A 230686-nucleotide genomic window follows, 5' to 3' on the forward strand; every position below is an offset into this window, starting at 1 on the left:
TTATTTCCGCCTCTGTGAGCTGAAATAATATCAACTTTAATATCTCCTAAGCCTAGATATATGTCTTTAACAGATAAACCAATAAGAGATGAATCTTGAGAAACCTCAACTCCAACTAATTGCACACGTTTATCAAAAAATGTTGATATAAAATAAGCTCCAGATAGAAAAATTAATTGCTCTAATCTTTTTGTAGTTTCAAAAAAAGATTTGATAACTAAGTCTATATTATTGAGTAATTTTGGAAATCTATTATATTCTGTATCACGAATTCGCGCTATTTTATATGGTGTTTTATATAACTTATAAGCCATATCACATACTGCTATATTGGTAGTATCATTAGATGTTACAGCAATAATCATATCAGTATCTTTGAAATTAGCTTCCATCATTATATTTGGCTTTGTAACGTCCCCAATAATTGTCTGAACATCAAAAGCAGATGAAATAAATCCTAATTTTTCTTCATCTAAGTCTATTATAGAAACTTGATGGTCTAGACTTAATCTTTGGGTTAAATAAATTCCTAATTGTCCAGCACCTAAAATAGCTATTCTCATGATTAATTGTTATAATGACATTTGTGGTATTAATTACTTACAAATACTAGTCTAAGGTTATAAAATAATCAATTTTTTAATTTACATTGAGTTTCATAAATATTATTATATCAAATATATGATACTAAATTAGTATAGATTAGAGTTGATTATGCTTAAAATAAGTAAATTACTCGACTACGGGTTACTTGTGGTTGTAACAATTGCTGAAAACAACTTAAATCCTTATAGTGCTGCAAAAATTGCAGAAACTACAGGATTGAATATTCCTACAGTTAGAAAACTATTAAATCAGCTTTCGATATCTAATATTGTTGTATCTAAACGTGGTATCGAAGGTGGCTATACACTAGTTGATGAGCCACAAAATATTACTGTTTTAGATGTGGTTAAAGCAGTTGAGAAAAATGTAAATCTCACAGAATGTTGTGATTTACATAAAAAATGTAGTTTAGGAAGTTGTATGGTAAGTAGTTATTGGAGAGTTTTAAATAGTCAATTTCTAGATCTACTTTCAAAAACATCAATTTATGATATTGTCAACAATAAGGGCAGAAATTAAAGTATGAGCGAAAATTTAGATAAAATCATTGAACAAGATTATGAGCATGGTTTTGTAACTGAAATAGAAGCTGAGACTATTGATGCAGGTCTTAGTGAAGATGTAATCCGCTTGATATCTGCAAGAAAAAATGAACCTGTGTTTCTATTAGAATGGCGTCTAAAAGCATATAAAAAATGGCTAGAAATGAAATCTCCAGAGTGGGCTGATTTAAATTATCCTCCAATTGATTTCCAAGCAATAAGTTATTATTCTTCACCAAAATCGTTAAAAGATCATCCTAAAAGCTTAGATGAAGTCGACCCTGAGATTATAGAGACATATAACAAACTTGGTATTCCTTTGCATGAGCAAGAAATGCTTGCTGGTGTTAAAAATATTGCTGTTGATGCAGTATTTGATTCAGTGTCAGTAGTGACAACATTCAAGGAAAAATTAGCTGAAGCTGGAGTTATTTTCTGTCCTATATCAGAAGCTGTACAAAAGTATCCAGAACTAGTTCAAAAGTATTTAGGCTCTGTAGTACCACAGGGTGACAACTTTTATGCAGCACTTAACTCTGCAGTATTTAGTGATGGTTCATTTGTATATATTCCTAAGAGTGTAACTTGTCCAATGGAATTATCAACATATTTTAGAATAAATGCGATGAATACTGGACAATTTGAAAGAACATTGATTGTCGCAGATGAAGGAAGTTATGTTAGCTATTTAGAAGGATGTACTGCACCAATGCGTGATGAAAATCAACTACATGCAGCAGTGGTTGAACTAGTTGCTTTAGATGGGGCAGAGATTAAGTATTCTACAGTACAAAATTGGTATCCAGGAGATAAAGAAGGCAAGGGTGGTATATACAACTTTGTTACTAAGAGAGGCATTTGTCATAAAAATGCAAAAATCTCTTGGACACAAGTTGAGACAGGATCTGCGATTACATGGAAATACCCTTCAGTAATATTACGCGGAGATAACTCAATTGGTGAATTCTACTCTGTAGCTTTGACTCGTCATGCTCAACAAGCTGACACTGGTACAAAAATGATTCATCTTGGTAAAAATACTAAAAGTACGATTATCTCAAAAGGTATTTCTGCAGGTAAAGCTTCTCAGGCCTATAGAGGACTTGTGAGAATATCGCCTAATGCCTCTAATGCTAGAAACTTTTCTCAATGCGACTCATTACTCATAGGGCATAATTGTGGTGCACATACATACCCGTACATAGAAAATAAGAGCAATTCATCTCAAATCGAACATGAAGCTACAACTTCAAAAATCTCTGATGATCAGCTTTTCTATTGTAAGCAAAGAGGTCTTTCGGAAGAAGATGCAATAGCTATGATTGTTAATGGTTTTTGTAAAGAAGTATTTAAAAAGTTACCACTTGAGTTTGCAGTTGAAGCTCAAAAACTAATGGAAGTTAGTTTAGAAGGTGCTGTTGGTTAAACTTTAGAATTATATAAGTTAAAAGGTTAATAAAATGTTATTAGAAATTAAAGATTTACATGTAAGTGTTGGCGAACAAAAGAAACAGATTCTAAAAGGCTTAAATCTAAAAGTTAACAAAGGTGAAGTCCATGCAATTATGGGACCTAATGGAGCTGGTAAAAGTACACTAAGCAATGTTTTAGCTGGTAAAGATGGCTATGAGATTACTCAAGGATCAATAACATTTAACGGTAAAGATTTAGGCGATCTATCTATTTCTGAAAGAGCCGCTGCTGGTATTTTTCTTAGCTTACAGTATCCTATTGAGATTCCTGGTGTTAGTAATGTTCAATTTTTAAAGACAGCTGTAAATAGCATCAGAAAGCAAAATGGCGAAGAAGAAATCAACGCTATAGATTTTATGAAAAAGCTAAAAGCAAATATGCAAGTCTTAAAGATAGATCAAAAATATATGTCGCGTGGAGTTAATGAGGGCTTCTCAGGTGGAGAGAAAAAACGTAATGAAATGTTACAACTAATGATGCTTGAGCCAAAGCTTGCTATATTAGATGAGACTGATTCTGGACTAGATATTGATGCTCTTCAGGTAGTATCTCAAGGCGCAAACACTATGAGATCTCCAGATAGGAGCTTCTTAGTTATTACGCATTATCAAAGACTTTTAGACCATATACAACCTGATTTTGTTCATGTTTTAGCTGATGGTAAAATTGTCAAAACTGGTGGCAAAGAGCTTGCTCTTGAGCTAGAAGAAAAAGGTTATTCTTGGTTAAATAGCTAAAGGTTGATTAAAATGTTAATAGATAATAAATCGCTACCAACTACTAAACAAGAAAGCTGGAAATATACAAACTTAGCTACTATTTATAGCAAAAGCTGTATATCTGAAATGCTTAAAGATTCACCAAAATCTAAAGATTATTTAGAAGGCTTTAAATTTGATACTCAAGAAAATGTTGTAATAATACTAGATGGTGTTTTGGCTATCGACTATAACAAAAAGTTGAATCATATTAGTGCTCTAGAGCTACGTAGAGATGATAGAACTATGTCTAGATTAGCTATCGAAAATTCTAAGCACTTTGCAATAAATATACCTAAGGATACTAAAGACTCTCTTAGCCTTATATTTATTAATACAGATATGGCTAAAAATAAGCTAACTAATATCTCATTGAAGTTAGATGTCGATATGTTCGCAAATCTAGATTTAGATATTGACTTTGTAAGTCTTACTGAAAATTCTGCCATTAACTTGTTTTTAGATATTAATATTGCAGAATCTGCCAAAGTGAACTTCACTAATAATGCTGATAATCCAAATAATACTCAGTTAATTACTACTGCTAATTATTTGATCAATTTAGATCGTGCTGCAGAATTTAATGGATTTAACTTGTTGAATAAAGATGCACTACTTAGAAATGACTTCGTAGTAAATCTAAATAAACCACATGCTAGATTTGATATTAGAGGATTATATTTAATCAGTGATAATGCTATTGCTAATGCATGTTTTTTAGTTAACCATAATGCATCTCATACATATAGTAATGTAAATTTTCGAGGTGTTGCTAATGGAAGTTCTAAAGCATGGTTTAATGCAAAAGCAGTAGTTAATAAAGGCATAGAGCAAATTCAAGCTTTTCAGAACAATAAAAATATTCAGTTAAGCAATAAAGCTGAAATTAATACAAAACCAGAATTGGAAATCTTCTCTGATGATGTAGTATGTACTCATGGTGCAACAATAGGGGAGCTTGATAAAGATGCTCTTTTCTATCTACAGTCAAGAGGACTGACTTTAGAAAGCGCTCAGCATCTACTTTTAGAAAGCTTTGTAAAATCTCAGCTAACATCTGATGATTTCCCATTTGAAAATGAAATGAAAGAGCAAATCTTAGAATCATTAGATGATATTCTTCATGATATAATATAACTCTTAGCAATAATTGCTAGGTTTGAGCCTGCTTAATATCTCAATATCTGCTAAACTAGATTCATATAAGTATTTCTTAAAGGGTGTGTATATGAAAAAGTTAGTTCCATTTTGTTTAATTGGATTTATTGGTTCTGTATCTCTTGCTGTAGCAGCATCAGATGATTGTGCAGAGTATAATACTATTAAATATACAACTCAGGCTGAGACCACCATAAAAAGTGATAGTATCCTTGTTGAAGTAACTGGTTATGCAACAACCACATTAGATAAGCAAAATAGTATAGAAAATCAAATTACAGACAGTATTAACAACATTGTAAAATCTGACTGGAAAGTCAAAAATATTGAGCAAAACACTAGCAATAGTGGCGCTATAAATATTACTATACAGCTTCAATCTAGAATATCTCAAGGTGATTTAAATAAATTACAACAAGCAATTGAAAATCAAGACAGATCTTCTGGAAAAAGATTAGCTGTAAAAGTATTAGATTACAATCCTCCCGCTAAAGAAATAGAAGCTGCAAAACAGCAGCTTATGATACAACTTTTTAAAGATACAAAGGATTACCTTGCTAATTTTAATAAACAAACTAATAGCAACTATACGATTCAGTCAGTACAATATATTGATGTAGATGGCTATAAACCTAGAAATACGGTTATGCTAATGAAATCAGCAGCTTATAATGAAACTGATACAGGTAGCTATAATCCAGTAACTGTATCTCAAGATATTAATATAAGAGCAAATGTAACATTTATGGAGAAATAAATATGGCATTAAGTAAAGTAATAAAAACAGATGAAGCTAATTTTGATAAGCTAATAAATAGTTCTGCAAAGCCTATATTGGTAGATTTTTATGCTGACTGGTGCGGTCCTTGTAAGACATTATCGCCGATACTTGATCAGCTATCAAAAGATTATACGGGAGCTGTGATTGTCAAAGTTAATGTTGACGATAATCAAAGTTTAGCTGCTAAATTTGGTATAAGAAGCATACCAACTATGATAATTTTCAAATCAGGTCAGCCCGTAGAAATGCTGACTGGTGTCCATACAGGTAGCCAATTAGAGCAGAAGCTAAAGGTTTATGAATAATAATATTTCTAATTTAGATCTTTGTGAATGGTATTTTACAACTAAATTTGAAGTCCCTATATTACCTAGCAGATACCCTAACCAATTTGCAATTATTACAGCATACAACCCATTTAACCAACTTCTCAAAGATCAAGAGAATATAGCAAGAAATCAAATATTAAAAAATAAATTAGAAAAGTCATATGATTGGGTTTATGAAATTAATGGTTTTGATAAGTCATCCAAGCATAAAGAGAATGGTTTTATGTTTGATGCTAAATCGCTTGATGAAGCTTGTGATTTAGGTGAAGAGTTTTCGCAGGATGCGATCTATTATGTAATTAATAATACTTTGTATGTTTCAAAATGTGAAAAATCAAAAAGATATCTTACGAAAGTTGGGGTCTTTCAAAACAGAATTCACTGATTTTTATAAAATAGCTTATAACATAATGAGAATAAAATAATTAAACTGATTCCTGAATAAACTACCATACGCTGATCTGGATCCCATAACATGCCTAGTATTACACAAGAATTAAATAGAATACTTAGATAAGGAAGTATAGGAAATGCCCATGCTTTAAATCTTAAATTAGCGACTTGCTCGTTACTTAATGATTTTCTAAAATAAACATGGCATAAACTAATAATAATCCATATCATACAGCCAACCATACCAGATGAAGATACTACTAATATAAAGAGTTTTTCAGCACCGACAAATTTTGTAATTAAGCAAAGACAAGAAAGTATAGCAACAAACAAAACTCCATATATTGGAACTTGTCTTTTGCTAACTTTTGCAAATACTTTAGGAGCTTGATTATCTGAAGCCATAGACCACATTAATCTTGCACAAGTGTAAAAACACGAATTAACAGCAGATAAACTTGCTGTCAAAATTACTAATTGCATAATCGTACCAACATATTTGATATTCACAAGCTGCAGTACTGTGATAAAAGGAGTGTTTGCAACACCAGAATCTTTATAAGGAATAATATAAGCTATTATAAAAGAAGAAAATACGAAAAATAGAAGTATACGAATAGCGACACTTTTTACTGCTTTACGAATATTTTTTTCAGGATCTTTTGTTTCTCCAGCTGCAATACCAACTAATTCAGCACCCTGAAAAGTACATACAATAATTACTAATCCAAATAAAAATGCTTTAAAGCCATTCGGAAATAGGCCATCTGAGTAGAAATTAACTAGGCCAGATATAGGCTTATTAGAGTGTAAAACTCCAGTAATAATACCTATACCAATTATTATAAATACTATAATAGTGATAATTTTTATTGCAGAAAGCCAAAATTCAATCTCTGCAAAGACTCTAACAGCACATAAATTAAGTAAGCTAACGATAACAATAATTGCTAAACAGAATTGCCAAACACTGATCTCCGGATAAAAATTGTGACAAATAATACCCGCAGCAACTAAACCTCCAGCCGCAGCTGTTAACCAGTTAAGTAAATATAACCAACCAGTTAAAAATCCTGAATATGGAGATATAAATTTTGTAGCATAAGTTTGAAAAGAACCACTTATTGGCATTGCTATAGCCATTTCTGCTAGACTTATCATTACTAGCATCATAATTATCCCACCAATTAGAAATCCTAGTACAGTACCAAATGCACCAACTGAGTTTAAGATACTACCAACACCTAGAAAGAAACTAGCTGATATAGTTCCACCAAGAGAAATCATTACTATATGGCGCGCAAGGATATCTCTTTTTAATTTATTTTCATTACTCATGATAGATTTTTTTTAGTATATATCTTTTGATTATTTCATAAAATTTCTTTTAAAAATTATTTTTTAACTATAAAATAATTTTTTTTGCTATTATTAACAATCTTTTAAAAGTAAATAAATCTATGAAAAAAATCTTATTAATAACTATATGTGCAAGCCTTGGAACATCATGTACATTTTTAGAAAAAATGAATATATTTTCTAATTCAAATAGAGAAGTTATCAATTCATATACTACAAATGAAAAAAAATATGAAAGCCAAGCAAACAAAGTGCTATCACAAATGACTTTAGAAGAAAAACTTGGTCAACTAAATTTAGTTGATGCTGGTCAAGTAACTACTGGTATTAGTCAACAAAGTGAATTTTATGATGTTATAAAAGCTGGTAAAGCTGGTGGAGTATTTAATATTAAATCTCCAAGTGATATAGAGAAAGCTCAAAAAATAGCTATTGAAGATACTCGTTTACATATACCTTTATTGGTTGGTATGGATATCATTCATGGATATAAAACTATTTTTCCAATACCACTGGGATTATCAACTAGTTGGGATCTAGATATGATTGAAAAAACTGCTCGAATTGCATCTATTGAAGCAAGTAGCGAAGGTATCAATTGGGCATTTTCTCCAATGGTTGATATATCCCGTGATCCTCGTTGGGGTAGAATAGCTGAAAGTAGTGGTGAAGATACTTATTTGGGTAGTCAAATTGCTAAGGCAATGGTAAAAGGTTATCAACTAAATGATCTATCGAAAGATGCAACTTTATTAGCAAGTGTAAAACATTTTGCATTATATGGTGCTGCAGAAGCAGGGCGTGATTATAATACTGTAGATATGAGTAAGGTTAGAATGTATAACGAATATCTTCCTCCATATAAAGCTGCTATTGATGCTGGTGTTGGTACGATTATGACATCATTTAATGAGATTAATGGAGTTCCAGCTACAGCAAATAAATGGTTACTAACTGATTTACTTCGTGATCAATGGAGATTTCAAGGAGTTGTAGTTTCTGATTATACTGGCATTCCTGAGATGATAAATCATGGCATTGGCAGAGATCTTCAAGCTGTTTCAGCAGCTGCTTTAAATGCTGGTACAGATATGGATATGGTTGGTAACGGTTACTTAACAACTCTAAAAAAATCTTTAGATGAGGGCAAAGTATCTATAGATGAGATAAACCAAGCAGTTAAAAGAATTCTAATAGCTAAATTTGAGTTAGGATTATTCGATAATCCATATAAATATGGTAATCCTGAGCTAGCTAAACAACAAGTCTTCTCTAAAGAGCATAGAGAGTTTGCTCGTAAAGTTGGTGCTGAATCTATGGTGCTACTAAAAAATAAAGATCACTTATTACCACTTAAGAAATCTCAAACTATCGCATTAATAGGGCCTCTAGCAGATGCAGCTAATAATATGGCCGGAACTTGGAGTGTTACAGCTGATCAAAATAAATCAATATCGTTGTTAAAAGGTCTTAAAGAAGTTGTTGGTCAAAAAGGTAAAATCTTATATGCAAAAGGAAGTAACCTATCTTACAGTAAGACCTTTGAGAAAAATGCAACTATGTTTGATAAATCTCTTGGTAGAAATGATAAGTCATCTAAAGAATTACTAGATGAAGCTTTAAAAATAGCTAATAAATCTGATGTAATTGTAGCAGCATTAGGTGAATCTGCTGAAATGAGTGGTGAAAGTACAAGTAGAACAGATTTAAGAATTCCAAAAGCGCAGAGAGATTTGCTAAAAGCTTTACTTAAAACTGGTAAGCCAATTGTATTAGTACTTTTCAATGGTAGACCTCTTGTCTTAAGTGAAGAGAAAAAAGAAGTTCCTGCGATATTAGATGTTTGGTTCCCTGGTAGTGAAGCAGGCTTATCAATTGCTGATGTATTATTTGGAGATGTAAATCCTTCTGGTAAATTAACAGCATCATTCCCTAGAGATGTTGGTCAAATTCCTATCTACTATAGTCATAAAAATACAGGTAGACCTTTAGAGAAAAATGATTGTAAATTTGAAAAATTCCATTCAAATTATATGGATACTTGTAATACACCGTTATATCCATTTGGTTATGGTTTGAGTTATACAACTTTTGATATATCAAAACCAACACAAAATCATAAAGCGATAAAAGAGGGTGATAAGTTAATAATTAAAGTTAATATTACAAATACTGGTAATTATGATGGTGCTGATGTTTTACAATTGTATGTTCATCAGAAAGTTCGTTCTATAACGCCTCCAGTAAAAGAACTTAAGAAATTTAAGAAAGTATTCCTAAAAAAAGGTCAAACTAAAACGGTAACATTCAAGTTAGATATAAATGATCTTAAGTTTTATAATAATGATTTAAACTATGTATATGAACCTGGTGAATTTGAATTTTTTGTGAATGATAGTTCAAATGGTAAATTTACTAATAAATTTACAGTAAAGTAATTCTAGTATAAAATCTGAATCTACATTTCATTAAATAATTTAAGCAAAAAATATGGATAACTCTATATCTCCAGAAACAATTATGCTCATTATACAAATATGTGCAGTAGCTTTAATAATTACATCTTTGATTGTTTCAGTTTTATTTATTTTATCGCAACAAAAATTAGCAAAAGCTTTATTTACCGTAAATAGTGCTGAGCAAATATATCCAGCATGGTTATGGACTCAACTAATACCAATATGGTCATATATAGCATTAGTCGTGACAGCTGTAAAGTTAGATGAGCAAACCAAACTATATAATAAAACTCATAAAAAAAAATTAAAATTTAAAGCTTCACTTGTATATTGGTATGTGGGACTGACTTTATTGAATGTAGTTCCTGTAATCAATATAATAGCAAGCATAGCAACAATTGTTATATTTATCATAATTTGGGCAAATATAACTAAATCAACTAAGATTATTACTGTGGAATAATAAAATATGTAAATTCGCATAATATATATTATGTTAAATTACATATTTATCTCATAGATTATCAATTCATATTCTAACCTTTTTATAAAATGCTTAATTATTTGTTGATACTAACTATCATATGGAGTCTTGTTGTAACATCGTTATTACTTCTAAACTTGCTGGAAGAAATTTATAATTATTAAGCTCAAGGATGTTTATACATTTTAATTGCTGGTTTTCCTTAGCATAAGGTTTACCTTCATAATCCTTAATTATAAAAAACTCTAGATTAACTTCATCATTATATTTATTTATATGTTTTTTGCGAAAATAAAAACTTACTGATTTAGCTATAATGCCAACCTCTTCATAAACCTCTCTTCTTATACATTGTTCAAAAGTTTCATTTTTTTCTAATTTACCACCAGGAAATTCCCAGTAGTCACTATAGCTTTGAAACTTTTGTCTTAGACTTATATAGACTTTAGCATTCTGTTCATCTAAAATTATCGCCACTGCGGCATTTATTTTTGCCATTTTTTACAAAAAATTTTTATACTTAAGAAATATAATATGTTCCAAAATCATAAAAGTGAAATTTTATTAGCAACTCCACTTATTAAAGATGATGCTATATTTACTAAATCTGTAATCTATCTATGTCAAAATGATCGTCATGGCGCTATGGGTTTGATTATCAACAAACCTTTAAGTGATACATTAAGAGATGTTTTTGAAGAACTAGAAATTCCTCATAATGACACGTTTAATGAGATTTTAGATTACCCTCTTTATATGGGTGGCCCTATTAGTCCCCATAAAATCATGATTTTACATACTACAAATGGTAGAAATTATAGCTCTACAATCAAACTAGATGAAGGTCTTGCTATAACTGCTTCTATGGATATTTTAGAAGATTTAGCAAATAATATTTTACCTGAGTATTTTCTGCCAGTAGTTGGCTATAGTTGCTGGACTGCTGACCAACTTACAGACGAAATAAAGTCTAATGATTGGATCGTAACAAATAAATTAAGCAAAAAGATATTATTTAATCACGAGAACAAAGTAAAATGGCAAAATCATATTGAACACGCAGGATATACTCTACAAAGTTTAGATAGTTTATTCAAAAATATAGGAAATTGTTAATGTTTCAATCTTTAATAGCGATAGATTATGGTAAAGCTAGAATTGGTTTAGCTAGTGGCCAAATGATTACTAAAACAGCAACTCCTATTGGTACTGTAGAAGCTTATGATGGTGTACCTAACTGGATTGAACTTGATAAGATTGTTAAGCGTTGGAATCCTTCTGATATAGTTATTGGATTGCCATTAGATACTCAAGATTTTGAGACAGATATTACAAAAGCCGCTAAGGATTTTGCTAAAGTAGTTAAAGAACGCTATAAAAGAAATGTTCATCTCATTAATGAAGCATATTCAACTCGTGAAGCAAGATGGCGTCTAGAAGAAGTAAAAAGTAAAAAAGTATCACATATAAAGGTAGATGCTTTGGCAGCTTGTGTGATTTTAGAAACTTGGATGGCGGAAAATTAATTACTGCCTTCTGTTTTATTGTTTTTATATTTATATTAAGAGCTTATCTTATTAATAGAAAAGCCAAATAAATTAATTATCTGCATAAATATCTCTAGCCTAGATATTTTACTCATTTTCAAATAAAATTAAGCAATTATATTTTCAATAAATTATTAACTGGAATTAATATCTAAATGAGCGAATATAACTTTACTCAGATCGAGCAACAAGCTCAAAAATATTGGCGTAAAAATAATTCTTTTAAAGCTGTAGAAGATAAGAATAAAGAAAAATTTTATTGCTTATCAATGTTACCATATCCAAGTGGTACTCTTCATATGGGACATGTGCGTAATTATACGATTGGAGATGTAATTGCAAGATACCAAAAGATGCAAGGTAAAAATGTTCTTCATCCTATGGGTTGGGATGCCTTTGGATTACCTGCCGAAAATGCTGCAATAAAACATAAAAAGTCTCCTTATGAGTGGACAAAAAGCAATATTGCCTATATGAGATCGCAGTTGGATTCTCTTGGGTTTAGCTTTGATTGGTCTAGAGAGGTCGCAACTTGTGATGAAGATTATTATAAATGGGAACAATGGTTCTTTATCCAGCTATATAAAAAAGGCTTGGCATATCGCAAAAACTCGGTTGTAAACTGGGATCCTGTTGATCAAACTGTATTAGCAAATGAGCAAGTTGTAGATGGTAGAGGCTGGAGATCCGGAGCTCTAATTGAGAAGAAAGAGATTCCTCAATGGTTTTTAAAGATTACTGATTATGCCGATGAGCTTCTAAAAGATATTAATCAATTAGATGGTTGGCCAGAAGCTGTTAAAACTATGCAGACTAACTGGATTGGTAAATCAAAGGGTCTGACTGTTAAGTTTAAAATTCAAAACTCTGATCAAGAAATTGAAGTATTTACAACTCGTCCAGATACTCTTATGGGAGTTAGCTATTTGGGTATAGCACCTGAGCACCCTCTTGCTCTTGAAGAAGCAAAAACGAATTCTCAATTAAAATCATTCATTGAAGAATGTAAAAAAATCTCTACTATGGAAGCTGATTTGGCAACTCAAGAAAAAAAAGGCTTCAGAACTTCTATAAAAGTGACTCATCCTATCTCGGGTGAATCTGTAGATGTATGGGTTGCAAACTTTGTACTTATGGGATACGGTTCTGGAGCTGTAATGTCAGTTCCAGCACATGACCAAAGAGATTGGGAATTTGCACAGAAATATAATATTGCTTTAAAACAAGTTATTAAGCCTAGTGATAATAAGTCAAAATTAGACTTGGATAGAGAAGCATTTACTGAAAAAGGTATTTTGATTAATTCAGGTGAATTTGATGGATTAAATTTTAAAACAGCTTATCAAGCGATTAAAAAATATCTTTTTGACAATGATAAAGGTTATGAAACTACAAACTTTAGGATTCATGACTGGGGTATTTCACGCCAAAGATATTGGGGCTGCCCTATTCCTATGATTCACTGTAATGATTGTGGATTGGTTCCAGAAAAAGAAGAAAATTTACCAGTTAAATTACCAATCAATGTAACTCTTACAGAAGCAGGCTCTCCACTTAAAGATATGCCAGAATTTTTAAATGTAGTATGTCCAAACTGTGGTAAACCAGCAACTAGAGAAACAGATACATTTGATACATTCTTTGAATCATCTTGGTATTATGCAAGATATACATGCCCTACAGCTGATAAGATGTTAAGTGAAGAAGCTAACTATTGGCTACCAGTTGATAAGTATATTGGTGGTATTGAGCATGCTATTATGCATCTTTTATATGCAAGATTTTTCCATAAGTTAATGAGAGATCAAGGACTAGTTTCATCTGACGAACCATTTAAAAACTTACTTACTCAAGGTATGGTGTTAAAAGATGGTGCTAAAATGTCTAAATCTAAAGGAAATACTGTAGATCCTCAAGAGCTTATCAATAAATATGGTGCTGATACTGTTAGATTATTTAGTATGTTTGCAGCACCTCCAGAGCAATCACTTGAATGGTCAGAAACTGGTGTTGATGGAGCTAATAAGTTCCTACGTAAAATATATAATTATGCTTATACAAACAAAGAAGTCTTAGCTAAAAATATAACTATCGATGTAACTAAATTATCAAAAAATGATAAGAAAGCTCGTTATGAGATCTATGCTAATTTAAAACAAGCTATTTTTGATTTTGATAAGAGTCAATTTAACACAGTTGTTTCAGCATGTATGAAAATCTTAAACACACTTAACAATTATGATAATTTATCTGATAGTGTTAAGTTAGAAGGCTTTAGTATTTTATTAAGAATACTATCACCTTTCACACCACATATTTGTCATTATTTATGGCAAGAAACTGGCTTAGGTGAAGATATTTTACATACACAATTTCCTACTGTTGATAACAAAGCTCTTGAGAAGGATGATTTTTTATTAGTTGTACAAATTAATGGCAAAGTTAAAGCAAAACTTGAATTAGATGCCTCATTAACAAAAGAACAAGTTGAACAAGAGGTATTAGATGATGAGCATATTAAAACTCTTATCGAAGATAGACAAATAATCAAAGTTATATATGTGCCTCAGAAATTAATCAATATTGTAGTCAAATAGGTATACACAATGATAAAAAACTATGCCAGAACTTTATTTTTACTAATAATAGCAGCATTTTTATCTGGTTGTGGTTTTCACTTACGTGGAGATCTTGCGGATGGTAATGCTGGAAATTTTAGCAGCTTAGTTGATACTAAGTTTTATATCTATAATGCAGGTGGTGCACCTCCAAGTTTAATTAATGAATTAAGACGTAGACTTATTGGGTATCAGGCAATTGTACTAAGAAATAAAAATCAAGAAAAAGATGCTGATTATATTATAAACATACAAGAAGCCAATCAACGTACTGAACTAACTAGTATTGTTGGGGGTGCTTCGAATAACACATATCAAGCAATTTATACAATCACATATAACCTTGTTAAACCAGAAGTAAAAACTCCTATGATACCTGATAAAACTGTGAATGCTCAAATGTTTTGGCAGTCAAACTCAACTACTCAATTAGCACAAAATAATGAATTAGTTAGAATTTATGATTATCTACAATCTGACTTACTAACAAGAATAGTTCTTCAAATAGCAGAGTTATTACCAAGTAAAGAAATTAAATAGAAACTAAAGGAATTAATACAATGGATGTGTTAAAAGCATACTATACAGAATTAATTACTAATTCAACATCAGTGGCTATATTGATTTTTATAGTATTATTATTAGCTGTTTTATTATTTTCTTGGATAATAAATAAGATAATTAGCAAATATATCTCATCATTAGCAGAAAGAATTTTTTTTAAAGCAAATTCATCATTGGGTAAGTCACTTATCAAAAACAAAATTTTTGATAAATTAGCTCATATAGCACCAGCTGTTTTTATATATATTGTAATTGGATTTTTAAGTAGTACTGCTTACCCATGGATTGTACAACTAGTTTCTTTTATACAATTAATAGCCGAGATATATATTACAATATCTATTATTTCCTTTTTTATTGCTTTGATCGATGCTATTTTTAGCTATTTTCAATCCTTGCATGAATTTAAATATTATTCTCTAAAAAGCTATGCTCAAGTAGTAAAAATTTTATTATATCTAGTGGGTACAATATTAGTAATATCACTGTTATTAAATAAATCACCTATTGCTTTCTTAACAGGATTAGGTGCACTATCAGCCGTATTAATGTTAGTGTTTAAAGATACAATTCTGGGCTTTGCTACCAATATTCAAGTAGCAGCTCTAGATATGGTTAGAGTTGGTGATTGGATAAGTATACAGTCATTAGGTGTTGAGGGAACTGTCCAAGAAATATCCATTAATACTGTAAAAATTAGAGGATTCGATAAAACAATCTATAATATCCCTACTTACTCATTAATCACAAACAGCGTCAAAAATTGGCGAGGTATGTTCGAAACAGGTGGTAGACAGATCAAAAGATCTTTTAATATTGATGTTGATAGTATCAAGTTTTGTGATGTAGAAACTCTTAATAATTTAAGAAAGCTAAATTACATGGATGACATTATAAGTTCTTGTAATAAAGATGAATTAATTAATACAACATTGTTCAGAAAATATTTAGAGCGTTATCTAAAAGATCATCCAAAAATTCATACAGAGCCTGGTTGGTTGTTTATTGTAAGAGAATTACAACCTACGGAGAAAGGTCTACCAATTCAGTTATATATGTATACAACTGATACAGTATGGGCTAACTATGAAGCTATACAAGCAGGGATCTTTGATTATATTTATGCAAGTATGCACTTATTTGGCTTAAGAGCATTCCAAGATATTAGAGGTAGAATAGATAATCTAAAAACTAACACTTAGGTAATGTAACACCTACCTGACCTTGATATTTGCCACCCTTATCTGCATAAGAAGTTTCACATTCTTCATCTGATTGGAAAAATAGCATCTGAGCCACACCTTCATTAGCATATATTTTAGCTGGTAATGGCGTAGTATTTGAAAATTCCAGTGTTACATAACCTTCCCATTCTGGTTCAAGAGGAGTTACATTAACAATAATACCACATCTAGCATAAGTAGATTTACCTAGGCATACTACTAGAGTATCTCTAGGGATTTTGAATTTCTCAACAGTACGAGCTAAAGCAAATGAATTAGGTGGAATAATACAAACATCTCCTTTAAAATCAACAAAATTTTTATCATTAAAGTTTTTAGGATCAACTATTGAAGAGTTTATATTTGTAAATATTTTAAACTCATCAGCACAACGTACATCGTACCCATAACTAGATGTTCCATAAGAAACAATTTTTTGATTATTTGAAACTTTAATTTGTCCTGCCTCAAAAGGTTCTATCATATTGTGCTCTTGAGACATTTTTTTGATCCATTTATCTGATTTTATAGTCATTACTATTATTTCTCTCTTAATTTTCTAATTTAACACCAATAGAATCTAAACTACTCGCTTTAGGTAGTTTTTCAATTTCATTTATAATATTTTCAGCAACAGTCATATAACTAGTATTGATAGCATCATCTTTATCTAAACTGACATATGGTTTTCCATTGTCAGCATTTTCACGGATAGATTTATGTAGCGGTAAATTTCCCAAAAATTCAATGTTATTTTTACCGCACAATAAATGAGCACCATCTTCACCAAAGATATGATCATTATTACCACATTTTGGACAAATATAGTAACTCATATTCTCTACGACACCAAGAGTTTTTATATCAACTTTTTGGAACATCGCTAATGCCCTTCTTGCATCAATTAGTGATAAGTCTTGTGGTGTCGTAATGATTATAGCTCCTGTTACTGGCATATTTTTAGAGATAGTGAGTTGGATATCTCCTGTTCCAGGTGGCAAATCTAAAAATAGATAATCAATATCTCCCCAGTCAGTATCATTCAAAAGTTGCATCAAAGCCCTAGATACTATGGGACCTCGCCAAATGACCGCTGATTCGGGATCTATTAGATTTCCTATAGAAATCATTTTGACTCCATATTTCTCTAATGGGATGATTTTTTTCTTATCTGTTGTATTGGGATTTTGTTTTAGATCAAATAATGTTGGCTGACTTGGGCCATAGATATCAGCATCTAATATACCAACACTAGCACCCATCTTTGCGAAACTAACTGCAAGATTAGCTGTAACTGTCGATTTACCAACACCACCCTTACCAGATGCAACCAAGATTATATTTTTAATATTAGGCAAAAGTTTCTGTCCTTTTTGGGCTTTCCTTTTAGCGACATTTTCAATCTTCATGATTTTAAATTACTAGCATTTTCGCTATTATAACTACAATTTGACTCTAATTATACTTAATTAAATATGCTTAAAAAAGATGATTTTAAAACGATTTTGCTAACGAGTATTGGTGGAATGTTAGAATTTTATGACTTTGTCATATTTGGTATGTTTGCAATTGTCTTAGGCAAGACATTTTTCCCACCTGAGGGATCTCCTGCATTACAAGCACTTTCTGCATTTACAGTTTTTGCAGTAGGTTATTTTGCTAGGCCATTTGGAGGAATATTATTTGGACATATTGGTGATAGATATGGACGTAAAAAATCATTTATTCTTACTATACTATTTATGGGTCTAGCATCTTTTTTGATAGCATTACTACCTTCTTATCAGAATGCAGGTATATTGGCTACATTACTATTTGTAGTACTACGAATTATCCAAGGAACAGCAATTGGTGGCGAAATTCCAAGTGCTGTTGTTTTTGTGAAGGAATCTTTAGTTAAAAATGGTGGTTTAGCTTGTGGAATTATTTTTTGCTTTATTAACTTTGGTATTTTCTTTGCAGAGATTACAAAGATTATAACAACTCATTTTCTTACTGATGATTATGCTTGGCGCGTAGCTTTTATGTTTGGTGGCCTTGCTGCTATTATTAGTTATTTTTTTAGAAAAGAGATACATGAAACCAACACTTTTTTAAATAAGGAAGATCATCACAAAGTTCCATTAATTGATTTATTCAAAACAGAAAAGCTCGCAATCGTAAGAGCTACAGCTGCAGTATCAATATTTGCAATGGTAGTTGGTTTTTTCTCATTATATTTACCAACTTACTTTCAGCTAAATCATATAGAAAATGGACCTAGTTTAATACTTGTCAATCTTTTTGTTTTTTCAGTGGTTTCTATACCTGCAGGATATCTCGCTGATAAATTTACACCTTTACGTATACTTTTGATTGGTGCTTTAGGCTTAATGATATTTGGAAGCTTTTTCTACTATAGTGTTATAACTAATTCAAAATATCTTTTAGAAATAATGCTTATTAACAATATCTTTATGGGACTTGTTGTTGGAGTAGCATCTAATTATGCGAGCACCCTATTTACGCCTGGAGTACGAGCTAGTGGATTAGGTTTTAGTTATAATATTAGTTTTGCAGTATTTAATGGTGCTTTTTTGGCTCTAGCGAGCTTAGGCATTGCTAAAGGATATGTATTAAGCCCTCTATATCTAATATTAACCGTAGTTGTTATTTCCATTATAATTTTACTTATCACTAAAAGATTTGGTCAACATAACATAGCTATATAGATTGCTATCATTATGATAAAATTTTTCTTATATTTCTTTTATTTAGTTTTACCATGGAAAACTTCCTAAATAGTCTGGTATATATTTTAGAAGCAAATACAATTTTGTTTGTATGCCAAGCTTTTACTATTTTTGTAGTCTTAAAACTTATTGTTGATAAGAAGTCTCCGTCAAATATATTAGCATGGCTATTAGCTATACTCTTTATTCCTTACGTTGCGATTCCATTCTTTTTTATTTTCCAGCGTAAAGATAAGCGTAAATTTTGGCAAAAAAATGCTATGAGTATGGATGACAGCGAATCATTTGATAAGTCTTGTATATATGAAAATGGTTGTTATAACTTACCTGTTAATGTTATTAGAACATTTTCAAATCTTGAGTTATCTACTCTAACTATGAAAAATTCATTTGATATTTATACTGATGGAACAAAGTCATTTGAAGTATTTATAGAAGCTATAAGATCAGCTAAACATAGTATTTATATTCAAACATATATTATCAAAAATGATACTACATCAAAGCTTGTAATAAGCGCATTAGAACAAAAAGCAGCTGAGGGCTTAGATATTAAAATATTGATAGATTCGTTAGGATCATTTTATGTTTATCGTCATAACAAAAGAATATTTAAGAATCTAAGGATGCTAGGTGCTAAAGTAGTATTTTTTATGCCTATAATATCTAATCCTTTGCGTAATTATATAAACTATCGCAATCATCGTAAAATATTCATTTTTGATAATAACACAGTTTTTAGTGGTGGAATAAATATAGGTGATGAATATATGTCACCAAACAAGCATAATGGAATGTGGAGTGATTTATTGTTCAAAATTGAAGGAGAATCTGTAGTACATTTCCTAAAAGTTTTTTGCTCAGATTGGCACTTTGCAACATTAGAAGAACTAAACTTCAAAATTGAGAGTCAAATCACAACCGAGTGTTTCGTTCAGGTAATACCTTCTGGTCCAGATATGCATAAAAATCAGCTTTATGCTGGATTAATTACTGCTATAAACTCTGCTCAACATCGATTATGGATTATAACACCATACCTAATTCCCTCACTTGATTTATTACAATCAATACTATTAGCAAAATGTCGTGGGATAGATGTAAAAGTAATCACACCCAAAAATTCTGACCATAAAATAATTAATCGAGCTAGATCAAGCTATATTAGAGATTTACTCGAATGCAACATAGATGTATATTTTACTGAAAACATGTTACATGCAAAGGCTGTACTTGTTGACTCTAACATAGCTATTTTAGGCTCAGTAAATTTAGATAATCGTAGCTTATTTTTAAACTATGAAGTAGCAACTTTTATATATTCACCTAAACAAGTTAAGAAACTATATGAATGGGCAAAAACTGTAATAGAAGGCTCAACACAAGATGCATCTCACCTACCAACTAAACGTACAAGTTTAATCGTTGAAAGTATAATGAAAATATTGACACCATTAATGTAAGCTACCTAGAAAATTAGGGCTGTGTTACAATCTAGCTTAATAATTTGTTATCACCATATGAATAAATGGAAAATTTCTTACTACATTTACTATACATTCTTGAAGCAAATATCATTTTATTTGTATGTCAGGCATTTACAATATTGATTGTTTTAAAATTAATAGTTGATAAAAAGTCTGCTTCGAATATATTGGCATGGTTACTAGCAATACTTTTTATTCCTTATGTAGCAATACCTTTTTTCTTTATATTTCAACGTAAGGATAAGCGTAGTTTTTGGCAAAAAGAAAATATGGATATTAGCGAATCGAAGCTACAATCATTTTGTATTGATACAAGTGATAGCTGTAAAAATTTGCCGATTGAAACAATCAATGTTTTCACAAATATGGATCTACCGACCTTAACAAGTAAAAACTCTTTTGAGATGTATACTAACGGAGTTAAGTCATTCGAAGCCTTTATGGAAGCGATTGAAGCTGCTAAGAAAAATATCTATATTCAAACTTATGTGTTTAAAAATGACACAACCTCTAAGCTTGTAATTAGAGCCTTAGAAAAAAAAGCTGCTGAGGGTGTCGAAGTTAAAATGATGATAGATTCTTTAGGATCATTCTATGTATATCGTCACAATAGAAAAATCTTTAAAAACTTACGTAAATTAGGTGCTCAAGTTGTATTTTTTATGCCGGTAATATCAAATCCATTACGTAACTATATTAACTATAGAAATCATCGTAAAATATATATTTTTGATAATCAAACTGTATTTAGTGGTGGTATGAATATTGGTGATGAGTATATGTCGCCAATTGAACATGAAGGAATGTGGGATGATATTTTATTTAAAATCGAAGGAGATTCACTAGTATATTTTCTTAAAGTTTTTTGCTCAGACTGGCACTTTGCTACCAGTGAAGAGCTTGAATTTAAAATTGAAAACACTATTTCTCAGGAAGGTTTTGTTCAAGTAATACCTTCAGGACCGGACTTACAAGAAGATCAACTATATTCTGGGCTTATTACTGCTATTAATTCAGCCAAAGAAAAACTCTGGATAATAACTCCATACCTAATACCATCAGCTGAACTATATCACTCAATTATATTAGCAAAAAAGAAAGGCATAGATGTTAAAATTATTACACCTAAAAAATCTAATCATCAATTAGCTGATCGTGCTAGAGCCAGCTATATAAGAGATTTTCTAGCAAATGACATTGATGTTCATTTCACAAAGAATATGATCCATGCAAAAGCCGTGTTAATAGATAATAATATCGCCATGCTTGGTTCTGTTAATTTAGACAATCGTAGCTTATTTTTGAATTATGAAATTGCTACTTTTCTATATAGTAAAAATGATGTTGAAAGAATATATCAGTGGGCTGACAAAATATTAGCTGACTCTACACAAAGTACACAGCATATGACTACAAGCAAAGGTAGTCTGATCGCAGAAAGTATTCTTAAAATACTTACTCCTTTAATGTAACTGTAAATCGTAACACTTATTTACTATCTTTTAAATAGACTTTTGTTGATATTTTTTTATTTGATAAAAACGGATTAATCTCTTGAATTTGTAAATTATTATGTCCTTGTTTTTGATTTATTTTAGTTAAACCAAGGAGATATACTATTATGCAAAAACTTAAAGCCATATCGAAAGCATTGTTAATACTAGGATTAGGCACAACAATATTGACATCATGTTCAAATGATGATGACAAAATCAATGTTAATCCATTAGAACTTTATAGCAAAGTTACACAGCTTGAAGCTGCTTTTGATGAACAATATGGCGATACTTTTAAACTATCAGAAAATGCTAAACAATGTACTAAAAATATTACCAAAAACTCAGATGTATTTAAGTATATGGATAGCAAAACAGGTTATGATTATACAGATAACTCTCAATATGCCCAAACAGCAAAAAAATTAGTAGATAGTCTAGATAATCTAATGTACGAATTTAAAAATATTGGCTTTATTAAAGCTATAGAGAAAAGTGGCAAACACCCTGCTATTATGTTCGACATTGATAACACTCTTGAGTTAACTTCTTTTAATGATGATTACGATAGCAAAGGTACTAAACCAACTCCATATATTACTGACTTTGTTAAAAAACAATGTTTTAAAGATGGAGTTGATTGCTATTTTATAACTGCTAGGTATTGTAATACTGCCTCAGCAACTACTACTGCAAAATGGCTAAAAAAGAATCTCAATCTTACAGATAATCAGATTGATAAATATGTTTTTTTGTCAGGCTCAATTGAAAATAGCCTTTGTGCATCTGCTTCAAATGATAAAGTCGCTTATAAAGATTCATTTAGACAAGCCTTATCAGAGCAAAGAAATGTATATTGGCTTATGTCTATTGGTGATCAAATGACTGATTGGTACGGCTCTCATAGTGGTTTAAAAGTCAAATTCCCAAATCAGCTATTCCAGAGTAATATAGTACCTAATAACTATGATAATCCTAGCAACTGTATGTTAATGACTGTAACAGCACCTACACAAAGTTGCTATGATAAAATTAAATCAGGAATATTAGAGCATGGTACAATCAATTATTGTAAGAATTTCAAAGATAATAAATATTATGGTGGTAATTAAAGTCTAAATTATTGTTAATTTCTAAGTCCAAATAGCAACTACTGCCATGATTGCAAAACCAATAATTACAAAACTATACTGTTTAGTATTACAACAGTCTTTCACGAGTACAGATCTATCTAAACCATGTAAAGTTCCCATATATATAAAAGTACCTGCTGCTATAGCAGTAAATGTGGGCTCAATAAATGGATTTGTGACATAATTATGAGCAGCTTGTCCAAAGACTATTCCTAGTGGAGTCATTATTACAAATATTGTAAAAAGCATAAATCTCATTATAAAGTTCATATTTGTTTTATTTATATTTATAGCTAATGCAAAACTTGCTGCCCATTTATGTGCAATAATTGCTAAGAATATCACAAGTGCTACACTTAACTCTTCAGATAGACCTAAAGCTGCGCCTTCAAAGAAACTATGAATAGATAACATTATTGTTGCCATTATAGCCATAAAAGATAAGTTGCCTTTATTGCTCTTTGATAATGCTCCACCGATATGTTCTAACAACAAGAAAAGTAAAATAGTTACCCCTGCTATCAAAAATGGAAATGGATAATCTATATTTAGCTCTGCGAAATCTCCAGCTGAATCACTTAGCATATGAATTAAACCAGCACCTAAAAATACCCCACTTGCTAAAGCTTCACCAATAGGAAAATCAAAACTATTTGGATTATTTGCTTTCTTTACAAAAGGAAATATACCAGAGAGTACCGTTACGAATAAAATCACAAGCAAAATTGTTAATTGAAAATTACTCATTTTTAGACCTCTTCATCATCTGATTCAAACCAAGTAGGAAATGGATCTGCTAAATTGGTATATTTTTCTGGATTATCCCAATAGTCATTTATTAAGCATTTATCTAATGCTGCTTTGATTTGGGCATCATCCATCTCATCTTTTAGACCAATAAATACTATTTCTTGCCTTCTGTCACCACTTATATCATTCCATCTGTCTTTTAACATTTGTTTAAACTCGGGAGTGTCTGGCCACTGATCTTTGTCCATGCTAGCCCACCACATACCCATGCCTTGATGTCTGACTAATGCTCCAGCTTGAGAAACCTCGCCAACGTAATCAGGTCTTGTAGCTAACCAAAAAAAACCTTTAGCTCTAACTACTCCCGGCCAGTCGACATTATCAAAAAAATTCATTATCTTAGCAGGATCAAAAGGATTTATAGAGTGATAAACAAAAGATCTAATTCCATACTCTTCCGTCTCTGGCACATGCTCTTTGAAATTATATAGCTCTTTGCTCCATAAGGGATGATTTTCAGCTTCTTCTAAGTTAAATTTTTTTGTATTTACTACCTTATTTATATCAACTTTTGAAAAATTTGTTTCGATTATTTCAGCATCGACATTTAGGCCTTTAATTATAGCTTTGACAGTCTCTTTTTCTGCTGTCGAGCACTCATTAATTTTGTTTAATATTATGACATTGGCAAACTCTATCTGCTCAACCATAAGATCAACTATTGCTCTATCATCTTCATCGCCTAAGCTTTCACTAGTATTTTTTAGATATTCACAAGAGCTGTAATGACTCATAAAATTGACACTATCTACTACTGTAACCATTGTATCTATATAAGCAACATCTGCAAGACTCTTACCCTCTTCATCTCTAAACTCAAAAGTTGTCGCAACAGGTAACGGTTCTGATATACCTGTACTTTCTATGATTAAATAATCATATTTCTGTGATTTTGCCAACTGCTCTACTTCTACTAATAAATCTTCACGTAGGGTACAGCAAATACAACCATTACTAAGCTCTACCATTTTTGCTTCAGTTTTTGAGATATGTGAATCATGATTTTTGATAAGCTCAGCATCAATATTAATCTCATTCATATCATTGACAATCATAGCAATTTTTAAACCATTACTATTATTGAGAATATTACTTAATAAAGTGGTCTTACCAGCCCCTAGAAAGCCAGATAAAACTGTAACAGGTAATTTTTTCATATATAGAATTTTCTTGTAATTAAATTTTGATTGATATAATACACAAACATACAATATGTTACAATATAACAGTTTATTAAATAGTAAGAAATGAGTTATACTTTGTTGAGTAAATTAAACAAAGTTTGACTTCTATCAATGAGTAAAAGTATACAAATAGCCAAAGATTTCTGTGAAAAGAATAAACATAGATTTACCAAACCTCGAGAACAAGTACTTCAAACTATTTATAATCAAGACACTCCTCTAAGTGCATATGCTATCTTAGAAATTCTTTCAGCAAAAAAACAAACAAATCCTCCTACTGTATATAGAGCAATAGATTTTTGGTTAAAACACGGTTTTATCCATAGGATAGAAAGTCAAAATTGTTATGTAAAATGTAAAGAAAATCACAAGCATCAAGGCTTTGAAGTGTTTGTTTGCCAAAATTGTGGTTTTATTGACGAATCACATTTTTGTAATCTAGATATCTTTAAAGAGTTTCAAAAACTTACCCCTTATCAAGTCAATAGTTGGAATCTTGAATTAAAAGGACTATGTGATAAATGTCTTAGTAAGAGTTAATCTAGTATTCGTTTCATAGCAGTAAATTAATTATAATTACAATCTGCTCCAAGATGTTGATACATTAAAATTTTAACAATAAAAAGGAATTACCATGAAATTTCTACATTATAAGTATAATAATGATATTTATCCATGCATCTTATCAAAAGACATTTTATATAATATTAAAGATTTTGTATCAGATATTTCACCAAAAAATATTGTTAAACTTACTTCTATAATAAGTAATATTGATATAAATACTTTACCTATATTAACAAAAGATATAAATAAAAATAATATATCTAGCTGCATTAATAACCCTGGAAAAATAGTCGCTATAGGAATGAATTATTTAGATCATTTAGAGCGAGTTAATTTTCTTGGTGGACCAAAAATTAAACCAACTAATTTTATATTTTTTCAGAAACCTTCAAGTAGTATCACAGGACCTTATGATCCTATATATATTCCCAAAAACTGTAATAAACTAGATTATGAAAACGAACTTGCTGTTATTATTAGTAAACCTGCGAAAAATATCAAAATATCTGATGCCAATGAATACATATTTGGATATTGTATAGCTAATGATGTTTCTGAAAGGGGACTACAATTTCAACAACCTGGGCAATATAACATGGGTAAAAGCTGCGATTCTTTTTGTCCACTAGGACCTTACTTGGTTACTAAAGATGAAATTTGTCCAGATGATCTTTTTATAAAAACTAAAGTAAATAAAGAAGTTGTCCAAGATGGATCTACACAAACAATGATTTTTAAAATACCTACTTTAATAGCTAAATTAAGTGAATATTTTACCTTAGAAGCTGGAGATGTTATTTTAACGGGAACTCCTCAGGGAGTTCAGCTTGAAAATCAAATTCTTGGTTTAGAGATTAGTTATTTGCAAGAAAATGATGTGCTTGAGTTAGAAATAGATGGTCTAGGAATACAAAAGAATTTAATTTTGAAAGGTTAAAAAATATTACACATAAATCACATAACTAATGGACAAATAATTTTGTGAGCTTTTATACTCGGTACTTTTAGTTGCGATACTTGTATAATCTAAACCAAGCCATGAACTATACAATAAGTTATAACGAAACCCTCCACCATACTGAAGAGCATTATTATTTGTATTTTGATAAAGTTGAGAATAATCTAAATATGTTATAAAACTTTTCTCAAATAAGTTCCAAGTATAACTACCTTGTATTGACCATGATCCAACCACGCCACCAGAGTTTAAAAAATTATCATAGATATACTGAGAATCTGGTCTAATTGATCCAAAGAAAGGAACTCCTGAAATTTTATTTGAACTAATTGCTGATGAATAATTAACTCCACTAACACCTTTGTCTGTAACAGCTCCTTCAACGAAAAAATTAAAATCAGATATTGCCGCAACGTAATGAGCATCAAATACCCCTACTCTACCATTTGTGGTTGAATTGAATCCTGAAGAATTTGTATAGGCTATACCAAAATACTGATAATTTCCTTCGGTCGACATTTTATAGGTATATTTAGCATTTAAAGTATATCCAATACCTCCCTTGCTATCAGCATTCGTAGTTCCAAAATAGCCTTTTGTATTTGAGTTAAGTATAACAGCATTCAGAAGAATACTGTCTGTTGCATATGATAGATTTGCATTACCTCCTGATTGCATAAAATATAAACGGGTTAAAGTAGAAACATAATTTGATACAATATCAAAATTACCAAACATGACTACATCATTTGCTACATAACCAAAAATATTGCTCTCTGATAAATCTCCTACTGTTATATACCATGAATAAGGAATTACATGTGTTCCAGCGCCATCGTTATATACAGTAAGACTACCAAAAGCACTAATCCATTTAGATAATGTAGAAGCTACATATCCATCTATAAAATAAGAAAAATCTTTAGTTTCTCCTTGATTATGTATTGCATGAAGCCTATTCCAATCAATAAAAGCTGTTTTACCACCTGTATAAATATATCCATCCTCTAGTAAACCATCTTTTCTAGCTTGCATCATAAATAGAGGATGTCCTGTACGTTTAAGTGGATTTAGCATTGCATGTGAAAATACTTCATTAACCCTAAAACCATTAAAAGATTTATATTTAAGATAAGATGTATTTAATTGACTATTTATCAAATCATCATAAGTGTAGGTTTTTATCTGATTAATTTTATTTTTATTTAATGACTCTCCATACTGTATAGTCACATCATCAACTGTTTGTGTTAAATCTGAAGAATAATTATTTTGCTGCTCATTGCTTAAGTTATCAGAATACCCATTTATAAAAAAAATGATAGATAAAATAGGTGCAGCGACTTTGTGCATTAGACAGCTCTATTATAGGCAGTTATGTCAACTATTAACTAACCATTATAATTAATATTATAATCAAAAATATAAAGTATATAACATTCTGTATTATAGGAGTTATTTTAGCTGATAATCTAGTACCTATAGGAGCTCCAATTAGCGAACCTAAAATCATACCGACTGCCGCGGGAATATACACATATCCCAGACATAATTCTGGTAACATGGAATCTGAAAGACCTGTAACTATATATGTAATAGCTCCTAATAAAGCAATAAAAGGTGTAACAGCCGCTGCTATTGCTGCTGACTGACTCATAGTAAAATTTTTATGTTTTAAAAATGGCACAATCATAACACTAGAGCCAATACCAAGAAGTACAGCTATGGCACCAGTAAAGCCACCATAGATAATAGATAATATCCTCTTAGGCTCTATCCTCTGACTAATATTATCACTCTTGCTTTTTTTAGAAAATGATTTAACAGCCCATTTGATAACTGTATAAATCAAAAATATTATAAAAAATATTTTTAATACTTTACTTGATAAAAAACTTGCAAGTATCGCTCCTAAAATAGCTCCTATTATGACACCATACTTTATAGGAATAGCCACTCTCCATATTATATTATTGGCTCTATGATGTGAATATGTTGTAATAGTTGAAGTAAATATCATTACAAAAAGAGATGTAGCAACTGCTATATGCATAGCATTAGCACTAAAGCTAGGCTCATATACCGATATAAATACCATCATAAGTGGAACTATAGTTAACCCTCCACCAAGACCAAAAAGTCCTGAAAGAATACCAACAATCATCCCTGTGATGATAAAACAAACAGCTAGAAATAACATCTACTCATCCTTTAGAGTATGACTATGTTATTCCCATTCTAACATAAAATTAAACTCTTTGTTCTGCGTTAAACTTATCTTTTAGAATAGATAAAGTAGAATCTGTAGCTTGGTTTATAATTATATCATCTAAAGTTTTATCATTATCTTGGAAAAGCATGCTTAAAGCTATGCTCTTTCTTGCATTTTCGTCAGACTCATAGATATCAAAAATACTTACATCTTTTAGTATGCTTATATTAAGGTCATTGATAGCTTTGGTAATATCTCCAGCAAGTACAGATTTATCAACTAAGAATGATATATCTCTTGATACAGATGGATATTTAGAAATTTTTTCAAAACTAGGTATTTTCTTATTAACTAAAACATCCAAATTTAATTCAAACACTATAGGAGCCTTAGCTTTAATCTGGAAAGTTTTTAAAACTGATGGATGAATTACACCAATAACACCAATCTTATTACCGCCAGCAAGCACATAAGCTGATTGGCCAGGATGTAGCCAATTAACATCATCACATACTTCAAAGTTTAGATCAGCAATATCAGCACAAAGCGCCTCAATATCAGCTTTAATATCAAAGAAGTCTACTTTTTTTGTATTAGACCAGTTTGGATTCAGCAGTTCTCCATAAACTAAACCTGCAACTCTATCAAATTGAACTCTTTGCTTATTCTCTAGTTTGAAACAAGCGCCCTTCTCAAATACTCTTATTCTATTTTGTTGACGTGATGTGTTTGCCTTAAATGAATTGATCAATCCAGGTATCAAAGATTGTCTCATTACAGATAAATCTTGAGAAATTGGATTTCTAATAGCGATACCCTTTTGCTCAAAGAAAAACTCATCAAACTTAGGATCTATAAAGCTATAATTAATAGCTTCATGATAACCTCTATCAACTAACCTAGAGTTTAAAACATCATAAGATTGCTTTGTTTCTGAAATATTTATCTTAGTTGCAGCATACTTAGGCATAGTTTCAGGTAGTTTTGAATAACCATACACACGAGCAACTTCCTCTATTAGATCCTCAGGGATTTCCATATCAAAACGATATGAGGGAGGTAATACTTCTATACAATTACTATCAAAGCTTGTTTCTACATCCATGTGTAATGCTTTGAGAACTTCTGTTACATATTCTATATCAAAATCAGTTCCTAATACACGATTTAGTTTTTTAATAGAAAGAGTAATTTTATTTTGCTTATTTAACTTTTGTAAATCTTCTGATCCATGAATTGGAGCAACTTCACCACCTGCAATTTCATTTATTAATTTGATAGCTATTTTCATTGCTTTTTCAGCTAATTGCGGATCAACTCCACGCTCAAATCTATGTGATGAATCAGTATGTAGATTATATTTACGTGCCTTACCAGCAATTTTTTCTGGTACAAAGAATGCGCTTTCTAAGAATATATTAGTTGTGCTATCAGTTATTGATGAATCTAAACCTCCCATCACACCAGCTATAGCTAGAGCTCTTGAATCATCTGCTATTACTAGAGTATCTGATTGTAATTTAACTTCTGTTTCATCTAAAAGAGTTAGTTGTTCATTATTATCTGCATAGCGAACATTTATACTACCATCCAACTTATCTAAATCAAAAGCATGCATTGGCTGACCAGTTAGTAATAATACATAATTTGTTACATCTACAAAAAATGAGATACTTCCAATACCACTTCTTCTTAATTTTTCAACCATCCATAACGGAGTTTGGACATTATTATTTACATTTTTGATAATACAACCATAATATGCATGACATGCATCTACTGCAGTAATGCTGACATCTTTAGTGTCTGTAATAGTTGCTTTAGGTTCTAGTATTTCCAAATCTTTAAGCTCTGTTTTTGTAAGTGCAGAAACTTCGCGGGCTATACCGTATACACTCAAACAATCAGCTCTATTTGGAGTTAGATCGACTTCGATAATATTATCATCTAAATTTAGATATTTATTAATATCAACACCAACTGGAGCATCTGTAGGCAGATCCATTAAGCCATCAGCTTTTTCAGCCAAGCCAAGCTCTTCTTCAGAACACATCATACCAAAAGACTCTTGTCCTCTTAGCTTTGATTTTTTGATTTTAAAATCACCTGGTAAAACAGCTCCAATTTTTGCAACTGGTGCTTTCATACCTTCATATATATTACTAGCACCACAAACTATAGTTAGAAGCTCACCTTCTGCTACATCTACAGTACAAATATTAAGCTTATCGGCATCAGGATGTTTATTGATAGTTTTGATCTGACCAACAACAACACCACTGACTTTCTCTGCGACAACTGGTTCAATTGCATCTACTTCTAAACCAGCTAAAGTTAAAGTATCTGCCAAATTTTGGCTATTTTGAGTATCACCTAGATATTCATTTAACCAATTATGTGAAAATTTCATTTATAAACCTCAAATAATAATTAAAACTGTTTCAAAAATCTTAGATCATTCTCAAAGAACATTCTTAAATCATCAATACCGTATCTAAGCATTGATAATCTCTCAACACCCATACCAAAAGCAAATCCTTGGTAATTTTCAGAATCTATATTCCCAGCTTTTAATACTTTAGGATGCACCATACCACAACCAAGAACCTCTAACCAACCAGTGTGTTTACAAACTCTACAGCCTTTGCCATCGCACATTACACACTCCATATCAGCCTCCGCAGATGGCTCTGTGAATGGAAAATATGATGGTCTAAATCTTACTTTTAGATCCTTTTCAAAGAATGAGTTAAGAAAAGCATGTAACAAACCTTTTAGATCAGCAAATGAAACATCTTTATCTACAAGCAATCCTTCCACCTGATGAAACATAGGTGTATGTGTAATATCTGAATCACAACGATAAACTCTACCTGGAGCAATAATTCTAATAGGTGGTTGTTGCTTTTCCATAGTTCTGATCTGAACACCTGATGTATGAGTTCTAAGTACATGAGTATCATCAATATAAAAAGTATCATGCATAGCACGAGCTGGATGATGCGACGGTATATTTAGAGTCTCAAAATTATAATAATCACTTTCAATCTCAGGTCCTACTTCTACTGCAAAACCATTTTGTTTAAAAAATGCTTCAATTCGATTAAGTGTTTTTGTTACAGGATGTAGTGAACCTTGATTTTGCCCTACTCCTTTTAATGTAACATCAATTTTTTCACTTGCTAATTTTTCATTTAGTTCTGCTTCTTCAAATTTTGCTAATTTTTCATTAATAGCATTTTGAAGTGCTTCTTTTGCAATATTAACAGCTTGACCAAGCTTTGGCTTTTCTTCATTAGGTAGTGTAGCTATTAGCCTCATCATACCTGTCAGTTCACCTTTTTTACCAAGATATTTTACTCGAATATCATCTAGAGATTTTTTATCACTGACAAGATTTAGCTCTTCAAGAGCCTGATCTCTCATTTGATCAACTATTTGCATATTTATCCTTTATTTAAAAACTTGCAGATATTATAGACAAAAAAGATTTTTATTAAAATGTGGTAAGACAAACAATTTAAGAGTTTTAGTTAGTTTTTTTATTTAAGCCATATTTACTAATTATAAAAGCCCCTACAACACTTATTATTCCACCAACTATTGATATATATGCTTCTGTCTCTCCCAAGAGAATCGAACCTAAAAATAAAGAAATAATAGGCATAAAATATAACGAACTAATAGCGACTGTTGCGGGAATATTTCTAAAAGCATAACCCCAAAATAGGTAACCTAATGCTCCAGGAAATACTCCTATATAAATTACAACAAAGATACTTGTGAAATTTGCTGTAGATAATTCCACATAAGCCTCATTAGAATATACCATCAACATAATTGTGCCAAACCAAATACAATAGGTAATAGCTTCAATTGGGTGAAACTTTATAAATAAACTTTTCTGAAAAACTGAGTAAATAGCACCTGAAAAACAAGCTCCATAAACTAAGCAAATACCAATAAACTCAAATGAGGTATCATTCTTCGAACAAAAAATTACTGCAGCACCTATAATGGCTAAGACAAATCCGAAAATACCATACTTATTAATTTTTTCACCCCAGAATATAAATGCAAATATAGCTACAATTATAGGAGCCTGAGCTATAATAAAGTTAGCACTAGATGCAGTAATTCTAGATTCTCCTGAATTTAACAATACATTATATGCAAAGAAACCAAAAAAGCCTAAAATAGCAAATCTCAACAAATCTTTTAAATTAGGCTTAGTTTTATTTTTTTGTCTAACAAATATTATAAGCATAACAATACTAGCTATACCATATCTAGCTAAAGACAAGCCTCCAGCACTAAATCCATTTAGCATCAAATAACGTATTCCAATAAAAGCTGTTGACCACATTGTTATAGTCATTAGTAATAAAATTAATGCTTTTTTAGTAGAGAATTGATTATGCATAACTAGGTAATATAATTTAATCTTGGATCATTTTATTAAGTTTTTTGCCAATTACAAAAGCAATTATTGCAAAAACTATCGCAACTAGAGAAACATAGCCAAATAATTCCTGGTATTTATGGAAACTACTTATCGTCATCTGAATATCAAAGCCTTTTGACTCATCATATTGTATACCACTTGAAACTGCTTGAGCAATTGTTGTACCAATCTTAATACCAATAGCTGATGTTATAAACCATGTTCCCATAGCAAAGCCAGTTATTCTTTGAGGTAATAATTTAGCCATCAAAGACAATCCTAGAGCTGAGATTAATAATTCACCCGCTGAGAAAAACACTGTTATTGCTAAAACTTCCCAAAGTATACTAACTTTAGCTGTAGGATCATTAATCATACATGCTAAAAACATACTACCATATGCTAAACCACAGAATAGGATTCCCAAAGCAAACTTAAATGGTAAGCTAAAATCTTTCGCCCCTAGCTTTGTGTATATAAAAGCTAATATTGGGGACAATATAATTACACCAGCAGTATTTAAAACTCCAGGTATACTTTGAGGATTAACACTATAACCAAATAAATTTAAATTAACATGATGTACATTAAACAAGAAGAATGAGGTTGATTTCTGCTGATATATTATAAAAAACAGTACCGCATAAACTAATAAAATTATTGCAGCTACTATCTTTTTTCTTGAGCTAGGATCTTTCTCAACATAGATTTGAAAAGCAAATACTCCAAAAATAAGTCCCGCACCAAACCATAAAATATAATTAATAGTATCATTAGCTTGTAAAATTATACTAAGCCCCATGATAGCAATGATAAAAATTAACACGATGAGGATAGTTTTTAGATATCCAATATTTTTAAAATCGACTTCATTACCAATATTTTTGATACTAGAATAACTTAATATACTATTTAATATGCCTATCGCAAAACCTACAGAACACACACCATATGCAACAGTATAACCATATTTAGTTGCTAAAACGGGTATCAAAAGAGATGCAGATAGTGATCCTAAGTTTATTGACATATAAAAATATGTATAGACAGAATCTAATTTTAGTTTATCTGTATACATTCTAGAAATTAAGTTTGTAGGCGCTGGCTTAAATAATGAAGATCCCACAATAATACAAGCTAAACTTATATAAACATAGTTATCAATGCTTACAAAATAAGGGCTTAGTGCTAAGCTAAAATATCCAATTAAAAGAAAAATAGCTCCTAAAAACATAGTTCTTTTTATACCAAAGACTTTATCTGCGACATATCCACCAATAGCATTAAAAACATATGTTAATGAAGCAAAGCCACCAAATAGAAGTACTGCTTGTTTTTCTGTAAAATCAAAACCATATTGACTCATAAAAAATAAAATAGCCGTATAACTAAATCCGTAGTAACCAAATCTTTCAAAGAATTCGAAAAAACATAGCAAAAAGAATGAATTTTGCTTTCTAATATTCATCAATTTTATCCATAGTAATTTTATTTTAAATTCGATTATAGCTAGTATCGATCAGTATGATAAGAAAAAAATGCTTTAAAAGAATATTAATAATTAATCATTTACTAATTGATTGATAATCAAAAACTATTACTCGAGCTTTAATTTATATTTAAAATCAATTCTAAATCACTTATATTTAAGTTATAACCATTTTAGGTAAAAGAGTAATGTCAAATATTAAAGAAGTTAAATTTAAAAATATGGTTGCCTATGGATCAGGTGATTTTTTTGGTGGTGGCGCTTTTACTATTCTAGGTTTATGGCTAATGTACTTCTATACAAATATAGCTGGATTATCTGCTGCAGAGGCTGGGCTGATAGTAGCAATTGGTAGAGGTCTTGATGTATTTGCAGATCCAATTATGGGATATATTTCAGATAATTGGAGAGGACCTTTAGGTAGAAGAAGATTTTTCTTTGTAATAGGTGCTCCTCTAGTTTCAGTATTTGCATTACTTTGGATTCCTGGATTTGGTTTTTGGTATTACTTATTTGGTTATATTGCTTTTAACTTCATTTTTACGATGATTCAAGTCCCTTATGAAACATTAGCTGCGGAAATGACTGATAGCTATGATGTCAGATCAAAAATGACTGGAATTAGGATGATTTTCTCACAAAGCTCTAATATTATTGCAGGATTTTTACCCGCAGCTATTATGTATTTTTTTGCAGATGAAAAGACATCTTTTATAATTATGGGTATTATTTGTGCAATCCTATTCATGCTACCATGGTTCTTTGTTTATAAGTTCACTTGGGAAAGAAAAGTTGAAGTTTCAAAAAAAGATCACTCATCGTTATTAAAAGAAATAAAATTTATATTTATTAACATATTTTCGACACTACGAGTCCGAGCATTTAGACTTAATCTCTTGATGTATATCGGTGCTTTTGTTGCATTAGATGTATTTGGTGCAAGTTTCGCTTACTATTTTACTTTTATATTAGATTACAATATTAGTTCCGCATCAATTGTATATACCTGTTTTTCAATAATTCAGGTTATTTCGGTACCTATATTTGCATATTTATGTATAAAAGTTGGTAGTGTGATGAGCTATAGAATTGCTATTAGCTGTCTTATTGTAAGTATGTTTAGTTTCCTTGTTATTCCCATGTTTACTCCGATTCTTGCTCTAGTTTCATTTGTTGTAATTATATTTGTTTTAGGTTTCGCTAGAGCAGGATGCTATTTCACACCATGGAATATCTATAATTTTATTGCAGATATCGATGAAGCATTAACTACTAAAAGAAGAGAAGGAACTTTCGCTAGTACAATGACTGTTTCACGTAAATTAGTTCAAGCATTAGCATTTGCAATAGTTGGTTTTACATTATCTATATTTAATTTTAAAGCAGGGATAGTAACCCAGTCAGAATCTGCTTTATTAGGAATAAATATTTGTTTTATTGGCGGTACTATATTGTTTTGTATTATCGGAGCTATTGCAAGTTCAAGATTTAGATTAACTCAAGCAAAACATTCCATATTAGTAACTGAACTAGAGAGACTAAGAGCAGGAGGAGAACTTGAAAAGGCTCCCAAAGAAGCTATCAATATTGTTGAAGAACTTACTGGTTGGCCTCATGAAAAAACTTGGGGTCGAAATAACGCATTTTAGGATTATAAATTATGTTAGATATTTGCAAATTTGAACTAAGAGATACTCGAGCTGATCATATTTTATTTGAACAACCAGAGAAACAAATTTTTGTTAGAGTCTACGTATTAGAGGAAAATATTTTTAGAATACTTTTTACTAAATCTTTAAAGCCAGTATTAAATAAGACTTGGTCAATAACAAAAGATGATATTCTATTTGAAGGGACTGATAGGCTAGATACATCTAGTTTTAGCTGCCCTAAATTTGAAGCTTATGGTAATGGTGATTTTGCTTTTATAGAAACATCAAAACTAAAGTGTGAAATAAAACTTAATGGCTTTATTATAAATTGGTACAAAAAAGACAACTCTAATAAATGGATTAAAGTATCTCAAGACTTACAAACCCAAGCATATAATTTAGACTTCTGGTCAGATCGTGGTGTATATCATGCTATAAAAAAAGATCCTAATGCTATGTTTTTTGGTCTTGGTGAAAAGACTGGCTCTGTTAACCGTGATAAAAAACGATATGAAATGAAATCAATTGACCCTATGGGTTATGATGCAGAAAGCTCTGATCCTTTATATAAACACATTCCTTTTTTCATATCTCATAATCCTATAAATAAAAGTTCTTTTGGAGTTTTCTATGATAATTTAAGTGATAGTGTTTTTAACTTTGGTAAAGAGATTGATAACTATCATGGTCCTTATATTAGTTATGAGGCTAAAGCTGGAGATTTAGATTATTATTTTATAGTTGGTGATAAGATTGCTGATATTACAGAAACTTTTAGCACAATCACAGGAAAAACTATACTACCACCCTATTGGAGTTTATATTATTCAGGCTCAACAATGACCTACACAGATCTTCCAGATGCTCAAGATCAAATGGATAATTTTATTGATGACTGTCAAAAATATAATATCCAATGTGGTTCGTTCCAACTAAGTTCAGGGTATACCTCTATAGGTGACAAAAGATATGTCTTTAATTGGAATCATTCAAAATTCCCACATATAGAAGCTTTTACTAAAAAATATCATGATAATGGTATTAAACTATGTGCAAATATTAAACCTTGCTTACTCCAAGATCATCCTAAATTAGATGAAGTAGCTAGTTTTAATGGCTTTGTATATAACAAATATTATACTAAACCTGAACTTGTACAATATTGGGATGAACTAGGTTACTATTTAGACTTTACAAATCCAAAAACCATAGATTGGTGGCAAGACAATGTTACAAGACAGCTTCTAGAAAAAGGTATAGAATCTACATGGAATGATAATAATGAATATGAAGTCTATAATGGTGATGCGATATGTTATGGCTTTGGTAAAGAAATAAAAATCAAACATATAAAGCCAGTTCAGGCACTTCTTATGACTAAGTCTAGTTTTGAAGCTCAAAAAGCTTTTGCTCCAAACAAGCGTCCTTATCTAATTACAAGATCAGGATGTGCAGGACTACAAAGATATGCTCAAACTTGGACTGGTGATAACTATACTGAATGGAAAACTTTAAAATATAACTTAGAAATGTCTAAGGGTTTATCTTTATCAGGTATTTATAACTTTGGGCATGATATAGGTGGATTTAGTGGTCCTGCTCCAGAGCCTGAGCTATTAATACGTTGGATTCAACATGGTATATTTTATCCTAGATTTACTATTCACTCATGGAATGATGATAAATCAGTAAACACTCCTTGGATGTATCCAGAAGCTTTAAAAACTATTCAAGCTGCTTTTGACTTACGTAATGAAATAATTCCTTATATTTATCAATTATGTTATCAAGCTTATAAAAATGCTAAACCTGTTATTAAGCCAACTTTTTATGATTTTGAAAATGATGCGAAAACATTTCAAGAGACTCCAGACTTTATGATGGGAAATCTACTTATAGCAAATATTTTAGAAAAATATCAAAGAGTTCGAGAGATATACTTACCTGAGGGTTCAAACTGGTATGACTACTATACTGGGGAAATTTATCAAGGTGGAAAAACTATTAGTTTAAATGTAGATATACAAAGTATTCCAATATTTGTTAAAGAAGGAAGTGTAATTGTTATAAATAAACAAAAGGCTAAATTTAATAATTTTGAGCAAAATTTAGCATATAAGGTTTATCCTTCTTTAAATAAAGAAATTACTCAGCATCAAGTATATTTAGATGATGGTGAGACTATGGAATACCTAAATAATAAAAGTGGTATTTTACATATTCAACTTACAAATAAAAATGCTAAACTGGATATTAGTTGGAAATATGATGGTCATGAGAACTTTAGAGTTACTCAACCTCAAATAATCAATATGAATAAGGATTTAAAATATAATGCTTAATCTTCAAAAATTACATAATTGTAGTTTACCGAGTTATGATCGTAATAATTTAAAACCAGGAATATTGCATATAGGTATCGGAGCATTTCATAGAGCCCACCAAGTGTTCTATATTGATAAGTTACTTAATACTGATGATCAAAATGCCCTAAACTGGGGTTATATAAGTGGCACAATTAGAACTAATCAAAAATTAATTGATGATTTAAAAGCAAATGATTGCTTATATACATTATCAACCAATGATGAATCTAGCACTAAAAATACTATAATAGGTGCATTAAAAGATGTTTACTTTGCAGGTAATGGTCAATCTCAAGATCTAATAACTAAAATTTCAGATCCTAATATAAAAATAGTCACCTATACAGTTACTGAAAAAGGTTATTATGTTGATTTATCAACTCAAGAATTAAATTTTGAAAATTCTGATATAGCTTATGATTTGGCAAATATTAACTCTCCTAAAACTGCTATAGGAATTACAGTTGCTGGACTATATAAACGTTGGAATAAAAATGCTAAAGCTATAACTTTGTTAAGTTGTGATAATATGCCAAATAATGGCAAAATTCTAGAAAAAGCTATTCTAAACTTCTCAAGTAAAATAGATAAACAGTTTAGTATTTGGGTAGCAGAAAATGTGAGTTTCCCTAGCTCAATGGTAGATAGAATTGTTCCAGCTGTTACTCAACAAACTCTAGATAATATTGAAAATATGATTGGCCAAAAAGATATCTCAGCAGTAGCAACGGAAGAATTCTCTCAATGGGTTATCGAAGATAATTTTGCTAATGGTCGCCCCGCTCTAGAAAAAGTAGGCGTAGAATTTGTTGAAGATATAGAACCTTTCGAGAAATTAAAACTAACTATGCTAAATGGTAGTCATAGTTTGATCGCTTATCTAGGGGCTTATGCTGGTTTAAAAACAGTAGATGAAGTTATATCTAAGTCTGAGTTTTATAATTTTATTAAAAAATATATGCTAGAAATTGCAGCTCCATTAGTAGATGGTTTACCACAAGAGATCTCAACCAGTAAATATGCTGATAAACTTTTACATAGATTTGCTAACCCTCATTTAAAGCATAAGACTGAACAGATAGCCATGGATGGCTCTAAAAAAATACCTCAAAGATGGTTAGGATCATTAGCACATCTTTTAGAAAAAAAACAAAATTATGATATTTTGGCTCTAGGATTAGCAGGTTGGATATTATTTTGTAGTGGTAAAGATCAATATGGAAAAATATTAGAAATTAGTGATCCTCTACAAAATGATTATAAGTCAATATATCAAGAAAATACTCAAATTACTGATATAGTTAATTGTTTCTTATCATTAAAAAGCATATTCCCAGAAACAATAGCAACAAATAAGTATTTAAAAGAAAAAATAGTGTTTTTTATTGAAGAAATTAATAAAAATGGCGTTATTAAAACTCTTACTAAATTAGGAGAATAAAATGATAGAATCATGGCGTTGGTTTGGTCCAAATGATCCTGTATGTATCGAAGATATTATGCAAACTGGAGTTACTGATATTGTAACTGCTCTACACCATATACCTAATGGAAAAGTCTGGTCCGTAGAAGAAATTCAAAAAAGACAACTTGAGGTTGAGAGCTCTAATAAGCTGGGTAAAACAAATTTAATATGGTCTGTTGTAGAAAGTATTCCGGTTCATGAGGATATCAAAAGAGGTAAGTCTACACGTGATGAATATATAGATAACTACTGTCAAAGCATTCGTAATTTAGCTAAATGTGGTATTAAATTAATTATCTATAATTTTATGCCTGTATTAGATTGGACTCGTACAGATTTAGGTAAACAAACTTCCACAGGTGCAAAGACTTTATCTTTTGATGAGATAGCATTTGCTGCTTTTGATATTCATATATTAAAAAGACAAAATGCCGAGAAAGATTATAAAATTGATGTAATCTCTCAAGCAAAAGAATATTTTGAGAACATGTCAGATGCTGAAATAGAAAAACTTACAGGTAATATAATTGCGGGTCTACCTGGTGCTGAAGAAAGCTTTTCAGTAGAACAGTTTCAAGCAGCACTAGATGAGTATAAAGATATTAATAAAGAAAAATTACGTGAAAATTTAGTATATTTTTTGAAAAAAGTAATTCCGGTAGCCGAAGAAGTTGGAGCGAAGTTAGCTATACACCCTGATGATCCTCCGTTTGAATTATTCGGCTTACCAAGAATAATTAGCACTATAGAAGATTATGACTGGTTATTTGAAAATATACCATCTATGGCTAATGGTATAACATTCTGTGCTGGATCATTAGGTTCTAGATGGGATAATAATCTTCCTCTTATGGCGAAAAAAATTGGTAGAAGAATTTATTTTACACATCTAAGAAATGTTGCTCTTAATCCTAATAACCGCAGTTTCTATGAGGCTGAACACTTATGTGGCAATACAGATATGTATGCTCTTGTGAAAGAAATCTTAAAAATAGAAAAAGACTCGCAGCCTATATACATGCGACCAGATCATGGTCAACAAATGCTTTCAGATTTAGATAAAAAAACTAATCCTGGATATTCATGCATTGGACGCATGAAAGGTCTTGCTGAAGTTCGCGGTGTTGCATACGCTGTAAAAAGAGAACTAGAAAATGAGTCAAAATAAACTTTTAGCTATTGGCGAGTGTATGCTTGAGCTTAGTGGTCAAATCCAGTTAGGTTCTCAAGCTAAATTAAACTTTGGTGGCGATGTTTTAAATACAGCATTATATTTTGCAAGACTTAATGGAGATGTTTCTTTTCTCACAGCTCTTGGAGATGATAACTTTTCAGCTCAGATGATATCTCATTGGGATACTGAGAATATTAATACTTCTGAAGTTTTAAAAAAAAAAGGTAGGATCCCTGGCTTATATGCTATACAAACAGATAATCAAGGTGAAAGAAGTTTTTATTATTGGCGTGAACAAGCTCCTATCAAAGATATTTTCTATCACTTACCAAAAGAAAATTTAGATAGATATAATAAAGAGTATAATTACTTATATTTCTCAGGTATCTCTCTCTCAAGATGGGATGACAAACAGCTAGGTATATTTGCAAACTGGTTAAAAGATTTTAGAAACTCAGGTGATGACAAAGAAATAATTTTTGATTTAAATTATCGCCCTAAATGTTGGAGATCTAAAGAACAAACCAAAGCATTCTTAGAAAGAATACTAAAACATGTAACGATAGTTTTAACAACTTTTGATGATGAAGAGTTGCTTTTTGATGATGTTAATTATCAAAAAACCTTAGATAGATATAATAAATTTGATATTCCTATAGTTATTATTAAACACGGTACAAATCCTACTGTATTACAATATCAAAATACAATTAGCTTAATTAAAGCTACTAAAATAGTTACACCTATAGATACAACTGCAGCTGGAGATAGCTTTAATGCTGCTTTTTTAACAGCTTTCTCTAATAACCTAAATTTGCAAGCAAGTATTGAATTTGCTCAAAATTTTGCAGCTGAGATTATACAGCATCAAGGTGCTATAATTGATAAAAGCCATACAGACATCTACACAAATCAGTTAAAGGAGTTGATAAATGCCAACAGGTGAATTGCTCAAAAATAATCCCTTAATACCAGTGGTATCTGCAGATACTATTGAACAAGCAGAATCGATATTAAAAAAAGTAAGAGAGAAAAAGCTTAATATAGTTGAGTTCACCCTTAGAACACCTAATTCTTTAGATGTTATCGAAAAAGTAATCAAGTCTAATAATGATTTGATTATTGGCATAGGAACTATAACAAATATAGAGCTATTTAGAAAAGCAAGATTTCTTGAAGCTGATTTTTATGTTTCTCCAGGAGCTAGCCATGAATTACTAAAATTTGCCCAAGAACATAACCTTAAGTATCTACCAGGTGCTGTGACACCTTTTGAAATTATGACAGTCATGAGTTATGGTTTTAGAACTATCAAATTTTTTCCAGCTGAAGCATTTGGAGGAATTAAGCTTTTAAAAAACTATAAGGCAGTTTTCCCTGAAGTTAAATTTTGTGCAACTGGAGGAATTAATGCTCAAAATCAACAAGAGTATTTAAACCAAGAAAACATTATTGCTATAGGAAGTTCATCGTTAATATAAAGGAGGAGTATATGTTAAACGATAACGTATTAATGCCAGTAGATAAACAAACAAGAGATTTAGCTCTTGAGATTTATCAACATATAAAAAACCTACCAATAATCAGTCCTCATGGTCATACTGATCCAAAATGGTTTGATGAAAATCAAGCATTTGAAAACCCTGTTGAGCTTCTTATAAAACCTGATCATTATATTTTTAGAATGTTTTACTCTCAAGGTTTAAAGTTAGAGGATTTTGGAATTGCTCGAAAAGATGGTAAACCAGTTGAAACTGATCCTAAAAAAATATGGAAAAAAGTTGCAGAAAACTGGTATTTATTTAGAGGAACTCAAGTCGGTCTATGGTTTGATGCGCAACTTAAAGATGTATTTAAATATCATAAACCTTTTAATACTAAAACATCTGATGAACTATATGAACATATAGATAACTGTTTAAAGCAAAAAGAGTTTCTTCCTCGTGAAATATGTCAAAAGTTTAATATAAAGGTTATTGCTACTACCGATGATGTCGCTGATGATTTACAACATCATAAAAATATAGCTAATTCTAATTTTGAGTGTAAAGTAGTTCCAACATTTCGTCCAGATAGTGTCACAAATCCAGAGCTACACCCAGTTCATAAAAACATAAAGAAACTAGCAAAAAAACTTAATACAAAAATAGACTCCTATAATGACTTCATTAATGTTTTAGCAGAAAGACGTGAGTTTTTCAAAGCTAATGGAGCTACTGCTTCTGATCATGGTATTACAGTTCCAAATACTTATGATTTAAATAAAACCGAACGTCACAGTTTGTTTAAAAAAATAGTTTCCAATACTGCTAGCGCTAAAGAAAAACAAGTTTTTAGTGGTCAAATGCTTACTGAAATGGCAAAAATGGCTACTGATGATGGGCTTGTTATGCAAGTTCATGCTGGTGTTTTTAGAAATCATAACACACGTATCCAAAGAAAATTTGGTAATGATAAGGGTTGTGATATTCCTCTAAAATGTGATTATGTAAATGGCTTACATCCCCTTTTGAGTAAAGTTGGTAATAATCATAATTTCAAAACAGTACTATTTACTATGGATGAATCAACTTATTCACGTGAATTAGCTCCTTTAGCTGGACATTATCCAAGTGTTTTTTTAGGACCATCATGGTGGTTTAATGATTCTGCTGAAGGAATGAAAAGATTTCGCCATGCTGTAACAGAAACAGCAGGCTTCTATAACTGCTCAGGTTTTATAGATGATACTCGCGCCCTATTATCTATACCTGTTAGACATGATATAGCCAGACGTGTTGATTCAGTATACCTAGCAGAAATGGTTCTTCAAGGCAGAATATCTAAAGCTGATGCTTTTGATATTGCTTATGATTTAACTTATACACAATCAATTAGAATATTTAACATGAATCATTTACTAGGATAGTAAAATGCAACAAAATCAACAAAAATCGTCGAAGCTTTATGTAATTATTATTGTTGCTGTCGCTGCAATTGGTGGCTTACTATTTGGTTTTGATACCTCTATTATTGCTGGAGCTACTCCATTTATCCAAAAGGATTTCTTAGCAAGTCATTGGCAATTAGAAATGGTTGTAAGCTTTTGTGTGCTAGGAGCTTTTTTTGGAGCTTTAATAAGTGGTTATTTTACAGACAAATTTGGTCGTAAAAGAGTTATGATTGCTACCAGCTTATTATTTATAATTGGTACTTTAATAGCTTCTTTAGCTCCAGACATTGCAACATTAGTTATTGGTAGATTTATGTTAGGCGCAGCTATTGGTGTAGCATCTTATGCTGTTCCACTATTTATAGCAGAGGTTGCTCCAGCATCTAAAAGAGGATCTCTAGTACTTTGGAATGGAGCTTTTCTTACAGGTGGGCAAGTTATAGCATTTATAGTTGATTACTACCTAACTAGTAGCGGTAGTTGGAGGATTATGATTGCTACAGGTTTGGCTCCTGCGATAATGTTATTTATTGGAATGTGCTTTATGCCCTACTCACCTAAGTGGTTATTCTCTAAAGGAAGAAAGTATGAAGCTCGTGAAACTCTAGCTAAAATTAGAGAAACACAACAGGAGGTTTCTAAAGAATTATTAGCTATACAGCATAATCTTCAAACAACAACTAAGCCGAAATTTTCTGCTATTTTCAATAAGAAGGTCCGCCCTGTCTTATACATTGGCTTGGCTCTTGGAATATTTCAACAATTTTTTGGTATCAATACAGTAATGTATTATGGACCGTATATAATGGAAAATATTGGTTTTAATGGTAGTGAAATGCAAATGCTTATGACTCTTTCATTAGGGCTTGTTAACTTTATAGCTACAATTGTAACTATAATATTTATTGATAAGTTAGGGAGAAGAAAGTTTCTACTAATTGGATCTGCAATGGCTGCATTAAGTTTATTTAGTATGATTTATTTACTTAATAATGTTACGAGTAGTACAGTTGCAATATTAGCCTTAATTTGTCTTTTAATATATATTGTTGGATATTGTATTAGTGTTGGTTCTCTGTTCTGGCTAATTATTTCAGAAATTTTTCCTTTAAATGTTAGAGGATCTGCCATGAGTTTTGTAGCATCTATACAATGGCTAGCTAACTTTGTTGTTGCCGCAACATTCTTAACTATCTTAACAAAACTAGGAGTTTCATTTACTTTTGGAATATATGCTTGTGTAGCAAGTTTAGCATTTATTATTACATATCTTTTTGTTCCAGAAACAAAAGGGATTGATCTAGAGACTATTGAAAATAATCTTAATAAAGGTATAAAAACAAGATATTTGGGTAAAGAAATTTAAATTAATTTAAAGGAGAAATATTATGTCTCAAACAGCAGAAAATACATTTGGCGAGTTTCGTAATTATACAGATAGTAAATTCCAAGATCGTGTAGAAAGAACATATAGAGAAATGCATATTAATCAAAACCCAGATTATGTTACTCAAATGAAGCAAAAATATTTTAAACTTGAGCTTGGTAATATGGATGTTTATGAAGTATTTAAACTTCTTGAAAATGTTCATGATGAAAGTGATCCTGATAATGATTTACCACAAATTGAACATGCATATCAAACAGCAGAGGCTTGTCAAAATAAATTCTTAAAAAATAATACTGAAATTAGAGAAAATGCTTTAATTAGATCATTATTTAGAGATCATGAATGGCAAAGTCTACCTATAGAATGGCAAAACTTCTATTCTCAAAAAGAAACTTTATCTAATCTTTATAGCCATATTAAAGACTGGTCATGGCTTCCTCTTGTAGGATTCATCCATGACTTAGGAAAAATCATGACTCTACCAGAATATGGTGAGCTACCTCAATGGTCAACAGTTGGAGATACTTACCCAATCGCTTGTCCTTTTGCTACTGCTAATGTTTTTGCCCATAGAGAATTTGTTAAAGATTCTAAAGATTATAATGACTATAATAATGAATCTGAAACTCATTATGGAAAATATAAGAAAAAATGTGGCTTTGATAATGTCGATATGAGTTTTGGCCATGATGAATATATTTATAAAGTATTCGAGCAAGGTAGTGATATACCATATGAAGGATTATATCTTCTACGATATCACTCATTTTATCCATGGCATACTCCTCAAACTGGGGGACATGCTTATCAAGAGCTAGCTAATGAAAGAGATTGGTTGTTACTACCTTTATTAAAAGCTTTCCAAAAAGCTGATTTATATTCTAAGCTACCAGAATTACCTCCTAAAGATGTATTAGAAATCAAATACAGAGCTCTTTTAGATAAATGGATACCAGAGAAAAAAATAAATTGGTAATATCAATTTTTATCAAAAATAAATACTAGTAAGTGCTATTATAATATTAATGCAATAAATTTATTGTTTATATGAACATCAAAAAATCAGATATATTTAACTATGCATTTATAGCGTTTCCCGTAGCCTTTGCCAGTATTCCTATATATATATTTATACCTGAATATTATCATTCAAACTTTGGTATAAATTTGGTAGTTTTGAGTATAGTTCTTTTTATCTTAAGAACATTAGATGCTATATTCGACCCTATAATAGGTTGGTATTGTGATAAATTTCATTATCTTAGTAAAATTAGTTTAATAGCTATAATCGCTATATTCATAGCTGGTGTTTATATTATATGTATCCCTGTATTTACAAATATTATAGTCAATCTTGCCCTTGGAATTTTTTTATCTACACTGGCTTTTAGCTATATTACAATATTTTCAACTACTAAAGGCGCGCTTTGGTTGAAGGATGATAATAGCAAATCGGTTGTAATCTCATCTCGAGAAATTTCTAACATTTTAGGAGTGTTGGTAGCTTCTGTATTACTATCTATTTTTTTAGCTATAATGCCTCACCAGAATGGTTATTTTCTATATGCTATAGTGGCAATAATATTAATTATTATATCTAGTGTATTTTTCTTAAAATGGATAAATAAAGTTAATCTAGAAGATAAATCTAAACACGTAATATATAGTTTTAATATTAAAAACTATATTAATCACCTAGATAGAGATGGTATATTTCTATTCGTAGGGTATACAGTTAGTACTATAGGTTCTACTTTACCTGCTGTGACTATTATTTTCTTTAGTAAATATATTCTAAAAACACCAGATTTAACTGGATTATATATATTTGTGTATTTCTTAGGAGCAATAATTTTTATACCTATAATGAAGAAGATATCACTAAGATTTGGAATTATTAAAACGTGGGGTTATGCCCTTCTATTTTATGCTGGTATATTTTCTTTTATTTTTGCATTATCAAACGGTGACTATATACTTTTTACTATTATTAGCTTTATCTCTGGTGCCGGACTTGCTACAGAACTAATTCTTCCAAGTATTCTTTTAGCTAAATGGATAGATAGTTATCCTGAACGAAAAGAGCTTGGTAATGGTTACTATGCTATGCTCACATTTATTGCTAAGTTTAGTTATGCAATAGCTACGATTATAACATTTCCTATTATTAATTCTTCTTTTGCTTCAGATTCTGATAATCTTGAGATATCTCTTAGATTTGTATACTGTGTTTTACCTTGCCTTTGTAAATTAATAGCTGCTGCAATTATATTCTCATGGTATAAAAGTTTATATAAATCTCCAGCTTATAAATAGATATCTTAAAATTTCATTTAATACTTGCATTTTAATTTTTTGAACTACTATATTTGTTAAATAGTCAGAACCATTTTTCTGGCTAAGTTCTAATTGGTTAACTAAAAGATTAAAATACTCACTCCTTTTACAGATTCATCATTTACTTTAGCAATGCATGGTGCTTTAAATTCTTCTTTATCATCAATACGCAGTTATTTGTAGCTATATTCCTTTAAATATCTTGTAGATTATTAGCAACTGATAGATTAATAAAAAAACAAAAAACTAACATTAATGAAACTTTTCTAAACATATTTTATTTTCCTTCATTTTTTTGACATTTATACAAAAAAATTACTGTTTAACAATAAATAATTATTGATAAACAGTAAAATAAATCTAAAATAGATATCATATCTCTAAATACAAGGAATAAAGTTATGCAAAATTTAGAAAAAATCAGTAAGTTCTACAAAAATATTTTTAGAATAGTGTTTGTATTGATAATAATATCTGTTCCAACATTTTGGGCTTTTGCACAGAGCGAATATATACCCAATGTCACAGATACAGCACAGCAGTATATCGATCAAATGTCACAACCAATAGCTTTAGATACTAGGATTATAGGACTTTTAGTTAGCTTGATACCAGTTTCAGTAATACTTTATATAATTGCTCTTTTAATCAAATTATTTACGTGTTATGAGAGACTTGAGGTCTTTTCTTCGAAAGTGGTTTTGATATACAAAAGATTAGGATGGGGATTGATATATTATTTTTTTGCTCAAATTATTTTTGAGCCTTTAATATCATTGACTCTAAGCTATCATAATCCTATAGGTGAACGTTTCGTAGGTATATCAATTGGTACTAACGAAATTCTAGCATTGTTATGTGGGGGAGTAATTATAACAATATCAAAGGTTATGCAAAAAGCTCATGAACTTGCTGAAGAAAACGATTTAACAATTTAAGGATATTTAAATGGCTATAAGAGTTAACTTAGCTAAAATTATGATTGAAAAACAGATAAAATCAAAAGATTTAGCTAAAGCTATTGGAATTACCGAGCAAAATTTATCTATTTTAAAAAATGAAAAAGCAAAAGCTATTAGATTTTCTACTTTAGAAGCAATTTGTAAATATCTAAATTGTCAACCTGGAGATATCTTAATTTATGAAAATTAAGTTCTTATGAAATATAACTATACAAATATTTACATATATTGTTACAATTATATTTAAATAAATTAATCTTAGATGCTATAAAAATATGAATCCAACAAATTTATGCAAGTACTTTTTTGTTTTAACTATATTTTTTATAAATATAAGTTTTGCAAGTTCTGATAAATATCACTTAGAAACTCCTCCTATACCGGCAGGAAGTTATAAACCTGATTTTAGAGATATGAAAAATGTATCTGAAAAGAAAAAAAGTTTTATTAACTTTATGTCAAAAGAAATAGATGAAGCTAATCAAGAACTATGCAAACAAAGACAAACTATTTTAAAACTACAAAATATTCTTAATAACAAACAAGATTTAGATGAAAATCAAATAACAAAAGTCAAAAAATATACATTATTCTATAAAATATGGGATGCTAAGACCTTACCAGAACAAGTTAATGCTTTAGTTACAAAAGTTAATATCGCACCTAAAAGTCTAGTAATTGCTCAAGCAATTCTTGAAACTGGCTGGGGAACATCTAGATTTGCAGTTGACTATAATAATTATTTTGGATTACACTGCTTTGAAGAAAATTGTGGTGTCAAGGCTAAAGATTCAGATGTACAAGTAGAGACATTCAAAGATGTTGGAGATAGTATTCTTGGATACTACTTTAGATTAAATACAGGAGAAAAATTTGCTAAATTCAGGCAAGTCAGACAAACCGGTGGTATTGACTCAAATAATACAGATCAATTAATAAATACACTAACAGATTATTCTTCGCTAGGTGGAGATGAATATCAAAATAGATTAAATAGTGTAATTAAATCAAATAATTTAGATAAACTTAAAACTTCTTGTTAAATAATAAGTTCTGAATTAAAGAGATAAGTTCTGTTGTTGATCTGATGATAAACTATCTGGTATTTTTAATTTAAAATGATTGTATGCAAGTAGAGTTGCTATACGTCCTCTTGCTGTACGCATAATGTATCCTTGCTGAATTAGATAAGGTTCTATAACATCCTCAATAGTACCCTTTTCTTCACTAAGTGCCGCTGCCATTGTATCTAATCCTACAGGCCCACCACCAAATTTTTCCATCAAAGTAAGTAAATATTTATGATCCATATGATCAAATCCTACAGGATCGACTTTTAACATTGTAAGAGCTTTATCAGCAATATCATAAGATATAACCCCAGAAGCTTTAACTTGAGCATAATCTCTAACTCTACGTAGCAATCTATTCGCTATTCTTGGTGTACCTCTTGAACGTTTAGCAATTTCGTTAGCACCTTCATCAGTAATATCAAGATCTAAAAGCTTAGCTGAACGATAAACTATCTTAGCTAAATCCTCAACCGAGTAGAATTCTAGCCTTTGAATTATACCAAATCTATCCCTGAGAGGTGAAGTCAAAAGACCTGCTCTAGTTGTAGCTCCAACTAATGTAAATGGTGGCAAATCAATTTTGATTGATCTAGCAGCAGGACCTTCACCAATCATAATATCAAGCTGATAATCTTCCATAGCGGGATATAATATTTCTTCAACAACAGGACTTAAACGGTGTATTTCATCAATAAACAAAACATCATTTTCTTCTAAGTTAGTCAAAAGTGCCGCCAAATCTCCAGCTTTCTCTAAAACTGGACCACTTGTCTGCTTAAGTTCCACTTCCATTTCATTGGCTATAATATTTGATAATGTTGTTTTACCTAAACCTGGAGGCCCAAATATAAGAGTATGATCAAGAGCATCATTTCGCGATTTCGCAGCTTGAATAAAAATCTCCATTTGTTCACGTACCGCAGGCTGACCTTCATACTCAGCTAAAGTTTTTGGTCTTATAGCTCTATCAATAAAGTTTTCATCTTTAGTTTGTACAGTATTTGCTGAAATTATTCTATCTGTCTCGATCATACTTTAATCTTCTAATAAAAATTTGATCCTATTATAACATTTTTAGTGTTTTTAATATTAACTTATAGCTACTATTATTATTTGCTATGGATCATTCTAAATGCTTAGAATTGAGTAATTTTGCCACCTTAATTATTTATACTAAAAATATTGATTGATAAACTTTGAAAAAGATAAATGTTTTGTCTAAAATCTATTTATAAAATCGACATTAATATATGGAGAAAATAGTGGATTTAAAAGACTTTAAACAAATAGAGCTTTCTCACTTTACCGATACTAAATCAATAAACTATCTTAGAGATGATGCTAGCCACCTTCTTTACCTAGAAAGTTCTGCTTTAGAGGTCTTTAGAGATTATAAAGATCATGACGCTTTGACAGTTAGAGCAGATCTCAATATAAAAGATGTAAAAACGAAAATAATCGATAATCATAAAGATTTTGCACTAGTAATTAGTGCTGATGATAAAGTTGTAGGAACAATTGCTCTTCATTATATAGAAAGCCAAGCACTTCAAGAAAGAGCTAGAAGCTCAGGTACAAAACCAGCTGATTTAGTTGCACATGATATTATGTTACCAATAGCTAAGGTAAATATAGTATCTTATTCTATTATAAAAAATACTAAAATTGGTCATATTCTTAACACTTTAATTAATTCGGATTACCATCATATTGTAGTATATGATAAGAATGAAAGTGGTGAAAAATATATTCGTGGTTATTTCTCTCTACCATATATTAGAAGAAAGCTTGGCTTAGATGTCTATCACGTTTATCAAAAAGAAGGTGTCTCTAATCTTAATAAAGGTATCTAACTGTTTTAATACTAATCAATATATTTTTCTATAACGTTGTAAAATTGGGTCGCCATAATCGTATATCCTTTTGCATTAGGGTGTACAGCATCAACCATTAAATCTTGATGACCTATAATTCCTTCTAAAACATTAGGAACTAACAAACATCCATTAGTTTTTGCAAATTTAATATAGTCTTCAGCATAATCATTTTTATAATATGGTATGTCTAAACCTCCAATAACAACTAATGCTCCATTTGCCTGTAGTATATTTACTATACGTCTTAAATTTGCAAAAGCTTGATCCGCAGGAATTCTTTTTCTAAGGTCATTTGCTCCTAGTGATACTATTACTATTCTAGGATTAGATTGAACCACATCTTCAATTCTTAATAATGCTTGAGCTGTTGTTTCACCAGATACTCCCATATTTATTACAGGCTCGCCAATCATTCTTGATAATTGAGATGGATAGTTATCATATTCATCTACACCATATCCAGCTGTTAAGCTATCACCCAAAGCAACTATACTCTCTCCTTGTGGATTTTGATTAACAATTGGCCAATTATTATATTTTTGGTAGATAAAATAATAGTATGAAAGTGCTAATAAAAGTATCAAAAAAATGACAAGAAGTATTTTCTTCATCAGATAAGTATCACTAAAAATAAATATGTTAGAAATTATAAAATAGTAACTTGGAAAATACTATCTATAGTAATAACAATTATAAGTAGAATTTCGACATGGATTTTATAAAAATTATCTTTTGTGATTTAAAAGATTTTCTAAAACTTCAGATATTTTATTGAATGAAAGATTTGAATAATCTAGCAAAAGATCTTTTGTACCGTGAGTCAAAAACTCATCTTTTAAACCGAAATTTCTGATAATTATATTTTTACTTAGATCATTGGCAAGTATATACTCATTAACTGCAGAACCAGCCCCACCAGCTATTGAACTTTCCTCAAGTGTAAATATAATCTCATGATTTTGACATATTTGATTAATCATTTGTTCATCAAGAGGTTTTACAAACCTCATATCAACTATAGTAGTATCATATTTATCAGCTAACTGGTTAGCGAGTGGTAGTAAAGTTCCAAAATTTAAAATAGCAACTCTTGAACCTTTTTTAACAAGCTTTGCTTTACCGAGCTCTATATCAAGACTATCAGTAATTTCAGCTCCAGTACCTGCCCCGCGAGGATAGCGTACCATTGCTGGCCCCTTGTATTCATATCCAAGCTCAAGCATATGATGTGTTTCATTTTCATCACTTGGAGTCATAATCACATGATTTGGGATACAACGCATAAATGATATATCAAAACTACCATCATGAGTTGCTCCATCTGCTCCAACAAGACCAGCTCTATCAACAGCATACAAGACATCTAAATCTTGTAATGCTATATCATGTATAACCTGATCATAAGCTCTTTGTAGAAATGTTGAGTAGATAGCGACTACAGGCTTAAGTCCTTGACAAGCTAAACCACCTGCAAAAGTTACTGCGTGCTGCTCAGCAATTGCTACATCAAAGTACCTATTTGGATATTGTTGTGAAAATCTAATTAAATCCGAGCCTTCCTTCATAGCTGGGGTTACACCTACTAAGCGCTGATCTTTAGCTGCTTTTTGATAAATCCAATTACCAAATATATTTGAGTACGTTGGCTTAGAAGCTTTTGATTGAGCATCCCCACTGTGAAAACTTGGTGCAACATGATGAAACTTGATAGGATCAGATTCTGCTTTAGTATAACCTTTACCTTTTTTGGTAATTACATGTAAAAGTTTTGGACCTTTATGATCTTTTAAAATTCTTAAAGTCTTTACCAACTCTGTAACATTGTGCCCATCTATTGGACCCACATAATAAAAACCTAAATCTTCAAAAAAATTTGCAGGGACAAACATTCCTTTAGTCTGTGTTTCTATCTTTTTTACAAACTCAAACATTGGTGGAATATTTTTAAGAACTTCCTTTCCTTTTTCACGAATAGAGTTATAAAAGCCACCTGAAATAATCTTACTAAAATGAGCAGAAAGACCACCGACATTATCAGAAATTGACATTTCGTTATCATTGAGAATAACAAGGATGTCTTCTTTAATTCCTCCTGCATGATTAAGTGCCTCAAATGCCATACCGCCAGTTATAGCGCCATCTCCAATTACAGCAATTGAATTAGAGTGCTTACCTTGTAGTCTATCTGCAATAGCCATACCGAGTGCTGCACTTATTGAAGTACTTGAATGCCCTACTCCAAAGGTATCATATTCACTTTCAGATCGCTTCGGAAAACCTGAGATTCCACCATCTTTTTTGATAGTAATAAGCTTATCTTTTCTACCTGTTAGAATTTTATGAATATATGTTTGATGACCCACATCCCAAACTATATTATCATAAGGCGTGTTATAGACATAATGCAAAGCAACTGTCAATTCTGTAGCACCAAGACTACTTGCGAAATGCCCACCACTTACATCTAAGGTGTCTACCAAAAAAGCTCTTAACTCAGATGCTAATTCTTTAAGCTGACCCTCTGGTACAAGCTTAAGATCTGCAGGGGTATTTATCTTATCTAAAATAGTATATTTTGACATAGTATAAAATCTTAATCTAACCCAAAAGTACAACTCCAAAGAATATATACTTTAATAAATTAAACATTTCGTCAGCTAGTGGTTATTCCCACTCAATTGTTCCAGGTGGTTTACCTGTTACATCATAAACGACTCGTGATACTTGTTTAACTTCATTTACAATTCTATTTGAAACTATAGATAAGAAGTCATAAGGCAAATTTGCCCATGTTGCAGTCATAAAATCAATACTAACCACCGCTCTCAATGCTATAACATATTCATATCTACGCTGATCTCCTACGACCCCAACTGACTTAACCGGTAAGAAAACTCCAAAGGCCTGAGAAATGTCATGATACAAATTATGCTTATATAATTCTTCAGTAAAGATCGCATCTGCTTTTTGTAGAGTTTCAACATACTCTTTTTTGATTTCGCCTAATATACGTACACCAAGACCTGGTCCTGGGAACGGATGTCTATAAAGCATATTATACGGTAAGCCTAAGCCTAAGCCTAGTTTACGTACTTCATCTTTAAACAGCTCTCTTAATGGTTCTAATAGTTTAAGCTTCATCTCTTTTGGCAAACCGCCAACGTTATGATGAGATTTGATAACATGAGCTTTAGACTGGCTATTACCAGCTGACTCAATTACATCACTATATATTGTACCTTGAGCAAGCCATTTCGCATTGTCGATTTTAGCTGCTTCTTCATCAAAAATATCAACAAAAAGTTTACCTATAATTTTACGCTTTTCTTCAGGATCGCCAATACCTTTTAGAGCATCTAAAAACCTATTTTTAGCATTTACGCGAATAACATTAATATCCATATGCTCCGCAAATACTTCCATCACTTGGTCACCTTCGTTAAGACGAAGTAGTCCCGTGTCTACAAATATACAGATAAGTTGATCGCCAATAGCTTCATGTAATATTGCTGCTACCACAGATGAGTCAACACCACCTGATAAGCCTAAAATTACTTTATCACTTCCAACCTGTTTTTTTATTTCTTTAATATCGCTTTCAATAATATTTTCGATATTCCAAAAAGCATCACACTTGCAGATATTTAAAGCGAAATTTTCTATAATTTGTTTACCATTCTCTGTATGAGTGGTTTCTGGATGAAACTGTACTCCATAAAAAGGTTTACTTTTGTGAGCAATAGCTGCAACAGGAGCATTAGTTGATGATGCTATTACTTCAAAATGTTCACCAGTTTGAGTAACTTTATCACTATGACTCATCCATACAGACTGTTCTGTTTTGAGATTGGAAAATATATTTTCTGATGATTTTAAGATATTAATGATCGCTTTACCAAACTCACTTTGATCAGCTCCTTTTACCTCTCCACCATGCTGCATCACCATTGTTTGCATACCATAGCAAATACCTAAAACAGGAACACCTAATTCAAAGACTATTTCTGGAGCTTTAACATCTGAGTCATACACAGACTCAGGACCACCAGAAAGGATTATACCTTTAGCTTGATAATCTTTGATAAAATCATCTGTTATATCATGAGGAAATATTTCACAAAAGACACCAACCTCTCTCACTCTACGCGCGATAAGTTGAGTATATTGCGAACCAAAATCTAAAATCAAAATCTTATGATTATGTATATCTGTCATTTTTATAGAAATAAATATTTTCTTAAAAAGATATTTTAACCTAAATAGATTTGATTGTAATTAGCTTTTGGTGATAAAAATAATATTAATATATAGTCGTATAAGACTTTCGTAGAAAACTAAATTATTAGACTAATAAAAAAGCTCCATTACTCGACGTCTAAAGCTAAACTCAGGATACTCAACCCCAACAAAGTATAGACCATGTGCTTTAGCTGTTTCAGCTGCTCTCGTTCTGTCCTTAGCTTCTAATACTAGCTTAATCCATTCTGGAGATTCAAATTCTAAACCTACTTTTATCAAGGAGCCTATAAAATTTCTAATCATATGGTGCAGAAAAGCATTGCCAATAACCTCAAATACTATAAAATTCCCCTGTTTGATAAACTCAGCTTTTTGAATATTTCTAAATGGCGTATTAGACTGACATTGAGATGATCTAAAAGATGTAAAATCTTGTTCGCCTAATAAGTATTTACATGCTTGATTCATTTTATCAATATTTAGCTCTCTATTCTCCCACAAGCAATGTTCTGAAAATATTGGTGAGCTAGTTATAGAATTATAGATAATATAATTGTAAGTTCTATTTATCGCCGTAAATCTCGAATTAAAATCATTATCAACTTCTCTGATATCTAGTATCTTGATATCTTTTGGTAAAAGAGCATTTGTGCCTCTCATCCAAGAGCTAAGAGTTCTATCCGCATCCGAATGAAAGTTAACAACTTGCGAAGTCGCATGTACGCCGGTATCAGTTCGACCAGCACAAGTAACTTCTATATTTTGATTTGCAATTTTTGAGAGTGCTTTTTCTAGCTCTTCTTGAACACTTGGCGAATGAGATTGCCTTTGCCAACCACAGTAGTTTTTGCCAAAGTATTCAATTTGTAGTAGATAATTTTTCATAATTAGCCAAGAAATTTAACAACTCTAGAGTGAAGTATTTCCATCTCTTTTGGAATCAATTTTGAGAAATTAATAAAACCATGCACTAAACTATCAAAATGATAATGTTGTACCTCAACATCATGTCTAAGAAGTCTTTCAGCAAATAATAACCCCTCATCTTTTAAAGGGTCATAGCCTGCTGTCATAACTAAAGTTCTCGGCATATTATCTAATTCTTTGATATAAAATGGCGATATTTCTGGAGAGCATTTGTCCATACCCTCTGGTACATACAACTCAGAGTACCATTTAGTTTTTGCCTTGGTCAAAATATAACCACTAGAGAAATCTTCTAATGATTTTGTTGGCATATGTGATAAATCTACAGATGGGTATAGAATAATATTATTCCCAATTTTAACACTACCTTTCTGAAGTAGGTTATAAGTTGCTAAAACTGTCAAGTTAGCTCCTGCGCTATCACCCATTAAAGTAAATTTCTTACGAGATACACCAAGTTTTTTAGAGTGTTGATAAACATGTTCTGCAACAAACTCAACATCATTTAAACCAGCTGGAAATTTATGTTCAGGTGCAAGACGATAATCAACAGCAAAAACAATCCTATTAGTGGTTAATGAAAGCTTACGACAAAAAGCATCAAATGAATCAAGTGTACCAGATACAAATCCTCCACCATGAGAAAAAATTATTACCTTAAGTTTCTCATCAACTTTAGGATTATATACTCTAACAGGAATTTTATGACCCTCATCATGTGTGATTTCAATATCTTCAACACTCTCTAGATCTACTTTAGGATAACTATATAAACCTAGTGATGCTGCAGCTTTTCTTGTGGCATCAATATCTTGACGATTACCATCTCTGTCAAACTTACTAATAAATGTCAATAGATCCTGTAATTTAGCTGGTATAGTCTTGATACCACCATATAAATCTGGAACCTTTTTAAGAATTTCAGCTTCAAGTGCTTCTTCATGCTCAGAATTATCCCTAGCTATAACTTTAAGCCATTCTTTTTTATTTGGAGATAATGATTCAATAGGTGTTGATAAGTAGCGAGCAATACCTAGCTCATGGCAATCATTTTCAGCATAAAATGACAAGTTATTCACCATCCACTTGACAATTTTTTCAGCTTTATAATTATTTGTTTCTCTTATTTCTAAAACATTATACAAATTTCTAACATCATATGACCAAGGTACATAGTCAACAATAAAATTACAGCTAATATAGTTAAGCCCAGCTTCTCTTGCCAATGCAAACTCTGGGAAGGCTGTCATACCTATAACACCACCTCCCATGCTTTGGAAACATTTAGCATCAATTATTGTTGGAAATTGTGGACCCTCTATACAAACATAACTCTGCTTAAAATGTATATCAAAATCAAATTCTTGCTTTTTAGTCCTAATCTCTTCAGCAATACTCTCTGTTATAGGTTTAGAAAGTGAAACATAATTAAGCAAACCTTGTTCACAAAAGGTAAACTCTCGTAAGGATTTTGTTCTATCAATGAACTGATATGGAATAACCATATCTCCAGGTTTTAACTCTTCTCTTAAACTTCTAACTGAAGATAAGGCAATAATAGAAGTAGCTCCATATTTTTTCAAAGCATATATATTTGCCTTGTAGTTTATTTGATGTGGTAGTATATTCTGACCTAAGCCAGTTCTATTTAGGAATAATGCTTCTTTATCTTCTATTTTTATTTTAAAGAGGCCATTTGAGCATAACCCAAATGGAGTTTCTCGTGATAGTTCCTCTATAATCTCAAAATCATCAAAAGATTCAAAACCACTACTTCCTACAATTGCCCACATATATCATCTATCCAAAAGTTGTTTCTAATATTTTTTTATCTTTACAAAAGAGTTCTATTCTAAATTTATCATCCTCATTTACTACTCCAACACCTTTGGGTGTTCCTGTCATTAGTAAATCATTTTCAGCTACAGATATCTCATTTTGCATTAAAAAATCTATAATTTGTTGAGGTTTATAAATCATTAAATCGTAGCTACCTTGTTGAATTAAGGAATTATTTTTATACGCTTTAAAGTTTAAAAATTCAATATCTTGACTATCAATCTCAACAAAATTACTAATTACAGCACTATTATCAAAAGCTTTAGCTAATTCCCATGGTAGTCCATTAGTCTTAAGTTTTGATTGTAAATTTCTATCAGTTAAATCTAAGCCTAAACCTACTGCTTTTATATTTGAATCATGATCAAATGCAAAGACTATCTCACATTCATAATGTATTTCTCTAGTTGGGGATAATCTAAGATCTTTAGATATGCTTGAATTAGGCTTAATGAATATAACTGGACTATCTGGAACTTCATTATTTAGCTCATGAATATGTTCAACATAATTCCTACCAACACAAACCACTTTTGATTTTGTTAGATCAATTTGCATAATTTATTTCCTTTTATGAATTATGTAATCAATTACAATTTAAAATCTTCTCCAAGATATACTTTTCTAACTGTCTCATCAGCTAAGACCTCTTCTGGTGAACCAGCAGCTAGCATATTTCCAGCATTCACAATATATGCCCTTTCACAAATATCAAGCGTCTCACGTACATTATGGTCTGTAATTAATACACCTATCCCTCTATCTTTAAGATGTCTTACAACTTCTTTAATTTCAATTACCGAAACTGGGTCAACCCCTGCAAATGGTTCATCGAGGAGAATAAACTTAGGATCCATAGCTAGAGCTCTAGCGATTTCGACTCTTCTTCGCTCTCCACCAGATAAACTCATACCCAAACTTTTGCGAATATGTTGAATACTAAATTCATCTAAAAGTTCATTAAGTTTTTCTTCTATTTGGACCTTATTAAGCTCTTTACGAGTTTCTAATATAGCTATAATATTATCTTCTACACTTAGCTTTCTAAATACAGAAGCCTCTTGAGGTAAATATCCCAACCCTCTTCGTGCTCTTAAGTGAATTGGCATTTTTGTTACATCTTCATCACCCATGCGTACCTTACCACGTGTGGCAGCGACAAGTCCAACAATCATATAGAAAGATGTAGTTTTTCCCGCACCATTAGGACCTAGTAATCCAACAATTTCACCTGTTGAAACTTTCATAGACACATTATTTACTACCCAGCGAGTACCATACTTTTTGCCCAATCTTTTTGCTTCTAATGTATATTTTTCCATTTTAAACCACTCTTAAAATTATGTACTGGTGTTATAAGTATTCAATCCTGTCACACTTCCTTTTTGTCTATCTTTACCATAATCACTAATAGGTGTAAGCCCAGTATCAATTCTAGTCTGTTTCTGCACCCCATCTAAGATTATTGTAGATCTTCTATTTTCACTACCTGGAATAGATATTAAATCGTGATCAATATCAAAGATTACTTTTTCACCTTTGTAAACATTATCATTTTGATAAGCTACAGCCTTTCTATACATTTCTAAATGTTTATCATCGACATGATAAATTATCATTTTTGATTTACCTTCAACAGGTCCCCTAGTGGCTGTTTTAACAGTCTTATAATCAGGGTTTGAATTTGTAGGATAGGTATAGAATTGAGAATTATGATTATCATCCGAAATCATAGTAAATGTTTTTAGCTTCTTTTTATCATCTAAATTTATTACAAGTCTTTGTCCAGATATAAAGTTACACTCTTTTTGCTCCGCACAAAGTTGTTTAGCTGTTTTTAACCAACTTTCTTGTAATTGTTCTAAAGTTAGTGAAGGATCTCTTTCAAAATAAACAACATTATCTTTAGAAATTGTGGGCTTATGACAAAGAATATGATTATTATGAATCTGCATCACAAATACGTTACCCAAATAAGTAATAACATGTTGATTATCATCATAGGTGACACTATCAGAACATATGGTAACAGGTCCATACTCTTTTAAACTATTATCTGCTGAATTATCTTCTTTTTCATTATCAGCAACATTATCTTGTTGAAGTGCAGCATCATACATTGGAAGACTACTATCAATCTGATTTTCACTTTCATCTGAAAAGGCATATGATGTAAGCGAAAGAAAAATTACTAAGATCAATCTAACTCGACGCATAGTAGCTCCTTACATTTTGTCCAAGTCTTATAGCTTTTGAGTTTGAATTGCCAGTTACTCCTATACCTGTTGTATTATTACCAGTTTCAGGATCATACATTTTTGTAAATCTAGCATTATAAAAGTCTTTTGAACCTGAGTTATAAAACATTTCTGATGTTTTGATAAAAATCTTATCTAAAGATGTTGAGTCAGACTTTTTATTATTTTGAGAGTCTACTGAGTTATCATTAGTATATATAATAGAATCAACGCCATCATATAAGTGAGTCAAGTTCTGCCCTGTAAACTGCTGGATATACCCATGTTTAGATGTAACTTGCCATTGTAGCTTACCAGTTTTGCTATCATAACTTTTTTCAGTAAGATCAATCATAAATAAATCTTGATTGATATAACGCCTTAACTCTTTAGAAAAAAAGTTTGTTGCTAAACTACCTTTTACATCATACTTATTATAAGTAAAATCAAACGCTTTTAACTCAACTCGATTTTTTTGTTGGTTACTTTTAAGAGGTTTTGCTCCATCAATAGCGTTATAACTTATATAAAGCATAGCAAAGACAATAATAATTATAGAGAGTACATTCGCAAATAAAGAATACTTAGTGAAAAACTTCATCTTTATCCTTATTTCACTCCGCCAAACTCTAAAAAGTCATTAATGATTTTATTATGTAATCCCATGTGTTTGATAATATAGTCGCAAAACTCTCTAACAGCAGCATTACCACCTCTGCTTTGACAAGTATAATCAGCATATTCTTTTACTATTTCTATCGAATCAAAAGGAGTTGCAGATAGTCCCACTTTATTCATCAAGACAAGATCTGGTAGATCATCACCCATATAAGCAATATCTTGATCACTTAAGTTATACTTATTCTTTAAACTTTCATATGCCTTAATTTTATTTTTTTGCCCTTGATAAATATCTCCAGCATCTAAGCCCAAACTTGTAAATCTATCATAAACAATCTTTGATTCTTTGCCAGTTATAATAGCTACTCTAATACCTAATTTTTGAAGCAGGACTAAGCCAAGTCCATCTTTGACATTGAAGTTTTTAAATTCATTTCCGTCATTTGAGATTATTATCCTACTATCAGTAAGAACCCCATCAACATCAAAGATTGCTAATTTAATATTTTTCTGTTTATTTATCTTCATTATTAAGCTTAAAAAGAATATTTGATTCAGTTATAGATATTATCACAAATGATTCTGAGACTAAAATATTTAAGACAAAAGAAGAATTTATTTATAGTTACTGACAGATTTTTTAATTTCTTGCTTAGCAAAAGCAGCATTATCCCAACCATCAACTTTTACCCACTTACCTGAATCTAGATCTTTATAATGAGTGAAGAAATGTTCGATTCTTTGTTTTAATGTTACCGGTAAGTCATCAACATCATTAATATGATCATACTCTTTAGTTAGCTTAGAGCTTGGTACCGCAATAATTTTAGCATCAACACCGCCATCATCTTCCATTTTAAAAACACCAACAGCTCTACAGTTGATTACACAACCTACTGCCAATCGATATGGAGCTAAAACTAATACATCAATAGGGTCACCATCATCATAAAGAGTATTTGGAACAAAACCATAGTTACATGGATATCTCATTGTAGATGACATGAATCTATCAACTACAATCATATTACTATCTTTGTCAAATTCATATTTGATCGGATCACTATCTTGAGGTATTTCAATTACAACATTGAAATCATTAGGAACATCTTTTCCACAAGGTATATTTTTCAGCATAACAATCTCTCCTATATTCTTGCTAAAGCATAAACGCTTGACACACTATACATGAGTCTATCATAAAAACCTTTGTATTTATAACCTATAAATATTAAAATGTTGTGAGATATTATTTACAAATTACACTTTAATCAAGATTTTAAAGAGGAAAATTATGAAATTAAAAAAGATAGCTTTATTAACAGCTAGTTTAGTGGCCGCTACGGCTTTTGCAGCTCCAAATATTTCTTCCAGTTCAGACCCATATTTTAATGGTGGTAATGGACTAACACAAAAAGATATAATAGTAAGACCAGTTAACATTGAATTAGATGCTCCAGCATGGGTAGCTATGAATTATCGTACTGGAGATATTGTTAGTCAAAAGAATATGGACGTTAGAAGACCTCCAGCTAGCTTAACTAAAATCATGACATCATATATTGTTGCTAGTGAAATTAAAGCTGGAAATCTGAGTTGGGATACTATGGTACCAATAAGTGAAAAAGCTGCTTCTACAGGAGGATCTAAAATGTATGTAAAAGCCAGTGCTAAAGTTTCTGTCAAAAACTTGGTAACAGGTATGGATGTAGTTTCTGGTAATGATGCCACTATAGCTCTTGCTGAATATATCGGCGGAACAGCAGAAGCATTTACAGATTTAATGAATCAAACAGCTAAAGCTATTGGAATGAATAATACTCATTTTGCTAACCCAGATGGTTTACCAGGAGGAGAACAATACACTACAGCTCATGATATGGCACTTTTGGCAAGATCTTACATATATAACTTCCCAGATGCGTATAAAATATATGATGATAGAGGTTTAGTATGGAATGCTACAGAACAGGAGTCCATAAGCATTGCAGATCGTAAACAATGTTTACCAAAATTCGATCGTTCTAGTGGCAATGTGTTAGAAAGTTTTTCTGCTAAAGGGCTAGATTCACAAACTCAAGATAAGTGTTCTAAATTATTCCCTAAGGGTGATAATTTTGTTCTTCAAAATAATAGAAATAGACTTCTATTCACTTTTGATGGTGCTGATGGAATGAAAACTGGTCATACGGATGCAGCTGGTTACTGTCTAGTTTCTTCTGCGAAACAAGATGGTGAAAGATTCATTTCCGTAGTTCTTGGTACTAACAGTTCAGCTAAAAGAGACTCAGAATCATCTAAACTGCTAAGATATGCTTTAAGCAAATATGAAAATGTTCTACTATACAAAGCTAACTCGCCTGTTACGATAAATGCGGATAATATTCCTAATGCTAAAGCTGGGCAAAAAATAACTGTTACATCAACTCAAAACATATACCAAACAGTGCCTAAAACATATATACCATTTTTAAAACAAGGTATAGTCTTCACCCCAGGTATAAAAGCTCCGATTAAAGAAGGACAAGCTGTAGGTGAGCTCGTTATAACCCTTGGTGATACTAAAGAAAAAATAGCTAGCGTACCAGTAGTATCTATGAATGATATATCACAGAGAGGCTGGTGGTAATTTAAACTAAAATAAAGGATCTACAATGTCTGAAGATAATAAAAATGAACAACAACCAGAAACTTTTTTTGAATTTCCTTGCCAGTTTCCAATCAAAATAATGGCAAATCCACAAAAAGAGACTGTTGAGTTTATTCTTAAAGTTTTTGAAAAACATGTACCAAAACATGATGAAATTGATTTTAATACCAAAGAAAGTAAAACTGGTAAATATATATCTATTACAGCCATATTTACAGCTGATAGTAAAGAACAGCTAGATAATATTTACAAAGAAATTTCTAGCCACCCTGAAGTACACATGGTTTTATAATAATTCTTATTCTATGAAAGAAGATATCATAATTAGAGATTTAGGATTGCAGCCATATTCTGATGTTTTTAAACAAATGGCTGATTTTACAATCGAACGCGATAACACTACTAAGGATGAGATTTGGCTTGTTGAACATCCTAGTGTATTTACACAGGGCAAGCATGGTAAACCCGAGCACATTTTAAACCCACATAATATACCAATTGTTGAAACTGATCGTGGTGGACAGGTTACATATCATGGTCCTGGTCAGGCTGTTATATATTTTATGCTTGACATAAAAAGAAATAAACTTGGCGCAAAGAAGTTGGTCGATATAGTTGAGCAAGCCTGTACAAATATACTTCAGAAGCATTATAATCTCAATTCTCATACTATTGAAAATGCTCATGGCATATATATAAATAACAAAAAAATAGCTTCTCTTGGTTTAAGAATAAAGCAAGGTAAAAGCTACCATGGCATTGCTATAAATACTAAAATGGATCTTATGCCATTTAGCTATATTAATCCATGTGGATATACCAATTTAGAGATGTGCCAATTATCCGATTTTTTTGACAGAATAGATGTTAAGACTGTACAAAACCAGTATGTCAATGAATTTATAGAATTGATTGAGCTATAAATAGACTGTAAGAAGTTTTTCAATTATAGTTCTTATGTAAATCTGTTTTCACATCTTCAAGGAATCTTTTCGACTGAACTTTATCACCAAATATATCATATTTAATAGTTAATGTTGATGAATTATCAGCTATCCTAGCTACACTAATATTGAATGTACCTTTAAATCTCCTAGAATTTACACTGCCATCAATTTCTGATGCTTGATTAGTTATAATGTTTTTGGTTATGGTTACACCTGGCATTTTTGCTAAAGTATTTAGAACAGATTTATTAACTTCTACAACCGAGTAATCAAGATTCTCTGAATATGATGCAGCTTGATCAACACCATACACGCCCGCACCAATTAGCAAGCAACTATTAAGAGTTAAAGCACTAAATACCAACATGAATAAAAATACTATTTTTTTCATTTTAAAAATTGAATAAATAAAAATTAGCAAGAATATAGCACAACAAGAAATAAAAAGCTATTTTGAAAAATAAATTTTGCTTACTATAAAGATTATAAAAATGTTTTCAAAAATGCTGATCTTGAAGGATGCTTAAGCTTTCTAAGAGCTTTCGCTTCAATCTGTCTAATACGCTCTCTAGTAACATTAAACTGCTTGCCTACTTCTTCTAGAGTATGATCTGTATTCATACCAATACCAAAGCGCATCATAAGAACCTTTGCCTCTCTCTCAGTTAAACCAGTATCAATAAGCTCCTTAATAGCTTCTCTTAGATTCTCTAAATTTGCAGCCTCTATCGGAGAATAATTATTTTTATCCTCAATAAAATCACCAACTGTAGAGTCTTCATCATCCCCAATTGGGCTTTCCATAGAGATTGGAGTATGAGATATATTGAGAATCTTTTTAAGCTTATCTTTAGTCATATTCGGAGTATATTCTATAATTTCCTCCTCTGTAGCCTCACGACCTTTTTCTTGAAGAATTTGACGCTTAATTCTATTAACTTTATTAATAGTCTCAATCATATGCACAGGTACACGAATTGTTCTAGCCTGGTCAGCAATTGAGCGAGTAATTGCTTGGCGAATCCACCAAGTCGCATAAGTTGAAAACTTAAAACCTTTACGATAATCAAATTTATCTACAGCTTTCATTAAGCCGATATTACCTTCTTGAATGATATCTAAGAAATGCAATCCTCTATTGGTATATTTTTTAGCTTCAGAAACAACTAATCTCAAATTTGCTTCAATCATTTCCTTTTTAGCTTGAGTAATTTTTGCTTCACTTTTAGAAATCTCAATATTAACTTTCTTGAGCTCTTCAATTTCCATCATCATCAGACTCTGGAATTGATTAATTTGTTTTGTTAAATTATGGATTTCTTTAATAGTATTATCTGTAAATTTATACTTTTTAGTTAATGGCAGTAGCCATTCAACAGATCCTATTTCATACACTTTTATGAATTCTTGACGAGGAGTTCTTGATCTTTCCACACACAATCTAAGAATTTTTCGCTCAAACTCCTTAACTCTTGCATAAGGAAGCCTAATATAATCAACTAATTTCTGTAAATGGGAAGTAGACAATCTCAAACTTTCAAACTCTTTGACTATTTTGCTATAAAGTTTTTTGTTTGGCTTCTCTTGATACTCTTCAAACATTTTCTCAAGATTTGTGAAGAAATCATAAGCCCTTTGAGTATCAATCTTCTCATCATGATCATCTTCTGCAACTTTTTCTTCAGTTATTTGTTCATCACTAAACCCAGCCATAATTTCATTAAAACGAATATATTTAGCAACTGGTTCATCTTCAATATCTTGAGAAGCCATATAATCAACCGCCTTCTCTTCTAACTCACGAAAACGCTCAATATAAGTTTTGACAACGATTGGATAACTCAAAATAGTACTAAAAACTTCAGTAGTACCTTCTTCGATCCTAATAGCAATATCAGTTTCACCTTTTTTATCTAAAAGGTCAACTATCCCCATTTCACGCATATACATACGAATAGGATCAGATGTTTTTCCTTTTAAATCATCTAAGTTTGCTTCACTTACTTTTCTTTCATCATCATCCTCATCCAACTCAGGAGTTCTATCATATACATCAATACCAGCATCTATGAGGATAGCTTCTATTTCTTCATATTTTTTTGGATCTTCTGACACATCTCCTGGCAATGCATCTAAAATATCTGCTCTAGTTAAATAGCCTCTTTCTTTACCATCAACCATAAGATCTTTTAGATCAGAAAGTAAATCTTCTCTTGTCATCTACTAATACTCCAATAGATTTTTTATATTTTATTACTCAATTTTGCTACTAAATACTTACGTTCCATCTCTTGAACATCTGTTCTAAAAGGTAGAGATCCTAAATAATTAAGCTGTTCTTTTACACTATTAGCTTCAATCCTTCTTAAATCTTTTAATATCTGATGACAGTATTGTTCACCATCAGATTTTTTTCTAGCTTTATCAATGCCATAGCTTAGCAACTCAAAAAAATACTCTCTATAGTCAGGATAGTCCTCTGCCAACAACTGTATCAATATTACAGCTTCTATTTCATTAGATGAGTCTTCTTTAAGAATTTTCAAGCTTTTAACAAGAATATCAAGATTTTTTGAAGTAGCAAATATCTCAAAGTTATTTTCTTTTAATAGAATACGAAAATCAGTAATATTGACGAAAATTTCTGCCAACATTACTTCTTCAAGTAACATATTCCTAGATAGTCTTTTTTGTCTAGTCTTATAATTATTGGTATCTATATTTGGCTTTTGTTTACCTAACTTAAGCAGATTCTTTATTTGATTAGAATTAATATTTATCTTCTCCGCAACGGTTGAAATAATACTTTCTGAATAAATATTATCATCAACATCAGTCAAAAACTCTTTCAAATTTTCTACTATTTCTGCTTTACACTCAGCTTTAGAGACATCTTTATCATCTATAATATAATTTATTATAAAATCTGAAACAGGCTGAGATTTTTTTAATGAATTAGAAAAATTGTCTAGACCGTATTCTTTAATATAGTCATCTGGATCTTTACCATTTTCTAAAGTAAGTATCCTAAGTTTTTTATTACCATCTAAAATAGGAAGAATTATTTTAATAGTCCTAACTGCTGCTTTTTGACCAGCGCTATCGCCATCAAAACATAAAACAATAGAATTGTTTTCACGAAACAATATTTTTGCATGATTTTGAGAGAACGCTGTTCCTAATGTAGCCACTGCACAATAAAAACCATATTTAGCTAAGCCTATAACATCCATATAGCCTTCTACAACAATAAGGCTTTGATTTAATAAATCAGGACATTGTTTTTTCTTTTCTCTATATTCATAAAGCCCATATAGAATGTTATTTTTCTGAAAAACTATAGTCTCAGGAGAATTTATATATTTAACACCTTCAGAATCATCTATTACTCTACCACCATAACCAATTACATTACCTTGAATATTTCTAATAGGAAACATTATTCTATTGCGAAAACGATCATAGACATTTCCCTTATCATTTTTTATTGAAAGTCCTGTATCAATCAATATATCTTCTGATACATTTACAGATTTGGCTAACTGAGTAATATTATTCCATCCATCAGAGGAATATCCAATACCAAAAACTTTGGCCAACTCACTATTAACTCCCCTTTTTTTAAGGTAGGCTGTAGCCTTTTCTTTTGAAGCTGAATTACCAAGATTCCAACGGTAATATTTTTGGGCAATTGCTAAAAAGCCAATACACTTGTTAAATAGCTGTTCTTTATGTAAATCTTCCTGAGAATAGTTTTCATACTCAACCGGCTTGCCTACAATTTCAGCAAGAGTTTTAACAGCCTCAATAAAATCTAGATTATTGATTTTTTTTACAAAAGTTAAAGCGTCACCAGACTCATGACACCCAAAACAATGAAAGAACTTTTTTTGTGAGTTAACAAAGAATGATGGTGTTTTCTCATTATGAAATGGACAACAGGCTTTATAATTTTTTCCAGATTTAGCTAGATTGACATATCTAGATACGACATCAGCAATATCAGCATTTGCAACAAGTTCCTTTATAAAATTATTAGAAATCTTTTTTGCCATACTGATTATATCTAGAACTTATACTAAATTTGATTTTACTATAGCACTCACTTTACTCATATCTGTTCTACCAGCAAGCTCTTTTTTCACACTAGCCATTATCTTGCCCATCTCCTTCATAGATGTAGCTCCTACAGACTCTATTGCTTTTTGAACTATAGTAACAACCTCTTCATCACTTAATTGTTTAGGCATATATTTAGTTAAGATCTCAATCTCTTTTTTCTCGCCTTCAGCAAGTTCTGCTCTATCGGCCTGCATATATTGAGTGTAAGAATCTTGTCTTTGCTTAATCATTTTTGTGATTACAGCTATAGCAACCTCATCTGTTATCTCAATTTTTTCATCAATTTGCTTCTGCTTAATAGCAGACATAGCCATACGAATAGTAGTTAATCTATTTTTATCTTTATTTTTCATTGACTCTTTCATATCAAGAGTCAATTGATCAAAAATTTGTGACATTTTATTAAAAGAATTCCTAGTGAAAGGGAGAGTTAAACTCTCAACGATGAATTAAATAATATACTACCTTCTAACGATTATAATTGCTCTTATGAGCTCTTTTAACAGCGGCAGCTTTCTTCCTTTTACGTGCCCAAGTTGGCTTCTCAAAGTACTCTCTACGACGTAGTTCAGATACTATTCCAGCCTTCTCACAAGATCTTTTGAATCTTCTAAGAACAACATCAAAAGGTTCTCTTTCTTTAACTCTAACGCTTGGCATACCCTCTCACCTCACTTAAATGCCAGTTTAATAAGTCTAACAAACTATAGGACTTTTAGAGTCCCATAACAAAATTTATAGGCTACCATTCTATCATATAAGATGATAAATGCAACATGGCTTATAACTAATACCTCGTTAACAGATATTACATTTATCACACTATATTTATATTGCATAAAATGCTATTATTCCGAATTAAGAATTTTAGAAACTTACACAGGTTTATCGCTTTGGTAAAAAGAACTAAGCTTTTAATAGCTCTATCTATATTTGTAATTAGTACAAATGCTTCTTATGCATCTACTCGTAGCGAAATACAATCTCTAGTAAAAAAATATAACTTGGCTGACACTAAAATTGCCATAGCAACTCAAAGAACTATGACTGGGAATAGTTTGTACTCTTATGCTCAAAATAGATCTATGAAACCAGCAAGTAATAATAAAGTATTCACTATTGTTTCTGGATTGCTCTCCATTCCTGATGATTTTAGATTTACTACTACGATTTTGTACCCATCCAATAGAGTAAATAATCATACCTTACATGGAGATATGTATATTAAATTTACAGGCGATCCGGCACTTACTGGAGGACAGCTAAGCTCATTAATCGAAAAAATCAAAACAGAAAAGGGAATATCTAAAATCACTGGAGATGTATATCTTGTTGGAGTATTCTCAGGTCCATATGTTCCAGAAGGTTGGTCAAAGGAGGATAGCACATTATGCTATGGAGCACCAGCTTCTAGTTTTACGCTAAATAGAAACTGTACAGTCATAAAACTAGTTAAAAATCCAAATAGCTTGACAACTAGGGTTGTTGAATTAAGTAATGCTAGCAATATTGATATAAAAAATTCAGCAAAATATACCAGCGCATCAAAAGCAACTATATTATCTATGAATGATAATAATGTTTTATATATCAGTGGCTACTTGTCAAGAGCTGCAGAAAAGATGTTTAAACTAGCTATTAAGAACCCCGCTCTTAAAACTGTCGATACAGTTAACGATTTCTTGAGTTCAAGTGGAATAAAGCATGGCAATGTTCTTATTACCAACACCATCCCAGCTGGTTATGACACACAATTAATCACAAAATCAGCAACAATAGGGCATTTTTTTGATCAAACACTTAAGCATTCAGACAATCTGTATGCAGAAACTATACTAAATACAATTGGTTTAAAAGAAAAAGGAATAGGCTCAACTAAAGCAGGCACAGAAGCAGTCCAAAGTATATTATATACAAAGTTAAGGCTAGACACTTCTGCTTTGAGTATGTATGATGGATCTGGACTATCACATCTAGATAGAGTTACACCAGAGTTTATGGTTGATTTTTTAACCAAAGCTTATAATAGTGAAGCTGGTAAACAGTTTTATAACTATCTTCCAGCATCTGGTATGAGTGGTACAATATCGTATAGAATGGGAGGTAAATTACTTGGTCGAGTACATGCAAAAACAGGAACTATATCAGGAGTGTCAACATTATCTGGTTATGTTCTAACTGCAAAAAACCATCGTATTTCATTCTCTATTATGCTTAATGATCTTAAAAATTCTGATCGTTATAATGCACGCAGATTCCAAGACAAAGTTGTAGATGTTTTTTATAGGAATTTATAATGAAAAAAATACTTAAATTATTATCATTAACGATAGTCGTAGTGATATTGGGATCATGCTCAACTGAGCCACCCAAAAACATTAATAATGCATGTAGCATAATTCATCAATACCCAGACTGGTATTATGATATGATTGATTCTTATGACCGCTGGGGAATACCTTTAAATATACAGATGGCATTTATACGTCAGGAATCATCTTTTAGAGCTGATGCACAACCTTCTATGCAATATTATTTTGGATTTATTCCAAAAGGCCGAGCATCAAGCGCATATGGCTATGCACAAGCTCTAGATGGCACGTGGGATCACTATAAAAAAGAAACGAAACAATCTTTTGTCTCAAGATCTGATTATGCTGATGCTGTAGATTTTATAGGCTGGTATTTGAACAATGTTCATAACAAAACAGGTATAAGCAAATCAAATGCTTATGACCTATATCTTGCATATCATGAAGGTATTGGTGGATATAAAAGAGGTAGTCACAGAAATAACTCATTTTTAAAAAACTATGCACGTAAAACTGCAGATGTTGCTCAAAAATATGCTATACAACTACAAAATTGTGAAATACCTCGAAAACCTCTACTTTCTTATATTTTCTAAAGGTAAATAATGGAATCAAATATATTTAAACATATCGTTAATATTCGTTTTGCTGACACTGATAAATATGGGCATGTAAATAACAGTACCTACTTTAATTATTTTGAAGAAGCCCGAACAACTTGGGCTTATGAAAACACTGGGCTAATGGCTTGGGCCACACAAAACTCAATCCAACTAGTGATTACGGAACAAACTTGTAAATATATACTACCATTATTACACCCAAATAAAATTGAGGTAACACAATATATAGCAAAAATTGGTGCTGCAAGTCTTGAGTTTGAGTATGAAATACGTCTAGTAGGTGATGAACAAGTTATTACAAAAGCAAGTGCAAAACTTGCTTGTTACAATCCCAAAACACATAGGTTACAAAAAATACCTAATGAACTAAAAAAAATGATTTTAGAAAAAAATGACTGAAATAAATAAACAATCTTTAAAAAAATTAGAAAAACAAATTCTAAGAAAAACTGCTCAAGCTATAAATCAATATAACATGATTGAAGATGGCGATAAAATAATGGTTTGCCTGTCTGGAGGTAAAGACTCATATTGTCTACTTGAGATACTACTACTTCTTCAACAAAAAGCCCCTATAAAATTTGATATTGTAGCTGTAAACCTTGATCAAAAACAACCAGGCTTTCCTGAAGAAGTTTTACCTAATTATCTTAAAACTAAAAATATCGAATTTCATATTATTGAAAGAGATACTTATAGTGTTGTCAAAAGAGTGATACCTGATGGTAAAACAACATGTGGATTATGCTCGAGAATGAGACGTGGTATTCTATACGATTTTGCTGAGGAAAATAATATTACCAAAATTGCTTTAGGGCACCATCGTGATGATATTATAGAGACATTTTTTTTAAATCTCTTTTATAACGGTTCTATCAAGGCGATGCCCGCAAAGCTATTAAGCGATGATAAACGTAATATTGTAATTCGTCCTCTTGCTTTCGTGAGTGAAAAAGAAACATTAGAATACTCTCAATTAAAGAACTTCCCTATAATACCTTGTAATCTATGTGGTTCACAAGATAATTTGCAAAGAGTATTCATAAAAGATATGCTTAACAGATGGGAGAGTAATAATCCTGAAAGAAAGAATGTTATATTCAAAGCTCTATCAAATATTTCTCCATCTCAAATGTTAGATAAAGAGCTTTTTGATTTTTTTAATATCACTAAAAATGATATTCAAAGATAAATAAGGAGATAAGATGAAACTAAAAAAAATAGTAGCAATAATGTCATGCACTGTTCTAGGACTAACAATAAGCTCATGCTCTACCAAAGAAACAACTAACGATGCTAAAACTCAAACTATAGCTAATACTACAGCTAGTCCAAGTACTACGACACAAGCACAAACAAACGATTCAGCTGTTAATAACAGTTTAAAAATGGGCTCTGATGCAAGTTACGTAGTCGGATATCAAGTTGGGTCTGGAATCGCTAGACAAGATTTCGGACTATATGACAAACAGACAATCGCAGGTTTTGCTGATGCTATCAATGGTGATAAACCTAGAATTTCTGAAAGTCAGATTAGAAGAAATATGGAAACCCTAAAAGATAGGATGATTAAAAAGCAGTTAGATATAGCTAAGCTAAATAAGGTTAAATCAGATGAGTTTATGTCACAAATTGCTAAAATGGATAATGCTATTGAAGTAAATGATGGTGTTTACTATCAAATGATTAAACAAGGTGATGGTAAAAAAGCTTCTATAGATAGCACAGTAACTATTGCTTATAAAGGAACTACTCCTGTAATAGCATATGAAGATGATAAATCTAAGCTTAATGATGTAAAAGAAGCTAAACTTATCGGACCAAGTTTTGATTCGAGTGAGAGTGCTACTTTCCCTCTTAGAAATCTAATAGAATGTTGGAAAGATGCAATTCCTAAAATACCTAATGGCTCTACATTTATACTATACTGCGCTCCAAATAAAGCATATGGAACTAGAGCTCCTGCAACAATAGGACCTAACCAAGCATTAGCTTTTGAAATTACACTCAAAGATTTTAAGTAATAAAATATTTTTCTAAAATATTAACTTTTTCTTTTCACAGCTAAATCACATAATAATATCATAGCTTGTTTATATTCTGATTCTGGTAAGAAACTTATTGATTCTTTTGCTCTATCAGCATATTGACATGCAACTTGATAAGAATATTCGACTGCACCACTGTTTTTAACAATATTAATAATTTCATTTATGTCATATTGCCCTTTTTCAATGGCATCTTTTATTTTCTTTTGTTCAACACTTGAGATATTTGCTAGTGCATAAATTGTTGGCAATGTCATTTTTCCTTCATCAAGATCATCACCAATATTTTTACCAAGACTTTCTGCATCAGAAACATAATCTAATACATCATCAGCTATTTGAAATGCATTTCCTAAGTAAATACCATAGTTTTTAATACTATTTTGAAGTTTACTATAGCTATGTTTATCAAGACTAATTACTCCAGCTAACTCACATGCTGCTTCAAATAGTTTAGCAGTTTTACAATATATCACATTAGTGTAATCTTCCTCTGACAACTCAATATTTCTAGCGTTTAATAATTGAAGTACCTCACCTTCAGATATTTTATTAGTAGCATCAGCTAATATTTGCATAATTTGCATATTATCTAGACTCACCATCATTTGAAAAGCCCTAGAGTACAAAAAATCTCCAGTTAATACACTTGCAGCATTACCAAAAACATTATTAGCTGTCTCTTTGCCTCGACGTAAGTGTGAGTCATCAACTACATCATCATGTAATAGAGTTGCTGTATGAATAAACTCTATAATTGCAGCACATGCTAGATGATCATTGCCAGTATAATTTAAAGCTCTAGAAAATAGCATTACTAACAAAGGTCTAAGTCTTTTGCCGCCACTATTTATAATATAGTGACTAATTTGATTAATAAGAACCACTTCTGATGAAAGTGAATTAATTATAAATTGATTATTATTTTCAATATCTTGTTTAATCAAGTTTTGAATATCTTTTAAGCTTTGCATTTTATTTATAATTTTTAAGACTTTTGGTTAGTTAGACTTAAGAATAAAGTAGCAGAATATATTTATCAACCATATTTACTTGATATTATCTAGTTGTCATCATCTTTTGAGATTCTAAAATGTTTTAATATCTCTTTATCTTCTGAGGTTAAAGACTGATCTTTACTATTAGCACCATCATTAAAACCTTTAATAAACTCTTCACAATTTGGTTTGTTTATGGCAACCATTTTTTTTAATTTTGATTTGTATTGAGTTGCAATAATCATTCCGACTTCATAGGAGTCTTTATCGGAGATTTTATTTACATCAGGTTTATGATCTAAAATAGTATCATCAAACCCCAAGATAAAGTCTTTCTTAATAATTTCTTGATTCATGGCACTAAAGCTTTTATGTGAAGCTTTACCTAGTGCATCACCAATCGAATAAGCTGTGTATGTTTTTGAGGTATTATCTAATGCAAATACTTGAGAACAAACACCCCAAACTAAGATACATACTAAACATCTAATAATTTTTTTCATACTTTAACTTTGTCTAAAAATACTAATCACTAATTCTAACATAAAAAATATGCTGACCTATAATTCTAGTTCATAGAAGTTTTTAATATTTGCTTTGATATCATTCCTTTATAATAAAAATATTGAATAATTTGTATAGATACTAAAACAAGTAAACAACTAGATACTATTACAGATACCATAGGCCAGCCTAAAAATATAGCACTATTTATATCACACATAAGACTAAGCACTGAAAGCCCTAAGTAGAAAATACTAAACCCTTCAGCTTGTTTTTGGCGAAAATTCTTATATATCTGAGGTATCCAATATACATTATATATAACACCACTAATTGACCCACTCCATAATAAAGTCTGTTCGGTTAGAGTTATGAATTTAGATATATATATTACCATTAATAAAAATATCAAAATGAATATGGTATGTATAACTATATTTTTCTGTCTTCTATCATTAAGGATCTGAAATTGTTGAATAGTTAAAAAACTTAAAAGAATAATATCAACCAAAATGTATTGCCATTGCATATTAAATCCTACTGCGTATATAAGATCTAGAGAGTTAGCAAAAATCATTAAAGAATGAGTCCAGAGACTAATTTCAAATGTTTTATGCTTAAACTGATTATGAATAGTTTGTGGTAAAAAATGAATAAAATATATTACTAAAGATATGTTTAACGTTATATAGCCTAAATATTCCATGATTAATCTCCTATTATTTCAAAAATAAATAATAAGAGTTTGAGTGATATTTCTTATATGAAAAAATAATCAAACAAACTCCCTACGCTAATACTAATTAGATCAGGTACAAAGGGTTATTTTCTCAGCTATTTTTTTATAAAGATAGCACCCCTGTTGTCTTCAAGGCATTAATATAGCATAGTCAAGGCTAGTTTGATATATCTAATCGGCAGATTAAGGCATCATTTAGACTACCATCAGTTTTTTTATAATAATTTTTACGCTGTGATACTTTGATAAAATTGAGTTTATTATATAGTGATATAGCTTTGGTATTATTTATATCAACTTCTAAAAATAATTCTTTAACTTCTTTCTTGGCAAGATGATCAATAGAATATTTTAAAAGCTTACATGCAACTCCTCTACTTTGCATAGCAGTATCAACACATATATATAGAAGTTCAGCTGTTTCAAATATATAGTTAAAAATAGCAATAGCAACAAGCTCACTATCAATCATTAAACCTAAAACGGTATCATTAGTTAATGAATCTTCGATTTGTTTATCTGACCAGCTAAAATCTTTATCAGTAGCTCTTACTAGCTGAATGGTTTTTGTTAGAAATGTAATATCAAGCTCTAAAATCTGCATACTTGTATAAGTTTGATAATATTGTTTTTTTATTTTGAATATCTAATAATTTATAATCGTTACTTATAAAATCATTTTCAGCAAGATTAATTCCTTCTAAACTATGGAAAGAATTAATATTGTTCGTTTTATATATACATACATTAGATTTAAAAAATAAATTAGTAACAATTTGTTTTAAAAAGCTAATATCTAATTTATCAGTTAACAGAATATTTATAATCTTAGGACTATCTACTTCATTTGTGTAAACAATCTCTAAATTTTTTCCTGAAGGTTCTGCGTCTACTAATTTCTCAGTTATTGTTTGCGTTTCAGTCTGCTGTGTAAACCTATACTCTGGCTTCAACTCCCAGATATCAATATCAAAAACATCTTCTAGCTGACGTACAAAATCCATTATTTTTTCTCTAATCTTTCAACTAATTTTTTAGGGAAACTATATTCTTTTAATTTAACAGATTTTCTTAGTCTATTGACCTCTGTAGGATTAAGCTCTAATGTTTTTCCTCGAGAAACAAATTTAGGTAAAATGATATCACCAAATCTAATCCTAGTTAGTCTACTAACTGTAACACCAACGGCTTCAAACATTCTTCTTACTTCTCTATTACGCCCTTCAGATAAGGTTACATAATACCAAATATTAGCTCCTTCACCACCAGAGAATTTTATATTATTAAATTTTGCCATACCATCTTCTAACTGTATGCCCTCTTTCAGTTTATTTAAGGTTTCATCTGATAACTCTTGACCATAAACACGTACAGCATACTCTCTTTCAATTTCATAAGATGGATGCATTAATCTATTAGCTAAATCTCCATCTGTTGTGAAAAGTAATAACCCTGTAGTATTTATATCCAATCGTCCAATCATTATCCAACGTGATTTTGCTAGCTTAGGTAATGAATCAAAAACAGTATTTCTACCTTTCTCATCTTTACTAGTACAAACCTCCCCCTCTCTTTTATGATAAATAATAACTCTTGGTCTAGTCATAGGCTGGCCATAAGAATGTAAAGCTTTACCATCAAAGCTAATTTTATCTCTGTCTGTCGCTTTGTCGCCAAGAGTTGCGACTTTACCATTCACTAACACTCTACCTTGTTCTATAAACTCTTCAATTTTTCTACGTGAGCCGATGCCATATTTTGCTAATAGCTTCTGTAGTCTTTCTGGAGTGTTTTCACTATTTTGATTAATTCTACGCATTTTTATCGATATCCTTTTGATCTGCTGCTGAGAAGAATTTATCTATATCTTCATCATTATAGTTATTAGAAGATAAAACCAATCTTACAGCAGCAGCTTCATTTTTATTGTTAGCATACTCTGCTAACTTTAACCTCATGTCTAAAACAAGTTTATTATTAAAAAACTGAGGATCATTTTTCATGCTATAAATAACTTTATAACATTCTTTATATTCACCTCGTTCAAAATACATCTGAGCTAATCTTAATTTAGCGGCTTTATAATCTATTCTAAATTTATCAGCTCGTTGCATATATGCTAAAGCATCATCTTTTTTGCCCTGTTTATACACGCATTGAGAGTATAAAAATAACGTTTGAGCCATATCATTATTATTTGGCATAAATAGAGCTTTCTCAAAAAGTTCTTGAGCACGACTATATTCTTCCTTCTCCATACACAAGAATTGTGCATAAAAGTTCATTGCTTCATAGTTTTTTGGATGCTTATCAAGAGCCTTTTGATAATACTTCTCAGCAATAGAGTTTGCTCCGATGCTTTGATAATAATATCCTCCGGCATAATCTACGATGGCTAAGTTTTGATTATGATTATTTGCTAACTCTTGTGCTTTTATAAGTTTAGTTTTCGCCCTTTCAAGATAACCTTCTATTGAATAAATTATAGCTAATTCAGAATTAATTTTAGTTGCTTCTTCATAGTTAGCCTGAGGGAAAGAACCACCTGTAACTGAATATTCCGCTTGTTCTACATTCTGATTTTTTACTTCATTCTGATTTTGTGAGCTAGGATTTTTATTATTCACGTTATTAGAGGTCATACATGAAGCTAGCATTCCTGATAATATAGTTGTAGCTAAAATCTTTTTAAAATCAGACTGCATTTTTATCACCAAGTTTCTTTAAATATCTTTCTTTTCTTTTTGTCTTATCCATAACATCGCCAGCTAACTGCCCACAAGCAGCATCAATATCATCACCTCTAGTTTTTCTTACTGTAGTAACGAAACCATTATGTTGTAAAAATTCTTTAAATCTATGAATACGATTATTGCTAGGTTTTTTATATGGTGTACCTGGATATGGATTAAATGGTATCAGATTAATTTTAGCTGGTACTTCGCGAGATCTTAATAACTCAACTAATTGTTCAGCATCTGATAAATTGTCATTAACCTCTTCCATCAAAGTATATTCAAATGTTATATGTTTATGCGGACCTTTTTCAGCATAGAGCTTACATGCCTCTAGAAGCTCATCAATATTATATTTTTTATTAATAGGCACAATTTCATTACGTAAGGAGTCTGTAGGCGCATGTAATGATACAGCCAAAGAAACTCCTGATTGTTCTAGCAAATCATATATTTTTGGAACAACACCAGATGTACTAAGAGTAACTTTGCGGCGTGAAAGTCCATAAGCTAAATCATCCATCATAATATCCATTGCAGGAACCACATTCTCAAAATTCATCAATGGTTCCCCCATACCCATCATGACTATATTTGTCACACTAAAGTCATGCTCACCATTATTTTTTGATAAAGTTCTAGCAGCTATCCAAAGCTGTGAAATAACCTCAGCTGATGAAAGATTTCTATTAAACCCTTGTTTACCAGTAGAACAAAAACTACAATTTAAAGTACAGCCAACTTGAGATGATACACAAAGTGTGCCTCTTCCTTCTTCAGGTATAAAAACAGTCTCAACAGCACTTCCACCAACATCAATAAGCCACTTATGAGTACCATCTTTTGATGCTTTACTAAATACAACTTTAGGAATTGTTATTTCTGCTTGTTCTTTTAATTTATTGCGCAAATTCTTACCAAGATCAGTCATGCTATCAAAATTAATAACACCTTTTTTATGAATCCACTTAAAAACCTGTCTTGCATGAAATTTCTTCTCATCTATCGAAATAAAAAAGTCTTCTATTGCTTTTTGATTTAATCCAAGTAAGTTTATTTTATCTTGTTGCATTTAACTTCTCTTTTATATATAAAATTATTCGTTGTACCCTATATCACCAGGTAGAATATTATCATTCTCATGTGTCAGATTAGCAAAACTCACAAACTGACCATCAAAGCGAACATGTACAGTTCCTATAGGGCCATTACGCTGTTTGCCAATTATTATTTCACCTAAATTTTTATTATCTTCTTTATCTTTATTATAAACTTCATCACGATAAATAAACATAATCAAGTCAGCATCTTGTTCTATCGCCCCTGACTCTCGAAGATCTGACATCATTGGGCGTTTATCTTTACGGTCATCAACAGCCCTATTAAGCTGAGAAAGTGCTATAACTGGAATATCAAGCTCTTTAGCTAAAGCTTTGAGTGACCTTGATATCTCTGATACTTCAAGTGTTCTATTAGTCTCATACCCTGGTATTTTCATCAATTGAAGGTAATCTATTAATATCATAGAAAGACCTCCATGCTCATTATACAATCTCCTTGCTCTTGAACGCATTTCTGCAGGAGTAAGACTTGATGTATCATCAATGTATAAAGGCATCTCACTTAAAGACTTCATAGCACTGGTAATCTTAACCCAATGAGCATCATTTAGACGATTGCACTCTTTCAGCAAACTCATCTCTACTCGTGCTTGAGAAGCTAACATTCTTGTTACTATATCCTCAGATGGCATCTCTAAACTAAAAACTAATACAGGCTTATCTGCAATTTTTGCAACATTTTGGGCTATATTGATGCCCAGTACTGTCTTACCCATTGATGGTCGAGCAGCAATAATACCCATATTAGCTCTTTGTAAGCCAGATGTCATTTTATCAAGATCAATAAATCCTGTAGATATGCCCGTCAAACCACTTCCAGAATCTACAATAGCACTCATTCGATCAACTAGTTTAGGTATGACAGACTTAATCGACTCAGGCCCCTTTACCAAAGTTTCTCTTTCTTTAGCTACATCAAGAATTCTACTTTCTGCATAATCAATCACTTCATCAGGATTTTTAGAGTCTGCAGAGTATATTTTTTGAACTATATCATTAACACTAGCCTGTAGACTTCTAAGTTTAGCTTTATCTTTAACTATATTCGCATAAGTCTTAATATTTGAAATAGTTGGAATATTTGTTGCTAAATCAACAATGTATGACTCACCACCAGCATCAGCTAATAGACCTTCGGTAGCTAAATATTCACTTAAAATGAGAACATCAAATGGAGTGTTTGATTGATTCAAAACAATAATTTGTTTGTAGATAATTTTATGCCTTTTATCAAAAAAATCATCAATCAAAAGAAAATCTTCAACTAGTTCAATATTATCATTATTTAGAAGAATATTTCCTAATATTGCTTTCTCAGCATCAACTGAATATGTAGTTTCAGCAACCTTAAATTGATAATCCATTGACATCAAGACCCTTATATACAAAAAAACCATGCCTAACACATGGTTTTTATATTAAATACAGATATTGTGTTAGTTTATATATTATAAAACTATGCTTCAGAAGCTACAACATTTACTTTGATATCAGCATCTACATCAGTATAAACATGAATAGTAAGCTCAAACTCACCAATAGATCTAATCACACCTTCTGGCATACGAACTTGGCTCTTCTCAATTTCTTTTCCAGAAGCTTGCGATACAGCTTCAGCAACTTCAGCAGTACCAATAGAACCAAACAGTTTACCACCTTCACCAGCTTGAGCTGCAACTGTGTAAACTTTATCTTTGATAACTTCAGCAGTAGCAACTGCTGCATCAAATCTTGCTTTTTCAGCTTTTTCAAGTTCAGCTTTTTGTGCTTCAAAAGTTTCAATGTTAGCTTTAGTAGCTTGTACAGCCTTTCCAAATGGAATAAGGAAATTTCTAGCATACCCTGGCTTAACATTAACGATATCACCTAATACACCAAGGTTTTCAACTTTCTCTTTTAAAATAACTTGCATTGTAATCAACCTCCGGTATTAGTTAAAGTGACGATCACAGTAAGGTAATAATGCTAAGAATCTAGCTCTTTTGATAGCTGTAGAAAGCTGTCTTTGATACTTAGCTGATGTACCAGTTACACGACTAGGTACGATTTTACCTGTTTCAGTAATATAAGCTTTTAACTTATTTACATCTTTATAATCAATTTCTTTTACACCATCAACAGTGAAACGGCAAACTTTACGACGACTCATCTTAAAATCCCTCTATTAAATTACTTCTTTTTCATTAGTTTCCATCATGATTGATGGCTCTGTGACAGCTTCTTTCTTAGAAATTACTAAACGACGTAAAACTGCATCGTTGTACTTTAAGTTTTCTTGAAGCTTCTCTAGAGACTCAACGTCACATTCAACATTGAATAACACATAATGTGCTTTATGAAGTTTCTCGATAGGATAAGCTAATTGACGACGTCCCCAATCTTCAAATCTATGGATTTTTCCGCCTTTTTCTTCAATGATTCCACGATATTTACCAAGCATTGCGTCTAGCTGCTCAGATTGATCTGGATGAATCATTAACACGATTTCATAATGTTTCATTTTGTAAACTCCTTCCGGTTTATCATTATTAGTTTTTTACTGATAAGCTACACAAAAACTATTTGCATAGCAAAGAGCAAGACATCATTATACTACTATAAATATCCAATGACAATATAATACTTAACGAATATCATCCATTTAAGTATATACCACCTTCTCTGATAACTATCTTTTTCTTCTTCAATAAAGTTCCAATAGCTCTTTTGAAAGCAGCTTTGCTAATTCCAAACTCACGCACTATATCATTAGGGTTAGATTTATCGTTAAAAGGAGCAGAACCATTATGCTCTATTAGGTATTTTTCTACTAACTCTGCATTTTTATCCAGATCTTTATGTACTAACTGTAATGATAAATCTATACGCCCATCATCTCGAATATTTTTTATATATCCTTTGATAGATTGACCAAAGCTAAGTCTTCTGAAAACTTCAGTAGAATAGATAATTCCCCAATAACTACTATTAATTATTGCCTTATATCCTATATTTGTTGAGTTAGCAATTACAAGATCTACTTCTTGATTAGGTTTTAATTCATCGCCAGCATAATCTGTAATAAATTTATTAACTTTTGATGATGCTGTAATACGGCCACTAACTTTATCAAGATACAAATAAACAATATATGACTTACCAACTTCAAAAGGTCGATGCTGTTCTGCTAATGGTACAAAAAGATCTTTTTCTAATCCCCAGTCTAAAAAGGCACCAATTTTTGTAATACTTTTGACTTGCAAATAAGCAATTTGACCAACTATTGGAACTTTTTTTGTAGTTGCTATAAGCTCAGACTTAGAGTTATGATATAAAAAAACCTCTATACTATCATCAACACTTACTGTATCGCTAAGCTCCGAACTAGCAATACTTACTGTACCAAGCTCTAAAGCATCTAAAAAAAATCTATCTCGTGCTTTTTCAAGAATTTTTAACTTAGAATATTTTCCTATCGAAATCAAAATATATACCTTTAATTTAAAACAATTCCAATATTATCATAGATCTTAGTATTTAATAACTGTTTACTAAATACAGTTATATAATTAAAACCTATATAATTATTAAAAAATTCTAAATTATCCAAACATATCTTTAAGTGCGGATATATTCTGTTTAGAGTTTTGCTGACGAGTTTCTGCACACTCTTTTTCTGTACCCACCCAATATAGATCCGATTCTGGCAATTCATCAATAAATCTGCTTGGAATAGAGATCTGTTTTTCGCCAAATTTTTTACGATGTTTTGTCATTGTTATAGTCAAGTTTTCTCTAGCTCTAGTAATCGCCACATATGCAAGCCTACGTTCATCCTCTATAGAGTCCTCTTCAATACTTTGTTGATGTGGCAGAATTCCTTCTTCCATACCCATTATATAGACTTTTTTGAATTCCAAGCCTTTGGAAGCATGCATAGTTATAATTTGAACCTGATTATCATTTTTATCTTCGTTATCTCTATCTAAAATATCTATAAGTAACATTTTATTAAGAACTGAAGCTAGTGACTCAAGAGCATTATATGACTCGCCCTCAAGCTGATTGACAATCCATTTAGTAACCTCAATAACATTCGCATATCTAAACTCTGCTTGTTTCTCTGAAGAGCTAGAGTCTATAAGCCACTGTCTGTATGAAATATTATCAATAAAATTATTAATTATATTTTTTAGCTCTTGAGCGGATATACTTGAATTTATCTCCTGCTGTGTATTAAGTATCAAGTCTTTAAAAGATGATAAGTTTTTTTTGGTAAAATCGCGTATTTCAAATTTTTCTAAATTATATAAAGTATGAAAAAAACTACAGTGATGTTGACTTGCGTATTCTCCTAATTTATGAATAGTTGCACTGCCAACTTCACGTTTAGGAGTATTTACAACACGCAAAAAAGCCCTATCATCATCAGGATTAACTATTAGCCTTAAATACGAAATGATATCTTTGATTTCTGATTTGGAAAAAAAAGAACTTCCCCCGCTAATTGTATAAGGAATCTTATGCATTTGCATATATCTTTCAAGCAAGTATGCTTGGTAATTACTTCTAATCAATATTGCATAATCAGAGTTTTTAGACTTTGTTTTTACCCTATCAAAGAAAATATCACTAGTTATAAATTGTGCCTCATCTTCATCGTTTGTAAGACTAATAACCTTAATTTGCTCACCATAATCTTTATTTGACCAAAGTTTTTTGTCAAAAATATGACTATTATTTTCAATAAGTTTATTTGCAACATTAAGTATTCTACCTGTAGAACGGTAGTTTTGTTCTAGCTTAATAACTTTTAGGTCTTTGAAATCTTCTTGCAAATGGCGTAAATTTTCTGGTCGAGAGCCTCTCCATGCGTATATAGACTGATCATCGTCTCCTACAACAGTGAACTTATTTTTGTCCTGTGTCAAATACTTCAGAAGTTGATATTGTGATTCATTAGTATCTTGGTATTCATCTATGAGAATATATCTAAATTTATCTGACCATAATTTTTGAATGCTTGAGCAATTTTTAAATAGCTGTATTGGTTGAAATATCAGATCATCAAAGTCAAAAGAGTTATAAGATTTTAGATATTTTTGATATTCTTTGTATATAAAAGCTGCTTGCTCTTCAAGGTTATTGTTAGGTTGTATTTCATCAGGTGTGAGTAGAGCTGACTTCCAAAATGATATTTTTGATTGAATAAATCCAGCATTTTGTTTGGGCAACTGATATTCCTCATATGCAATATCATATATTAGTGCAAGTGAATCATGGCTATCAAAAAGTGTAAAATTTTTCTTATATCCTAAATCAGAAAAATGTCTTTTTAAAATTGATAAGCCAAGAGAGTGAAATGTCGAAATCATCAAACCTTTTGATTTTTCTTTATCAAGTCGTGATTTAACACGCTCTTGCATTTCTTTGGCTGCTTTATTTGTAAATGTTACAGCTAGGATACTTTTAGCTGGATACAAAAGTTGCTCTATTAGGTAAGAAATCTTTTCAATAATTACACTAGTTTTGCCACTGCCTGCCCCTGCTAATACTAATAAAGGTGTGCTAGTATATTTAACAGCTTGTTGTTGCTGTTGATTAAGATTATTTAGCATTTAGTTATGATTACTTCATTTTCAAGCTGATACTCAACTTCTGTTGCTTCTTTATGAAACACTACCAGCATATAGCAAACATCCTCAACGTAAACCCTATTTACAACATTTGCTAGAGGTTTGCCATCACTAGTTTTTAAATCAAAATCTTGAATATTTGTAACTGATTTAACAACTGCTAATTCTTTTTTTAATTTAGCTTTATAGTGCATCCTTGCTATCACCTCTTGACCCATATAGCAACCCTTGGTGTAACTGACAACTTTATCTACATTATCAAGATCTAACTCTGCTGGAAGAAATTTCTCTACATTAGTCTGATCTATAATTGCAAGCTTATTTACGATATTGATCTTTTGTATTTGTTCGTATGCTATTTCAGACTTTAAAGCATCTTTAACTAAAATATCATGATTTAAAAACCCATTCTCGGTAAAAAACAATGAATAACCTTCATCAACAGCAAAGCTAACTTTAGAAAACATACCATATTTTTTTAACCAAGAAAGTAGATTATCTATAATATTTTTTTCAACCGAGAGTAATAGTTTCTGGCTAGAAACATATTTCACAAAACATAAAGAAATAATTCGTCCTTTTAAATTAGCAAAAGCAGTCATCAATAAATTATTATCATCAGATAGCTTAGTTAAATCAGATGTTACCAGGCCTTGAAGAAATCTTATGGTATCTATTCCACTTACTTCTAAAATTTTAAAATCATTATATTGAAAATTCATTAGGAACCTAAACTAATTAAATAATTGAACTAGTAGATTTTATTATATTTAGATAATGTTAGCAATTATGTTTCTAATTAGAAATTAGCACTCGAGCCGCCGATACCTCTTGGCTGACTATTTTGAAAACCACCTTTAGGACCAGACAGCATCATCTGTCTATTTAATGCCCTATCATCATCACTAATTGCTAAATTACTATGAATATTTTTAGGTGCTGGAGTAGCTAGATCAGATAAATTAGGATTATCATCATCAGAATCTTCATCACTCTTTGATTTTTTTTCCTGTGCGTTAGTACTTCCCCAACCCTTTTTAGTACCCATATTACGAGATTTACTGCTTGATTCACCGGGAATTCTCATATCTTCCTCTGTAATACCTAACTGATGTTTTTTAGGCATTTGTGAAGCTTGACTATTTTTTTGATTAATCATTTGACGTTGAGAGTGTAGTTGCGTCTCACTTCTAGGATTTAAGTACTCTTGATCATCATTAGCAAAAGAAATAAACGGAGTCATAAAAATAGAACTCAATGCTGATACTAATAAAGTTTTTTTCATATTAACCTCTTAATTATAGATATTTAGTTATTATATTTTCTAATTCAACGGTGTCTTTTGCAAACTGTCTAATTCCTTCTGCTAACTTATTAGTCGCCATAGGATTTTCATTCATCTGCCAACGGAAATTAGACTCAGTAATTTGTGGTACTTGTGTACTTACATCATTAGTACTTTTTAAATTAACTTCTAACTTTTCAAAACTATTTTCAAGCTCTTCAAGTAATGCTGGTGATATAGTTAAAGCATCACAACCCGCAAGAGCAACTACTTGATTAGCACTTCGAAAGCTTGCTCCCATAACAATTGTTTTAAACCCGCAATCTTTGTATAGCTTATATATCGATTTTACAGAGTTAACACCATCATCGTCGTTCACATCAGGGAAAGTATCAAGTTTGTTTTGTTGCATTTGCCAATCTGTAATTCTTCCTACAAATGGTGATACCAAATAAACTCCAGCCTCTGCACAAGCTTGTGCTTGAACTTTATCAAAAATAAGTGTCAAATTACAATTAACACCTTCTTTTTGCAAAAGTTTAGCAGCCTTTATACCTTCCCAAGTAGCTGCTATTTTTATCAAAACTCGATCTTTTGAGATTCCGTGAGATTCATACTTTTTGATAATTTTTCTAGCATAATCAATTGTTTCTGCAGAATTAAAAGATACTCTTGCATCTACTTCACTAGATACTTTTCCGTCAATCACATCCAATATTTTTATTCCAAAAAATACCAGTATCTCGATAGCAATCTCTCTAATAAGCTCATCTCTCTTAAGCTCAGGATTATTCTGCTTAAACTTATCTATAGTATCTATAACTAATTTAGAGTATTTTGGATCTTTAACAGTTTTAAGTATCAAACTAGGATTCGTAGTAGCATCAACAGGTTTATATTTTTTAATTAACTCAAAATCACCAGTATCAGCGACTACCATAGTTACTTTTTTAAGCTGTTCTAATAACGATTTTTCCATAGTTTTCTAATAAGACTTTTACACTTCATTAATAAAGTATACAACTTCAAGAGTATTAGTAAATAAAGTAAATATTAATTATTTAAAATTTATTTGCTGTATTTCTCTTCTAACATTTTAAACATTGCTCTAACACCCATCATTTCTCCACCTTTTGGTTTACCTGGAGAGTTAGCAACATTCCAAGCCATTATGTCAAAATGAATCCAAGTAGGAGCATTCTCAATACCTACAAAATGCTCGATGAATAGTGCTGCCTTTACAGCTCCGGCAAAAGTTGACAGTTCACAGTGTGATATATCTGCAAATTCTGTTTCAAGATTTTTTCTATAACAATCAGCTAATGGAAGTCTCCAAGTCTGATCTTGCTCGATTTCCCCATAATTATAAATATCTCTTGCAACATCATCATCATTACAGAAAAATGCTGAAATTTTATCACCAACAGCCACTCTTGCAGCTCCTGTTAGAGTTGAAAAGTCTATTAAATATTCTGGTTTTTTAGTAGCCTCTTCATATAACGGTTCAGCTAAAATCAATCTTCCTTCAGCATCAGTATTTGTAACTTGAACCGTAGTTCCATTTTTCATTTTAATGATATCACTAGGACGATATGACTTCGCATCCACAGCATTCTCAACTGTAGGTATTGATAGAGTTAATCGTACTGGAAGATTATGTTTCATAATCATATAAGCAAGACCTATAGCATTTGCAGCACCACCCATATCTTTGTGCATTAGCAACATAAATTGTGATGCTTTTATATCAAGCCCACCTGTATCAAAAGCAACACCCTTACCCACTATAGAAACTTTAGGATGATTTTCATTACCCCAATTTAATTTAACTAATCTTGGAGGTCTATGACTTGCTTTGCCCACAGTATAAATACCCATATACCTTTGATTTTTGAGCTCTTCTCCAACTATTTCCTCAAAGCTAGCATCAAATTCTTTAGCAATAGATTTGATAATATTAGAGATATCTTCAGGCCCCATATCTTCAGCAGGCGTTGTAATCATATCTCTAACAATAAAATTCGCCTCAACTGTAGTTAAGATGTATTTATATTGTGTTGGTAAAAATAATTTTACATCTACACCTTGCTGATTAGACTTATATCTTTCAAACTTGTAACTTGATAATCCAAAACCAATATAATGCAATGATAAATCAGAAATTTCAGAATACTCAATATGATAATTACCCTTGCCCAACTGACTAGATAAAGATGCTAAACTATACATATTTTCACAGACAATACAGATAACCTTTTGAATATCTCCTGATTCACTAGGTATAGCTATTACTTTCTTATCAGCAAACTGTTTAATATAGTTTTGACTAAAAGAATCTTGTTGGCTAAGCCAGTTATCAAAATTAGTCTTATGTATTAGATAGATAGGTTTAGAATCAAATTCTTTCTGTAAAGAAAAACACTGTAGTTGCGTTGAAATATGCATAACTTTATAGCTCCACATCTTGGTTTAGTATTAACCAGTTATTAAAATCTTGTACTGTACTTGATGTAAAAATACCAGCTGTTTTATATAAGCTCAAAAACCCCATAATATAATCAAACTCAGTATTATTTAACTGAATTAAAAACTGATAATAGTTATTTAAAAGTATAAAATACTGAGTAATAGTCGTTGTTCCTTGATCGTACCTTTCTTTATACTTTTCATAAGCAATTTTTGCTGCTGCAACGGACTTACGTAATGATTCTATCTCTTTCTTTTTAAGCTCAACAAATCTAAAAGCATACATAGCATCGTTTTGAGCAACCCTTCCTGTTTGGATCATATCAAATTCTGAGGACTGATAATCATACGCAGCTTTTTTTAATTCAGCATAGTTGGTACCACCAGCAAAGATATTCCAAGTAAGATTAATACCGAAATAAAAAGCATTAATAGTACCTTTTGAGGGTAAGAAATTATCAAATACTGGATTACCTAATGAACTAACATCATTAAAGCCAGGAGAGTATTTAACTTCAAAATTAACTTTAGGCATAAATGAGCTAGTAGCCGACTGATAATTGTAGTAATTACTTTCTTTTGTGTGCATAGAGCCTAAATATGATGGACTACTACGCATTGTAAGTTCTTCCCAACCCTCTTCTGTATTAGGTGATGGCTCCTTAATTTTAAAGTCATTGCTATATAAAACAACATCATCATCATTATTGGTAAATTTACGTAATTCAGCACGAGCGACCCTTTCTTCTCTCTGTGCAGCTGCATAGCTAGCTTCTGCTATATAATAGTTAGCTTTTACAGTTTCATAATCAGCGATATCAGCTGTACCTGCTTTAAATTTACTTTCTAGTTCATTTAAACTTTGTTTGTTAGCTTTTAAATTGTATGATGTGTACTCAACATTTTTTATAGCCTTAGCTAAGTTAAAATAGGCATAGCTAGTATCATATAAGAATTGTTGATAATTTGTTCTATAGTCTTGTTGAGCAAATTGAGCTGTTTCTTGAGCTGACTGAAGATCTTTGTAAGCCCCATAGTCATACAAAGGTTGCGTCAATGATACTATACCTTGAATTGAGTCAAAACGACCACCAGCGATATCACCATCAGCCATAGTTCTTTGGTCAAGTATATTTGTAGCTTTTATAGATCCTCCAATATCTATGCTAGGCAATAATCTACCTAGTTGAATGGCTGGATTCATCTGTCTAGAGTTTAACTGAAAACCAATAAACTTATATTGTGGTGAATTCTGTATAGACTGCTTTATTGTATCCGTATAATCAGCAACAGTAGTAGCTACAGCACTGATACAAAAGCCAAAAATTCCAAAAGATGTTAATAAATGCCTATACAACTGTTTCAAGACTAAACTCTACTATTTTATAATATTCAAAATATATTGTTCTAAGTCACTTAGAGCTTTATCAATGTTGGTAAAGTTATTACCCCCACCTTGAGCCATATCTGGGCGACCACCACCTTTACCATCTATATAGCCACTAAATTCTTTAGCAATATCACCAGCTTTGATTAATGGTGTGATAGATTTACTAACTCCAATTACAAATTGCACTTTATCAGCATTTATAGTACTTAACACTGAGACTATCTTATCATTTTTTGACTTATAATCATCAATCTTTTCTCGCAATGTTTTGATATCAACATCTTCTAAATTAGCTATTATCACTTTGATATCTCCAATCATGAACTCTTTAATATCACTATTTGCTCCTGATAACAGATCTTTTTTAAGCTTAGTGATTTCTTTTTCTTGGTTTTTGAGTTGTTCTAACATTGATTGTAATTTATCTAGCAAGTTAGAGTCATTAGATTTAGTAATATCTTTTATTGCTGTCAGCTTATTTTCGACAGTAAAAGTATGTTTTATAGCTTTATCAGCTGTAACTGCTTCTATTCTTCTAATTCCAGATGCAATACCTCCCTCTGATAATATCTTAAATAAGCCTATATCTCCAGTATATGCAACATGAGTTCCCCCACAGAGCTCAATAGAAAAATCTCCCATTGAAATTACTCTAACAATATCTCCATACTTTTCACCAAATAAAGCTTCTGCCCCTAGAGATTTAGCTTTTTCTTGAGATGCTTCTATAGTCGCTACAGGATAATTAGCTCTAATCTGTTGATTAACTAGCATCTCAATTTGTTCTATCTGATCACGAGAGATAGCCTTCTCATGTGTAAAATCAAATCTTAATTTATTATCATCAACAAGTGAGCCTTTTTGCTCAGCATGATTACCTAAAACGATTTTTAAAGCTTTATGTAATAAATGTGTTGCACTATGATTAGCAGCAGTAGCAAGCCTTCTTGAATCATTAACCCTCGCGGTTATTTCATCATTAGTATGTAATATACCCTTAGATAATCTACCAATATGTAAAATTGCTTCACCAAATTTTTGTACATCTTCAACTATAAATTCAATACCAATGCCTTCCAAAACTCCTCTATCACCAACCTGACCACCAGATTCAGCATAAAAAGGAGTTTTATCCAGGACAATAACTGCTGATGAATCAGCTTTGATTACATTTACATACTGCCCATCTTGAAATATTTCAAGTACTTTAGCATCTTCAATTAATGTCGAGTAACCTCTAAATTCTGACTTTGCTTGTGAATTGATGATACTGTTATAGTCAATATTGAACTTCCCAGCTTCTTTTGATCTTTGTTTTTGCTGTTGCATTTGCTCTTTAAATGCTTCTTCATCAATTTTTAGACCTTTTTCTCTAGCCATATCAGCAGTTAAATCTAAGGGAAAGCCATAAGTATCATAAAGTCTAAATGCTATCTCTCCAGAAATAGTATCACCTTTTAGACTCGCAATTTCTGCATCAAAAATTTTGATACCATTTTCAATAGTCTTTAGGAACAATTCTTCTTCTTTGATAAGAGTTTTTTCAATAAGCTCTCTCTTATCTATTAATTGTGGATATGCTTCACCCATTTGATTAATAAGCTCTGCCACTAATTTGTAAAAGAATATATCCTTAGCACCAAGCTTATTACCATGACGAATTGCCCTACGAATAATCCTTCTTAGCACATATCCTCTACCTTCATTCGATGGTAAAACTCCATCTGCAATTAAAAAAGCACATGAACGTATATGATCTGCTACTACTTTTAAAGATGGTGAATTTATATCATCAGCATTAGTCACTTCTTGAGCTTTTCTAATCAGAGCTTGAAATAAATCTATATCGTAATTACTATGAACATCCTGTAATACAGCTGCTATTCTTTCTAAGCCCATACCCGTATCAACAGATGGCCTAGGTAAATCTGTTGTTGTGCCATCAGCATGGCGATTAAATTGCATAAAGACTATATTCCAGATCTCGATATATCTATCTCCATCTTCCTCTGGAGTACCAGGTAATCCTCCTGGAACATCTGCACCATGATCATAAAAAATCTCAGTACATGGACCACAAGGACCAGTATCACCCATTGACCAAAAATTATCATTTGAATTTATACGAATAATTCTTTCTTTTGGTAAACCAATATGATTGTGCCATACATCAAATGCTTCATCATCTGTTGCATATATAGTTACCCATAATTTCTCGACAGGTAACCCAATCTCTTTAGTCAAAAATTCCCAAGCAAAGCTGATAGCATCTTTTTTGAAATAATCACCAAAACTAAAATTACCTAGCATTTCAAAAAAAGTATGATGTCTAGCTGTATAACCTACATTGTCCAAATCATTATGCTTACCACCAGCTCTAAGACACTTTTGAACTGTAACAGCTCTAGAAAAATCTCTTTTCTCTAAACCTAAAAAAACATCCTTAAATTGCACCATACCTGCATTTGTAAATAATAAAGTATCATCACCAAATGGTATTAAAGATGAACTTGGTTGATGCAAATGGCTTTTAGACTCAAAATAGCTTATAAATTTATTACGTAACTCTTTAGTAGAAATCATAGTTTACCTTCCAGTAGATAGCGCTACAGATATTTAAATTAAATTCAAAACAGCTAGTATTATAAACCATTTTAGTAAACAAAATAAACTCTACCAATCGTATTTGAATATAAATAAGTATATAATCGTAAATAAGTTGTTGATTTTGTGTAAGTTTTAAAATGAAAAAAAAGATATTTATCTTTTCAGTAATTATTAGTGTAGTCATAGCAGTATCTGGTATTGTATATTATTTCCATTATCAGTCTGAACTTGAAGAAAAAGCAGCTGAAGCAGCCGCAAAAGAAGCGAAAATGCCAAAACCTCATGACTACTGTCTGATCACGTATTTAGAATCTTCTGATGATGGTAAAACATGGCTTAAGACTAATGTAACAACGGGCAAAAAGCCTATGTTCAAAGCACAATGCTGGAAGAAGTATATCCAAATTCTAGATGGTTTCTCAGCAAGTATCGATAAAAATGGCCAATGGTATAACAAAATTGATAACAATAAAATAATAACTCATCCAGCTATGTACTTCTCAGATCAACCTTTTGAGTCTAAAGATGACTTAGCACCGGAAGTAGATACTCCAAACGAATCATTACAGAACAATAAAACTAGTTAATTCTACTTCGATAAACTTTCATAATAACGTTTGAAAATCTTATTAGAAAATTTATTACCCTCATTGTTGATATTGTTAATTATCTCTAAATGATTTTGGCAATCTATTAAATTGCCTTCATACAAGAATCTCAAGCTATTTTTACATTTCAAATCTTTTGGGTAGATGTTTTTTTTGATCTCATACCATGATGATAAACGATTAATATCATCTGAAGATACGATGAATAAATGTTTCTTGACTCGCGTAATAGCAACGTAAAATAATCTTCGCTCTTCTTCTACTGTTTCATTACAAACCTTAGAATTTTTTTCACCAAAAAAGCCTCCCTCTGTAGCATCATGAACAACGACATAGTCCCATTCTAAACCTTTTGCTCTATGCATTGACATGATCTGGATCTGATTTGGATCATTTTCACCCTGTTGATTTGATTTTATATATAGCTCATACATAAGCTCAATAAATTCTGATAATGAACTTTTTTTACCTTTAGCAAAACTACTCATTCCATCTATAATTTGTAATTTAGATTTGCTAGAGTGTGTCTCCCCAGAGACTTTAAAAATTTGTTTTTCAAGATCTAGAGTTTTTAATATAAAATTTATGGCTTTCTCTGATTTTTTAATTCGAGTATTATTAAAAATAGTTCTCCAACTACCAGACACTGCTAAAATATTTTTTTCTTTAAATAATTTATCAACTGTTTGGGTCAGTTCTGAAATAATATTCATACTAGCTGAAATATCTTCAGCTATTTTGTTTGCCAAGTTTTGTTTAACATCTTTTTTGAGATATAGTGATGGATAATCAAGCATTGCTTTTATAAACTCAACTCGTTGTTCAATACTATGTTTAGCAAAACCCCTACCCTTATTAAATAGCATCAAATATCCATATATAGCTTTAAACAGATTTTCACTAAAAATATTCTTATCGGCTACCACATTATAAGCTAGATCGTGATACAAACAGCTCAATTCAAATACAGTTGTTGAGTTATATTTACGTACAAGAATAGCTATATCACTGGCTTTTACACCACTATTGATCAATGCCTTAAGTTTAAGAACTACTTTATCACTACTATCAAGAATACTAATATCCGTTGTTTTATTTAGTTTAGGGTATGTAATACATAGATTATCATGGCGTTTTTTATTATTAGTAATAATATTATTGGCCATCAAAGATACTAAGTCTCCATATCTAAAAGTATAAGAAAGGCTGTATTGTCTTACATTTTTAAAATCTTTTTTGAAACCTTCTAACATATAATATGGGGTGGAGCCACGCCATTGATATATTGTCTGATCAACATCTCCTACAGCCATAACATAAGTGTTTTGTCCAACTAAGCACTTCAAAAAAAACTGCTGTGCCTGATTAATATCCTGATATTCATCTATGATTATATAAGAATATAAGCTACTTGCTTGAGCTATGCTATTTTTATCTTTTTCAAAAAGCTTTGCAGGAAGATAAATCATATCATCATAAGTTATAGCTTTTTGATGTTCACATTCTTTGCTAAACTCTAAAAATACTTTATCTAAAAGCTTCTTCTCTTTAGCATTAAGTTCACTGAGTTTTCTGTTAGTAAGAGATAAGTCTGATTTCAATAATGAAATATACTCTTTAAATGTTTCAACTCTTTCGTTATCAATATCTTTAGTTATTTTAAATTCTCTTTGATATAGCTTAAGTAGCTTTGAAATAATTGCATCTATTTCATACTCTTTAAGAATCTTATCTGCTTTAACAAATCCTGCTTTTGCAAAAGCTTGTAAGAAACTATTTCCTAATGAATGCATTGTTCTTACATTAACTAACCTTGCAATATCAACTTTAATAACTTTTCTAAGTCTTTCTGCAAAATCAAGTTGGGCTGATTTGTTATACATTAAAACCAATATCTTATTTGGAGGAACTTTGTTATTGACTAGATATTCAATTCTTGCTATTAAAGTTTGAGTTTTTCCACTCCCGGCGACCGCAGAAACTAAAGCATGTTTATCCAAATCATGATTTATAATTTTTTGTTGTTCAGCTGTATACTGCATCTAAGAATTTTGTTATTTATTTTTCTGGTGAATCTTTAGTGAATAATTGTTTAACAAGATACACTAATGTTAAGACTGCTTGTTTAACTATATTAGCTAATATTTTAACTATTTCTAGAATAGTTACTCCTAAATATTTAAAGTACGTAAATATATTTACTTTAGCTTTTTCATCCTTGATAAATTTAAAAGGCGCAAATACAAATAACAATATTGCAATCATTACAATATAGGAAAATATAGATCCTAACGTCTGCTCATACCATTGAGCAAACCTATAAAATAAAACCAAAACTATCACCGTCAAAATAACTAGAAGTATAAATAGAAATAAATTTTTTTTCTTCATCTTTGCATCTCTGAAACTATTTGCTTATATAATGATAGCATTATTTAAGCTAACTTATGTTATAATCTTAGTCCAAATTTATGAAACAATAATTAAAATAATTCATGACGACTGATCAAAGACTACAAATCGTTCTAGAAGCTTTAGATAACTTAAAAGGTCAAGACATTCAATCTATTAGCGTTGAGCATCTTACTGATATGATGGATAAAATAGTGATTACAACAGCATCATCTACTACTCATGCTAAATCACTTGCAAGAAATCTAGAACAAGAACTTAAAGATAACAAAATTACAATACTAGGTATTGAAGGCGATAATAAATCTGACTGGGTTTTAGTTGATATCGGTGACATTGTTGTACATATAATGCTTGAAGAAACCAGGGAACTTTATGCACTAGAAAAACTTTGGGATATCAAGCGCAAAGAAGACTAATAATGAAGCTAAAGCTTTCTGCAATGCAGTGGCAACAAATACAAAAATTTGCTACTGACAACCTTGGTTTATCATCCATATCCAAAGCTGACTGCAATTTATCTGAATATATTCCTTACTATAATAAATGGATAGAAAATAACTATCATGCTGATCTTGAGTACATGGTAAAACATGGCTCAAAAAGATTTATCCCAAATGAATTAGTACCTGGCACTAATAGCGTAATTGTTGCTACATTAAACTACCTTAACAGACCTATAACTATCAAAAATGAAGTTAAAAGATTAAAATCTTCAACAGATATCGCAGATATATCTATATATGCTCATGGTAGAGATTATCACAAAGTTATGAAAAAGAAGCTACAAAAACTGGGGGAATATATAAACCAACTAACAAGTGATCATCAATTTAGAGTGTTTACTGATAGTGCTCCTGTATTAGAGAGGCCTCTTGCTGAAAAGGCGGGTTTAGGTTGGCAAGGTAAAAGCTCAATGCTAATGAATAAAACTCAAGGGTCATTTTTCTTTATTGGGGTTATCTATAGTAATCTTGACCTATCAAAACTTCCTAGTTTAGAAAAACACATTGATTCTTGTGGTAAATGTCAAGCTTGTATAAAACTCTGTCCTACAGGAGCAATACAACAAGGAAAGATGATTGATTCACGAAAATGTATCTCGTATCTAACAATAGAAAACAGAGGATCTATACCTCTAGAGCTCCGAGATAAAATCGGTACAAGAATATATGGTTGTGATGACTGTCAGTTAGTTTGTCCATTTAACAATAATGCTCCAGTAACTACTGAAAAAGACTTCCAACAACGAGATTTCCTAATCAGCAAACCTCTTCTTGAACTATTTTCATGGTCTAGAAATAATTTTGATAAATATACTCAAGGTTCTGCAATTAGGAGAATTGGTTATGATGCTTGGATAAGAAATATAGCCATCGGTATCGGAAATTCACCATATAAACAAGAAAACATACTAGCATTAGAAAATAAGAAAAACGAATTTCTTGATAAAGAAATTGTATTAGAACATATAATATGGGCGTTAAACAAACAAATTAATCTAAGTAAAATAGATAAATGATTGTGATTTAATGCCGGTTTGTTAGAATAACTTAGGATAGACATTTCCAAACTAAAGGAGAAATTAAATAATGAAACTAACTAAAACTATATTTTTAGCACCATTAGTTGCTGGCTCACTTATGACTGGTGCTTTCGCAGCGACAGATAATCAAGATGATCTTAGCTACTCAGTTGGCTACACTATGGGGCAAGCTTTAAAAACTCAAATGGATCAAAACAACATAACGACAGATAACCAAGAAGTCGTTAGTGGTCTAACAGATGGAATATCTGGTAGCAAGTCTAAACTTACTCCAGATCAAATGCAAAATGCAATGTTACAATTTCAACAACAAGCAGTAGCTGCTCAGAAGGAATAATTAAAGGAGCTAATTATAATGACTAAAAAGAAATTATTGAAGGCTTTGGCCGTTGCTGCAATTGCAACAAGTTTGGTTGCATGTTCAGATAGTTCATCAAGTAAAGATAAAGCAACTACTGAGGCTGTTACTAATTCTGGATCTTCTGTAGCTACTGTGGCTCCAGCCGTATCAAGTACTGATGATACTGTGACAAAGAATGCTAGCTATACTATTGGTTATGGCATGGGTGCAACTATCGAAGCGGATAAAAACGTAAAATCTTACAACCTAAACAATGATAAAATAGTTGAAGGTTTTTCTGACGCTTTAAATGCAAAGAAACCAGTTATATCTCCTGAAGAAATAGCGAAAAATATGGATACTCTACGTAATAAAGTACAACAAAAAATGAGTGAAGAAAGAGTTTCTAGCTTCCTAAAAGTTAAAGATAGTATTTATGGCTCTGATCTTACACCTAAATCTGATATAAAAGATCCAGAAGTAGTTGTATATGAGTTCTTTGATTATCAATGTATGTACTGCTCAAAACTTGCTCCACAAATTGAAAAAGTAATGCAAAATAACAGCAATGTACAAGTAATTTTTGCGGAATTCCCTATATTTGGTGAGAGAGCTCCTGCTTCTGAGTATGCTGCTGAAGTAGGTACTGCAATATATAAACTATATGGTGCAGATGCTTATGTTAAGTATCATAATGGTATCTTCGCTACAGGTGAGGACGAAGGTAAACTAAAAGATTCAACTATCGACAAAGTTGCTGTTCAATCTGGTGCTGATTTAACTAAAGTTAAAAAAGCTATCAAAGATGATAAAATTGCAAATCATCTAAAAGATACGTTAAAACTAGGTTTTGAAAGTCTAGGTATTCAAGGTACTCCATTCTTGGTAATTGCTCCAGCTGTCAATGCTAATGCTGATAATACAACTGTGATAGGTGGTTACACAGATGCTGATAATATTCAATCTGCGATAGATAAAGCTAAAACGGCTCCAAAAACTGTAGCTACTACAAACAACACTACAGCAGTTACAACTCCTACAGCTACAGCAAATGATACTCAAGCTCAATCAAACGTAACTGAAGCTCCAGTAGCAGTTTCTAGTGGTTCAGTAACAGTGGATCAAGCTAATAGTCAAGATGATGACGTTGAAGCATAATTAATCATATTTGATCTTTATATTACTTCTATTCTTAATAGATGATATTTAACTACTAAATATTATTGGCTTTATCTGTTAAAATATAGCATCAAAGTTAATCATAATAATTCTTATGTATGAAATTAGAAAAGGTAGCAAATATCTTGTTTTCTTTGTCGTAATCTTTGTGGCTCTTCCACCCTTCGCTATAGATGCTTATATTCCTGCTTTTGGTAATATTGGTAGTTTCTTTAATGTTGATGTAAATAAGCTCACTATTACTATATCTACATACTTCATAGGTTTTGGTGTAGGTATGTTTTTTTGGGGTGCATTATCAGATAGTTTTGGTCGTAAGAAAATACTTATTATTGGTATGCTTATTTATATTGTGAGTACTATCTTATGTTCATTTACACATAGTTTTGATACTTTAATATTTATGAGATTCTTACAAGGTCTAGGCGACTCTCCAGCATCGGTTGCAGCCATGGCTATACTAAAAGACTGCTATAGAGGTCAAAAGTTAGTAAAAACTGTAGCAACAATGGTAATGATATTCATGATTGCTCCTATAGTTGCTCCTATAATAGGTAGTATCATTATTTACACAACTGGCAGGTGGCAAGATATTTTCCATTTCCTAACTATCTACGGAATTATTTTGTTGGTTATTACAATAATTATGCCAGAAACTCATCCTATACATAAGCGCCCTAAAAGCTTAGCTAGAAGTTTTATGGTATATATTATTCACATGGCTAACTTACCATTTATTGTCGGAGCTCTGACAGGAGCTTTATGTTTTGGTGCATTGTTTAGTTTTATTAGCACATCATCAAATCTGATTATTGAATATTATCATCTTGGGTATACTCAGTACTGTATATTATTTGCATTAAATATGTTTGGCATAATATTTGCGGGTAATTTTATTAAGAAAAAACAGACAGCGCACAATCAAAAAGGCCTTATTCTTGTTGGTTATTACTTAGCTATAATAGTAATATTACTTAATATATTGAACTCGTATTTTTTAAATAGCATCTATATTTTTATTATATTGAATGCTCTAGCAACAGGTTGTTTTGCTCTAGTAAATATTATAACTACATCAAAAGCTCTTGATATTCTTAAAGAAGGCTATGCTGCTGGTAATGCGATAATTAGGCTAGTTAAATTTATGGTTGCTGCATTGGCAGGTTTTTTCTTAAGTTATCTATCAGTATCAAAACTAATGGTTGGTATCCCTGCTCAACAATTAGCATTTATAATAATTTCAGTTGTCATATTCATGGGTATTAAAAACAGACTTTTTCCAAATTAAAGATGTGTAACAGTTTGATTTAAAATATTTTTTTACGAGTATGGCAGTATGGTAATGTTCCTTTCTTCATATAATAATCTAGATGATAATCTTCAGCTACATAATAAGGTTTAACCACTCTAATATCTGTTATCACCTTGTAGCCTTTATCATTAAGTTCAGATTTAATATTTTCTGCAATATATTTTTGCTTATCATCATAATAGAAAATAGCAGATTTATATTGGTCTCCGATATCTGGACCTTGGCCATCAACTTGCTCAAAATCATGTATCTCAAAGAAATACTTTAAAACTTCTTCTAAAAATATTTTTTTCTTCTCAAAAATTATTCTAACAACTTCTAAATATCCAGTATTGCCTGCACAAACTTTTTTATAATCAGGATTTGGTTGATCGCCACCACAATATCCAGACTCTGCAAATACAACTCCTTCAAGTTTTTTCATGTAATATTCAACACCCCAGAAACACCCTGCAGCTACAATAATTTCTTCTGTTTCACCTAAACTCTCTACTGGTACAAAATCTACAGATGCCGAATTAACACAATAACGTGTATTTAATTTAGTATATCCTTCACCATGAAATATATGACCAAGATGTCCATCACAATTATTACACAGAATTTCTATCCTTCTGCCATCAGCATCAGGTAATTGTTTTACATTATTATCAATATGAATATCATAGCTTGGCCAACCGCATGTTGAAATAAATTTACTGTCAGCCTTGAATAACGGTGTACCACAATTACGACAGATATATGTACCTTTTTGATCTAAATCATTGTATCTACCTGTAAAAGGATACTCTGTATCTTTGTTAATTATTATCTCATACTGATGTGGTGTTAGGCTTTTCGTTTTTAACATTACAATACCCTTAGCTATTAAATATTGTTAATAATTATCATATAAACTCAAAAAAATGTATATTCTAATCTACAATATTTATATGATATTTAAAGTTATTTTTTAGCATAAATATAAGAGGAATTTGTATGAGTTGTAATATAAAAAATAAAGACTATATTTCTCTTGGTATTTTTATAATAGCCATCTTAGGTACAGGGATAATTACAGGAGCTCTAACATCAGCAAATATTTTAACTTGGTTTGCAAACTTAGAACATCCTTTTTTTGTTCCACCTAATTGGATATTTGCACCAGTTTGGACAATTTTATATATTATGATTGCAATATCTGGATGGCTAGTATTCAAACAAAAAGCTCTAAGACAAAAAGTATTTATAATCTATGCAATACAGCTAGGTTTAAACTTCTTATGGAACTTTTTATTTTTTTGTTGGCAAAATATTAGTTTGGCTTTTTTAGAAATGTCAATTTTATGGATATTTATCACATTGAATCTTAAAATATTTATGGATATAAACAAAGTTGCTGGATATTTGCTCATACCATATTTTTTATGGGTAGGTTTTGCATGGATACTTAATCTTAACTATGCAATGCTCAATTAAGAATATCCTTATCTGCGACAACTAGATGCAAATAGTGCAAATGTTTATCATACTGATTAACAATATCAGCAATAACTTGATCTTTTGAGTATCCCATAATGTCATAATACTGACCTCCATGGCTTAAAAGTACCTCTACCCTATTGTAATTACCTAATTTTGACTGATAAGTTCTTAGCATCACACTATATATAAAATCTTCATTACCTTCTATTGAAATACTTAATTGTATATGATCATGGTCTCTAATCACTTCTGTATTAATGCCATTTTTTTCCATTTCATCTGCAACTTCTATTAACGCTGTTGTGACATCCTTTTGTAAAAACTCTATAGCCTGATCTTTCGATGGTTTATGAGCAATTGCTTCTAATCTTTTTTGCCAAGATGTATTTGCTTTTGCAAATTGAACAACAGTTGAATGTGTCTCAATACTTTTAAGCCTTAGATAATCTAACCTTAAAGATTTGATTAGTGAAACACACATCAAAAATAAAATAAACAACAATGGAAAAGCACTAATTATAGTCGCAGATTGTAAAGCTTGTAAACCTCCAGCCAAAATTAATGATATTGCAAGTAAACCACTAAGTACTGCCCAAGCAATACGTTGTAATGTTATTGATTGTTTAGCATTGCCTGTAGCTAAAATATCTATAACAAGTGCCCCACTATCTGCAGATGTGACAAAGAATGTTACAATCAAAAATACTGCTAATATTGATAACACTGTAGAAAATGGAAAGTGTTGTAAAAATTCAAATAATGCTACTGGTATATTATTATTTGCAGCATCAATAAGAGCCTCACCTTTGCCACTCATTGCTATTTCGATAGCAGAGTTGCCAAAAACAGTCATCCATAAAAATGTAAACCCGACCGGAATAAACAATACACCTATAGTAAACTGACGAATTGTTCTACCCTTAGATACTTTGGCAATAAACATTCCGACAAATGGAGACCAAGCTATCCACCACCCCCAATAAAATAATGTCCAACTTTTTAGCCATTCTTGATTTTCTTGATTGTAAGCATACAAATTAAAGGTCTGATTTACTATAGTACTTAGATAGTAACCAATATTTTGAATATAATCGCGTACCAATACTGATGAATTACCCAATAATAGTATAAAAACTAGTAATAATACTGCTAATATAATATTAAAATTACTTAATGCCTTAATACCTTTTTCAAGTCCTAATCCTACAGATATTGTTGCTAATGCAACTATAAATACTATATAAATAACTTGCATATTTACAGTATCTGGTAAACCTGTCAAAAAGCTCATCCCTGCACTTACCTGCATTGCACCAAATCCTAGAGATGTTGCCACACCAAATAATGTTCCTAGTACTGCAAAAACATCAATTGCATGACCTATGGGACCATATATATGTTTACCTAAAATTGGATAGAGCACTGAGCGAGGTAACAATGGTAAATCATGTCTATAAGCAAAATACGCTAATGATAAACCAACAACTGCATATACAGACCAAGCTTCTACTCCCCAGTGAAAGAATGTTGTATTCATAGCTTCTTTAACAAGCACCAACTCATCTGAAGATATATTAGGAGGTGCTAAAAAATGTTTTAGAGGCTCAGCTACTCCATAAAACATTAAACCAATTCCCATACCTGCTGCAAATAACATAGCAAACCATGAAATATTAGAATACTCAGGTAAGTCATGTTCTTGTCCTAACTTGATATCACCAAAGCGGCTGAACATTAGAATCAAACATAAACATAAAAAAACACTCATTGCCAATATATAAGCCCAACCGAATTTCTCTAGAATTAAATTTTGTAGATTTTGGATATGACTAGCAAATTGATTTGGATAAAAAATTCCTGACAACGAAAGAATGATGGCTAAAATAATAGCAGGATAAAAAACTGGTGCATAAGCACCTTTTTCACGTTGCATAATATTACTCTTGTTTAAATAATAGTTGTATTACCTTAACATTTATAACTACCTATATCAAAAATACATACCATAACTATTTAATCTGATTAGTAAAAAACATACAATATCTAGCAAAATATTACAGCTAATAGCTTAATGAAAAATCTAAGTCAAAAACTACTCAAAGAAATAAAGAAGCTTCACTCACCTCAAGGTAGAAAAAAATCTATCTACTATATTATAGAAGGGCTAAGATGCTGTGATGAAGCCCTATCAAGACTAGCTTGTGAAGATATAATCGCAATACTTACAACAGATAATTCTGATAGTGTAGATTATCCTATAGATAAAAAATACACTATCTCTGAAAAAGATTTTAATGAACTAGCACAAACACAAAACTCTCAAGGAGTGTTAATCTTAGCCAAGAAAAAAGATACCGCATCTGATTTTGAATTTAAAGATGATTTCACTTTAGTACTAGATAGAATACAAGACCCTGGTAATATTGGCACTATATTGAGAACTGCTATAGCAGTTGGCTTAACAGAAATAGTACTTATAGATGGCACTGTAGATCCTTTTAACCCAAAAGCCATAAGAGCGGGTATGGGTGCACAATTTAGTCTTAAATTCAGATATTTTGAAAATTTAAGTGCTGTAAGAAATTATCCTATACTAAAAGAACGAAGAATTTGGCTAACGACACCTCATGAGGGAGTTTCTTGTTACTCTAAAGAATTTAAGTTGAGTAACAGTATCTTAGTCTTTGGAGAAGAAGCCAATGGTATACAAGACTTTTCAGTAGGTGAAAAAACAATGATTCCTACTCTAAGTAATATTGAATCTTTAAATGTGGCTCAAGCTGCTACGATATATTTATTTGAAGGCCTAAGACAAAAGATGCTAAAATAAATATACAAATCGAAAGAGGAGAAGTACCATGAGCAAATGTAAAACACATCAAAATCATGATCATGAACACAAAGATGGCTGTGGCCACACAAAAATTAAACATGGTGATCATTACGATTATGTACATGACGGTCATCTTCATCATGAGCATAGTGACCACTATGATGAACATAAGTTAGAAGTAACAGAAAAAAATCCAAAGGGCTGTCATCCAATTAAAGAAGATTGTTCTGGACATACTCATGGACCTAACTGTGGTCATGAAGCTGTACCACATGGTAACCACATAGATTATATTGTTGATGGTAGATTACACCATCCTCATGGTAATCATTGTGATGATCATGGTCCAGTAGAGGTTGTTAAGAATAATAAATAATAGTAAAACTATTCGCTTACTACTTGATTTCTACCTTGATGTTTTGCTTGATATAATAGTCCATCTGCTCTTTTGTATATTGAGTCTGTATCATCATGATTACGTACCTCTGTAACACCTAAACTTATTGTTATAGTCTCATTAGACAGTACTAAAGACTCTGTCTCTATTATATTCCTAAGTTTTTCTGCTACTATTAAAGCACTCTTAAGGGAAGTATTTCTCAAAAGCAGAGCAAACTCTTCTCCACCTATTCTAAAAGCAAGATCATCCTTTCTAATATTATTTGAAATAAGTCTTCCTAAATAAGCTAAAACTTTATCACCAACCAAATGACCTTGCGTATCATTAATTCTTTTAAAATGATCAATATCAAAAATTATTATCGAAAAGCTAATATTATATTTTTCATAATTATCTAAACTCTCTTTAATTTTATCATTATATGACTTTTTATTATAAAGCTTCGTAAGATCATCTATATATGTTTGTCTTTTGATAGTATTCATGGCATTAAATAGATCAGTATTATCTACTGTTGTCATTAAAAACTGGTTTTTATTTGGCATAAGAGCTATAGATGATCTCAGTCTTCTAGTTTCACCTGATTTAGTAATACATACTATTTCTAAATCTTCATATACTCCTTTTTCAATTACATCTTGGAATGACTGCTTATAAAGGTCAATAAATGTTTTATCTATAAAATCAAAAGTACTTTTATTAAGTATTTCCTGACTAGTATATTCGAGCATTTCACAATATTTATTATTTACGAATTCATACTTACCTTCTAGATTAAGTAAACAGATTCCTCCCAAAGCAGTATTGAATATTGCTTCCAATTGCTCATTTTGCTCAATAATTGTTTTCTCATTTTCTTTTTGGGATGTTATATCTCTAGCGGAAGCATAAAGAAAATCTTCATTATTGAGATTAATAATATTTGCTGTTATGAAAGCAATATACTTGGAATTATCTTTTCTTGTGTGCTCTCTCTCTACTTCTATAGGGCCTTCTTTAAGTGCTAAAATAATTTGAGAGTATTCTTCTTTAGTGATAGCCTTATCCCAATCATAAACACATAGGCTTTGCATCTCACTATCTGAATATCCTAAAAGATCTTGAGCTTTCTTACTATAATCAATAAGCTTGCCTTCAAAATCCATAATAAATACACCATCAGATGCCAATTCCAAAATAGTCTTGTACTTAATTCTCTCACTAGCTAATAATTTATTAGCTAAATCTACTTGGGTTGTATCTCTTTTTTGGATATTTCTTTGCGATGCAAAAAGATATTTTTCATTATTAATAACAATGCCTTTAGCATTTATTTCAACATCTATTACAGAACCATCTTTTCTTTTATGTTTTGAAATAAATATTTCAGGTTTATTTATTAAGTCTGCAATTACAGATCGAAGTTGTTTGCTAGGGGCAAGTGGATCCCAATCAACTACATTTAGATCAAGCATCTCTTCTTTGTTATAGCCAAGATTATTCATGAAAGATTTACTAAAAAAAACTAAGTCTCCCTTTTGATCTATAATATGAATCCCATCAGGAGTATCTTCTAGCAAACATTTTAATTCTTGTTCTGAAAAATTTAACAAACCTAAACTCTATTAAGCACGTAGAATTATATATTATGTATTCTAACAATAATCTGTGCCAAAATCTCTTTTTCATTTAAATTTTAACATCTATCTTTATAAAACTAGCTAAACCTTACAATCTCTCTAATATATAAGTACCTGCAGCTCCAACAGGTCTGGTTGGCCATGGAAAAAGTACAGTATGATTATCTGATGGCACTTGATATATAACCTCGCCATCTTCATAAGCAAGCACTGTTCCTTTCTTATATTTAGTAAAATTTCTTAAACATATATTATTATTTAATTCAAAGGTTTCATTGTTTTTAATTACTGGTGGACAAAATTTATATTTTTCAATTTGCTGAAAGTTTATTCGTATCTTTTGGTTATATTTCTCAGATACTTGAGTATATATATAATTAGAAATATTCTCCAAATCTAATGGATTATTATCGCCTAATCCATGAGCATGCCCAAGCTCAAATACCATGCTTGTAATATGTGGATATTTCTTTACTATGAAAGAAACCAAAGTTCCTTTCATATTAATATCAGTTATAACTTTACCAAGATTACAAGCAGATAAAATTTTCTCATGAGATAAATTATACGGCTGTTCTTTGACACAAATTGCAAACTGTGTTTTATCATCCTGATACTGATAGAAATATTCAGGATAAACATAGCTATGTAAATCAAGTAACATTTCTATTGAAATATTTTCAGCATCAAGTTCTTTTTTAAAATGATCTATTGCTGTAATAATATCTAAGGCCTTTTCATGCTCTAAAGAATTATTTGAGTTCAGCTCATCAGTATCAAAGCATCTATTTAAATTAACTTCAATCTGACGTTTTCCTTGTCTAATTGCTTCTAGGTTACCTACTATAATCATTAATGGACGGCTAATTGTAATATTACCGTTTATAAGATCATTAAAAAGTTTATAAACTAATTCCACAGGTCCTGTCTCATCACCATGTATACCTGCTGAGACTATCATAGCTTTTTGTAAAGTTTTTGTAGTAGGAAAAATAGCAACAATACCATCATTATAATATTTTATAAAATTATCATTTTTGACTTTAATTACTTTTGGATAATGCTTTTGAGAAAAAAGATCTATAATTTCATCTGCCATATTCATATCCTACGGCTCCTTAAACTATTAATATAAAAATTAAATCAACTTAGCTACATCATCAATTTCAAAATCATTATATTTATCAAATATTTCAACTAATTCTATAGGGATTTTTGCAGGTCGTCCTTTTTGAGCATTTACCATTACCCAAAGAGTATCCGCTTTACATAAGAGGGTTTTATCTGACTTTCTATAGATATGGTATTTTCTAAATGTTGAGATCTTTGTCATACTCTCTACCCAAGTAATTACCACGATATCATCACCTAAAAAACCTTGAGCTAAATACTCGATAGTATGCTTCTTTGCAAACCATGTAAGACCATGAGCCTCTGTAACATCAAATACGCCATTAGCCTTTACATGAGCAATTGCAATATCTTGCATCCATTGTAAATAAACAATGTTATTTAAATGATTATTGGGATCTATATGCTCAGGTAAAACTTTTGTTTCATAAACAAAATATTTTAATTGGTCTTTCATTTTTTACCTAAAAAATTTACTAAATCACTATAGCCACCAATTTGCTTTCCATCGATAAAGATCAAAGGTGTAGTTTCTAAATTATACTTTTCTTTAAAAGCATCTGTTTCAGCTCTAGTTTTTAAAATGTGATCTTCAAAACACCAACCTTTTTCCTCGAAAAGTGCTTTTGCTTTTAAACCATATGGACAAGTTTTTTCTGGTGTTACCATTCTGTATAGGACTATATTTTTAAATTGATTTGTCATTTTTTTATAACTCTGAATACTGTATATTTGATAATGTAAAGTATACCACCTAGAAATATAAACTCATATATAAAAAAGGGATAAGCTATGTGTACAAATGTTTTCATAAATAAAAATGAATATAAAATCGAAGCAAGATCTATGGATTTTCCAATTAATATTGCTTTTGAAAATGGCTGGGATTACGTGGGGGTTGAGAATACTACAAATGTAGTAATTGATGCTGATAAAATCCCAACAGATCAACTTGCAAATTGGAAAAATAAATATGGTTATTTTGGTAGATTTGGCTTTGATAGAACTATTGCTGATGGCTTAAATACACAAGGACTATCATTTAGTGTTTTATACCTTGATATAACACAATATCCTAAATACAATCCTAAAGATACACGCCCTGTCCTTGCTATATATGATATTGGTAACTTCCTATTAGCAATGGCAAAAGATGTACCTGAGGCTCTTAAATTGATATCTCAACATCAGCTTGTAAATAGTGCCCTCGAACTAAAACCAGGTGTTTTTGTCGAAGATATTCCACTACATATATCACTTAGAGACTCTCTGGGTAATAGTGCTGTGATTGAATTTCTTAATGGTGAAATTTATATATACGAAAATACTGGCAATGTCTTAACCAATGCTCCTAGCTATAATTGGCATTTAGAAAATATCAAAGAATACCAATCGCTACTTAAGCCTTTTGAAGATTCTAACCCAACTTTTGCTAGTAAATTTATAAATTATGATGAAACTGTAAAAAGCTCTCGACCAGAGGTTGCTCAACTAATTGGTATGCCAGGAGATTTTAGCTCTACATCTCGCTTTGTGAGAGCCTATACCTTATCTGAACTTATGCTTGAACCAAAATCAAATAGAGAGGCTATTTATCATGCTACATCTATTATAGCGAATGTTTCTGTACCACCTTATGAAAAGTCTATGACTCTTTGGACTACTGTCAAAGATCTAAAGAATCTAACTGTAGCGTATAAAGATAATGCCGCATATCAAGGAACCGGATCTGTTGGTGTATATGCTATGAGTGTAGATACTGGTTATGTTACTTATGATCTGAAAGCTATGAATTTCATAGATATACCACATCAAGTACAAGGTAGAGGAAAAAAACCAACTCCAAAAGAAGATATCAAAAAAATTATTGAGATGTCCAAAGTTGTAGGTTTACAAAGACAATAAAAGATAAATATTGTATTTAATTTTCTTTTTGCTTCATTTTGATAGGCATGTGATTACAAAATGGCTCTTCTGCAAGATAGCTACCGTGAATATTATAAGCTCTAGCTCTGCAGCCACCACATATCTTAATAAACTCACATGAGCCACATTTACCTTCATAAGCACTAAAATCACGCATATCATGCATTACATCACTGTTTTGCCAAATATCTGCAAATGATTTTTCTTTAACATTACCAGCACTAACAGGTAAATAACTACATGGATAGACATTACCATCAACATCTAGCAAACATATACTTTGCCCAGCAATACATCCTTTACCACCACCAGTACCAAAACTAAGAGCTCTTGATCGAACTTTTGCTCCATCTTCTTTATTACGCTCAAAACGAATACGATAATAATGCGGTGCACAAGTTGGACGCACAAGCATATCTTGCTCATCTGCTTCCATATCATAGTGCCAATTTAAAATATCTTGATAATCATCAATATCTATCAACTCTTGCATAAGCTCTTCACCACGTCCTGTTGGCACTATCATAAACAAATACCATGCTGTAGCTTCAAGAGATTTTGCTAGTTTATAAACATCCTTAATCTCATGTTGATTACGTTTGGTAAATGATGAATTTATCAAGAATGGTATACCATGTTTCTTAAATAGTTTTGCAGCATTTACTGTTGCTTTAAAGGCACCTTTTTGGCTACGAAAATCATCATGCGTCTCTGCTGTAGCTCCATCTATACTTAGAGATACTATACTTATACTTGAGTTTTTTATTTTCTCACAAATCTCATCAGTGACTAATGAGCCGTTAGTAGCTAAAGCCATACGTAGACCTTTACTAGCACCATATTCAGCTAGCTCAAAAATATCTGCTCGTAAAAGAGGCTCTCCTCCAGAGAGTACTAATACAGGTTTAGCAAACTCAACTATATTATCAATGATTCTAAAGCCTTCCTCGGTAGAGAAATCTGGATGGCCAAGCACTTCACATTCTGAAGATGAACGGCAATGTACACACTTGAGATTACAACGTCTAGTTGTCTCCCACGCCATCCATTTAAGTTGGTGTTTCACAATATTTATCCAAATAGACAATCTAAATTTATTAGCATTAATTATAACAAATATCTAATTAAACCAGTATTACTAAAATAAGATCTACAAATGTATAAATCACTTATGTATTATATAAATAAGTTTTAAATACTGATCTTACAAAAAATGAATTTAAAGAAAATATTTTTAGTTGCTGCACTAGCTATTTGCTGTATTAGTCTAAATAGTTGTATATTAAAATTACCTTTTCAACTTGTAGGCGATGTGATTGATGACGTTACACCATTCTAATTAATTTTTACTCTCTTATAAAATATATATTATTCAAAACCTCACAAACCTCCTCAGCCACTCTACTAGGAAATATCCCAATATAGCCACCTAGTTTTTTCACTAGATTATCTCCAGCTAAACCATGGATATATACAGCTAATCTACTTGCTGATAGAGTATCTAAACCTTGAGCTAAAAATGCTCCAATAATCCCAGATAATACATCGCCTTGCCCTGCTACTGCCATACCTTGATTACCTGTAGCATTGATATAGATTTCATTATCTTTACAAATTAGGCTTCCAGCTCCTTTTAGTACGACTGTGGTATTATATTTTTTAGCTAAAGCTCTAACTGCAGCAAATCTATCGTCTTGAATTTCTTTGGTAGTACAACCAAATAATCTTGCAGCTTCTGCTGGGTGTGGAGTTATTATTTTATTTTCTAAATTAATAAACTTTTCTCTAATTTGCTGATTTGTTGCGATTATATTTAAAGCATCTGCATCAAAAACTGCGGGTTGAGTTAGATTATCAATTATTAGTTCTAAAACTTGTTGAGAGTCATCAGTTGTATCAAAACCAACTCCTACTGCAAAAGCTGAGAAAGTATTTAGATTTTTAGGAATATCACCTAGGGATTTTGTCATTAGCTCCGGCATAGACATATCAGCACGAAAGTCTTTATCTAGAGATATCATCGAGACCTTACCACAGCCACTATATAGTGAACTTTTACCAGCTAATTGCAAAGCTCCATTCATACCTATATTACCACCAATTATAGCTAGATTGCCATAAGTGCCTTTATTAGTATTTTTCTTTTTTCTGATAATATTGTCTAGATTTATATCTTGAATATCATTTTTATAAACTTGATACTCTGATTGAGTAATCTTGATATTTTGATTATCAATCAGCTCTTTAACAGTTACTTTGCCAACATAATCAAGACCATCACCTGTATGTAGCCCTTGCTTATCTGCTAAGAATGTAATTGTCTCATTGGCTTGGATAGCTTCACCATATACTTTGGCATTAAAAGCATCTAATCCACTTGGTACATCTATAGCTAATGTGTATTTTGAATTTTGATTTATAACTTTAACAAGTTCTAAAATATCACCTTCGAGATTCCTGTCTAATCCTATACCAAATATTCCATCGATTATGACATCATAATTACTAATATCTGGTAACTTTTCTAAAGGAGCCTTTAACTTTGAAAACTCTTGATAATAATTTTGGTTATCTTGATTTCCTTTTGGAAAAACTCGATAGACGTCAACATTATAACCTTTATTATAGAGTTTAATAGCAGCAGCAATGCCATCACTACCATTATTACCTGAGCCTACAATTACTAATACTTTATTCTGTTTATCAAATTTAGTACAAATAAGTTTAATGACTTCATCTGAAGCATTTTCGATTAGGTTTAATCCTTGAGAAATAGCATATTCTTCAATTTCACGATTCTGTTTTTCTGTTAGAAAAGTCATAGCAAGAAATTTATAATCTATATTATTTCTATAATAAGATAAAATTACCTTTATACACAGCATAAATTAGATAACAAAACTTATATAAATCCAAGTTCAGAATCTAGCAAATATGTTATATATAAGTGTAGCTTATATATGGTATAAAAATCATTAATTTTACATATATAACTTCCCTGCCATAATAGCAATGAAATTAAAACTTGATGGAAAATAAAATGAAAAAAACAACTCTACTAATAGCCTCTTTAATCTTATTTAATCTAGGATTCTCAATACATTCTAATGATAATAAATTCTTTGAAGCTACTCAGTTTAACAACAAAAATTGTCGATACGCTCATGAGGTAGGTCACAATTCATTCTCAGAGCCAGAAATGAATCTAGCATGTAAGCCTCGCTCTAATAGTATGTAATTTTATTTTTTAAGATAAGAACCTACTTGTTTTCAAGAAAAATAATACTTTATTAAGAGTTTCTTTATCATGATGAATTTCACTATGATTTTTATTGAGAGTAATTCTGTCAAAACTGTTTATAGAAAATACTGATGATACTTCTACCAAACCATCATGCTCATTTCTCAGACATAGCCTTGCTAAAAGATTAAGTTTTGAATATTTATTACCGGCAATAAGACCTACTGGTACTTTCTCTGCTACTTTATTGCAGATTTCTAAATACTTATCTGTTACTTTAAGATCTTTATTGGGTTTTAGCACTCTAGAATAAAAAGGAATCTTATCACCAAAATTTGCAACTCTAGATCCAGCAAATGGAGAAGCTATAAATACACATTTTTCAACATTGGTGAGCTGTAACTTAGCAATAGTCATACATGTTATTATACCGCCCATACTATGAGCTACAAATATCAACGACTTTGATGGTGGAATATTTTCTATAATTTGACATAATTTATTAACTGCTACATCAACACTTACAAATGTTGTTGGTAAGTCAACGGCTATAATCTCATCATAGCCATCTTTCAAAAAATTAGCTAAAGATGACATGTCTTTACTATTTTTAATAAAACCATGTACCAAAATTACAACTTTATCTTTATTCATCGTTATATGTATTACTTAGAGATTAAAACCAAAACCATTTAGATTATTTTTTAGGATAATATCAGGCTCATTAAATGTAATATAATCACTATACAAATCTTTAGCTACCCAGTCTAAAGGATCAAGATCAGCTACTGTAATACCTTCTGCTAATGCAAAACTAGCTGTAGCTAAAATACCTGCTGGTGACTCCATCATACAGCCCACCATACATAATACACCTGCTCTGTCCGCTAGTTTCTTAATTTTTTGAGCTTCTAAAATACCGCCTGTTTTTGCAAGTTTAATATTAATCATATTACACGCTTGTTCATCTATAACTCGCTCTGCATCTTTAACATCAAATACTGACTCATCTGCCACCACAGGAATATTACTAAATTTAGTAATCTCAGCCATTGCTTTTATATCGTAATATTTAATTGGTTGCTCGATTATCTCTACATTTAAACTATATTTGTTTATCTCCTCGATAAACTGCTTTGTTTGCGCTATATTCCAACCTTGATTAGCATCAAACCTAAATTTAATGTTTTTACTAAACTCATTATCAAGAGCTTTAAGCAACTGGATATCTCTATTAAAATCAGCTCCTGTTTTAACCTTAATAGCAGTAAAATTAGCTTCTACACCATTTTGAATATTTTGTATAGTTTCTGCAATGCTACCACAACTTATAGAAACATCAGTTTCAATGATATTGTTTTTTGCACCAAGTAATTTAGCTACAGATATATTTTGCTCTTTTGCTAATAAGTCATGGTATGCCAAATCTATAGCCATTTTTGCAGCAGAGTTAAACATAACTTTTTTAAAAACTAGTTCTAAAGTTTGTTTGTAATCAGATAAATCTGAGCCAAGTATCACTGGAGCAAATATCTCACTAATAATATATTGCATACCCTGCAGCGTATCTCCAGTAATCGCTGTGGTTGCTGGAGCTACACCATAACCTTTAACTCCATTATCTAAAGTTAACTCAACTGCTAAAGAATCAATATGGTTTGTACTTCGTACAGCTGTTATAAATGTTCTCTTAAGAGGCATTTTGATGATAGATGTTTTTATGTCAATTATCTTACTCATATTGAAAATCCTGAAAGTATCTTAGCTACAATTAACCCACCTTGAGTACCAATCAAAAACCCAAGTAACGCCATAACAACTGCAATAGATACCAAGCTTCTAGTATATGCACTTGCTAATATAGGTGCTCCTGCTATCCCACCAATATTTGCTAGTGAGGCAATAGAGCACATTGCTAAATTTAGCCTGAATATCTTAGCAATTATTACCATAAGTATAGCATGAATAACAAGCACCATAAGCCCACAGACTATGTATATCGGTGCTTGAGAAAATCCTTTAAAACTTGAGCCTGATGCTATAAGTGCAACCAAAAAATATAAGAAGATACTTGCAATAATGCTATCACTTCTAATTTTGGCTATTGGAGTCATAGCTCCTACAAAACCAAATAATGTCACCAACAGAATTATCCAAGTCTTAGCAGATATTAAATCTGTAGCTGGTAAATAACTTGATAAAATCTTTGCTATATCAGTAGCAGTAAATGCCATTGCAATTAATACAAATATTCCAACAAAATTAATATCGCCTTTAACATCATAAGGATTGTTAATATCAACTTTACTTATATGTTCCTCAATACACCCAGCTTTTGTCCATTTATCAAAAATGTTTGCTCGAGAAATAAGCGCAAATAGAAAAGCAAACCAAATAGAATAACTAATGGAATCTGTCAGTAGTATATAGCCCATCTGATTATCAGGGGTACCAAGAGCTTGCTTAACAGCGACCATATTACCAGTTCCACCCATCCAACTTGCTGATAAAGCTGAGAATCCTTTCCAAGCATCTGGCGATATATACTTACCAACAGTTAAATACATTATGACAAAAGCTATTATGATACTTACTGTAGCTCCAAAAAAAGCTATGAGTAGCTTTCTACCTAGTTTTATAACTACTCTAATATCACAACGAATAAGCATCAAAAATAACATAACAGGCAATATTAAATCTTGAAGCTGAGACCTTGTTTGAATAATTTCTGAAGATTTTGAATCCCAAAACCCCATAGCTGAAAGCACTACTATGACAAAATAAATAATTACAATTGCTGGAAAATATTCAAATAATTTCGATTTTGACTTACTTGATAGTAAAACTATAAGACTGCATATTAACAATAAAGATGATATATAAGATAACGAAGTTGAAATCATATTTTAGAAGTTAAAACATATATAGACAAATTATACAGTTTTTTTGAACTTAATCTTTAAGAAAATTTTCGATATCAGCAATTAGATCTTCAGGAATTGTTTTAGGTGCATATCTAACGACAGTTCCTCCATCTTTTGATACTAAAAATTTTGTAAAATTCCATTTTATAGCTTCGGTACCAAGTACACCTTTTGCTCTTTCTTTAAGATATTCATATAGTGGTTCTGCATCTTTACCATTTACTTTTGTCTTTTTCATTATTGGAAATGTAACATCATAATTAGTTTCACAAAAGTTTTTGATTTCCTCATCACTACCAGGTTCTTGTCCACCAAATGAATTACATGGAAAAGCTACTATCTCCAGATCAGGATATAATTTATGTAAATGTTGAAGACCTCTATATTGCTTAGTGAATCCGCACTTACTTGCAACATTTACTATCAAAATAACCTTATTCTTGGGTAAAGAATATTCTGATCCATCATTCTTAGTTAATTTAAAGTCATAAATTGACATTGTATTACCTCTTATATACTTTATTTAAAAAAAGCTACTTTGATGTATTTTGACCTGGAGAATTCAAAATACTAAAAATCTCATTAACAAGTTTAGGGTTAACATTATATTCTATTGCAAAATTTGTACGCGTAGCTGCTAAATCTTTGTCTTGGAATGGATCACTGCTAGGTAAATTTTGTTTTTTCTGAATATCTAGCATTTGATTTCTTAACTCCTGACGCTTAGCTATATGCTTTATGATTTGTTCATCTGCATGCATAATTTCAGCTTCGTATTTACTCAAGGTAGGTTTGTCAATAAAACTGCCTGGACTCATAGCAAATGATGAACTACACAATCCTATACTAATTATGGCTACTAGATATTTTTTCATAAAATACAAAATATATGGTTTGATTTTAATACTATAATGTTTTATAAAAACTTTTGAAAGTCAATAATAAATAAAAATTAATGCAAATATATAATATTTGTCTAACTTACTACAATAGAGTCATTTATATTTATAATTTAAACTCTAAGAAAATGACTTCCAATACTATATTTTCTACTTATTGCTTGTTCTACAGAGAGCTTAGCTAACTTGATTACTTTACGATATGCCTCTAATTTTAAGTCATAATTTTCTAAATCCTGCTTATGGGCAATAGATTTTTCTAATACTTCTAGCTCTTTATAAACATTTATTAACTCATTTTGCTTTCTAACTAGTCCAACACTATCCCATATTAACTGGCGTATATAAGTGATTTGTTTTGCATAATCACAGTTTGATTCAACTAATGTTAACTGTTGATTGTCTTCTAGATAAGTATCTTTTATATTTGCTAAAATATGTTTACTCGCAGCAAGTGCATACACAATACATTCTAATAGTGAATTACTCGCAAGCCTATTTGCTCCGTGAAGACCAGTACAAGAAACCTCACCAACGGCATAAAGGCCATCGATATTCGTTTGAGAATATTTATCTACACTAATCCCCCCACAACTATAGTGCGCTGCTGGAGATATTGGAATTCTATCATTTGTAGGATCTATATTATTATCTAATAATTTTTGATATATGTACGGAAAATTTTCTTGCCATTGACTAGAACTTAAGTGAGTAGCATTTAGGTAAATATTTCTACCCGCTTGCATATTTATGTATATTTGTCGTGCAACAATATCTCTAGGAGCTAAGTCTTGTCTTTCATGAACTGACTTCATTATTCGTAAGCCTTTCTCAGTTTCTAGTACTGCACCACTACCACGAATAGCCTCTGATATTAATACAGGATCTCCATTTCGAGCAAAAAAACATGTTGGATGAAACTGTGTAAACTCTAAATTTTCAAGCTCACAACCAATATCATAAGCCATTATCATAGAACTACCAGTTCCAGCTGTTGCGTTAGTTACATATTTATATAGTCCTGAAGCCCCACCCGATGCTAATATTACTTTCTTTGCAATAAACTTGGTCACATCATGACTTACGTTATGAGTATATAAGCCTATACATTTATTATCTTTTTTTATTAATTCGATAACATTGTGTTCTGCATATATAGTAATATTTTTTAATCTATCTAAATTTTCATACAACTTAGTAATAACAGCTCGACCAGTATAGTCTTTGATATGCAAAATTCTTGCTAAAGAGTGTCCTCCCTCTAAATGTAAGCTATATTCACCATCTGATTTTCTATCAAACTCTACGCCATGCTCTTCTAACCACAAAATTGCAGAATTAGATTCTGTCACTACTTTTGTAATACTATCAAGATTTGCAATCTTACCACTAGCTATATATGTATCGTTTACATGTGATTGTATAGTATCTTCTTCAGAAACTATTGCTGCGATTCCACCTTGAGCATACGAGCTTGCGCTATGGCTTAATTTTTGATCAAAAATCAAAGCCACATTTAATCCTTGCTCAGCTAACTCAATAGTGGCTACTATACCTGCTAACCCTCCGCCAACTATAACTACATCATGCTTTTTTGTAATCATTGTTATAATTGAACCTGCATAGATAAATCTATCGCCGTAATATGTTTAGTAATCGCTCCTACAGATATAAAATCCACACCCGTTTTAGCTATTTCGACTATAGAGTTACTATCTATATTACCTGATACTTCAAGTGCTACCTTATCTTTGGCAATCTTGACTGCTTTGTTTATATCCTCAATCGAGAAATTATCTAGCATAATGATATTGGCACCAGCTAGAATCGCTTGATTTAGCTCTTCAAGATTAGTCACCTCAACTTCTATAGTTTTTGTAGGTTGTAAACGAGCAGCTTTTGAAACAGCTTTTGCAATGCCACCAGCTGAACGGATGTGATTCTCTTTTATCAAATATGCATCAAATAAACCTATGCGATGATTAAATCCTCCGCCACATTTAACAGCATATTTTTGAGCCATACGAAAGCATGGAATAGTTTTACGCGTATCAAGAAGCTTTGTCTTATAATCAGCAATCAATTTAACTAAATTATTCGTTGCTGTAGCTGTAGCAGAAAGCATCTGAATAAAATTAAGCATAGCTCTCTCTGCTGTTAAAATACTCCTAGCATTACCTCTAAGCTCAAAAATCTTCTCACCAGCAGATATTTTGTCTGCATCATCATAAAACCATATTATCTGGATATTTTTATCTACTTGATTTATAACTTCATTAGCAAACTCTTTACCACATAAGATCATATCTTCACGTGTAATACAAAATGCCATTGTATCAACATCTTCGACAAGCTGTGCAGTAATATCACCATCTGCAATATCTTCGACTAAAGACTCTGCTACTAATTTTTTAATAACATTCTCTGAAACACTAGCAATCTGATTAGTATTTAACATTATTTCAGACATAATACTTCCTTAGAAATTTATCATTCTATTTAGAGGAATAAGAGCTTTTTGGCGCACTGTTTCTTCTACAAATATCTCATTATCTTGATTAATCAAACAATCTTTTAGATTCTTAAGCTGATTTAGCTTCATCCATGGACATTTTGCACATGATTGACATGTTGCCCCACGACCTGCTGTAGGTGCTGGAATAAATTGTTTATATGGCGATAACTGTTTCATCTTATAAAACACACCTGTATCAGTTGCTACGATAAACTTATCATTGTCCATCTCTTTACTAGCAGCTATTAATTGAGAAGTTGATCCTACTGCATCGGCTCTTTTTATAATCTCAGCAGGTGACTCAGGATGTACCAAAACTGCAGCATCAGGATGCTCAAGCATTAGATCATCAAGCGCTTGTGCCTTAAACTCCTCATGTACTATGCAGCTACCATCGTATAGAAGCATATCAGCTCCAGTTTGTTTTATAATCCAATCTCCTAAAAATCTATCAGGTCCCCAAAGTAATTTTTTACCTTGCTTATGAAGATGTGAACATATTTCCAAAGCATTTGATGATGTCACAGTCCAATCAGCTAGAGCTTTAATCTCTGCAGATGTATTAACATATACAACAACTTCCCTATCAGGATTAGCTTCTATAAACTTTTTAAACTCATCATTACTACAGCTTAAATCTAGCGAACACTCTGCCTCTAAAGTTGGCATAAGAATTTTCTTCTCAGGACTAAGGATCTTAGCAGAATCACCCATAAATCTAACACCCGCGACTATGAGAGTATCACATTCACTTTCAAGTCCAAACTTTGCCATAGCAAGCGAATCTCCAACAAAACCACCAGTTTTTTCTGCTAACTCTTGTATTTCTGCATCAACATAATAATGTGCTACCAAGCAAGCATTATGCTGCTTCAATAGCTCTTGTATTTCATGCATATATTGTTGCTTTTCATTATCTTTTATTTTTAAACTAGGTAATTCTTGTCTAGCTTGTGATATTTTGTCTTTTATAAGTTTTTGATTTAACATCCAAATGTCTCCTTAGTTATTAGCTTTGGATATTTTCTTCGAAATATTTACATAGTTGCTCTAATGATTGACTAAAATCATCATTTACAAGCTGATAATCGTACTCACTTGCATGAGAGATTTCAGACTCTGCTTGACTCATTCGATAGTCTATAATCTCTTTAGAATCTGTATTTCTAGCTTCTAGACGCTTTCTCAACTCATCCATAGATGGAGGTAAAATAAATATACTCTTTGCCTTGTGTCCATATATAGATCTTGTTTGCTGAGCTCCCTGCCAATCAATCTCAAGAATTATATTTTTGCCCTGCGTAAGTAATTTATCTATTTCAGATTTAGATGTACCATAGTAATTTTTGAAAACTTTTGCATATTCAATAAAGCCATTAGCATCTAGCATCTTTTCAAACTCTATAATTGAAACAAAATGATACTCTTTTCCATTAGTTTCACCTACTCGAGGATCTCTAGTTGTATGTGATGTTGCAACCGCAAAATTTTCTTTGCCAATTTCAGTTTCTAAAAAAGCTTTTAATAAGGAGCTTTTGCCAGCACCAGAAGGCGCAGAAACTATAAAAATATAGTTACTCATTTATAGAAAAAAATTATTGTATAGATAGTCCGATGAATTATACAACTTTCGATGAGTAAATAGAATAATACACAAGAAATTATTTATTTGAGAGTATAAGAAATCGGTACTCACAGCTTTACAAAATTTTCTATTTCCCTTATCTATTAAATTTTATAAATTCAACTATGAATACAGTTTATTTATATGATTCAAAACATTTAAAGCAATACACAAATCTGATTCACTAAAACTGCTAGAACTTTCTCTTGCCCATTTTGACTGCTTTTCATCTAAAAGTTCATATATGTTATAAGCCTTTTTTGTTAGCTCTATATATTTAGATTGCTTATGCTTTGGATTATTTATCAACTTAATTAAATCTTCATTAATCATCACTTTAACTATCCTTTGCACTGCCTGACGACTCTGCCCCATATAATTAGATATATCTACTATTGTCATAGGAGCTTTAGAAAGCTTAATTGCTCCTAATATTTTCCATCTTGAAGAAGTAAGTCCAAATTCTTTTGTTAAATTATCTCCTTGTATATTCAGTATTCCACTAGCTTTAAATGTTTCTAGTACAAGATTAGTAAATATTGTTTCTTTTTTCATAACTCAAAAATCCGACAACATGTTGACATATTGGGAAAGTAATATAACATTAAATTTATATAATACTTTAACCTAACTTAAATATCATGAAAATTATAATACATAAACTTTCTGCATTTGCAGCTATACTTTGTATCACTTTATTCTTCTTAGCTACGATAATTAGTGAAATATTTGGTAGCTATAGCAATATTATAATAGTAAAAAATCTTATATTATTTCCAGGATTATTTATTCTAATACCCATCATTATTACAACTGGTATAAGTGGGTCTATAATGACAAAATCAAAAAAAGGTATCATAGCTAAAAAAAAGAAAAGAATGCTTTTTATCGCATTCAATGGAATATTTATACTTATTCCTTCTGCTATAACCCTAAACTATCTAGCATCTAAAATGTGTTTTAATCAAACTTTTTATATAGTACAAATATTTGAATTATTAGCAGGGCTAATGAATATAATATTAATGAGTCTAAATATCAAAGATGGAATTAAAATACTTAAATTAAAGAATAATAGAGAAAAATAAAATTTTTTATCGAGCCGTAAGGTTTAATTTTTTACCCGCAACCCAAACATTTCTTAGATGACTTATAACCTTTGGAGATAAATTTGCTGGTAAATCTACTAACGTATGATCTTTTTGGATAGAAATATTACAAATGTGCTTGCTATCAATATTTCCTTCATTAGCTATAGCACCTACTATATTTCTTGGCTGAACGTCGTTATCACGACCGACTTCAAGCTTATATGTAGTCAAATCAATATTTACAGCTCTACGAGGTTTTCTATCAGGCCTGTCTGATCTATCAAATTTATCAGATCTATCAAAACGACTATTTCTATCATTACGATCGCCTCTGCGCTCAAACCCATCATTTCTGCGTCCATCTCTAGAGTTACCTCTTAAATTTCTATCTCTTTGAGGTCTATCATCTCTAGCTTGTATTTCTCTTGGGAAGAATGATTTCTTACCTTGAGCTAATAACGTAAGCACAGCTAAAAGCTCTTCTGAGTCTAATTCTAGCTCATCACGAATGCTCATAATAATCTCTTTATAATTATCTAAAGATTTATTTTTATCTAATGCCGAAGCTATTCGAGTTTTGAAATGATCTATTCTGCTTTGTGCTAAATCTTTTGCACTTGGCATAAACACTTCTTGCATTGGAGAGCCTGTAAATCTCTCTAAAGTACGCAAAAATCTCATTTCTTTCAAAGGAACTAGAGAAATTGAAATACCCTCACGTCCAGCCCTACCTGTACGACCGATTCTATGTACATACGTATCAGAATCATTAGGCATATCATAGTTAATTACATGACTAATACGCTCAAGATCTATACCTCTAGCAACAACATCTGTAGCTACTAAAATGTCAGATTTAGCGCTTTTAAATTGGTCAACTATATACTCGCGTTGAGATTGTTGCATATCTCCATTAATAGCTGCTACTCTATAACCAAGAGCTTTTAGATTATCAGCTACTTCAATAGTACTTGTCTTAGTTTTAACAAAGATAATAACACCATCAGTTTCTTCAACTTCAAGCAATCTATCTAACGCATCTATCTTTCTAAAGCCTTTTATCACTATGAACTTTTGCGTCACAGTATTTGCAGTTTTTGTTTTTGCTTTTACTTGTATCTTACAAGGATTTCTTAAATATTCTTGAATAATATCTGCTATATCAGTAGGAATAGTAGCTGAGAAAAGTAATCTTTGACACTCATCTGATACATGACTTAGAACGAATCTAACATCATCAATAAAGCCCATTCTAAGCATCTCATCAGCTTCATCTAATACTAATGCTCTTAGATTATCAAGCTGTAATGTACCTTTTTCGATATGATCCATCACACGACCAGTCGTACCAACTACAACTTTTACACCTTGCTTAAGCGCTCTTATTTGAGAACCATATTCTTGACCGCCATAGATACATGCAACATCTAAGTTTGGTATATTTTTAGAAAAAGCTTCAAATTGCTCTGCTACTTGTATAGCTAACTCTCTTGTCGGAGCTAGTACCAGAACTTGTGGAGCTCTATCTCTAGATTCTAAATCCATATTGTTTATTAAGGGTAATGCAAAAGCCGCTGTTTTACCCGTACCTGTTTGTGCTTGACCAAGCACATCTCTACCCGATAAGATATATGGAATAGCATACTGTTGAATTGGTGTTGGATTTTCATATCCTAATTTTATAACAGTATCTACAATATCTTGATTCAGCCCAAGCTGACTAAAATCTTTTTTAGTTTCAGAATTCATTTTTATCCGTAAATTTTTATATGAGAAATTTATTTAATAATTTGAAAATTATGAGAAATTTAAAATTATCCGCGAGATGTAATTTCTAATAAATGATAACCAAATTGAGTTTGAACAGGACCATGAACCTTGTGAAGTTCATCGTTGAATACAACTTTATCGAACTCAGGAACCATCTGACCTTGTGAGAAAGTACCTAAATCACCACCTCTAGCTCCAGATGGGCATAGAGAATGTTTTTTAGCTGCTTCTTCAAAAGTTATTTTACCTTCAGATATATCTTTCTTGATCTGTTGACACTCAGACTCTGATTGTACTAATAAATGTCTAGCTGAAGCTCTCATAATTATAGTTCCTTATTTTTTTTGATTTAACTATCAGTAATTACAGAGCTAAGAATACATTATTTGATAAAAATATACAACTTTATTAAAAAGCACTAGTGTCCTAAATCACGCAGTTTCTTACCTGAAATAAGATTATCTTCAATCTTCTCTAAGCTAGTACCTTTTGTTTCAGGTACAAACATTTTTAAGAAGAATATAGAAGCTAAACAGAATGCAGCATAAACTAAGAAAATAATAACATCACCGAATGCTACTTTAGTCATAATAACATTTGAATTAGCAATCACAACTCCTGCAAACGTCCAGTTAACAACTGTTGTGACAGTCATGCCTATTTCTCTAGTTTTAATAGGGAAAATCTCAGAACAAAGAGTCCATGCAACAGGTCCCCATGAGCAAGCAAAACCAAAAATGTATACTAAACAAGATATAAGTAATACGTACTTAATAAAATCAGCTGGATCTTGAGTATGTTTAATGAAATAGAAACAAACTGCAGAAACTATTAGTGATGACATCATTACAACAGCACCAACAGTTAAAAGTTTTTTTCTACCCCATTTTTCAACCCATTTGATAGCTGGGAATGTAGATAAGAAATTAACTAAATATACTGCCAATGCTGCTACTAATATATTAAGTCCAACATCTGATAGAAAATGTGGTGCATAATAGATCATCATATTAATACCAACTAACTGCTGGAACATTTGAATGATCACGCCAACAATCAGTATTTTCCAGAAGTATTTTTTAGCTAAACTTTCTACTACAGAGCCATGGTCTGTATTAAGAACTTTTTTAGTTTCCGCTATTTCGGCATCAATCTCATGAGCAGCTCTTAGTTTAGTTAGAACTTTATGAGCTTCCTGGTCTCTACCTTTGGATAGTAGCCATCTTGGACTTTTTGGTAAAAAGAAACATCCAACAAACATCAGAAATGCAAAAACAGTAATAACACTAAACATCATAGATAATGAAATTTTTTCATGACCTAACCACATTACGATAATTATGTTAGTCAGAGAAATTAAGAATATACCAAAAGTAATCATTAGCTGGAACAACGTTGAGATCGAACCTCTTATCTTTGTAGGGGCAGTTTCAGCAAGATATAATGGCGTTGCAAAAGATGCTAAACCAACACCAAATCCAAGCAGAAATCTACAAAATGTAAGTATGTTGATAGGTGGTAAAAATGAAGAAATTAAAGCTCCGATAAGAAAAGCAAATCCTGCAATCATTAGTGTGTTTTTTCTACCAAAGAATTTAGTAAAAAAACCACTACAAATAGTACCTAAGATACCTCCTGTTGCTAATATAGCATTAAAGCTACCAGCTGCCTTCGCATCCAAACCATAAAGTCTGTTAAGAGTATCACCTGCATTACCGATAAAACCCTGATCTAAACCAAATAGTAAACCTCCTAATGCAGCTATTGTTGCTATTAGATAGACTATCTTTTTATATTCTTGATGAGCATCCATATTTTAACCTCTCTAGTTACTCAATAATTTACAAATTAACTACCAATCTTAGCTAGACGCTTGCCAGCTCTTAGATTATTTTCAATCTCTTCTAATGAAACATCCTTGGTCTCTGGTACAAAAAACTTCACAAATAGTAGGCAAACTATACAAGATATCGCAAATCCAAAGAACGTACTATCAGGATGGAAAGTTAACCAAGTTAGTGCAAAGTTACCAATAATAGCATTACAAATCCAGTTACTCATAGTTGAAGCAGTAACACCAAAGTCTCTACCCTCAATAGGTTGGATCTCAGAACATAAAATCCAAATCACAGGACCCATAGATATTGCAAATCCAAAAATAAACAATAAACAAAAAATTAAAGCAGTCCATTGTAGTGTTTGAGATAAAACCATAGGCTGACCATATGCAAAGTGCGCTTTAAATATAAATCCTACTACTAGGCATGATGTAATAAGTAGACTTAAACCAAAGTATAAAATAGGCTTACGTCCAAACTTATCAACGTACTTAATCGCTAAGAATGTAGTCAACATATTAAGTAAGCCAATTACTATTGTAGATGTTGAAGGATTAGTAAATCCTGCTAACTTAAAAATATCAGTTGAATAATACATGAAAGCATTCATACCAGTAAACTGTTGAAACGCTTGTAGAGCAATACCTAGTAATACTACTTTTATAAAGAACTTTTGCTTTAGTAGAGAAAAAATACTAACACCTGTATGAGTCGTCTGTCTAATCTCTTCATGCTCTTGTAGAGCTTCAGCTTCACTTGATCTTATCTTCTTAAGAACCAATGCAGCTTCTTCATTATTACCTTTTAATACTAACCATCTAGGGCTTCTTGGCAATGTCAAACATCCAAAAAACATTATCACAGATGGAACTGCCAATACTGCTAACATTATTCTCCATGAACCAGTATTTTCTAATGCAGAGTTTGTCAAGAAAACCAAAAATAAACCAATAGTAATCATTAGCTGATACAAAGCTATAAGTGCTCCTCTAAACTCTTTAGGTGCTATCTCAGATAGATATAATGGAGCTATAAATGAAGCTATACCTACTGCTATACCCAAGATAAATCTTGATGAAATAAATACTTCATAATTAGGTGCTAAAATGCCCACAATTGTAAATATAGAAAATATAGCTGCTGCAATTAATAAGACTTTTCTACGACCATAATGCTTTGATAAAAAACCACTACACAATGCTCCACATGCAGCACCCAATAATAACACACTAGATACATGCCCACTTTCAGCTACACTTAAGTCAAATGTTTGGGATATGAAATGTAATGAACCATTTACATAACCAATATCCATACCAAAAAGTAAACCAGCAAGTGCTGCTATTATAGCCACACGAATGACTACAAAATTTATTTTTTTTTCATTCCGCATACAAACTTCCTACATTAATTTTTACTAAATACTCCAATTACTCATGATATACTATACTCAAAATACAAAACAACATTTTTTTTAATTATAAATGAAGATTTCAGCTACAATCTCACAACTAAAATTCTCCCATCGTCGTAAAAATATTTTGACTAACGAATGGGTATTAGTATCACCTCACAGATTAAATAGACCTTGGCAAGGTCAATCAGAAGAAACACAGAAAAATACATTACCTGAGTATGATGATAAGTGTTATCTTTGCCCGACTAATACTCGAGCAAATGGGGAAATAAATCCTGATTTCAAAGAAACTTTTGTATTTGAAAATGATTTTTCAGCACTTTCTAAAGAAAAAATAGACCCTAAACTTGAAATAAATGATGATTTATTCCAATTAAGTGGTGCTACAGGTATTGCTAAGGTTGTTTGTTTTTCTGCTAAACATAATCTGACAATGGCGTCAATGCAAGAAGAAGATATAACTAAAGTTGTAAATTTATGGGCAACTGAAGTTAGTGAGCTCAGTAAAAAATATCAGTGGGTACAAGTTTTTGAAAATAAAGGTTCAATTATGGGTTGCTCAAATCCTCATCCTCATGGACAAATTTGGGCTTGTGATTTCTTACCTACAGAAGCTCAAAAAGAGTATGAGTCGCAACATCAATATTTTGAGAAAAACAAATCTAGTATGCTGATGGATTATGCAAATAGAGAAATAAAGGAAAAAGATCGAATTGTTTATCAAAATGATGACTGGTTAATTGTTGTACCATTTTGGGCAACATGGCCATATGAGACATTGTTGTTGCCAAAATTCAAATGTGCTCATATTAATCATCTGGATAATTTGCAAAGAAAATCACTTGCTAATGCTCTAAAAGTACTATTAGTAAAATATGACAAGCTGTTTGATACTTCCTTCCCATATTCGATGGGTTGGCATGGTTCAATAAATGCTACAGAGTCTGATTATTGGCAACTTCATGCACATTTCTATCCACCATTATTGCGTTCAGCAACAGTCAAAAAGTTTATGGTTGGTTTTGAAATGCTTGGAGAATCACAAAGAGATATCACTCCAGAGCTAGCAGCACAAGTTTTAAGAGAGCTATAATTATGATGGACTGTATCAAGGATAATCTAATCAATCGTTTTGTTAAACTTTATGGTAAAAACCCTCAAGTTTTTTTCTCGCCTGGCAGAGTAAATTTAATTGGTGAACATACTGATTACAATAATGGTTATGTAATGCCATTTGCTATCAACAAAGGTACTTTTATATCTATCGCAACAAGAAGTGATGATATTATAAATGTCTATAGTGAAAATCTTGATGACTCAACTTCTTTTAATATCAGTGGAGTACAGCAAGAAGTATCAAACACATGGCAAAACTATATAAAAGGCGTTATAAATATAATTAAACTAGATTTCTATAATGATATCAAAGGAGCAGATATTTATATTTTTAGTGATTTACCTTTTGGGGCTGGTCTTTCATCATCTGCTTCGTTAAATACTGCGTTAGCTTATGCTTATAATGAGATTTATGGACTAAACATCTCTAAACTTGAGCTTGCAAAAATTGCTCAAAAAGTCGAGCACGAATATATTGGTACAAAATGTGGAATTATGGATCAGATGGCTTGTTTATTTTCAAAACTGAATGCTGCAACAATGATTGATTGTAATGATAATCATTGTGACAACATACCTTTTGAACTTGATAACCTATCGGTGCTAATTTGTGATACAAATATTAAACACAATCTAGCAGACTCTGCTTATAATAAACGCCGTCAAGTTTGTGAAGATATAGCTAAATTTAACAATATAAAATCCCTACGTGAGCTAGATATACAAAAATTAGAGCATACTAAAGCTAATTTTAACGAGGAAGACTACAAACTGGCATTGCATGTTTACACAGAAAATCAAAGAGTAATAGATGCTACTAATGCAATGACAAGTAAAAATTGGAGTAATTTAGGTAAACTAATGTACCAATCTCACAACTCTTTAAAAAATGATTATAAAGTTAGTTGTAATGAACTTGACTACTTAGTCGAACTATCTCAAAGTTTTGCTGGAGTTTATGGAGCTAGGATGACTGGTGGTGGTTTTGGAGGCTCTACAATACACCTTTTACCAACTAAACTTTTGAAGAGTTATACGGAGTACTTAGAAAAAAACTATTCTAAAAAGTTTAATATAAAGCCAACTTTTTATATTTCAAAAGCTTGTCAAGGCACACATATAATTTCTTAATAAAGATCACTAAATTATTTAGAACCTGTAAATAATTATACTAAGATGCTATTCTTTTAAAAAATGTATCTCACCTTACTGTATAAATGCTACAAAAATTCTGGACACTAACAATTTGTATCCTTTTAGCTTTGATTATGCCAGTACTATTATTTGGTTCAGAATCTCTTAAAGATGAAGATATATTAAATCAAAAAGAATACTACAATGTCTTTAATTTTGATGATATAAATAGTAAAGATTTCAAACCAGCACCATTTATTGGAGTTAGCGGTGGCTGGGGACATGTCACTTCAGGTCCTTCAGCTGGAATTATATTTACAGCTGTTGGCTATAGATTTACTGAATCTTTTGGAGCTGAGTTTGCCTATGCTGGAGCTATTTCAAATCTATATTCTACTACTCAAGTTAATAGCAATTACATGGGTATTTTAAAATATTTTTATAGAATAAATAATTATTTAACTTTTAGCCCAGGAGTTGGTGCTGGACTAAGTTATAACAGTATATTAAATATAAAAAATGCTAATAATGCTCCCGAAGAATACCTTCAAAGTAATAATGCTAAGACAGGTTTTGTAATTTTCCCATTTAGTCTAGGAATTCCCATAAAATCTATTGATAATCTTAGTATGGATATTAACTATATTTATGTTAGAAACTTTAATAAAACATCTGTAAACATTGTAACAACTGGCTTAATATACTCATTTTTATAAATTAAAATAAACATAATAATTTTATGTTTTAGCTAATTTCTCAACCTCTTGATAATACTTTGAATCTTTAACAAGTATATAACCAGTCTCACTATTAGAGTCTGTAAGATAAGCATGTTCAAATATGTTTGATTTTGTAAGTGGCTCATTTTTTGCATTAGCAATCCCTAAGTAGTAATTATAGATAACTCCCCTAGGATGTTCTTTCGATATCTCTACTTTAGTTTTTGATCCACCTTTATCTTTCATCTCTTGAGAACTTAAAGAAGTTACATGAATATACATTCCTTCTATATTGTCACCTTTTATCAAGTAACGTAGATAAGAATCTAGATTGTAACTAAATTCTATAGCTCTTATCATACTCTTAGGATTTTCAGGTTGATCATAAATATCTATAACAATATTTTTAATCTTAATTTGACCCTTGTATTTATCAAACCACTCTTTTGCACTTAAGTTCCAATTATTATCCTGATTAAATATTTCATAAGTACGCTCATTCTTATACGATAATCTCTCAACATCATGACCTTCTGATGAGTTATAACTTATTCTTATACGAAAGCTTATAGTATCTAAACTGTAGTAGTTTTTTATAAAGTTATTCTCTATGAACTTGTTAATCTTAGGCATCAATATATTCTCGCCACAATTATCACTATTCACGTTATACTTCCCATCTATACTAGGTATAGTTGGATTAGCATTTATCAGATTATTATCAAGTTGATTAGCCACAAACACAGTACATTCATTTACTTTTTTACTTGATAGCCAACCAGTATCAACATACTCTCCTAGAACTACTGATAACCCTCGATCATATGTTCTTTCAACTTTATATTGTCTATGGTATTTTTTCTCAGCATAGTTTTGAGCCATATCTTTAATTTGCCCACCAGTAGTTAGAGCAAAACTATAGCAAAAATGTATCGGAAGAAATAAAACTGAAACTGTTATTAATATCTTGCTTAATTTCATAGAAATTCAAGCTCATTTAAAATAAAATTTGTTTGATAATCATTATAACTAATTAATAGTTTAAATGTTAATTAGAATAGATAATATATACGGAGATTAGTAAAGATCAATTTATTTAGAATATACTTTTAACTTTTTCTAATAACTTGCTTTTTTCTTGTTCAGTATATGATTTAGACTGAATATTACCCCATACAGGAGCTGGCCATACAGGATCATTTTCAAAACGTCCTACTACATGAATATGCATTTGCTTAACCACATTACCTATAGTAGCTACATTTAACTTATCTACTTTATATTCGTTAACTATAAAGTTAGATAATTTATTAATAATCTTATTGATATTATATTGCTGTGAATCATCGAGCTGATACCACTCTGTTCTATCTGTAAATGGTACAACTATAAACCAAGGCACTATAGAATTATTCATTAGCAAAATTTTACAGTCCAAGTGTTCACAAATTTCAAAAGTATCTGCCTCTAAACGAGAATCTAGTTTAAACATCAAATAGTTTCCTTACTTTTTCTAAATCTTGAAGCGTATCAACACCTGCAGGAGTTGGTTTAGCTGATTGTTCAACAGCAATTTTATAACCATTATATAACACTCTTAGTTGTTCAAGAGCTTCATATTTTTCGATTGGTGATATTGCAAGCTCTGCATAGTGCTTCAAAAAACCAACCCTATAAGTATATATACCAATATGCCTATAGAATTCAGATATATTAACTTGATGATTCTCCGAAAAGCCTCTTTCAAAAGGGATTGAGGCTCTACTGAAATATAGAGCATAATTATTTTTATCAAAAACAACTTTAACATTATTTGGGTTATATATATCTTCAGCTTCAGTAATTCTCTCACACAATGTTGAAACAACTGCTTCTGGCTTTTCAATTAATAATTGTGCTGCTTGCTCAATATTCTCAATAGGAATCAGAGGTTCATCACCTTGTACATTGACAACAATATCCTCATCAGCAAAACCCAGCTTAGTAACTGCCTCAGCTATCCTATCTGTACCCGACTCATGATCATCTCTTGTCAAGATTATTTTTGCACCAAAATTTTCCGCAACTTCTTTTATTTCTTGAGAGTCTGTAGCTATAATTATGCTTTTAAATTTTGATTTAGCTACCTGCTCATACACTCTTTGAATCATTGGCTTACCTGCAATATCCGCAAGCATCTTGCCAGGTAAACGTGTAGACTTAAGTCTAGCAGGGATTACAACATGAATATTAGCCATATTTTTTTACCTCTTCTAGCGTTAGTTTTTTAGCTTCTTCAACTAACATTACTGGAATATTCTCACGAATTGGATAGGCTAATTTGTCAGCCTTACAAATTAAAAGCTGATTTTTTTTGTCATAATGTAAACTTGAGTTACAAACTGGACAAACTAACACATTTAAAACTGAATGATCCACTATTTCACCTCTATTATAAATTCATATTTATCTGCTACTTGTTCTGCTTTGACAAGTATATAATCATTTACTTTACACCATGCTGGAATATCATGCATAGTCCCAGGATCTGTACAGACTACTTTTAGTTGCTCCCCTGACTGCATAGCTTTCAAAGCATTTTGTGTTTTGATAACGGGCATTGGGCAAAGAAGTCTTTCTAAATTTAATTGTTGCATTATATATACCACTCTTTTTTAATTTCATCAGCAGGCATCGGCTTAACTATAACTTCCTTACTGGTACCATCAAGATAGTTAAACACCATTGCTACGCTTTCAGCATTTTTACCCTGTGTAAATCTACCTAAAATTTGTGCTGTAAAATCTTCATCAGCTTTGTCAAAATCGCCATCAATAAGGATTAAAGGGCCTTGATGAGATGAACTGTACACATGAATAAACTGATTTTTATAGCCATTTAAATAATTATTTTCACCTTCTTCACGACCGATTATAAGTTTATATTCAGGTTTATAACGAATATGCCTACCTACTTTAAGAAGCATAATATCATCAAATTCATACTCTTTTGAATTACGCGCTTGCCATAAATCAACTAATTTATCAGAGTATTGTTTATCAGTAAGAAAGCAACATCCTCCTGCAGGAGATGCATAATCCTCTATCCCCCAATCGCGCGCCATTCTCATTTGATCTTTTCTACCTCTACCTGTTATTCCCATTAGCTTAGATCTATCAACCCAACCCTCTCTTTCAGGTTTTGTTTCAGGTAAGTTTTTTGCACTTAGTGGTCTAAGCAATAAATCATCTACTCCTGATTGCTTTTGAACAACTGGCATTGTACTTTTACGCTGTGACATTGGTCTTTGACCTATTACTTCACCTGTGATTATAAAATCAAAGCCATTTTCTTTTGCCCATTCTTTTGCTTTACGAACCATAAAAATCTTACAATCAAGACATGGATTCATATTAGCTCCATAGCCATATTTAGGGTTCAGTAAGACATCTTTGTACTCTTCAATCACATCGATAATATGTAACTTAATTCCTAACTGCTCAGCAACCCATAGCGAATTATTACGCTTCTGTTTTTCTTTATCTTGCTTACGAATTGCGTGAGTATGTCCCTCAACACAAAAACCAGTAAAAAAATTTATACCTTCTACATGTATACCCTGCTCCAACATCATCTTTGTTGCAAGCATTGAATCAAGACCACCAGAGATTAGTGATACTGCTTTAACTTGTTTCTTTTCCATTATTATTTTGTCTAATTAAATCAAATATTAAATATTTGTAATAATTCTAACATATCGACATTTTATAACTATAGTTTTGTAAGATTTGTATTTTTATTTAGACTGTTTAGATTTCTGATTATAAGACTGGGCTGCATAATATCCAATAACTGATCCTAGTATTGATCCAGCAATTAAATCACTAGCAAAGTGAAAGTATTGTAGCAATTGTGTAATCACAACTAAAAATGCCAACAATGCCCAAAGCCATCTATACTTTGGAAATAAAAACCACATACTTACACTAAATGAAAATATAAATGTAGCGTGACCAGATGGAAAAGAATTATTTATATTATCAAATGTAAACCAATTGAATCCATATAAATCATTTCTAATCAAAGAAGGATTGTTCTTAAAAGTTTCCGTCCAATATCTACCAAAAATCCCCTTCAGAATATCTTTGATAAATTGTCCAATTATAATTGCATTAGCTACTAGCAAAAATTTTGTGTCAGTATCTATTACTTTTTTGAGTATAAGCTTAATAAAATAGTATATATAAAATACAAATACTAAGACTGTTATAAGTGAAATAATATCATCTGAGAAAAACTTCATAATCGTATATTGTCGAGAATTATGTTCATATAAAAACCAAACAATTTGTCTATCGACAAAGAAGTAACAAAAGAATATTGAAAATATTCCTAAAATAATTAGTAGCAATCCTTTTTTATTCATTTTTTTAATTTGATAATTTTTAAAATGCGAATATTCTACGCCATTATGTTGCTGATGTTTAGTATTTTTTTAGTGAAAACACCCCCAAATCTCTTGAGCTAATTTTTTACTGATTCCTTTGACCTTTGAAATTTCATCAATAGATGCTTTAGATAGTTCTTGCCAACCACCAAAATACATTATCAAAGCTTTACGGCGTTTTGGTCCAACTCCTTCTATTTCTTCTATTATTGATGATTGTCTATTTGCACTTACTTTTTTACGCTGACCTTTAATCGCATGATCATGAGCAGAATCCCTAACTTGTCGTAATAATAAAAATCCGGGATTGTGTTCATCTAATGTATATTCGGTATCATCAAAACCTTTGTAGATTTTTTCTTTACCACTTATGCGCTCAACACCTTTACCTAAACTTACAAGTTGGACTTTATCTTGAATTCCATATTGTCTAAAAACGGCTTCTGCTTGATGAATCTGCCCTTTACCGCCATCTATTATCATTATATCTGGAAGATTATCAGCTTCTAGTCCTGAACTAACTCGACGCGATACTGCTTGATGAATTGCTGCATAATCATCACCAGCTTTGATATCTTTGATATTGTATCTACGATGAGATTTACGATCTTCACCCTCATCTGTATATACTACACACGACGCTATAGTTGCCTCACCTTGAAAATGTGAAATATCAAAACACTCAATACGCTTAATATCTTTTTCTAACTTAAGAAATTCTTTGAGTGATTCCAAACGTTTTTGATACTGTGATTTTGAGCTTGTATAGATGTTTAACTTTTGTCGCGCATTTACCTCAGCTAATTTCAACCACTTGAGATTATCAGCAGCCGGTGCAACTATCCAATTTATTGATTGACCAATTTTTTGAGAGATACTATTCATAAGATCGGTAATATCAGCAAACTCAACTTTTGATAGGATTATATTTTTGGGCCAAATATTACGAATCTCATCACCTAAATAAAAATGAGATAAAAAAGCATGCATAATTGAGGTTTTATCCTGCCCTTTAGCATCAATACTCCAATGTCTATCTGCGACAACATCACCATTTTGAATTTGTAATAATGCTATGCTTGCATAGCTATCTTGCATATAGATACCAATTACATCAAATGTTTTATCTTCTTGAATATCAACTATTTGCTGCTGCTGTAACTTGCGTAATATCACTAACTGGTCGCGATAAACTTGAGCTTTCTCATATTCCATATCCTCAGAAGCTTGATACATCTTTGCTGAGATTTCTTCTAAAACAGAGCTAAATTTACCTGCTAAGAATTTTTTTAAGATTACCAATTGCTCATCATATTGCTCCTGAGAAACCAAGCCTACACATGGTGCTAGACAGCGTTTAATTTGATATTGCAAACATGGCCTAACCCTAGACTTATAGTATGAGTTTTCACACTGACGAATTGGAAAGATTTTTTGGATTATATTTAGAGTATTCTTAACTGATGATATAGATACATAAGGTCCAAAACACTGACCTTTTTTATATGCTGATTTGCCACGATAAAAAGATACCCTAGGGAACTTATCACGAGAAATTACTAGATATGGATAACTTTTATCATCTTTAAATAAAATATTGTATTTAGGACGATGTCGCTTAATGAGATTATTTTCTAACAAATATGCTTCATAGTCACTAGGAGTAATAGTTATCTCAATTCGAGCTACTTGCTCTACCATCATTAGAGTTTTACTATCTTTCGCGCCTTTAGAAAAATAACTATTTACCCGATTTTTGAGATTTTTTGCTTTACCAACATAGATTATTTCTCCTTGCTTATCAAGCATACGATAAACACCAGAATGTGTAGTTAAGTTTGCCAAGAAACTTTTTAAATCAAAATCTTTAGAATTATCCGCAATCATCTAATTTTATTAAACAATAAATCTGTGAAAATGATAACATATACCTAGTTTAATCTACTACTTATTAATAAATACAAACTAATGTATGAAATATGTCCTTTTATAACTGATAGAATATGGGTTATTGAATATCCAGTTAAGTATTCAGGGATAAAATTTAGTTCTAGAACTACACTAATAAAACTAAATGATAATTCCATACTGGTACATTCTCCATGCAAGATTGATAATAGCTTAAAAGATAAGATTCTGGAAATTGGTAACGTTAGCTGTATAATAGCTCCTGGAAACTTCCATCACTTGCATGTCAAATCAGCACAAGATGCTTTTCCTAAAGCTAGAACTTATATCTGTCAAGGTGTAAATAAAAAACAGCCTAATCTGAAGTATGATGAAATACTTACAGATAAGCCTATCTTAGAAGAATTACTACAGCAACCCATTCTGGGTAATAAAATTATGAACGAGATTGCTTTCCTTCATAAAGACACCAAAACTCTAATATTAGTTGATATTATTGAAAACATAGGTAGTAATACAAAAAATATAGGCTGGGGTATAAAGATATGGTGGCTAATTCTTAGAATGTGGAACAAAGCTAAACCAGCTCCAGAATACCAAATCGGCTGGCGTGATAAAAAACTTGCTGCTCAATCTTTACAAAAAATTCTAGATTGGGATTTTGATAAAATCATTCTCGCTCACGGAGATTTAATCACCCAAAATGCTAAACAAATAGCCACCCATGCATGGCGTAAACCTCTTAACAAATTTAAAAAATGATAATAGATACAGATAAAAAATTAGAGAATATTGTACAAACTCTCAAGAATACTAAAGAAATAGCTGTAGATACAGAATTTTACTGGATGCGAACATATTACCCAGAGCTTTGTCTTGTTCAAATAGCTACTGAAAATGAAATCTTTTTGATAGACACTCTTGAAGATCTTGATTTTAGTAAGCTTAAAGATATTTTTGAGGATAAAGGTATCCAAAAAATAATTCACTCAGCAACGAATGATATTCCAATTATAAAAAGATTTTTTAATTGTAAAGTAAATAATATTTTTGACACTCAGCTTGCAGCCTCATTTTTAGGTACTCAATCACAGATATCTCTCAAGGCTCTACTCAAAGATATATTAGATATTGAAATGGAGAAAGAATCACAGTTCTCAGATTGGCGTAAAAGACCACTTTCTCAAAAGCAGTTTGACTATGCCCTAAAAGATGTTGAGCATCTTATAGAGATTAAACACAATCTTGAGGAGAAACTTAATCAAACTGACTATAAACAGTACTTCTATGAAGAACTATTAGAGATACAAAAAACAGAATTTAACACTGTTGAGAACATCCATAATAAAATTGGTAATATCCAAAAGTTTAATGAAAAAACACAAAAAAATGCCATATTAGTAGCTCAATGGCGCGAATCTATCGCTCAACAAAAAAATATTCCTGTTAGATTTATTTTTGATAATAAAATTCTTTATGCTATAGCTCATAAAAATCCTAAGTCTTTAAACTCGTTTGATTCTGAAGATCTAAAAAAACTTAAACCTTGGATCAAAAAAAGTGTCATAGCAACTCTTAACTCTAATCATAACCTAGAGCATATAAACTTAGAGCAAAAATCTGGAGCTAAAATATCCACCGAGATAAATGATAAAATAACTAATTTTTTTGATATTGAAACAAGAAACTTCAAATTCGATGCTTCCTTAATAGCATCGAGAAAAGATATTCGCTCAGTAGCATATAATCTTAGTATCGACCCTAACTACTCGAGTAATAAGCTATTGGTTGGTTGGAGATATGAAATAGTTGGTAAAAAATTAAAAGAGTATATACTTGATACCATAAAAAATATATAACATATTCTCTGCTATCTATTTATGAAAAATATAACTCGAGATTCTAAATTATTCCCTATAGTATTGGCGTTGTTTGCAGCCCTTCCACCACTAGCTGTCAACACTTACGCTCCTGCCATTCCACTGATAGCTAATGATTTTGGTGTTAGTGATAGTACAGTTCTTACAACATTTGCAACATATTTTATTGGATTCTCATTTGGTATGCTTTTTTGGGGGGCTATCTCTGATAAATATGGACGCAAAAAAGTTATTATCATTGGTAGTGTAATCTATATCATAAGTACGGTTCTGTGTTCATATAGTTACAACTTCAAAATGCTTGAAATAATGCGCTTAATACAAGGGTTATCAGACTCTGTAGGTGCTGTAATAGCTTTCTCAATTGCTCGTGACTGCTACAAAGGAGCCAAACTTACAAACCTTGTAGCATCAATAATTATAATATTGCTAATAGCTCCTATAGTTGCTCCAATAATAGGTACTATTCTTACAAATTTAACTCACACTTGGCAAAGTACCTTTCACTTCTTAACCATATATGGTGTAGTTATGCTTCTATGTGCTTTTTTAATCGAAGAAACTCTAGAGCATAAAGATAGGAAGTCTAGTTTATTAAAATTAATCCCTAGCTATTTTCAACATCTAAGCAATCCTCGCTTTATGCTTGCTACAGTCGCAAGTGGCACTATTTTTGCTGCTCTTTTTATCTATATTTCATCATCAGCTTTGATATATTTAGGTGATTATGCAACAGGATCTTTATGGTACTGTATATATTATGGTTTATGCTGTATTGCTGCCATATTTGCAAACTATTTGATAAAAAGACACTCGAGTAAAGTTCAGCAACTCAGATTTTTATATTATAGTGTTGCCCTTATAACTATTAGCTGCATTGTTTCGATCATCTTTAATAGTCTAAATCTTGATAATGCCTTTTTTTATACATTAGTAATGTTTGTTTTATGCGGTAATGTAGCCTTTAGCTCAACTCTTATTTATTCATTTGCAATTGATCAAATTGATCATAGTTTTGGCACAGCTAATTCGATTGTAAACTTTATCAAAAATATGATTGCAGCAAGTGGTAGTTACTTTATAAGTTTTTATCATGGCAGAGACTTAGTGATAGCATCTCCAATTGTTCAATTTTTCTTTGCATTAGCAACGGTTATACTACTTTTTGGAATTTATAAACTAAATAAAAAATATTCATAAAGTAATCATTATAACTAACAAAATTAGAATAAAAATCCTTTTAATAAAGGATTTTTTCTTATAACTTATATAAATCAATTACCTCAAAAGCTCATCATGATTTTAGCTATATTTGATTTTGATGGAACGATTTGTGACACTAAAGATAGTATTTTAAATATTACAGACTTAACATACAAATCACTAAATAAAAATATATCCAAAGGTCTTATTAAGGATACTTTAAAATTAGGATGCTCATTAGAAGAGACTTTTTCAGTAATAAATACTAGTCTTAACTTAGATTTCGATATAGATTTTTTGGTTAAGACTTATAGAAACTTATATAATAATAATGGATATAAATATATAAAAGTTTATGAAGGTATTACTCCACTTCTAGATTTTCTTAAAAAGAAAGATGTTACTATTTTAATTTTAAGTAATAAAGGAAGTGAATCAATAGAAAAGATTCTTAAATACAATAAAATTGGCGGATATATTGATGAGGTTATTGGAGCTGATTTTTGCAAATATAATAAACCTAACTCGAAACTGTTTTCAGAAGTTATTAGTGCTAAATATCCTAATATTGAAAAAGAAAAAACATATATTATTGGTGACACTTTAACAGATATCAAATTTGCCAAGAACTCTAATTTAAAATCTTGTTTTGTAGATTATGGATATGGAGATACTAACGAGTGCATTCAATTACAGCCTGATATAGTAGTCCACAGTCCTAAAGAGTTATTTAAAATACAAAACCTTATAAAATAAATATATTAAAGATTAAAGTTTTGAAATATCAGCTACACCAACAAACATTTTATGAATAGTTGCGAGTAATGCAATTCGATTATCTCTGACACTGACATCATCATCCATAACCATCACATTTTCAAAAAACTCTGCGATAACCTTATCTAAACAAGTCAAAAGTTCTAAAGCATAGTCATATTCTCTATTACCTAGATACTTATCTAGATCTGCGTTTATTTCTTCTATACTATAAGCAAGTGCTAGTTCATACTCATTGCCTACTGTCTTAGCTATCTCAATATTATAAGAGTACTTTTTATCTTCAGATGCGTTCTTACTAAGAATATTAGCAACACGCTTATTTGATGCTATAAGACTCTGAGCTTTATCTGAAGATATAAAACTAGTTACAGCCATTATTCTAGCTGCAAAATCCTTGATTGAGTCATATTTAGTATTAATTACTGATTCAAAGATATTTACAGCAACACCTTCATCTTTATATAGATTTTTTAATCTGTCTAGACAGAATGATACTACCTCTGCTTTTATATCAGAGCTAAACTCTAAACTATTCACTTCTTTATAGCTATCTAATGCAATTTCGATAACCTTTTCTAAAGCTATATCAATATTTGTATCTCTTAGAATACGCAGAATACCGATTGCAGATCTTCTTAAAGCAAATGGATCTTTATTTCCTGTTGGTTTTTGACCAATTCCAAATATCCCAACTAAAGTATCTAACTTTTCTGCTAGTGCAACACAAGCTGCGATATCAGTCCTTGGTAATTCTGCACCAGAGTATTTTGGCCAATACTGCTGTTCTATAGCATCAGCAACGATATCTGTTTCACCATGTACTTTTGCATAATACTTACCTATTATCCCTTGTAGATCAGTAAACTCAAATACCATATCAGATATCAAATCAGCCTTAGCTAATAAACCAGCTCTATAAGCTTGTTGACTATCTATATTATTCAAATCTGCTAATTTCTGTGCTGTATTAGCGATTCTTTGAGCTTTTTGATACATATTTCCAAGTTTATTTTGGAATGTAACATTCTCTAATCTAGGTAATAACTGTTCTAAAGATTTCTTCAGATCTGTATCATAGAAAAATGCCGCATCAGCTAATCTTGCGTTCATAACTTTTTGATTACCAGATGTTACAAACTCAGGCTTCTTACTCTCAATATTTGAGATTGTAATGAAATTTGCAACTAGATTATTATCACAATCTAATAATGCAAAACACTTTTGATGCTCTTCCATTGAAGATATCAAAGCCTCTTGTGGAACTCTTAAGAAGTCTTTATTAAAACTACATAGCATAGCATTTGGATATTCTACAATAGCGCAAACCTCTTCAACAAGATCATCATCTAGAATTACTTTATAGTTATTTTCTTTAGCTATTTTTTTAGCTTGTTCAATTAGCATCCGCTTACGCTGCTCCCAATCGACAAGAACTTTAGCTTCAGCTAATAACTTCTCATATTCAGAAATCTCATTGATAGATATTGCATCTGGATGATGAAATCTATGCCCATAAGTAATATTAGAAGCTTTATGACCTAAAATCTCAATATCAACAATCTCACTACCATATAATGCTAACACCCAATGTACAGGTCTCACAAATTCAATGGCTGAATCACCCCAACGCATCATTTTTGGAATTGGTAATTGCTTAAGTGCTTTTGTAATAATTTCTTGCAACAAGGAAATTGTTGGTTGACCAGATTGTGTAGTTTTATAAAAAAGTTTGTCGCCTTTTGGAGTTTCGATTCTATCTAATTGATCAAGCTCAACACCACAAGAGTTTGCGAAACCTATAGCTACCTTTGTTGGCTCACCATCTTTATAAGCGATACTAACTAGTGGGCCCTGCTTCTCAACTACTATGTCTTCTTGAGACTCTGCTAAGTCTTTGATTATAAAAGATAATCTTCTTGGTGAAGCAAACCACTTGGCACCACCAAAACTAACTTTTGCATCTCCTAATTGGGTCTCTACACTATTTAACAAAGACTCTGCTAAGCTGCGTAATGCTTTTGGAGGCAGCTCTTCTGTACCTAATTCAAATAAAAAATCTTTTGTAACTTTGTTCATTTACAAACCTTATAGATAAATGTTTATTTTATTAATACTCTCAAAGATGTCGAAAAGTATAATTGTTATGTATATTGCGCTATATTATAACTTAATAAGCCAAAGAATTTAACTAAACATCTATGTTTATTGATACACATTGTCACTTAGATTTTGCTATTTTTGATAAAATACGAGATACAATATTACAAAACTGTGATGAGTTGGGTATTAATTATTTTATAAACCCTGCTACTCAAAGAAATAATTGGGATAATCTGATTCAACTTAATGAACAATATAGTAACATCGCTATTTGTTTTGGTTTACATCCAGTATTTATAGATAATCATAATCGATCTGATTGGGATAATTTAGAAATATACACTCAGAAGTATTCAACCAAGATTATTGGAGAAATTGGTCTAGATAAGAGATTTAATAATTTTGATAAACAGATAGAATTTTTCTCGGCACAAATAGTTATTGCTAAAAATCTTAATAAGCGAGTAATTATTCATGTTGTAAAATCTCATAATGAGATATTACGAATCATTAAAGATTTAAAATTTACTAATGGTGGTATTATCCATGCTTTTAATGCAAATGATACTATCGCACAACAGTATATAGATCTTGGCTTTAAATTAGGCATTGGAGGAATTATCTCTCACCCACAATCAAAACTTAAACAAACTCTACAAAAAATCAACCCTAAAAATATTGTTTTAGAAACAGACTCGCCTGATATGAGACTTTATAATAGTTCCAAAGATATTAATACTCCAGAGAATATACCTACAATTTTTGAATTGCTTAACGATATTTATCAACTAAATCCTGATATACTAAAACAACAAATTTATAATACTAGCTTAGAATTTATCTAAAAAATGTATATAGCCAATTTACGCTTACAAAACTTTAGAAATATTCCTTTTAAGAGTTTTGATTTTAAAAATAGTATAAATTTTATAGTTGGTAAAAATGGTTCTGGCAAGACATCTATTCTTGAGTCGATATATTTTCTGTCACATAGTAGATCATTTCGCAGCTCACAGCTTAATCGTATAATTAACCATGATAGCGATGAGTTTATAGTCTACACAAAAGCTTATAACCCTGATGAAATAGTCATCTCACTATCACGTAAAAAAAATAGTAATAATATCTCAAAATTAAATAGCGAAATTCAAAAAAATCATACTGAAATAACGCGAGTTTTGCCTATTCAATTAATGAATCCTGAAAGTTTCAATATCATAAACTCTGGTGCTCAACAAAGATGTAAAGTACTTGATTGGGGCGCTTTTTATCTTGATAAAACTTTCTTAAAAATATGGCAACAAACTAAATTTCTTATCAAACAAAGAAACTCCGCTCTTAAGCAAAACTACCCAAAGGCTTATATTAACGGAATAGATAAAAAATTAGGCGAGTTTGCTGATATTCTAGATTACAAAAGACAGGCTTACTTTACAAAACTAAAACCCAAAATATACGAAGTTCTATCACAATTCAATCCGGATTTAAAACTTGATATAGATTACTTCCGTGGTTGGAACTCACATAAAAGCCTAGTTCAAGTTTTAGAAGAATCATTTGAGTCTGATAATAGATACAGTGTCACTAATCATGGTCCTCATAAAGCTGATATAATTCTAACTATAAATCATAAACCAATACAAGATATCTTCTCACGTGGACAACAGAAACTACTGATTTGTGCAATCAAATTAGCACAAGGAGAGATTCATAACTTAGAAAATGAAAATAAATGTATTTATCTAATAGATGATATAACATCTGAACTTGATAATACTCATACGAAAACTCTTTTTAGCTATCTTAAAAATCTAAAATCACAAGTTTTTATTACAACAACAGAAAAAAATAAAATTAACGACTTTCTTGATTTAGATAGTCACATCATCGAAATATAGGATATAAGATAATGCTTAGAATAATACTCTCACTATTTCTACCAATACTAGTTTTTGCTAATAATCCAATATGTGATGGCAGTACCTATGAAATTAATCAATGCCTCAAGATACAAATGCAAACGTATGATAAAAAACTAGATTCTCTCAAAGGCTCTAATATCAAAGATTTTAAAAGATACCGTGATAATATCTGCTCAGATATTAGCTCAGCATATAATGGAGGAACTTATGAGTCTATTAAATATGGTAACTGTATAATTTCTCTTGATAGGTGGTTTTTAAAACAATTAGAAAGATAATTAATTCTCGTTAAAAAGCGTTATAGAATCATTAACAAGTTGCTGTAACTGTTCAGCATCATCTCTTGATGAGTCTATGTCTGTACCTCCTTCATATGAAGGATATAGAGTAATAGAATCTTCTGAATCTTCTTTATAAAGTTGAATAGTATTATATGCGGGGTCATCATTACTTATTTGTTGCACCATCCATCTTTCACCATTAATTTCAGCAACAGTACACTTGAAATCTGTACAATTAGCACTTGTTCCTGTATATACTTTACCTCCAATATTTTGATCAAATGTAAAAGGATCTTCATCTGCATTAGCATCATATAAAGAGCTTACTAAGCTTTCTGAATTACTAGAGCCACCAGAAGAGGTATTAGAACCACTAGATTCAGAGCTTGGAACTCCTGGCACAATATTACCAGGAATATTTCCTGAAGTTTTAGTTATTTCAAGAAATATCGCATTTAGTAATGAGATACATAAGAAAGTGCTTCCTAAAATAATCATTAATTTTTTAATATTCATAATAGTAATCCTTTCTTAGATATTTTACTCTGTTAAAGTTAAGTCATACTGATAATACGGATCTGTAATATCAGGTACTAAAATTGGTTCAACATAAACTTTAATATTTGCATTCTGAGCATCTACTCTTTCTTTACATACTTGTACAACATTATCTTTATTTACTTCAACACATCCCCAAAGCTCAGAGTTTTCATCAGGAAATTTTCCAGCCTCATATGTATAATGAGTAATCTCATTAATATAGCTTCGAGCTGCAATATCCGCACTAGAAAGTTTTGCTCTAACTTGATAATTTGAATACATTGGTATTGCTACTGCCGCTATGATAGCAATTATCGCAATAACAATTATTAACTCTATTAGAGAAAAACCTCTATTATTCATATGCTCCCATATAGATAAATAAAAACTCACTAAGAATAACTATTATCAATTTAGAAATATATAGAAAAAAATAATGGCACCCATTAAAAGTTAACTAATAAAACCATACTTATACAAATAATATACTCTAGAAATCTTTATTCATTAGTCTAATCTGATAATATATATCATTAGTCTTGTTATTAATTTATATAGTAATTTACAACTATGCTTAAGAAAATTATGGGCTTAATGATCCTAGCTCTTATACTTGTGGGTTGTAAAGATACCTATAAAAATAATCAATGGAGCAAATTTCATAGAGATTCATCAACCAGTTCTGATCTTCACTCAAGACTTGTTGAAGTTCATAATCGTGATAGTATAGGATTCACATACTCACCATATGGAGCAGATTTCAGAAATAGACTTAATTAGAAGAAGATCTTGTTTGACAATATTTATTGGATTGATTTTCAGAGCAATAATTATTAATTTGTTCACGTACGGTTTCTTTTGAACAAAACCAACTACTTCCACAAGGCTTATTTGTTATATCACTATCTTCTGAATCTTGCGTCTCCAAAAAAGCAGCTATGGATTTTTCAAGTTCATCGATAACATTAAAATTGGGGGAATCATAAGGTGAAAAGTCAGTATTAGTATATCTATCAATAATATCTCCTACACTACTAGAATACCCTGCACTATTTTCTGGAAGACTAGTATAAGTCCCTAATCGACCACTAGAATCAATAAATATTCCAAAAATATTCGGATCTTCATAATAACCAGCATTAGCATCTCCTTCACCCGAAACAATATAAGTAACACCGTTTCTAGATCCCACATAGACGTTATTTGAATACTTTCTACAAATAGGGAGAAAATCACCACTCTCTCCACACTTGTAAAACCCTGGCATACTCGTTATATTTCCAAATGTAGGCGTATCATAAAGATAATCTAAATTAGTATCTTGTTCAGATGATGATTCATTAGAATCAACTCCAGCGACTAAATTACTAGGTATATTACCAGCAGCCTTATTTATATAAAGAATCGCTGCATTTGACAAAGATATATTCAAAAAAATTCCAATAGTAACTATTAGTGTTTTAGTAAACATGTCACTTCTCCTAATATACTAAGGTTAAATTATATTGATAATAAGGCTGCTCTATATTAGGTAATATATCTTGATCAATATATACCTTCATAACAGCATTTTGTGAATCTATTCGTTCTATACATACCTTAATAACATTATCTCTATTAAGTTCTCTACAACCCCATAATTCAGAAGCTTCATCAGGAAATATCTTTTTCCCAAAGGTATAATCTGTAACTTGATTGAGATAGCTATTTGCTATTGCATCTGTTACCGAAATTTTAGCTCTAGTCTTATAATTTGAATACATGGGTATAGCTATAGCAGCTACAATAGCAACAACGGCTATCATAACCATTAACTCCAATAACGAAAATCCTGCTTTTGTGCGCATCCAAATGATATATAGAACTATTTCGAAACTGATAATAGCAATTTTTCAATTTGAAACATACGGGAATAATTGACAGTCCTTGTTAAATTTTAATTGATCTAAACTATAACTAAGGGTTGGAATTAAATATATTATGTCAATTTAAGCATTAATAAAATATGCTAAAGTCTATGATCGTTTACTAACTGCTACATTTGTCATATATACACCCAAAAACACAACTCCGCCAAAAAGCAATGATAAGATAGAAATTGTTTCTCCATATAATACAAAACCAATCAAAATAACTAAAAATGGCATAGTATTTTGAAAAACAGCAGTCTTATAAACTCCTATTTCCTCAAGAGCTCTTAGATACCACAGATAAGCTAATACGGTTGCGAATGCTGCTATATATAGCATACTAATCCAAAACTTAATATCTGTATGAGCGAGTTCTGAAAAGTCTGATTTAAATAAACTCACTATAGCAAACATTATCATTCCAACTATAGCACCATAAGTATTGATTGTAATCATATTAACACCAGCTCTTACACAACATTTGCCAAATATCGCATAAGCCGAGAAACATACGACAGCTAAGATACTTAATATTTCTCCTAGGTTCATGTTAATGACGGTTGAACATTCCATAGAAGAATTACTAGAAAACATGACAACACCAATAGTACCTAGCAATGCAACCAATATACCAATCTTTGCTTGCTGATTGACTTTCATCTGAAACATATAATTAGATAAAATAGTTATCAAACATGGACTAAATGCAAATATAATAGCAACAATATTTCCAGATATCAGTTTCTCTGCCCATAAGAATGCTATGTTATATAGAAATACCCCAAAGAACCCAACAGCTATAACATAAAGCCATTGCCTAAGATTTAAGTGTGGAAATAACGTTTTGGTAAAAAAATAGTGAACTACAAGAAAAATAAGAGATGCCATAGCATAACGAATTAAGCCAACTAAATATATATCTACATACTCTAATGGAAGCGGAGCTATATGATACAAACTAGCCCAAAATACTAAGGCTAAGAATATTTTGACATACCCTTGTAGTAAAGAAGAATTCATGAATTTTAGACTATCTGTTTTTTATCAGATACTCTACTATACTCGGATCTAAAAGTGTAGATGTGTCACCTAAATTATCAAAATCATTTGCAGCTATTTTTCTCAAAATTCTTCTCATAATTTTACCAGAACGAGTTTTTGGTAAATCTGGAGTAAACTGAATGACATCTGGACTTGCGACTGGACCAATCTCTTGTCTAATATAAGATACTAATGTTTTTCTGATACTATCAAGATATTCATCTCCAGCACCTTTACCATCATGACCATCTTTTAGTATGCAATAAACATAAATCGCTTCACCTTTGATATCATGAGGCATACCAACTACAGCTGATTCTGCAACGCTAGAATGAGTATTCAATACAGCTTCTATTTCAGCAGTTGCCATTCTATGGCCTGATACATTAATAACATCATCCATACGACCTTCTATCCAGATATAACCATCTTCATCTCTTCTAGCTGCATCACCTGAGAAATAGAAACCGTTGAAACTACTAAAATATGTTTGAATATATCGATCATGGTCACCATAAATAGTTCTAGCCATACCAGGAGTCGCAGTTCTAATACATAGAGCTCCTTTACCAACTCCTTCAATCTCTTTACCATCAGTATCTAATAAAGCTACATCTACTCCAAAGAAAGGTTTAGATGCCGATCCTGGTTTTAGTTTATGAGCACCTGGTAATGGCAGAATCATATGTCCTCCAGTCTCTGTTTGCCACCAAGTATCAACAAGAGGTGCTTGATTATTTGCACCCTTCTCCACAAACCAGTTCCATGCTTCTGGATTAATAGGTTCTCCAACAGATCCTAATACTCTTAATGAAGTTCTATCTGAATCTTTAAGGTATTGATCGCCGGCTTTAATTAATAATCTAATCAAAGTTGGTGCTGTATATAGGGATTTCACATTATGTCTATCAACTTCTTTCCACATTCTAGAAGCATCTGGGTATGTTGGAACACCTTCAAAGATTAAAGAGGTACAACCATTAGCAAGCGGACCATAAACAGCATAACTATGCCCAGTAATCCAACCAATATCAGCTGTACACCAATATACATCATCATCTTTTAGATCAAAAGCTAATTTATGAGTCATACTTGCGTAAACAAGATAACCTCCTGAAGTATGAACAAGGCCTTTTGGAGTACCAGTTGAGCCTGAAGTATATAACATAAACAATGGAGTTTCTGCATCAAAGAATTCTATCTTATGTTCATCAGAAACCTTCGCACACTCTTTCTCATAACAAAGATCTATATCGTTCCAAACCATATCCTTTGTTTTAGTTCTGCTCACAACTAGTACATTTCTAACAAAGTCTAAACCAAAGATTGCTCTATCCACACTCTTTTTAAGAGGTATTCTCTTACCTGATCTAATACTTTCATCTGCTGTAATTACAAATTTACTATTTGCATTTATAATTCTCTGCTTAAGTGCTTCTGCAGAAAAACCTCCAAATACAACTGAGTGCATAGCTCCTATACGTGCACAAGCAAGCATCGCATATACCGCTTCTGGTATCATTGGCATATATATAGTTACAACATCACCTCTTTTGACACCATTTGCCTCAAGTATATTAGCCATTTCACATACTCTGTGATAGAGATCTCTGTACGTAATATTCTTAGTGTGATATGGATCATCAGCTTGCCATACAAAAGCGACCTTGTTCGCCTTGTCTACTAAATGCCTGTCAACACAGTTATAACAAACATTTAGCTCACCACCTTTGAACCATTGAATATCTACTGGATCAAAGCTACTTGCAAAAGCCTTATCAAAAGGTTTATGCCAGCTAATATAATTAGCCTGCTTCGACCAAAATGCCTCTGGATTTTCTATTGATTCTTTATACATAGCTTCATATTGCTCGGCATTAACATTAGCTTGAGCTATAAACTCTTCTGAAACTTGAAAATTTGAATATGACATATCTATTGATTTTAAAACGCAATTAAAATCATATTAGCATATTTATTAGAATTTTTGACTATGTTTATACTATCAATATTTAACAATATTTATCAAATATTGATAAAGAGTTATCGACTTTGAAGATATTCTTTGAATTTACTGCCTAACTCTTCGTGTTGTAGAGCTATTTCATAGTTAGCGATTAAAAAGCCTAATTTACTACCACAGTCATAACGAGTACCTTTAAATTCATAAGACAGAATTTTCTCTTCTTGATCGAGTAGTTTAGCGATTGCATCAGTTAGTTGAATCTCTCCACCTGCACCTTCTGAAGTTGATTCTAAACATCTGAAAATTTTGTTAGGCAATAAATATCTACCCACAACCGCATTAGTCGATGGAGCTTTTTCTGGAGCTGGTTTTTCAACTATAGCTTTGATAAGATTATCACTATCTTTGGCTACAATACCATAAGAACTAGTTTCATCTTTTTTGACTTGCTGAGTAGCTATACATCCTCTGATGTCAGTACCTTCTACAGCTTTCACCATTTGCTTAAGTGTACCAGTACCACAATCATGATTATAGATTAAATCATCCGGTAATATCACCGCAAAGTCTTCGATTCCAACAAGAGGTTTAGCACATAGCACAGCATGACCTAAACCTAGAGCTTCTGGCTGACGAACGAAGAAAAAGCTTACATCTTTCGGAATTATGTTTTTGACTAAATCTAATAATTCATATTTTTGCTTTTTCTCTAACGAATACTCTAATTCAAAATTTCTATCAAAATGATCTTCCAGAGATTTTTTGTTAGAACTTGTAACAAAAATAATTTCCTTACAGCCTGCTTCGATAGCTTCCTCAACAGCATATTGAATCAATGGTTTGTCTACAACAGTTAACATTTCTTTAGGACATGATTTGGTTGCTGGCAAAAATCTAGTTCCCCAACCAGCAACAGGAAAGACTGCTTTTTTGATTTTCATTTAATCTCCTTGGTATCAGCTATCAGCTAGATGACAATATAAGCTTACATTAGTATTATAACCATTTACAGAGAGGTTGCTCAACATTTTAGATAATCTTTTTAGATCATTTGATCTTTTGACATATAGATCTACCAAGATTTCATTTTCAAAATAATATATAGACATCTTTTTATCTAAAATATTATTTTCGGCAATATTATTTTGAGCAAATATCGCTTTTATCTCAGATAATATCTCTATGCGAGAAGGTTCAAAATTTTCAAGCTTAATAACGCCGTCTTCATGATTTGTAACATCCACATGCACTGTAATATCTTTGATATTTTCGACATTGTGATAAATATTACTTTTAACAATCTCAGCGATATAATGTCCCTCAGAAGCTGTACTGTACTTATCAACTAAAATATGAACATCTAGTACAATTTTACCAGCCATTTTTCTAGTTCTCAAAAAATGAAAATCTTGAACTCCTTCCGAATTAGTAATTATTTCTTTAATACTTTTACGTGTTTCAGCATCAACACCTTCATCGATAAGCTCAGCAACAGCAGAGTAACCCCACTTGACACCCATCTTAACGATCATATAGCAGACTACTAAGGCAGCGATAGCATCCATCCATGGGAAACCTAAAAAAGCACCTATTAAACCAACTAATACTACTACTGAAGACCACATATCTGAACGACTATGCCAAGCATTCGCTCTTAGCATATCAGAATCAATTTTATTTGCAGCTCTCATAGTGTACTGATAAATAAACTCATTACCTAATATAGAGAAAATTGCTGCATACACAGTAAATCTATCTGGAGTTTCATACTCACCTACAATTAATATAGCTAATGAGTGATAAACAATCATAAAACCTATAGATATGAGTAAGCCAGAAAGTACTAATGTTGCTAATGTTTCCATTCTCTCATGTCCATAAGGATGATTATGATCCTCACCTTTATTAGCATACTTAGCAGCAAATAAAACCATAGCATCACTCAAAAGATCTGAAAATGAGTGTATTCCATCAGCAAATAACGCTGGCGATCGTCCTATGATTCCAATAAATGTCTTTGAAATAGCAAGTAATGCATTTATAAACATACCTACTAGAGTAACTTTTTTGGTGATTTGATATCTAGTATCTGACATTTTCAAGCCTCTTTTATTAGATTAACTAAACAAATTTTAAGCAAGATAATAATGTGATGTATCAAGAATGTCTATTATAAATATAAAAATTATGACTAATCCTTAGTCATTACAAGTTTAAATAACAATATATGTGCAAAGATTGAAAAAATTATTGTTCCTATCCACCATGCTATAGGATAGTCCAAACCATGTACTGTTACATAATAAGCTGCAAATATAGATATTACAAACTGTAAGCTAGCCATTACTAATCCAGGATTCCAGCTCTTGCGCTTAATACCTTCTGCAATATGTGTTAAACAATTTATAATACTAAAAATTATAATCAATAATCCAAAACCAAGATTAATAAAGCTCAAAGTTCCAAAAACTGCAAAAGCTAACCATACCATAAGTATATTTATCCAAAATATCTTAATATCTGTAAGCTTCTCCTGACCTTGTGGTAGTCCCATAACAGTGCGATTCATAAAATCTTTGAAACCGCCTGGTACATAGTGCTCTTCTGTCTGATGAAACAAATACATTGGAATGTTAATTAATCCCCAAAAATGTGGATCATATATAGAAAAATTAGCAAATAATAATACCGTAAAAAATATACCTGCCCATGGAGCTACTTTTGCCCAATTTTGATTTTTTGCTAAAAAACCTATCATCATCTAACCTTTAAATATAAGCTATATTATCGATAATATATTATCTTTTGTAAAAGTTACTATATAAATCTTCAAATATCTTAGCATTTTTGTCAAAAATCACCTTGCAATGCAAACAAATAATTGTATAATATACTCCATCAGTTCGGAGAAATGGCTGAGTGGTCGAAAGCGGCGGTCTTGAAAACCGTTGACTGTAACAGGTCCGGGGGTTCGAATCCCTCTTTCTCCGCCATGAACATAGAGCCCGTCTACTTTGTAGCGGGCTTTTTTGTTTCTACCCACCTATAAACCCACCTAAAAGATTTTACTTAACATCTATTGACTACCCATCGAATAAGCAAACCGTCATTAAATCTTTCAAATAATCAAACTGGAATATTTCTTCAATATATTTCTTATACCTACTTGAATTAATTTCTCTTTCATTATCTCCTCTTTCTTTTTCCTGAATATAATTATGCTTACCATTAATACCACATCCTGTTATGTGCTCATATAATATTAGGTCTAAAAATCTTAACTTTGGTATCCAATAATTTTTAATTTTTTGTTTTGCAAATTCTATATTGGTCGTATTAAATACTGAATATGACTTATTACTTTTATCTAGTTTGATATTTAAGTCTAACTTCTTAACAAGTTCAGCTCGTAGACAATAAGGTAATTTTTGAACTCTTTTAAAAAACATATCAAGATTATTTCCTTTTTGTTTTTCAAACCATATCGTCTTTTCACTTTCCAAAAGATAATTTGAATTTATTGGATCTAATAACATTTGTTCTAAGAATATATTTATTTTCTCTATCCTATCATTGTCATAATCAATAGATACTTGTAACATCTTTTGATCAAAAGTAACCTGAAGTCTTGTCCAGTCAATATACATAACCCATCTATTGTAGATCATGAAAGCAATTTGCTTGACAGTTAGATTAGAAAAATCATAAACATTATACTGAAGTGAATTTAGAATCCTTCTGTTAAAACTTGCAGGTAGTGGTTTATCTATTTTTTTAAATAGGTAAGTATTATTCTCTTTAGCACTTTCTAAGGTTTCCCAAGATTTAAAAACATCATTTATAGTAATTGCTGATAAATATTTTTTAGACTCATATGATTCTACTATTTCTATTGATGATTCAATACTACCTATATCTAGCTCATGAGTTTCTACTAAACAAATATTAAACCTATCATAATTTTCTAAATAGTCTTTTATAAATGTAACTATCAAATTTTTATAGATAATATCTAGCACCAGAAAAAACGTCTCTGAAATAATCTTTCTTACCTGTTTTATTGACATATTATCAATATATTCTTTAACAACATATACTTTATAAAAAGTCTCTAAATGTAAATCAATAGATGATATATATAGTTTTGAAAAAATATACCTAGCATCTGATATGGGATCTATTACCTGAGCATCTCCTTTAAGCTTTTCGTATATACTAATATAATATTTATCTAGATCTTTTTGATCATATGTTATTTTATATAAATCATAATAAGACATACTTTTACCTGATATAAAAATTTTTTTATCCAATGATAGCTCCATATATCTTTTTTATTTAAAATAACAAGATTCTCTCCGAAACGCTAGTTGATTTAGATAGCCCTGAGGCTATATAAATCTTTTACAATAGCGTTTCTAAGTATTAATTATGCGAAGCATTACGCCTTGCCCACCGTCGGCCCGATAGGGTTGACCAACGGGTTTTACCAGTGAAACGGGAGGGACTTAGACTAGCAAACTTGTTACTGTGCCCTTAGCCTGCGACAGGGTGCTTTGCTCGGCTTTAGTCCATCGTGTGAAACTCGTTGGTCAAGCGTAGCGCAGACGGTGGGCTGAGCATTCCCCAAATTCTTGGGGAAGCGGCGAAGAGTTAATCAAATATCGGCTCTGTCCAACGCCCTGCTTACAGCTAAGGGCGGACGATATTGAGAAAATCTAGCCTTTGGGGTTTATTTGATTGCTTGATAGATCTGCTTGATTATTTACTTACTTTGACAAAAGTAATAAATAAACTTAAAACTCAATCAAAAATATCATTTTTGTCGTGATGTTTTAGTTTAGATTTTGAGAGTTATCCAGCTTACAATTTCTTTCTAATACTCTATCATTCAACCAATCTTCAACTTCAGAAAGTACCCACCCTACTGAGTTTTCGCCTAACTTAATCTGCTTAGGGAATAGATCTCTACTCATATAATCATAGATAGTAGATCTAGATAAACTAGTCATTTCTAATACTGTTTTTAATCTTATTATCTTCATATTCATTTCCCCTATTGATATAGATCAACACATAATATGGTTCCATAAAGATTGCTATATATCTACTATAGATATTTTAGAGTTTATTTCGACTTGTTCCAACGCCCTGCTACTAGCTAAGGGTGGGCGATACTAAAAACTCTAACCTAGATAGTATATTTGATACCTTGCTTATCTAATTACTTCATTAAAAGTCAGATACTTTATGTGATATGCTAACCATAATAAATACTCATCATTAAGTCGAATATTCATTTTAAAGATATGCCTATCAATTTTAATTTCGTTTTCTGTATTAAGCAGATTAGCAAACTTAATATCATTAGGTATATTCAAACCAAATAGCTTGCATATTATGACTACATCAAGAATGTACAATAGACTATATTCATCAGTCCATGTCTCGATAATAGAGTTACTATTTTTGCTTAAGAACTCTTTATAAGCCTTTTTCTCATAATTAGTGCTAAAACTCTCACGAACATCCTTATATACAGACTTCTTTTGCATTAAATTGTAATACTTACCTGTTGAAATCTCACCAACACCATACAGCTCTTCCCAGTACAGTCTTGTCGCTGGATTAATAATATCAACATTTTCAGCTAAAATTCTTATGATATCTTTTAGGTCTTTTATTCTTTTAGAACCAAAAGGATTTTTTAAGTATAGTTCTCGTGCAAAATTAAAGTCAAATGTGGCTTCTATCGGATTACTTGAATATAACTCTTTAGCAAATTTAAAAATATTTGCGACAACATCAATTATGTTTTGCTGTATCAAAAACTCTTCACTTTCTGATATAAAGTCAAAATCTTTTGACTCATTATTGCTAATAAATATGTATTTATCATGTATAGACTTGATCGTATTAAGCAAATTATATCTATGAAATAGTGATTTTAAGAGAGTTTCATTAGTAATGTTCTCAAATTTATTTTTATACACTTGAATATTAGGAAATAAATTTTCAGTGTCAAACTCGTTTCTAATAATATCTTTATTTGAGTAGCCCTTATATATATCACCAGATAAAAAATTCACATACACATTTTCTATAATATGAAAAAAATTTTCATCTTTTTTAATTAAGAAGGGCTTCTTAGGGAACATAATTCCTATATGAAATTGCTTATGCAAATAATAGATATTTATTCCTTCATTACTATGCTGGTCTTGAAGTTGTTCAATATAGTTATAAACAGACACCGCAATATTTTTAGCATTAGAAAAGTCTATTTCACTACTATTATTGAAATAGATGTTTTTATAATTATTTTTGTTATCATCGAAATAATCTAAAAATTTTTCAACCCAGCCTAAGTTATAGTATTTCTCAATATCTATTTTAAAATCACCAAAGATATCTGCACAAACATAATCATACATAAATTTATAAAAGGAATAACAAAATATAAATTTAGATAGTTCATCTTTATAGTAAATTCTGTCGCAACTAACTTTTTTGTATATTTTTTCATAAATAGAATATACATATTCACTGTTTATATCAGAAAAGTCTTCTAAATATATTGAGACACTTAAGTTACCTTCTCCATCAAGATCGACAACCTCTAATATCCCACAATTAACATCAGTATTATTCAATTAATATGTCCTTTACCTATTCTTCTTAAAATTCTCAGCTTGCTCAAAAATCTCCTTGAAGACTTCATCTCTGTCAATCGGTGGATAGTTATGTTTAGCAAGTAGTAATATCAACTCAACTTTAAGTGTAGCTTTGATATCTTCTCTAATATTCCAATCAGTATATTTTGATTTATCATCAACCACCTTTTTGACTTCTTTTGCTAAAGCGATAAGTTTATCCTCTGGATAGTTAAACTCATATCGAATAGCAATATCCTTTAGAATGTCATAAAAAGCTTTTTCTTCAAAGTCGATACCTAGATCACCAAAAGACTCTTTCTCTTTTTTAAGAGCGTGATATAAATCAACAATCTCATCTGTAAAGTCATTTAAAACATCACTAACTAAGATATCTTGCTCTTTACGCTCATTATATTTTTCCACAAGTGAATTAAGCTTTTTAGAGAAGTCTAATGCTTTGACTTTATTTACCTTTTTAAAGTCTTCTAAAGCTTTTGCTAATAACTGTTGTAGTAGCTTAATCTTAGTATTTGGTAATTTTACTTTATCTATCTTGTTTAGATAATCTTCATCAAAAATATCAATCTTTGATTCATCATCACTACCAAGTTTAAATATTTCCTCGACACCTTCACTTTTGATAGCCTCTTCTATCATATTGGCTACCCTTTTATTCATCTGTGCGGTATCTGGAGCTTCGCCTTTAGTCAGTTTGACAACTATAGAGCGGACAGCTAAATAGAAATGTATAAGATCCTTCTCTTGATCTGAAAAAGCATTAGCTCCACAACAAATATCATAAGCTGCTTTTAGCCTCTTAACGATATACATAAATCTATTTTCTAGCTCTTTTGTTAGCTGGATATATTCACTAGCAAAGTTTAGACAATTTAGTTGCTCAATTGGTGAACCTGAGAAATATTTACTATTATCAAACTTATGGAAAATTTTTGCTAATAAATCTAGCTGATCTTTAACGACAACTATAGATGCTTCAATATCCTCAAAGTTTTGGCTATCAATATTAGAGAATTGTTTAAGAGCCTTATTCATCGCTGTTTTCATACCAATATAGTCAACTACTAAACCTTTTTTTTTACCGGCGTATTTTCTATTAACACGCGAAATAGTTTGGATAAGATTATGCTGTTGGATTGGCTTATCAATATAGATAGTATCTAAAAATGGCACATCAAAACCTGTTAGCCACATATCAACTACTATAGCTATTTTGAAGTTAGATTTTTCATTTTTAAATTGAGTATCTAGAGTTTTACGATATTCTTTTGTACCTAAGAGATTATATAACTCTTTACAATCATCTTGATTACGAGTCATAATCATTTTGATTTTCTCTAATGGAAGTATCTCTTTCTTTTCTTTATCTGTAAGCTCTGCGGTATCTTCACAAGCTTGTTTGATATTCCACCCTGGGCGTAACTCTATGATTTCTTTAAATAATGCATAAGCAATTTGCCTACTACTAGAGACAAACATAGCCTTACCTTTGATAGTAGCACCCTCTGAAACTCTCTGCTCATAATGCTCTACAAAATCTTTAGCAATCGCTCTAATTCTATCAATATCACCAAGTATGACACTCATGTTTGTCATAGCTTTTTTGCTCTCTTCTACTTGATGTTCATTTGCTCCAGCTTCGGCACATTCTTGATAGTACTTTTCAATCTCTTGAAGTTTTGAGCTATCTAGCAATACTTTTGCAGCTCTACCCTCATAAACTATGCGAACCGTAATCTCATCTCTAACCGATTCTGTCATAGTATAACTATCTACGACATTACCAAAAACATCCAAAGTTGCATCTATCGGCGTACCTGTGAAACCTACAAAGGTAGCATTAGGTAATGAATCATGTAGATACTTAGCAAAGCCATAGGATTTTTTGATACCGTCTTTTGTAAATTTAATCTTTTGGTCTAGGTTTATCTGGCTTCTATGTGCTTCATCAGATATACAGATAATATTAGTCCTCTCACTGAGAATATCTAAATCTTCGGTAAACTTATGAATAGTAGTTAGAAATACACCGCCACTTTCACGAGCTTTTAGCTTAGCTCTTAGGTCTGCCCTACTCTCAACACTGACAACTGTATTATCACCAATAAACTTTTTAGCATTGGCAAACTGTTTGCCAAGTTGGTCATCCAAATCTGTCCTATCTGTAATAATCACAATAGTTGGACTTGAGAAATGAATACTTTTCATCAGCATACGAGTTAAGAAAAGCATTGTAAAACTTTTACCGCAACCAGTCGCACCAAAGTATGTACCACCTTTACCATCGCCATGAGGTTTTTGATGTTGGATAATATTTTCATAAAGCTTTTTAGTAGCATAATACTGCGGATAGCGACAAACTATTTTTTCTTCTTTGTGGGATTTATCTGGTATATAGATAAAATTATGAATAATGTCTACTAATCTCTCACGGTTAAACATCCCTTGAATCATTGAATGCATTGAGGCAATACCATCTACATCGACTTCATCGCCTGTAATTCTTCTCCAAGAATAGAAAAACTCATACGGAGCAAATAGAGAACCAGCCTTATTATTGATACCATCACTAATGACACAAAAAGCATTATATTTAAAAAGCTCTGGTATATCTCTTCTATAGCGGACTGTTAGCTGATCAAAAGCATCTTTGATAGTCGCTTCTTCACGGATAGCACTTTTGAACTCAAAGACTACTAGAGGCAAACCATTTATATAAATTATGCCATCTGGTATGCGTTTCTTATATCCTGTTATCTCTAGCTGATTGACTATCTTGAAGTTATTAGCATCTATATTTTGATAATCTATAAAATGAATACGAATATCTTTGGCTTTTGGGTCTTCTCTTTTGAAATCAAAGCCACTAGTTACTAGCTCCATGATAGCCTTGTTAGTATCATATAGATCACTAGCTGGATAAGCCTCTAGTTTACGGATGATAGTTGTAATCTCGTTAGCTGTGATATTGTCATCTGCATATCTAGTAGCTAAGTACTCACGTAAATCATCTTTGAGAAGTACATCTTTATCATCACGGATAATTTCTTTACCAAACTGATAACTAATACTCTCTTGGCCAAGTAGCTCAATAAATGCAAGTTCTAGTTTTTCTTCTGTGAATTTATTCATGATTGTTTTACTCTATCAAATTCTTTTAACTTAGCTTCTGCTAAATCTTTTGGTAGATATTGAAACCATTTAAACATACCTTCTACTTGATTATCTGTTAAATATAAGTTTTTATATAAATTTTCTAACATACTATTCATATATTCTTTTTTATCATCATCTAATACTTCTAGAGCTCTTTTAATTTTATACTCATAAGCATAACAAGTTAGTAAATTTTTAAGAGTTTTAATTTTATACTCTTTACTAATCACTTCTCTAAAATCTCTTTCTATTTTTAAGATAATTTCAACTTGTCTATTACTTAGAAAATTTTTCTCTTTATAGTGATTATATACTCCAGTAAGGAATGAATTATCTTTAGAAAAGGCAAAAGCAGGCATTTTTTCTTCATGTAAAAACATATATACAATAGCTTTATATCTATCTCGATTTTTTTGCTTATTTGTTAACTCCTCACTATTATTATTTGTATTAACCCTTACATCCCTATCAAAACTAGCTATCATACTAGTTGTAAAATCTATAGTAGCTAACCGTTCTTCGTTAGAAAAGTTTTTCCTTACATAATCATTACTACCATACTGAACACCGTTATCTGTATCAATATAGAATGCCTTACCAGATGGAAGATCACGACCACATATAGACTTAACTCCGCTTGGAATAAAATCTTTTTTTATTAGTTTCATACCTAACCCTTAAATTAATCAGAAATTAAAGCTTTTATTTCTCTTTTGCATACTTCAGGAATATCTAATGTCTCAATATTTACTTTTCTTAAAGTATCAAAACATCCTTTAACTGTAATTTCATTAAACTCTAAGTTGTTATTGTTTTTTAACTTTATACTTGTAAGCCTAGATAGACCTAAAGATATTAAATTTAGAACTAAATTATCTGATGTTCCACACTCTAAATATAAGGGTAAATTAGGTAAACTGTCTACATCATAACTCTCATCTTTTTCTTTTAGAACTAACTCTAAAATATCCATATATGCATGAGTTGCAACAACATATTTATAACGAATATTTTTTTCCAAACACTCTAATACTTCCCTAATTGAAAGATTAATTTCTTTATTATAATGAGAGCTATGCTTTAAAATAATATCTTTAAGTAATGTGTCATGTATCCACTTAGAAGCTATAGTTGAGTAAAAACTAAATTGCTTATTGCTAGTGCTAACATCAAAGAATATAATACCAATTTTTCTAAATATTTCTTTTAAAATATCATTAACACCAGTTTGATAAGATTTTTTAGGAATTAATTTTGATATATCTTGTGTTCCTTGCAGAAAGAGATACATGTTATTTAATTTTGTTGGATGAATTGCAGAATGTTTTTTTAATATTTCAGAAGGTAATGAATAATTTATATTTTTTGATATCTCTAAAAGTTTTTCAATTTTTTCAAAATTTTCATGATCTTTATATATTAAAATATTTTGTCCATCTAAAACATAGTCTGAAAAAAATTTCCCAAATACGCCTTGCTCTTTATTTGCATTATTTTCTGCTACATCGATTATTTCATCTGTTCTTGCTAATAAAGTGTTTTCAAAATAACCTTTTATTTCTTGAAGCTTCTCCCCTTCAAAACTTTTCTCACACCAACTATCAGGATCTATACACCATATGTTTCCATGAAATTCGTGCAACAATCTTCCTGCTCTACCAACTAAATTTAGAAAATCCGCTCTATTCATTGGAGTGTTACTACCTCTCATAGGTCTATCGACTATAATATTTTTAGCTGGCAGGTTTATCCCTTGTAGAAGAGTACTTGTACAAAAAATAAACCTTATTTTTCCTTTACTTGCAAGATTTTCAACTTCTGTCCTAACCGAAGATGGCATATATCCATAATGATAAGCTACACCTTTTTTAAGACAATTTATAATTGAAAAATCTTTATGAATATCTTCTTCAAGGAAACTAATTAAATCTGCAATCTCTTCACAATCTACGTCATCAAGCATCTCAGCTAAAGATAAAGCTTTTTTTTCAGCATCTTTAGCTCCATTGCAGTAAATAAGAGTTAATTCATCATCTCTAGTTATTTGTTTAGCTAAGGCAATATGTCTGTTTCCCCTAAATTTAAAATCTATGCTAAAATTTCCTAACATATCTCTTGATAAATATTCCCCAATTCTATCTATTCTAATTTTTTTCGGTTTATTCTTTACTTGACTTAATAAGAATATGTTTTGACTTACTGGTGAAACATTCTCTATAAAATAATTGTTATGAAAATTTTGCTTAAACAATTTGTTAAAATATTCAGGATTCTTTATCAAAGGACTTGCAAAAAACAATTTCACATTTGGGTTTTTCTGAAGTAGAAATTCTATAGTATTCTGTAAAACAACTCCTCTATTACTTTGTATTTCTTGAGCCTCATCAATAAAACACGCATTTATAGTTATCTCGTCTTGGTCAAGTAAAGCTTTCAATCTTTCTTGTGTTATAACATATACTTTACCTTTCTTAACCGATTCCTCTTCAACTATAGGAATAACTCTTACATCAACTTTATCAAATAACTCAAATTCTTTAAGTTTTTTAATAATGCTTTCACTCAACTCTTTAATTAAAGCTCTCGTTGGTACAACTAGAACTATAACTTCCTTATCATTATTCAATAATCTTTTAATAATTGATAATGATAAAATAAATGATTTACCTGCAGATGTTGGGGCTGATACACTATAAAAATCACTTGTAGTAAGAACATCAAAAAACTGCTTTTGAAAATCTGTCAATAACAAACACTCATCTAATAACGATAGTTTGTTTTCATTTTCCCTTGCTAGAATTTCTAAATCAAACAAAAAATTCTGAGACCTATATTCCTCTGTTGGTTTTAATTTTTTTAACAAATCTCTATTTGGAAAATTACCAAGTCTGGACAAGATACAATAAGAAATAGAATAAAGGTTTGGATACTCTTCATAAAAATTAATAAATAATTTTGTTACTATCACATACGCAAGTATTTGTTTTTTTTCATCAGCAGATAACCCATAAATAGATGCTATTTGTATTAAATTTAAAATATCTTCTTCTGATAACTCATCAATATCAGACTCGGACCGAATATTTAATTCATTTAAATATTTTAATGAATCATAATTGATAAGCTTACTAATTAAATAATCATCTTGATTTTTCAAATTAAAGCTCCTCATTAAACTTATCTCTTAGCTCTTGAACACTCTTAAATGGAAGAAAAAAAACTTCAAAACTAAACTCTTTTTTTGAAAAATTGTCAAAACGTGATTGAATAAGACTCGTTAGTCTTTTGGTATCTTTTTTATATATCTCCATAAAGTTATCAATAAAACTACTTCTATCTTTAGTATCTAGTTTTTCATATTCATTCCAATCATATCCGACTAAACAAGCATGATTTATTTTTAACTCATGAGCTTCAATTTCCCCATTAATAAAATTTTTAACACCATCTTTCTCTTTATCCGATAGATATTTATAATGATTCGTTACCATCCTGTATTCATGTTTCCACATCTCATTTTTATGGAACCCTTCAATACTTTCAAAAATACTATCTAATGCTTTAGATATGCTTCCATATAATTTAGCCTCACCAAAAAAAATATTTAAAATATTATTTATAGTTTTTATATGAATTCCATCAGAACCAAATGTCTCTAGCTTAGGATTAGTTTTTAAACTCATTTTTGCAACTATTTGAGGAGCATCTAAAACAGCTTCCATAAGAAGCCATAAAATCATTTCTCCCATTTCACCAGAAGTTGGTTTATTTTTATCTGTTATCTCATCTTGTTGCCATTTTCTAAATAATTTTCTTGCTTCCCTATTTATATTATTACGTTCTTTTTCTGTTACTACTCGATTAAGTCCTCTTTTCTCAGAATCAAAACAATAATGTGTAAAATAATCAAATAAAGTATCTATTAATAAATCTATTTTAGGGTTTCCGTTTGGATCAAATTTAATAAATTTGAATCTAAGATTCACATTAACATTATTAATAACATTATCGTGATCTAATTTATCAAATACTTTTTCATAATCTGATTTATCAAAGGAACATAAGTTATTCAAAATCAAACCCTCACCCCTCCACAGTTGCCATTTTTGAAAGTAAAATTTCTGTTAAATCTAAAAGTTTTTTATTTTCGATTCTTTTTATATCATTTAGATTTATTATTTTTCTACAAACATTCTCAAAATTCAGTAATACATCATCCTTAGACCTTAAAATATCTAGATTTATTATTTGTTCTGGAGAAATATTTGCCTGATTAGCACTTCCTGTTGCACTATACAACAAATTCATTTGAGTATCTTTGTGAGATAAAAAGAAATATGCATATAATTTATGCTTCTTATTATTAATTATCAACTTACCAACTCTTTGATTAAGTAAAGACATATTCTTTGCAACATATCTACCTACTTGACCTACTGCCGAATTAAGTTGATTAACTCCAGATCCTGTCATAGAAATTAATATGTCATCATACTTAACAGTATATTTTGTCAATTTCTCATTTATACTATTTGAGAAGCATTGACTATCATTTAAGTCGATTATTGGTGGAGTGATATTTTTTATTTTTATTATAGGTATACTTCCATTATCTGAAAAATCAGAAGCTTTAAAAGCATAACCATTTTGAAGAGTACATAGATCTTTTAAAGTTACAACACCCCACCCCTCTGGAATTTCCTTCTCAAGATCCTCACAATAAACCATTTCACCGCCGCCAGACTTGTACGGTCGGATATCAGATTCTGAATCAAGTTCAGAATGACTGAAATTATGTGGAAATTCAAAATCTACAAACCACTCTTTATAGATAGTTTGAGCTGTTTCTTCTAGCTTTTGGTTTAGTTGCTCATTTAGTTTGATTCGATTTGTAATAGCATAATACTCGGCTACTATCTCACGCTGTTTTTCTATTGATGGGATTGGTAGCTCTAACTCACAAAAATCATCCCAGTTAAAGCCACCTCTTACACTACTATCTGTAGTAAACCAAGCATTTCTATCAAACTCACTTCTTCTAAACCACATCATTAGATATTCTGGAAGCAAAATTTGCTTGTCCACTACCTCAAAAATAACATAAGCAGGAGATACTATAACTTTCTGCTGTAATTCCAGCATACTTATTGGTAATACACCATCTCTACCAACGTGCATTGGGTTATATGCAAATTGATTTTTCTCTACTACTTTATATTTTGATAAATCAGTTCCTGTAACATTTGCTACAGACGGCATAAATTCTTTATTTATATTTATACCTCTAAGATTTTCAACAGTTAAAAAATTATCAGCATTTCTTTTCTTAACTTGCTGGATATAGCTACCAAGTTTTTTATAATTTGATCTCATAACCCAACTCTTTAAATACTGTTAGAAGTTCTTGTTTTGATTGCTCTTCTTGCTTTAGTAGCTCACTAAATTCGGTTTGAAGATTTTTCATCTTCTCATCAAAATCTATATTCTCGTCTCTATTTACAAACTCGATATATTTACTTGGCACTAGCGAATAATCTTTAGCAATTACTTCATTTATAGTCACACTCTTACAGTACTCTGGAATATCTTTATAACTATGAGATTCTGAATCAAGTTCAGAATGACCAATGGATTGCCAAGTATGATAAGTATCTGATATCTCTTGGATATTTTCTTCATCAAACTGGATAAACTTCTTCTCAAATGGCACACCCTTTTGGCGTAAATCCATAAATAAAATCTCATTAGATCTATCTCTATGGCTCTTTTGCTTACCATTTTGCTCAAATTCTCTTTGTTTTTTGTTAGCATTAAGTACCCATAAAGTCACACTAATATCTGTAGTGTAAAACATTCTCATTGGTAGTATTAAAATAGCTTCTACTAGATCATTTTCTATTAGCTTCTTACGGATTTTGTATTCCTCACCTCCACCACTTAGAGCACCATTCGCTAGGATAAAACCAGCTACACCATTTTGCGATAGTTTAGAAACTATATTGAGTATCCAACCATAGTTTGCATTTGACTTTGGTGGCACATCATACCCAGCCCAACGCGGATCATCTAGTAGCTCATTTACTCCACGCCAATCTTTTTGGTTAAATGGTGGATTCGCCATTATAAAATCAGCCTTTAGATCAGGATGTTGATCTTTGAAAAATGTATCTGCTGGCACATCTCCAAGATTAGCCGAGATCCCACGGATTGCTAGATTCATCTTTGCTAGTTTGTATGTAGTACCTGTGTACTCTTGACCATAGATTGAGATGTCTTTTTTGTTACCTTTATGAGCTTCTATAAACTTGATAGACTGGACAAACATACCACCTGAACCACAAGCTGGATCGTATATTTTACCTTTGTATGGTTCTATCATATTGGCTATTAAATTTACGATAGATTTTGGCGTGTAGAACTCACCTTTCCCCTTACCCTCTGCTATCGCAAATTTACTCAAGAAATACTCATACACTCGCCCCACTATATCATTACCCTTATCGGCTATAGTGTTGATGTTGTTTATAGTATCTATCAAGCTAGAGAGTTTACTAACATCTAGCCCAAGCCTTGAGAAATAGTTATCTGGTAATGCACCTTTTAAACTAGGGTTATTTTTCTCAATAGTTGATAGAGCTGTATCTATCTTGAGAGCTATATCGTCTTGTTTGGCATTTTGCTTGATATATGACCATCTAGATTCTTCTGGTAGATAGAAAACATTTTCCATAGTATAGAACTCGACCATGTCAATAAATGCTTCTTTACCTTCGGCAATTAGCTGCTCTCGGCGTTCTTCAAAAGTATCACTAACAAACTTTAGAAATATCAGCCCTAAAACTATATGTTTATATTCACTAGACTCTACTGAGCCTCTGAGTTTATTTGCACTCTCCCAAAGAGTCTCTTCCATAGACTTGGTATTTGCTTTCTTTTTTGCTTGAGCCATTTAGGTTAAAAATATTTATATATCTATACAAAAGATTATATTTAATTGGTTTTGCTATTGCTAGAAGTATCAAGATTTAAGTAAGTTTTGAAATTATAAATTGAACTAATATAAGAAAAAAATGGAGATTAAAAGAAAACAGCTACTTGATTATCAACTGCGAAAGTTGTGATATCACCTGATAGCTCAATATCACGAGCCAAAGATTCAAAGTCAATATAGTATCTTAGATATTCTGGAACTGATGAAATATCTGTAGTTTCTTCTGCATAGTCTTCAACTGAGTCGTATAAGCCTATGAAACGATCATTTATCATTTCGATAGCTTCATCAATATGATTAGTGTATTTATAAGCTTCTATGAAAAGCTCACCATGTTCTACAATGTTTTGAGCTACTTGAGAAATAGTTTCTAAGCTTTCATACTCTGACAAACCTAGATTATCAAAATCTTCATAATCATGTATTGCCCACTCTTCAGCATCTGGCATAGGTGAATCTGCTAAAATCTCTTGAATTTCTTCTTCTAAAGCGGAAACATCTTGGTTTGCGTCAATCCATTTACCGTATAGGATACCATTGTTATAGCTTGCTAAACACGCGATATAAATTTGAGGCTCGTAGTTTGTTGTCATTTTTTGCTCCTTTTGCGTTCACTGTTACAACAACTTGAAGGACAGCCAATTACAAAACATAGAAAATCATGGTGGAACTCACAGGCAAAACCTTGATTTTATATGGTATTGGCAAACTGGTTTGGTGTAATACAGTGACAAAAGGTGTTAGTCAAAAAATACAAACGAAGAGCTTATTTTAGTCATCGCATTAGCAAAAGCTATACAGTGATTATCTAGGTACTTATGGATTAGCAAAACTAGGTGTTTTTAGAAGTTAGAAATACTAGTTTTAGTAGTGTCTATGTTAGAGCTTTTGGGCTGGTATGAGTAAGCTTTTGTGTGGTCTGTTTGAGTGTGGAGCTTACTATTTCTAGTAGCTATTGTAGATATGCTTGAGCTTTTAGATGCTTATGGCAAATAGTATTGATGGTAGAAATGATAGATAGTTATAGGCTGTTCTTACTCTTTGAAGTAGCATTAAAATTAAATGCTATCACAGGGACTAAATCTAGTTTATCGCAAAGCTTCCTCAATAGCTTGAGGATTATTAGCAATGGCTGTTAAAAATGAGCGAGCTGTAGAATCAATTTTATTCTTATTTTGCTCCCATTTTTCAACAGTTCTGATTTTTAAACCAAATTTTTCACAAAAGCTAACTCTTGTCAAACCAAGCTGTTCTCTAATTTTAATAACATCTACACCTGAGGTTATTATTATCTTGTGATGTTTTGCTTCAAGTTTTTTATCAGCAACTTCAGTCATCTCTTTTGCCGATTGCTGTAGTAATTCATTTATATCTAAATTCATAACATGCCTCCTTTTAACTTAGACACACTCTGCTTAAGAATATTTTTAGTTTCATCTGTTATATTATCCATAACAGATTTTGGATATGCTAAAAGTAAATAGATAGGATTTTGTTCATTATAAAAATAATAAATTGTCCTTATACCACTACTTTTACCAGTTCCAGCACGCTTCCAGCGTAACTTCCTACATCCTCCAGTACCTTGTATTATATCTCCAGCAGTTGGATTGTTAGCAATATATTCAATTAATTCTTCTTTTGTCACTTCATCTAAGAATTTGTCAGCAATCTTAGAAAAAGTTGGCGTTTCTGTTACAGTTTGCCACATTTGTAATTCCTTAAATTTCTAGAATTATATTAACACAACCCTATTAGGGTAGCAATATATTTATATAGTCTTAAACTCAAACCACTTCCAGACCTCATCAGTTAGATTAAATTGACGCTTTTGCCCATTGGTTGATACAGTTACCGACTTTATTGACTTAATAGCTTTTTCAACCATTTGAGCTTTAGCTTGATCTGGCATCACATATCTAACTTTAGTTATCTGATTAGCTTTTATCATTTTAAGGTACTGCACTATTATCTGCTGATAGCGATATTTACTTTTTATAGTTCGCTCAGCCTCTATAGCTATCTTTTGATTATCTTGTCTAATAATAATTGCATCAGGTCGTTTAATATTTTTAGCTCCAAACCATTCATCAGTTAGCCATCTACCACTAATATATTTTTGGTTTTGTTTAATAGCTTGTAAATGTATCTGCTGACAAAGAAACTTATGCAATAGCTGGCTATGTTTAAGTTTGCTTATTTCAAAACCTCTTCTATCAAGATGATTAGTTTCAGCCATACCTTGTGAAGTGATACCAATTATCTTATATGTTTTATTTGGTTCTTCTACACTTGGTAAATTTATCTCTCTAGCAAAACCTAGTTTTTCTAGTCGTTTGCTAAATCCACCAATACCTTGAGATGAAGTAATACCAGTGACTTCTTTTAATATCTGCCTATTGGTATATACTTCATCCGCTAAGAAATCTAAAGCAAGCTTAACTCGTTTATTGCCTTGTTCTATAAGATCTTTTCTACCCCTTGTTTCAATCATTATAAAGCCCCCATAATATCATTATCATCTTCTGAGTTTGTTTCAGAGTCATTGACACTATAAGGTTCAGCTTGTAGAACTGTAGGAAACTTAACATCTGGAGCATACTTAAACACCTCTGTCTGCACTATCCTTGGTAAACCATAACTTAGCATTAATGCTACATTACTTGGTAGATTCTCTATCAATGTAGCACTAAAGACATTAACTTCTACTGGCACTTTAATAGTTTCAGTAACCTCTTCAATTTCTTTCATTGCAGAATTACGCTTAATAACCTTATTTTCTTTGTATACAACTTTAGTACCTGTCATATCACTTATACTTTTTGATATTTTTCTATTTGGTTGCTGATAAATAAGTTTTATAGAGTTCGTTATGATCGCATTCATTACAGCTTGTCCATCAACATCAGTTCTAATTCCAACCAAACTCTCAAATGAAGTCATATTAACTAACATAGTACATGCTTTTTTTCTTAGTTGTTCTATTGACTCTTTAACCAACAAGTTGGCAAAACTTGGAAATTCATCCATAAACATGAACACATGTTTAGAGTCTTCATCTCGATACTGTAAAATTTGTACAACTCTCATCATAAACATTGAACATAAAACAGCTAGCTCAGTACGCTTATTTAGTCTAGGGCACGATATATAAATAACATCACCAACTTCTATAGCCTCTTTAATAGAAATACTTTTTGAGACTTTCACCATTAATCTTTTACTAAGGCTTAAAAACTCATTAACAAATTGAGGTAGCTCACCATTTGGACTTTTAAGAGCATCCTCACCATATTTATTAAATATTTTTTGATGAAGATCATACATACACTCCACATTATCTAACTCATGAACATAATAGTTAAACACTGCATCTCTAGAAAACTGATTATGATAGTTGCCATCACTGTCTTTATACTCTATATAAGGAAACACACTGCTAATGAGCTCTTCAAATTCATAAGGGCTACACTTTTGTAAAACATCAATCTGAGGAATAAGATATTCCTTAAAATTTATCCAATGGAAATTTCTATTAGATTTTTCTGCATTATCTTTTAAGTTTTTCATCATATGGGTGTCATCATTGGGATCAAAGACCACAACAGGATATCCCTTCAAAACCATCTGACATAAGAATGTTTGCGAAAATGAGCCTTTACCCTTACCACTAGCTCCTATTATTGCAAAGTGTGGTAATTCTTTTCTAAAGAGTTCGCCATCATCTATATAGACTGGTTTATTGGTATCAACATCTTTTGCGATGAAAGTTTGATCTTTCTTAAAGTATTTAGTAGGCAAGTATTTCTTGGTGTCTTTAACACGACTCATTAAATAATTATACTCCTGTTCAGAGCTTGTTAGACCTTCATCTTTCATATTTTTATTAGCTTTATGACTTATGTAGCCTGCAAAAAATGGCTCTATTTTTTTAGCATATAAAGTTTTTGATAAGACAGACTGTATTATTATAAGCACTAATAAAACAATATAGAAAATAGCAATATTAGTCCATATATAATTTGATAGTAGATCGTAAGCGCTTAAGTAAGGATTAACACTAATAATTTGATTAAATCGTTCTATTGGATTGCCAAAAAAATGCATATAGCTAAATGCTCTTGTAACATAAACAGCTAATACCCAACCAACACCTATAAAAAATATAGAGATAATAATAGTGTACAGTGTTATTGATAGCCCTTGAAGTAATTGAATTTCAAATGTTGTCTCTTGATTTTGTAACATTTTAAATCCAATATAATGAGAAATAGAAATTACTGGTAGTAATAACAATAACCTAAAATACCAGCCTCCATCTGTCTTAAAACCTGAATAATCAACAAGACTTGATATAGTAGATAAAACTATATCTAACTCATCTATGTTATATGACAAAAGTATTACTATGCATGAGATTATCGGCAATGATACCGCCAGATAGAATGTAATACCTATAGTTGATCTATTTCTAGACATATTTTGATTTTTCATAATAAATTCCTTATTAAATAATGTTCACACTTATATTTTCTAGAAAGACAAAATGAACACCGTATGAACACCTCTGTTCACAAAATTTTCATATTTTTGTTTACACTTTAAATTACTAAAAGCTAGATATTGCTTAAGTCTTTAGCTTAAATATTATCTTGTTCATACTATGTACATTCTCATGTTATATAAATGTTCATTGTTCACAGTCTCTAGACAAAAATATCGTGAACACTACTTTTTATTTTGTTTGTACGCTTTGATAACCTTACTAACTAATCCAAGGCTACAATCCATCTCTTGTGCAATATCTCTCTGAGTCATATCAGACTGATACATTTCAATTATTCGCTCATCTCTAGATTGCTTAGCAGTTGAAATATTCCAATGACCATTCACTAAGTGAACCTCTATATCCTCAATTTTTTCACCATTACGATTTTTCTCAACCTTCACTATAAATCGAGCACCCTGCTCATATTCATAGTCAGAAGGATGTTTAAGACATAAAACAGTATCTAATACATCCTGTTTAGCTGATGAGCCTCTATTAGTTCCATTTTTACCAGCATGATCTACCAAAAGAATAGTTTTACCCTTAGCTCTAAGGCTCAACAACCAATCTTGAGTAATACGCCATGCTTCTGTTGTATTCTCCCTACCACTACGACATAGAGTAGCTAAATTATCTAGAACTATAAAATCAGCCCAGTCAACAATATCTTCGAGAGACTCCTGTCCTTCTAGGGTTGATAAATCTGGCATTACCTGATCAGCTAATAAAGTATCATGACTTACAATTTTAAATTGGCTATTTGAAAGTCCATTAGATAGATTCATTAATCTGTCTCTTATGCTTACCAAAGGCATTTCCCCATCTATAAATAATGTATTTACAGATCTATTAGCTTCCCAACTTAGAAAATTTGTACCTGTAGATATTGCCCAAGCAATCCCTGTAGATAGATGCGTTTTTCCTACACCTCGTTCTGCATAGACCATTATTAGATCTTTTTCTTTAATGATAGGTTCAAGCAAGAATTCTTTAGATCTTAAATCCTTAGCAACTACTTCATCCCATGATAATGCTTGTACTTTTTTAGATGCTACTTGGTTTTGGATCTCCTTATATGCAGAGCTAACAATATTGCAAAACTCAAAGAAACCAATGCTTTGATCTATGCTCTCGACCACATCTGTATTTTCATCTGTTAGATTTTTCTTGATTGAACTTTTAATAAAGAAATTCAACATATCTAAATGTGACTGTTTCAATTTTTTATATTTACTATCAGAAATGGCTCCTTGATTAAATTTATTTGTAAGCTCGTTAATTTTGTCTAATGTCCAATTAACAGACTCGGCTTCATTAATAAAAATAGAACTTATACTATTTATATCAAATTGCTGATCTGAGTTTTCATTTAACATAATTAGCCTCCTGAAAATATCTAAACTGTTTTTGCTTTTTATCTCGTTGCTCAACGAAACTAGCCATAAATTTATCAACTTCAGATTTTAGCCATAGACTATTACCAAAAACCTTTATTGGCTTAGGAAAATCACCTCTCGCGATATACGCATAAAGAGTCGTTTTTTTCTTTTTTATTATCTTCAGGACTTCATCTATCTTTAAATATTCTTCTTCCATAATTATTAATCTCTAATTCTTTTATGCTCTCGAAAGCGATTGAACACTACCGGCTACTTTTGTATACATGAGATATATTAAATAATCTTGAGAGTATAGAAAGGACACTATTTATACAAAAACTGTCCTTGACAAGTATGATATAGTTATGGATTTTTGAATCTTGTATTATTCAATTTAATTCATATATTCAGCCCACTCCTCCATTAATAAAGCTCTTTTTTCTAGTAGATTTCCTCTTCTATAGGCAGCTTCTACTTTATCTTCAATTTCATGGGCTAAAGCCATTCTTCCGACATGTAAAGGATGATTACTTTTCTCAGTTACCCAATTCAAGAATGTAGATCTAAAGCCATGCTGTGTTATAACTTTATTATAAACTGGATCAATATAGCCTTTAGAATCTGTATTTCTCTTTTTTAAATTTTCATTAAGATTCAAAATAACATTCTTCAAGGCTTTATCTGATATTTGATTACCCTGAGTATTTGGAAATACTAACTTATTATTTGCCAATTTCTTAACTTTATTAAGTACTTCAATAGATCTTTTTGATAGGGGTATTGTATGTGGTTTAGCTTTACTTGCTGAACCTTTCATTATTTCAGCAGGTATAATCCAAACATTTTTTTTAAAATCAAACTGATCCCAAGATGCTTTTGCTATTTGTCCAAATCTACTAGCTGTTAAAACTGCAAACTCTAGAGCTAAGGACGGTATTGAATTTTCAGCTTTAAGATCTTTAATAAAGCTTGGTAACTGACTGTATGGCAAAGCAGGATGATGACTAGTTTTTTGTGTGAGTTTTCCAGATGGTAATAAAACCTCAACCTGTTTTTTAGATGGTGTTGGATTAAGCTCATGATAGAGACTGGATGCAATAGCAAAATCAAAGATATTAGAAATATACGATCTCAACTTAGTTGATGTATCATGTATTTCTGTCCAGATTGGCTTCAAAGTTTCTGTAATATGTGTATGTGTAATTTCACTTATTGGCATTTTCCCAAGAGTTGGAAATATATTTCTTTCAAAAGCTCTTGTCCATCTTGGAAAATCTTTTGGATTTTTCCATTCCTGTGATTTTTTCTCAAGCCACAACCTAGTTACATATTCAAAAGTAATTTGTTTTTGTTGCTCATCATTTTTGATTTGTTCAATCTTAACTTTTCTATCCGTAGCTGGATCAATCCCATCTAATAAAAGATTTTTATATTTTTTAGCCTTATCTCTAGCAAGTTTTAATGGCACTAAAGGAAATGAGCCAAGTCCCATTTCCTTTCGTTTTTGTTTAACACCATTTACACCAGTTCCAAGAGCTGTATATCTAAATATCCATGATTTTGAACCATTTTTTGTAATTTGTAGATATAAACCATCAGCTCCTCCAACACAAAACTTTTGCTTCGATCCATTACTAAGCTTAAGAGATTCAAGCTCTTTTACCGTAAGCACTGTTTTTCTCCGCATGCTATTTTTACCCACCTATATACCCACCTATAATTAGTGAATAGTAACGAATTAATATGAACTTTTCAATACTGAATAAGATTTTATTAAATAGCTGTATGTATTGATATTATTGACTTATAGAACTATTTTGAACTAAAGTGGTAAAAACTGAACTTAATAGGTGACGCCCTCTTTCTCCGCCATATTAAAAGCTCACAGCAATGTGGGCTTTTTTTATGTCCAAAGATTCCTTTATACTCATTATTTTTGTTTTGTATTGATCTAAGAATAAAAAAACAGCTACTTGATCATCAACTGCAAAAGTTGTGATAGCTTTTTGAACTAATAAGAGAATTAATAAGAATAAGATCTTCTTGCTTCTTTCTTAGCTCTACTTATAGCTGCTTTTTTAGCCATTTTTCTCTTCTGTGTTGGTTTTACGTAATGCTGCCTATCTCTAAGCTCTTGTTTGATACCCGCTTTTTCACAAGCTCTTTTGAAATTTCTTAGACTAATATCAAAAGGTTTTTTAGGGTCAACTATTATTCTTGGCATATTATCCTCTCTTAATTTTAGAATATTAAGAACTATTAGAGTTCTTTTAAGGTTAAAAATTATTATTAGCAAAATAGCAATGAAGTATCTAAAGAAGATTTAGAGGCTTTATTTTATTTATACCCTACTAATAGTAATACAAAGCATCTACTAAAGATACATATTATGGAGACATATCTTAAATATAACTAAGATTATGCTCTTATTTCAGAGTATAATGATCATCTATTTAATAATATTGACTTAGAATGATTGATCCAAAAAATACATTCATTGACTTTGAAAATAATAAAATGTTAGAAATTATTTTTAATGATATAACTAATTTAGTTAAGAAAATAAGAAAATCAAAAAAAATAAGCATAGCTCAAGCTGCAGAGATGAGTATATTAAATACTGAAATTATGGAGCAGTTTATTAATTTGATAAACCATATGACAGATAGAGATTTTGATGATAATAAAGAATCCTCGATGATAGAAAGCTGTTTAGATTTTCAAGATTTATGCTTATATCTAAAAGATATCGACAAATATGAAGAAGATTTTGATTTGACTAAAATACCGAGTTTTCACTAAAAAGCTTTCAATTAGTGATTTGTTACTATATGATAGACAACAGTTATTTATATTGTAACTTTAATTTGACTACTACGAAACTAATATATCAGAAGTTTATTTCCAATATTCTATCCTTTATAAGTAAATCGTTAAAGTTTAAAACTAAGCCCAATGTGATTTAACTTATATAAACAACAATTATATAAACAACAAAACAAAAGGAAATAAAACAATGAGACAAGGTACAGTTAAATTTTTTAATACGACTAAAGGATTTGGATTCATAGAGCCTCAAGGTGGTGGCAAAGATGTATTCGTGCATATCAGTGCAGTTGAAAATGCTGGTTTGAGATCTCTACGTGAAGGCGAAAAGGTAAGCTTTGAACTTGAAGAAAACAGAGGCAAAATGGCTGCCGTTAATATCAAATCTATCTAATACAATTATCCTTATGATTTAAAATTATAAGGACATTCTCTTTCTCTCTTTTGGAATGAAATTATCTTTTTATTCCCAACTAAATATCTGTAGCATCGATAATACCTTGTTTTTTACTTTATTCTCTTTGGTTAAAGTATATTTTCTATATTTTTAAACAATCACTTTTTTTAAAGAGCATTAATCCTTCTACAGATCAACTATACTCAATAACCATATCATGCATATATTTGTCAACATATTGAATCTATTAAATAATTGAATAAAAAAATAGGAATAGAAATTATTAATAAAATACATTCAACTTAAAAGTCTAATAGTATATGTATTTTTAAAAATCAAAAATAGAGTTTTATAAATTAATAAATCTTACTTAGTAACTTATCAACTTCATCCATATTATCATTACCGATAACTATAGCAACAAATTTTGAACATTTATCTTTAGACCAAGCTATTGATAATGGTAATGATGGACCTGCAACTTGCCAATCAGATGTTTGCATTCCACTAAATACTCCTCTTTGTACCCTATATTTATAGCCATTTGCTTTTACTCTATCTTCTTCGGCAAAATCCCAAATACCGACTTGACTATTTAAATCATTATTATTTATGATATCTTTTTGAGTAATCCAAACACTTTCATATGCTACTCCTTTATCCCAACGTGAATGAAGTTTAATTTTAGCATCTCCTGAAACAGGAGAAAAAAACTCTAAACTTTCATTCCAAAGTGGATAATTATTATTAATGATTACAAAATTAACAAATGCATCAAAAGTTGTAGCATTACAACCGTATATTTGAATAATATCTCCATATTTAAGTGTCCCTTTTTCTAAAAATCCTTGAGAAACTTCATCATCATTTAAAAAAAATAAATCACATCTTGCTGACTGTGCAAAAATTATTTTATGATCTGTCTTATTTTGATTTTGAACTATAATATCCCATGCAAAAATACTATTAGCTGATACTACTAAAAATGAGATCATTATTATTATTTTTTTCATTTTTTACCGAAATTCACTATTTTATACAAAACCAAGTATAACCGAGTAAAAAAATAAAAACCGTTTCAAATATGTAACAGTAAGTAACAATTTTGTTACATTTATTTCTAGCTAAAATAAGTCATAAAACCTATAATTTATGATTATGAAATTATAAACATGGTGGATATTTTGTGCAAAAAAAGATAGCTATAGTTGATGATGAACTAGATATTAGAAAAGGATTAGCAAACTATCTTCACCAAAATCATTATTTAGTAGATGACTTTGAAGGTGGATTATCTTTTCTTACTTCATTTTCAAAAAAGTTTTATGATTTAATTATTTTAGATGTAATGATGCCGGAAATGGATGGCTTAGAAATTTGTCGAGAAATACGAAAAAATTCTCAAGTTCCTGTTATTTTTCTTTCATCAGCTGGAGAATCATTTGATCGAATCTTAGGAATTGAAACAGGTGCTGATGATTATATTACAAAACCATTTACCCCTCGTGAAGTACTTGCTCGTATAAAATCAATTTTACGAAGATCAGAAAGTAAACCATTGATTACTTCTAAGATATCTACTCCGCATTGGGAAATAGACACTCACCAACAGAAAATCATTTATAAAAATGGTGAAGAAGTCAGCTTTACACCAGCATTATATAAACTATTTAATTATCTCTATAAGAGTAAATCTTATACAGTTACTCGTGAAAAGATTTTTGAAGATATTTTGAAACGAGCTTTTGAAGAGTTTGATAGAACTATAGATATAAGAATAAGTCGATTGCGTAAATTACTAGATACCTGTCCAGATCAAGATACGAGTTATATACAAACTATCAAAGGAACAGGATATAGATTGGATTTATACGATGAATGTATCCCTTCGTAAGCTTATTCGTTCCCAAAAAAAACTTATGCTTGCAGGCATAAGTATTATTTTTGGACTTATTGTTTTGCAATTCTCTTATGTTGGTTATGTTGTTTATTCAGGTACTGAAGAGCCACCTGAGCGCATAGTTGTGTATTTAAATAAAAATAAAAATGAAAAACCAAAGCAAGATTTATTTAATGATGTTGAAAGAACTGATTTTAAAAATGCTTTAAATAATTTGTATCGTAGTTTTACAATATATTCTAAATATCCATTATGTACAAAAAAACAATTAAGTAAACTTATAAATAAATATGAAGTTCTAGTACAGCAATGTGAAAGTATTCAAGTATCAAAAGATTTTTGGATTAATTCACTTTATAAATCACAATATGCATTAACATATCCTATAAATATTACTTTTGGATTAATTGCTTTAATTTTTTTTATAATATTGGCAATATTTTTTATTCAATTAGCTTGGCGAATCCCCTATTTAGAATTTCAACAATTTGCTTTTGAAATGGGAATGTACTTCCAGTCAAAGTCTCTTAAAAAACATAAAGGAAAATTGTTAAATTCTACTGTTGAAACATTTGATTTTATGCAAAAAAGAGTTAATCACATTATTGAATACCAAAATAAATTACTTGCTATGACATGTCATGATATTCGTACCCCATTAGCAAGAATACAAGGAAGAAGACTAATAGATTCTGAAAGTAATCTGAATTCAAGAGATTTAAAAGATATTCAAGAAATCAATAGAATGCTTGATGATTTGGTTTTATTTTCAAAAGAAAATTGGTTAGCAGGTATTTCTCCTGAAGAAGTAAGTATCAGTGAGTTTCTTGATGATATTGCTATGGAATATATAGAGCTTGAAAAAAACATTCGTCTAATAAATTTTTTATCTGAAGATATCTTTATTAATATTAAAAAGCCTGCTTTTAAAAGGGCTATTACCAATATTATAAATAATGGATTTAAGCATGGTGATGAAGTAAAACTATCTATATCTGAAAATACTAATGATATCTACAGGCTAAAAATATCTATAAAAGATAATGGTAACGGTATTCCAATAGAAGAAATTAATAAAGTTTTTGAACCTTTTTATACAGGCTCTTCAACAAAAAAAGGAAACGGTTTAGGGCTAGCAGTTTCTAAAGAAATTATAGAAGCACATCAAGGTGAAATACTCCTAGAGAATAGCATTGATGGAGGTTTAAATGTTACGATTAAACTATAAATCATCTATTTTAAATTTGATATTACTATTAATGTTCGTTCTCATTTCTAAAATAGCTTTTGTAATATATGTATCTTATATCGTAAAATTTTATGCCTTCCACGATGTATATTACAATCAACATTTATATGTTAAAGGATATCACTTTTTATTTTTAGGTTTTTTCTCAATAGGTTTTTTCTTTTTACCTTTCTTACACTTACTAACCCAATCGGTAGATCATCGTAAAATTTTGAAGCTTTGCCTAATATTTCAAATTATTGGAGTTGTTGCCTTTATAATAGCTCCTAACCTATTTACATTATTACTTTCAGCAGCTGCAATGTCACTAATAAATGTAATAATTATATTATCTGTTGTTCAAGTTACTTTAATATCAAAGAAACAACATCAACTTTGGGCATTAGCATTAATCCATGCTTTTGGCTTTACTTTTGCATTAGAGATTTATAGAAGTTTATACCCCATAAATCAAAATATTCAATATATATTATATAGCTGTTTTATACTTATATTAATTAATATAATCTTGCTAAATCTTATAAAATTTGGTACTTACAAATATAGAAAGTCTAGAGACATATTAGAATATTATTTTATAGGTATATTCTCTTTAGTGAAGCATAACAAAGCATTCCTAAAATATACTCTTATATTAGTAATTATGACATGTTTATACATGTATATAGAGATGTTAAAACTTAGTAGTGTATATGTTAATGTGACCCATATGCCTAATATTACAATATCTTTGCCTACTAGTACTATAGTCATAATAACACTATGCTATATAGATAGTAACAAGCTAAAACTAGCCCTATTTGGAATATTTACAGCGATATCTATAATACTATCTTTAACAATCATAATGTTAATTCCACATCATGTATTTAACCATGATAGTTTTAGAAGTATACTAATTGCTGATAGAGCTCTCAGTTTGTCACTATTATCAATGTGGATAGCGTATGTTATTAGGAGCTTCTTAAATATATTTAGTAAAGTTCCAGTATTTTCATTTAGTGTACTTTATTTGATATGTAATGTACTAATTTGGATATTTACTAGATTTTTTTAGATTATTCATAATAAAATAATCAAAAGCCTTTATGGAATACATCTAGTATCAAAACCCAACTTCATAAAGCTATATAAACTTATAACCATAACTCTAAGTTCTTGTGATCTAAACTATACATATAGCTAGAAACATTCGCTCTACCCAAAACTCTATTGTGCATATTAATTTTATTATCTGAAATATATTCAAAATTATATACATAAAGAGTTTTATACATTATTTTCTATTAGAAACTCATTAAAGATATACGTTTTAGTATAATCCTGCTTATTGGTATAAGATCAAAAATCACCCACATAATTGGGCTTCTTTCTAGAGTAAGCCTTAAATCTAAAGCATTGTTATTATGTATGAATTACAGTTCCAGCAAATGCTAACTTGCTGATAACTACAAGAAAAGCTAGTAATGAACCTAATCTATAAAGTTTCATATTTTTATCCTCGTATATATTTACTTACAAAAGCAATCGTAACTAAAGATTTAAAGGAAAACTGTTTCAGATATCTAACACTGCGTAACAATTTTATTACATTGAAAATATTGATGATAAATATTATATTTAGAATTTTGGATAATTATTACCAAGTACAAGGAGCAGTAGCACGTTCAATAACACCCGCTTCACCATTGTAAGTTGCCCAAGGATCTTTTTCTTGAGTTGAGGCTATATGTTCAGCTGGATTTTTAGATACCCAGCTAGTACCATTACATGCTGCATAGTACTTGCCATTATAAGAGACAAAAGCGTATGACTTACCACTATGATCACCATTAAAATACTCTTTATTAGTTCCATCCCATTTTCCGGCATATTCCATTTTCACAGGATCCTTAATTGGAGATGGTGTATGTCCACGAGTCAATGTAACAGTTACTTTTCCAGGATCACTAGAACCTAGCTCACAAGTAATGCCCGTACCACCATGAGTTTCTGCCTTACATACACCACTAGCTACAACCTCACCTGTTGGTGTTAATACTGCCTGATATGACCCTGTCCCAAAAGATCCTTTAATTTCAACTGTTACATCTTGCCATGCTTCTGCATAAGTTGGAGGAGTTGCTTGTAATGTGAAATTATGTGAAGACTTAACAAGAGAACCAAAGATCTGCTGACTTGAAACACTTGCTGCTGTACGTACTTCAGTTGCATCTTCTATTCTTACAGATGCTGAAGCACTAGATCCAGATTTAGCTTCTTTATCTATAATAGGTTGAGTAGAGAAAATTCTAGAATCCACCTTACTATTATTTACTAATTCTAAAGTATAAGAATAAGCTGAAGTGCTAATAGCTAAAGGAGCTAAAATAAAAAGTGATTTATAAAGTTTCATATCGTTGTTCTCTGTTTATTTGTTAGTTTCGAAATTAAGTATAACTAAAGAAAAAAAATAAAGCTGTTTCAAATATGTAACAATATGTAACAGTTTTGTTACATGATATTTACATCCTCTTTATTAAATTTCGCAAATCAAAACGATTATCTAAACTCCTATTTATTACCTTAAAATCGAGTAGCTCATTCTATAAATATTTGAATTACGACATTACTAATATTTTAGTACTAGTTAGCATGAAGTTATTCCTGTTATTAAACAACAATTTTAGAACTACCAGAAAAAATATTAAAACATCAATACTTCTTTTAATTAGTTATGAAAAGATAACCATTTCTTCGATGGATATCCTGGAATTTCTTTGGTCAATACAGGCACCATAAATCCTGATGAAATTTTTGAAAGCTTTTTCATAATATCTTTAGCATTATCAACATTATAATGCTTAGTTCCCGAGACAGTATCTAGCGAATGTATATAGTACGGAATCACTCTAGCACTTATAAGTTTTGTACTCAAAGCATATAATACATTAGCATCATCATTTATGTCTTTAAGTAATGTGCTTTGATTTAGGATAATTATGCCATGCTTGTGTATTTCTTTTAAAACTTCACTAATATTATCATCTAACTCATTTGGATGATTAACATGTATCACTAATATAGTATCAAGCCTATGCTCTGAAAGAATTTTCAAAAGTTTGGTAGTCATTCGCTCTGGTAATACTACAGGTATTCTTGAATGAATTCTAAGCCTTTTGATATGCGGTATTTGCTGAATATTTTCTATAAAAAACTCTAGTATCTCATCATTATTTAAAAGAGGATCACCTCCACTTAATATTACTTCCTCGATACTTTGATCATTTGCTATATATTCAAATGCTTTTAACCAATCTTTTCTACCAGGAATATTTTCTCTATAATCAAACTCTTTACGAAAACAGTAGCGACAATGCACAGCACAGCTTGTTTGTGATATCAGCAGAACTCTACCATAATATTTGTGCAGTAGTCCTGGCACTTTATTATAGTTTTTTTCATCAAGTGGATCACTACTATAGGCTTGATCTATTACCTCTTCATCTACAGTTGGCAAAACTTGCTTGAGCAATGGATCATTGATATTATTTTTTTGCATTCTATCAGCGAATGATCTAGGTACTATCATTTTAAATTTCTTGGTTATATTTAATGAAACTTTGGCTTCTTCACTATCTATTTCCAAAAACTCTAATAATTCTAAAGGTGAGTAGAAAGATTCTTTAAGGGATTTTTTCCAGTCATTAGTAGACATCTATTTATATTTAAACTAAGATTTTTTAATCTTCGAATTCTCTCATATAACTATAGATTGTCAATTTGTTTATACTAGAAGATCTGATTCATTAATCTATTCAGAATGTTTTACACCTATATCTGCCAAAATTTTAGATTTAACTTTTAAAAGCTCTTTGATATAAAAATCTTTGTTTTCGGCATAACGATATTGAGGCACAAGTATAGAAACTCCAAAACTGCCTAAAAAAGTATTCACTGCCACTGCCGTACTGACTATGCCTTCTATTGTTTTGCCATGATCATATTCAACACCATCCGCTCTAATCTTAGCAAACCTTTCAAATAATTCTCTATTATCCTTAACATCTTCATCCAGGATATCGATAATTTCTTCATCTGAATACAGTGCTAATAAAGCCCTACCAGAAGCTGTATAGTAAATTGGCTTTTCAAGTACACCTATTCTTGGAATTACTTGTAGTTCCCTATTCACTATGAACCTATGCATTATGATAAGATCAGTATTGTTTGATTGTGTCAGAACAACTGTTTCACGTATTTTTTCGCTAAGCTTCCTTAATGTGTTCTGTGTCAAAGAGACTATATCTGCATAAGATGAAGATGCTAACTTAAAAACACCTGAACCAAGTAAAATCTTACCAGCACCTTCACTTCTTGTGAATCCCTCAGCTTCAAGAGCAGCAACTATTCTTTGCACCGTAGATCGTGGTAAATCAACTTTCTTTGCTATATCCCCCAAGCTCATCCCACCAGGCTCATCACTAATACTTTGTAGTACATTGACAGCTCTACTAATCACTTGGATTTTTTTTTCATTACTCATAAAAAGTCAATAATTTCAAAGATTTAACAATATTTTGACTAATAATAACTTTTTTTATATAAAATTTCCAAAACATTATTGTACCATTTTGCGATACAGTGTATCATATGAATTGAAAGAACTATATCTTAGAAAAGTTATCCCTATATACCATCAAATTGATTATTTAATACAAAGGAGTTCGATATGATTGTAATTTCTATTGATGGATTATTATTTTCTCCACTTGTACTATTTATAAGTATCGCTTGTATACTAACAATCATTACCAATTTAACAATACCTAGAATATTGAATCACTATACAAATTTAAAACCATCATGGCTAAATTTATTATTGTTTATATGTTATTTAGGTGTAAGTATGTTTTTGCTTGGAGGCTAATATGCCAAATAGAAAGACTAAATCTCTAGTCAGTATGATAATCATCATTTTAGCCATGTTTTCTCTGTACTCTATATGGCAGTATTACTTTTATTCTCCTTGGACTAGAGATGGTAGAATTAGAGCCAAGATTATAACAATAGCTCCTGACGTATCTGGTTTTGTTACAAAAATTTATGTAGCAGATAACCAAAAAGTTAAAAAAGGAGATTTAATATTTTCTATTGATGATGAAAGATATGTAGCAAGTTTTGAGGAAAAAGAAGCATTATTAGAACATGCTCTAATTGAATGGAAACTTTCTCAAAAACAGTATAACCGAAGAGAACAGCTAGGTAAAACTGGAGCTATTAGTAAAGAGGAATTGGATGACTACTTAATGCAAGAAAAACTCAAAAGAGCTGCCCTAGGAAAAGCAAAAGCAGATCTTCAAATGGCTAAAATTAATCTAAATAGAAGCAAAGTCTATGCTCCAGTTAGTGGAACTATAAATAATATAGATTTAAGACAAGGTAATTTCGTAACTGCTGAAAAACCAGTAATGTCTATTGTTGAAGAAGATTCTTTTTATGCAACTGGTTATTTTGAAGAAACTAAATTACCTAATATTAAAATAGGTAAAAAAGCTAAAATTCAGTTAATGAGTGGTGAATCTCCTATGTATGGTCACGTCATTAGTATTGGTAGAGCCGTAGCAGATGATAATACAAATGTTAATAGCCAACTTTTACCTAAAGTTCAGCAAACGTACGATTGGGTTAGATTATCAAAAAGAATTCCTGTTGATATATCCTTAGATAAAATACCTAAAAACATAACCTTAGTTTCTGGTGTTAATACAACAATAACCATAAAATCATGATACAACTACTATATAGAGTAAATATATTTTTTACCAAAAATAAGCTTATTTATACATTTAAAGCTTGCTTAGCAATAACTTTAGCTTTAGGAATATCTATGAGTTTAGATCTTGAGAAGCCTATGTGGGCGATGATTTCTGCACTTTTCTTGCAAGTCAGACCTGAAACAGGATTTATTATTGAAAAAGCCGTCGGACTAGTTTTAGCTTCTTTTATAGGTGTAATAGTAGGTTTTATGATAGTATCTCTATTTTTACCATACCCTACGTTAGCTTTATCATCTTTATGTTTTTTTATTGCTATAACTGTATTTTTTTCTGCTGGGATGTCTCATTCTAATTTCATTTATGCATTTACTTTAGCAAATACAACTTGTTTAATAATAGTTTTTTATTCAATAGCTACCCCAGCACTAACAACTGGAGAAAGTATTTTTGACACTGGCTATTTTAGAGTTACAGAAATAATGATTGGTAGTTTGTGTTCATGTTTAGTAAATTATTATATTTTTCCAATGAAAGTAGAAAGTACATTAAAAAAACATGTTGAAAAATCCTTAGATCTAACGATTAATTATATTACAGATATTTTTTCCGCAGAAGATTTTACTAATAATGAGAAATATAATATACAGGTTGAGAATATTCTTAATAATCTTATTATTTTAGATAATGACTTAAGTGCAGCTAGATACGAAAATCTTAAAAAAGAAAATTACTATATATTTTCAAATAGGATTGTTTCTTTAATACAATCAGCTCATTTATTAAGAAAACATACAACTAAAAGTAAATCTAAAGATATTATTAAAAAAGAGCTAAAACAAATTCATGAAGAAATTTGCAGAAAAAGTATTCTTGATATAAAACTAACTTCAGATTCTAAAAATATATTAATAACGACTATTGTTGATAAACTTAATGCTATAATAAATAGTTACCATATGACCTCAAAAAATACCTCTAATAACGCTATAAATAAAGATTATTATAGCTTTAAAAATTATAATAATCCCATATCTACACTTATTATAATATCTAGAACCATCTGTTTAATTCTCTGTTTATCTTTATTTTGGATAAATACAGAAGGTAACTCAAGCTTATTAATGATGTTAGTACTTCCTTGTGTTTTATCTCAGCTTTTTATAGCAGCTCCAGCTCCTGAAGAATTAGTTAAAAAGGCAACCTTAGGTATACTTATCGCAATTCCAATAAGTATATTTATTACTTTAACTCTATTAGCTCAGGTAGTAGGTTATTTTGAGCTACTTATATTAATTTTATTGATTTCACTATTTCCTGCTATTCTTGTTATGACAGATCTTCGATTTCAAGCATCGTGTATAGGTTTTTGTCTAGCTTTTATATGTATTATACAACCAAGTAACCATATGAGTTTTGAGACGTCTAAATCTATCACTGTAGGCATAAGTGCTCTTGTTGGATGTGGTGTATTATGGATAGTTTTTAAACTTTTTCCTCATTCTCCATATGCAATTACTCGAAGGTTTGCTATTAGATCTATAATTAAAGACATAAAAAAATTGCAACTCAAAGAAATATCAGAAAAACAATTTCAGTCTAGTCTTATAAAAAAAATACTATGTGTATACAAAAATAGAAAAGATGATCAGTCATCAGAAAGGGATATTGAGTTTGCTTTACAAAGTCTTACAAAATGTTACTAATTTATATTAATTATCCGAAGAGCTTATACAGATAAATTACACTTATAGCCACTATACTTACGGATATTTATCACACCTGTATCAAATATTAGATACTGGCCTTTGATACCTATTAGCTTTGCATCAATTATTGGATCTTTATCTAAGTTAAATGATTTAATTTTTGCAGGATACTCAAGCACAGGGTAATTTATAGTTTGAATATTACCCTCTACAGCTTCAACACTATTATCACCATATTTAGCTTTGATTTGAGCTATTTTCTCACTAGACTTTTCGATCAGCTCATCTCTTAAACTTTCAAAATCGACTCCTGAATCTGGTTCTCCTTGAAGCATTTTTCGCCAGTTGGTTTTATCTGAGATATGCTCTTTAATAGCAACTTCAACTAAGCCTGATATTAATCTAGTCTCTACAGCAAAGATTGGTATCGCTTGACTAGCTCCCTGATCTATCCAACGTGAAGGAATATTTTTAAGCTTTGTAATACCTACTTTGATATCACCTGTATTTGATAGATATACAATGTGGGTTTTCATACAGTTTTCTTCGCCCCAACTAGAATCTCTACAAGTCCCTGCTGCAAAATGACATAATTCAGGCTTAACGATACAAATATCACACTCTGGTAGCTTTCTCATACACATAAAGCAGTAACCTTGAGAATAGCTTTTTTTAGTTTTAATACCACAAGATACGCAGTTTATTTCATTTAGAAATTCAATTTTTAAATTCTTTCCGATCAAATCATTTATACAGATACCATCCAACTCATAACGAGCATTATTATCACTATCTAATGATGTTTTCATTTTATGTAAATTTATAGTTTTATTCATCGATACTTTTTTACAGTCTTAAGTTGCCTTTTAGGATAGCAGACTTTAAAACTAGTTAAAATGCTAGTTATTATTAGATATAATCAAATTAATCAAATTAACTCTCTTCTGATATGAGTGTAAGATTAGATAAATGGTTATGGGCTGCTAGATTCTACAAAACTAGAGCTCTTGCAAAAAAAGCTGTCGAAGGTGGCAAAGTACACTTTCAAGGACAAAAAACGAAAGTTAGCAAAACTGTAAATATTGGTGATGAATATCAAATTCAACAGTCATATATTAAAAAAACAATAATTGTTGAAGCTCTCGATGAAGTTAGAAAATCAGCTATTGAAGCTCAAAAACTCTACACAGAAACACAACAAAGTATCGAAAAAAGAGAAAAAGAAGCAACTATCAGAAAAACTGCTAACTTATTAAGCCCAGAAAAGCCTACAAAAAAACAGCGTAGGCAGATAATTGATTTTAAAAGAAATGATTAATCTTATAAACTAATTTCTAGTATTTTTCTAATATCATCAAGATATATGTCTTGTCTTTCACCTAATGGTAAAAAAGAATTCATCTGAATATTTTCAACTATTTTATTAATGTCATCTTGGCCAAGATTATAATCTTTTAAGCTAATACCTAAATTCATTTGTTTAAAGAAACTTTGTGTTTTCTCAATCGCTAATTCTATTTTTTGCTGTTTAGTCAAACCTCTATCAACATTCCAAACATTTTCAGCATATTGCACCAATTTATCTGCTTTTTGAGCTTTTTTATATTTTATAATTGCAATAAAAATTACAGCTAATGTTTGACCATGATCCATATTGTATAAAGCTGTTAAAGAATGTCCAATTTCATGAGATGCCCAGTCTTGAGCAACACCAACACCAATCAAACCATTTAAAGCCATTGTTGCTGAGAACATAATATTAGCTCGCACATCATAGTCTTCTGGGTTCTCTAAAGCTTTAGGACCATTATTAATTAAAGTTCTTAAAATCGTTTCTGCAAAACCATCTTGTAAATCAGCATTTTGTGGAAATGTCATATATTGCTCCATAACATGTACAAAAGCATCAATCACACCATTTGAAATTTGCTTTTTAGGCAATGTATATGTAACTACTGGATCTAATATTGAAAATTTAGGAAATACCAATTCATTTAAAAATGCTTTTTTCTCTCCTGTTGTTCTCTTAGAAATTACAGCTGCAAGATTCATTTCTGAACCTGTTGCAGCAATTGTTAAAATAGTACCAAAAGGCATAACCTTCTTAATTGGAGATGCTTTAGCTAATATATCCCATGGCTCACCCTCAAAGTATACTGCTGCTGATATAAACTTAACAGCGTCTATAACAGATGCTCCACCAACAGCTAGAATAAAATTAATATCATGCTCTTTGATATATGAAACGACTTTCATACAAGTATTATAATCGGGATTAGGTTCAATTCCACCAAACTCAAAAATACTATATCCAGCTAATGCTTCTAAAGTTTGTTGATAAACTCCATATTTTTTGAAACTCTCTCCACCATAAACTATCAAAACTTTTGATTTCTTATCAATTACAGTTTTTAGCTTTGATATTTCACCTTCACCAAAAAATATACGTGTAGGATTATAAAGCATAAAATTATTCATATTTGTTCCTTAAATTATTTAACTGTTGAATTCTTATCCAAGAAATCAATTTTATCGACAATTATACTGTTAATTTCTAACTTTCTGAATACTACATTAATATATTACTAATTTACCTATTTTACTCCAAATTTATCATGATTATATGCTATCAATATCTCACGTTATAAACATATTAATAACTTTATATAAATAAATTTAATATCAATCTAATTTTAACCTATCATATCATTACCTTTCCACCTTTTAGATGAATTGAAATTAACTCCTATTAAATCAAGAGCTCTAATAATAGTATATTCAAGAAGTTCTTCGATTGATTGAGGCTTTATATACAAAGATGGTACAGGAGGCATAATAATTCCTCCAGCAAGAGTTACTTTTCTCATATTCTCTATATGTACTAAGCTTAGAGGAGTTTCTCTTGCTAAAAGAACTAATGGTTTTCTTTCTTTTAACATTACATCTGCCGTGCGAGATATCAGATTATTCGCAATACCATTTGCAATTTCAGCTAATGTTTTCATAGAGCATGGAACTATAAGCATACCTAATGATCTATATGATCCACTAGAAAGACATGATGCTAAATTATTTACATTATTTACATGTGTTGCTAATGCTTTTACTTCACTTAAAGTGTATTCAGTTTCCATCGAGCGAGTAAGTTCAGATGTTTTTGATAAAATTAAGTGTGTTTCTATGTTATGCTGTTTTAGTAGTTTTAAAGCTATCACACCATATTGATATCCACTTGCCCCTGTTATTGCTATAATAATTTTTCTAGATTTCATCATAATTAAACTTATATATAGTCAACTTTATTTAAATCTTTAGGTAGTGAACGCTTAAATGCATCCTTATGATCTTTAATTGGACCATTGAATGGTATAGTTGCATATATTCCCCACTTATCCATAGTTACCAAATTTAATGGTGATGGATATATCAATACATCTTTACCTGCTGTTGTCCTTGTAACTATAGCCCAATTAACTTCATCACAATTATATATATCAATATCGTCATCAACTACTACTACTTTTGTTATAATAGCTATTGTTGTTACAGCATGAATAATTCTTTTCGCGGTACCCATATCAGAATTTTTTATTGAAACGACAGCATATTCTCCATGCATTACATTAGCTGCGACAAAGTCATCTTTACACTTTAGTTGTGATATAACTATATTACGTATAGCCATAGTGGTGAAATATTTACAAAGAGACCTATCTTCAGCTTCTCCAAAAGCTGTTGTCATTGCTAGATAAATAGGTTTTTTCCTATGAGTAATAGCTTTTATTTTAAAAGTATATCCTACTAATTTCGTAGAACTATTATCATTAGTATATTGGCTTTCTAAGAGAACGTAATTAGCTCTTTCTGTTCCCCATTTACCTTGAAGTACTCTATCCTTAGTAACTATACCCTCTATTATTACCTCTGAATCTGCGGGAACATCTAAATCTAAAGTTTCACACTTTATAACATTTACAGGCTTACCTTTTATTCCACCAGCAAGCTCTAAGCAGCCTACACCTTTTTTATTAGGAAACTGACTTGTAATATATATCTCTGGATCAACACTTATGGCAATAGCAACTTCAGTGTCTTTGTTGTTACGTTCATTTTCATATATTAAACGAGAGAAATTACTATATTGAGAAGTATATATCCCCATAGTATTAGAATCTAATACCTCAACTCTCTTTATAGTTCCTTTATTGACGTTATTATCATTGTCTTTTGTAAAAATAATACCTGAGTGATGATATGAGTTTTCATCATCTTCACAATATGTTAAAAATGGAATAGTCAATAAGTTAACATCATCATTTCTCATTATTATATCTTTAACAGAGCTGGAATCTACTTTATTAGTTTTTATAGATTTATTACTTATATCTAAATAAGCATTAAGTAAATTATCTTCTTTGGTATTGAGGGCTAATGCAAGTAAAGAGTCTGTTGCAAAAACTCCCCCAGCAACACTCCAATCAGGGAAGTTTTCTATTGAGTTAAATAAAGTAGCATAACCACTATCCTTTGTTGAAGCTTTATAAATACCTGCAGATATTTCATTGTCTATATTCAACTTTTTAGAAACAGTTATTAATTTATTATTTTCTTTTAATTTTTCGATGTGTTCTCTAAAACTACTCATATATGATCTCTCTTAATTTTTAAATTAAATTTTTGAATTAAAATATTTATAGGCAAAGAAAAATGACTCTTAAACTAAGATTTAATTTTTAAAAAAATTTAGTTATTACATTAATCAATGCATTAAGAAAGACTTATTAGGGAATAAAAAGACTCTTTTTTCTCATTGGTTTAAGAGTTTTACAGAAATAGTACATTAATTGTTCCTCTTTCTTTTGCGAATCACTTTTCCATAAAAATATGAAAATTACCAAATTAAATTCTAAATATGAATTAGATTCTTATTCCTATTGATCAAAATCTGGGAATAATCTTTTCATTCTTCTAATCCAACTATCATATATAGCATCATAACTATGCTCATTACTTGAATTTGATAAATGATCTATCACAATATCTCGCTCTGCAGGAACTGCTTTTACTATAGCATCTGATACTTGTATTACACCATCAACTCCACCACCGGATAAAGCCTTTATTTGCTCTGTGCATGCTTTTTCATAGTTGTACATAATAAAAAAAGCTTCTTCTATAGATTTTCCAACAAATAATGAGCCATGGTTTCTTAGAACTAGTATTTTGTTATCACCAAGATTTTCTACCATTCTTTTAGGTTCTTCTGTACTAACTACGACACCTTCATAGTCATGATATGCAATATCATTATAAAAAAGTAAACCATCTTGAGATAGTGGTAAAAAACCACATTTTTGAGCTGATACAGCTACTCCATCCGTTGTATGCAAATGAAGAGCGCAATTTATATTAGGTTTACTAAACAAAACTCCAGAGTGTATATTCCATCCTGCTTCGTTAAGACCATAACCATTATCTATAACTATTTCTTTCTTAGAATTAACCTTTACTAAACTAGAAGCTGTTATTTCATCAAAAGCAAGACCAAATGGATTAAGTAAAATAGCATCTTCATTAGGAACTCTTGCTGAGATATGAGCAAATATTGATTGTTCATATCCTAAATAATATACAGCCCTATAGGCAGCCGCTAGTTTTACTCTTACTTCCCATTCTTTTGCAGAAACAACTTCTTTGACACAAATAAAATTATTTTTCATAAAAAATATACCCTTAACTTTAAAATTTATAAATTGATTTAATTAAAAATTAACTAATATAAAAATTTAATAACTCTTTAAGGGATAAAAAGACTCTTTTTTCTAAGAGGCTTCCTTGAATTATAAAAATAATACATTTGCACCTCCTCTAATCTTTATAGTATGCTGACAACTTAATATAAATACTTTCATAAAAACATACAAAAGTCAATAGATAAACTTAATATTAATAAAATAATTAATTACTAAATTTTTCTATCATCTTAAGCACAACATAAATTATTGCACTGATTATTGCTGATATAAAACATACTTTAATAGCTATAGGAAATAGATGAATAAAAATAGTAATAATAGTTACTATGATTAAAACCCCTACAAATATTGATAAAAATTTATCCATTTTAAACAACCCCTTATTTTATAATAACTTTTGCAAATTTACGTTTACCAACTTGGAAAACATTTTCTGTACCTTTACCAAAAATAGCTTTGTTATCATCAGCCTTTTCACCATCAATTTTAACAGCTCCCTGCTTAATCATACGGATAGCTTCTGACGTACTCGCTACCAATCCTGCCTCTTTTAACAAGTTTGCTATTGGCAACTCTTGATTTAATTCTACAACATTTATGTCATCAGGTATCTGATTTTTTTGGAATCTTTGGATAAAATCCTGATGAGCACTTTCAGCATCTTCTTTAGAGTGGAATCTCTCAATTAGCTCTTTTGCCAACTCTATTTTAATGTCACGTGGGTTAGTACCATTCGCAACATCTTGCTTCAAGTTAGCTATAGTATCTAAAGATTTAAAACTAAGTAACTCGTAATATCTCCACATCAGTTCATCTGAAATTGACATTACTTTACCAAACATATCATTAGGAGTCTCTTCAATACCTATATAGTTTTGGCTGGATTTTGACATCTTTTTGACACCATCTAAACCTTCAAGAAGTGGCATCGTTATGATAACTTGTGGTTCCTGACCTTGTTGTTTTTGTAGCTCTCTACCCATCAACAAGTTAAATTTCTGATCTGTGCCACCAAGCTCGATATCAGCATTCATAGCTACAGAATCATAGCCTTGTACTAATGGATATAAAAACTCATGTATTGAGATAGACTGACCACCTTTATATCTTTTTGAGAAATCATCTCTTTCAAGCATTCTAGCAACTGTTGATTTAGATGCTAGTTTAATCATATCACTCGCAGACATTTTATCAAACCAATCGCCATTACGACGAATGACAGTTTTTTCTTTATCTAAGATTTTAAAAACTTGTTTAGTATATGTTTCAGCATTTGCAGCAACTTCTTCTGCAGTCAATGGAGGTCTTGTCGCATTTTTACCAGTAGGATCGCCTATCTGAGCTGTGAAATCACCTATCAAAAAGTGAATTTCATGTCCTAAGTCTTGTAATTGTTTTAATTTGTTAATAACAACTGTATGACCAAGATGGATATCAGGAGCTGTTGGATCACAGCCAAATTTGATTACTAAAGGTCTATTTTTTTCTAGTTTTTTAACTAATTCTTCTTCGATTAGGACTTCATCAGCCCCTCTTTTGATTATTTCTAAAGTCTGTTGTATAGTCGACATTATATTTTGTATATAAAAATTTCTTTCAATAAAGCAAAATTATAGCACAAAACTCTTTTATAGAACCAATAAAACCTTATACTTACTACAAAGTAAAAACATTTAATATCCTATGCATATATATATATCACAAAGCAATGATATTTATTTCAATTTAGCTTTTGAAAACTGGTTGTTTCTAGAAAAACTTCATCATGAAAAGATTTTATTTTTATGGCAAAACTCTCCATGTGTTGTTATTGGTAGAGCTCAAAACCCTTGGCTTGAGTGTAACCTTGAAGCAATGAATAACGATAATATACCAATGGTTCGCCGTCAAAGTGGTGGTGGAACTGTTTATCATGACTATGGTAATCTTAACTACACTATCATTAGTACAAAAAAAGAGCATGACATCAAAGCAAACCTTGACCTAGTATGCAATACTGTCAAAAAACTAGGTATAGATGTATATGCCAATGAAAGAAATGATATTGTTGTTGATCATAATGGTCATACCTACAAAGTATCAGGCAGTGCTTTTCGAGAGAAAAAAGATCGTGCTTTCCATCATGGTACACTGCTCATCAATGCTAATACAAAAAAACTCTATGACTACCTTCATCAACCAATAGATAAATCTTTAGATACAAAAGGAGTGAAATCTCATCGCTCAAAAGTAATCAATCTATCTGAAATAAAACACGATATACAAACTCAAGATCTCACAAGATCTTTTATTAAAGGCTTCAGAAGTATTGATTTAAGCTTAATTAATGAAGAAACGCCATTAGAAAATAGAGAGCTTATAGACAAAGAAATAGAAACATTAAAAGAATGGAAATGGCGCTTTGGAAAAACTCTACCATTTACTAAAACATACACAAAAGGTAGTGAACAAATCAAAATCAAGATTGATGCTGGTATTGTTACAGAGATTAATAATGTTTATAAAAATACAAATTTAGCTGATAGAAATATCCGTTTTGAAAATAACTATGATTTTGATTTTTTTAAGAAAATTCTTACAGAATAAATTTTATTTAGAGTTTGTTGAGAAGAATGTTGCGACACTAATTGCAAAAATAAAAGGCAAAATAAAAGCATCAACTACTGTCACGACAATATTTTGAATAGACATTTCTAATGAACTCGTCTCTAAGCCAAAATTTTTCAATAAATATATTAACCCAAAAGTTACTAATGGTTTAATTATCATAAGAGCTAATATTGTAATAGCTATTCTAAACATGTAAAAAAAATTACTTCTTATTATACTAAAATTGTTAGATATAGACTCAAAAACACCCTTTTGTGCCAATAATACAGCAGGCATAACTGTCAAGAAGAATAATATTCCTAGAAAGATGCCTATATATTGTAAAAACATCGTAAACAGTGTCATAGCAATCATCGAAAGCAAAAACGCTCCTAGAAACACGAATATCCTTTTTGAAAATATCTGTAGAGCTATTTTTAACGCATCTGATACTTTTATTTCATGCTTAACCACAATACCTTGCAATATTATTATCATCGCATAAACAAATACAGTAGCTACGACAATCAATAAAAATATACTCGCTAGTATATTTCCTGATGGTAATTGTGAAATATCAGCCTCGTTACCACTTTGGATATAATCTGCCATGCCGTGCTTCATTAGATATACAAAACAAAACTCAGATATAAATGACAGCATAAAAGCTAATACAAAAGTTATTTTAAAAGCTCTTTTGTATATATTTGTAGCTATTGAAATAGTTTCTCTAAAATTTAAATTATTCATCATAATACTCTAGTAAAAAATAAAACAAGCTAAAATATAACATAAAATTTACTATTTTTGTCTCAGAAAAACCAATAAGCTCTTTAAAGCTGAAAAAAATATAATAAATTGCTTGTAAAATTTTATATCAATACCATTTAGTAATATTACATAGATTATTTTAACAAACCTAATAAAGGATTTGATTATGGAAGCAATGAAAGGAACTACCATCCTATGCGTTAGAAAAGGTGATAAAGTAGTAATCGGTGGCGATGGTCAAGCTACACTAGGACATACAATAGCAAAAGAAAATATCATAAAAGTTAGAAAATTAAATGGCGGTAAAGTTCTGACAGGCTTCGCAGGTTCTACTGCAGATGCATTCACACTATTCGAAAAATTTGAGCAAAAATTAGAATTTTATCAGGGGAATCTTGAAAGAGCTGCAGTTGAAATGGTACGTGAATGGCGTTTAGATAGAATGCTGAGTAAGTTAGAAGCTATGATTATAGTTGCGGATGAGAAACTATCTCTTCTAATATCTGGTGCTGGAGATGTTATGGCTGCTGATAAGAATGATATTATTTCTATTGGTTCTGGATCAACTTATGCTCGATCTGCAGCAACAGCACTTGTAGAAAACACAGATCTCTCTGCCGAAGAAATAGTTAGAAAAAGTCTTACAATAGCTGCAGACACTTGTATATACACAAATCATAATTTCACTATAGAAAGTTTAGACAACAAAAAAGGATAGTTATACGATGACACAAGTAATGACTCCAAAAACAATTGTACATGAATTAGAAAGACATATTATAGGTCAAAATGATGCTAAAAAAGCAGTTGCTATCGCTCTACGTAATAGATGGCGTAGAATGCAGCTTGATGACGAGATGCGTCAAGAAGTAACTCCTAAAAACATCCTAATGATAGGACCTACTGGTGTAGGTAAAACAGAGATTGCTCGTAGACTAGCAAAATTAGCAGATGCGCCTTTTATCAAAGTTGAAGCTACTAAATTTACAGAGGTTGGTTATGTAGGTAAAGATGTTGAGTCTATAATCCGCGATCTAGTAGAAACTGCTGTTAAAATGAAGCGTGAAGAAGCTAAGCAAAAAGTTACAGAAAAAGCAGCTGTATTAGCAGAAGACAGAATATTAGATGTTCTTATACCTCCTGCTAGAGCTTCTGAGTCAAAAGTTGGCTTTGCAAATGAGCCTGCTGAAGATGCTCACTCTAAAAAAGAAAAAGAAAATAAAACTCGTGAGATTTTCAGAAAAAAAATCCAAAATGGCGAGTTAAATGATAAAGAGATTGAGATCGAAGTATCTGTAGCCCCTAAAAGTATAGGCGTAATGGGTCCTCCAGGCATGGAAGATATGACAAATCAGCTTCAAGATCTGTTCTCTAGTTTAAGTAGCGATAAGAAAAAAACAAAGAAAATGAGAATCAAAGATGCTATTAAACTGGTCAAAGATGAAGAAGCTGCAAAACTTATCAATGAAGAAGATATTAAGGCTAGAGCTCTTGAGTCTGTTGAGCAAAACGGTATCGTATTCTTAGATGAAATTGATAAAGTCTGTAAAAAATCTGGAACCTCTGGTGCTGATGTATCTAGAGAAGGTGTTCAGCGTGACTTACTACCATTAGTAGAAGGCTCTACTGTCTCGACTAAATACGGTATGATAAAGACTGATCATATCCTGTTTATAGCATCAGGTGCATTCCATGTTGCTAAACCATCTGACTTAATCCCAGAGCTTCAAGGTAGATTACCAATCAGAGTAGAGCTAAAATCTCTTGAAATAGAAGACTTTGTTAGAATACTAAAAGAGCCTGATTGTTCTATACTTAAGCAATATATTGCCCTGATGAAAACTGAGGGTGTAGAACTAAGCTTTGAAGAAGATGCTATCAGAAAGATTGCTGAAATTTCTTTTCAAGTAAACGAAGAAGTTGAAAATATAGGTGCTAGAAGACTTCATACGGTTATGGAAAGACTTTTAGAAGAAATTTCTTTTGATGCTCCAGACTTAGAAAATAAATCTATAAATATAACCACAGATTACATAGATGAAAAACTAAGTGGATTAGTCAAAAATAAAAATTTAAGTCAGTACATTCTATAATCCTTTATCAAATTTGCTATTTTAGCTACTCTTTAGAAAAAAACATCTATAAAATCAATTTTATTATCTACGTTAATTCTAATAATTTAATGGGTGTTACTCTAATTAAAAAAGCCTCTAGACTACTATTAATAACACAGCTATTTTCAACAGTAAGTTTTGCTGTTCTTTACTCAACATTAGTTTTATTTATGACTCAAGCTTTAGGATTCACAGTTACAAAAGCAAGTGCTGTAATGGGTGTTTTTGTTGCCTTTAACTATGGTTTACATATTCTAGGTGGCTATATTGGTGGTCGATTAATTAGCTATAGAGTTTTATTTTTGATAGGTATGATCCTACAGATAATCGCTTGTATATTTTTATCGTTCCCAAGCACTGAACATCTATATATAGCTCTAGCTCTATTTCTAACTGGATGTGGTCTAAATGTCCCTTGTATCAACATGATGTTAACTCAGCAATTCGAAAATGATGATACTTCTCGCGAAACTGCGTTCTTTTGGAACTATGCCGGAATGAATGTCGGTTTTTTCATTGGTTTTACAGTTGCAGGTATATATCAAGCAGAACATAGTTATAATATACTTTTTCTTATTACCACTATTACAAACATAATCGCTTTTTTACTTGTAATTACTAGCTGGAAAACTGTAGCGGATAGAACTACACCTCTTGTCAGAAAAATTAAAAACTCAGGAACAAAAATCTTATACAAAAATAGTATATATACAGTCATTCTAATTTTCATGACTATAGTCATTTTAGTTGTAGCTTTACAATATCCTCTTAATACAAACTATATTGCACTAGCTATTGGAATCTCTCTATTAGCAATGTTTATACCTATAGCAAGATCACAAGATACTAAAGAACAAAAAGAAAAAGTATATGCTTATATTGTTTTAGCAACTTTTGGATTAGTCTTTTGGTCTGCTTATCAGCTTGCCCCAATGGCTCTAACAGTATTTACAGAAGCCAATATTGACAAGCATATTTTTGGCTTCACAATTCAGACCCAGTGGTTTCAAAATGTAAATACTATAGTAATAGCCGTGGGCGGTGTGCTATTACCTAGCCTTCTTATAATTATTCGTCGAAAATTTATATTCTCATTCCCTATGCAGTTTTGTTTTAGCATCCTACTTGTAGGAATTGGCTTTTTAATGCTAGTGATAGGAATTTTATCAGCGAACAAACTTGGACAAACAGCTGCTATATGGTTAATTTTAAGTTATGTATTTCAGTCCATAGGAGAGCTTTTAATATCCCCGACAGGATATGCTATGATCGGTAAGCTTGCCAGTCCTCGACTACAAGGCTTAATGATGGGATCTTGGATGGTTGTTACAGGAAGTACATCTGGAGTTATAGCAAGTTTACTATCAATATTAGTTGCTTCACCAGATATCAATGCTACACCACTGGAAACAAATCATAATTATCTAACTCTATTTGCGGGCTTAGCTATCATTGCTGGTATAGCAGCATTTATCATGTATGTACTAATACCTAGAATTAGAAGACTTGCTCACATATAGTTATATATTCACTGTATTTTCAACAAACCATACATTATAATCTAATTATCCTTTTAGTTATTTTAATATCATCAATCTGTGACTATTAAAGAAAAGTATTCTAAATATATCCCTCTTTTTATATCTGTAACAATGACCCTAAATGGTTTTATTACCATTTTAGCAGTTGCTGTGCCAGTAATTAACAAAATATTCTCTGTCAATTTCGATGCAAACATTCCTTCAGATCTATACGATTTCGGTATGAAGTACAATACCGGATTAGGAATATTTTTACCCCTGATCTTAGGGTACTTGATGATAATCATAGCCCGTGGTATTTATAATCGTAAAAGAACTTTTTGGTTTTTAGCTGTTATCTTTATTAGCTTGTCAATTATTGGAGATTATGTCCAAGATAAACATATATCTTATGATGTTGCATTTTTTACTCATGTTTTAGAAATTTTGTTACTCATATATTTTAGAAAAACATTTGATAAGAAAAACTCTAATAAAATAACCTTCTACCAGTTCGTATTACTCATTTCATTTTTCTTAGCAATTGGATATAGTGTTACTGGACTATACTATCTAAAAGATGAATTTGATGGCATTAAGAATATTTCTGACGCGGTATATTTCACAATAGTTACATTTAGTACAGTTGGATATGGAGACATACACCCTCTAACAGAAGAAGCCAAGCTTTTCACCGTATCTATTATGATTATGGGGATAGGATTATTTGCAACTATTATCACGGTAATGGCTGGTAGTGTTATTAATAGAATCACAGAAAAGTTTAAACAAAAAGATGGAGCTGCTTTAATGAAGGACCATATTGTAATTTGTGGATATACAGAAATTACTAAATGCTTAATAAAAGATTATTTTAAATCACATGTTGATAATATTATTGTTATTGAAAAAAATTATCATCAGAAATTTATTAATGCTGATGTAGAACAAGAAAAACATTTTATAGACGCCGAATCATATGATTATGATGCACTTAAAAAAGCTAGTATAACTAAAGCTAAAAGTATATTTATACTCAATGAAAAAGATTCAGATAATATTTTAACACTTCTTTCAATCAAGGAAGTTTTAAAAACATCAGAACAACCAACAAATAATATAAAAATATCTATCAAACTTGACAAAGATGAGAGCATTAATATTGCAAACAATATCGGCGTAGATCAAATTGTATCTCCAACTAAGAAAATTGCTGAAATGCTAATAAAATATGAATAATTTCATCAAAAATAATTAACATAGCTTTAGACTATGTTATCATTTCGAGAATATATGTACCAATTTTTCCAAAAAATATATTGTGGAGTAAAACCATGGAATATAATTACGACATTATCATTATAGGTAGTGGTCCTGGTGGCGAAGGTGCTGCCATGAAAGCGACTAGAAATGGTCAAAAAGTAGCAATCATCGAAGATGATGCCATTGGTGGTGGTTGTAATAACTGGGGAACAATTCCGAGTAAAACTCTTAGACAACTATCACGTGAAGTTTGGTATAACAAAAAAAACTTTGATTTCCCTGATATGCTAGATAATGCATTTGAAGTAGTTCTAAAACAAAGAGAAATTAAAAAGAATCGTTTTGCAAATAATGAAATTGACGTATTTTATGGTTTTGCAAGTTTTTTAGATAAAAATAAAATTAAAATTTCACGTAAAAATGGTTCTACAGAAATCATAACGGCAAAAAACTTTATATTAGCTACAGGCTCACGCCCTTATCAGCCTGATGATATTGACTTTACTCATCCTAGAATTCTCGATTCTGACAAGCTTTTGGAGTTAAAAGATAAAGACATAAAATCTATTACAATATATGGTGCAGGGGTAATTGGTTGTGAGTATGCTTCTATACTAGGAACTCTTGATATCCAAGTAAATCTTATCAATACAAGAGGCAAATTAATGTCATTCCTTGATAATGAAATTATTGAAACTCTAACAAACCATTTTACAGTAAACCAAAAAATTAATTTGATGCATAATGAAACTTATAAAAGTATCAAAGCCAAAGGTGATAAAGTAATTACCACCTTAAACTCAGGCAGAATTATAGAGTCTGACTATGTATTATTCGCTCTTGGGCGTGCCGGTAATACCAATGGTCTAAACTTAGATAAAATAGCGGTTGAATACAATCCCCAAAGAGGTTTAGTAAATGTAAATGATAACTACCAAACCACCCAACCTAATATATATGCTGTTGGTGATGTTATTGGTTTCCCTTCGCTTGCTTCATCTGCTTTTAACCAAGGTAGATTTGCCGCTACTCATATCATCGATGGCTCATGTAATGATAAGTTAGTTGAAGATATCCCTACAGGTATTTATACTCGTCCAGAAATAAGTTGTATTGGTAAAACAGAAGAACAACTGAAAGCTGAAAAAATTAATTATGAAGTTGGAAAAGCATATTTCAAAGACCTAGCCCGCGCTCAAATCTCAGGCAGTGAAACAGGTATGCTAAAAATTCTTTTTCATCAGGACACTTTTGAAATTCTTGGCATTCATTCCTTTGGTCATAGAGTATCTGAGATTATCCATATTGGTCAAGCAATTAAATCTATGCCAGGTAAACACAATAGCATCAAGTATTTTTTAAATACAACTTTTAACTACCCTACTATGGCTGAAGCATATCGTATCGCAGCTATTGATGGAGTTAATAACCGCAAACTACACTTAAAAGAAAAAGAAGAGGCAGCTGCTGAAGCTAAATAAGAATGTTCATTGATTTTTATGTAATTTTTCTATTTATATTTCTTTTTGGCGCAGCTATCGGCAGTTTTCTAAACGTTCTTATATATAGAGTACCTAATAAAATATTTTCTGATGAGAAAATCATAGCTCGAGAAATACTTGAATTACCCAAGCAAGAATCTGGTCAAAATTTTAGCCTAACAGCGCCCTCAAGATGTCCAAAGTGTAAAAATAAACTCAAGTATCGTCATAATATACCTATTTTAGGTTGGTTTATTCTAAAAGGTAAATGTTATTTTTGTAAAGAAAGTATCTCTTTTGAATATCCTTTAATAGAGTTTATTACAGCTGTAGTATTTATAACTATATTTTATATATTTGGGCTTACTATTCAAGCAGTAGCTCTCGCTGGTCTAAGTACATTTTTTATTCCTTTATTTTTTATAGATGCAAAATATCAGATACTTCCAGATTCACTTACTCTTCCATTAGTATGGATCGGTATTATTCTTAACTGTTATAATGTATTTACTACACTAGATCAGTCAGTCTGGGGAGCAATTATTGGATATCTATCACTATGGAGTGTATTTTGGATATACAAAATTCTCACTGGTAAAGAAGGATTTGGCCACGGAGATTTTAAGCTACTAGCTGCAATTGGTGCATGGTTTGGATATCCAATGCTTCTTTATACAATATTTGCTAGCTGCATATTTGGAATTTTAATTGCTATAGGTATAAATCTTATCGCAAAACGTACAAACGTAATACCTTTTGGTCCAGCTATCATTTTAGCGACATTTTTTTACCTACTAACTAAAGATAATCTTTATATATGGTATAATCACGTTATGCTTATTCAATATTAGACGTGTTAAATGCAAAAGAAATCTTTCGCAGTCCTTTCGGTATTTATATTATTTTTATTGGTGATTATATACTTCTTTAGTACTGCAAATCTTAGTAAATCATCTTTTAATAATCAACAAGGTCTATATCTTGTCAAACAAGCGTTCCCTCAATATAAAATAATAAAAACTTTTGACACAGGTATACATCTACAAGCCTACATCCTTGAAGATAAAAAGGATCCAACTAAACGAACAGTAACTTTCACAAGTGAAGATGGCGATGTCATCGTTAATGGAGAGCTTTTAGCATGGGATAGAAATCAAAACAAGCTAACAAGTCTAAATCAAATATATGCTAACTACTTCACATCATCCCCACAAGCGAGTGATCTTTATTTAGATATAAAGAAATATGCTACATATATTCAACAAGGTAGCAACGATGCTCCACATAAGTTTTATGCAATCATTGATCCTAATTGTCGTTACTGTGCAAGCCTATTTGATGCCTCTCAGCCTGCTATCAAATCTGGTGACTTGGCAGTCCGTTGGATCCCTATAGGTAGTTTACAAAATAGTCCTGATGTTGTTAGAAGTATTTTCAACTCAAAGGATCCTCTTCAAGCGTTGATAGAATATCACAATACTAAAAAGTACGATGAAATCTTAACAAAACCGAATGAAAAAGCTGAAAACAATATGAGATTATCTTCGGATATAAATGGCTTCCCAACTATTATATACAAAACTCCAGAAGGCGCTCTTAAAATATCAGGAGGAAATAAACTCCCACTTACTGAAGCAAAAATTGCTGAGAAAGATAATATCAAAAAAGTTAATGAATTCTTATTACTAACATCCAATAGTTTCTAACTCTAGATATGAATAAAATAATAATTTTAATACTTACTATATTTATCTCAAGCATTGGTTTCTCTGCTAGTGCTACAAACATTGAAATATCTAATCATCTACATAATTTAGAAAAACAATACGGTGGTAAAATAGGTATCTACACAATTAATAGGAATGATAATAGTAGTTTTTCGCATAACCAAAGCTTCTATTTCCCGATTTGTAGTACTTATAAATTTCTTGTTGTTGGTGCTATACTCAAACAGAGTATGACTGATAACAACTTACTCAGTGAAGAAGTAAAAATCTCAGCGAATCAAATTATTGGTTACTCACCAGTGACAAAAAAACATCTAAATCAAACAATGACAGTGAGTGAACTTTGCAAAGCAGCTATTCAAAGTGATAATACTGCGACAAACCTGTTGATAGAAAAACTAGGTGGTTTAAATAATCTTAATAAATTTATACTCTCATTACATGATCATGCAACAAAAATAGCTGGCTTAGAACCTATAGCTAATCAAGTTAGTCTTACAACCAACCAAAATAAAACTACTCCAAAAGTAATAGCTAAAGATATTAACAAGCTCGCTTTTAGTAATAGTATTCTTGACAAAAAGCATAGACTCTTATTTAAGAAATGGCTTTTAGAGAGTGACTCTGGTAATAATCGTATAGCTGCAGAAATTCCTGACAAATGGGAAATTGGTAATAAAACTGGTACTTGCGCTTATGGGTCCACAAATGATGTTGCTATTATTTGGCCTGATGATGATAAAGCTATAATTATGGCTATTTTTTATACTCAATCACAAAAAGATGCTAAACCAAATAGTAAAATCATAAGAGAAGTAACTAAAATACTTTTGGATAAATTAGAACAACAAAACACGAACAAAGATGCCTAAAATAAAAATGATTGTCGGCCTAGGAAATATAGGCAAAGAATATGAAAATACACGCCATAATGTTGGAGAGTGGTTTATATCGAAGATTGCTAAAGACAATAATGAAAACTTTAGTCTAAATTCTAAACTTAATTGCAATATTGCTAAAATAAATATCAATTACAATAACATAGTATTGGTATTTCCAACAACATTTATGAACAATAGTGGCTTAGCTGTTAGTAAAGTTGCTAATTTCTATAAAATTGAGCCTGAAGAAATACTAGTAGTACATGATGAATTAGATATAGATTCTGGAGAAATTCGTCTAAAAAAAGGTGGTGGACACGGTGGTCATAATGGCTTAAGAAGTATCCATCAACATCTTGGGACAAATGATTATTTACGCCTAAGAATTGGTATCGGACATCCTGGACATAAATCAAAAGTATCAAATTATGTACTATCAAATCCTTCTGTAGCTCAGAAAAATGATATTGATAATGCTATTGATAATGGTATATGTGTTTTAGATGATATAATAAACTACAAATTAGAGCCTGCAATGCAGAGGCTTCATACAAAATAATATTATAAGGAATAAAATAATGGGATTTAAATGTGGTATCGTAGGTTTACCAAATGTTGGTAAATCAACTCTATTTAATGCTCTTACTGAGGCTGGTATTGAAGCAGCTAACTACCCTTTTTGTACGATTGATCCAAATGTAGGGATCGTTTCTGTTCCAGATCAAAGACTTAACGAGTTGGCAAAAATTGTTAAGCCAGAAAGAATACTTCCTACAACTATGGAGTTTGTTGACATTGCTGGTCTTGTTGCAGGTGCAAGCAAAGGTGAAGGTCTTGGAAATAAATTCCTAGCAAATATTCGTGAAACAGATGCTATTGCACATGTAGTCAGATGTTTTGAGGATGATAATATTATTCATGTAAGTGGAAAAGTTGATCCTATTGATGATATTAACACTATCAATATGGAACTGATATTAGCTGACATTGAATCTTGTGATAAAGCAGTTCAAAGATTCGCTAAAATGAAAAAATCTGGTGATAAAGAAGCTCTAGCTAAAGCAGATTTTTATACCAAACTAAAAGAGCATTTAGAATCAGAAAAACCTGCTAGAACATTTGAGTTAACAGATGATGAAGCTAAGTGGCTTAAGCAAACTCCTCTACTAACTAGCAAACCTGTATTGTACATTGCTAATGTTACTGAAGATGGTTTTGAGAACAATCCTTTATTAGATAGAGTTATAGAATATGCTAAAGCTGAAAATTCAAATGTTGTTCCTGTTTGTGCTGCTATGGAGCAAGAAATCTCTCAGCTTGAGCCAGATGAGAAGCTAGAATTTTTAGCTGATATGGGACTTACTGAGACTGGTCTTGATAGAGTTATCAAAGCTGGCTATGCTCTTTTGAACCTTCATACATATCTCACTGCAGGTGTTAAAGAAGTCCGAGCTTGGACAATCCCTGTAGGTGCTACAGCGCCCCAAGCGGCAGGTGTAATTCACACTGACTTTGAGAGAGGATTTATCAGAGCTGAAGTTATCTCATATGATGATTATATTCAGTACAGTGGCGAGAAAGGTGCAAAAGAAGCAGGCAAAGCTCGTCTAGAAGGAAAAGAATATATCATGAAAGATGGTGATGTTGTAAACTTCAGATTTAATGTATAGCCAAATCTAAAATGTTCAAGAATATAATTCATAACTGTCTAATTTGGTTATCAGTCATTGGTATAGTTGGTTGTAATACTTCTTTTACCTATCCAAATTATGAACCTAGCGGAACATACTATAATCCAGACTATGACAAAGATGATCTGATTCATGGTTACTTTCAGCAAAGTGTTGAACAGATGGAAACTAGTCCATATACATATCAAGGTCAGTACTATGAAGAAACTGGCTTTACTCAACCAAGTCCTTTTATGCAGAATATAAACTGGAATAGAATGAATGTATAAATTATGATTTAAAATATGCAAACACTTAAACTATTTATATTTACGCTACTTATTTATAACTTCAAGTTAAGTCATTGCTTAAATAATGAAAATATTAACGGTTACTTTATAGAAAAAAATATCAAGTTTAAACATCATCTTTTAAAAGAAGAGTATGATTATATTGATGATAAAAATACCATATCTAATACTAAGGATTGTTGTAAGCTGTCATGTGGGAATAATAAACCATGAAGTTACAAACAATATTGAAATTGGTTTAGCTCCATATGGTCCTGTATTTAAAGCTATATTTTAGTTCTTTTAAAGAATACTAATTTTAATCGAAACAATTTTATTATCTCTAATATTAGTTATTTCAAGTAAAGTATTATTATATTTAATACAACAAGGTCCCTGTGGTAAGTTCTCAATTTCTTCTATTATAAGGCCTGACAAAGTTTTAGCATCTTCACTTTCAAACTCTATCCCTATGTGACGATTTATTTCTCTTAGCGTTGCACCGCCACCTATTAGATAACTATTTTCATCAAGTTTGCGAATATTATTATTCATATCAAATCTATCAGAGAATTCCCCAACAATTTCTTCCATAATATCTTCTATTGTAACTGTGCCACAGACATCACCATATTCATCAACCACAATAGCAAATCGTTTACTTTTGTATTGAAAATTAACCAACTGAGTCTGTAAAGAAACTGTTTCTGGTATGAAATACGCTTCATGAGCAATTTTACGTAAACTTGCTTTTGTTATTTGTGATCTCTTAGTTGATATAAGTAAATTTGTTATCTCTTTAAGCTTTATAACTCCAATAACATTATTAACTCCATTCTCACATAAAATAATATTCAAAGATCTCATTTTTGCTATTCTAGCTAAAATCTTATCTACAGAATTACTCAGATCTATATATTCTATTTTATTAAAATGTGTCATAACTTCTTGCACTAAAACTTTATCAAGTTCTAATACACCTATTAACATATTTTTATTTTTAGCACCAAGTTTTGCATTTGACTCATTTACAACGGTCTGTATTTCTTCCTTATCTAAAGACTCATTATTTACAAGCTCAATCTTTATACCAAAAAGTTTTAAAGTTATTTTTGAAACCATACTAAGAAAAACCACTGCAGGATATAGCAATATCATTATTACCTTTAGAGGTAATGAAAATGGAAAAGCTAATCTTTGTGGATAGACTGCTGCAAAAGACTTTGGAATTATCTCTCCAAATACTAAAACTAAAATTGTGACAACTATTGTTGCTATCAATAAACCAATATCACCAAAATGATCTTCTGAGTACGATGATATAACTGTACCAGCAAATATATTTGCAAACGTATTACCTATAAGTATCGCAACCAACAATCTCTCAGGATTACGAACTAAAGATAAACTTCTTTTTGCTGCTCGATGATTTTTTTTTGCTAAATGTTTAAGTTTATATTTATTCAAAGCCATCATAGCTGTTTCTGAGCTCGAAAAAAAAGCTGAAATGCAAATAAGAATAAATAAAATAATAACTACAGTATAAGTACTCATTCAATAAATAATAATGAAAATAACGTGAAGCGTTATTTTAACATAAGAACTATAATAATAAAAAATATAATCAGAAATGATTTGTTTGAGAGAAGTGATTATACTCTCATGAAGTCAGCGTGAACAAGCTTAACTTTATATGGATGTCTTTGTAGTGCTTTGATGATTACTTTTTCTTCTTGACCATCAATCTCTAAAGTAATTTCACTTGAGAAGAATGCTTTGTCTTCTGTAGAGTGTAAAATTTTATCGTGATCTAATACTATAGATACTGCTTCCTTGTCACCACCATATATAACAGCTGGGATTTTACCCGCTCTTCTTAGACGGCGGCTCGCACCAGATCCTAAATCTTCTCTTTTAACTGCTTTCAAAATAAAATTTGCCATTGTTAAATTTCCTTTATTTTTGTTTAAACTGAACGTATTAATCTATGCGACCCTAGATTAACCGTGCCATTATAGTCAGCTATGACTATAAATTCAAGGTTTTAATCAACTAAACCATCTATTCTAAAGATATCACTCACAGATTCTTCGCCATTAGTCTTCTCTACAATTTGTGCAAGTAAAGGAGCTAAGGTAATAACTTTAATTTTATTACAAGCTTCAGCATGTGGTTTTAGAGGAATAGAGTCTGTAACTATAAGCTCCTCAATAGCTGAATTTTCAATATTTTTGATAGCATCTCCGGATAATAATGGATGTACACAAAATGCAGAAACTCTAGCCGCTCCACCCTTTTCAACCAGAGCTTTTGCTGCTTGACACATTGTCCCACCAGTATCCATGATATCATCAACTAATATACAATGCTTACCTTCAACATCGCCAATTATATTCATAACTTCTGCTACATTTGGTCTAGGTCTTCTTTTGTCTACAACGGCAATCTCAACACCTAAATTCTTAGCTACAGATCTAGCCCTCACTACTCCACCCATATCCGGAGAAACGATTTTTATATTCTCATATTTTTCAGGATTTTTACGCACATGTTCTAAAAATATTTTTGTAGCAAATGCATTATCAAATGGAATGTCAAAGAAACCCTGAATCTGTTCAGCATGAATATCAACCGATAAAATTCTATCTAAACCAACAGCCTGAAGAAGATTTGCTACAACTTTTGCAGATATTGGCACTCTTGCTGATTTTGATCTTCTATCTTGTCTAGCATATCCAAAATATGGTAGAACTGCAGTTACTCTTTCAGCTGATGATCTTTTTAAAGCATCAATTAGAAGTATCAACTCCATCAAGTTATCAGACGGTGGGCACGTAGACTGAATAACAAAAACATCCTTACCACGAACATTTTCATTCAATACAACATGTATCTCACCATCTTTAAACCTATCAACCGTAGCATTACCAAGAGTTGCTCCTAATTCCTTTGCTACCTCACAAGCAAGCTTTTTAGAAGCATTACCACTAAAAATCATCAAATCTTCAGACATACCTATATAACCTTTTAAAATTCACACACCTTACGCCCATCAATTTTAATGTTTTTTAGAAACTTTAAAAGTCTAAAAACAAGTTTTTATCTATTATTTTAGTATTTGCTGTATATTACCATGTCTTTTGAATTAGGATTTTGTCTTTGTTATACTACCGACACAATTCAAATCAAATATTTCTATATTTAAATCACTTTATGAAATTTAAAATCTTTGAAAATACCTTTCAGCCAGGTGAAATGGCAACCTTAGCAATGCCATTACCAAGTCAGTACTCTTGTGCTCCTATGTATCTACCAATTAAAATTCTTAATGGTGTGAAAGAAGGTCCATGCATCCTAATTTTTGGTATGGTTAGTGGTGATGAGTTTAATAGCATTGAAATCATTAACTCTATACTAGAAAAGACTAACCCTAAACAACTGCATGGTACTATAATTGCTATACCAGTATTAAATGTTTTTGGCCTAGTACATGCCATAAAACATAGTCCTACTTTAGAAGAATCTTTCCCTGGAAATGAGTCCGGTTCATATATGCACCGCTATGCACATAGAATAACTCAAGAGATAATTAAAAAAACTGATTATTCAATCCAAATTAAAACTGGTGCATTAAATCATGAAATACTACCTCAAGTATATTTCAATGCTGAAGATGAAGAATCTGTCAAAATGGCTAGAGCCTTTCAAGCCCCTGTTATTACTGCTGTAAACATGAGTCGCTCAAGTATTCGTAAGATTCACCAAGACTTAGATATACCATTCATTTGCTATGAAGCAGGTGAAGCTAATAAGTTTGATGAAGAGGCTATAAATGTTGGTGTTGCAGGTATTCAAAATGTAATGCGCAAAATTGATATATTAAAAGATCAAAATTTTGTTCAACAGGTTAAACCTCTTGTCTCAGAAGACACTGAATGGACAATATCAGATAAACCAGGAATTTTAAGAACAGAAATTGAGCTTGGTACAAGGGTCAAAGAAGGTGAAAAAATAGGCAAGCTAATAGATCCTTTTGGTAACGATGATAGTGTTAATCTAAAATCTCCAATTGATGGAATCATATTGGGTATTAACAACTACCCTATGATTAAAGAAGGTGATTTAGTATTCAAAGTATCATCATTTCAAGATGATGAAAAAGCAGAAGCAAAAATAGAAAGTTGGGAAGAAATAACAAAAGAAAATTTTAGTGATGAATAATAGATTATCTTTTTTGGCAATCACTATATGGCTGACTTGCGCTGTATTTTTCATGTATGAGTTCTTATTAAGAACCATATTAGGTACATTCGAGCATCAAATAATATCTGATCTTGACTTAAGTATACTAACTTTTAGTATTCTTAGTTCTACCGCTTATCAGCTTACATATGGAATAATGCAAATTCCAGTAGGTATTATTACTGACAAACTTGGACTAAAAAAAGCTTTAACCTTAGCAATACTAGTATGTGCCTTAGGAGTTGGATTATTTGGCCTATCAAATAGTTTTGCTGCAGCTCTAGTATATAGAGTTATGATAGGTTTTGGTGCTTCTTTTGGCTTTTTATGTTTATTAATTGCTGCATATGACTGGCTACCACACAAACATATTGGTTTATTTATAGGTCTTTCACAATTTATTGGGGTGCTTGGCCCAATGCTTGCAGCAGGTCCTCTAGAGTCTTTGTCGCAAGCTGGTGGTATAGACTGGCGCTATGTATTTATTATATTAGCAATAGTAGGTGTCGTTCTAGCTGGAATAACTATAGTTATAGTAAAAAACAATGATCAGTCCGGTGAATTAGGCAAAAATAGATTCATTATTCTAAATACCCCAACATCAGTAATCAAAGAAATTCAAAGTATATTTTCCAATAAACAAATTTGGTTAATTGCAGTTTTCTCAGCTACTACCTATTTAGCTATAGAATATCTTTCTGAAAATGCTACAAAAAGCTTTTTATCCTTAAATGGCTTTGATGCTAAATTCAGTTCTTATTTGATCACCTTAGCATGGCTAGGGTATGGCATTGGCTGTCCTAGTCTTGGTGTAATATCTGATCGTATAAAAAGAAGAAAGCCCGTTATGATTTTTGCTATCTGCTTAACTTTTGTTTCGCTAGCTACAATTATTTTCTTTCCAATAAATCAAGCAATACTATATTTATCATTCATATGTTTAGGCTTAGGAGCTAGTGGACAAAGCATAGGATTTGCGATTATTGCTGAGCAATCTAGTTCTGGATGTAGAGCAGCGGCATTAGGAGTTAATAACTTTCTTATTATGCTATCAGTCGGAGTTGGTTCACCGATTATTAGTGAGGTTTTTGATTTATTTTCTAATCAAGGCAAAAATCCATCTATAACAAGCTATCAAACTAGTTTAAGCTTGTTGTTGGTATTTACTGCTCTAGGTGTGTTAATAAGTATATTTTTTATCAAAGAAACATTCTGTAGATCCAAAAAAGAAGTGATTTTTGTAGATGTGAAATAAAGTATTTTTTTAAAACTTACTTAACTTATCTAAACTAATCTCACGCATTCTATATTTTTCTATGACTAATAAGAATATTATTAAAGTGCTTATAAATAAAGGTACTATTAAATATAAAAAAGCTCTATCAAAAACATTCATATCTATTCGACCAGTCAATGGACCTCCATTTAGATATACACTAATATAGCTGATTAAATATTGAAATATCGCTCCACATAGTCCTATAACCATATTAACAATAGCTAATGCGGTAGCTTTAATTTGTGCAGGAAATATCTCTTCTACTACTGAAAATGCCAAAAGCATACTCGAAACCGAAAATCCTATTATAAAAAATATAATATATAAGTAACTAACTGTGATAGAACTTGCAAATATAATTACAGATGAAAATGCTAATAAAGTAATTAAATTACAGATTAGCATCCATATTCTCTTTTCACCAAATAGACTAGCAATAAAACCATGCGATGGTCCTCCAACTGCTATCCCTACGAACATCATTACACTTATTTGTGCTGCTGTGTGCTGTGATAAATTATAAGCCTGCTCTAAAAATAAAACATCATAAAGCTCTGAAAACGAATTAACAACAATGCCAACCATTAATCCTGCATAAATTGCTAATAACCATAACTTCTTATTTAGAAGCAATTTTAAACTTTGACCAAAGCTCAAATACTTAAAATTATTAGTAGGATTTTTAATATTTATCGATGATTTCAAAAAAATAATTATTATTAAACTCCAAAAAATACCAAAATAACCTATTAAGGCTAAAGCTGATTGCCAACCATGAAGGATCACTAAATGATTTAGTAATACTTGACCAAATATTCCTCCAAGTACTCCTATCGTATTAGTCAGTCCTACAGCGATAGGAAATACCCTCTCGGGTAAAACATCGGAGGCTACTTTTAATGTACCTATAAAAGCTACCGCTGAACCTATGGCAATTAAAATTCTCCCTATTAGCATAGTATCTAAGCTTGGATCATATACAAATAGTAAAATCCCCAAACTCATGACTAAACACGATATTGATAACATTATTTTAGAGCCAAACCTATCTAACATCATACCAGCTGGAACCTGAGATATAGCATAAATAGGAAAATATATACTCATCACATAAGCTATATCCTCTATGCCAACTCCCATATCTGTAGATATTGGTTTGATTAAAACACTTGGTGCAGTATGCTGAAAATAGTCCAAACCATAGAAGATCGCAGCCACGATCCAAATACCCCACCCTACTAACAGAGTATATTTCTGAGTCCTCATCCGCCAATACATATTGTTAGCTAACCATATTTATAGGATATAGAAAAAAACCTTCTTTTACGATCAAATATCATTAAGTTTAGATCTAATTACTTTAATTTTATAAATAGTAATACTATAAATATTCAAATATATTGTATTTCCTTATATTTGTAGCAAAAAGAATTATATATTTTAGGGTTATTTAAATTCAAAATTTAAAAAATAAATCATATACTTTATTAATTCAATTAATATCCTTTGGATACTTCTATGACAACATATAACGAGCTAATATTTAATAGTGTTTCTACACTTGTTATTACACTAATTATCATTATTATAGCCATCTTGTCATTTCACATACTGAAAAAAAGAAAAACAACAATAAAACAGGTTAATAAGTTAAAATCTCGAATAATATATATCAGCATAATAATTTTCTTTTTAATAATAATTAAAATATGGCTTGGTGGAATTACTAACTTATTTACAATGTTGAGCTTAGTAGCTGCCGGTTTAATAATAGTAAATAAAGAAACTGTCATGAATCTTGTTGGCTGGATTATAATTAACTGGAGAAGTTTATTTTCTGAAGGAGATTATATCCAAATTCAAGGGCAACACGGTTATATTACAGAAGTAAAGTTATTTTATTTTAGAATGTATGAAACAAATGAACATGGTGATAAAAAAACGACTGGTAAGCTTCTAAAATTTCCAAACTCAATAGTTATTACTAGCATTATTTCGACATTTACTAGTGATGAAAATATTATGCTACATAAAGTTCCTTTTCTGATAAATACAGAACAAAATGTGCTAAAAATAAGAGATAATTTAGACTCTAAAATTAAAAAAATAATTGCAAATAAATACTCATTCGATGAAGACTTCTCAAAAAGTAGTATTCTTAGTAAAAATAAACTCAAACAATGTGGAATATATAATTTTGCTCCAAATGTTGAGATAAAAACTATTGCAGACAAAGAAAATATCGTAAATTTACAGGCTTATTTTTATTGTTATATAGATGATAAAAAAGAAATAGAACAGCAATATATTCAAGAGCTAATCAAAGAAGTTAAAACTAAGCTTTCTTCCTAATAAACTTTTTGATATATAAATTAATAGTACTAATCCATAATGGACTAAACAATAATGACAATGATATCAATGTTATACAATATTGGTACATAGTATCTGATAGAATTCCTGAAACATATCCCATAGAAATCAATACAAAACTGAATTCTCCAATTTGAGATAACATTGCGCCACCTATCAATGCTTCATCAGTCCTTTGACGTAACGCCTTAAAAATAAGTGCATTTATTGTTGTATTTAAGACATAAGTTAGTAGTAATAATGAGATGAATAAAGATATATGATTCCAAAATAGGTTAAGATCAATCAACATACCTATAGAAATAAAAAAGAGCGCCATAAAAATTGTTTTGACAGTAGAAAGACTGTGGCCAACCCACTCTGTTTCTTCGACAGTAGATACAATCATTCCTCCAATAAAGGCCCCTAATGCTGAGGATAGCTCTAAAGACTCAGTTAGCCCAGCCATACCAAAACAGATGACTAAAGCAGCAAAAACTCTCATTTCCTCATCTTTGCCTAATACAGATATAAATGGTATTTTTATATTTTTTTTAACAGCCATAATTGCAGCGATTGATATAACTAAAATACCTCCTACAACTTGTATCAATATTTGACTAACAGATGGCTCTTCGCCGCCAATAATTCTTATAATAATAAGCATTGGCACTACTGCTAAATCTTGAATTAAAAGTACACCAAGTACATTTTGACCTAAACGTGTCTTCATACTGCCATTATCATTCAATAATTTAAGTACAACCGCTGTACTACTTAGACTAATCACGGCACCAAATAGCAATATCTTAGCTAGACCCCAATCCAAAACGTAACCAATAATAGATACAATAAAGCTAGTTACTAGCATCTGTAGCATTGTACCTATAGTAGGAACCTTCCAGTTTTCAGCAAACTTTCTAGGCGATACTTCCATACCTGCAAAGAATAATAACAGTATTACACCGATTTCTCCTAACCTAGCTAAATTTTCCTGATCTTGAATTAATTTTAGTCCATAAGGACCTAACAAAATACCAGTTAAAAGATAAGCAACCACGTATGGCTGCTTTAGTTTTTTGAGAACAATAGTGACAATTAATACACCTAGCATCACTACGACAAAAAGAGGGAAAAGAGGCTCGCTATGCATACTCAAAAATTCTATAATATCCTACGATAATAATACTTTATAAACCCAATAAATTACACAACAATAATTAATTTTTTCTAAATTAGTTATTTAAAATAACTAGCTATCTGGTTTTATAGCTGACAATGACAAATATCCTGAAGATAACGGTTTTGCAATTGGCTCATGGGCAAAATTAGAGTTTGAAAACTCCAGTTATATTGTCGAAAATAATATAGGTATTGTCATGGGTAACAAGCACTTGACTCAAACTGATGGTACAAAGGTAATAGCTAACTATATACTATGGGATTCAAGCAAAATGCCAAAGGTGAAATGCAAATCGTGCTACATCATTCATCTTTGCCGTATTCTCCAGTATAATTAACTAATAAATAATACAAAATATAGATAATGGCTACTAAAAAACCTCAAAGTTGGACTTTTCTAACAAATCATTCACATGTGTTATGTCTAATTAATAGTAACCCAAACATTACTATTAGAGATATGGCTATCAGGGTTGGGATCACTGAAAGAGCGGTCCTAAATATACTCAGTGACCTAACCGAAACAGCATATTTAACAGTGAAAAAAGTAGGTAGAAATAACCATTACAGTATGAATAAAGACAAAAATCTTCGTCATCCTATCGAAAATCATTGTACTATTGATGATTTTCTGAAGCCTTTATCGAAAAAAATTTCTTAATATTATTTAACGTCACTTATCCTATTTGGAAAATATCTTTGCAAAATGTAGTGTAAAATTCCCATTAGAGCATGAGCATAAATATATATCTCAACAGGATCAACAAGTGTTTTATGAATAGATTTTAAACTATCAATATATGCTGACTGATAGTTCCAAGCCGTAAACCAAAAAAATCCTGTAACCCAAGCCAGAGTCAAAGCTAATAAACCTAAACCTTGGACTATGGCAGCAATACTACCACTACGAGCATTAGGTAATTTAAATTTTATCAACTCTAATATATCTTCTCTTAGCACTGAGAAATCACCATATAAATATGGAAAATAGTATCTTAAACCTCTTTTGTCTAATGACATAATAAGCAATAGTACGCTTAATACCGCTATCCCTAGCCCACAAAGCATATGAATATATGCCCATGCGTTGAGTCCATATTTAGTATGTACAAAATTACTATTTATAATCTGAAATAAAACAGCCATACCTACTACAATATGTAGAATACGATAATTTTTGTCTTGTGACTGTCCTAAATATTCCCAAAACGACTTTATAAAAGAATATGTCTTGTTGCAAAAATTCATATTTTACTCATTATCTCCCATAGCATTTTCAACTAGATTATTATCAAGCTCTTTTTTAGGTTTTATATTTGATATTACTTTTAGTTTTTCAACTTGACCAATTAAATTTCCACGACCTGTTTTTAACTTACTAAAAGCATTCTCATAAGATTTATTAGCATCAGTTATAGATTTACCAACTTTTTCTAGATCATCAACAAATCCTACGAACTTCTTATATAGCTCTTCTGCCCTACTATATATATCTGTGATACTCTGAGCTTGCTTTTCATAGCGCCAAGTATTCTCAACTGCTCGTAATGCTACTAATAAAGTTGTTGGGCTAACTAGGATTATCTTTTGCTTAAATGCTTCATCATAAAGATTAGTGTCATTATCTAGTGCTAACAACAAAGCGCCCTCCACAGGTATAAACATAAATATAAAGTCCAAAGAATTTATACCTTTTAGATTCTCATAGTTTTTATTTGCAAGACCTTTGATATGCTCACGAATAGATCTTATATGAGCTTTGAGGTGGGCTTGCTTCTGCTCTTCATCTGCCGCCATATAATCATTGTACGCAAATAACGAAGTCTTAGCATCTATGATAATATCTCTACTATCAGGTAACTTAACAACCACATCAGGACGATATGCTTTACCCTCATCATCAGTAGTATGCTTTTCACGGAAGTACTCAAAACCTTCACGAAGACCAGATTTCTCAAGGACATTCTCAAGCACCATCTCACCCCAGATTCCTTGTTGTTTTGTACTACTTCTAAGAGCATTTGTGAGATTATGAGCCTCTGTAGTCATTTTTTGATTTAGCTCTTTAAGAGTTTTTAACTCATTCTGCAAAGCGCCTCTAGCAGTAGACTCTTTATCATAAACATCTTCTACTTTCTGCTTAAAATCTTTTAACTGTTCACGTACAGGATTTAAAACACTATTTAAGCTTTCTTGATTACGCTCATTAAGCTTTTTTGAATTATCTTCAAAGATTTTACTGGCTAAATTCTCAAACTCAGTTTTTAGTTTAGCCTCACTATTTTGTAATAACTCTAACTTATCTTTCATAGCAGCATTTTGTTCTTTAAGCTGAGTTTCAAGCACTGATACTTGAGACCTATAGTTTTTTATTTCTTCGATATAGCGATAAGACTTTTCTCTCTCTTCTTTAAGCTCCTGCTTAAGCTCATCTATACGAAGATTATTATCTTGTTTTAACTCTAAATTCTTTTGCTTCTCTTGATCTAAAAGTGTATCAAAAGTTAATTCTTTACTACGCAAAGATAATAATTCTTGCTGTACTGAATTTTTATAATCTTCAAATTGAGTCTGAATATGCTTTGTTTCTATAGATTTTTTATTAAGTATAAAAAATAGCACTATGCCACAAACGACTAATAGCACTATCAATGCTATAGCTAATATCATTTTAAATTCCTTAGATTATTTATTTTTTGATCTTATAGACCCTTGTAGAGCCTTGCGAATTGCTTCTGCAGCTGTTTTTGATTCTCCAATAGTACCACGAATCATTTTTTCTGCATCTTTTTGTTTATAGCCAAGAACTAAAAGTGCATCTACTGACTCACTAAAGATTGAATTTGAAATAGCCGCTGGTGTTTGAGCTTGTTGAGAATTATTAGTATTTACAGATACTGAAGCATCAGATGACTGACTATAAATCTCATTTGCCATTTTTAATAATTTATCATAAATCTCAACAACTAAACGCTCAGCTGTTTTTTTGCCAATACCCGGTACAGTAGCTAACAACCCATAATCTTTATTCTCGATACAATGCAAAAGTGTTGTCGAATCCATACCTGATAATATTGCAATAGCTGTCCTAGCTCCTATTCCACTTACTTTAATTAATTCTTGAAAGACTTTTTTATCAACCTTTGTTTTAAAACCGTACAATTGCTGGGCATCTTCACGAACTACAAAATGCGTATACAAACTAATTTGACTGTTAATTTCACCTAATGAGTAAAATGTAGTCATTGGAACAAAAACTTCATAGCCTAAGCCATTTACATCTATAAGCAAAGCTGTAGGGTCTTTTTCAATTAAAGTACCTTTAATAAAACTAATCATCATCTATACCTTAGCACTTTTGAATTATAGCTAGTTTCAAGCTAACCATGAGCGCAACTAAAAATGCAACTGGAAGAATCATAAGTGCAACAGAAATATCTAAATCAAAACTATTCACTAAAATCCCAACAATAAGAGGAACAACAAATCCAGAAAGCATAACAACAGTATTATTTATACCAAAAAATATAGACTTTGGTTTTTCCGCTCTATAGTTAGCAATTACTGTAAATGATAATGTTTGTCCAGCAGCGGCACAACCTATCAAAAATAATATTATCATACTCATTGTATGACTCAAATCCATGAATAATAACGCACAGACACAAACAAAGCCTAATAAAGACACAACAAACAACATATTAACTTTATTTTTAAATTTATCATATAAAAATCCAAAAAATGGACTACCGATACCTAAACCTAACCATAAAAAAGCTACAGAATATGATGCTTGTGTTGCAGTAAAGCCCTTAGTCTCTAACAAACTCACACCCCATATCGCCCCTAAAGTAGGTATAGAGCAATAAATAAAAAAAGCATAAAAATATATCGTAATTAAATTCTTATTTAAAAGGTTGCCTTTAATTTCACTATTTACTTCTTGTTTACTCAGAGTCTCTGCAGCTTTAGCACCCTCTTTAACAAATATTAATATTAAAGCTGCTAAAAAAATTCCTACAATAGCAGATATTAATATTACTAATCTCCAGCTATCTAAATAGCTAACAAAAAATAATAATGGTCCACCAGCTAAGATTGGACCGAGAGTCCCTAATATCTGAGTAGATCCTGATAAAATCCCCATATACCTTACAGGGAACCACTGAGTTGAAATTATTAGCAATCCCAAGAAACCAAATGCAGCACCAATCCCCATCAAACATCTAGCAAAAATCGCGACATATATACTTGACGTTAAAGAAAATAATAAAGCTCCTAAGGCACAAGCAATAGTTGCAAAAAATAGTGATTTTTTTATACCGTATTTATCAAATATAAAACCCACAGGGACTTGCAACGCTGAATAACAAAGATAAAAAGCACCACCAAATAATGAGAAGCTAAATGCTGTCGCTTGAAAACTATCGACAATCTCTTGATGTAATGAATTTGGCAATACTCTTAAGAAAAACTCATAAAAGAAAAATGTTGCACCAATAAGCCAAACTGTACAAGCTCTAAAGTAGTATTTTGAATTCATTTTATAAACTATTTTTTTATCTTAATAACGCAATTATAAGCACTGAAGACTACATAAACAAATATATTTATGTATTAATTATAAAAAAATTTTTTGATTTTGCTTAACCCATTTTTTGGTTTTTTCTGGAACTTCTTTATGATTAAACATTTGCTCAAAAAATTTCAGTTTTAGACCATCCTCATTACCAAACATTTCATCTAGTAGTTGTCCAAACTGTTCTGCCACAAGACTATCTTGCTTATTCTCCAAACCAATAAATATGCTTCTTAATCTAGTTGTAAAGTAAGCTTGCATAGCTTTATCTATCCAATTAATTACCTTCTCAGTAACTATATTGCTTCCAAGTTTCCCTGTCATAAAACCTTTATTCCATACAGTATGTTTTAGGCCTGCATATCTCCTACCATAAAGATTATAAACAGCTGCATGAATCCTCTCACCCATTTTAATACCATATTCACTATATGGATCTTTCTCTAAATTTAGACTAATTTCTTCACAAAGAGTTTTCCATCTTTTATTAAAAACTTCTTCTGTTATTTTTTTCTCTTGTTTTAATTGATTATATTGTTGCTTTTCTAAATCATTCAAAACTTCTTCAAGAGAGTTTTCATAAACTTCTGACATATTAGACTCCTTAATCATATTAAACACTTTACTAATATCAAAAGGCTTTAAATCATCTCGCTCTATAAATTTAGAGAGTATGATTATTAACTTTTCAAGCTGATCTTTTTGCTTTTTTAAGGTATTTAATTGTAATAAAAAACTCTCTTTAATATCTAACTTCTTATCCAAAATCTGTTTTATTTGCCTCAAATTAAAACCAAATGTTTTTAGAACTATTATATTTTGAAGTTTTAGTAGATCTTTTTCTGTATAAATCCTATAACCATTTAGATTACGTACAGGAACTAGCAAACCTAAGCTATCATAATGATGTAAAGTTTTGACAGATACATTTGTCAATTTGCTAATTTCTTTTGTATACCACTGCATAAAAAACCTTTTACTTTTTGATATGTTGGAATGTTAAGGTATTACCAAAGGTCAGGGTCAACTGTTTTTTTAAAATTATTTGATTCTTTTATGTACAACTCGACTTGCTCCAGCAATTCTAGCTAGAGACTTACTACTATGATAATGACATATTGCTATAGCTAAAGCATCAGCAGCATCTTCAGGTGGCTTTTTACTTAAACCTAGTATTGACTGCACCATATGTTGAACTTGAGATTTAGCAGCTCCACCAGTTCCTACTACAGCTTGCTTGATTTGTTTGGCTGAATACTCTGATACTTCAAGACTATTAATAGCAAGTGTACACATCGCTACTCCTCGAGCTTGTCCAAGCTTAAGCGCCGCACCAGGATTCTGGAACATAAAGATCTGTTCTATAGCTGATTCAGTAGGAGCATAAGTATTTACAACTTCTGTAATACCATCAGCTATTTGCTTAAGTCTTCTAGCTGTACCCGTTTCTGTAATTCTGATACAACCACTTGCTACATAATATACCCTATTATCCTGAACCTTTATGACTCCAAAGCCTGTAATTCTAGAACCTGGATCTATTCCTAAGATTACCATTTATACACTTTTTAAATTAAATAAACTTATAAAAATTTTATTATAGATAATTTTCAATAGATAGAAGCTTTTTGGATGTTACGCATAATATTCATATCATCAAGTCACAACCTGACATTACAATAAAAAATATGAAAAAACTATCCTAATTGCTCCATTAACTCTTGAGTGAAATTAACATTAGAGTATACATTTTGTACATCATCAAGATCTTCTAATCTATCAATCAAATTCATAACCTTCTCGGCAATTTCAATATCAAGTTCAGCTTTTGTTTCTGCATCAAAAGTTACTTCAGCATTATCAGAAGTAAAACCTTTTGCAATCAATGCTTCTTGCACATCAGAAAAATCATGAGGTGTTGTGAAAATATCTATACTACCGTCTTCATGAGTAATAATGTCTTCTGCACCAGCTTCAAGAGCTACTTCCATAAGAACATCCTCATCAACACCCGGAGCAAATGAAATAATACCTTTTTTGGTAAACATATAAGCCACTGAACCATCAGTACCTAAGTTACCACCACTTTTTGTAAAAGCATGACGAACTTCCCCTACGGTACGATTGCGATTATCAGTCATACAATCTACTATTATAGCAACTCCACCTGGTCCATAACCTTCATAGCGCACCTCTTCAACATTAGCACCATCATCTCCACCTGCACCTTTAAGTATAGCTCTCTCAACAGTATCTTTACTCATATTATTAGCAAAAGCCGTTGCTATGGCTGCTCTCAAACGCGGGTTTGCATCTTTATCTCCACCCCCTAGCCTTGCAGCAACAGTTATTTCTCTAATAAGCTTTGTAAAGATTTTTCCTCTTTTAGCATCTTCTTTAGCTTTTTTATGCTTAATATTAGCCCATTTACTATGACCTGCCATTTTTACACCTACTTTATTTATATATAACTAACTACTTTTTCTACTAATTTATCAATACCCTGAGATACTTCTAAAATATTTTTAGCACACATATATGCTGGAGTTGACACAACTTTTACAGATTCATCAACGCATATATCAGTCGCATCCATCAGAACAGCTTCTGCACCCTTTTTCTCTAGGATAGCTGATGTATTCTCATCTGTACCAACAGTTGCTTTTGTACCCTCTGGATAAACCAAAGGAATCATCAATGGTGCAATACATATATATCCAGCAGGTTTATCCGCTAAATAAAAAGCTCGCGCGAAAGTCAACACATCTTGATTCATCTGATAAGTTTCGTCACCAACAAATGCAAAATCCATGATATTTTTGGCAGCTCCAAAACCACCAGGGAAAATGATTGCATCATACTCATCACTGTCTGCATCTGCTATATCGATAACATTACCTCTAGTGATACGTGCAGATTCTTCTAAAATATTGCGAGGAGATGCTTTGCTATCAACACTTTGATGAAGATGATTGATAACATGTTTTTGGTTTTTATTAAGTGCAACTCCTTGCCATTCTACACCTTGCTTTTCTAATGCTAGTATTGTTAAAACAGTCTCTTGTATCTCTGAGCCATCTAGATAACCACATCCAGATAATACTACAGCTATTTTTGCCATTTTAAATTCACCTTTATGTTTTATTATTTTATAAATCTAGATTATTTCTTTTGAAAACTCTATCTGCTCTATAGCTTGATCTAACCATAGGGCCAGATGCTACTTCTAAAAACCCTTTTTCAAGTCCAATTCTACGATATTCTTCAAATTGCTGTGGTGTAACAAATCTTTCTACACTCAAATGATGTTTAGTAGGCTGCATATATTGACCAAGGGTTATTATATCTACACCTACACTACGTGCATCATCCATAGTCTTATATATTTCTTCATCAGTCTCGCCAAGACCTACCATAATACTAGTTTTAGTCAGAATATTAGGAGACTTTTGCTTAACATATCTCAAAAACTCCAGTGTCTGCCAATATCCAGCTCTTGGATCACGCACAGGATGGGTCAAACGCTCTACAGTCTCAATATTCTGAGCTATTACATCAACGTTTGTATTAATAATTTTATCAACATTTTCTTTAACTCCAGAAAAATCGGGAGTCAATGCCTCAACCTTTATGTTCTCATCAAGATTTTTGATAGCAGTAATTGTAGCTGCATAATGTCCTGCTCCACCATCTTCTAAATCATCACGATCTACAGATGTTAGTACGACATATTCAAGATTCATGACTTTAACACTTTCGGCTGTATTTTGAGGTTCCTCTTTATCTAACCATCCTTTTGGATTACCAGTATCTACTGAGCAAAATTTACAAGCTCTAGTGCACACAGCACCCATCAGCATAATCGTAGCTGTTCCATGAGACCAACACTCATTGATATTTGGACACTTTGCTTCTTCACAAACTGTAGAGAGTCGATTTTTTTTAGTTATCGATTTAACCTTCAAATATTCTTTTGAATCTTGTTTTTTTACTTTTAACCATTCTGGTTTGCGTATATGCACAGAATTTTCTTTCTTGTCTCTAATACCATCTTTGACGGCATGAAAACCATGGTCTGTAGTGTACTTTGTACCACTTTCAACTTTTACCTTTATATTAGATATTTCTTTCATACAATTATTGGAGCATTTGCTTGATCTATAATTTTCACTACATTATAAAAGATAAACTCCTATTTATAAATATTTACTTTCAGATTATCTGTTTTATAGAAATCATTACTTACAACCATATAGAAAAAATCGACTTATATATAATTTGCAGATGATTCCAAAAACATTTAAACTGTAACAGAATGATAAAAAAATAAGGAAAATACTATGCTATCACAAAAATTACTTGATGCTTTAAATGATCAATTTAATTATGAACTAGAGTCTGCCAATCTTTATCTAGCTATGGCTGGTTACACGTCAGATATTGGTTTAGGTGGCTTCACTAATTGGTTTATGGCTCAGTATGAAGAAGAACTTTTCCATGCAAAAAAAATAATGAAATTTATCTATGATAAAAATGGTCGTATTGAGGTTAAATCTGTTGCTGCTCCACAAAATAATTTTAATTCGTTACTTGAAGCTTTTGAAGCGACTCTTGAACATGAACAAGAAGTTACTACTAGATTTTATAACCTAATGGATATAGCACTAGAAGAAAGAGAACATGCTACTAAGAGTTTCCTACAATGGTTTATAGATGAGCAAGTTGAAGAGGAAGCTACTGTTGGTGACATGATCAATAAGATCAAAATTGTTAAAGATAGTGGCTTATATTTGCTAGATCAAGAAGCTGCTAAAAGAAGCTTTAACGCTCCTAATTTAGGTTAATAACTTATACAAATTCTATATTTTTTCTTCTCATAAATCTTATCAAAAAATATGCAAGTATAAACACAAACACTCCTACAGACATAACACTAACACTTGTGTCAAAAAAATAACTTCGATACAAACCAGCACTATCTACGGTACTAATACCATCTTTGGGAAGAGCTACTACTTGGTTTAACAATCCTGTAATAGAGTTTGCCATAGATGAAGATATATACCATGCTCCCATTGCAAAACCTATTGTTTTACTATCACAGTATATACCTATCATACTAAGCCCAATTGCACTTACAAACAACTCTGATATCGAGATTAATACATACGATAAGGTAATATAATTACCACTAATTACGCCATTGTTTGCTATAGAGAATCCATAATACATTATAAATAACCCTATAGCCGCCAACAAAACTCCAACAGCAAATTGGTAAGGTATATAAAATCTTGGTAAAAGTGGATATATTCTTATAAGTAGCATACCACCAAATATTATCAAAATTGGATTAACCATCTGATAGCTCGCAGGATTTACACTAAACCCAAACATTAAGAGATCTGAGTTATTTTTTGCTGCCATAACAAGAGTAGATTCCATTTGATTATAGATAACAAAAAATACTACAGCTACAACTATTAATATCAAACCAACTATTTGCTTAATACGTACATCATCTTTTAAGAAAAATATTGTTCTAAATAAGAATAGTAATAAACAGAACATGCTAATACCTGCTACTACAACATTTGCATAGTCTGGATAGTGATAACAAATTACTGTAAAAACATATACTATGGCTAAATATCCTAAAACAACTTTCTTAGCCATACTTGTCATTGGCTTTTTATCAATTTCATCAACAACATTATCATAGATTTTATATCTATAAGAAAAGTTTGCTATCGCTATTAACTTTCCAACAAAAACTACACTTAATACTGCTAAAGCACCAAATTGGTATCCAATTAATGAAGGAGCTACTAAATAAGCTAGTAAGCTACCTAAGTTAATAGATATATAAAACATTGTCATACCACTTTTTGCATGTACAGGATCTTTGCTATAAATTTTTGATACCATAGCTGATGCGGTTCCTAACTGTAAAGAGCCACACACAGGGACTAAAGCGAATGCAAAAATAAAAAACTCATTACTGAAATGCACCATAAAACCACTTAAAAATACAGCTAAGTATGCAAAAGCAAGTAGCAAACTTCCCCAAAATATAGATCTTCTCAAACCAAGATATCTATCCGCAATATATCCACCAAACATAATGATTGCGTAATTCATCGCCTTGTAAATACCTTGAAATGAATAAGCATGACTCTCTGAGAAACCAATACCATAATCTAGTACTGATTTTGTTAGATATAAAATTAAAATAGCATTAAAACTATAGGTAGCAAATTGCCCCCAGAATGTAATTGCAGCAATTGTAAAGCTTTGCTTTGTTTTTAGATCTTTAAACATAGATATTCCGAAAGAAAATAAGCTTTATACTAATGTCTTTTATAAAAAATAAAAATAAAAATTTGGCATTTTTTTATTTCCTATTATTTCCTAACATAATCTCTGACTAGCTAAACAAGTTTACCTCTTCCTAAGAGATGCTATAATATCTAAAACTTTTATAATATCAAAAACTATGAAAATATATCTTTATCATCACTGCCCATATTGTATAAAAGTTAGACTAGTGGCTGATCTAAGCAAATTAGACTATGAGATGATAATCTTAGCAAATGATGATGAAAAAGCTCATATAGAAAGAATTGGCTCTAAGCAAGTTCCTTTCTTAGAAAAAGATGATGGAACATTTATAAAAGAGAGTGATGAAATCTGTAAGTTTATATCAAAAACTCAAAATTTTGAGATAGCAGAATCAACGATTGGTAGCTCTGTTAAAGACTCTGTTACTAAATTAGCAGAACATTATCGTAGAATAGTATACCCGCGTATTCCTCACCATCCTCGTAATGAATGTGACTTTCCAACACAAAGCGCTAAAGATTATTTTATAAACAAGAAATCTCAATACATTGGCGATTTTGATGCTCTACTTAGAAATCCTCCCTACGATTCGATTATAGGGATCAATAAAATTCTCAAAGAAATAGCCCCCTTTGTTAAAACCCCTTTCATCAATGGTGATAACTTCTCTTGGGATGATATAAATATTTTTCCAATATTCTTTATACTAACTATGGCTAGGGATTTAATTGAGATTCCTGATAGTATTAACTGTTACATAAAAAATATCGAAACCAAAACAAATATAGAACTATATTAAGATGATTATATCCATAGAAGCAATTGATAAAATACTACCTCAGACACAATGCCAAAAATGTACTTATGATGACTGTTATAGTTATGCTAAAGCTATTACAAATGGCGAAAATCACAACAAGTGTATAACTGGTGGAGAAAAGACTTTAAAAGAGTTATCAAAACTTTTAAATAAACCTGAAATACCACTAGATAGCTCACTTGGAGAATACAAACCTCGTGCTGTAGCAAAGATTGATGAATCAATGTGTATTGGTTGTGAGAAATGCTTACTTGCATGCCCGGTTGATGCTATTGTAGGTTCAAAAAAACTCATGCACACTATAATTGAATCAGAATGTACTGGTTGTGAACTTTGTATTGAACCATGTCCGATGGATTGTATATCTCTAGTTAAATTGGCTGCTGATATGCAACCAATAAATCTAAATCAGAGTGAATATATTCAGCAAAAAAATCACTACCGAGATAGATATGAGTATCACAAACATAGAGTAAGCCAGACAAAAGCTAAGCAAAGAGCTGTTTATAAAAATATTGCTACGGCTCAAGAAATAGATAAAAAAGCTTATATTGCGGCTTCATTAGCAAAATATAAAAATAGAAAAAAGTCTACACCAAATAATGAATAGACAGAAGAGAATCCAAATTTTTGAAACTTGGAAAAAAAATGACCCTCATCCAACGACTGAGCTTGAATATAACTCTAACTTCGAACTATTGATTGCTGTTATTCTATCCGCTCAAGCCACTGATGTAAGTGTAAATAAAGCTACTCATGTTTTATATAAAATTGCTAATACTCCTGAAACAATATATGCCCTTGGAGAACAAAAGTTAGCCCAATATATTAAATCTATTGGGTTATATAAAACTAAAGCAAAAAATGTGATCTCAACATGTAAAGATTTAATCGAAAAATTTGATAGCCAAGTGCCTGATAACTTCGATGATCTAATATCTCTAGCAGGTGTTGGTAGAAAAACTGCAAATGTAATTCTTAACACAGCATTTAATCAACCAACTATGGCGGTTGATACTCATATTTTTAGACTTGCTAATCGTATACCATTAGCAAAAGGTAAAAATGTTGATGAAGTTGAAAAAAAGCTCTTACGTGTAATTCCTAAAGAGTATCTTCAAGATGCACATCACTGGATAATACTACATGGTAGATATATATGCACAGCTCAAAAACCTAAATGTCGTAATTGTATAATTTTTCAGTACTGTGAATTTAAGGATAAGGAAAAATATTTATGATTTTCTCTCATGATAGATACCAACTTCGCAAGCTTTTTATAGATAGCTGGAATAAGTTTCTAAATAAACAACCACTAACAGCTATTGAAGAACAAATATCTAGAATTATAGAGCTACATCCTGAATACCATAAGCAAATTACTGTTGAAAACATTGATAAAGATTATTCGCCTGAGATGGGACAAATAAATCCTTTTTTGCATATTAGCCTTCATTTAGCAATTATCGAACAAGTACAAACTAATCGCCCTATCGGGATAAATACCACGTATCATCAGCTACTTAGTAAATATAGCAATGATGAGCATAAAGTACATCATCTTATGATAGACTATCTAGCAGAGGAAATGTGGCTATCACAGAAATATAATATTCTACCAGATGAGCAAAATTATTTAACAAAATTACAAGAGTTAGTGCTTAGATAATGAGAAATGTTAAAAAAATATCTAAAGTAAATATTCATTTTAAGCAACCTAAAGGTCTACATATCATAGCTTTTATGACATTTTGCTTATGTTTATGTATTGGACCTTTTATGACTATTTTAAATAGTTATGGTGATATTGATTTATTTTATAATAGGAATGATTATCTCTTTGTAATCTTTTTTGCTGGAATTTTTGGCTGTATCAGTAATTATCTTTTCGGTTCAACCAAATCAATAGTGCATGGACTACAGCTCATAATCATCGCTATGATTCTGTCATTTATACACAATATTGTACTATTTAGTTGCTCTGTATTATGGATTGGTGTAGCAATAGTTATTGTTAATCTTCTATTTAATTTAAGTGCTTTTTATTTAAAAACAGATTTACGTAGAATGTATGGCTTTATAGGTGTCTACTCTAGTGCTTTACTTGGCATTGCGATAGGTATTATCACTTATATTACAATCTTCAAGGACATGTATAGTTTCAAGAT

Annotated in this window: 232 protein-coding genes, 1 tRNA gene, 2 pseudogenes and 1 riboswitch (2 of these 236 running past the window's edge); of the genes and pseudogenes, 99 read left to right on the forward strand and 136 right to left on the reverse strand. The window is 31.0% G+C overall.

What is annotated here, in order from left to right; translation table 11 throughout:
* Nucleotides 1–563: the 5' end (the start) of a Trk system potassium transporter TrkA gene (trkA, locus tag ACKTR7_RS00860; protein ID WP_407876591.1), read on the reverse strand. The gene continues 811 nt to the left of window position 1, outside the view; 563 of the gene's 1374 nt are visible here — the first part of the coding sequence; it begins with the start codon at nt 561–563; its stop codon lies off the left edge, out of view.
* A gap of 151 nt (nt 564–714) precedes the next feature.
* Here trkA and ACKTR7_RS00865 point away from each other — a divergent pair, with 151 nt between their 5' ends.
* From ACKTR7_RS00865 to ACKTR7_RS00895, 7 genes are all read left to right on the forward strand, one after another.
* Nucleotides 715–1125 (forward strand): SUF system Fe-S cluster assembly regulator, encoded by a 411-nt coding sequence (locus ACKTR7_RS00865; protein WP_407876592.1) that lies wholly within the window; start codon nt 715–717, stop codon nt 1123–1125.
* A 3-nt stretch (nt 1126–1128) separates the two neighbouring features.
* Nucleotides 1129–2574: a Fe-S cluster assembly protein SufB gene (gene sufB / locus ACKTR7_RS00870; protein ID WP_407876593.1), complete on the forward strand. Its 1446-nt coding sequence runs from the start codon at nt 1129–1131 to the stop codon at nt 2572–2574.
* A 34-nt stretch (nt 2575–2608) separates the two neighbouring features.
* Nucleotides 2609–3358, forward strand: a complete 750-nt coding sequence (sufC, locus tag ACKTR7_RS00875; protein WP_044526184.1) for a Fe-S cluster assembly ATPase SufC — start codon at nt 2609–2611, stop codon at nt 3356–3358.
* 12 nt (nt 3359–3370) lie between these two features.
* Nucleotides 3371–4516: a Fe-S cluster assembly protein SufD gene (gene sufD, locus ACKTR7_RS00880; RefSeq protein WP_407876594.1), complete on the forward strand. Its 1146-nt coding sequence runs from the start codon at nt 3371–3373 to the stop codon at nt 4514–4516.
* Between the two features lie 91 nt (nt 4517–4607).
* On the forward strand, nt 4608–5294 hold the full coding sequence (locus ACKTR7_RS00885; RefSeq protein ID WP_407876595.1) for a hypothetical protein: 687 nt from the start codon (nt 4608–4610) through the stop codon (nt 5292–5294).
* Between the two features lie 2 nt (nt 5295–5296).
* On the forward strand, nt 5297–5623 hold the full coding sequence (gene trxA / locus ACKTR7_RS00890; RefSeq protein ID WP_407876596.1) for a thioredoxin: 327 nt from the start codon (nt 5297–5299) through the stop codon (nt 5621–5623).
* Nucleotides 5616–6032 (forward strand): DUF3293 domain-containing protein, encoded by a 417-nt coding sequence (locus tag ACKTR7_RS00895; RefSeq protein WP_407876597.1) that lies wholly within the window; start codon nt 5616–5618, stop codon nt 6030–6032. Before trxA ends, ACKTR7_RS00895 begins: the two co-directional genes overlap by 8 nt.
* Here ACKTR7_RS00895 and ACKTR7_RS00900 read toward each other — a convergent pair.
* Nucleotides 6026–7378: an amino acid permease gene (locus tag ACKTR7_RS00900; RefSeq protein WP_407876598.1), complete on the reverse strand. Its 1353-nt coding sequence runs from the start codon at nt 7376–7378 to the stop codon at nt 6026–6028. The genes ACKTR7_RS00895 and ACKTR7_RS00900 overlap by 7 nt on opposite strands.
* A 122-nt stretch (nt 7379–7500) precedes the next feature.
* Here ACKTR7_RS00900 and bglX point away from each other — a divergent pair, with 122 nt between their 5' ends.
* Together bglX and ACKTR7_RS00910 are read left to right on the forward strand one after the other, a co-directional pair.
* Nucleotides 7501–9837 (forward strand): beta-glucosidase BglX, encoded by a 2337-nt coding sequence (gene bglX, locus ACKTR7_RS00905; protein WP_407876599.1) that lies wholly within the window; start codon nt 7501–7503, stop codon nt 9835–9837.
* Between the two features lie 52 nt (nt 9838–9889).
* Nucleotides 9890–10321 (forward strand): hypothetical protein, encoded by a 432-nt coding sequence (locus tag ACKTR7_RS00910; RefSeq protein ID WP_407876600.1) that lies wholly within the window; start codon nt 9890–9892, stop codon nt 10319–10321.
* Nucleotides 10322–10438: 117 nt separating this feature from the next.
* On the opposite strand, the gene ACKTR7_RS00915 is transcribed toward ACKTR7_RS00910, so the two are convergent.
* The gene (locus ACKTR7_RS00915) at nt 10439–10840 is read right to left on the reverse strand and encodes a (deoxy)nucleoside triphosphate pyrophosphohydrolase (protein WP_407876601.1); all 402 of its coding nucleotides are present in this window, start codon (nt 10838–10840) and stop codon (nt 10439–10441) included.
* 36 nt (nt 10841–10876) lie between these two features.
* Here ACKTR7_RS00915 and ACKTR7_RS00920 point away from each other — a divergent pair, with 36 nt between their 5' ends.
* The 5 genes from ACKTR7_RS00920 (at nt 10877) to ACKTR7_RS00940 (ending at nt 16273) form a co-directional block, all read left to right on the forward strand.
* A complete protein-coding gene (locus ACKTR7_RS00920; RefSeq protein ID WP_407876602.1) occupies nt 10877–11458 on the forward strand; it encodes a YqgE/AlgH family protein in 582 nt (193 codons plus the stop codon).
* The gene (ruvX, locus tag ACKTR7_RS00925; protein ID WP_014715460.1) at nt 11458–11868 is read left to right on the forward strand and encodes a Holliday junction resolvase RuvX; all 411 of its coding nucleotides are present in this window, start codon (nt 11458–11460) and stop codon (nt 11866–11868) included. The genes ACKTR7_RS00920 and ruvX overlap by 1 nt, the downstream gene beginning before the upstream one ends.
* Before the next feature lie 176 nt (nt 11869–12044).
* Complete coding sequence (gene leuS, locus ACKTR7_RS00930) at nt 12045–14486, forward strand: leucine--tRNA ligase (RefSeq protein ID WP_407876603.1); 2442 nt, start codon at nt 12045–12047, stop codon at nt 14484–14486.
* Between the two features lie 9 nt (nt 14487–14495).
* Complete coding sequence (locus ACKTR7_RS00935) at nt 14496–15047, forward strand: LPS-assembly lipoprotein LptE (protein ID WP_407876604.1); 552 nt, start codon at nt 14496–14498, stop codon at nt 15045–15047.
* A 20-nt stretch (nt 15048–15067) separates the two neighbouring features.
* Nucleotides 15068–16273, forward strand: a complete 1206-nt coding sequence (locus tag ACKTR7_RS00940; RefSeq protein ID WP_407876605.1) for a mechanosensitive ion channel family protein — start codon at nt 15068–15070, stop codon at nt 16271–16273.
* On the opposite strand, the gene dcd is transcribed toward ACKTR7_RS00940, so the two are convergent.
* The gene (gene dcd, locus ACKTR7_RS00945; RefSeq protein WP_004287760.1) at nt 16263–16829 is read right to left on the reverse strand and encodes a dCTP deaminase; all 567 of its coding nucleotides are present in this window, start codon (nt 16827–16829) and stop codon (nt 16263–16265) included. The genes ACKTR7_RS00940 and dcd overlap by 11 nt on opposite strands.
* Before the next feature lie 16 nt (nt 16830–16845).
* Nucleotides 16846–17706: an Mrp/NBP35 family ATP-binding protein gene (locus ACKTR7_RS00950; RefSeq protein ID WP_407876890.1), complete on the reverse strand. Its 861-nt coding sequence runs from the start codon at nt 17704–17706 to the stop codon at nt 16846–16848.
* A gap of 63 nt (nt 17707–17769) precedes the next feature.
* Here ACKTR7_RS00950 and ACKTR7_RS00955 point away from each other — a divergent pair, with 63 nt between their 5' ends.
* The 4 genes from ACKTR7_RS00955 to ACKTR7_RS00970 all read left to right on the forward strand — a co-directional run bounded on the left by ACKTR7_RS00955 (nt 17770) and on the right by ACKTR7_RS00970 (nt 23121).
* Nucleotides 17770–19005, forward strand: a complete 1236-nt coding sequence (locus ACKTR7_RS00955) for an MFS transporter (RefSeq protein ID WP_407876606.1) — start codon at nt 17770–17772, stop codon at nt 19003–19005.
* Nucleotides 19006–19058: 53 nt separating this feature from the next.
* Nucleotides 19059–20489 (forward strand): cardiolipin synthase, encoded by a 1431-nt coding sequence (cls, locus tag ACKTR7_RS00960; RefSeq protein ID WP_407876607.1) that lies wholly within the window; start codon nt 19059–19061, stop codon nt 20487–20489.
* Between the two features lie 65 nt (nt 20490–20554).
* Nucleotides 20555–21985 (forward strand): cardiolipin synthase, encoded by a 1431-nt coding sequence (cls, locus tag ACKTR7_RS00965; RefSeq protein ID WP_407876608.1) that lies wholly within the window; start codon nt 20555–20557, stop codon nt 21983–21985.
* Between the two features lie 149 nt (nt 21986–22134).
* Nucleotides 22135–23121 (forward strand): HAD family hydrolase, encoded by a 987-nt coding sequence (locus ACKTR7_RS00970; protein WP_407876609.1) that lies wholly within the window; start codon nt 22135–22137, stop codon nt 23119–23121.
* Between the two features lie 21 nt (nt 23122–23142).
* Here ACKTR7_RS00970 and ACKTR7_RS00975 read toward each other — a convergent pair whose 3' ends face one another.
* Nucleotides 23143–23889 (reverse strand): ZIP family metal transporter, encoded by a 747-nt coding sequence (locus tag ACKTR7_RS00975; RefSeq protein ID WP_222829698.1) that lies wholly within the window; start codon nt 23887–23889, stop codon nt 23143–23145.
* Between the two features lie 2 nt (nt 23890–23891).
* Nucleotides 23892–25109, reverse strand: a complete 1218-nt coding sequence (locus ACKTR7_RS00980) for a GTP-binding protein (protein ID WP_407876610.1) — start codon at nt 25107–25109, stop codon at nt 23892–23894.
* 138 nt (nt 25110–25247) lie between these two features.
* On the opposite strand from ACKTR7_RS00980, the gene ACKTR7_RS00985 reads away from it, so the two are divergent.
* A complete protein-coding gene (locus tag ACKTR7_RS00985; RefSeq protein WP_407876611.1) occupies nt 25248–25676 on the forward strand; it encodes a Fur family transcriptional regulator in 429 nt (142 codons plus the stop codon).
* Nucleotides 25677–25770: 94 nt separating this feature from the next.
* A complete protein-coding gene (locus ACKTR7_RS00990) occupies nt 25771–26640 on the forward strand; it encodes a fumarylacetoacetate hydrolase family protein (RefSeq protein WP_407876612.1) in 870 nt (289 codons plus the stop codon).
* A gap of 6 nt (nt 26641–26646) precedes the next feature.
* Here ACKTR7_RS00990 and ACKTR7_RS00995 read toward each other — a convergent pair whose 3' ends face one another.
* The 6 genes from ACKTR7_RS00995 to ACKTR7_RS01020 all read right to left on the reverse strand — a co-directional run bounded on the left by ACKTR7_RS00995 (nt 26647) and on the right by ACKTR7_RS01020 (nt 34788).
* On the reverse strand, nt 26647–28014 hold the full coding sequence (locus tag ACKTR7_RS00995; protein ID WP_407876613.1) for a hypothetical protein: 1368 nt from the start codon (nt 28012–28014) through the stop codon (nt 26647–26649).
* A gap of 34 nt (nt 28015–28048) precedes the next feature.
* The gene (locus ACKTR7_RS01000) at nt 28049–28861 is read right to left on the reverse strand and encodes a sulfite exporter TauE/SafE family protein (RefSeq protein ID WP_407876614.1); all 813 of its coding nucleotides are present in this window, start codon (nt 28859–28861) and stop codon (nt 28049–28051) included.
* 49 nt (nt 28862–28910) lie between these two features.
* Nucleotides 28911–31283, reverse strand: coding sequence for a phenylalanine--tRNA ligase subunit beta (gene pheT / locus ACKTR7_RS01005; RefSeq protein WP_407876615.1), 2373 nt, complete (start codon nt 31281–31283; stop codon nt 28911–28913).
* Between the two features lie 20 nt (nt 31284–31303).
* Nucleotides 31304–32317 carry a phenylalanine--tRNA ligase subunit alpha gene (gene pheS, locus ACKTR7_RS01010; RefSeq protein ID WP_222829704.1) on the reverse strand — a complete coding sequence of 338 codons (1014 nt, stop codon included), beginning with the start codon at nt 32315–32317 and terminating at the stop codon, nt 31304–31306.
* An 85-nt stretch (nt 32318–32402) separates the two neighbouring features.
* Nucleotides 32403–33296, reverse strand: coding sequence for a DMT family transporter (locus ACKTR7_RS01015; RefSeq protein WP_407876616.1), 894 nt, complete (start codon nt 33294–33296; stop codon nt 32403–32405).
* Nucleotides 33297–33312: 16 nt separating this feature from the next.
* The gene (locus ACKTR7_RS01020) at nt 33313–34788 is read right to left on the reverse strand and encodes a peptide MFS transporter (RefSeq protein WP_407876617.1); all 1476 of its coding nucleotides are present in this window, start codon (nt 34786–34788) and stop codon (nt 33313–33315) included.
* Between the two features lie 206 nt (nt 34789–34994).
* Between ACKTR7_RS01020 and ACKTR7_RS01025 the strand changes: the two genes are divergently transcribed.
* The 13 genes from ACKTR7_RS01025 (at nt 34995) to ACKTR7_RS01085 (ending at nt 50127) form a co-directional block, all read left to right on the forward strand.
* Nucleotides 34995–36455, forward strand: coding sequence for an MFS transporter (locus ACKTR7_RS01025; protein ID WP_407876618.1), 1461 nt, complete (start codon nt 34995–34997; stop codon nt 36453–36455).
* A gap of 11 nt (nt 36456–36466) precedes the next feature.
* Nucleotides 36467–38800 carry a glycoside hydrolase family 31 protein gene (locus tag ACKTR7_RS01030; RefSeq protein WP_407876619.1) on the forward strand — a complete coding sequence of 778 codons (2334 nt, stop codon included), beginning with the start codon at nt 36467–36469 and terminating at the stop codon, nt 38798–38800.
* The gene (locus ACKTR7_RS01035) at nt 38793–40265 is read left to right on the forward strand and encodes a mannitol dehydrogenase family protein (RefSeq protein ID WP_407876620.1); all 1473 of its coding nucleotides are present in this window, start codon (nt 38793–38795) and stop codon (nt 40263–40265) included. The genes ACKTR7_RS01030 and ACKTR7_RS01035 overlap by 8 nt, the downstream gene beginning before the upstream one ends.
* Before the next feature lies 1 nt (nt 40266).
* On the forward strand, nt 40267–41457 hold the full coding sequence (gene uxuA, locus ACKTR7_RS01040) for a mannonate dehydratase (RefSeq protein WP_407876621.1): 1191 nt from the start codon (nt 40267–40269) through the stop codon (nt 41455–41457).
* The gene (locus ACKTR7_RS01045) at nt 41444–42409 is read left to right on the forward strand and encodes a sugar kinase (RefSeq protein WP_407876622.1); all 966 of its coding nucleotides are present in this window, start codon (nt 41444–41446) and stop codon (nt 42407–42409) included. Before uxuA ends, ACKTR7_RS01045 begins: the two co-directional genes overlap by 14 nt.
* Nucleotides 42396–42944 carry a bifunctional 4-hydroxy-2-oxoglutarate aldolase/2-dehydro-3-deoxy-phosphogluconate aldolase gene (gene eda, locus ACKTR7_RS01050; RefSeq protein ID WP_004287738.1) on the forward strand — a complete coding sequence of 183 codons (549 nt, stop codon included), beginning with the start codon at nt 42396–42398 and terminating at the stop codon, nt 42942–42944. The genes ACKTR7_RS01045 and eda overlap by 14 nt, the downstream gene beginning before the upstream one ends.
* Before the next feature lie 11 nt (nt 42945–42955).
* Nucleotides 42956–44371 carry a glucuronate isomerase gene (gene uxaC, locus ACKTR7_RS01055; RefSeq protein WP_407876623.1) on the forward strand — a complete coding sequence of 472 codons (1416 nt, stop codon included), beginning with the start codon at nt 42956–42958 and terminating at the stop codon, nt 44369–44371.
* 4 nt (nt 44372–44375) lie between these two features.
* Nucleotides 44376–45761 (forward strand): sugar porter family MFS transporter, encoded by a 1386-nt coding sequence (locus ACKTR7_RS01060; RefSeq protein WP_407876624.1) that lies wholly within the window; start codon nt 44376–44378, stop codon nt 45759–45761.
* Nucleotides 45762–45783: 22 nt separating this feature from the next.
* The gene (locus ACKTR7_RS01065) at nt 45784–46761 is read left to right on the forward strand and encodes an inositol oxygenase family protein (protein ID WP_407876625.1); all 978 of its coding nucleotides are present in this window, start codon (nt 45784–45786) and stop codon (nt 46759–46761) included.
* A gap of 71 nt (nt 46762–46832) precedes the next feature.
* On the forward strand, nt 46833–48101 hold the full coding sequence (locus ACKTR7_RS01070; protein WP_407876626.1) for an MFS transporter: 1269 nt from the start codon (nt 46833–46835) through the stop codon (nt 48099–48101).
* Nucleotides 48102–48523: 422 nt separating this feature from the next.
* Nucleotides 48524–49060 carry a DUF2975 domain-containing protein gene (locus ACKTR7_RS01075; protein WP_407876627.1) on the forward strand — a complete coding sequence of 179 codons (537 nt, stop codon included), beginning with the start codon at nt 48524–48526 and terminating at the stop codon, nt 49058–49060.
* 10 nt (nt 49061–49070) lie between these two features.
* Nucleotides 49071–49274: a helix-turn-helix domain-containing protein gene (locus tag ACKTR7_RS01080; RefSeq protein WP_407876628.1), complete on the forward strand. Its 204-nt coding sequence runs from the start codon at nt 49071–49073 to the stop codon at nt 49272–49274.
* Between the two features lie 85 nt (nt 49275–49359).
* A complete protein-coding gene (locus ACKTR7_RS01085; protein WP_407876629.1) occupies nt 49360–50127 on the forward strand; it encodes a glucosaminidase domain-containing protein in 768 nt (255 codons plus the stop codon).
* Nucleotides 50128–50142: 15 nt separating this feature from the next.
* Here the strand turns inward: ACKTR7_RS01085 and ruvB are convergent, their stop codons facing one another.
* Entirely contained in the window at nt 50143–51189 is a 1047-nt protein-coding gene (ruvB, locus tag ACKTR7_RS01090; RefSeq protein ID WP_044526213.1) for a Holliday junction branch migration DNA helicase RuvB, read from the reverse strand.
* A 230-nt stretch (nt 51190–51419) separates the two neighbouring features.
* On the opposite strand from ruvB, the gene ACKTR7_RS01095 reads away from it, so the two are divergent.
* Nucleotides 51420–52010 carry a CBS domain-containing protein gene (locus ACKTR7_RS01095; protein ID WP_222829709.1) on the forward strand — a complete coding sequence of 197 codons (591 nt, stop codon included), beginning with the start codon at nt 51420–51422 and terminating at the stop codon, nt 52008–52010.
* 11 nt (nt 52011–52021) lie between these two features.
* On the opposite strand, the gene ACKTR7_RS01100 is transcribed toward ACKTR7_RS01095, so the two are convergent.
* The 11 genes from ACKTR7_RS01100 to ppa form a co-directional block, all read right to left on the reverse strand.
* The gene (locus ACKTR7_RS01100; RefSeq protein WP_407876630.1) at nt 52022–52645 is read right to left on the reverse strand and encodes an arylesterase; all 624 of its coding nucleotides are present in this window, start codon (nt 52643–52645) and stop codon (nt 52022–52024) included.
* 114 nt (nt 52646–52759) lie between these two features.
* Nucleotides 52760–54616 (reverse strand): 1-deoxy-D-xylulose-5-phosphate synthase, encoded by a 1857-nt coding sequence (gene dxs / locus ACKTR7_RS01105; RefSeq protein ID WP_407876631.1) that lies wholly within the window; start codon nt 54614–54616, stop codon nt 52760–52762.
* An 82-nt stretch (nt 54617–54698) separates the two neighbouring features.
* Entirely contained in the window at nt 54699–56249 is a 1551-nt protein-coding gene (gene guaA / locus ACKTR7_RS01110; RefSeq protein WP_407876632.1) for a glutamine-hydrolyzing GMP synthase, read from the reverse strand.
* 132 nt (nt 56250–56381) lie between these two features.
* The gene (truA, locus tag ACKTR7_RS01115) at nt 56382–57158 is read right to left on the reverse strand and encodes a tRNA pseudouridine(38-40) synthase TruA (RefSeq protein ID WP_407876633.1); all 777 of its coding nucleotides are present in this window, start codon (nt 57156–57158) and stop codon (nt 56382–56384) included.
* Between the two features lie 2 nt (nt 57159–57160).
* Nucleotides 57161–58993 (reverse strand): alpha/beta hydrolase fold domain-containing protein, encoded by a 1833-nt coding sequence (locus tag ACKTR7_RS01120; RefSeq protein ID WP_407876634.1) that lies wholly within the window; start codon nt 58991–58993, stop codon nt 57161–57163.
* A gap of 7 nt (nt 58994–59000) precedes the next feature.
* The gene (locus ACKTR7_RS01125) at nt 59001–59597 is read right to left on the reverse strand and encodes a fumarylacetoacetate hydrolase family protein (RefSeq protein ID WP_407876635.1); all 597 of its coding nucleotides are present in this window, start codon (nt 59595–59597) and stop codon (nt 59001–59003) included.
* A gap of 32 nt (nt 59598–59629) precedes the next feature.
* Entirely contained in the window at nt 59630–60361 is a 732-nt protein-coding gene (lptB, locus tag ACKTR7_RS01130) for an LPS export ABC transporter ATP-binding protein (protein ID WP_407876636.1), read from the reverse strand.
* Between the two features lie 18 nt (nt 60362–60379).
* The gene (locus ACKTR7_RS01135) at nt 60380–61255 is read right to left on the reverse strand and encodes an LptA/OstA family protein (protein WP_407876637.1); all 876 of its coding nucleotides are present in this window, start codon (nt 61253–61255) and stop codon (nt 60380–60382) included.
* Complete coding sequence (gene lptC, locus ACKTR7_RS01140; RefSeq protein ID WP_407876638.1) at nt 61242–61877, reverse strand: LPS export ABC transporter periplasmic protein LptC; 636 nt, start codon at nt 61875–61877, stop codon at nt 61242–61244. The genes ACKTR7_RS01135 and lptC overlap by 14 nt, the downstream gene beginning before the upstream one ends.
* 8 nt (nt 61878–61885) lie before the next feature.
* Nucleotides 61886–62425: a KdsC family phosphatase gene (locus ACKTR7_RS01145; protein ID WP_407876639.1), complete on the reverse strand. Its 540-nt coding sequence runs from the start codon at nt 62423–62425 to the stop codon at nt 61886–61888.
* An 87-nt stretch (nt 62426–62512) separates the two neighbouring features.
* Complete coding sequence (gene ppa / locus ACKTR7_RS01150; RefSeq protein ID WP_407876640.1) at nt 62513–63034, reverse strand: inorganic diphosphatase; 522 nt, start codon at nt 63032–63034, stop codon at nt 62513–62515.
* A gap of 157 nt (nt 63035–63191) precedes the next feature.
* Here ppa and ACKTR7_RS01155 point away from each other — a divergent pair, with 157 nt between their 5' ends.
* The 3 genes from ACKTR7_RS01155 to lipB are packed head-to-tail and all read left to right on the forward strand — an operon-like array spanning nt 63192 to nt 65470.
* Nucleotides 63192–64526 carry a D-alanyl-D-alanine carboxypeptidase family protein gene (locus tag ACKTR7_RS01155; RefSeq protein WP_407876641.1) on the forward strand — a complete coding sequence of 445 codons (1335 nt, stop codon included), beginning with the start codon at nt 63192–63194 and terminating at the stop codon, nt 64524–64526.
* Nucleotides 64527–64551: 25 nt separating this feature from the next.
* Nucleotides 64552–64839 (forward strand): HP0495 family protein, encoded by a 288-nt coding sequence (locus tag ACKTR7_RS01160; protein ID WP_407876642.1) that lies wholly within the window; start codon nt 64552–64554, stop codon nt 64837–64839.
* A gap of 13 nt (nt 64840–64852) precedes the next feature.
* Nucleotides 64853–65470: a lipoyl(octanoyl) transferase LipB gene (gene lipB / locus ACKTR7_RS01165; protein ID WP_407876643.1), complete on the forward strand. Its 618-nt coding sequence runs from the start codon at nt 64853–64855 to the stop codon at nt 65468–65470.
* Nucleotides 65471–65489: 19 nt separating this feature from the next.
* On the opposite strand, the gene ACKTR7_RS01170 is transcribed toward lipB, so the two are convergent.
* The 5 genes and pseudogenes from ACKTR7_RS01170 to rpsU (ACKTR7_RS01190) all read right to left on the reverse strand — a co-directional run bounded on the left by ACKTR7_RS01170 (nt 65490) and on the right by rpsU (ACKTR7_RS01190) (nt 70276).
* Nucleotides 65490–65885 (reverse strand): DUF3568 family protein, encoded by a 396-nt coding sequence (locus ACKTR7_RS01170; protein ID WP_407876644.1) that lies wholly within the window; start codon nt 65883–65885, stop codon nt 65490–65492.
* 92 nt (nt 65886–65977) lie between these two features.
* Nucleotides 65978–67714 (reverse strand): RNA polymerase sigma factor RpoD, encoded by a 1737-nt coding sequence (rpoD, locus tag ACKTR7_RS01175; protein ID WP_407876645.1) that lies wholly within the window; start codon nt 67712–67714, stop codon nt 65978–65980.
* A gap of 23 nt (nt 67715–67737) precedes the next feature.
* A complete protein-coding gene (gene dnaG, locus ACKTR7_RS01180) occupies nt 67738–69549 on the reverse strand; it encodes a DNA primase (RefSeq protein WP_407876646.1) in 1812 nt (603 codons plus the stop codon).
* A gap of 18 nt (nt 69550–69567) precedes the next feature.
* Entirely contained in the window at nt 69568–70014 is a 447-nt protein-coding gene (locus tag ACKTR7_RS01185; protein ID WP_222829725.1) for a GatB/YqeY domain-containing protein, read from the reverse strand.
* A 63-nt stretch (nt 70015–70077) separates the two neighbouring features.
* Nucleotides 70078–70276 (reverse strand): annotated as a pseudogene (gene rpsU, locus ACKTR7_RS01190) (30S ribosomal protein S21).
* A gap of 233 nt (nt 70277–70509) precedes the next feature.
* Between rpsU (ACKTR7_RS01190) and dacB the strand changes: the two are divergent.
* The 5 genes from dacB to ACKTR7_RS01215 are packed head-to-tail and all read left to right on the forward strand — an operon-like array spanning nt 70510 to nt 74575.
* Nucleotides 70510–71913, forward strand: coding sequence for a D-alanyl-D-alanine carboxypeptidase/D-alanyl-D-alanine endopeptidase (gene dacB / locus ACKTR7_RS01195; RefSeq protein WP_407876647.1), 1404 nt, complete (start codon nt 70510–70512; stop codon nt 71911–71913).
* Entirely contained in the window at nt 71913–72524 is a 612-nt protein-coding gene (locus ACKTR7_RS01200; protein ID WP_407876648.1) for a transglycosylase SLT domain-containing protein, read from the forward strand. Before dacB ends, ACKTR7_RS01200 begins: the two co-directional genes overlap by 1 nt.
* Nucleotides 72525–72533: 9 nt before the next feature.
* Nucleotides 72534–72950: an acyl-CoA thioesterase gene (locus ACKTR7_RS01205; RefSeq protein ID WP_407876649.1), complete on the forward strand. Its 417-nt coding sequence runs from the start codon at nt 72534–72536 to the stop codon at nt 72948–72950.
* Nucleotides 72943–73743 carry a tRNA 2-thiocytidine(32) synthetase TtcA gene (ttcA, locus tag ACKTR7_RS01210; protein WP_407876650.1) on the forward strand — a complete coding sequence of 267 codons (801 nt, stop codon included), beginning with the start codon at nt 72943–72945 and terminating at the stop codon, nt 73741–73743. The genes ACKTR7_RS01205 and ttcA overlap by 8 nt, the downstream gene beginning before the upstream one ends.
* A gap of 13 nt (nt 73744–73756) precedes the next feature.
* On the forward strand, nt 73757–74575 hold the full coding sequence (locus ACKTR7_RS01215) for an FKBP-type peptidyl-prolyl cis-trans isomerase N-terminal domain-containing protein (protein ID WP_407876651.1): 819 nt from the start codon (nt 73757–73759) through the stop codon (nt 74573–74575).
* 20 nt (nt 74576–74595) lie between these two features.
* Here ACKTR7_RS01215 and ACKTR7_RS01220 read toward each other — a convergent pair whose 3' ends face one another.
* The 20 genes from ACKTR7_RS01220 to alaS all read right to left on the reverse strand — a co-directional run bounded on the left by ACKTR7_RS01220 (nt 74596) and on the right by alaS (nt 94035).
* Nucleotides 74596–75573: a polyprenyl synthetase family protein gene (locus ACKTR7_RS01220; protein ID WP_407876652.1), complete on the reverse strand. Its 978-nt coding sequence runs from the start codon at nt 75571–75573 to the stop codon at nt 74596–74598.
* Nucleotides 75574–75662: 89 nt separating this feature from the next.
* Nucleotides 75663–76100 (reverse strand): hypothetical protein, encoded by a 438-nt coding sequence (locus ACKTR7_RS01225; RefSeq protein ID WP_407876653.1) that lies wholly within the window; start codon nt 76098–76100, stop codon nt 75663–75665.
* 65 nt (nt 76101–76165) lie between these two features.
* On the reverse strand, nt 76166–76807 hold the full coding sequence (locus ACKTR7_RS01230; RefSeq protein ID WP_407876654.1) for a PQ-loop repeat-containing protein: 642 nt from the start codon (nt 76805–76807) through the stop codon (nt 76166–76168).
* 61 nt (nt 76808–76868) lie between these two features.
* A riboswitch (TPP riboswitch) is annotated at nt 76869–76972 on the reverse strand.
* A gap of 25 nt (nt 76973–76997) precedes the next feature.
* Nucleotides 76998–77444 (reverse strand): GNAT family N-acetyltransferase, encoded by a 447-nt coding sequence (locus tag ACKTR7_RS01235; protein ID WP_407876655.1) that lies wholly within the window; start codon nt 77442–77444, stop codon nt 76998–77000.
* Nucleotides 77425–77844: a chloroquine resistance protein gene (locus tag ACKTR7_RS01240; protein ID WP_407876656.1), complete on the reverse strand. Its 420-nt coding sequence runs from the start codon at nt 77842–77844 to the stop codon at nt 77425–77427. Before ACKTR7_RS01240 ends, ACKTR7_RS01235 begins: the two co-directional genes overlap by 20 nt.
* The gene (gene rluB, locus ACKTR7_RS01245; protein ID WP_407876657.1) at nt 77844–78659 is read right to left on the reverse strand and encodes a 23S rRNA pseudouridine(2605) synthase RluB; all 816 of its coding nucleotides are present in this window, start codon (nt 78657–78659) and stop codon (nt 77844–77846) included. The genes ACKTR7_RS01240 and rluB overlap by 1 nt, the downstream gene beginning before the upstream one ends.
* Complete coding sequence (locus tag ACKTR7_RS01250) at nt 78652–79545, reverse strand: tetratricopeptide repeat protein (protein ID WP_407876658.1); 894 nt, start codon at nt 79543–79545, stop codon at nt 78652–78654. Before ACKTR7_RS01250 ends, rluB begins: the two co-directional genes overlap by 8 nt.
* A complete protein-coding gene (gene rlmN / locus ACKTR7_RS01255) occupies nt 79535–80647 on the reverse strand; it encodes a 23S rRNA (adenine(2503)-C(2))-methyltransferase RlmN (RefSeq protein WP_407876659.1) in 1113 nt (370 codons plus the stop codon). The genes ACKTR7_RS01250 and rlmN overlap by 11 nt, the downstream gene beginning before the upstream one ends.
* A gap of 24 nt (nt 80648–80671) precedes the next feature.
* On the reverse strand, nt 80672–82066 hold the full coding sequence (dnaB, locus tag ACKTR7_RS01260; protein WP_407876660.1) for a replicative DNA helicase: 1395 nt from the start codon (nt 82064–82066) through the stop codon (nt 80672–80674).
* A gap of 86 nt (nt 82067–82152) precedes the next feature.
* The gene (gene rplI / locus ACKTR7_RS01265) at nt 82153–82608 is read right to left on the reverse strand and encodes a 50S ribosomal protein L9 (protein WP_407876661.1); all 456 of its coding nucleotides are present in this window, start codon (nt 82606–82608) and stop codon (nt 82153–82155) included.
* A gap of 18 nt (nt 82609–82626) precedes the next feature.
* Nucleotides 82627–82845, reverse strand: a complete 219-nt coding sequence (gene rpsR, locus ACKTR7_RS01270; protein WP_014714980.1) for a 30S ribosomal protein S18 — start codon at nt 82843–82845, stop codon at nt 82627–82629.
* Between the two features lie 15 nt (nt 82846–82860).
* The gene (rpsF, locus tag ACKTR7_RS01275; protein ID WP_013923199.1) at nt 82861–83196 is read right to left on the reverse strand and encodes a 30S ribosomal protein S6; all 336 of its coding nucleotides are present in this window, start codon (nt 83194–83196) and stop codon (nt 82861–82863) included.
* A 133-nt stretch (nt 83197–83329) separates the two neighbouring features.
* Nucleotides 83330–84160: a CvfB family protein gene (locus tag ACKTR7_RS01280; RefSeq protein ID WP_407876662.1), complete on the reverse strand. Its 831-nt coding sequence runs from the start codon at nt 84158–84160 to the stop codon at nt 83330–83332.
* Between the two features lie 117 nt (nt 84161–84277).
* The gene (locus ACKTR7_RS01285) at nt 84278–86293 is read right to left on the reverse strand and encodes a UvrD-helicase domain-containing protein (protein ID WP_407876663.1); all 2016 of its coding nucleotides are present in this window, start codon (nt 86291–86293) and stop codon (nt 84278–84280) included.
* Entirely contained in the window at nt 86287–87033 is a 747-nt protein-coding gene (gene ygfZ / locus ACKTR7_RS01290) for a CAF17-like 4Fe-4S cluster assembly/insertion protein YgfZ (RefSeq protein ID WP_407876664.1), read from the reverse strand. The genes ACKTR7_RS01285 and ygfZ overlap by 7 nt, the downstream gene beginning before the upstream one ends.
* A 77-nt stretch (nt 87034–87110) precedes the next feature.
* Nucleotides 87111–87596, reverse strand: coding sequence for a hypothetical protein (locus tag ACKTR7_RS01295; protein WP_222829742.1), 486 nt, complete (start codon nt 87594–87596; stop codon nt 87111–87113).
* Nucleotides 87597–87609: 13 nt separating this feature from the next.
* On the reverse strand, nt 87610–88575 hold the full coding sequence (tal, locus tag ACKTR7_RS01300; RefSeq protein WP_407876665.1) for a transaldolase: 966 nt from the start codon (nt 88573–88575) through the stop codon (nt 87610–87612).
* Between the two features lie 89 nt (nt 88576–88664).
* Nucleotides 88665–90041, reverse strand: a complete 1377-nt coding sequence (locus tag ACKTR7_RS01305; RefSeq protein WP_407876666.1) for a M17 family metallopeptidase — start codon at nt 90039–90041, stop codon at nt 88665–88667.
* Between the two features lie 4 nt (nt 90042–90045).
* The gene (locus ACKTR7_RS01310) at nt 90046–91428 is read right to left on the reverse strand and encodes a TolC family protein (protein ID WP_407876667.1); all 1383 of its coding nucleotides are present in this window, start codon (nt 91426–91428) and stop codon (nt 90046–90048) included.
* Between the two features lie 12 nt (nt 91429–91440).
* Nucleotides 91441–94035 (reverse strand): alanine--tRNA ligase, encoded by a 2595-nt coding sequence (gene alaS / locus ACKTR7_RS01315; RefSeq protein ID WP_407876668.1) that lies wholly within the window; start codon nt 94033–94035, stop codon nt 91441–91443.
* A gap of 161 nt (nt 94036–94196) precedes the next feature.
* Between alaS and ACKTR7_RS01320 the strand changes: the two genes are divergently transcribed.
* Nucleotides 94197–94646, forward strand: a complete 450-nt coding sequence (locus ACKTR7_RS01320; protein WP_407876669.1) for a hypothetical protein — start codon at nt 94197–94199, stop codon at nt 94644–94646.
* Nucleotides 94647–94648: 2 nt separating this feature from the next.
* Here ACKTR7_RS01320 and ACKTR7_RS01325 read toward each other — a convergent pair whose 3' ends face one another.
* Nucleotides 94649–96709: an ATP-dependent helicase gene (locus ACKTR7_RS01325; RefSeq protein ID WP_407876670.1), complete on the reverse strand. Its 2061-nt coding sequence runs from the start codon at nt 96707–96709 to the stop codon at nt 94649–94651.
* 16 nt (nt 96710–96725) lie between these two features.
* Nucleotides 96726–97058: a hypothetical protein gene (locus ACKTR7_RS01330; RefSeq protein WP_407876671.1), complete on the reverse strand. Its 333-nt coding sequence runs from the start codon at nt 97056–97058 to the stop codon at nt 96726–96728.
* A gap of 104 nt (nt 97059–97162) precedes the next feature.
* On the opposite strand from ACKTR7_RS01330, the gene rsfS reads away from it, so the two are divergent.
* From rsfS to ACKTR7_RS01355, 5 genes are all read left to right on the forward strand, one after another.
* Nucleotides 97163–97498 (forward strand): ribosome silencing factor, encoded by a 336-nt coding sequence (gene rsfS / locus ACKTR7_RS01335; protein WP_407876672.1) that lies wholly within the window; start codon nt 97163–97165, stop codon nt 97496–97498.
* A 2-nt stretch (nt 97499–97500) separates the two neighbouring features.
* On the forward strand, nt 97501–98601 hold the full coding sequence (gene queG, locus ACKTR7_RS01340) for a tRNA epoxyqueuosine(34) reductase QueG (RefSeq protein WP_407876673.1): 1101 nt from the start codon (nt 97501–97503) through the stop codon (nt 98599–98601).
* 70 nt (nt 98602–98671) lie between these two features.
* Nucleotides 98672–98962 carry an FKBP-type peptidyl-prolyl cis-trans isomerase N-terminal domain-containing protein gene (locus ACKTR7_RS01345; RefSeq protein ID WP_407876674.1) on the forward strand — a complete coding sequence of 97 codons (291 nt, stop codon included), beginning with the start codon at nt 98672–98674 and terminating at the stop codon, nt 98960–98962.
* 18 nt (nt 98963–98980) lie between these two features.
* The gene (locus ACKTR7_RS01350) at nt 98981–100123 is read left to right on the forward strand and encodes a DsbA family protein (RefSeq protein WP_407876675.1); all 1143 of its coding nucleotides are present in this window, start codon (nt 98981–98983) and stop codon (nt 100121–100123) included.
* A 115-nt stretch (nt 100124–100238) separates the two neighbouring features.
* Entirely contained in the window at nt 100239–101432 is a 1194-nt protein-coding gene (locus tag ACKTR7_RS01355) for a multidrug effflux MFS transporter (protein WP_407876676.1), read from the forward strand.
* A 19-nt stretch (nt 101433–101451) separates the two neighbouring features.
* Here the strand turns inward: ACKTR7_RS01355 and ACKTR7_RS01360 are convergent, their stop codons facing one another.
* The gene (locus ACKTR7_RS01360; RefSeq protein ID WP_407876677.1) at nt 101452–102306 is read right to left on the reverse strand and encodes a bifunctional methionine sulfoxide reductase B/A protein; all 855 of its coding nucleotides are present in this window, start codon (nt 102304–102306) and stop codon (nt 101452–101454) included.
* A 128-nt stretch (nt 102307–102434) separates the two neighbouring features.
* Here ACKTR7_RS01360 and ACKTR7_RS01365 point away from each other — a divergent pair, with 128 nt between their 5' ends.
* Nucleotides 102435–102914: a TspO/MBR family protein gene (locus tag ACKTR7_RS01365; protein WP_407876678.1), complete on the forward strand. Its 480-nt coding sequence runs from the start codon at nt 102435–102437 to the stop codon at nt 102912–102914.
* On the opposite strand, the gene ACKTR7_RS01370 is transcribed toward ACKTR7_RS01365, so the two are convergent.
* A complete protein-coding gene (locus tag ACKTR7_RS01370) occupies nt 102907–104853 on the reverse strand; it encodes a BCCT family transporter (protein ID WP_407876679.1) in 1947 nt (648 codons plus the stop codon). The genes ACKTR7_RS01365 and ACKTR7_RS01370 overlap by 8 nt on opposite strands.
* Before the next feature lie 138 nt (nt 104854–104991).
* On the opposite strand from ACKTR7_RS01370, the gene ACKTR7_RS01375 reads away from it, so the two are divergent.
* Nucleotides 104992–105750: a TrmH family RNA methyltransferase gene (locus tag ACKTR7_RS01375; RefSeq protein ID WP_407876680.1), complete on the forward strand. Its 759-nt coding sequence runs from the start codon at nt 104992–104994 to the stop codon at nt 105748–105750.
* 28 nt (nt 105751–105778) lie between these two features.
* Nucleotides 105779–106129, forward strand: coding sequence for a hypothetical protein (locus tag ACKTR7_RS01380; RefSeq protein ID WP_407876681.1), 351 nt, complete (start codon nt 105779–105781; stop codon nt 106127–106129).
* Nucleotides 106130–106137: 8 nt separating this feature from the next.
* On the opposite strand, the gene ACKTR7_RS01385 is transcribed toward ACKTR7_RS01380, so the two are convergent.
* From ACKTR7_RS01385 to ACKTR7_RS01400, 4 genes are all read right to left on the reverse strand, one after another.
* Nucleotides 106138–107745, reverse strand: coding sequence for a diguanylate cyclase (locus ACKTR7_RS01385; protein ID WP_407876682.1), 1608 nt, complete (start codon nt 107743–107745; stop codon nt 106138–106140).
* 115 nt (nt 107746–107860) lie between these two features.
* A complete protein-coding gene (locus tag ACKTR7_RS01390) occupies nt 107861–108877 on the reverse strand; it encodes a succinylglutamate desuccinylase (protein ID WP_407876683.1) in 1017 nt (338 codons plus the stop codon).
* A gap of 33 nt (nt 108878–108910) precedes the next feature.
* Nucleotides 108911–109360: an acyl-CoA thioesterase gene (locus ACKTR7_RS01395; RefSeq protein ID WP_407876684.1), complete on the reverse strand. Its 450-nt coding sequence runs from the start codon at nt 109358–109360 to the stop codon at nt 108911–108913.
* Complete coding sequence (locus ACKTR7_RS01400; RefSeq protein ID WP_407876685.1) at nt 109357–109608, reverse strand: glutaredoxin domain-containing protein; 252 nt, start codon at nt 109606–109608, stop codon at nt 109357–109359. The genes ACKTR7_RS01395 and ACKTR7_RS01400 overlap by 4 nt, the downstream gene beginning before the upstream one ends.
* 87 nt (nt 109609–109695) lie before the next feature.
* Here ACKTR7_RS01400 and ACKTR7_RS01405 point away from each other — a divergent pair, with 87 nt between their 5' ends.
* Entirely contained in the window at nt 109696–110808 is a 1113-nt protein-coding gene (locus ACKTR7_RS01405; RefSeq protein ID WP_407876686.1) for a linear amide C-N hydrolase, read from the forward strand.
* A 16-nt stretch (nt 110809–110824) separates the two neighbouring features.
* On the opposite strand, the gene ACKTR7_RS01410 is transcribed toward ACKTR7_RS01405, so the two are convergent.
* Nucleotides 110825–111895, reverse strand: a complete 1071-nt coding sequence (locus ACKTR7_RS01410) for a radical SAM protein (RefSeq protein WP_407876687.1) — start codon at nt 111893–111895, stop codon at nt 110825–110827.
* A gap of 280 nt (nt 111896–112175) precedes the next feature.
* A complete protein-coding gene (locus ACKTR7_RS01415; RefSeq protein WP_407876688.1) occupies nt 112176–113651 on the reverse strand; it encodes an NAD(P)H-hydrate dehydratase in 1476 nt (491 codons plus the stop codon).
* 218 nt (nt 113652–113869) lie between these two features.
* Between ACKTR7_RS01415 and ACKTR7_RS01420 the strand changes: the two genes are divergently transcribed.
* The gene (locus tag ACKTR7_RS01420; protein WP_369845359.1) at nt 113870–114067 is read left to right on the forward strand and encodes a hypothetical protein; all 198 of its coding nucleotides are present in this window, start codon (nt 113870–113872) and stop codon (nt 114065–114067) included.
* A gap of 9 nt (nt 114068–114076) precedes the next feature.
* Here the strand turns inward: ACKTR7_RS01420 and ACKTR7_RS01425 are convergent, their stop codons facing one another.
* The 10 genes from ACKTR7_RS01425 to ACKTR7_RS01470 form a co-directional block, all read right to left on the reverse strand.
* Nucleotides 114077–114724, reverse strand: a complete 648-nt coding sequence (locus tag ACKTR7_RS01425; protein WP_407876689.1) for an alpha/beta fold hydrolase — start codon at nt 114722–114724, stop codon at nt 114077–114079.
* Between the two features lie 15 nt (nt 114725–114739).
* The gene (locus ACKTR7_RS01430; RefSeq protein ID WP_407876690.1) at nt 114740–115810 is read right to left on the reverse strand and encodes a dipeptide epimerase; all 1071 of its coding nucleotides are present in this window, start codon (nt 115808–115810) and stop codon (nt 114740–114742) included.
* The gene (locus ACKTR7_RS01435; RefSeq protein ID WP_407876691.1) at nt 115807–116973 is read right to left on the reverse strand and encodes a DUF819 family protein; all 1167 of its coding nucleotides are present in this window, start codon (nt 116971–116973) and stop codon (nt 115807–115809) included. Before ACKTR7_RS01435 ends, ACKTR7_RS01430 begins: the two co-directional genes overlap by 4 nt.
* 49 nt (nt 116974–117022) lie before the next feature.
* A complete protein-coding gene (locus ACKTR7_RS01440) occupies nt 117023–117493 on the reverse strand; it encodes a glutathione peroxidase (RefSeq protein ID WP_044526279.1) in 471 nt (156 codons plus the stop codon).
* A 34-nt stretch (nt 117494–117527) separates the two neighbouring features.
* The gene (locus ACKTR7_RS01445; RefSeq protein WP_407876692.1) at nt 117528–117869 is read right to left on the reverse strand and encodes a chorismate mutase; all 342 of its coding nucleotides are present in this window, start codon (nt 117867–117869) and stop codon (nt 117528–117530) included.
* Between the two features lie 137 nt (nt 117870–118006).
* On the reverse strand, nt 118007–119497 hold the full coding sequence (gene nadB / locus ACKTR7_RS01450; RefSeq protein ID WP_407876693.1) for an L-aspartate oxidase: 1491 nt from the start codon (nt 119495–119497) through the stop codon (nt 118007–118009).
* Between the two features lie 2 nt (nt 119498–119499).
* On the reverse strand, nt 119500–120363 hold the full coding sequence (gene nadC / locus ACKTR7_RS01455) for a carboxylating nicotinate-nucleotide diphosphorylase (protein WP_407876694.1): 864 nt from the start codon (nt 120361–120363) through the stop codon (nt 119500–119502).
* A gap of 9 nt (nt 120364–120372) precedes the next feature.
* Nucleotides 120373–121398, reverse strand: coding sequence for a quinolinate synthase NadA (gene nadA, locus ACKTR7_RS01460; RefSeq protein ID WP_407876695.1), 1026 nt, complete (start codon nt 121396–121398; stop codon nt 120373–120375).
* Nucleotides 121399–121417: 19 nt separating this feature from the next.
* Nucleotides 121418–121990, reverse strand: coding sequence for a guanylate kinase (gene gmk, locus ACKTR7_RS01465; protein WP_407876696.1), 573 nt, complete (start codon nt 121988–121990; stop codon nt 121418–121420).
* 165 nt (nt 121991–122155) lie between these two features.
* Complete coding sequence (locus ACKTR7_RS01470) at nt 122156–122587, reverse strand: MarR family winged helix-turn-helix transcriptional regulator (RefSeq protein ID WP_407876697.1); 432 nt, start codon at nt 122585–122587, stop codon at nt 122156–122158.
* Between the two features lie 86 nt (nt 122588–122673).
* On the opposite strand from ACKTR7_RS01470, the gene ACKTR7_RS01475 reads away from it, so the two are divergent.
* The gene (locus ACKTR7_RS01475; RefSeq protein ID WP_407876698.1) at nt 122674–123120 is read left to right on the forward strand and encodes a hypothetical protein; all 447 of its coding nucleotides are present in this window, start codon (nt 122674–122676) and stop codon (nt 123118–123120) included.
* Between the two features lie 6 nt (nt 123121–123126).
* Here the strand turns inward: ACKTR7_RS01475 and ACKTR7_RS01480 are convergent, their stop codons facing one another.
* From ACKTR7_RS01480 to ACKTR7_RS01495, 4 genes are all read right to left on the reverse strand, one after another.
* Nucleotides 123127–124872, reverse strand: a complete 1746-nt coding sequence (locus tag ACKTR7_RS01480; RefSeq protein WP_407876699.1) for a DEAD/DEAH box helicase — start codon at nt 124870–124872, stop codon at nt 123127–123129.
* 65 nt (nt 124873–124937) lie between these two features.
* Nucleotides 124938–125216, reverse strand: coding sequence for a peptidylprolyl isomerase (locus ACKTR7_RS01485; protein WP_407876700.1), 279 nt, complete (start codon nt 125214–125216; stop codon nt 124938–124940).
* Between the two features lie 95 nt (nt 125217–125311).
* On the reverse strand, nt 125312–126706 hold the full coding sequence (locus ACKTR7_RS01490) for a sugar porter family MFS transporter (protein WP_407876701.1): 1395 nt from the start codon (nt 126704–126706) through the stop codon (nt 125312–125314).
* A gap of 35 nt (nt 126707–126741) precedes the next feature.
* The gene (locus ACKTR7_RS01495) at nt 126742–128124 is read right to left on the reverse strand and encodes a sugar porter family MFS transporter (RefSeq protein WP_407876702.1); all 1383 of its coding nucleotides are present in this window, start codon (nt 128122–128124) and stop codon (nt 126742–126744) included.
* Between the two features lie 91 nt (nt 128125–128215).
* On the opposite strand from ACKTR7_RS01495, the gene ACKTR7_RS01500 reads away from it, so the two are divergent.
* The 3 genes from ACKTR7_RS01500 to ACKTR7_RS01510 all read left to right on the forward strand — a co-directional run bounded on the left by ACKTR7_RS01500 (nt 128216) and on the right by ACKTR7_RS01510 (nt 131114).
* Nucleotides 128216–129241, forward strand: coding sequence for a UDP-glucose--hexose-1-phosphate uridylyltransferase (locus tag ACKTR7_RS01500; protein WP_407876703.1), 1026 nt, complete (start codon nt 128216–128218; stop codon nt 129239–129241).
* Between the two features lie 2 nt (nt 129242–129243).
* Complete coding sequence (gene galK / locus ACKTR7_RS01505; protein ID WP_407876704.1) at nt 129244–130395, forward strand: galactokinase; 1152 nt, start codon at nt 129244–129246, stop codon at nt 130393–130395.
* Nucleotides 130396–130532: 137 nt separating this feature from the next.
* Nucleotides 130533–131114: a hypothetical protein gene (locus ACKTR7_RS01510; RefSeq protein ID WP_407876705.1), complete on the forward strand. Its 582-nt coding sequence runs from the start codon at nt 130533–130535 to the stop codon at nt 131112–131114.
* A 21-nt stretch (nt 131115–131135) separates the two neighbouring features.
* On the opposite strand, the gene ACKTR7_RS01515 is transcribed toward ACKTR7_RS01510, so the two are convergent.
* From ACKTR7_RS01515 to uvrC, 8 genes are all read right to left on the reverse strand, one after another.
* Entirely contained in the window at nt 131136–132098 is a 963-nt protein-coding gene (locus tag ACKTR7_RS01515; protein WP_407876706.1) for a hypothetical protein, read from the reverse strand.
* A 115-nt stretch (nt 132099–132213) separates the two neighbouring features.
* Nucleotides 132214–132609, reverse strand: coding sequence for an HIT domain-containing protein (locus ACKTR7_RS01520; protein ID WP_407876707.1), 396 nt, complete (start codon nt 132607–132609; stop codon nt 132214–132216).
* The gene (kdsB, locus tag ACKTR7_RS01525; RefSeq protein WP_407876708.1) at nt 132602–133354 is read right to left on the reverse strand and encodes a 3-deoxy-manno-octulosonate cytidylyltransferase; all 753 of its coding nucleotides are present in this window, start codon (nt 133352–133354) and stop codon (nt 132602–132604) included. Before kdsB ends, ACKTR7_RS01520 begins: the two co-directional genes overlap by 8 nt.
* Nucleotides 133347–133535 carry a Trm112 family protein gene (locus ACKTR7_RS01530; protein WP_407876709.1) on the reverse strand — a complete coding sequence of 63 codons (189 nt, stop codon included), beginning with the start codon at nt 133533–133535 and terminating at the stop codon, nt 133347–133349. Before ACKTR7_RS01530 ends, kdsB begins: the two co-directional genes overlap by 8 nt.
* Nucleotides 133535–133753, reverse strand: a complete 219-nt coding sequence (locus ACKTR7_RS01535; protein ID WP_042518577.1) for a sulfurtransferase TusA family protein — start codon at nt 133751–133753, stop codon at nt 133535–133537. Before ACKTR7_RS01535 ends, ACKTR7_RS01530 begins: the two co-directional genes overlap by 1 nt.
* Nucleotides 133753–134799 (reverse strand): tRNA (5-methylaminomethyl-2-thiouridylate)-methyltransferase, encoded by a 1047-nt coding sequence (locus ACKTR7_RS01540; RefSeq protein ID WP_407876710.1) that lies wholly within the window; start codon nt 134797–134799, stop codon nt 133753–133755. Before ACKTR7_RS01540 ends, ACKTR7_RS01535 begins: the two co-directional genes overlap by 1 nt.
* A 93-nt stretch (nt 134800–134892) precedes the next feature.
* On the reverse strand, nt 134893–135522 hold the full coding sequence (locus tag ACKTR7_RS01545) for a phosphatase PAP2 family protein (protein WP_407876711.1): 630 nt from the start codon (nt 135520–135522) through the stop codon (nt 134893–134895).
* Nucleotides 135523–135591: 69 nt separating this feature from the next.
* Nucleotides 135592–137430: an excinuclease ABC subunit UvrC gene (gene uvrC, locus ACKTR7_RS01550; RefSeq protein ID WP_407876712.1), complete on the reverse strand. Its 1839-nt coding sequence runs from the start codon at nt 137428–137430 to the stop codon at nt 135592–135594.
* An 81-nt stretch (nt 137431–137511) separates the two neighbouring features.
* On the opposite strand from uvrC, the gene ACKTR7_RS01555 reads away from it, so the two are divergent.
* The 4 genes from ACKTR7_RS01555 (at nt 137512) to ACKTR7_RS01570 (ending at nt 141290) form a co-directional block, all read left to right on the forward strand.
* The gene (locus tag ACKTR7_RS01555) at nt 137512–138213 is read left to right on the forward strand and encodes a DUF4336 domain-containing protein (protein ID WP_407876713.1); all 702 of its coding nucleotides are present in this window, start codon (nt 137512–137514) and stop codon (nt 138211–138213) included.
* Entirely contained in the window at nt 138210–139310 is a 1101-nt protein-coding gene (locus ACKTR7_RS01560) for a ribonuclease D (protein ID WP_407876714.1), read from the forward strand. The genes ACKTR7_RS01555 and ACKTR7_RS01560 overlap by 4 nt, the downstream gene beginning before the upstream one ends.
* Before the next feature lie 21 nt (nt 139311–139331).
* The gene (locus tag ACKTR7_RS01565) at nt 139332–140531 is read left to right on the forward strand and encodes a multidrug effflux MFS transporter (protein WP_407876715.1); all 1200 of its coding nucleotides are present in this window, start codon (nt 139332–139334) and stop codon (nt 140529–140531) included.
* Between the two features lie 96 nt (nt 140532–140627).
* Nucleotides 140628–141290 carry an HAD family hydrolase gene (locus ACKTR7_RS01570; RefSeq protein ID WP_407876716.1) on the forward strand — a complete coding sequence of 221 codons (663 nt, stop codon included), beginning with the start codon at nt 140628–140630 and terminating at the stop codon, nt 141288–141290.
* 12 nt (nt 141291–141302) lie between these two features.
* Here ACKTR7_RS01570 and glyS read toward each other — a convergent pair whose 3' ends face one another.
* A complete protein-coding gene (glyS, locus tag ACKTR7_RS01575; protein WP_407876717.1) occupies nt 141303–143390 on the reverse strand; it encodes a glycine--tRNA ligase subunit beta in 2088 nt (695 codons plus the stop codon).
* Between the two features lie 122 nt (nt 143391–143512).
* Here glyS and ACKTR7_RS01580 point away from each other — a divergent pair, with 122 nt between their 5' ends.
* Genes ACKTR7_RS01580 through ACKTR7_RS01590 form a run of 3 tightly spaced genes read left to right on the forward strand, consistent with a single transcriptional unit; the run spans nt 143513 to nt 145614 of the window.
* On the forward strand, nt 143513–144259 hold the full coding sequence (locus ACKTR7_RS01580; protein ID WP_407876718.1) for a TatD family hydrolase: 747 nt from the start codon (nt 143513–143515) through the stop codon (nt 144257–144259).
* 3 nt (nt 144260–144262) lie between these two features.
* Nucleotides 144263–145312, forward strand: a complete 1050-nt coding sequence (recF, locus tag ACKTR7_RS01585; protein ID WP_407876719.1) for a DNA replication/repair protein RecF — start codon at nt 144263–144265, stop codon at nt 145310–145312.
* Between the two features lie 11 nt (nt 145313–145323).
* On the forward strand, nt 145324–145614 hold the full coding sequence (locus tag ACKTR7_RS01590) for a lysozyme inhibitor LprI family protein (RefSeq protein ID WP_407876720.1): 291 nt from the start codon (nt 145324–145326) through the stop codon (nt 145612–145614).
* Here ACKTR7_RS01590 and ACKTR7_RS01595 read toward each other — a convergent pair whose 3' ends face one another.
* Both ACKTR7_RS01595 and ACKTR7_RS01600 read right to left on the reverse strand, forming a co-directional pair.
* Nucleotides 145615–146133: a hypothetical protein gene (locus ACKTR7_RS01595; RefSeq protein WP_407876721.1), complete on the reverse strand. Its 519-nt coding sequence runs from the start codon at nt 146131–146133 to the stop codon at nt 145615–145617. It lies immediately after the preceding gene.
* Nucleotides 146134–146157: 24 nt separating this feature from the next.
* Nucleotides 146158–146520, reverse strand: a complete 363-nt coding sequence (locus tag ACKTR7_RS01600) for a prepilin-type N-terminal cleavage/methylation domain-containing protein (RefSeq protein ID WP_407876722.1) — start codon at nt 146518–146520, stop codon at nt 146158–146160.
* A 207-nt stretch (nt 146521–146727) separates the two neighbouring features.
* Here ACKTR7_RS01600 and ACKTR7_RS01605 point away from each other — a divergent pair, with 207 nt between their 5' ends.
* A complete protein-coding gene (locus ACKTR7_RS01605) occupies nt 146728–146937 on the forward strand; it encodes a hypothetical protein (protein ID WP_407876723.1) in 210 nt (69 codons plus the stop codon).
* Here ACKTR7_RS01605 and ACKTR7_RS01610 read toward each other — a convergent pair.
* The 7 genes from ACKTR7_RS01610 to ACKTR7_RS01640 form a co-directional block, all read right to left on the reverse strand.
* Entirely contained in the window at nt 146930–147628 is a 699-nt protein-coding gene (locus ACKTR7_RS01610) for a hypothetical protein (RefSeq protein WP_407876724.1), read from the reverse strand. The genes ACKTR7_RS01605 and ACKTR7_RS01610 overlap by 8 nt on opposite strands.
* 10 nt (nt 147629–147638) lie before the next feature.
* Nucleotides 147639–148004, reverse strand: coding sequence for a prepilin-type N-terminal cleavage/methylation domain-containing protein (locus ACKTR7_RS01615; RefSeq protein ID WP_044526052.1), 366 nt, complete (start codon nt 148002–148004; stop codon nt 147639–147641).
* A gap of 168 nt (nt 148005–148172) precedes the next feature.
* Entirely contained in the window at nt 148173–149087 is a 915-nt protein-coding gene (locus ACKTR7_RS01620; RefSeq protein WP_407876725.1) for a DMT family transporter, read from the reverse strand.
* Nucleotides 149088–149097: 10 nt separating this feature from the next.
* Nucleotides 149098–151041, reverse strand: a complete 1944-nt coding sequence (gene acs, locus ACKTR7_RS01625) for an acetate--CoA ligase (protein WP_407876726.1) — start codon at nt 151039–151041, stop codon at nt 149098–149100.
* 110 nt (nt 151042–151151) lie between these two features.
* Nucleotides 151152–152015: a UTP--glucose-1-phosphate uridylyltransferase GalU gene (galU, locus tag ACKTR7_RS01630; protein WP_407876727.1), complete on the reverse strand. Its 864-nt coding sequence runs from the start codon at nt 152013–152015 to the stop codon at nt 151152–151154.
* Nucleotides 152016–152030: 15 nt separating this feature from the next.
* Nucleotides 152031–153170 (reverse strand): cation diffusion facilitator family transporter, encoded by a 1140-nt coding sequence (locus ACKTR7_RS01635; RefSeq protein ID WP_407876728.1) that lies wholly within the window; start codon nt 153168–153170, stop codon nt 152031–152033.
* A 95-nt stretch (nt 153171–153265) separates the two neighbouring features.
* A complete protein-coding gene (locus ACKTR7_RS01640) occupies nt 153266–153835 on the reverse strand; it encodes an HXXEE domain-containing protein (protein ID WP_407876729.1) in 570 nt (189 codons plus the stop codon).
* 144 nt (nt 153836–153979) lie between these two features.
* Between ACKTR7_RS01640 and ACKTR7_RS01645 the strand changes: the two genes are divergently transcribed.
* A tRNA-Ser gene (locus tag ACKTR7_RS01645) sits at nt 153980–154067 on the forward strand.
* A gap of 90 nt (nt 154068–154157) precedes the next feature.
* On the opposite strand, the gene ACKTR7_RS01650 is transcribed toward ACKTR7_RS01645, so the two are convergent.
* The 18 genes from ACKTR7_RS01650 to rpsU (ACKTR7_RS01735) form a co-directional block, all read right to left on the reverse strand.
* Nucleotides 154158–155387 (reverse strand): hypothetical protein, encoded by a 1230-nt coding sequence (locus ACKTR7_RS01650; protein WP_407876730.1) that lies wholly within the window; start codon nt 155385–155387, stop codon nt 154158–154160.
* A 522-nt stretch (nt 155388–155909) separates the two neighbouring features.
* Nucleotides 155910–156119: a helix-turn-helix transcriptional regulator gene (locus ACKTR7_RS01655; protein WP_407876731.1), complete on the reverse strand. Its 210-nt coding sequence runs from the start codon at nt 156117–156119 to the stop codon at nt 155910–155912.
* A gap of 171 nt (nt 156120–156290) precedes the next feature.
* Nucleotides 156291–157727, reverse strand: coding sequence for a hypothetical protein (locus ACKTR7_RS01660; protein WP_407876732.1), 1437 nt, complete (start codon nt 157725–157727; stop codon nt 156291–156293).
* A 12-nt stretch (nt 157728–157739) separates the two neighbouring features.
* Nucleotides 157740–160880: a type I restriction endonuclease subunit R gene (locus ACKTR7_RS01665; RefSeq protein WP_407876734.1), complete on the reverse strand. Its 3141-nt coding sequence runs from the start codon at nt 160878–160880 to the stop codon at nt 157740–157742.
* Entirely contained in the window at nt 160877–161572 is a 696-nt protein-coding gene (locus ACKTR7_RS01670) for a hypothetical protein (RefSeq protein WP_407876735.1), read from the reverse strand. The genes ACKTR7_RS01665 and ACKTR7_RS01670 overlap by 4 nt, the downstream gene beginning before the upstream one ends.
* 14 nt (nt 161573–161586) lie before the next feature.
* On the reverse strand, nt 161587–164061 hold the full coding sequence (locus ACKTR7_RS01675) for a DEAD/DEAH box helicase (protein ID WP_407876736.1): 2475 nt from the start codon (nt 164059–164061) through the stop codon (nt 161587–161589).
* A 1-nt stretch (nt 164062) separates the two neighbouring features.
* Nucleotides 164063–164977, reverse strand: coding sequence for a HamA C-terminal domain-containing protein (locus tag ACKTR7_RS01680; RefSeq protein ID WP_407876737.1), 915 nt, complete (start codon nt 164975–164977; stop codon nt 164063–164065).
* A gap of 10 nt (nt 164978–164987) precedes the next feature.
* Complete coding sequence (locus ACKTR7_RS01685) at nt 164988–166277, reverse strand: restriction endonuclease subunit S (RefSeq protein ID WP_407876738.1); 1290 nt, start codon at nt 166275–166277, stop codon at nt 164988–164990.
* Complete coding sequence (locus ACKTR7_RS01690; RefSeq protein WP_407876739.1) at nt 166261–167853, reverse strand: type I restriction-modification system subunit M; 1593 nt, start codon at nt 167851–167853, stop codon at nt 166261–166263. The genes ACKTR7_RS01685 and ACKTR7_RS01690 overlap by 17 nt, the downstream gene beginning before the upstream one ends.
* A 128-nt stretch (nt 167854–167981) precedes the next feature.
* Entirely contained in the window at nt 167982–168488 is a 507-nt protein-coding gene (locus ACKTR7_RS01695; RefSeq protein ID WP_407876740.1) for an antirestriction protein ArdA, read from the reverse strand.
* A gap of 495 nt (nt 168489–168983) precedes the next feature.
* Nucleotides 168984–169277 (reverse strand): helix-turn-helix domain-containing protein, encoded by a 294-nt coding sequence (locus ACKTR7_RS01700; RefSeq protein WP_407876741.1) that lies wholly within the window; start codon nt 169275–169277, stop codon nt 168984–168986.
* Nucleotides 169274–169606, reverse strand: coding sequence for a type II toxin-antitoxin system RelE/ParE family toxin (locus tag ACKTR7_RS01705; protein ID WP_407876742.1), 333 nt, complete (start codon nt 169604–169606; stop codon nt 169274–169276). Before ACKTR7_RS01705 ends, ACKTR7_RS01700 begins: the two co-directional genes overlap by 4 nt.
* Nucleotides 169607–169666: 60 nt before the next feature.
* The gene (locus tag ACKTR7_RS01710) at nt 169667–170389 is read right to left on the reverse strand and encodes a TriL protein (protein WP_407876743.1); all 723 of its coding nucleotides are present in this window, start codon (nt 170387–170389) and stop codon (nt 169667–169669) included.
* Nucleotides 170389–172389 carry a type IV secretion system DNA-binding domain-containing protein gene (locus ACKTR7_RS01715; protein WP_407876744.1) on the reverse strand — a complete coding sequence of 667 codons (2001 nt, stop codon included), beginning with the start codon at nt 172387–172389 and terminating at the stop codon, nt 170389–170391. The genes ACKTR7_RS01710 and ACKTR7_RS01715 overlap by 1 nt, the downstream gene beginning before the upstream one ends.
* Before the next feature lie 234 nt (nt 172390–172623).
* Nucleotides 172624–173820, reverse strand: a complete 1197-nt coding sequence (locus ACKTR7_RS01720) for an AAA family ATPase (RefSeq protein WP_407876745.1) — start codon at nt 173818–173820, stop codon at nt 172624–172626.
* On the reverse strand, nt 173810–174040 hold the full coding sequence (locus tag ACKTR7_RS01725) for a helix-turn-helix transcriptional regulator (RefSeq protein ID WP_407876746.1): 231 nt from the start codon (nt 174038–174040) through the stop codon (nt 173810–173812). Before ACKTR7_RS01725 ends, ACKTR7_RS01720 begins: the two co-directional genes overlap by 11 nt.
* A gap of 177 nt (nt 174041–174217) precedes the next feature.
* Nucleotides 174218–175510 (reverse strand): tyrosine-type recombinase/integrase, encoded by a 1293-nt coding sequence (locus ACKTR7_RS01730; protein ID WP_407876747.1) that lies wholly within the window; start codon nt 175508–175510, stop codon nt 174218–174220.
* A 336-nt stretch (nt 175511–175846) separates the two neighbouring features.
* A complete protein-coding gene (rpsU, locus tag ACKTR7_RS01735; protein WP_014715333.1) occupies nt 175847–176047 on the reverse strand; it encodes a 30S ribosomal protein S21 in 201 nt (66 codons plus the stop codon).
* A gap of 248 nt (nt 176048–176295) precedes the next feature.
* On the opposite strand from rpsU (ACKTR7_RS01735), the gene ACKTR7_RS01740 reads away from it, so the two are divergent.
* Both ACKTR7_RS01740 and ACKTR7_RS01745 read left to right on the forward strand, forming a co-directional pair.
* Entirely contained in the window at nt 176296–176625 is a 330-nt protein-coding gene (locus ACKTR7_RS01740) for a hypothetical protein (RefSeq protein WP_222830814.1), read from the forward strand.
* A 214-nt stretch (nt 176626–176839) separates the two neighbouring features.
* On the forward strand, nt 176840–177043 hold the full coding sequence (locus ACKTR7_RS01745; RefSeq protein WP_407876748.1) for a cold-shock protein: 204 nt from the start codon (nt 176840–176842) through the stop codon (nt 177041–177043).
* Nucleotides 177044–177402: 359 nt separating this feature from the next.
* Here ACKTR7_RS01745 and ACKTR7_RS01750 read toward each other — a convergent pair whose 3' ends face one another.
* Nucleotides 177403–178059 carry a hypothetical protein gene (locus ACKTR7_RS01750; RefSeq protein WP_407876749.1) on the reverse strand — a complete coding sequence of 219 codons (657 nt, stop codon included), beginning with the start codon at nt 178057–178059 and terminating at the stop codon, nt 177403–177405.
* A gap of 173 nt (nt 178060–178232) precedes the next feature.
* Between ACKTR7_RS01750 and ACKTR7_RS01755 the strand changes: the two genes are divergently transcribed.
* Genes ACKTR7_RS01755 through ACKTR7_RS01765 form a run of 3 tightly spaced genes read left to right on the forward strand, consistent with a single transcriptional unit; the run spans nt 178233 to nt 181252 of the window.
* Entirely contained in the window at nt 178233–178940 is a 708-nt protein-coding gene (locus tag ACKTR7_RS01755) for a response regulator transcription factor (protein ID WP_407876750.1), read from the forward strand.
* Nucleotides 178921–180174 carry a sensor histidine kinase gene (locus ACKTR7_RS01760; protein WP_407876751.1) on the forward strand — a complete coding sequence of 418 codons (1254 nt, stop codon included), beginning with the start codon at nt 178921–178923 and terminating at the stop codon, nt 180172–180174. The genes ACKTR7_RS01755 and ACKTR7_RS01760 overlap by 20 nt, the downstream gene beginning before the upstream one ends.
* A complete protein-coding gene (locus ACKTR7_RS01765) occupies nt 180155–181252 on the forward strand; it encodes a hypothetical protein (RefSeq protein WP_407876752.1) in 1098 nt (365 codons plus the stop codon). The genes ACKTR7_RS01760 and ACKTR7_RS01765 overlap by 20 nt, the downstream gene beginning before the upstream one ends.
* A 582-nt stretch (nt 181253–181834) precedes the next feature.
* On the opposite strand, the gene ACKTR7_RS01770 is transcribed toward ACKTR7_RS01765, so the two are convergent.
* The 3 genes from ACKTR7_RS01770 to ACKTR7_RS01780 form a co-directional block, all read right to left on the reverse strand.
* The gene (locus tag ACKTR7_RS01770; RefSeq protein WP_407876753.1) at nt 181835–182590 is read right to left on the reverse strand and encodes a hypothetical protein; all 756 of its coding nucleotides are present in this window, start codon (nt 182588–182590) and stop codon (nt 181835–181837) included.
* A 315-nt stretch (nt 182591–182905) separates the two neighbouring features.
* The gene (gene epmB / locus ACKTR7_RS01775; RefSeq protein WP_407876754.1) at nt 182906–183892 is read right to left on the reverse strand and encodes an EF-P beta-lysylation protein EpmB; all 987 of its coding nucleotides are present in this window, start codon (nt 183890–183892) and stop codon (nt 182906–182908) included.
* A 96-nt stretch (nt 183893–183988) separates the two neighbouring features.
* Entirely contained in the window at nt 183989–184720 is a 732-nt protein-coding gene (locus ACKTR7_RS01780; protein WP_407876755.1) for an IclR family transcriptional regulator, read from the reverse strand.
* Nucleotides 184721–184906: 186 nt separating this feature from the next.
* On the opposite strand from ACKTR7_RS01780, the gene ACKTR7_RS01785 reads away from it, so the two are divergent.
* Genes ACKTR7_RS01785 through ACKTR7_RS01795 form a run of 3 tightly spaced genes read left to right on the forward strand, consistent with a single transcriptional unit; the run spans nt 184907 to nt 187657 of the window.
* Nucleotides 184907–185104, forward strand: a complete 198-nt coding sequence (locus ACKTR7_RS01785; protein ID WP_407876756.1) for a hypothetical protein — start codon at nt 184907–184909, stop codon at nt 185102–185104.
* A gap of 1 nt (nt 185105) precedes the next feature.
* Nucleotides 185106–185966, forward strand: a complete 861-nt coding sequence (locus ACKTR7_RS01790; RefSeq protein WP_407876757.1) for an efflux RND transporter periplasmic adaptor subunit — start codon at nt 185106–185108, stop codon at nt 185964–185966.
* Nucleotides 185963–187657, forward strand: a complete 1695-nt coding sequence (locus ACKTR7_RS01795) for an FUSC family protein (RefSeq protein WP_407876758.1) — start codon at nt 185963–185965, stop codon at nt 187655–187657. The genes ACKTR7_RS01790 and ACKTR7_RS01795 overlap by 4 nt, the downstream gene beginning before the upstream one ends.
* Nucleotides 187658–187680: 23 nt before the next feature.
* Here ACKTR7_RS01795 and ACKTR7_RS01800 read toward each other — a convergent pair whose 3' ends face one another.
* Nucleotides 187681–188496 (reverse strand): DUF2797 domain-containing protein, encoded by an 816-nt coding sequence (locus ACKTR7_RS01800; protein ID WP_407876759.1) that lies wholly within the window; start codon nt 188494–188496, stop codon nt 187681–187683.
* Between the two features lie 113 nt (nt 188497–188609).
* On the opposite strand from ACKTR7_RS01800, the gene ACKTR7_RS01805 reads away from it, so the two are divergent.
* Nucleotides 188610–188978 (forward strand): RNA-binding S4 domain-containing protein, encoded by a 369-nt coding sequence (locus ACKTR7_RS01805; RefSeq protein WP_407876760.1) that lies wholly within the window; start codon nt 188610–188612, stop codon nt 188976–188978.
* 2 nt (nt 188979–188980) lie between these two features.
* Here ACKTR7_RS01805 and ACKTR7_RS01810 read toward each other — a convergent pair whose 3' ends face one another.
* The 5 genes from ACKTR7_RS01810 to tyrS all read right to left on the reverse strand — a co-directional run bounded on the left by ACKTR7_RS01810 (nt 188981) and on the right by tyrS (nt 194987).
* Entirely contained in the window at nt 188981–190138 is a 1158-nt protein-coding gene (locus ACKTR7_RS01810; protein ID WP_407876761.1) for an iron-containing alcohol dehydrogenase, read from the reverse strand.
* Between the two features lie 215 nt (nt 190139–190353).
* Nucleotides 190354–190932 carry a UbiX family flavin prenyltransferase gene (locus ACKTR7_RS01815; RefSeq protein WP_407876762.1) on the reverse strand — a complete coding sequence of 193 codons (579 nt, stop codon included), beginning with the start codon at nt 190930–190932 and terminating at the stop codon, nt 190354–190356.
* 11 nt (nt 190933–190943) lie between these two features.
* Nucleotides 190944–192305 (reverse strand): UbiD family decarboxylase domain-containing protein, encoded by a 1362-nt coding sequence (locus ACKTR7_RS01820; protein WP_407876763.1) that lies wholly within the window; start codon nt 192303–192305, stop codon nt 190944–190946.
* A gap of 286 nt (nt 192306–192591) precedes the next feature.
* On the reverse strand, nt 192592–193380 hold the full coding sequence (locus ACKTR7_RS01825) for a class II aldolase/adducin family protein (RefSeq protein ID WP_407876764.1): 789 nt from the start codon (nt 193378–193380) through the stop codon (nt 192592–192594).
* 416 nt (nt 193381–193796) lie between these two features.
* Entirely contained in the window at nt 193797–194987 is a 1191-nt protein-coding gene (tyrS, locus tag ACKTR7_RS01830; protein WP_407876765.1) for a tyrosine--tRNA ligase, read from the reverse strand.
* Nucleotides 194988–195099: 112 nt separating this feature from the next.
* Between tyrS and ACKTR7_RS01835 the strand changes: the two genes are divergently transcribed.
* The gene (locus ACKTR7_RS01835) at nt 195100–196002 is read left to right on the forward strand and encodes a lipoate--protein ligase (protein WP_407876766.1); all 903 of its coding nucleotides are present in this window, start codon (nt 195100–195102) and stop codon (nt 196000–196002) included.
* 3 nt (nt 196003–196005) lie between these two features.
* Here the strand turns inward: ACKTR7_RS01835 and ACKTR7_RS01840 are convergent, their stop codons facing one another.
* Nucleotides 196006–196755 (reverse strand): hypothetical protein, encoded by a 750-nt coding sequence (locus tag ACKTR7_RS01840; protein WP_407876767.1) that lies wholly within the window; start codon nt 196753–196755, stop codon nt 196006–196008.
* 187 nt (nt 196756–196942) lie between these two features.
* On the opposite strand from ACKTR7_RS01840, the gene hslV reads away from it, so the two are divergent.
* From hslV to ACKTR7_RS01900, 12 genes are all read left to right on the forward strand, one after another.
* The gene (gene hslV, locus ACKTR7_RS01845; protein ID WP_159184029.1) at nt 196943–197494 is read left to right on the forward strand and encodes an ATP-dependent protease subunit HslV; all 552 of its coding nucleotides are present in this window, start codon (nt 196943–196945) and stop codon (nt 197492–197494) included.
* Between the two features lie 7 nt (nt 197495–197501).
* Entirely contained in the window at nt 197502–198869 is a 1368-nt protein-coding gene (gene hslU, locus ACKTR7_RS01850) for an ATP-dependent protease ATPase subunit HslU (RefSeq protein WP_407876768.1), read from the forward strand.
* An 89-nt stretch (nt 198870–198958) separates the two neighbouring features.
* Entirely contained in the window at nt 198959–200410 is a 1452-nt protein-coding gene (locus tag ACKTR7_RS01855) for a peptide MFS transporter (RefSeq protein ID WP_407876769.1), read from the forward strand.
* Between the two features lie 78 nt (nt 200411–200488).
* The gene (locus ACKTR7_RS01860) at nt 200489–201649 is read left to right on the forward strand and encodes an ion channel (RefSeq protein WP_407876770.1); all 1161 of its coding nucleotides are present in this window, start codon (nt 200489–200491) and stop codon (nt 201647–201649) included.
* A gap of 95 nt (nt 201650–201744) precedes the next feature.
* Nucleotides 201745–203154 carry a Si-specific NAD(P)(+) transhydrogenase gene (sthA, locus tag ACKTR7_RS01865; RefSeq protein WP_407876771.1) on the forward strand — a complete coding sequence of 470 codons (1410 nt, stop codon included), beginning with the start codon at nt 201745–201747 and terminating at the stop codon, nt 203152–203154.
* A gap of 2 nt (nt 203155–203156) precedes the next feature.
* The gene (locus ACKTR7_RS01870) at nt 203157–204005 is read left to right on the forward strand and encodes a prepilin peptidase (RefSeq protein ID WP_407876772.1); all 849 of its coding nucleotides are present in this window, start codon (nt 203157–203159) and stop codon (nt 204003–204005) included.
* A 9-nt stretch (nt 204006–204014) separates the two neighbouring features.
* A complete protein-coding gene (locus tag ACKTR7_RS01875; RefSeq protein WP_407876773.1) occupies nt 204015–204860 on the forward strand; it encodes a DsbC family protein in 846 nt (281 codons plus the stop codon).
* Between the two features lie 8 nt (nt 204861–204868).
* Entirely contained in the window at nt 204869–205753 is an 885-nt protein-coding gene (gene bla, locus ACKTR7_RS01880; RefSeq protein WP_407876774.1) for a class A beta-lactamase, read from the forward strand.
* Complete coding sequence (gene pth, locus ACKTR7_RS01885) at nt 205746–206321, forward strand: aminoacyl-tRNA hydrolase (protein ID WP_407876775.1); 576 nt, start codon at nt 205746–205748, stop codon at nt 206319–206321. The genes bla and pth overlap by 8 nt, the downstream gene beginning before the upstream one ends.
* A 19-nt stretch (nt 206322–206340) precedes the next feature.
* Nucleotides 206341–207432: a redox-regulated ATPase YchF gene (ychF, locus tag ACKTR7_RS01890; RefSeq protein WP_407876776.1), complete on the forward strand. Its 1092-nt coding sequence runs from the start codon at nt 206341–206343 to the stop codon at nt 207430–207432.
* A gap of 11 nt (nt 207433–207443) precedes the next feature.
* Nucleotides 207444–207722 carry a hypothetical protein gene (locus ACKTR7_RS01895; RefSeq protein ID WP_407876777.1) on the forward strand — a complete coding sequence of 93 codons (279 nt, stop codon included), beginning with the start codon at nt 207444–207446 and terminating at the stop codon, nt 207720–207722.
* A 15-nt stretch (nt 207723–207737) separates the two neighbouring features.
* Nucleotides 207738–207956 (forward strand): hypothetical protein, encoded by a 219-nt coding sequence (locus tag ACKTR7_RS01900; protein WP_407876778.1) that lies wholly within the window; start codon nt 207738–207740, stop codon nt 207954–207956.
* 69 nt (nt 207957–208025) lie between these two features.
* Here the strand turns inward: ACKTR7_RS01900 and ACKTR7_RS01905 are convergent, their stop codons facing one another.
* The 3 genes from ACKTR7_RS01905 to ACKTR7_RS01915 form a co-directional block, all read right to left on the reverse strand.
* Nucleotides 208026–209276 (reverse strand): HlyC/CorC family transporter, encoded by a 1251-nt coding sequence (locus tag ACKTR7_RS01905; RefSeq protein WP_407876779.1) that lies wholly within the window; start codon nt 209274–209276, stop codon nt 208026–208028.
* 98 nt (nt 209277–209374) lie between these two features.
* Nucleotides 209375–209665 (reverse strand): 50S ribosomal protein L25, encoded by a 291-nt coding sequence (gene rplY / locus ACKTR7_RS01910; RefSeq protein WP_407876780.1) that lies wholly within the window; start codon nt 209663–209665, stop codon nt 209375–209377.
* Between the two features lie 101 nt (nt 209666–209766).
* On the reverse strand, nt 209767–210735 hold the full coding sequence (locus tag ACKTR7_RS01915) for a ribose-phosphate pyrophosphokinase (RefSeq protein WP_407876781.1): 969 nt from the start codon (nt 210733–210735) through the stop codon (nt 209767–209769).
* A 200-nt stretch (nt 210736–210935) separates the two neighbouring features.
* Here ACKTR7_RS01915 and ACKTR7_RS01920 point away from each other — a divergent pair, with 200 nt between their 5' ends.
* Both ACKTR7_RS01920 and ACKTR7_RS01925 read left to right on the forward strand, forming a co-directional pair.
* Nucleotides 210936–211943 carry a succinylglutamate desuccinylase/aspartoacylase family protein gene (locus ACKTR7_RS01920; RefSeq protein ID WP_407876782.1) on the forward strand — a complete coding sequence of 336 codons (1008 nt, stop codon included), beginning with the start codon at nt 210936–210938 and terminating at the stop codon, nt 211941–211943.
* Nucleotides 211936–213219: an MFS transporter gene (locus ACKTR7_RS01925; RefSeq protein ID WP_407876783.1), complete on the forward strand. Its 1284-nt coding sequence runs from the start codon at nt 211936–211938 to the stop codon at nt 213217–213219. Before ACKTR7_RS01920 ends, ACKTR7_RS01925 begins: the two co-directional genes overlap by 8 nt.
* 9 nt (nt 213220–213228) lie before the next feature.
* On the opposite strand, the gene ACKTR7_RS01930 is transcribed toward ACKTR7_RS01925, so the two are convergent.
* Nucleotides 213229–214509, reverse strand: a complete 1281-nt coding sequence (locus tag ACKTR7_RS01930; protein ID WP_407876784.1) for an MFS transporter — start codon at nt 214507–214509, stop codon at nt 213229–213231.
* Nucleotides 214510–214761: 252 nt separating this feature from the next.
* On the opposite strand from ACKTR7_RS01930, the gene ACKTR7_RS01935 reads away from it, so the two are divergent.
* Entirely contained in the window at nt 214762–215595 is an 834-nt protein-coding gene (locus tag ACKTR7_RS01935) for a mechanosensitive ion channel domain-containing protein (protein WP_407876785.1), read from the forward strand.
* Here the strand turns inward: ACKTR7_RS01935 and ACKTR7_RS01940 are convergent.
* The gene (locus ACKTR7_RS01940) at nt 215579–216748 is read right to left on the reverse strand and encodes a cation:proton antiporter (RefSeq protein ID WP_222830787.1); all 1170 of its coding nucleotides are present in this window, start codon (nt 216746–216748) and stop codon (nt 215579–215581) included. The two genes, ACKTR7_RS01935 and ACKTR7_RS01940, sit on opposite strands and share 17 nt — an antisense overlap.
* A gap of 103 nt (nt 216749–216851) precedes the next feature.
* Between ACKTR7_RS01940 and ACKTR7_RS01945 the strand changes: the two are divergent.
* Nucleotides 216852–217111: pseudogene (locus tag ACKTR7_RS01945) on the forward strand (phosphoribosyl-AMP cyclohydrolase); the annotation flags it as partial.
* Between the two features lie 30 nt (nt 217112–217141).
* The gene (locus ACKTR7_RS01950) at nt 217142–217438 is read left to right on the forward strand and encodes a helix-turn-helix transcriptional regulator (protein ID WP_222830786.1); all 297 of its coding nucleotides are present in this window, start codon (nt 217142–217144) and stop codon (nt 217436–217438) included.
* Between the two features lie 2 nt (nt 217439–217440).
* Here ACKTR7_RS01950 and ACKTR7_RS01955 read toward each other — a convergent pair whose 3' ends face one another.
* From ACKTR7_RS01955 to lipA, 9 genes are all read right to left on the reverse strand, one after another.
* Nucleotides 217441–218025, reverse strand: a complete 585-nt coding sequence (locus tag ACKTR7_RS01955) for a cytochrome b/b6 domain-containing protein (RefSeq protein WP_407876786.1) — start codon at nt 218023–218025, stop codon at nt 217441–217443.
* 3 nt (nt 218026–218028) lie between these two features.
* Nucleotides 218029–219447, reverse strand: coding sequence for a DNA recombination protein RmuC (gene rmuC / locus ACKTR7_RS01960; protein WP_407876787.1), 1419 nt, complete (start codon nt 219445–219447; stop codon nt 218029–218031).
* A gap of 15 nt (nt 219448–219462) precedes the next feature.
* Entirely contained in the window at nt 219463–220116 is a 654-nt protein-coding gene (gene ruvA, locus ACKTR7_RS01965; RefSeq protein ID WP_407876788.1) for a Holliday junction branch migration protein RuvA, read from the reverse strand.
* Nucleotides 220117–220126: 10 nt separating this feature from the next.
* On the reverse strand, nt 220127–221320 hold the full coding sequence (locus ACKTR7_RS01970; protein WP_222830783.1) for an MFS transporter: 1194 nt from the start codon (nt 221318–221320) through the stop codon (nt 220127–220129).
* A 78-nt stretch (nt 221321–221398) separates the two neighbouring features.
* Nucleotides 221399–222322 carry a MerR family transcriptional regulator gene (locus ACKTR7_RS01975; protein WP_407876789.1) on the reverse strand — a complete coding sequence of 308 codons (924 nt, stop codon included), beginning with the start codon at nt 222320–222322 and terminating at the stop codon, nt 221399–221401.
* Nucleotides 222323–222397: 75 nt separating this feature from the next.
* Nucleotides 222398–222913 (reverse strand): crossover junction endodeoxyribonuclease RuvC, encoded by a 516-nt coding sequence (gene ruvC / locus ACKTR7_RS01980; RefSeq protein ID WP_407876790.1) that lies wholly within the window; start codon nt 222911–222913, stop codon nt 222398–222400.
* A gap of 140 nt (nt 222914–223053) precedes the next feature.
* On the reverse strand, nt 223054–223800 hold the full coding sequence (locus tag ACKTR7_RS01985) for a YebC/PmpR family DNA-binding transcriptional regulator (protein WP_407876791.1): 747 nt from the start codon (nt 223798–223800) through the stop codon (nt 223054–223056).
* A 17-nt stretch (nt 223801–223817) separates the two neighbouring features.
* Nucleotides 223818–224477, reverse strand: coding sequence for an isoprenoid biosynthesis glyoxalase ElbB (gene elbB / locus ACKTR7_RS01990; protein WP_407876792.1), 660 nt, complete (start codon nt 224475–224477; stop codon nt 223818–223820).
* A gap of 28 nt (nt 224478–224505) precedes the next feature.
* Nucleotides 224506–225489 carry a lipoyl synthase gene (gene lipA / locus ACKTR7_RS01995; RefSeq protein WP_407876793.1) on the reverse strand — a complete coding sequence of 328 codons (984 nt, stop codon included), beginning with the start codon at nt 225487–225489 and terminating at the stop codon, nt 224506–224508.
* Between the two features lie 207 nt (nt 225490–225696).
* On the opposite strand from lipA, the gene ACKTR7_RS02000 reads away from it, so the two are divergent.
* Nucleotides 225697–226200: a ferritin gene (locus ACKTR7_RS02000; protein WP_222830777.1), complete on the forward strand. Its 504-nt coding sequence runs from the start codon at nt 225697–225699 to the stop codon at nt 226198–226200.
* A 4-nt stretch (nt 226201–226204) separates the two neighbouring features.
* On the opposite strand, the gene ACKTR7_RS02005 is transcribed toward ACKTR7_RS02000, so the two are convergent.
* Complete coding sequence (locus ACKTR7_RS02005) at nt 226205–227677, reverse strand: peptide MFS transporter (protein WP_407876794.1); 1473 nt, start codon at nt 227675–227677, stop codon at nt 226205–226207.
* A 175-nt stretch (nt 227678–227852) separates the two neighbouring features.
* On the opposite strand from ACKTR7_RS02005, the gene grxB reads away from it, so the two are divergent.
* The 5 genes in view from grxB to ACKTR7_RS02030 are tightly spaced (at most 1 nt apart) and all read left to right on the forward strand, a layout consistent with a single transcriptional unit that may run on beyond the window.
* Nucleotides 227853–228497, forward strand: a complete 645-nt coding sequence (gene grxB, locus ACKTR7_RS02010) for a glutaredoxin 2 (protein WP_407876795.1) — start codon at nt 227853–227855, stop codon at nt 228495–228497.
* A gap of 1 nt (nt 228498) precedes the next feature.
* Entirely contained in the window at nt 228499–229128 is a 630-nt protein-coding gene (locus ACKTR7_RS02015) for an RnfABCDGE type electron transport complex subunit B (RefSeq protein WP_407876796.1), read from the forward strand.
* Complete coding sequence (gene nth, locus ACKTR7_RS02020; RefSeq protein ID WP_407876797.1) at nt 229121–229759, forward strand: endonuclease III; 639 nt, start codon at nt 229121–229123, stop codon at nt 229757–229759. Before ACKTR7_RS02015 ends, nth begins: the two co-directional genes overlap by 8 nt.
* The gene (locus ACKTR7_RS02025) at nt 229756–230187 is read left to right on the forward strand and encodes a DUF1841 family protein (protein ID WP_407876798.1); all 432 of its coding nucleotides are present in this window, start codon (nt 229756–229758) and stop codon (nt 230185–230187) included. The genes nth and ACKTR7_RS02025 overlap by 4 nt, the downstream gene beginning before the upstream one ends.
* Nucleotides 230187–230686: the start of a hypothetical protein gene (locus ACKTR7_RS02030; RefSeq protein WP_407876799.1), read on the forward strand. The gene runs 760 nt beyond the window's last position; 500 of the gene's 1260 nt are visible here — the first part of the coding sequence; the start codon lies at nt 230187–230189; its stop codon lies off the right edge, out of view. Before ACKTR7_RS02025 ends, ACKTR7_RS02030 begins: the two co-directional genes overlap by 1 nt.

It is taken from the genome of Francisella sciaenopsi, assembly GCF_045862875.1.
Classification (GTDB): Bacteria; Pseudomonadota; Gammaproteobacteria; order Francisellales; family Francisellaceae; genus Francisella; species Francisella sciaenopsi.

Coding starts and splice junctions, on each gene's coding strand:
- ACKTR7_RS00865 (WP_407876592.1), top strand. CDS start 715: ATGCTTAAAATAAGTAAATTACTCGACTACGGGTTACTTGTGGTTGTA.
- sufB (WP_407876593.1), top strand. CDS start 1,129: ATGAGCGAAAATTTAGATAAAATCATTGAACAAGATTATGAGCATGGT.
- sufC (WP_044526184.1), top strand. CDS start 2,609: ATGTTATTAGAAATTAAAGATTTACATGTAAGTGTTGGCGAACAAAAG.
- sufD (WP_407876594.1), top strand. CDS start 3,371: ATGTTAATAGATAATAAATCGCTACCAACTACTAAACAAGAAAGCTGG.
- ACKTR7_RS00885 (WP_407876595.1), top strand. CDS start 4,608: ATGAAAAAGTTAGTTCCATTTTGTTTAATTGGATTTATTGGTTCTGTA.
- trxA (WP_407876596.1), top strand. CDS start 5,297: ATGGCATTAAGTAAAGTAATAAAAACAGATGAAGCTAATTTTGATAAG.
- ACKTR7_RS00895 (WP_407876597.1), top strand. CDS start 5,616: ATGAATAATAATATTTCTAATTTAGATCTTTGTGAATGGTATTTTACA.
- ACKTR7_RS00900 (WP_407876598.1), bottom strand. CDS start 7,378: ATGAGTAATGAAAATAAATTAAAAAGAGATATCCTTGCGCGCCATATA.
- bglX (WP_407876599.1), top strand. CDS start 7,501: ATGAAAAAAATCTTATTAATAACTATATGTGCAAGCCTTGGAACATCA.
- ACKTR7_RS00910 (WP_407876600.1), top strand. CDS start 9,890: ATGGATAACTCTATATCTCCAGAAACAATTATGCTCATTATACAAATA.
- ACKTR7_RS00915 (WP_407876601.1), bottom strand. CDS start 10,840: ATGGCAAAAATAAATGCCGCAGTGGCGATAATTTTAGATGAACAGAAT.
- ACKTR7_RS00920 (WP_407876602.1), top strand. CDS start 10,877: ATGTTCCAAAATCATAAAAGTGAAATTTTATTAGCAACTCCACTTATT.
- ruvX (WP_014715460.1), top strand. CDS start 11,458: ATGTTTCAATCTTTAATAGCGATAGATTATGGTAAAGCTAGAATTGGT.
- leuS (WP_407876603.1), top strand. CDS start 12,045: ATGAGCGAATATAACTTTACTCAGATCGAGCAACAAGCTCAAAAATAT.
- ACKTR7_RS00935 (WP_407876604.1), top strand. CDS start 14,496: ATGATAAAAAACTATGCCAGAACTTTATTTTTACTAATAATAGCAGCA.
- ACKTR7_RS00940 (WP_407876605.1), top strand. CDS start 15,068: ATGGATGTGTTAAAAGCATACTATACAGAATTAATTACTAATTCAACA.
- dcd (WP_004287760.1), bottom strand. CDS start 16,829: ATGACTATAAAATCAGATAAATGGATCAAAAAAATGTCTCAAGAGCAC.
- ACKTR7_RS00955 (WP_407876606.1), top strand. CDS start 17,770: ATGCTTAAAAAAGATGATTTTAAAACGATTTTGCTAACGAGTATTGGT.
- cls (WP_407876607.1), top strand. CDS start 19,059: ATGGAAAACTTCCTAAATAGTCTGGTATATATTTTAGAAGCAAATACA.
- cls (WP_407876608.1), top strand. CDS start 20,555: ATGGAAAATTTCTTACTACATTTACTATACATTCTTGAAGCAAATATC.
- ACKTR7_RS00970 (WP_407876609.1), top strand. CDS start 22,135: ATGCAAAAACTTAAAGCCATATCGAAAGCATTGTTAATACTAGGATTA.
- ACKTR7_RS00975 (WP_222829698.1), bottom strand. CDS start 23,889: ATGAGTAATTTTCAATTAACAATTTTGCTTGTGATTTTATTCGTAACG.
- ACKTR7_RS00980 (WP_407876610.1), bottom strand. CDS start 25,109: ATGAAAAAATTACCTGTTACAGTTTTATCTGGCTTTCTAGGGGCTGGT.
- ACKTR7_RS00985 (WP_407876611.1), top strand. CDS start 25,248: ATGAGTAAAAGTATACAAATAGCCAAAGATTTCTGTGAAAAGAATAAA.
- ACKTR7_RS00990 (WP_407876612.1), top strand. CDS start 25,771: ATGAAATTTCTACATTATAAGTATAATAATGATATTTATCCATGCATC.
- ACKTR7_RS00995 (WP_407876613.1), bottom strand. CDS start 28,014: ATGCACAAAGTCGCTGCACCTATTTTATCTATCATTTTTTTTATAAAT.
- ACKTR7_RS01000 (WP_407876614.1), bottom strand. CDS start 28,861: ATGTTATTTCTAGCTGTTTGTTTTATCATCACAGGGATGATTGTTGGT.
- pheT (WP_407876615.1), bottom strand. CDS start 31,283: ATGAAATTTTCACATAATTGGTTAAATGAATATCTAGGTGATACTCAA.
- pheS (WP_222829704.1), bottom strand. CDS start 32,317: ATGCAAATAGTTGATCAAATGAGAGATCAGGCTCTTGAAGAGCTAAAT.
- ACKTR7_RS01015 (WP_407876616.1), bottom strand. CDS start 33,296: ATGCATAATCAATTCTCTACTAAAAAAGCATTAATTTTATTACTAATG.
- ACKTR7_RS01025 (WP_407876618.1), top strand. CDS start 34,995: ATGTCAAATATTAAAGAAGTTAAATTTAAAAATATGGTTGCCTATGGA.
- ACKTR7_RS01030 (WP_407876619.1), top strand. CDS start 36,467: ATGTTAGATATTTGCAAATTTGAACTAAGAGATACTCGAGCTGATCAT.
- ACKTR7_RS01035 (WP_407876620.1), top strand. CDS start 38,793: ATGCTTAATCTTCAAAAATTACATAATTGTAGTTTACCGAGTTATGAT.
- uxuA (WP_407876621.1), top strand. CDS start 40,267: ATGATAGAATCATGGCGTTGGTTTGGTCCAAATGATCCTGTATGTATC.
- ACKTR7_RS01045 (WP_407876622.1), top strand. CDS start 41,444: ATGAGTCAAAATAAACTTTTAGCTATTGGCGAGTGTATGCTTGAGCTT.
- eda (WP_004287738.1), top strand. CDS start 42,396: ATGCCAACAGGTGAATTGCTCAAAAATAATCCCTTAATACCAGTGGTA.
- uxaC (WP_407876623.1), top strand. CDS start 42,956: ATGTTAAACGATAACGTATTAATGCCAGTAGATAAACAAACAAGAGAT.
- ACKTR7_RS01060 (WP_407876624.1), top strand. CDS start 44,376: ATGCAACAAAATCAACAAAAATCGTCGAAGCTTTATGTAATTATTATT.
- ACKTR7_RS01065 (WP_407876625.1), top strand. CDS start 45,784: ATGTCTCAAACAGCAGAAAATACATTTGGCGAGTTTCGTAATTATACA.
- ACKTR7_RS01070 (WP_407876626.1), top strand. CDS start 46,833: ATGAACATCAAAAAATCAGATATATTTAACTATGCATTTATAGCGTTT.
- ACKTR7_RS01075 (WP_407876627.1), top strand. CDS start 48,524: ATGCAAAATTTAGAAAAAATCAGTAAGTTCTACAAAAATATTTTTAGA.
- ACKTR7_RS01080 (WP_407876628.1), top strand. CDS start 49,071: ATGGCTATAAGAGTTAACTTAGCTAAAATTATGATTGAAAAACAGATA.
- ACKTR7_RS01085 (WP_407876629.1), top strand. CDS start 49,360: ATGAATCCAACAAATTTATGCAAGTACTTTTTTGTTTTAACTATATTT.
- ruvB (WP_044526213.1), bottom strand. CDS start 51,189: ATGATCGAGACAGATAGAATAATTTCAGCAAATACTGTACAAACTAAA.
- ACKTR7_RS01100 (WP_407876630.1), bottom strand. CDS start 52,645: ATGAAGAAAATACTTCTTGTCATTTTTTTGATACTTTTATTAGCACTT.
- dxs (WP_407876631.1), bottom strand. CDS start 54,616: ATGTCAAAATATACTATTTTAGATAAGATAAATACCCCTGCAGATCTT.
- guaA (WP_407876632.1), bottom strand. CDS start 56,249: ATGACAGATATACATAATCATAAGATTTTGATTTTAGATTTTGGTTCG.
- truA (WP_407876633.1), bottom strand. CDS start 57,158: ATGAAAAATTATCTACTACAAATTGAATACTTTGGCAAAAACTACTGT.
- ACKTR7_RS01120 (WP_407876634.1), bottom strand. CDS start 58,993: ATGTGGGCAATTGTAGGAAGTAGTGGTTTTGAATCTTTTGATGATTTT.
- ACKTR7_RS01125 (WP_407876635.1), bottom strand. CDS start 59,597: ATGCAAATTGATCTAACAAAATCAAAAGTGGTTTGTGTTGGTAGGAAT.
- lptB (WP_407876636.1), bottom strand. CDS start 60,361: ATGGAAAAATATACATTAGAAGCAAAAAGATTGGGCAAAAAGTATGGT.
- ACKTR7_RS01135 (WP_407876637.1), bottom strand. CDS start 61,255: ATGCGTCGAGTTAGATTGATCTTAGTAATTTTTCTTTCGCTTACATCA.
- lptC (WP_407876638.1), bottom strand. CDS start 61,877: ATGAAGTTTTTCACTAAGTATTCTTTATTTGCGAATGTACTCTCTATA.
- ACKTR7_RS01145 (WP_407876639.1), bottom strand. CDS start 62,425: ATGAAGATAAATAAACAGAAAAATATTAAATTAGCAATCTTTGATGTT.
- ppa (WP_407876640.1), bottom strand. CDS start 63,034: ATGCTGAAAAATATACCTTGTGGAAAAGATGTTCCTAATGATTTCAAT.
- ACKTR7_RS01155 (WP_407876641.1), top strand. CDS start 63,192: ATGAAATTAAAAAAGATAGCTTTATTAACAGCTAGTTTAGTGGCCGCT.
- ACKTR7_RS01160 (WP_407876642.1), top strand. CDS start 64,552: ATGTCTGAAGATAATAAAAATGAACAACAACCAGAAACTTTTTTTGAA.
- lipB (WP_407876643.1), top strand. CDS start 64,853: ATGAAAGAAGATATCATAATTAGAGATTTAGGATTGCAGCCATATTCT.
- ACKTR7_RS01170 (WP_407876644.1), bottom strand. CDS start 65,885: ATGAAAAAAATAGTATTTTTATTCATGTTGGTATTTAGTGCTTTAACT.
- rpoD (WP_407876645.1), bottom strand. CDS start 67,714: ATGACAAGAGAAGATTTACTTTCTGATCTAAAAGATCTTATGGTTGAT.
- dnaG (WP_407876646.1), bottom strand. CDS start 69,549: ATGGCAAAAAAGATTTCTAATAATTTTATAAAGGAACTTGTTGCAAAT.
- ACKTR7_RS01185 (WP_222829725.1), bottom strand. CDS start 70,014: ATGTCACAAATTTTTGATCAATTGACTCTTGATATGAAAGAGTCAATG.
- ACKTR7_RS01200 (WP_407876648.1), top strand. CDS start 71,913: ATGAAAAAAATACTTAAATTATTATCATTAACGATAGTCGTAGTGATA.
- ACKTR7_RS01205 (WP_407876649.1), top strand. CDS start 72,534: ATGGAATCAAATATATTTAAACATATCGTTAATATTCGTTTTGCTGAC.
- ttcA (WP_407876650.1), top strand. CDS start 72,943: ATGACTGAAATAAATAAACAATCTTTAAAAAAATTAGAAAAACAAATT.
- ACKTR7_RS01215 (WP_407876651.1), top strand. CDS start 73,757: ATGAAACTAAAAAAAATAGTAGCAATAATGTCATGCACTGTTCTAGGA.
- ACKTR7_RS01220 (WP_407876652.1), bottom strand. CDS start 75,573: ATGCAAAGCTTAAAAGATATTCAAAACTTGATTAAACAAGATATTGAA.
- ACKTR7_RS01225 (WP_407876653.1), bottom strand. CDS start 76,100: ATGAAAAAAATTATTAGATGTTTAGTATGTATCTTAGTTTGGGGTGTT.
- ACKTR7_RS01230 (WP_407876654.1), bottom strand. CDS start 76,807: ATGGAATATTTAGGCTATATAACGTTAAACATATCTTTAGTAATATAT.
- ACKTR7_RS01235 (WP_407876655.1), bottom strand. CDS start 77,444: ATGCAGATTTTAGAGCTTGATATTACATTTCTAACAAAAACCATTCAG.
- ACKTR7_RS01240 (WP_407876656.1), bottom strand. CDS start 77,844: ATGGATTTTGTACGTCAGCTAGAAGATGTTTTTGATATTGATATCTGG.
- rluB (WP_407876657.1), bottom strand. CDS start 78,659: ATGCGTAGAATTAATCAAAATAGTGAAAACACTCCAGAAAGACTACAG.
- ACKTR7_RS01250 (WP_407876658.1), bottom strand. CDS start 79,545: ATGCAGTCTGATTTTAAAAAGATTTTAGCTACAACTATATTATCAGGA.
- rlmN (WP_407876659.1), bottom strand. CDS start 80,647: ATGCAACAAGATAAAATAAACTTACTTGGATTAAATCAAAAAGCAATA.
- dnaB (WP_407876660.1), bottom strand. CDS start 82,066: ATGTCAATGGATTATCAATTTAAGGTTGCTGAAACTACATATTCAGTT.
- rplI (WP_407876661.1), bottom strand. CDS start 82,608: ATGCAAGTTATTTTAAAAGAGAAAGTTGAAAACCTTGGTGTATTAGGT.
- rpsR (WP_014714980.1), bottom strand. CDS start 82,845: ATGAGTCGTCGTAAAGTTTGCCGTTTCACTGTTGATGGTGTAAAAGAA.
- rpsF (WP_013923199.1), bottom strand. CDS start 83,196: ATGAAACATTATGAAATCGTGTTAATGATTCATCCAGATCAATCTGAG.
- ACKTR7_RS01285 (WP_407876663.1), bottom strand. CDS start 86,293: ATGCTAAATAATCTTAATCAACAGCAACAACAAGCTGTTAAATATACT.
- ygfZ (WP_407876664.1), bottom strand. CDS start 87,033: ATGAATTTTCAATATAATGATTTTAAAATTTTAGAAGTAAGTGGAATA.
- ACKTR7_RS01295 (WP_222829742.1), bottom strand. CDS start 87,596: ATGAAAAAAACTTTATTAGTATCAGCATTGAGTTCTATTTTTATGACT.
- tal (WP_407876665.1), bottom strand. CDS start 88,575: ATGGAAAAATCGTTATTAGAACAGCTTAAAAAAGTAACTATGGTAGTC.
- ACKTR7_RS01305 (WP_407876666.1), bottom strand. CDS start 90,041: ATGCATATTTCAACGCAACTACAGTGTTTTTCTTTACAGAAAGAATTT.
- alaS (WP_407876668.1), bottom strand. CDS start 94,035: ATGATTTCTACTAAAGAGTTACGTAATAAATTTATAAGCTATTTTGAG.
- ACKTR7_RS01320 (WP_407876669.1), top strand. CDS start 94,197: ATGAAAAAAAAGATATTTATCTTTTCAGTAATTATTAGTGTAGTCATA.
- ACKTR7_RS01325 (WP_407876670.1), bottom strand. CDS start 96,709: ATGCAGTATACAGCTGAACAACAAAAAATTATAAATCATGATTTGGAT.
- ACKTR7_RS01330 (WP_407876671.1), bottom strand. CDS start 97,058: ATGAAGAAAAAAAATTTATTTCTATTTATACTTCTAGTTATTTTGACG.
- rsfS (WP_407876672.1), top strand. CDS start 97,163: ATGACGACTGATCAAAGACTACAAATCGTTCTAGAAGCTTTAGATAAC.
- queG (WP_407876673.1), top strand. CDS start 97,501: ATGAAGCTAAAGCTTTCTGCAATGCAGTGGCAACAAATACAAAAATTT.
- ACKTR7_RS01345 (WP_407876674.1), top strand. CDS start 98,672: ATGAAACTAACTAAAACTATATTTTTAGCACCATTAGTTGCTGGCTCA.
- ACKTR7_RS01350 (WP_407876675.1), top strand. CDS start 98,981: ATGACTAAAAAGAAATTATTGAAGGCTTTGGCCGTTGCTGCAATTGCA.
- ACKTR7_RS01355 (WP_407876676.1), top strand. CDS start 100,239: ATGTATGAAATTAGAAAAGGTAGCAAATATCTTGTTTTCTTTGTCGTA.
- ACKTR7_RS01360 (WP_407876677.1), bottom strand. CDS start 102,306: ATGTTAAAAACGAAAAGCCTAACACCACATCAGTATGAGATAATAATT.
- ACKTR7_RS01365 (WP_407876678.1), top strand. CDS start 102,435: ATGAGTTGTAATATAAAAAATAAAGACTATATTTCTCTTGGTATTTTT.
- ACKTR7_RS01370 (WP_407876679.1), bottom strand. CDS start 104,853: ATGCAACGTGAAAAAGGTGCTTATGCACCAGTTTTTTATCCTGCTATT.
- ACKTR7_RS01375 (WP_407876680.1), top strand. CDS start 104,992: ATGAAAAATCTAAGTCAAAAACTACTCAAAGAAATAAAGAAGCTTCAC.
- ACKTR7_RS01380 (WP_407876681.1), top strand. CDS start 105,779: ATGAGCAAATGTAAAACACATCAAAATCATGATCATGAACACAAAGAT.
- ACKTR7_RS01390 (WP_407876683.1), bottom strand. CDS start 108,877: ATGAATATGGCAGATGAAATTATAGATCTTTTTTCTCAAAAGCATTAT.
- ACKTR7_RS01395 (WP_407876684.1), bottom strand. CDS start 109,360: ATGAAAGACCAATTAAAATATTTTGTTTATGAAACAAAAGTTTTACCT.
- ACKTR7_RS01400 (WP_407876685.1), bottom strand. CDS start 109,608: ATGACAAATCAATTTAAAAATATAGTCCTATACAGAATGGTAACACCA.
- ACKTR7_RS01405 (WP_407876686.1), top strand. CDS start 109,696: ATGTGTACAAATGTTTTCATAAATAAAAATGAATATAAAATCGAAGCA.
- ACKTR7_RS01415 (WP_407876688.1), bottom strand. CDS start 113,651: ATGACTTTTCTAACAGAAAAACAGAATCGTGAAATTGAAGAATATGCT.
- ACKTR7_RS01420 (WP_369845359.1), top strand. CDS start 113,870: ATGAAAAAAACAACTCTACTAATAGCCTCTTTAATCTTATTTAATCTA.
- ACKTR7_RS01425 (WP_407876689.1), bottom strand. CDS start 114,724: ATGAATAAAGATAAAGTTGTAATTTTGGTACATGGTTTTATTAAAAAT.
- ACKTR7_RS01430 (WP_407876690.1), bottom strand. CDS start 115,810: ATGAGTAAGATAATTGACATAAAAACATCTATCATCAAAATGCCTCTT.
- ACKTR7_RS01435 (WP_407876691.1), bottom strand. CDS start 116,973: ATGATTTCAACTTCGTTATCTTATATATCATCTTTATTGTTAATATGC.
- ACKTR7_RS01440 (WP_044526279.1), bottom strand. CDS start 117,493: ATGTCAATTTATGACTTTAAATTAACTAAGAATGATGGATCAGAATAT.
- ACKTR7_RS01445 (WP_407876692.1), bottom strand. CDS start 117,869: ATGAAAAAATATCTAGTAGCCATAATTAGTATAGGATTGTGTAGTTCA.
- nadB (WP_407876693.1), bottom strand. CDS start 119,497: ATGATTACAAAAAAGCATGATGTAGTTATAGTTGGCGGAGGGTTAGCA.
- nadC (WP_407876694.1), bottom strand. CDS start 120,363: ATGTCTGAAATAATGTTAAATACTAATCAGATTGCTAGTGTTTCAGAG.
- nadA (WP_407876695.1), bottom strand. CDS start 121,398: ATGTTAAATCAAAAACTTATAAAAGACAAAATATCACAAGCTAGACAA.
- gmk (WP_407876696.1), bottom strand. CDS start 121,990: ATGAGTAACTATATTTTTATAGTTTCTGCGCCTTCTGGTGCTGGCAAA.
- ACKTR7_RS01470 (WP_407876697.1), bottom strand. CDS start 122,587: ATGAAAAAAGAAACAATATTTACTAATCTTGTACTAGAAACATTTAAA.
- ACKTR7_RS01475 (WP_407876698.1), top strand. CDS start 122,674: ATGAAAATTATAATACATAAACTTTCTGCATTTGCAGCTATACTTTGT.
- ACKTR7_RS01480 (WP_407876699.1), bottom strand. CDS start 124,872: ATGAATTCTGAAACTAAAAAAGATTTTAGTCAGCTTGGGCTGAATCAA.
- ACKTR7_RS01485 (WP_407876700.1), bottom strand. CDS start 125,216: ATGAGAGCTTCAGCTAGACATTTATTAGTACAATCAGAGTCTGAGTGT.
- ACKTR7_RS01490 (WP_407876701.1), bottom strand. CDS start 126,706: ATGGATGCTCATCAAGAATATAAAAAGATAGTCTATCTAATAGCAACA.
- ACKTR7_RS01495 (WP_407876702.1), bottom strand. CDS start 128,124: ATGCGGAATGAAAAAAAAATAAATTTTGTAGTCATTCGTGTGGCTATA.
- ACKTR7_RS01500 (WP_407876703.1), top strand. CDS start 128,216: ATGAAGATTTCAGCTACAATCTCACAACTAAAATTCTCCCATCGTCGT.
- galK (WP_407876704.1), top strand. CDS start 129,244: ATGATGGACTGTATCAAGGATAATCTAATCAATCGTTTTGTTAAACTT.
- ACKTR7_RS01510 (WP_407876705.1), top strand. CDS start 130,533: ATGCCAGTACTATTATTTGGTTCAGAATCTCTTAAAGATGAAGATATA.
- ACKTR7_RS01515 (WP_407876706.1), bottom strand. CDS start 132,098: ATGAAATTAAGCAAGATATTAATAACAGTTTCAGTTTTATTTCTTCCG.
- ACKTR7_RS01520 (WP_407876707.1), bottom strand. CDS start 132,609: ATGTTTAAACTAGATTCTCGTTTAGAGGCAGATACTTTTGAAATTTGT.
- kdsB (WP_407876708.1), bottom strand. CDS start 133,354: ATGGCTAATATTCATGTTGTAATCCCTGCTAGACTTAAGTCTACACGT.
- ACKTR7_RS01535 (WP_042518577.1), bottom strand. CDS start 133,753: ATGCAACAATTAAATTTAGAAAGACTTCTTTGCCCAATGCCCGTTATC.
- ACKTR7_RS01540 (WP_407876710.1), bottom strand. CDS start 134,799: ATGGAAAAGAAACAAGTTAAAGCAGTATCACTAATCTCTGGTGGTCTT.
- ACKTR7_RS01545 (WP_407876711.1), bottom strand. CDS start 135,522: ATGAATAAAAAAGGATTGCTACTAATTATTTTAGGAATATTTTCAATA.
- uvrC (WP_407876712.1), bottom strand. CDS start 137,430: ATGATTGCGGATAATTCTAAAGATTTTGATTTAAAAAGTTTCTTGGCA.
- ACKTR7_RS01555 (WP_407876713.1), top strand. CDS start 137,512: ATGTATGAAATATGTCCTTTTATAACTGATAGAATATGGGTTATTGAA.
- ACKTR7_RS01560 (WP_407876714.1), top strand. CDS start 138,210: ATGATAATAGATACAGATAAAAAATTAGAGAATATTGTACAAACTCTC.
- ACKTR7_RS01565 (WP_407876715.1), top strand. CDS start 139,332: ATGAAAAATATAACTCGAGATTCTAAATTATTCCCTATAGTATTGGCG.
- ACKTR7_RS01570 (WP_407876716.1), top strand. CDS start 140,628: ATGATTTTAGCTATATTTGATTTTGATGGAACGATTTGTGACACTAAA.
- glyS (WP_407876717.1), bottom strand. CDS start 143,390: ATGAACAAAGTTACAAAAGATTTTTTATTTGAATTAGGTACAGAAGAG.
- ACKTR7_RS01580 (WP_407876718.1), top strand. CDS start 143,513: ATGTTTATTGATACACATTGTCACTTAGATTTTGCTATTTTTGATAAA.
- recF (WP_407876719.1), top strand. CDS start 144,263: ATGTATATAGCCAATTTACGCTTACAAAACTTTAGAAATATTCCTTTT.
- ACKTR7_RS01590 (WP_407876720.1), top strand. CDS start 145,324: ATGCTTAGAATAATACTCTCACTATTTCTACCAATACTAGTTTTTGCT.
- ACKTR7_RS01595 (WP_407876721.1), bottom strand. CDS start 146,133: ATGAATATTAAAAAATTAATGATTATTTTAGGAAGCACTTTCTTATGT.
- ACKTR7_RS01600 (WP_407876722.1), bottom strand. CDS start 146,520: ATGAATAATAGAGGTTTTTCTCTAATAGAGTTAATAATTGTTATTGCG.
- ACKTR7_RS01605 (WP_407876723.1), top strand. CDS start 146,728: ATGCTTAAGAAAATTATGGGCTTAATGATCCTAGCTCTTATACTTGTG.
- ACKTR7_RS01610 (WP_407876724.1), bottom strand. CDS start 147,628: ATGTTTACTAAAACACTAATAGTTACTATTGGAATTTTTTTGAATATA.
- ACKTR7_RS01615 (WP_044526052.1), bottom strand. CDS start 148,004: ATGCGCACAAAAGCAGGATTTTCGTTATTGGAGTTAATGGTTATGATA.
- ACKTR7_RS01620 (WP_407876725.1), bottom strand. CDS start 149,087: ATGAATTCTTCTTTACTACAAGGGTATGTCAAAATATTCTTAGCCTTA.
- acs (WP_407876726.1), bottom strand. CDS start 151,041: ATGTCATATTCAAATTTTCAAGTTTCAGAAGAGTTTATAGCTCAAGCT.
- galU (WP_407876727.1), bottom strand. CDS start 152,015: ATGAAAATCAAAAAAGCAGTCTTTCCTGTTGCTGGTTGGGGAACTAGA.
- ACKTR7_RS01635 (WP_407876728.1), bottom strand. CDS start 153,170: ATGTCAGATACTAGATATCAAATCACCAAAAAAGTTACTCTAGTAGGT.
- ACKTR7_RS01640 (WP_407876729.1), bottom strand. CDS start 153,835: ATGATGATAGGTTTTTTAGCAAAAAATCAAAATTGGGCAAAAGTAGCT.
- ACKTR7_RS01655 (WP_407876731.1), bottom strand. CDS start 156,119: ATGAAGATAATAAGATTAAAAACAGTATTAGAAATGACTAGTTTATCT.
- ACKTR7_RS01665 (WP_407876734.1), bottom strand. CDS start 160,880: ATGAATAAATTCACAGAAGAAAAACTAGAACTTGCATTTATTGAGCTA.
- ACKTR7_RS01670 (WP_407876735.1), bottom strand. CDS start 161,572: ATGAAACTAATAAAAAAAGATTTTATTCCAAGCGGAGTTAAGTCTATA.
- ACKTR7_RS01685 (WP_407876738.1), bottom strand. CDS start 166,277: ATGAGATCAAATTATAAAAAACTTGGTAGCTATATCCAGCAAGTTAAG.
- ACKTR7_RS01690 (WP_407876739.1), bottom strand. CDS start 167,853: ATGGCTCAAGCAAAAAAGAAAGCAAATACCAAGTCTATGGAAGAGACT.
- ACKTR7_RS01695 (WP_407876740.1), bottom strand. CDS start 168,488: ATGACAACAAACTACGAGCCTCAAATTTATATCGCGTGTTTAGCAAGC.
- ACKTR7_RS01700 (WP_407876741.1), bottom strand. CDS start 169,277: ATGAATTTAGATATAAATGAATTACTACAGCAATCGGCAAAAGAGATG.
- ACKTR7_RS01705 (WP_407876742.1), bottom strand. CDS start 169,606: ATGTGGCAAACTGTAACAGAAACGCCAACTTTTTCTAAGATTGCTGAC.
- ACKTR7_RS01710 (WP_407876743.1), bottom strand. CDS start 170,389: ATGATTGAAACAAGGGGTAGAAAAGATCTTATAGAACAAGGCAATAAA.
- ACKTR7_RS01715 (WP_407876744.1), bottom strand. CDS start 172,389: ATGAAAAATCAAAATATGTCTAGAAATAGATCAACTATAGGTATTACA.
- ACKTR7_RS01720 (WP_407876745.1), bottom strand. CDS start 173,820: ATGTTAAATGAAAACTCAGATCAGCAATTTGATATAAATAGTATAAGT.
- ACKTR7_RS01725 (WP_407876746.1), bottom strand. CDS start 174,040: ATGGAAGAAGAATATTTAAAGATAGATGAAGTCCTGAAGATAATAAAA.
- ACKTR7_RS01730 (WP_407876747.1), bottom strand. CDS start 175,510: ATGCGGAGAAAAACAGTGCTTACGGTAAAAGAGCTTGAATCTCTTAAG.
- rpsU (WP_014715333.1), bottom strand. CDS start 176,047: ATGCCAAGAATAATAGTTGACCCTAAAAAACCTTTTGATATTAGTCTA.
- ACKTR7_RS01740 (WP_222830814.1), top strand. CDS start 176,296: ATGATTGATCCAAAAAATACATTCATTGACTTTGAAAATAATAAAATG.
- ACKTR7_RS01745 (WP_407876748.1), top strand. CDS start 176,840: ATGAGACAAGGTACAGTTAAATTTTTTAATACGACTAAAGGATTTGGA.
- ACKTR7_RS01750 (WP_407876749.1), bottom strand. CDS start 178,059: ATGAAAAAAATAATAATAATGATCTCATTTTTAGTAGTATCAGCTAAT.
- ACKTR7_RS01760 (WP_407876751.1), top strand. CDS start 178,921: ATGAATGTATCCCTTCGTAAGCTTATTCGTTCCCAAAAAAAACTTATG.
- ACKTR7_RS01765 (WP_407876752.1), top strand. CDS start 180,155: ATGTTACGATTAAACTATAAATCATCTATTTTAAATTTGATATTACTA.
- ACKTR7_RS01770 (WP_407876753.1), bottom strand. CDS start 182,590: ATGAAACTTTATAAATCACTTTTTATTTTAGCTCCTTTAGCTATTAGC.
- epmB (WP_407876754.1), bottom strand. CDS start 183,892: ATGTCTACTAATGACTGGAAAAAATCCCTTAAAGAATCTTTCTACTCA.
- ACKTR7_RS01780 (WP_407876755.1), bottom strand. CDS start 184,720: ATGAGTAATGAAAAAAAAATCCAAGTGATTAGTAGAGCTGTCAATGTA.
- ACKTR7_RS01785 (WP_407876756.1), top strand. CDS start 184,907: ATGATTGTAATTTCTATTGATGGATTATTATTTTCTCCACTTGTACTA.
- ACKTR7_RS01790 (WP_407876757.1), top strand. CDS start 185,106: ATGCCAAATAGAAAGACTAAATCTCTAGTCAGTATGATAATCATCATT.
- ACKTR7_RS01795 (WP_407876758.1), top strand. CDS start 185,963: ATGATACAACTACTATATAGAGTAAATATATTTTTTACCAAAAATAAG.
- ACKTR7_RS01800 (WP_407876759.1), bottom strand. CDS start 188,496: ATGAATAAAACTATAAATTTACATAAAATGAAAACATCATTAGATAGT.
- ACKTR7_RS01805 (WP_407876760.1), top strand. CDS start 188,610: ATGAGTGTAAGATTAGATAAATGGTTATGGGCTGCTAGATTCTACAAA.
- ACKTR7_RS01810 (WP_407876761.1), bottom strand. CDS start 190,138: ATGAATAATTTTATGCTTTATAATCCTACACGTATATTTTTTGGTGAA.
- ACKTR7_RS01815 (WP_407876762.1), bottom strand. CDS start 190,932: ATGAAATCTAGAAAAATTATTATAGCAATAACAGGGGCAAGTGGATAT.
- ACKTR7_RS01820 (WP_407876763.1), bottom strand. CDS start 192,305: ATGAGTAGTTTTAGAGAACACATCGAAAAATTAAAAGAAAATAATAAA.
- ACKTR7_RS01825 (WP_407876764.1), bottom strand. CDS start 193,380: ATGAAAAATAATTTTATTTGTGTCAAAGAAGTTGTTTCTGCAAAAGAA.
- tyrS (WP_407876765.1), bottom strand. CDS start 194,987: ATGTCGACTATACAACAGACTTTAGAAATAATCAAAAGAGGGGCTGAT.
- ACKTR7_RS01835 (WP_407876766.1), top strand. CDS start 195,100: ATGCATATATATATATCACAAAGCAATGATATTTATTTCAATTTAGCT.
- ACKTR7_RS01840 (WP_407876767.1), bottom strand. CDS start 196,755: ATGAATAATTTAAATTTTAGAGAAACTATTTCAATAGCTACAAATATA.
- hslV (WP_159184029.1), top strand. CDS start 196,943: ATGGAAGCAATGAAAGGAACTACCATCCTATGCGTTAGAAAAGGTGAT.
- hslU (WP_407876768.1), top strand. CDS start 197,502: ATGACACAAGTAATGACTCCAAAAACAATTGTACATGAATTAGAAAGA.
- ACKTR7_RS01855 (WP_407876769.1), top strand. CDS start 198,959: ATGGGTGTTACTCTAATTAAAAAAGCCTCTAGACTACTATTAATAACA.
- sthA (WP_407876771.1), top strand. CDS start 201,745: ATGGAATATAATTACGACATTATCATTATAGGTAGTGGTCCTGGTGGC.
- ACKTR7_RS01870 (WP_407876772.1), top strand. CDS start 203,157: ATGTTCATTGATTTTTATGTAATTTTTCTATTTATATTTCTTTTTGGC.
- ACKTR7_RS01875 (WP_407876773.1), top strand. CDS start 204,015: ATGCAAAAGAAATCTTTCGCAGTCCTTTCGGTATTTATATTATTTTTA.
- bla (WP_407876774.1), top strand. CDS start 204,869: ATGAATAAAATAATAATTTTAATACTTACTATATTTATCTCAAGCATT.
- pth (WP_407876775.1), top strand. CDS start 205,746: ATGCCTAAAATAAAAATGATTGTCGGCCTAGGAAATATAGGCAAAGAA.
- ychF (WP_407876776.1), top strand. CDS start 206,341: ATGGGATTTAAATGTGGTATCGTAGGTTTACCAAATGTTGGTAAATCA.
- ACKTR7_RS01895 (WP_407876777.1), top strand. CDS start 207,444: ATGTTCAAGAATATAATTCATAACTGTCTAATTTGGTTATCAGTCATT.
- ACKTR7_RS01900 (WP_407876778.1), top strand. CDS start 207,738: ATGCAAACACTTAAACTATTTATATTTACGCTACTTATTTATAACTTC.
- ACKTR7_RS01905 (WP_407876779.1), bottom strand. CDS start 209,276: ATGAGTACTTATACTGTAGTTATTATTTTATTTATTCTTATTTGCATT.
- rplY (WP_407876780.1), bottom strand. CDS start 209,665: ATGGCAAATTTTATTTTGAAAGCAGTTAAAAGAGAAGATTTAGGATCT.
- ACKTR7_RS01915 (WP_407876781.1), bottom strand. CDS start 210,735: ATGTCTGAAGATTTGATGATTTTTAGTGGTAATGCTTCTAAAAAGCTT.
- ACKTR7_RS01920 (WP_407876782.1), top strand. CDS start 210,936: ATGAAATTTAAAATCTTTGAAAATACCTTTCAGCCAGGTGAAATGGCA.
- ACKTR7_RS01925 (WP_407876783.1), top strand. CDS start 211,936: ATGAATAATAGATTATCTTTTTTGGCAATCACTATATGGCTGACTTGC.
- ACKTR7_RS01930 (WP_407876784.1), bottom strand. CDS start 214,509: ATGAGGACTCAGAAATATACTCTGTTAGTAGGGTGGGGTATTTGGATC.
- ACKTR7_RS01935 (WP_407876785.1), top strand. CDS start 214,762: ATGACAACATATAACGAGCTAATATTTAATAGTGTTTCTACACTTGTT.
- ACKTR7_RS01940 (WP_222830787.1), bottom strand. CDS start 216,748: ATGCATAGCGAGCCTCTTTTCCCTCTTTTTGTCGTAGTGATGCTAGGT.
- ACKTR7_RS01950 (WP_222830786.1), top strand. CDS start 217,142: ATGGCTACTAAAAAACCTCAAAGTTGGACTTTTCTAACAAATCATTCA.
- ACKTR7_RS01955 (WP_407876786.1), bottom strand. CDS start 218,025: ATGAATTTTTGCAACAAGACATATTCTTTTATAAAGTCGTTTTGGGAA.
- rmuC (WP_407876787.1), bottom strand. CDS start 219,447: ATGATATTAGCTATAGCATTGATAGTGCTATTAGTCGTTTGTGGCATA.
- ruvA (WP_407876788.1), bottom strand. CDS start 220,116: ATGATTAGTTTTATTAAAGGTACTTTAATTGAAAAAGACCCTACAGCT.
- ACKTR7_RS01970 (WP_222830783.1), bottom strand. CDS start 221,320: ATGAATTCAAAATACTACTTTAGAGCTTGTACAGTTTGGCTTATTGGT.
- ACKTR7_RS01975 (WP_407876789.1), bottom strand. CDS start 222,322: ATGCAGTGGTATACAAAAGAAATTAGCAAATTGACAAATGTATCTGTC.
- ruvC (WP_407876790.1), bottom strand. CDS start 222,913: ATGGTAATCTTAGGAATAGATCCAGGTTCTAGAATTACAGGCTTTGGA.
- ACKTR7_RS01985 (WP_407876791.1), bottom strand. CDS start 223,800: ATGGCAGGTCATAGTAAATGGGCTAATATTAAGCATAAAAAAGCTAAA.
- elbB (WP_407876792.1), bottom strand. CDS start 224,477: ATGGCAAAAATAGCTGTAGTATTATCTGGATGTGGTTATCTAGATGGC.
- lipA (WP_407876793.1), bottom strand. CDS start 225,489: ATGAAAGAAATATCTAATATAAAGGTAAAAGTTGAAAGTGGTACAAAG.
- ACKTR7_RS02000 (WP_222830777.1), top strand. CDS start 225,697: ATGCTATCACAAAAATTACTTGATGCTTTAAATGATCAATTTAATTAT.
- ACKTR7_RS02005 (WP_407876794.1), bottom strand. CDS start 227,677: ATGTTTAAAGATCTAAAAACAAAGCAAAGCTTTACAATTGCTGCAATT.
- grxB (WP_407876795.1), top strand. CDS start 227,853: ATGAAAATATATCTTTATCATCACTGCCCATATTGTATAAAAGTTAGA.
- ACKTR7_RS02015 (WP_407876796.1), top strand. CDS start 228,499: ATGATTATATCCATAGAAGCAATTGATAAAATACTACCTCAGACACAA.
- nth (WP_407876797.1), top strand. CDS start 229,121: ATGAATAGACAGAAGAGAATCCAAATTTTTGAAACTTGGAAAAAAAAT.
- ACKTR7_RS02025 (WP_407876798.1), top strand. CDS start 229,756: ATGATTTTCTCTCATGATAGATACCAACTTCGCAAGCTTTTTATAGAT.